Origin of the sequence: Afipia sp. Root123D2, from assembly GCF_001425835.1 — a bacterium.
Classification (GTDB): Bacteria; Pseudomonadota; Alphaproteobacteria; order Rhizobiales; family Xanthobacteraceae; genus Afipia.
The window spans coordinates 125,463-353,925 of record NZ_LMDP01000003.1 but is presented as its reverse complement, the minus strand read 5'-3'; the positions used below and the strand labels follow the sequence as shown (position 1 = coordinate 353,925).

Genomic DNA, 228,463 nt, shown 5'->3' with positions numbered 1-228,463 from the left:
GGAACGGGTTCGGCGCCAGGATCGACGGCTCGGTGACGGTGCGCTTGATGCCCTTGGGGTGCCCCGTGGTGCCCGACGAATAGAGCATGTCGTAACCGGCGGACTCGTCGACGATCGGCGTCACCGGTTGCGACGCGACGGCGTCGTCCCATGAGCGGAAACCGGGCTGCGGCTGTCCGGTCATGAAGTAGACCGGCGACGCATCGCCCTTCGCGGCAAGCGGCGCGATCACCTCGGCGCATTTCGGCGTGGTGATCATCACCTTGGCGCCGCAGTCCTTGACGATATAGGCGATCTCGTCGGCGGTCAGGTAACGGCTGATCGCGGTGTAGTAGATGCCGCTGCGCTGCGCCGCCCAGCAGATCTCCATGAACGTCAGCGAGTTTTCCATCAGCAGCGCGATGTGATCGCCGGTCTGGACACCGAGCGAGCGAAGCAGGTGTGCGGCCTGATTGGAGCGCTGGTCGAGCTTCGCATAAGTGAGCGTGTCGCCGGATTTCGCCATCCGGTAGGCGACCTTGTCGGGCGTGGTACGGGCGTGAACTGATGGATGGGTCATGACGGCTCGCGGCGAAAGGAAATCGGAAGCGGATAAGAATTCGGGCGGCCGCTGGATCAGCAGGCCGCCCGGTGTGTCGTCAGAGCCGTTCGACGATGGTGACGTTCGCCATCCCGCCGCCTTCGCACATGGTTTGAAGGCCGTAGCGTTTGTTGCGTTTCTTCAATGCGTGGACCAGCGTCGTCATCAGCTTGGTGCCGGAGCCACCGAGCGGATGGCCGAGCGCGATCGCGCCGCCGTTGACGTTCATGCGGTCCGGGTCGGCGCCGGTGTCCTTCAGCCAGGCGGTCGGCACCGAGGCGAACGCCTCATTGACTTCATACAGGTCGATATCGTCGATCGACATGCCGGCTTTCTTCAGCGCGCGGTGGGTCGCGGGCAGCGGCGCTTCGAGCATGATGACGGGATCGCCGCCGATCATGGTCATGTGATGGATGCGGGCCATCGGCGCGATGCCGAGCGATTTCAGCCCGTTCTCGTTGACCACCAGCACGCCGGAGGCGCCGTCGCAGATCTGGCTGGCGTTGGCGGCGGTGATGCAGCCGCCTTCCTGCAACAGCTTCACGCTCCTGATGCCGTCGAGCGTGGCGTCGAACCGGATGCCCTCGTCGATGGTGTGAGTATCGGTCGAGCCGTCGTCGCGGGTGATGGTGAGCGGTACGATCTCGTCCTTGAACACGCCGGATTGCGTGGCGGCAATCGCGCGCTGATGGCTTTCGAAGGCGTAGCGGTCGAGGTCGTCCTTGGTCAGCCCGTATTTCTTCGCCATCATCTCGGCGCCGGTGAACTGGCTGAACTGGATGCCGGGGTACTGCTCTTCGAGTTTGGGGCTTTTATAATGTCCGAAGCCGTTCTTCGCCGGCAGCGACGAGGCGAGGCCCATCGGCACCCGCGTCATGCCTTCGACGCCGGAGGCGATCACGATGTCCATCGTGCCCGACATCACCGCCTGCGCCGCGAAGTGCAGCGCCTGCTGCGAGGAGCCGCACTGGCGGTCGATCGACGTGCCGGGCACGCTTTCCGGCAGCTTCGACGCCATCACCGCGTTGCGCGCGACGTTGTTGGACTGCTCGCCGGTCTGCATCACGCAGCCCATGATGACATCTTCGATCTGGGCGGGGTCGACGCCGGACCGGTCGACCAGCGCATCGATCACCGACGCGGCAAGGTCCACCGGATGCCAGCCGGCCAAGCGTCCGCCCTTGCGGCCTCCGGCGGTGCGTGCTGCGGCGACGATATAGGCTTCGGCCATCTGCGCTTCTCCCTGTCGTTCTATCTGTCGGGAAGAATTAAAGTGGCGGCGCCGGATTTAGTCAATCGCTCAATTAACTCTTGAGCCGGGCGGGATCATCGGCTTAGCTGCAACCTTCCTGATCGCGGAATGTTTCATGGCCTCGAAGCCGTCGTCCAAAGTGTCGCGCCTGTCGCCGCCGCCCGAGGCGGACGCACCGATGAATCCGACGGCCGCGAAACTTCTGGTTGCAGCCGGCGACCTGATGACCGAAAAAAACTCGGTCGATGTTTCGCTCAGCGATATCGCGCAGAAGTCCGGCATCAATGCCGCGCTGGTGAAATATCACTTCGGCAACAAGGAAGGGCTGCTGCTGGCGCTGCTGGCGCGCGATGCCCGCGCCGAAATCGTCAATCTCGAATTCCTGGTCGACCAGCCGATTTCGCCGACCGAAAAGATGCGACTGCATATCGCGGGCATCGTCAATGCTTACTACCGCTTCCCCTACATGAACCGGCTGATCCATTTCCTGCTCAACGACAGCGTGCCGGAAACCAGCCGCGAGGTGGTGAACTTCTTCGTCAAGCCGCTGCTCGATCTTCAGCGCCGGATTCTCGACGAGGGCGCCGCCGCCGGTGAGTTCCGCAAAGTCGATCCGGTTCTGTTCTATACCAGCCTGGTCGGCGCCTGCGATCACCTGTTCTATCGCCGCCGTTCGATCTCGGATGCCGCGGGCATCGGTGTCGTCACCGACGATATGCGCCGCCGCTACATTGCGCATATGACCGAGATGACCCTTGGCGGCTTGATGCCGACCAGCAAGAATGAGCCCCGGAAGAAAGCCGCGATGTCGGCCGCGCGGCAGAAGGTCACGGCGATCAAGACCGCGCGGAAAGCGCCCGCGATGAAGAGGCGGCCATAAAAAAATGGCAATCGAGACACGACAATCAAAACAATCAAGAACGACGGGCGGATTCGGGAGAGGCGCATGACAGGACAAAACGAGGCGACAGGGCCGCTGCGCGGCGTGCGCGTCGTCGAATTCGCAGGCATCGGTCCGGGTCCGTTCGCCGCGATGCTGCTGTCCGACATGGGCGCGGATGTCGTCACCATCGTGCGGCCCGGCAAGGGCAAGCAGGACGTGCGCAATTTCGTCCATCGCGGGCGGCAGGTGGTCGAACTCGATCTCAAGAATCCCGATCACGTCGCGCAGGCGCTCGACCTGATCGGCGCGGCCGATATCCTGATCGAAGGGTTTCGTCCCAAGGTGATGGAACGGCTCGGTCTCGGGCCGGACGAGGCGCTGAAGCGCAATCCGCGTCTGGTCTATGGCCGGATGACCGGATGGGGGCAGGAGGGACCGCTGGCGCAGGCCGCCGGTCACGACATCAATTATATCGCGATCACCGGCGCGCTGGATTCCTTCCGCTCGCCGCACGGCGATCCGGTGTCGCCGCTCAACCTCGTCGGCGATTACGGCGGCGGCGCGATGTTTCTCGTCGTCGGCGTGCTCGCCGCGCTGACCGAGGCGCGCAGCTCCGGCAAGGGCCAGGTGGTCGATGCCGCGATGTGCGACGGCGTGTCGATCATGCTGACCATGTTCCACGCCATGAAGGCGATGGGGCGCTGGACCGACCATCCGCGCACCAACATGCTCGACGGCGGCGCGCATTTCTACCGTACCTATCGGTGCAAGGACGGCGGCTACATGGCGATCGGCGCGATCGAGCCGCAGTTCTATGCCGAGCTGCGCGAGCGCGCCGGACTCCACGATGCCGCGTTCGACAAGCATCTCGCGCGTCAGGACTGGCCGGCCTTGCAGGACAGGATGGTCGAGATCTTCGCAACGAAAACCCGCGACGAATGGGCCGCGCTGCTGGAGGGCACCGACGCCTGCGCCGCCGCCGTTGTCGGGATGTTCGACGCGCCGTCGCATCCGCATCTCGCCGCGCGCAACACATTCGTCACCCACGAAGGATACGTGCAGCCGGCGCCCGCGCCGCGCTTTTCGCGCACGCCATCCGCGATTCAGGGCTCGGCGGCGGCCGACCCGATCGACGCCGCCGAACTTCTTCGGCGGTGGTCGAAACAACCGTCCCTCAAACTCGCATAGCAAACAGGAAAAACTCAGATGCAACTCAAGGATGTTTCCGTTCTCGTCACCGGCGGCGGCTCGGGTCTCGGTGCGGCCACCGCGCGCGCCATGGCGGCCAAGGGCGCCAAGGTCGCGGTGATCGACATGAACAAGGAGGGCGCGGAAGCCGTCGCCAAGGAAATCAAGGGTCTCGCGCTGGTCGGCGACGTCTCCGAGGAAGCCCCGGTCAAGGCCGCGATCGAGAAGGCGGAAGCCGCCCACGGCATCATCCGCGTGCTGGTGAACTGCGCCGGCATCGGCAACGCCGGCAAGACCGTCGGCAAGAACGGCGCCTACCCGCTGGCGGACTACACGCGGGTGATCAAGGTCAATTTGATCGGCTCGTTCAACTGCATCCGCCTCGTCGCGGAGCGCATGCAGACCGCGCCCCCGATCGGCGAGGAACGCGGCGTGTGCATCAACACCGCGAGCGTCGCCGCTTATGACGGCCAGATCGGTCAGGCGGCTTATTCGTCGTCGAAGGGCGGCATTGTCGGCATGACGCTGCCGGTGGCGCGCGATCTTGCCTCGCTCAACATCCGCGTCATGACCATCGCGCCCGGCCTGTTCCTGACGCCGCTGCTGAAAGGTCTGCCGGAAGAGGCGCAGATCAGCCTCGGCAAGCAGGTGCCGCATCCGGCGCGCCTCGGCGACCCGAGCGAATACGCCAGCCTCGCCGTCCACATCGTCGAGAATCCGATGCTGAACGGCGAAGTCATCCGTCTCGACGGCGCGATCCGCATGGCGCCGCGCTAACGCTCGAAGCCTGGCTCCGGCAGCGACGCCACCAGAAGCGCGCGCCGGAGGTCACGGGAGGAAACGCATGGACGCTGTCGTGACACCGTCGCCGCACAAGGCGCCGCTCCGCAAGATCAACTGGCTCGAACGCGACATCGCGGTCGAACGGCGCGACGACGGCGTGATCGTTCTAAAATCGCGCATCCCGCTGATGGATTTCGAGCGGCATATTCCGGCGGCGTTGGCGAAATGGGCGCGGCAGAAGCCGGACCGTATCTGGCTCGCGCAGCGCAAGGGACCTGACCGCCAGTGGCGCAAGGTGTCCTACGGCGAGGCCAAGCAGACCGTCGATGCGCTGACGCAAGCGCTGCTCGATCTCAATCTTCCGCTCGGACGCCCGCTGGTGATCCTGAGCGGCAACTCCATCGAGCACGCGCTGATGACTCAAGCGGCGATGCAGGCGCGAACCGCGGTGGCGCCGCTGTCGCCGGCCTACTCGCTGATGAGTGAGGATCACGCCAAGCTCAAATACATCTTCGGCCTGATCAAGCCCGCGGCGGTGATGGTGCAGGATGGCGCCCAGTTCGCGAAGGCGCTGGCCGCGCTCGACCTCGACGGCATTCCCGTCATTCATGTCGATCGCGCAGCCGAAGGAATCGAAAGCCTTGCGTTTGCCGATCTCGTGGCGACGCCGGTCACATCCGAGGTTGGGGAATCGATCGCGAAAATCACGCCGGACAGCGTCGGCAAATTGCTGTTCACTTCCGGCTCGACCGGAATGCCGAAGGCGGTGGTCAACACCCAGCGGATGATGTGCGCCAACGCGGCGATGATGATGCAGGCGCGTCCGCGCGATCCGAACGGGCCGGATTCGATCTATCTCGACTGGATGCCGTGGAATCACACCATGGGCGGCAATGCGCTGTTCAATCCGGCGCTGATCGACGGCGGCACACTTTATATCGACGACGGCCGCCCGGTGCCGGGCCTGTTCGACGAGACGCTGCGCAACCTGCGCGAGATTTCCCCGACCTATTACGCCAACGTGCCGGCGGGTTATGCCGCGCTGGCGGCGGCGATGGAGAACGACGAGGCGCTGTGCCGGAATTTCTTCCGCAATCTCGGTCTGGTCGCCTATGGCGGCGCGCGATTGCCGGACGATCTTTATGACCGGATGCAGGCGCTGGCGGTGCGCACCACCGGCGAGCGCATCGTGTTCTACACCGGATGGGGCTCGACCGAGACCGGGCCGACTTCGACCGGCACCTATTGGGACACCGAGCGCGTCGGCCTGATCGGCCTGCCGTTTCCCGGCGTCGAACTGAAGCTGGTGCCGTTCGGCCCGAAATACGAACTGCGCCTGCGCGGCATCAACGTGATGCCGGGCTATCACGGCCAGCCGGAGCTAACCAAAGCCGCGTTCGACGAGGAAGGCTTCTACAAGATCGGCGACGCCGGCGTGTTCGTCGATCCCGACGATCCAAGTCAGGGCCTGATTTTCTCGGGGAGAGTCGCCGAGGACTTCAAGCTGACCACCGGCACCTTCGTGCAGGTCGGCTCGCTGCGGGTCGCCGCGATTGCGGCCGCCTCGCCGGTGATTCAGGATGCGCTGGTGGCCGGTCACGATCGCGACTGCGTCGGCCTGCTGGTCTGGCCCAATCTCGATGCCTGCCGCGCCATCACCGGCAATCCTGCGGCGACGTTCGACGATGCGGTGAAACACCCGGCCGTGATCGCGCGGCTGCGCGAGGGGTTGCGCGCGCACAATGCCGAGGCCGGAACATCGAGCAGCCTGCGGATCGCTCGGGCGATGCTGATGAGCGAGCCGCCCTCGATCGACGGCAATGAACTGACCGACAAGGGTTACATCAACCAGGGCGCCGGGCTTGAGCGGCGCAAGGCATTGGTGGAGCGGCTCTATGCGGCGTTGCCGGACAGCGACGTCATCGTTCTCGATTAGGATTCAACTCACACACGCGGGATCGCCGACATGAACTTCGATTTCTCCGACGACCAGAAACAGTTGCGCGATCAGGCGCGGCGCTTCCTCACCGAGCGATGCCCGCCGAAGGCGGTGCGCGCGGTGCTCGAGGGCCATGCGCCATACGATCGCGAATTGTGGAAAGGCCTCGCCGAGATGGGATTTCTCGGAGTGGCGATTCCGGAAGAGTTCGGCGGCTCCGGCGCCGGGCATCTCGAACTGTGCGTGATCGCCGAGGAACTGGGGCGCGTGCTGGCGCCGGTGCCGTTCTCGTCGACCGTCTATCTCGCGGCGGAAGCGATCATGATCGCAGGCAGCGATGCCCAGAAAAAGAAATGGCTGCCCGCGATTGCGTCGGGCGAAGCGATCGGCACGCTGGCGCTGTTCGAGGGCAAGGGCAATCCTTCGCCGAAGGCGATCAAGGCGGCGGTGTCGAACGGCACGCTGACCGGCGCGAAGTCTCCGGTGCCGGACGGTTCGATCGCGGATTTCGCCGTGGTCGCCGCGCGCACCGGCAACAGCGGCCGTGAAACCGACATCTCGCTGTTCATCGTCGATCTCACCGGCGACGGTGTGAAGCGTCATGCGCTGCATAATCTCGATCAATCCCACAACCAGAGCGAGGTCGTTTTCGAGGCCTGCAAGGCGGAGCCGCTCGGGCCGGCCACTGAGGGCTGGAGCATTCTCACCCGCGTGCTCGACCGCGCGGCGGTGCTGCTGGCGTTCGAGCAGGTCGGCGGCGCCGATCGCGCACTCGAAATGGGCCGCGATTACGCGCTCGACCGCATCGCGTTCGGCCGTCAGATCGGTTCGTTCCAGGCGGTGAAGCATCTGCTGGCCGACATGTACGTGTCGGCGACGCTGGCGCGTTCGAACTGCTATTACGGCGCATGGGCGCTCTCGACCAACGCGCCGGAACTGCCGGAAGCGGCGGCCACCGCGCGGATCAGCGCGACGCAGGCGTTTCAGCATTGCGCCAAGAACAACATCCAGGTTCACGGCGGCATGGGCTTCACCTGGGAGTTCGACTGCCATCTCTATTATCGCCGCGCCAATGCGCTGGCGCTCGGACTCGGAAGCCAGACCTACTGGGAAAACCAGTTGATCGACCGGATGCGCGCCCGCAACGCCGTCGCCTGACACGGAAAGGCCAACGCCATGAATTTCGACGACACCCCGCAGGAAGCCGCGTTCCGTGCCGAGGCCCGCGCCTGGATCGAAGCCAACGCGCCGAAGGAATTGCACGCCGAACTGTCGCAGCCGACGGTCGGCCGCATCAGGCTGCGTAACCACGACATTCTCGAAGTCTCCAAGGCCTGGCAGAAGAAGAAGGCCGAGGCCGGCTGGGCGTGTCTCCATTGGCCGAAGGAATTCGGTGGCCGTGGCGCGACACCGATCGAACGCGTGATCTGGCAGCAGGAAGAGGGCGTTTACGGCAAGCTCGAAGGCGCATTCCTGATCGGGCAGGGCATGTGCGGCCCGACGCTGATGGCGTTCGGCCGCGATGAGCACAAGGCGAAGTTTCTGCCGAAGCTCGCGTCTGGCGAACATGTCTGGTGTCAGTTGTTCTCCGAGCCGTCGGCTGGATCGGATGTCGCCGGCCTGCGCACCCGCGCCGAGAAGAAGGGCGACGACTGGGTCATCAACGGCCAGAAGGTGTGGACCACCGGCGCGCATTTCTCCGATTACGGCATCGTCATCACCCGCACCGATCCGTCGCAGCCCAAGCACAAGGGCCTCACCATGTTCTGGCTGGACATGAAGGCACCGGGCGTCGTGGTGAAGCCGATCAAGCAGGCCAACGGCCAGTCGGAATTCAATGAGGTTTATTTCACCGACGTGACGATTCCGGACTCCCAGCGCCTCGGCAAGGTCAACGACGGCTGGAACGTGTCGCTGACCACGCTGATGAACGAACGCATGTCGATTGGCTTCCGGCAGGCCACCGGATTTCCCGAGCTGTTCGCCTTCTGCAACAACCTGATGCTGGAAGACGGTCTCGCCATCGACGACAAGAACGTCCGCTCCAAACTCGCCCAATGGGCGGTGCGGGCGAGCGGACTGAAATACACCAGCTATCGTTCGATCTCGGCGCTGTCGCGCGGTGATCGTCCGGGGCCGGAGAATTCCATCGGCAAGCTGGTGGCCGGCACCATGCTGCAGGACATCGCGACCTACGCGATGGATCTGCAGGGCGCGGCCGGCGTGCTCACCGATGCCGACAGCGTCGCGGCGGCCGGCCAGTTCCAGGCCATCCTGCTGCGCTCGCCGTCCGACCGCATCGCCGGCGGTACCGACGAAATCCTGCGCAACATCATCGCCGAGCGCGTGCTCGGGTTGCCGGGCGACATTCGTGTCGACAAGGACGTGCCGTTCAACGAAATTCCGACGCGCGGCCGTTGAGCCGCGCGTGGATCAACGATCCGAAGAGAGGCCATGACCCATCAAGCCAGCGACGTCGCGCCGATCGACGTTCTCGAAGACCTTCTCGCCGCCCGCTATTCGTGCCGGGCGTTCAAGCCCGAGCCGGTTCCGCGCGCAACGATCGATCGCATTCTGACGGCGGCGCAGAAAACCGCGTCGTGGTGCAACAGCCAGCCCTGGCAGGTGATCATCGCCAGCGGCGCGGCGGCGCGGGATTTCGCCACCGAGATCTACAAGGCGGCGAGCGAAGGCATCCCCAACGTGTCGGACTTTCCATTTCCGCGTGAGTATCGCGGCGTTTATCTGGAGCGGCGGCGCGAGAGCGGCTTCCTGCTCTACAACACGCTCGGGATTCCGCGCGGCGACAGGGCAGGCTACGCCAAACAGATGCTGGAGAATTTCCGCTTCTTCGGCGCGCCGCACGTCGCCATTATCACGACCGACGAGGCGCTCGGTGTTTACGGCGCGATCGATTGCGGCGGCTATGTCAGCAACTTTCTGCTGGCGGCCAGGGCGCTGGGGGTGGCGACCGTGCCGCAGGCGGCGCTGGCGCATCACTCGGACGTCATCCGCGAGCACTTCAAACTGGGCGACGACCGCCGTGTGGTGTGCGGCATTTCGTTCGGCTATGCCGACCCGTCCCATCCCGCCAACAATTATCGCATCAGTCGCGCTCCCATCGCGGATGCCGCGACATTCGTTGGTGATTGATTCGCGGTCGCGCGAATCAATTGCCGGTTCCGGCGTTTCTCACCATCCCGTGAACAGCGGCAAGCTCTCTTCTGCGTGGTTAACTCTCCGTTAGGAAATTCCATCGCATCCTCCCCGAAAGGGAGTTATGCCAATGTGGTCAAGCCATTCTGCTGTCGATAGCGATGCCTGTCCGGTCGGCGAGGAAATGCTCGGAAGCCTCTATCGGGCGAGCGAGCACGGCCTTCCGGTTCTGGTGGAATCCGTCTCGGGGGACGTGCGGGCGATGCTGGCGCTGTACTGCTACCGCCGCGCCCATCTGCATTCGATGAGTCTCGCCATCGCCGCCACCTGCGCCGAACGCGATCTGGTCGAACAGGGCGGCATCGCCGGTTCGACGCTGTTCGCGATGTCGCGCGAAGCGCCGTCAGCGGCACCGGCTGCATCGGGCGGCCGCCGCTCGATCACGCTGTCGACCAAGCCGCTCAGCGCCATCGCCGCTTACGATGACGATCTCGACGATGACGAGGACAACGAAGAGCCCGCGCAATTGATGGCGTAAGCCGGGACGCTTGCTGTCAGATTTACACAGATCGTCATGGCCGGGCTCGTCCCGGCCATCCACGTTTTGGTTACGGTTGATGGTGAAGACGTGGATGGCCGGAATAAATCCGGCCATGACGCTCAAACAACATCCACGGCTTGCAACTCCGGCAGTCCGTGCCGTCGCCGCGCCATCGCGCATTCCGGATCGCCAGGCATGCAGGTCCGGCAGACGTCAGGCCTGATCGCATAAATCCCGCACGCCGTCGCCACGCCGATCTCGCCGGTGAGCGCCATGCAGCGGTCGCCGTTGCAGCGCATCCCCGACAGCCGGTCATTGACGAGCTTCGCCGGAATCAGATCCAGCGCGGCGTCGTCTTCGATGGTGAAGCGCGGCCAGTTGCTCGAATAGGCGCAACAGGCGCCGCAGGACTGGCAGGGGCTCTCGCTGTCGCTCATCGCTCTGGGGTAGCGGCAAACGCCGTGGCCTTCAACGCCAAAGCTGCGCGCGCGGGTTCCGAAAGCGGCCGGCCTAAACCGCCGTCAGATGTTTTTTCAGCTCGGCGAGTTCCGCCTCGAGTTCGGCAATGCGCTGGTCGCGCGCGTTGATCACGGCGGCGACATCGGCAACGTCGAGCTTCTGCGGAATATGCTGCGGGCAGTTCGTGTCCCAGGCGGCGACCTTGAACACGATCGCCTGCTCCGGCCGCGCCTTGTAGCCGCGCGGCATCAATGCGGCGACCAGCGCCGGATCGTCCTCGATCACCTTGGCCTCGCCCCAGATCTTGACGCGGCGTCGGTGCACGTAGTCGATCAGAAAAATATACGCCTTCGGATTCTCGCTGAGATTGCCCTGCGTGATGAACTGCCGGTTGCCGGCGAAATCCGCGAACGCCAGCGTGGTCTTGTCGAGCACCTTGAGGAAGCCCGCCGGCCCGCCGCGATGCTGGATATAAGGCTGGCCGGCCGCGCTGGCGGTGGCGAGGAAGAAACTGGTCTGCTCGCCGATGAAGGCGGCAAGATCGTCGTCGATCCCGGTGCGCCAGCCGCCCTTCTCCTCCATTCGCGCATAGGCCTCGCGCGAACCCTTGCGGGACTGAATCGCTTTCACGGTCGGCGTGAAGCCGACGTCACTGGAATAGGCGGGCGTATCAGACATGGGATGTCTCGCAATCGGCAACTCACACACCGCACGGGCGGAGGTCGAGTCGAGCCTTCTTTCGTGCCCCTGAATATGGATGTTTCCGGCGTGGAATGAATGATTACGATTGACAGTATATTATTGCAGAATATGGAATTGTGCCATGGATCGTATCGATGCCATGAACGTGTTCGTCGCGGTCGCCGATCTGCAGGGGTTCGCCCCGGCCGCCCGCAAGCTCGGCCTGTCGACCTCGGCGGTGACGCGGATGGTGGCGGCGCTCGAAGACAAGGTCGGCGCGCGGCTGCTGCAGCGGACCACGCGGTCGGTGACCCTGACCGATGTGGGTGCGCGTTATCTGGTGCGGGCGCGGCGGATTCTCGCGGATATCGAGGAAGCCGAAGCGTCGACGCAGGCCGAGCGCACCCAGCCGTCGGGACGTCTGGTGGTGTCGGCGCCGGTGGTGTTCGGCCGCCTGCATGTCGGCCCGCTGATGACCGCCTATCTCGAACGCTATCCCGATGTCAGCGGCGAACTGCGCCTGTCCGATCGCATGGTCAATCTGGTCGACGACGGCATCGACGTCGCGGTGCGCGTCGGCACGTTGGCCGATTCCACGCTGGTTGCGCGTCTGGTCGGCGACATGCGGCGGCTGGCGGTGGCCTCGCCGGACTATCTGGAGAGGCGCGGCACGCCGGTCAAACCGGCCGATCTCGCCGCGCACGAACTGATCCAGTTCACCAGCAACAGTTCGTTGTCGGACTGGCGGTTTCTCGATGGCGGCGAGGAAATCCGGATTCCGCACGAGTCGCGCTTTGCCACCAACAGCGCCGACGCCGCGATCCAGCACGCCGAGCAGGGCGGCGGCGTGGCGCTGGTGCTGGCCTATCAGGCGGCGGAGGCGATCGCGAACGGACGGTTGAAAGTGCTGCTGTCGGATTATGAACTGCCGCCGTTGCCGGTTCACCTTGTCTATCCGACCTCGCGGCTGCTGTCGGCCAAGGTGCGCGCCTTTGTCGATACCGTGGTCGAACTGGCGCGGTGGCGTTTCAGTGTGACGTGACGGGCGCGGCGGAATCGGTTTTGGGCCGCAGCACCTTGAAGGTCCCGTTGGCCCGCGCGCACGGCGTGCCGTCCGCCGTCACCAGGCATTGCGCGAAACAGATCGAGCCGCCGAGCTTGACGAAACTGGTCTCGACCGCGAGCCATTGCCCGATGTTGGCGGAGCCGAGAAAGTCGATTCCGAGATTCACCGTCACCAGCCGCTGCGGCTCGGACATCTGCGCCGCGCAACTCAGGCCCATCGCGTTGTCGGCCAGCGTCGTGATCAATCCGCCGTGGACGATGCCGCGCGAATTAGTGTGAGGCTTGGCGAGGCGCAGCCCGATGATCACCGCCTGCGGTGTTGTCTTCGAGTAGACCGGCTCCCACGGATCGGTCATCGGGCTCGTGCGGAAATGGCGCTCGAAACCCGGCGGAATGTTTTCGGCTGTCATGTCGTCCTCATCGGAAAACGAAAGCGTCGGCGATGCTATCCGTCGCGCATGACAGGTATTGTAGCGTGCGCGCGGCGGCGGTCGCGTTTGAAACGATCCGGGCGATGCAGTTTGAAACGGGGCTGCGGTGTGCTGTCAGAACGCTAGGCGAGGCGTTGTCTTATCCCTCCCCCTTGTGGGGAGGGTCGGCTGAGCGAAGCGAAGCCGGGGTGGGGGTGCTTTGTCGGGAGACGTTGTTGTTTGACCCCCACCCGACGCATTGCTCGCTTCGCTCTCAATGCGCCACCCTCCCCACAAGGGGGAGGGATGACGTGCGGCTTGCGCCGCTCAGCACCCTCTCCCACGAGGGGAAAGGGGAAGGAAAGGAAGCGCCTGCCCCTAAAAAGGCAACCCGACGTAATTCTCCGACAGCGATGTCGTCGCAGCCTGCGAGCCGACAAGGTAATCCAGCTCAGCATGTTGGATGCGGGCGCTGAAGCCATCGGTGTCGGGAAAGCGGTGCAGGATCGAGGTCATCCACCATGAGAAGCGCTCGGCCTTCCACACCCGCGCCAGCGCGCGGCGCGAATAGTCGTCGAGGCCGGCGGATGATTTTTCCGCATAGAACTCGCGCAGCGCCTGCGACAGGTAATGCACATCGCTGGTCGCGAGGTTGAGGCCCTTGGCGCCGGTCGGCGGCACGATATGCGCGGCGTCGCCGGCGAGGAACAGCCGCCCGAACCGCATCGGCTCGGCGACGAACGAGCGCAGCGGCGCGATGCTCTTCTCGATCGACGGCCCGGTGACGAGATGTGCGACCGCTTCGTCGTCGAGGCGGTGCTTGAGTTCATCCCAGAACCGGTCGTCCGGCCACTGGTCGATGTGATCGTCGAGCGAGCATTGGACGTAATAACGGCTGCGGTGCAGCGAGCGCATCGAACACAGCGCGAAGCCGCGCTCGTGGTTCGCATAGATCAGCTCGGGCGAGACCGGCGGCGTTTCCGACAGGATGCCAAGCCACCCGAAGGGGTAGACCCGCTCGAAAGTTTTCAGCGCGTCGGCAGGAATACTGGGCCGGCACACGCCGTGAAAGCCGTCGCAACCGGCGATGAAATCGCAGTCGAGGTCATGCGCGACGCCGTCCTTGGTGTAACGCACGCGCGGCCGGTCGGTGTCGAAGTCATGAATGGTGACGTCGGCGGCTTCATAGACCGTGGTTCGTCCCGCCGCGCTGCGCGCATCCATCAGGTCGTGGGTGACTTCGGTCTGGCCGTAAATGGTGACGGTCTTGCCGCCGGTGGCGGTCTTCATGTCGATGCGGTGACGCGCGCCGCCGAACGCCAGTTCGATGCCGTCATGCACCAGGCCTTCGCGGTGCAACCTTGCAGCGACGCCGACTTCCTCGAGCAGATCGACGGTACCCTGTTCCAGAACGCCGGCGCGGATGCGCCCCAGCACATACTCGCCGCTCTTGCGCTCGAGGACGACGTTGTCGATGCCGTAATGATGCAGCAACTGGCCGAGCAACAGACCGGCAGGGCCGGCGCCAATAATCGCAACCTGTGTCCGCACCCCGCGCCCCCGCCATTCGGCTGTCTGGTCCGGTGCCTGGGCGAAGCGTCGACGCCACACCGGACTTGCAAAGATGATTATACCATATAACAATACGTGGAAAGGGCGGTTGAACAGCCCGCAAAAAGTAGGACAGGGAGAGACGCCAATGAGAAAGCCATTACTGGCGCTGCTGGTCGCGGCCTGCGTGACGCCAGCTTTCGCGCAAGACAAGACGGTCAATCTGAAAGTATCGATCTGGCTGCCGCCGGCCCATCCGCTGGTGCCGTCGACGCAAGCCTGGGCCAAGGATATCGAAAAGGCCTCGAACGGCACGATCAGGATGACGATCTTCCCGTCCGAACAGCTCGGCAAGGCGTTCGATCATTACGACATGGCGCGTGACGGCATCGCCGACGTGACCTACGTCAACCCCGGCTATCAGCCCGGCCGCTTCCCGATCATCGCGGCGGGACAGCTTCCCTTCACCTTCAACGACGGCAAGAAGGGCACGCTCGCGCTCAACGAGTGGTATCACAAGTATGCCGCCAAGGAGATGAAGGACACCAAGCTGTGCTTCGCCTTCATTCACGATCCGGGCGCGCTGCACGGCAAGAAGAAGATCGTGGTGCCGAGCGACCTGCAGGGCGTGAAGGTGCGCCCGGCGCAGAGCACCATCGGCGAGATGGTCAAGCTGCTCGGCGGCACCAACGTGCAGGCCTCGGCGCCGGAAGCGCGTGACGCCATCGAGCGCGGCGTCGCCGACGAGATCACCTTCCCATGGGGCTCGGTGTTCCTGTTCGGGATCGACAAGGTGACCAAGTATCACATGGACGTTCCGCTCTACACGACCGTGTTCACCTACAACATCAATCTCAAGGCGTATAACGGAATGTCCGATGCCCAGAAGAAGGTCATCGACGATCATTGCACGCCGGAATGGGCTTCCAAGGTGGTCGATCCGTGGAACGAGTTCGAGTTCAACGGCCGCGCCAAGATGAAGGCGCTCAAGGACCACGAGGTCTATTCGCTGACGCCCGATCAGCTGGCGCAATGGAAGAAGGCGACCGAGCCGCTGAAGGCGAGCTGGGCCGACGGCGTCAAGAAAGCGGGCGGCGATCCGGTTGCGATCGAAGCCGACCTGCAGGCCGCGTTGAAAAAGTTCGACGCCGCTTATTGAGCCAAGCCTGACCGGAAATTGCGGCGATGATCGTGTCGCCGCGATTTTCTTCATCAATCCGGTGATCCATGACCGCCACTCCGCAAGCTTCGAGCGACGGCGTTCCCGGCGCTCCGCAGGAAGAGCCGTCACGCAAGCGCAACCCGATGGATCGTTTCATCGATTCGATCGAATGGGTTGCGGCGGCGTTCGTCGGCATCGTCGCGCTCAACACCTTCATCGCGGTGTTCCTGCGCAAGTTCTTCGCGATCTCGATTCCGGATTACTACGATTTCGGCCGGCTGCTGCTCGGCATCCTGATCTTCTGGGGCATCGCGGCGACCAGCTATCGCGGCACCCATATCACCGTCGACCTGGTGTGGGCCAACGCGACGCCGAAGTATCAGCGCTGGATCGACATTTTCGCGACGCTGGTGCTGCTGTTCGTGGTGACGGTGCAGACCTACACGCTGTTCGACAAGGTGGTGACCACTTACTACGACCACGTCCTGACCTACGATCTGCGGCTGCCGAACTGGCCGTTCTTCGCGGTGGCCTGGATCGGTGATGTCTCCGCGGTGCTGCTGATCGCGATCCGCACCTGGCGGCTGATCTTCAATCCCGAATTGATGGTCGAACCGAAGATCAAGACGGCGGAGTGAGGCGATGCTGAGCAATGAAGCGGTCGCCGTCATCGGCTTTGTCTCGCTGTTCGCCCTGATGCTGCTGCGCGTGCCGGTCGGCATGGCGATGGGCCTCGTCGGCATCACCGGCTTCGGTTATCTCACCGGCTACGAGCCGGCACTGAAACTGGTCGGCCAGACCGTGATGCGCACGGTGACCGACTACACCTTCGGCGTGATTCCGATGTTCCTGCTGATGGGCGCGTTCGTGTCGGTGTCTGGCATCAGCCGCGAACTGTTCCGCGCCGCCAACACCTTCGTCGGCCACTGGAAGGGCGGGCTCGGCATCGCTACCATCGCGGCCTGCGGCGGTTTCGCGGCGATCTCCGGTTCGTCGGTTGCGACCGCCGCGACGTTCTCGGCGGTGGCCTATCCCGAGATGCGGCGCTTCGGCTATCCGCAATCGTTTGCCACCGGCGTGATCGCGGTCGGCGGCACCCTCGGCGCGATGCTGCCGCCGTCCACCGTGCTCGCGGTCTACGGCATCATCACCCAGCAGGATATCGGCAAGCTGTTCATCGCCGGCGTCATTCCCGGCCTGCTGGCGATCGCGATGCACATGATCACCATCTTCATTATCGGCGTCGTCAAACCCGGCTTCCTGCCGAGCGGGCCGAAAAGCCCGTGGAAAGACCGGCTGCACGCGCTGAAGGATGTGTGGTCGCCGCTGGCGCTGTTCGTGTTCGTGATCGGCGGGTTGTACGGCGGCTTTTTCATCCCGACCGAGGCCGGCGCGGTCGGTGCGGTCGGCGCCTTCATCATCGGCGTGATGCGCGGCAAGCTGACCAAGGACGGCATCCTGCAATCGCTGCTGCAGGCGACGCGCACTGCGGCGGCGGTGTTCACGATCCTGATCGGCGCGCTGTGCTTCGGCTATTTCCTCACCATCACCCAGACGCCGCAGCACGTCACCGAATTCCTCACCGGCCTCGGCATCGGCAAATACGGCGTGCTGGCGCTGATCCTGATGATGTATCTCGTGCTCGGCTGCCTGATGGACGCGATGGCGATGGTGATCCTGACCGTGCCGATCGTGTTTCCGGTGGTCACCGCGCTCGGCTTCGATCCGATCTGGTTCGGCGTCATCATCGTGATGACGGTGGAGCTTGGCCTGATTCATCCGCCGGTCGGCATGAATGTGTTCGTGATCAAGAGCGTGATTAAGGACGTCAACATGTCGACGGTGTTTATCGGCGTGCTGCCGTTCGTGGTTACCGACCTGATCCGTCTGGTGTTGCTGATCACGTTCCCGCTGCTCGCGATCTGGCTGCCGCAACGCATGATGGGATAGCGCCATGACACCGTCTCTCGCCACCAGGTATGTGTTCAGCCTCGCGATCAAGGTCGGCCAGCCGATCTCGGCGGGCGAGATCGGCACCGGCACGCGCCGCGTCATTCCGATTCTGGGCGGCGAGGTGACGGGCGAGGGGATGCGCGGCACGATCTTTCCGTGCGGCGCGGATTTCCAGATCATCCGCCCCAACGGCTTCACCGAACTCGAAGCCAAGTATGCCTTCGAGATGGACGACGGCGCGGTGATCTACATCGAGAACATCGGCATCCGGTTCGGGCCGAAGGAGGCGCTTGATCGCATCAAGCGCGGCGAGCCGGTTGATCCCAAGCTGATTTATTTTCGCAGCGTGCCGCGGTTCGAGACCGGCAGCGACAAATATCGCTGGCTGATGGAGCATCTGTTCGTCGGCGTCGGCACGCGGCATCCCGATCGCGTCGAACTCGACGTTCATCAGGTGCTGTGATCGCGTTCACGCTTGCTCGGAACTGTCTATCCGCGCGTCTGCTTGCGCCACATGCGATGTCATCACCGGGCTTGTCCCGGTGATCCACGTCTTCATTCGGGCAGCAGGAAAGGCGTGGATGGCCGGGACATAGGCGAGCGGAAGCGACGCCGTTCTTCGAACGGCTATGCCCGGCCATGACGGAGAGAACTATCGTTGCCGCCACTTTTCTCCACCTCTCTCCCCGTCGAGGAGAGGGAGCGCATCGGGCTTGCCGCGAAGACGCAGCGCCATTGACTCTCGGTCCATTAGTTATATTGTATAACTATTCTTCTCAGCACAGAGACCGGCATGGCCCATCCTTCCTCCGCGACCAACACTGGCTCATCGCTGCTGGCGATCGAGAAGGTCGGCGCGGTGCTCACCGTGGGCCTCAACCGCCCGGCGAAACGCAACGCGCTCAACGACGGCATCATCGCCGAGATCGAACGCTGTTTCGCCGAACTGCCGGATGACATCGGCGCGGTGGTGCTGCACGGGATCGGCGATCATTTCTCGTCGGGCCTCGACCTGTCCGAATTGTCGGAGCGTGATGCCACCGCAGGGCTGATGCATTCGCGGGTGTGGCACCGCGCCTTCGACAAGATCCAGTTCTCGCGCGCGCCGGTGATCGCCGCGCTCAAGGGCGCCGTGATCGGCGGCGGGCTGGAGCTTGCCTGCGCCGCGCATATCCGCGTCGCCGAGCCGACCGCCTATTTCGCATTGCCGGAAGGGCAGCGCGGGATTTTCGTCGGCGGTGGCGGATCGGTACGGCTGCCGCGCCTGATCGGCGTCGCGCGGATGGCGGACATGATGCTGACCGGCCGCATGTACAATGCCGAGGAGGGCGTGACGCAGGGCTTCACGCAATATCTCGTCGAAGCCGGGCAGGGTTTCGCCAAGGCGATGGAGCTGGCCGAGCGCGTGTCGCAGAACGCGCCGCTGACGAATTTCGCGGTGCTGCAGGCGCTGCCGATGATCGCGGAATCCAATCCGCAGGCCGGGCTGCTGATGGAGTCGCTGATGGCGACGGTGGCGCAGAGCGACAGGGAAGCCAAATCGCGCATCCGCGCCTTCCTCGACCGCAAGGCCGCCAAGGTAAAGCCGACCTGACATGGCAGAGCGATCGACAGCAACGGATGTGAAAAGCGCGGCGCGGGCCGCCAGTCCGCATCCGTTGCGGCCGATCTCGTTCGGCGCGCCACAGGTCACCATCGAGCGCAGGCCCGACGGCACGATCTATCTGCGCCCGACAGCGCCGCTGGCCGAGTATCCGGTGCGGATCACCGACCGTCTGCATCACTGGGCGGAGGTGGCGCCGGAGCGTGTGTTCATGGCCGAGCGCAACGCGCAGGGCGGCTGGCGCACGCTGACATATAAAGGGTTGTTGGCATCGAGCCGCCGCGTCGCCTCGGCGCTGATCGGGCGCGGGCTGTCGGCGGACAAGCCGCTGCTGATCCTGTCGGGCAATTCGATCGACCATGCGCTGATGGCGTTCGGCGCGCTGTATGCCGGGGTGCCGTTCTGTCCGGTGTCGGCGGCCTATTCGCTGGTGTCGCGGGATTACGGCAAGCTCGCGCACGTCATCCGCCTGCTGACGCCGGGTCTGGTGTTCGCCGACGATGGCGACAAGTTTGCCGATGCGCTGCGCGTCAACGTGCCGGAGACGGCCGAGATCGTGGTGGCGCGGGGCGCGGTCGAGGGCCGCCGCGCGACGCTGCTCGCCGATTTGCTGGCGACGCCCGAGAGTCCGCAACTCGACGCCACGCACGACGCGATCGGTCCCGACACGGTGGCTAAATTCCTGCTGACCTCGGGTTCGACCGGGATGCCCAAGGCGGTGATCAACACCCAGCGGATGATCTGCGCCAATCAGGTGATGCTGCGCGAGACGCTGGCGTTCTTGAAGGACGCGCCGCCGGTGATCGTCGACTGGCTGCCGTGGAATCACACCTTCGGCGGCAATCACAATATCGGCCTCACGCTCTACAACGGCGGCTCGATGTATCTCGACGAGGGCAAACCGGTGCCCGGCGGCATCGAGGAAACCGTGCGCAACCTGCGCGAGATTTCGCCGACGGTCTATTTCAACGTGCCGAAGGGATATGAAACGCTGCTGTCGTATTTCCGCGACGATGCAGCGTTGCGGAGAAAGTTCTTCGCGCGGCTGGACGCGATGTTCTTCAGCGGCGCGGCGCTGGCCCCGCACATCTGGAACGAACTCGACGACATCGCGGCGCAGGAGACCGGCCACCGCGTGCCGATGCTGACCGGGCTGGGTGCCACGGAAACGTCGCCCTTCTTCATGTCGGTGACGCCGCTCACCAGCCGCTCCGGCCATGTCGGGCTGCCGGTGCCGGGCAACGACGCCAAGCTCGTGCCCAACAACGGCAAGCTGGAGGTGAGGGCCAAGGGGCCGAACGTGATGCCGGGTTACTGGCGTCAGCCGGACCTGACCGCAGCCGCTTTTGACGATGAGGGCTTTTACAAGTTCGGCGATGCGATCAAGCCGGCCAATCCGGACAATTTCGACGAGGGCTTCGATTTCGACGGCCGCATCTCCGAAGACTTCAAGCTGAGCAGCGGCACCTGGGTCAGCGTCGGGCCATTGCGCGCGCGGTTTGTCGCCGCCTGTGCGCCGCTGGTCCGCGACGTGGTGATCGCCGGCATCAATCGCGATCATCTCGCCGCGCTGGTGATCCTCGATCTCGATGGCTGCCGCAGCCTCAATCCCGCGCTGCCGGCCGGCGATATTGCCGCTGCCGCGTCGGACGCCGCGATCCGCGCGGCGTTTCGCGAGCGCCTTGCAAAATTCATGGCGGCGTCGACCGGCTCATCGACCCGCATCACGCGCGCGATCCTGCTCGATACGCCGCTGTCGATCGATCTTGGTGAAGTCACCGACAAGGGCTCGGTCAATCAGCGCGCCGTGCTCGAGCATCGCGCCGCCGTGGTGGAAGGTTTGTACGCCGCGGCGCCATCGCCGCAGGTGATCGCGCTGCAACCGTCATGACAAGGCCATGCCAGACCGGCCGCCGGACAGGGAGGGTGCGATGGGATGGGCCGACAGGGTTCGGATTCGGGCTGGCGAGCCTCGGGATACCGCCAGACGCGGTGCGGCAATCAGGCCCGACGGCGCGTTGCGGATGGCCCCGCGTTAAGAACGAAGCTAAAATCGGCACTAACTTGAACGGACGGACTTGAACTCAAAACCACGAACGGCGAAAAAGCCTGTTCAACAGGGAGGATTCCATGAAGAAGTTAATGTTGACCGCCGCGGCGCTGGCCACGTCGGCACTGCTGTCCGCGCCCGCGCTGGCGCAGAGCAACGAAGTCACCATCGGCATTTCCATCGCCACCACCGGCCCGGCTGCGGCGCTCGGCATTCCGGAGCGCAACGCGCTCGAATTCGTGCCGAAGGAAATCGGCGGCGCAAAGCTCAATATCATCGTTCTCGATGACGGCGGCGATCCGACCGCCGCGACAACGAACGCCCGCCGCTTCGTGACCGAATCCAAGGCTGACATCATCATGGGGTCGTCGACCACGCCGCCGAGCGTGGCGATCTCGACCGTCGCCAACGAGGCCGGAATTCCGCATCTCGGCCTCGCGCCGTTCCCGATCAACGAGCAGCGCGCGAAATGGTCGGTGATGCTGCCGCAGGCTGTGCCGCTGGTCGGCAAGGCGCTCTACGATCACATGAAGGCGCACAACGTCAAAACCGTCGGCTACATCGGTTACTCCGATTCCTACGGCGACCTGTGGTTCAACGATCTCAAGAACCAGGCCGTGCCGATGGGCATCAAGATCGTCACCGAAGAGCGCTTCGCCCGTCCCGATACCTCGGTGGCAGGTCAGGCGCTCAAGCTCGTCGCCGCCAATCCGGATGCTATCCTGATCGGCGCGTCGGGCACTGCCGCCGCGCTGCCGCAGCAGACGCTGCGCGATCGCGGCTACAAGGGCCTGATCTACCAGACCCACGGCGCTGCCAGCATGGACTTCATCCGCATCGCGGGGAAGTCGGCGGAAGGCGTGATCATGGTCTCCGGCCCGGTGATGTCGCCGGAAGGCCAGGCCGATAGCGCGCTGACCAAGAAGCCCGGTCTGACGCTCAATACCGAGTACGAAAAGAAGTACGGCGCCAACAGCCGCAGCCAGTTCGCCGGTCACTCCTTTGATGCGTTCGAGATTCTCAAGCGCGTCATTCCGGTGGCGCTGAAGACCGCGAAGCCCGGCACGCCGGAATTCCGCGAGGCGATCCGCAAGGCGCTGGTCACCGAAAAGGAAATCCCTGCGACGCAGGGCGTCTACAACTTTACCGAGAAGGATCGCAACGGCCTCGACGAGCGCTCGCGCATCCTGCTGACGGTGAAGGACGGCAAGTACGTTCTCGTGAAGTAAGAGCGGGACATCATTGACGGAAAGGCCCGGTCGCGAGACCGGGTCTTTCTGTTTGAGGGGACGACATCGAGTTTGGCACTGCTCCTAGATGCTTCCACAAAATCGTCATGCCCGGGCTTGACCCGGGCATCCCGCTTAGGGACGAACTGTGCGCTGTCTAATCGGGATTGCCGGGTCAAGCCCGGCAATGACAAATTTTGCTTTCACAAACGCCGCGCTAAACTCCGCCCGGCTCGCGATGCTCGAAGCCGAGATAGCTCGCGACCACGCGCTGGTCGGCGGCGATCTCACGGGCGGGGCCGCTGAGAATGAATTCGCCAAGCTCCATGACGTAGGCGCGATCGGCGATGCGCAGCGCGGCGTTGGCGTTCTGCTCGACCAGCAGGATCGAGACGCCGGCCGCGCGCAACTCGGTGACGGTGCGGAAAATATCGGCGACGATCTTGGGCGCGAGGCCCAGACTTGGCTCGTCCAGCATCAGGAGTTTCGGCTGGCTCATCAGCGCGCGGCCCATCGCCAGCATCTGCTGTTCGCCGCCGGACAGCGTTCCGGCCAGTTGCTGGCGGCGCTCCTTGAGGCGCGGAAACAGCGTGTAGACGCGCTCAAGCTCGGTGGCTGCGATCGACGAGGCGACGCGGAACGCGCCGAGCTGGAGGTTTTCCTCCACCGTCATGGTACCGAACAGTTCGCGATGCTCCGGCACCAGACACAGCCCGGCGGCGACGCGGTCCTCGATTTCAAGCCGCGCCAGTTCGGTGCCGTCGAAAGCGACGTGGCCCTTGAGTGGCAGGATGCCCATCACGGCGTTGAGCAGCGTGGTCTTGCCGGCGCCGTTGGCGCCGACGATGGTGACGATCTCGTTCGGCGCGACATCGAGCGACACCGAGCGCACTGCCTCGACCTTGCCGTAGGAAATCGAGACGTCGGAGATTTTCAGGAGGGGCGCGCTCATGCCGCGTCTCCGAGATAGGCCTGGATCACGTCCGGGTTGGTCTTGATCGCATCCGGCACGCCTTCGGCGATCTTGGTGCCGAACTCCAGCACCACCACGCGGTCGGCAAGATTCATCACGAAGCCCATATCGTGTTCGACCAGCAGCACCGACATGCCTTCGGCGCGCAACTGGCGCAGCAGGGCGGCGAGTTTCTCTTTTTCGAGATGGCGCAGGCCGGCGGCCGGCTCATCGAGCAGCAGCAGGATCGGATCGACGCACAAGGCGCGCGCGATCTCGACGATGCGTTGCTGGCCGAGCGAGAGCGAGCCCGCGAGTTGATACATCTGGTCTTCGAGGCCGACGCGCTTGATCTGGCGTGCCGCCTCCGCGAGCAGCTTGGCCTCGTCGCCGCGGTCGAGGCGCAGCATGCTGGCGATCGGCCCGGCTTCGCCGCGCAGATGCGCGCCGATGGCGACATTCTCCAGCACCGTCATGTCCGGCACCAGCTTGACGTGCTGGAAGGTGCGCGCGACGCGCAGCTTCACCACTTCCTGCGGCGGCGCATTGTCGATGGTCTTGCCGAGAAACGAGATCCTGCCGCGCGTCGACGGCAGCACGCCGGTGATCAGGTTGAAGGTCGTGCTCTTGCCGGCGCCGTTCGGGCCGATCAGGGCGACGATTTCCCTGGCCTGCACGTCGAAGGAGACATCGTTGACCGCGACCACGCCGCCGAATTCCTTGCGTGCATTTTCGATCTGCAGCAGCACGCCATTGCCGAGCGTCGGACGCGGGCGTGCGTCGAGCGCGGCCGTCGGATCGATCGGCTTCCTGTCCGGCGCGGACGGCAGCCAAGCCATCAGCCGCGGCCACATGCCGGTCGGCGCAAGCTGAAGCAGCACCACCAGCAGGATGCCGAACACAATGGTTTCAAGCTGGCCGCTGCCGGCGAAAATGTAGGGCAGGTAGCTTTGCAGGATTTCCTTCAGCACCACGACGATGCCGGCGCCGAGCACCGCGCCCCAGATGTAGCCGGCGCCGCCGACCACCGCGATGAACAGATATTCGATGCCGGCGTGGGCGCCGAACGGAGTTGGATTGGCCGCGCGCTGGAAGTGCGCATAAAGCCAGCCGGACAGGCCGGCGAGAACCGCCGCATAGACGAACACCAGCAGCTTCGCGCCCGCCGTCTGCACGCCGAACGCTTCAGCCGCGATATGTCCGCGCCGCAGCGCACGGATGGCGCGGCCGGTGCGCGAGTCGAGCAGGTTCAGCGTCAGGATGGCGCAGAGGATGACCGCCGCCCAGATCACGAAATAGATTTTGCCCGGATCGGCCATCGTCATCGAACCGATGCTGAGCGGCGGGATGCCCGAAATGCCGTCGTTGCGGCCGAGGAATTCCAGCTTGCTGAACAGGTAATAAAGGCTGATGCCCCACGCGATGGTGCCGAGCGGCAGGTAGTGGCCCGACAGCCGCACCGTCACCAGACCGAGAAACACCGCGGCGACGCCGCTGACGATCAGCGACAGCGGCAGCGTGAGCCACGGCGACACGCCATAGGCGGTGGTGAGAACGGCGGTGGTGTAGGCGCCGAAGCCGCAGAACGCGGCCTGCCCGAACGAGGTGAGGCCGCCGACGCCGGTGAGCAGCACGAGGCCCATCGCCACCAATGCGGCAAGGCCGATATTGTCGAGCAGCACGATCCAGAACGGCGGCATGTCGGGAATGAACGGAATCGCGGCCATCACCAGCGTGAAGGCGAGAACGGGCAGGCGTTGTTTCATCGCGCTCACTCCTTCTCCTCCTCGACCGCAGGCGCCTTGAGCGACTGCAGGACCAGAACGGGAAGAATCAGAGTGAAGACGATGACCTCCTTGAAGTTGCTGGCGTAGAACGACGAGAACGCCTCGACGATACCGACCACGAGTGCGGCGGCGGCCGTCACCGGATAGCTGATCAGGCCGCCGATGATCGCGGCGACGAAGCCTTTCAGGCCGATCAGGAATCCGGTGTCGTAATAGAGCGTGGTGATCGGCACGATCAGGATGCCCGAGATTGCGCCGATCAGCGACGCCAGCAGGAACGCGATCTGGCCCGACAGCGAAGTGCGGATGCCGACCAGCCGCGCGCCGAGGCGGTTGACGGCGGTGGCGCGCAGCGCGCGGCCGTAAAGCGTGTAACCGAAGAACAGCCACAGCGCGACGATCAGCGCCACGGTGATTCCGTAGACCGCGATGTTCTGGCCGGTGATGCGCAACGGTCCGGCCGCGAACGCGACGTCGGACAGCGCCGGCCCGCGCAAGCCTTCGGCGCCGAAGAACACCAGGCCGAAACCCTGCATCGCGAGATGGCAGCCGACCGAGGCGATCAGCAGCACCAACACCGAGGTGTGCGCGATCGGCTGGAATGCGATGCGATAGAGATACAGGCCGATCGGCGCGACGATCAGCAGCGACAAAGCGATATTGACCGCGACATAGCTGTGCTGGCCAGCGAGCACATGGATCAGCCCAAGCACCGCGACCGGCAGGACGATATCGACCAGCAGCGCGCGGAGCACGATCTTGCCGTGCATCGCCTTGCGCGCGCTGAACAGATCGAAGCCGAAGGCGACAATGCCCATGCCGACGGCGAGCAAGGCCGTGCCGGGCACCTTTCCCTCCGCCAGCATGGCATAGCTGAGCGCGCCATAGGTGATGAATTCGCCCTGGGGGATGAGGATGACGCGGGTGACGGCAAACACCAGGACCAGCGCGAGGCCGAGCAGCGCGTAGATCGCGCCGTTGGTGATTCCGTCCTGCAACAGAAACAGGAGAATGGTCGTGTCCAAACCCAGCGCTCCCCCTCAAGCGTCGGGCACGGCGTCCGCGCAACGGATCGCCCGACAGCAAAACAGCGGTTGAATTCCGCTCTGTCTATTTGATATGATCCATAACGATTATCAAATATAATCTCAAGGCCGCAGGCCCAGTTGACGATGTACAGGCCGCCATCTGACGGCACAACGGGATTTGAGCGATGGCTGTATCCAAGGCGCGCGCGGCCAACCCCCCGAGGAGCGCTGCCGTCCGCAAGACATCGGGCGCAGCCGTGCCGGCCGACGCCGGTCCGCTCCAGATCGGCGAATTGTCGGAGCGCCTCGGCTATCTGCTGAAGCGCGCGCAGCTCAAGATCTTCGAGGATTTCATCCGCTGCGTCGAACCGCTGCAACTGACGCCGGCGCAGTTTTCGGTTCTGCTGCTGCTCGACAAGAATCCGGGCCGCAACCAGACCGAGATCGCGACCACGCTCGGCATCCTGCGGCCGAACTTCGTGGCGATGCTCGACGGGCTGGAAAGCCGTGAGCTGTGCATCCGCATCCGCTCCACCAACGACCGCCGCTCCCATATCCTGCAATTGACCGACAAGGGCCGGGCGGTGCTGGCGCGGGCCAAGAAGCTGGTGGCGATCAAGCACGAGGCGCGGCTCAGCGAATTGCTCGGCGAGGACAACCGCGAGGCGCTGCTGGCGATGCTCGACAAGATCGCGCGCGAGTTCTGATCGCGCTCCTCGAAAGGTAAGACATCGAGTCCCGGGCGCGGCGCAGCGTTCTTCACGTTGCGACGCAGACCCGGGACCGTTCCACACTCTGCATCTGGAACGACCCCGGATCAGCGGAGCGGCATTGCATGCCGCACCGCGTCCGGGGCACGCCCCGTCAAGCCCCATGACGATTTGATTATCGCCGCGTGTTTCCAGACAGCTGAGGATTCTTTTTCCCTTCTCCCCTTGTGGGAGAGCTGAGCGGCGAAGCCGCGAAGCGGGTGAGGGGTCGCGTGGCGTCGCCTCAACCATGAGGCTGCGATGCATCATCAGGGTCTCATCCTTCGAGACGCAGGCTACGCCTGCTCCTCAGGATGAGGAGTGCCCTGAGCGTCCTACATCTACAAGATCGTCATGGCCGGGCTTGTCCCGGCCATCCCGATGAGGGACGCACAATGCCAGCCTAAGCGGGATGCCCGGGTCAAGCCCGGGCATGACATCGAGAAAAAGGCTCTCAATCTCAATCGACCAGAATGACCCGGATGTCGTTGACGTTGGTCAGCGTCGGCCCGGTCACGATCAAATCGCCGGTCGCCTCGAAGAACGTGGTGGCGTCGTTGTTGTCGAGCGCGGCTTTCGGATCGAGCTTGAGGTCGCGGATTTTCGCGAAGGTGCGCTGATCGAGCATCGCGCCCGCCGGATCGGTCGGCGACCCCGCGCCGCCGTCGGCACCGTCGGTATCGGCCGCCAGCGCGCAGATGCCGGTGGTGCCGGCCAGCAGATCGGCCAGCGCCAGCACGTATTCCTGATTGGGGCCGCCGCGGCCGTTGCCGCGCACGATTACCGTCAGTTCGCCGCCGGACATGATCGCCAGCCGCTTGCCTTGCGCCTTGGCGTCGCGCGCGAGTTTCGCATGATCGGCGGCGACCGCGCGGGCTTCGCCCTCGAGATCGGCGCCGAGATCGATCACCTCATAGCCCGCGTCCCTTGCGACGCGGATCGCGGCATCGAGCGAGTCACGCGGCTTGCCGATGATCTGGAATTGCGCATTCACGAACGCCTTGTCGCCGGGCTTCACGCTTTCGTTGGCGGGATCGTTGAGCGCGCGATGCACCGCGTCGTCCGGCGTCAGCGCGTACTTCGCAACGATGGCGCGCGCATCCGCCAGCGTCGTGGTGTCGGGCACGGTCGGGCCTGAGGCGATCACCGCGGGATCGTCATGCGGCACATCGGAGATCGCCAGCGTGACGAGTTGCGCAGGGTAGGCGGCGCGCGCCAGCCGTCCGCCCTTGATGCGCGACAGGTGCTTGCGCACGGTGTTGATTTCGCCGATCGGCGCACCGGAGCGCAGCAGCGCCTTGTTCATCTGCTGCTTCTGGGCGAACGACACGCCTTCGGCCGGGGCGATCCAGTTGGCGGAGCCGCCGCCGGAGATCAGCGCGAGGACGAGATCGTCGGCGCCGGCTTGCGCCGCGAGATCGAGACTTCGCGCCGCGCCTTTCAGCCCGGCTTCGTCGGGCACCGGATGACCGGCTTCAATGACTTCGATCCGCCGTGTCGGAACGCGGTGACCATGTCGCGTGGTGGCGACGCCGGTGATGCGCGACGGATCCAGCCCCAGCGTGTCGATGTAATGCTGCTCGACCGTGGCGGCCATCGCGGCGGCGGATTTGCCGGCGGCAAGGCAGATCACGCGGCCCTTCGGCGCCGGCGGCAAATATGAAGCGAGAATCCGGTCGGGATGGGCCGCTGCGACGGCGGAATCGAAGATCGAACGAAGGAATGCGCGCTGGTCGGTCATTGGTATGCTTCATGCCAATTGTCGTCCGTTCACAAAACAGGTCCGTGCCGCCCGCGCAAGAAAAAACCCTCCGCGGATACCCGCGGAGGGTTCTGAAGTCCGATTCCGATGGCTGAATGAACCAGTGTGGTGGTTCGGAAATTCGCCTCATTGCAACCACGCGTTCATCAAGCGAATGTCCGAATCTGAAACCACACCAGAATCATAAGATTGCTAGTGTCCCTTCGAATCCGAAGTCCGCGAGAAATGTGCCGCAACACGAGGCGAACTTCGGATTCGGGACACTAGCCGCCAACCTCGGCACTGATGATGTCGCCGAACAGCTGCCAGCGCTCCTGGGTGAACTTCATGAGCTGAAGCTGCTCCAGCGGTGCGAAGTCGGTCGCACTGGTGCTGATCTTGATGCCCGGCAGCACGCCGTCGAGCTGCAGGCCCTTGATGCTCGCAGCCTGCTTCATGACGTTGGCGCGGGTGAGGTTGTCACCGCAGGCCTTGAGAACATGAACCATGGTCTGCGCGGCGTTGAAGCCGTACATCACCGAACCGTCGAGGCGGTTGGCTTCCGGGAAGTGCTTGGCAAGGAAGTCATCGAACTTCTTCATGCCCGCATCGTCCTTCCACTGCGGATCGCTGGCGTCCTTGGCGTAGGCCGCCGAGATGATGCCTTGCGCGTTCTCGAACCCGGCGGGCTTGATCACGCTGCCGACCGAGGCCGCTACGTTGTTCAGGATGAACACCGGCTTCCAGCCAAGCTCAGCAACCTTCTTGATCGACTGCGCACCGAACTTCGGCGTCGTGAAGCTGACGAAGACATCCGCGCCCTTCGACTTGAGCGCGACGACCTGTGCGTCGATGGTCGGCACCGTCACCTCATAGGGCTCCTCGGCAATGATCATCGTCTTTGCCTTGGCGCCGAGCCCGTCCGTCAGGCCCTTGAGCATGTCCTTGCCGAAGTCGTCATTCTGATAAAGGATTCCGATCTTGGCGTTCGGCTTCTCCTTCATCAGGTACTTCGCATAGATGCGGCCTTCGCTCTGGTAGTTGGGCTGCCAGCCCATGGTCCAAGGGAAGTGCTTGGGGTCGTTCCACTTGGTTGCGCCGGTGGCGACGAACAGCTGCGGCACCTTCTTGCTGTTCATGTATTTCTGGATCGCCGAGTTGGACGGTGTGCCGAGCGAATTGAAGATGAACAGCACCTCGTCGCTCTCGACCAGCTTGCGCGCCTGTTCGACGGCTTTCGGCGGCGAGTAACCATCGTCGTAGCTGACGAAGTTGATCTTGCGGCCGTTGATGCCGCCCTGCTCGTTGATCATCTTGAAGTAGGCGGCTTCGGTCTTGCCGATCACGCCGTAGGCGGACGCCGGTCCGCTATAGGGCATGATATTGCCGATCTTGATTTCCTTGTCGGTGGCGCCGGTATCGTACTTCTTTTGCGCCATCGCAGTGCCGCTGGCCATCGCCAGGAGTCCGGCCGCCAGGAATGTCGTGGCCAACCGGGATTGCGTTATCTTCATGTTATGCTCTCCTCGTTTTTTGCGTGTCCTCTTTTTCTTTTCTTGATCGAAAGCTCTTGGTGGCTTCCTCAATTGAAGACCCAACAGGGCTTCATTTCAACAAAAAGCCCTCTGCGATAAAAATCGCAGAGGGCTTTCCGTTTATCCGGAGATCGCCGGAGCGGACATGGCGGGGGTCTTAACCACCGACTTCTCCGCTGATGATCGGGCCGAACAGTTCGTACTTCTCACCCTTGAACCGCATCATCTGAAGCTGCTCGATCGGGTAGAAGTCCTTGGCGCTGGTGTTGATCTTCACGCCGGGCAGCAGGGTGTCCGGGGCGAAGTCCTTGAGGCTCGCGGCCTGCTTCATGATGTTCTCGCGGGTCAGGGTGTCGCCTGCCTGCTTGAGCACCTGAACCAGGGTCTGGGCCTGGCCGTAGCCGTAAACCACCGAACCGTCCGCCTTGTTGGCGTCGGGCGCGTACTTGGCGAGGAAGGCGTAGAACTTCTTCATGCCCTCGTCGTTGTCCCATTGCGGATCGGCGCCGTCCTTGGCGTAGGCCGCCGACAGCAGGCCTTGGGCGTTCTCATAGCCGGCCGGCTTGAGCACGCTGCCGACCGAGGCGCCGACGTTGCTCTGGAAGTACATCGGCTTCCAGCCAAGCTCGGCAACCTTCTTGATGCTCTGGGCGGCGAACTTCGGCGTGGTGATGCTGAAATAGACGTCGGCGCCCGAGGACTTCAGCTTGACGATGTGCGAGTCGATGCTCGGCTCGGACACTTCATAGCTTTCCTCGGCGACGATCATTTTCTTGGCTGCTTCGCCAAGTCCGTCCTTCAGACCCTTGAGCAGATCCTTACCGAAGTCGTCGTTCTGGTAGAGGATCGCAACCTTGGCGTCCGGTTTGGTCGCCAGCAGGTGCTTTGCGTAGATCTTGCCTTCGCTCTGATATGGCGGCTGCCAGCCCATGGTCCAGGGGAAGCCCTTCGGATCGCCGAACTTGGTCGCGCCGGTGGCGACGAACACCTGCGGCACCTTCTTGGCGTTCAGATACTTCTGGATCGCCGAGTTCGAGGGCGTGCCGAGCGGGCCGAACACGAACAGAACCTCGTCGCTCTCGACCAGCTTGCGGGCCTGTTCGACGGCCTTCGGCGGCGAGTAGCCGTCGTCATAGGTGATGAACTTGATCTTGCGGCCGTTGATGCCGCCCTGTTCGTTGATCATCTTGAAGTAGGCGTCTTCCATTTTTCCGATAACGCCGTAAGCGGACGCCGGGCCGCTGTAGGGCATGATGTTGCCGATCTTGATTTCAGTATCGGAGGCACCGGTATCGTATTTTTTTTGTGCGAATGCGCTTCCACCGGTGACGGCCAGCGCGACGACAGCCGTCGACACCGCAGCGACATTCAGTTTCAGTCTTGCAGAAAGCATGATTTTCCTCAGTTTCTTTTTAGCTTATGGAATAGATGTTCCGCGTAATACGCGACTTGCCTTGCTCCGTGAGGAACAAGGAAGATGATGGCGATCAGGAAGACGCCGAAGATGGCTCCGGAAAGCCCCTTGGAGAATCCTTCCGCGATGTTGGGAACGAACACGATGAAGGCCGACCCGGCGAGCGAGCCCGGCAGCCAGCCGACGCCGCCGACCACCATGCCGAGGAAGATCGCGATCGCAAGCTGGATGGTGTAGCCGTCCGGCGCGACGAATTGCACCGCGATGGCGCCGAGTGCACCGGCGACGCCGGTGATGCCGGCGCTGATGCCGAACGCCAGCGTCTTGTAGAGGGAGAGGTCGACGCCCATCGCCGACGCCGCGATCTGGTTGTCGCGGATCGCCATCAGTGCGCGGCCGGAGCGCGAGTTCAGCAGGTTGACCGACGCGACATAAATCAGCAGCGAGACGATGAGGGTGAAGTAATAGAGCCACATGTCCTGCGAGATCGGCAGGCCGAACGGCGCGTCCGGCTTGGTGATGACGAGGCCCTGAACGCCGCCGGTCCAGTGCTCGAACACGCCGAGCTTCAGAAGCTGCGGCATCGCGACGGCGAGGGCGAAGGTCGCGAGAGCGAGATAGATGCCGCTCAGGCGTAACGCCGGGAAGCCGAACAGGAAGCCGAAGATGAAGCAGACGATGCCGGCCGCGGGCAGGGTCAGCACGTAGTTGACGCCCATGTGCTCGATCATGATGCCGGCGGTATAGGCGCCGACCGCATAAAACGCGCTCTGGCCGAGCGAGAACTGTCCGCTGCCGCCGGTCAGGATGTTGAGCGCCATGATCGCAAGCGCGTAGATCAGCCACATCGTCATCTGGAAGATGATGAAGTTCTTCACGAACAGGGGTACGGCGATCAGCAGGAGCAGCACGACGAGGCTGGAGACCCGGCCGAGCGTCATGTTCTTGCGGGAGACACCAGCGACGGCCGGAGCTTCGGAAACGGTTTCTGCGCTCATGATTAAACTCGCTGCACGATGGAGCGACCGAAGAGGCCGGAGGGTTTGATGACGAGCACGATGACGATCAGCGCCAGCGCAATGGGCAGCTTCAGCTCATTGCCGACGCCGGGGATGTAGGTGCCGACCAGGTTCTCGAAGATGCCGACCAGGAAGCCGCCGAGCACGGCGCCGAACGGGCTGCTCAGCCCGCCGAGCACCGCTGCCGCGAAGCCGTAAAGCAGCACGCCGCCCATCATGTTCGGTTCAAGAAACACCACCGGGGCGATCAGCATGCCGCCGATCGCGCCGATGGCGCTCGCCATGCCCCAGCCGAGCGCGATCATCCAGCTGGTGTTGATGCCGACCAGCCGCGCCGATTCCGGCAGCGACGCCGCCGCGCGCATCGCAAGTCCGATCCGGGTGTAGCGGAAGAACAGGAACAGCATGACCAGCAGAACCAGCGTAATTCCGATCATGCCCGCCTGATGGGTGCTGATGAGCTGGCTGCCGAGGAACGGCGAGGAGCCGAACGGCGACGGGAACTGCTTGATGGTGAAATCCCATGTCAGGCCGGCGACGCTGTTGAGAATCGAGAACAGCGCGATGAACCCCGCGACATGGGTGAGGACCGGAGCGTTCACCAGCGGCTTGAACAAGGCCCGTTCGATGACGATGCCGCCGACAAAGGAGATCAGCAGCGTCAGGATGAAGGCCCACCAATAGGGGATGCCCCACTGCATTAATTGCCAGGCGATGAAGGTCGAGAACATCGCCATTTCGCCCTGGGCGAAGTTCAGATGGTCGATCGCCTGATAGATCATGACGATGGCCAGCGCCATGCACGCGTAGATCGCGCCCGTGGCAATGCCGGCCAGGATTTGGTTGGTCAGAAGCTCCATGGCCGGTTCCTCAATATCCGAGATACGATTTGCGGATGTCTTCGTTGTTCGCGATTTCAGCCGCGTTCCCCGACATCACGATGCGTCCGGTTTCGATCACGAACGCCGTTTCGGCGAGTTCGAGCGCGAGTTGCGCATTCTGTTCGACCACCAGGATGGTGACCTTGTCCTCGCGGTTGATCTTGCCGAGGATCTTGAACAGGTCGCGCACGATCAGCGGCGCGAGGCCGAACGAGGGTTCGTCGAGCAGCATCAGACGCGGCCGCAGCATCAGCGCGCGGGCGACCGCGAGCATCTGTTGTTCGCCGCCGGACAGCGTGCCTGCCTGCTGGGTGTGGCGCTGCTTGAGGACCGGGAAATGCGCGTACATGCGCTCGATGTCACCGGCGATCTGCCTTGTATCCTTGCGCGAGATCGCGCCGAGTTGAAGGTTTTCCTCCACCGTCATCGTCGTGAAGGTGCCGCGGCCTTGCGGCACGTGGGCGATGCCGAGACGCACGATGTTCTCGGTGGTTTGTCCGGTGAGCGGCTTGCCGTCGAAATGGATGTCGCCGGTCGAGCGCACCATGTTGCAGATCGCCCGCAGTGTCGTGGTCTTGCCGGCGCCGTTGGCGCCGAGCAGGGTCGTCACGCTTCCCTCGTTGAGGGAGAATTCAAGACCGTGAAGGGCCTGCACCTGGCCGTAATAGGCGCGGAGATTGGCTATGCTGAGCATCGCAGTCATGAGTCCTTGCTCCCCAGATAGGCTTTGATGACGTCGGGGTCGGACTGCACGGCGGCAGGCGTACCTTCAGCGAGTTTCTTTCCGAAGTTCAGCGCGACGACATGATCGGCGATCGACATCACGAGTCCCATGTGATGCTCGACCAGAAGCACGGTCATCTTGCGCTCGTCGCGGATGCGGCGGATCAGGGTGGCCAGTTCGTGGACTTCCTCGTGGTTCAGTCCGCCGGCAGGCTCGTCGAGCAGCAGGATCTTCGGTTCGGCAGCGAGTGCGCGGCCGAGTTCGACGCGCTTCTGGGTGCCGAACGGGAGACCCGCGACATCGCGGTGCGCGACGTCATGAAGATCGAGGTAGGTGAGGATTTCATCGACGCGCCTGTTGAGCGCGGCTTCCTCGCGCCGGACCCATGACAGCTTGAGTGAATCGCTGATCACGTCGCTTTTGGTGCGGCAATGCCCGCCGATGCGGATGTTGTCGAGGACCGTCAGCCTCGGGAACAGCGCGACGTTCTGGAACGTGCGGCCGATGCCGATTTCGGCGATGCGTGACGCGTTCCGGGGCAGGATGCTCTGCCCGTCCATCAGGATATCGCCCTTGCTCGGGTGATAGAGACGGCTGAGACAGTTGAAGAGCGTCGTCTTTCCGGCGCCATTGGGGCCGATCAGACCGAGGATCTGGCCCTGCTTCATGTCGAAAGAGACGCCGTTCAGCGCAATGATGCCGCCGAACACGACGCTGACGTCGCGAACGGCGAGCAGGGGCTGCGCCCCCTGTGCGTGTTGCATCTCCATCATATTCCGAAACCCGCGACGGTGCGTTCAACGAAAGCGGATTGAACGAGGTCTGGGTGAGTTTCGGGGCTGCCGTCAAAACGGCGGCTGTTTGATCCCTTCGGCGACACGTGCAAGCTTCCCTCCTGCTGGCTTCATTTTTTTATTCTCTTTGATGTCCGGTGAGCGCGCGACGTTTCCGTTCAGCGCAAGCTCGATGCTCCGCACCATCGCCAGAAGACGTGGCCCAATATCGTTGAGCAGCAGGTCTTCGGTAAATTTGAATGCCGGTGCACCGCAGTTGAACGCATACGGGCCGGTGCCGTCGTTCAATTTGAGCGCGACGCCGGCGGCATGAATGTCGTTGTGCCATTCGCCGGCGGAGGTGGTGAAGCCGTATTTCGCCAGGGTTTCGGCCGAACGTTCAATGCCCTCACGAACTTTGGGCCAGCGGCTGTTGCCGACATGCTCCCTGATCTCGTTGAGCAGAACGGCGCGCTCGTCTTCGGGCAGCGCAAGCAGATAAGCGCGGCCCATCGCCGTCGTCGCGATCGGAACCCGCGAGCCGACATCGAGCAGCACGCCAACCGTCAAACTGCTGCGGCTCTGGCCGAAATAGATCATGTTGAGGCGATCGCGCGCGCCGATCGCCACCGCGCCGCCGGTTTCCCGCATCAATTGATCGCGATAGGGATCGGAGATGTGACGCACGCCGAGATTTGTCAGCGCGGCATAGCCCAATGCAATCGCCGCCGGTGCGAGCTGGTATTTATCGAAGCGTGGAACTGGCGTTAGATATCCCAGTTTCGTCAGCGTGTAGGTCAGCCGCGAAATCGTCGGCTTGGGCAAATTGGTGCGCGCGGCAATCTCCTGATTGCCGAGAAGGCCGTCGTTTGGACGAAATGCGCGCAGAACATCAAGCCCGCGCGAGAGTGCGACCACAAAGCTGCGATCGGTCGCTACCTTTTTGCTTGAACGCTTCATGCCCTGGATCATTCTGTTCGTTGACAAGGCACGTGCTTCAAAATAAGCCTCCGTGTCAAGATGTGGAATTGTATTTCGCAGTGCGAAATGCAAAAAGAAGCACATAAGGAGATGCGCGTGAGTGATGTGGTGAAAGTTGAGCGTCGTGATGTTGTTGCAATTATTACCGTCAACAATCCTCCGGTAAACGCGTTGAGCGCAGCAGTGCGCCGCGGCATTTCGGAAGGCATCAAGAGCGCTGGAGCTGATCCGCAAATTCAAGCCGTCGTTATCGCCTGTGCCGGCCGTACCTTCATCGCCGGCGCCGACATCACCGAATTCGGTAAACCGCCGCAGCCTCCCGGCCTCGGCGATGTGATTTCCGACATCGAGAATTGCCCGAAGCCGGTCGTCGCCGCGATTCACGGCACCGCGCTCGGCGGCGGTCTCGAAGTCGCGCTGGGCTGTCACTTCCGCGTCGCCACCAAGGACGCGAAAATGGGCCTGCCGGAAGTGAAACTCGGCCTGTTGCCGGGCGCCGGCGGAACGCAGCGCCTGCCGCGTGCGGTGGGACCGGAACTCGGCGTCACCATGGTCGTCACCGGTAATCCGATCGGCGCACAGGAAGCACTCAAGAACGGGCTGATCGAGGAAATCATCGACGGCGATCCGGCGGCCGGCGGCGAGACGTTCGCGCGCAAGGTCCTGGCGGAAAAGCGTCCGCTACGCCGTCTGCGCGATGACGATTCCAAGCTCGTGGCGGCGAAAGCCGACCGTTCGATCTTCACCAATGCCGCCGCTGCGGCCAACAAGCGCAACCGTGGCCTCGAAGCGCCGCTGGCCTGCGCCGAAGCGGTGAGCTGGACCCTCGACGTTCCGTTCGACGAAGCGCTGAAGAAGGAGCGCGAGAGCTTCCTCAAGCTCGTCGCCGGCGATCAGTCGAAGGCTCAGCGCTATGCATTCTTCTCGGAACGTGAAGCCGCCAAGGTTTCGGGCGTGCCGGAGGGCACCAAGCCGCGCAAGGTCGACAGTGTCGCGATCATCGGCGCCGGCACCATGGGTGGCGGTATCGCGATGTCGTTCGCCAGCGCAGGTATTCCGGTGACCCTGATCGAAACCGGGCAGGAGCAGCTCGATCGCGGCCTCGGCATCATCAAGAAAAATTATGAAGCGACGGCGGCCCGCGGCGGCATGTCGGCGGATGAGGTCGCCAAGCGGGTCGGCAGGATCACGCCGAAGGTCGGTCTCGAGAACGTCAAGGACGCCGACCTGATCATCGAGGCGGTGTTCGAAACCATGGCGGTGAAGAAAGAGGTCTTCACCAAGCTCGACCAGTTCGCCAAGCAAGGCGCGGTTCTGGCCAGCAACACCTCCTATCTCGACATCAACGAGATCGCGGCAACGACCAAGCGTCCGCAGGACGTGCTGGGCATGCACTTTTTCTCGCCCGCCAACGTCATGAAGCTGTGCGAGATCGTGCGCGGCGCGAAGACCGCGCCGGACGCGCTGATGACGGCGGTCTCGATCGCCAAGCGCATCGCCAAGGTGCCGGTGGTGGTCGGCGTGTGCGACGGCTTCGTCGGCAACCGCATGCTGGCGGCCCGCTCCAAGCAGTCCGAGAAATTCCTGTTCGAAGGCGCGTTGCCGCAGCAGGTCGACGCGGGGGTGACCAAGTTCGGTCTGCCGATGGGCCCGTTCGCGATGGGCGATCTCGCCGGTCTCGATATCGGCTGGCGCTCGCGCAAGGATCGCGGCATCACGTCGGAAATCGCCGACGCGCTGTGCGAGGCCGGACGCTTCGGCCAGAAGACCGGCAAGGGCTATTACAAGTACGAAGGCGGCTCGCGTGCGCCGCTGCCCGATCCGGACGTCGAGAAGCTGATCGACGAAACGCTCGCCAAGCTCGGCCTCAAGCGCCGCCAGATCAGCGACGACGAAATTCTCGAGCGCATGGTCTATCCGATGATCAACGAGGGCGCGCGTATTCTCGAGGAGAAGATCGCGTCGCGTCCGAGCGACATCGATGTGGTCTGGCTCTACGGTTACGGCTGGCCGATCTATCGCGGCGGCCCGATGTTCTACGCCGATCAGGTCGGCCTCAAGCACATCGCCGACCGTCTGTCGTTCTACGCCAAGCAGACCAACGATCCGTCCCTGGAGCCGGCGCCGCTGTTGAAGCGCCTTGCAGATGAAGGGAAGACGTTCGCTTCGCTCGCCAAAGCTGGTTGACGGCCATGGCCCACCCCGGGGAGCAGTTCTATCCCGAGGGCGTCCGCTGGGACGCCCCGATCGCGCGCGGCGCGATTCCGGATCTGCTGGCGAAATCGGCCGCGGCGTACGGCGCGCGCCCCGCGTTGGAATTCCGCGATCGGCAGATCACCTTCGCTGAACTGCAGGGCAAGGTCGATCAAGCCGCCGCCGCCTTCCTGCGGGCGGGCTTCGGCAAGGGCGCGGCGATTGCGCTGTATCTCGGCAATTCACCGGACCATCCGATCAATTTCTTCGGTGGCCTGAAGGCCGGCGCCCGTCTCGTCCATCTCAGCCCGCTCGACGGCGAGATCGCGCTGTCGCACAAGCTCAAGGACAGCGGCGCGCGGGTGCTGGTCACCAGCAACCTCGCGGCGTTGCTGCCGATGGCGCTGAAATTTCTCGACAAGGGCCTGGTCGATCGCCTGATCGTCTGCCAGGACGAAACATGGGGCGATGTCGGCAACAAGGTGATGGCGCTGCCGGACAATCCGGCCATCGTCACGTTCGCGGATTTCGCCGGGGACGCACAGCCCCCGGCGGCATGGCCTGCGATCAGCCCGGACGATGTCGCGCTGCTGCAATACACCGGCGGCACTACCGGCCTGCCTAAGGGCGCGATGCTGACCCACGGCAATCTGACCTCGGCCGTCGCGATATACGATGTGTGGAGCGAGAAGGCGCGGGCGGAAAGAAACACGGTCGAGCGCGTGATCTGCGTGCTGCCGCTGTTTCATATCTATGCGCTGACGGTGATCCTGCTTCGTTGCATCAAGCTCGGCGACCTGATCTCGCTGCACCAGCGCTTCGACGTCGAGGCGGTGATGCGCGACATCGAAGTGAAGCGCGCAACCGCCTTTCCCGGTGTGCCGACAATGTGGATCGCGATCGCGAGCCTCCCCGATCTCGACAAGCGCGATCTGTCGTCGCTGGTTGCGGCCGGATCGGGCGGCGCGCCGTTGCCGGTCGAGGTGGCGAAGGTGTTCGAACGCAAGACCGGGCTCACGCTCAAGAGCGGCTGGGGCATGACCGAAACCTGCTCGCCCGGCACCGGCCATCCGCCGGTCGGTCCCGACAAGCCGGGCTCGATCGGCCTGATGCTGCCGGGAATCGAGATGGATGTGGTTTCGCTCGACGATCCGACCAGGGTTCTGCCGGTCGGCGAGGCCGGAGAAATCCGCATCAAGGGACCGAACGTCACCCGCGGCTACTGGAATCGCGAGCAGGAAAGCGCCGGTTCGTTCGTCGGCGACCGCTTCCTCACCGGCGACATCGGCTACATGGACAGCGACGGATATTTCTATCTGGTCGACCGCAAGAAGGACATGATCATCTCCGGCGGCTTCAACGTCTATCCGCAGATGATCGAGCAGGCGATCTACACCCATCCGTCGGTGCAGGAAGTGATGGTGATCGGCATCCCCGATGACTATCGCGGCGAAGCGGCCAAGGCGTTCATCACGCTGCGCACCGGCGCCGAACCGTTCTCGATCGAGGATCTGCGCGCTTTTCTGGCCGGAAAGGTCGGCAAGCACGAACTGCCCGTCGCCGTCGAATTTCTCAAGGAACTGCCGCGCACCACCGTGGGCAAGCTTTCGCGCCACGAACTGCGTTCCCAGCAACTGAACCCATCAAAACAACAGCAACAACTCGCAACAGGAGTCCGCTCATGACCGACGCCGTCATCGTTTCCACCGCCCGCACCCCGATCGGCAAGGCCTATCGCGGCGCCCTGAACAACACCGAGGGCGCGACGCTGCTCGGCCATGCCATCGAACATGCGGTCAAGCGCGCCGGCATCGACGGCGCCGAGATCGAGGACGTGGTGATGGGCGCTGCCATGCAGCAGGGCGCGACCGGCGGCAACATCGCCCGCAAGGCCGCGCTGCGCGCCGGTCTTCCGGTCACCGTTGGCGGCACCACGATCGATCGCCAGTGCGCCTCGGGCCTTCAGGCCATCGCGGTCGCCGCGCGCTCGGTGCTGTTCGACGGCGTCGAGATCGCCGTTGCCGGCGGCGGTGAATCGATCAGCCTCGTGCAGAACGAGCATGCCAACAAGTTTCATGCCGTCGATCCGGCGCTGATGGCGATGAAGGGCGACGTCTACATGGCGATGCTCGATACCGCCGAGGTGGTGTCGAAGCGTTACGGTATTTCGCGCGAGAAGCAGGACGAGTATTCGCTCGAGAGCCAGCGCCGCACTGCCGCTGCGCAGCAGGGCGGGCGCTTCAACGACGAGATCGTGCCGATCTCGACCAAGATGGCTGTCGTCGACAAGGTAACCAAGGAAGTGTCGTTCAAGGACATCACCCTGTCCCAGGATGAAGGTCCGCGTCCCGAGACCACGGCGGAAGGCCTCGCCGGCCTCAAGCCGGTGCGCGAGAACGGCGTCATCACCGCCGGCAACGCCAGCCAGCTGTCGGACGGCGCCAGCGCCGCGGTGGTGATGAGCGACGCGATGGCCGCCAAGAAAGGCCTGAAGCCGCTCGGCATCTTCCGTGGCTTCGTCGCCGCCGGTTGCGAGCCCGACGAAATGGGCATCGGCCCGGTGTTCGCGATTCCGCGCCTTCTCAAGCGTCACGGCCTCAAGGTCGAGGACATCGACATGTGGGAATTGAACGAAGCGTTCGCGGTGCAGGTGATCTATTGCCGCGACAAGCTCGGCATCGATCCGGAAAAGCTCAACGTCAACGGCGGTTCCGTCGCGGTCGGCCATCCTTACGGCATGACCGGTTCGCGTCTTGCCGGCCATGTGCTGATCGAAGGCCGTCGCCGCAAGGCGAAGTACGGCGTCGTCACCATGTGCGTCGGCGGCGGCATGGGCGCGGCCGGCCTGTTCGAGATTTTGCAGTAACGAAAATTGTGGTCGTTCCGGCCAAGTGCGCTCTTGCGCACGCGAGCCGGGACGACGCACGCAAAGACATCACAGGAGCATCCGATGGATCTCAATTTCACCAAGGAAGAGATCGCGTTTCGCGACGAAGTGCGGACGTTCTTCAAGGAGAACGTGCCGCCCGCCATTCGCGAGAAGCTGGTTTCCGGCCGTCACACCAGCAAGGACGATCTCGTCAACTGGCAGCGAATCCTGAACAAGAAGGGCTGGGCGGTGCCGCACTGGCCGAAGGAATACGGCGGGACCGGCTGGTCGCCGGTTCAGCAGTACATCTTCCTCGAAGAATTGCAGTCGGCGCCCGCGCCGTCGCCATTGCCGTTCGGCGTCAACATGGTCGGGCCGGTGATCTACACCTTCGGCAACGAAGAGCAGAAAAAATACTATCTGCCGCGCATCGCCAATCTCGACGACTGGTGGTGCCAGGGCTTTTCCGAGCCCGGCTCCGGCTCCGATCTTGCGTCGCTGAAGACCACGGCCAAGCGCAAGGGCGACGTCTACATCATCAACGGCCAGAAGACCTGGACCACGCTGGCGCAACACGCCGACTGGATCTTCTGCCTGTGCCGCACCGATCCCGACGCGAAGAAGCAGTCGGGCATTTCGTTCATTCTGTTCGACATGAAGTCGCGCGGCGTCACCGTGCGTCCGATCCAGACCATCGATGGCGGCATCGAGGTCAACGAGGTGTTCTTCGACGATGTCGAGGTTCCGGTCGCAAACCTCGTCGGCGAAGAGAACAAGGGCTGGGACTACGCCAAGTTCCTGCTCGGCAACGAGCGCACCAATATCGCCCGCGTCGGCATGTCGAAGGAGCGCATCCGCCGCATCCGCGATCTGGCGTCCAAGGTCAAATCCGGCGGCAAGCCGCTGATTGAGGATTCCCGATTCCGCGAGAAGCTGGCGGCGACCGAGATCGAGCTCAAGGCACTCGAACTGACGCAGATGCGCGTGGTCGCCAACGAAAGCAAGAACGGCAAGGGCAAGCCGGATCCGGCGTCCTCGATCCTCAAGATCAAGGGCTCGGAAATCCAGCAGACCATCTCTGAACTGTTGCTGGAGATCACCGGACCGTTCGCGCTGCCGTTCGCGCCGGAAGACGACAAGAGCAATGAGGAAGCAAGCTGGGCGACCCACATCGCGCCCGCCTACTTCAATGTTCGCAAGGTCTCGATCTACGGTGGCTCGAACGAGATTCAGCGCAACATCATCACCAAGGCGGTGCTGGGGTTGTAAGAGCAGTCTTTTCAATCGGTCATGACCGGGCCTGTCCCGGTCATCCACGTCTCGTTATCAGCGAAAGACGTGGATGCCCGGGACGCAGGCAAGTTTACGCAGTCTGCGACTGCTTTGCCCGGGCATGACGATGACAAGAGGCTCGCGTCAGACTTTTGATCTTTTAGTCAAGGAACACAAAAATGGATTTTGATCTGTCCGAAGAGCAGCGCCTGCTGAAAGACAGCATCGAGGGCTTGCTCACCGACTCGTATGATTTCGAGCAGCGCAAGAAATACGCCCAGGAAAAGGGTGGCTGGAGCAAGGCGATCTGGGGCAAGCTCGCCGAGCAGGGCCTGCTCGGCCTGCCGTTCTCCGAGGAGGACGGGGGGTTTGGCGGCGGTCCGGTCGAGACCATGATCGTCATGGAAGCGCTCGGCCGCGCGCTGGTGCTGGAGCCTTACATCGCCACCGTCGTGCTCGGCGGCGGCTTTCTGCGCCACGGCGGCTCGGCGGCGCAGAAGGAAAAGTACATCCCCTCGATCATCGACGGCAGCAAGACGCTGGCCTTCGCGCAGCTCGAGACGGATTCGCGTTACGACCTCGCCGACGTCACGACCACGGCGAAGAAGAAGGGCGATGGTTGGGTGATCGACGGCGAGAAATTCGTCGTGCTGAACGGTGCTTCCGCCGACACGCTGATCGTCACCGCGCGCACCAAGGGCAACCGCACCGATCACACCGGCATCGGCCCGTTCCTGGTGCCGGCCGATGCCAAGGGCGTCAGCATCAAGGGTTATCCGACGCAGGACAGCCAGCAAGCCGCGGACATCACCTTCTCCGGCGTCGAGGTCGGCGCGGACGCGGCGATCGGCGATCCCGAGAACGCACTGCCGCTGATCGAGCGCGTGGTGGATGAAGCGCGGATCGCGATGTGCGCCGAAGCTGTCGGCGCGATGGATGAATCGCTCAAGACCACTGTGGAATACCTGAAGACCCGCAAGCAGTTCGGCGTCGCGATCGGCACCTTCCAGACATTGCAGCATCGCGCCGCGGACATGTTCGTGTTTCTCGAACAGGCCCGCAGCATGGCGATGCTTGCCGCAATGGCCGCCAATTTGGCGGACAGCGAGCGCTCCAAAACGGTTGCGGCCGCGAAGGTGCAAGTCGGCAAGTCGTCGAAGTTCGTCGGCCAGCAGTCGATCCAGCTTCACGGCGGCATCGGCATGACGATGGAAGCCAAGATCGGCCACTATTTCAAGCGGCTCACCATGATCGAAAACACCTTCGGCGACACGGATTATCATCTGCGCCGGGTCAGCGAGCAGGGCGGCCTGATCTGAGACTTCAATAGTTCAAGAATAGTCCAAGGAAAGACGACGAAGCGATCCGGCATAACAGCAAAAAAGCCGGATCGCTTTTTCTTTTTCGGCCGTTCGACAATCAAGAACACAACGGGAGATATGCGCTGTGAAGAACACACCCTTCGATCTGACCGGCAAGGTCGCCATCGTCACCGGATCGAGCCGCGGCATCGGCCGCGCCTCGGCCGAACTGCTTGCCAGCCTCGGCGCCAAGGTGGTGATCTCCAGCCGCAAGGCGGATGCCTGCGAAGCTGTTGCTGAAGGCATCAGGAAGGCGGGAGGCGACGCGCATGTCATCCCCTGCAACATCAGCCGCCGCGAGGAAGTCGAGGCGCTGGTCAGCGGCACGATCAAGCACTACGGCCAGCTCGATGTGCTGGTCTGCAACGCGGCGGTGAATCCCTATTACGGCCCGCTGCTCGATATCACCGATGAAGCGTTCGACAAGATCATGGGCTCGAACGTCAAGAGCAACATCTGGCTGTGCGGCCTCGCCGTGCCGAAGATGGTCGAGCGTGGCGGCGGTTCGGTCGTCATCATTTCGAGCATCGGCGGCCTGCGCGGCTCGACCGTGATCGGCGCTTACGGCATCTCCAAGGCGGCGGACTTCGCGCTGGCGCGCAGCCTCGCCGGCGAATGGGGCCCGAAGAACGTGCGGGTCAACTGCATCGCGCCGGGTCTCGTGAAAACCGATTTCGCCCGCGCGCTGTGGGAAGATGAAGACAACCTCAAGCGCCGCACCGCGACCACGCCGCTGCGCCGGATCGGCGAGCCGCACGAGATCGCCGGTGCCGTCGCCTATCTCGCCTCCGATGCCTCGACTTTCATGACCGGCCAGACCATCGTGATCGACGGCGGCGTGACCACCGCGTCAGTGTGAAGTTCTCATCACTCAGCTAGACCCTCATGCCCGGCACAAGGCCGGGCATGAGGAGAGTGTCGCAACACGGCTTCCCTTGACCTTTGCCGGAACAATCGGTTTGTTTGCGTTTAACAATCAAAACGAAAGTCATTCGGGGAATCGTCATGGCGTCTTACATTCTTGCGATCGATCAGGGCACCACGTCGTCCCGGGCTATCGTGTTTCGCGCCGATATTTCCATCGCCGCGCAGGCGCAGCAGGAATTCCAGCAGCATTTTCCGGCGTCGGGCTGGGTCGAGCATGAGCCGGAAGATATCTGGTCGTCGACGGTGGCGACCTGCCGCGAGGCGATGCGTCAGGCCAGCGTCAAGGCGTCCGATATCGCCGCCATCGGCATCACCAACCAGCGCGAGACCACCGTGGTGTGGGATCGCGCCACCGGGCAGGCGGTGGGCCGCGCGATTGTCTGGCAGGATCGCCGCACCGCCGACATCTGCGCGAAGCTCAAGGCCGCCGGTCATGAGCCGCTGATCAGTGAACGGACCGGCCTGATCATCGATCCGTATTTCTCCGGCACCAAGATCGCGTGGATTCTCGATTCGGTTCCGGGCGCGCGGGTGCGCGCCGAGCGCGGCGAATTGATGTTCGGCACGGTGGACAGCTATCTGCTGTGGCGGCTGACCGGCGGCAAGGTTCATGCGACCGACGCCACCAACGCCTCGCGCACGCTGCTGTTCAACATCCACACCGGCGAGTGGGACGACGATCTGTTGAAGCTGCTGCGGGTGCCGCGCTCGATGCTGCCGGAGGTCAAGGACTCCTCCGCTGAATTCGGTGAAAGCCTGCCCGAACTGTTCGGCGGCGTTATCGCCATTCGCGGCATCGCCGGCGACCAGCAGGCCGCGACCATCGGGCAGGCCTGCTTCACGCCCGGCATGATCAAGTCGACCTACGGCACCGGCTGCTTCGCGCTGCTCAACACCGGCACGACAGCGGTGGCCTCCAAGAACAAGCTGCTGACGACAGTCGCCTACCAACTGGGCGGCCGGCGCACCTACGCGCTCGAAGGCTCGATCTTCGTCGCGGGTTCGGCGGTGCAGTGGCTGCGCGACGGCCTCGGCGTCATCAAACATGCCAGCGAAACCGGGCCGCTGGCGGATCAATCCGATTCGATGCAGTCGGTCTATCTGGTGCCGGCGTTCGTCGGGCTCGGCGCGCCGTACTGGAATCCGCGCGTGCGCGGTGCGTTGTTCGGTCTGACGCGCAACACCGGCCCGGCGGAGCTGGCGCACGCCGCGCTGGAGAGCGTGTGTTACCAGACCTGTGATCTGTGGGCGGCGATGCGCGCCGACTGGCCCGGCGCGCAGGCGGCCAACATCGTGCTGCGGGTCGACGGCGGCATGACCGCATCGGACTGGACGATGCAGCGCCTCGCCGATCTGCTCGACGCGCCGGTCGATCGTCCGATGATTCAGGAAACCACCGCGCTCGGCGCCGCCTATCTCGCCGGTCTCGGTGCCGGCATTTATCCGGAGCCCGCGCGCTTTGCCGATAGCTGGCGGCTGGAGCGGCGCTTCAAGCCGAACATGAGCCAGGCAACACGCACGCGCAAACTTACCGGCTGGACGCAGGCGGTGAAGGGATTGCTGGCGAGCGATCCGGGCGAGGGGTAATTTCCCGGCGTCCCTGACGGGAATGTCACACGTTTGCGGTTGTCGCTTTTTTACACATTCAGTGCCAACCTGCGGCGATTGCAATTCCGCGCGGCACGGCCGTCGCATCATTGATTACCGGCAGGAGCACCGCCCATGTACAGCCGCCGCGCATTCTGCAGTTGCGCCTCGCTCGCCCTCGTCTCGTCTTTCGCGGCATCACGTGTGCACGCCGCCGACGCCGCCTGCGCGGTTCTGACCCGCGACAGCCAGCGCGCCATCACTCCGGACGCCGCGATTGCGCGCCTCAAGGCTGGCAACGATCGTTTCACCAGCGGCAAAACCATCAATTGCGATCTGACGGCGCAAGTGCGGGAAACGTCAAAATCGCAGGCGCCGTTCGCGGCCATCGTCGGCTGCATCGATTCCCGGGTGCCGCCCGAGCTGGTGTTCGACCAGCGGATCGGCGATATTTTCTGTGCGCGCGTGGCCGGGAATTTCGTCAACACCGACATCATCGGTAGTCTGGAATTCGCCGCCAAACTGTCCGGTGCGCGGGCGATCGTGGTGCTCGGTCACAACGATTGCGGCGCGATCAAGGGAGCCGTCGATGGCGCCAAGCTCGGCAATCTCACGGCGACGCTCGCCAATATCACGCCTGCCGTGACGGCAACCAAAGCGACCGGCGAACGATCGTCGAAGAATGCGAATTTTGTCCAGGCCGTCGCGGAGACCAATGTGAAGCTGACCGTCGCGGCGCTGACGTCGAGAAGCAAGGTCCTGAAAGATCTCGTCGCCGCCGGACAGCTGCGTATCGCGGGTGCGATGCACGACCTGTCCACCGGCCGCATCAGCTTCCTCGGATAGGGCGCGCGCATCTGGCGCAAAACGAGATCAGTCATTGCCGGGCTTGACCCGGCAATCCATCGGCACATTTGAAGCGGCGGCTGGACAAACCCTCCGGCCACCGCTTCTATTCTGGATGCGTGGTCTTTACGAGCCCGCCTGCGCCGCTTTCTTGCGATACTGCAGATGGAAGGCGCAGCTGCATCCCACAGGATGCGACGACACGTCCTCGTTCGCGGGCGCTGCCGCCGGGGGCGGATTCGAGTTCGCTGACGGAATGTAGTTCAGCACCGGCGCCAGCCAGCGTTCGACTTCGGCAAGCGCCACGCCCTTGCGCGCGGCGTAGTCTTCCATCTGGTCGCGCTCGACCTTGCCGACGCCGAAATATTCGCTCTGCGGATGGCTGTAATAAATGCCTGATACCGAGGAGCCCGGCCACATCGCCAGACTCTCGGTCAGCGTCACGCCGGCATTGCGCTCGGCATCGAGCAGCCGGAAGATCGTGGTCTTCTCGGTGTGGTCGGGCTGGGCCGGATAACCCGGCGCCGGGCGGATGCCTTGATATTTTTCTAGGATCAGGTCTTCGGCGCAGATGTTTTCGTCCGGCGCGTAGCCCCACAGCTCCTTGCGGACGCGCTCGTGCATCCGTTCGGCGAAGGCCTCGGCCAGCCGGTCCGCCAGCGCCTTCACGATGATCGAGGAGTAATCGTCGTTGGCATTCTTGAAGCGCATGGTGATGGCTTCTTCGCCGATCCCGGCCGTGACCACGAATGCACCGATGTAATCCGGCACGCCACTGCTCTGCGGCGCGATGAAGTCCGACAGCGCGAGGTTATGGCGGCCTTCGCGCTTCTCGAGTTGCTGGCGCAGCGTGTGCAGCGTGGCGACCGGAGTTTTGCGGGCTTCGTCGCTGTAGAGCACGACATCGTCGCCGGCCGCATTCGCCGGCCAGAAGCCGACGGTGGCGTTGGCGGTGAACCAGTTCTCGGCGATGATCCGGTCGAGCATCTTGCGGGCGTCGTCATAGAGCGACTGCGCGACATCGCCGACCTTCGGGTCTTTGAGAATCGCGGGGAAACGTCCCGACAGTTCCCACGCCTGAAAGAACGGCGTCCAGTCGATGTACTCGGCCAGTTCCGCCAGCGGATAATTGCTGAACGTCTTGACGCCGAGGAAGGACGGCTTCTTCGGCGTTGTCTTCGACCAGTCGATCTTCAGGCCGTTGGCGCGTGCTGCCGCAAGCGTCTGGCGCTTCTTGTTCTGCTGCGCCTTGAAGTGCGCATCCGAGATCTTGGTGTATTCGGTGCGCAGATCGCGGACGAAGCCGTCGCGCTTGTCGGCGGACAGCAGCGAGGAGGCGACGCCGACGGCACGGCTGGCATCGTTGACATGCACCACGGGGCCGCGCCGGTAGCGCGGATCGATCTTCACCGCCGTATGCACGCGGCTGGTGGTGGCTCCGCCGATCATCAGCGGAATGTCGAACTCCTGCCGCTCGAGTTCGGAGGCCACGAATGCCATCTCATCCAGCGACGGCGTGATCAGGCCCGACAGGCCGATGATGTCGGCGCCTTCGGCCTTCGCGGTCTCGATGATCCTGGCGGCGGGCACCATGACGCCGAGATCGATGACCTCGAAATTGTTGCACTGGAGCACGATGCCCACAATATTCTTCCCGATGTCGTGGACGTCGCCCTTCACCGTCGCCATCACGATCTTGCCGGCCGAGTTGCGGCCGTCGCCGGCGATGCCGGCGGCCTTGTTGCGGCGCTTCTCCTCTTCCATGAACGGCATCAGATAGGCGACCGCCTGCTTCATCACGCGCGCGGACTTCACCACCTGCGGCAGGAACATCTTGCCGGAGCCGAACAAGTCGCCGACCACGTTCATGCCATCCATCAGCGGGCCTTCGATCACCGACAGCGGACGGTCGAGTGCCTGACGCGCCTCCTCGGTGTCGGTTTCGATGTATTCGGTGATGCCGCTGACCAGCGCATGGCTCAGCCGCTTCTCCACCGGCCATTCGCGCCAGGCGAGATCCTGCTCCTTGGTCTGCTTTTCCTGGCCACGGAACTTTTCCGCCAGCGCCAGCAGCCGTTCCGGCGCGGCGGGGTCGCGGTTGAGGATGACGTCCTCGCAGACTTCGCGCAGCTCGGGATCGATGTCGTCATAGACGATCATCTGCCCGGCATTGACGATGCCCATATCCATGCCGGCCTTGATGGCATGATACAGGAACACTGAATGCATCGCCTCGCGCACCGGCTCGTTTCCGCGGAACGAGAACGACAGGTTAGAGACGCCGCCGGAGATGTGCGCGTGCGGAAGGTTCTGCCGGATCCAGCGGGTCGCCTCGATGAAATCGACGCCGTAGTTGTTGTGTTCTTCGAGGCCGGTGGCGATCGCGAAAATATTCGGATCGAAGATGATGTCCTGCGGCGGGAAATTGAGCCGGTTAACCAGAAGGTCGTAGGCGCGCTTGCAGATTTCGGTCTTGCGCTCGAAGGTGTCGGCCTGGCCGACTTCGTCGAACGCCATCACCACCACGGCGGCGCCATGGCGGCGCGCGATCGTGGCTTCGTGCAGAAATTTTTCTTCGCCTTCCTTCATCGAGATCGAGTTGACGATCGGCTTGCCCTGAACGCATTTCAGGCCGGCCTCGATCACGTCGAACTTCGACGAGTCGATCATGATCGGCACCTTGGCGATATCCGGCTCGGAGGCGATCAGATTCAGGAAGTCGATCATCGCCTGTTTCGAATCCAGCAGGCCTTCGTCCATGTTGACGTCGATGACCTGCGCGCCGTTCTCGACCTGGTCGCGCGCCACTTGCAGCGCGGCGGCGTAGTCCGAATTCTTGATCAGCTTGCGGAAGCGCGCCGAGCCGGTGACGTTGGTGCGCTCACCGACGTTCACGAACGGGATCGCCGGCGTCAGTTCGAACGGTTCGAGGCCCGACAGCCGCAGCCGTGGTTCGATCTCCGGCACGATGCGCGGCTTGTGCGGCGCGACGGCGGCGGCGATGGCTCCGATATGATCCGGCGTGGTGCCGCAGCAGCCGCCGACCACATTGACGAGGCCGGCTTGCGCGAACTCGCCGATCAGGCGCGCCATGTATTCCGGGCTTTCGTCGTACTGGCCGAATTCGTTCGGCAGGCCGGCGTTGGGATAGGCGCAGACCAGCGCATCGGCGACGCGGCCGATATCGGCGATATGCGCGCGCAGGTCTTCGGCGCCGAGCGCGCAGTTGAAGCCGATGGTCAACGGCGTGGCGTGCTGGACCGAATTCCAGAACGCCTCCGGCAACTGGCCGGACAACAGGCGTCCGGATTTGTCGGTGATGGTGCCGGAGATCATCACCGGCACATCGATGCCGCGCGCCTCGCCGATTTCGGCGATGGCGTAGAGCGCGGCCTTGGCGTTCAATGTGTCGAAAATGGTTTCGACCAGCAGCAGGTCAGCTCCGCCGTCGAGCAGGCCGTTGATCTGCTCGCTGTAGGCGAGGCGCAGATCGTCGAAGGTCACGGCGCGGTAGCCGGGATTGGCGACGTCCGGCGAGATCGACGCGGTGCGGTTGGTCGGGCCGAGGGCGCCTGCGACGAAACGCGGCTTGCCGTCTTCGGCCTCGGCGCGCACGGCGGCGTTGCGCGCCAGCTTCGCGCCTTCGAGATTCAGTTCATAGGCAAGGTTCGACAGGTCGTAATCGGCCTGCGCGATCGAGGTCGACGAGAAGGTGTTGGTGGCGACGATGTCGGCGCCCGCCTTCAGGTAGGCGTGATGGATGTCCTCAATCGCTTGCGGCTGGGTGAGGATCAACAGGTCATTGTTGCCGCGCAGGTCGCGATTGAAATCCTTGAAGCGTTCGCCACGGAACGCCGCCTCGTCGTATTCGAGGGCCTGGATCATGGTGCCCATCGCGCCGTCGAGCACGAGAATCTTGTCGCGTGCGAGCGCGCGGAATTTTTCGGCGATGGGATTCGCTTTGTTCGTCACAACGTCACCTAACCTCTCAACGTCATGCCCGGCCTTGTGCCGGGCATCCACGTCTTGTCTTGCATCTATCAAAGGCGTGGATGGCCGGGACGAGCCCGGCCATGAGGGCAATGAACGTCACGCGGCTTTCCGCGCACCGTTCGGGCGAAGGCCGAGCAGGTGGCTGATCGCGAATACGAGATCCGCGCGGTTCATCGTGTAGAAATGGAAATTCTCGACGCCGTGCTTGGCGAGTTTCTGGACCTGACCGGCGGCCACGGTCGCGGCAACCAGCTTGCGGGTCTCGGCGTCGTCATCGAGGCCGTCGAACTTCGCCGCCAGCCAGTCGGGCAGGCTCGCGCCCGCGCGCTGGGCGAAGCTGCGCGCCTGCTTGAAGTTCTGCACCGGCAGGATGCCCGGCACGATCGGAATGGTGATGCCCGCCGCGCGCACGCGGTCGAGGTAGCGGAAATAGAGATCGTTATCGAAGAAGAACTGGGTGATGGCGCGGGTCGCCCCGGCATCGACCTTGGCCTTCAGCCCGTCGATGTCGGCGTCGAAGTCGCGGCTTTCCGGATGTTTCTCGGGATAGGCCGACACGGTGACTTCGATGTCGGGATGACGGCGCCTGATCGCGGCAACGAGATCGGCCGAACTCTGGTAGCCCTCGGGGTGGGCGGCATAGGTGGCGCCGATCCCGCTCGACGGGTCGCCGCGCAGCGCCACGATATGGCGCACGCCGACCTCGTGATAGCGATCGACCACCTCGTCGACCGACGCACGCGTCGCATCAACGCAGGTGAGATGGGCGGCCGGGGTCAGCGACGTTTCGCCGAGGATGCGGGTGATGGTGGAGTGGGTCCGCTCGCGGGTCGAGCCGCCTGCGCCGTAGGTGACGGAGACGAAATTCGGCGACAGCGGCGCGAGGCGGTTGATCACCTCCCACAGGCTGCGCTCCATTTCTTCCGTCTTCGGCGGGAAGAACTCGAACGAGATGGCGGGGAGTCTTGACGCCCGCGATCCGGTGCGGGCCTGGGCCGAGGTCTCACTCATGACGCTTGCAAACTCCACACGGACAATCCGGAAGGGGATCGGTGCCTGACAGCCGTTCCCGATGGCGGGTCGGCGGGCGGCACCCTTGGCGACGTAAAATAGGGGAAGCGCGGCCCTTTCAACAGCCCACGATCCACGAGATTGCTATGGGAAATTGCCCACTCTCGTTATTCAGAAGCTAAAATATCCTTTTGCTTACGGCGAGTGGGCAGATGAATTTTTCGCAGAGCCGACATTAATATATTGAAATTGTTGTATTATTTAAATTCCCAGGCTGATGGGAAAAGCGCGAGTGATGGAAAGGGTGATATTTCAGCCCATTCTTCCGAAGCTGGCCCCCCCCGGTGGAGGTCATGCATGGCCGGCTTTGTATTCCGCGAATCCGCGCGCTCGGTTTTACCGTGGACGCGTTTTCTTGACGCAAACCGGTCTCCACTTTGCTCGAAAACGCTATAGCTTGGCGCCATGCTTCCTCTTTCAGTCCTCGACCTTTCGGTCGTCACCACCGGCACGCCCCCTTCGCAATCGCTGCGCAACAGCATCGATCTCGCGCGCCATGTCGATCGCCTCGGCTACACCCGCTACTGGCTTGCCGAGCATCACAGCCTGCCATCGGTGGCGAGCCCGTCGCCCGATATCATGATCGGCCAGATCGCGGCGGTCACCGAGCGCATCCATGTCGGCTCCGGCGGCGTGATGCTGCCGAACCACGCGCCGCTGATGGTGGCCGAACGCTACAAGATGCTGGAGGCGCTGTTTCCCGGCCGTATCGATCTCGGGCTCGGCCGCGCGCCGGGCACCGATCACGTCACGTCGCACGCGCTGCGTCGCCGGCTCGACGGCCGCGAGGGTGACGATTTCCTCGAGCGGCTGCACGAACTGACCTTGTGGGAGACCCGCGAGTTTCCTGACAATCATCCCTACAACAGCGTGCTGGCGATGCCGAACGACGCGCCGCTGCCGCCGATCTGGCTGCTCGGTTCGAGCGACTACAGCGCGCAGTTGTCGGCGGAGGTCGGCATGGGGTTTGCGTTCGCGCATCACTTCGCCTCGCATGACGCAGTCGAAGCGCTGACCTGGTACCGGAAGCATTTCAAGCCGTCGCGCTGGCGCGACAAGCCGCACGGCATCCTCGCGATTGCGGTTATCATGGCCGAGACGGACGAGGAGGCGGAGAGGCTGGCGTCGTCGGCCGATCTCAACCGTCTGCTGCGCGATCGCGGGCAATATTCCCCGCTGCCGAGCGTCGAGGACGCGCTGGCGTACCCTTACAGCGAGGCGGAGCGCGCGCATATCGCGCGCAACCGCTCACGGCTGTTCGTCGGCAGCCCGGCGACGGTGATGCAGAAGATATCGCCGCTGATTTCGGCGAGCGAGGCCGACGAGGTGATGGTGATCACTGCGGTCTACGATCACGATGCCCGTAAGCGGTCTTATGATTTGCTGGCGGATGCGTTCGGAGTCGCCGGCAAGAAAGCGGTTTGACAGGAAAGCGGCTTGAAAGGATGTCATGGCCGGGCTTGTCCCGGCCATCTCGCTTAGGGACGCACTATGCCCGCCTCAGCGGGATCATCGAGACAAGCCCGGTGACGACATCGAGAACAAGGAAGACACAGTGAGCAACAGAGAAAACCTCAGCGCCCGTTCTTCTCGGTGAACGCGACGCGGAAGGGATGCGCCGGATAGACGCCGACGATGCGCAGTTCTTTCGAGAAGAACTTCAGTTCCTCCAGCGCGTAAGTGAGGTTCTGGTCTTCGGGATGACCGTCGACATCGGCGAAAAACTGCGTCGCGAAGAAGTTGCCTTCAACCATGTAGCTTTCGAGCTTGGTCATGTTGACGCCGTTGGTGGCGAATCCGCCCATCGCCTTGTAAAGCGCGGCGGGCAGGTTGCGCACCCGGAAGACGAAGCTGGTCACCAGCGGGCCGGAGCCCTTGTCGGCCCATTTCGGCTCGCGGGCCAGCACCACGAAGCGCGTGGTGTTGTGGGTTTCGTCCTCGACGTCTTCGGCAAGGATATCGAGTCCGTAGATGTCGGCCGCGAGACGCGAGGCGATCGCGGCGCAGGTCTTGTCGCCACGCTCGGCCACGATACGCGCGGAGCCCGCGGTGTCGGCGGCGACGATCCCCTTGATGCCGAGCTTGCGGATGATGCGGCGGCACTGGCCGAGCGCGTGAACGTGGCTCTCGACAGTCTTGATGCCGTCGAGTGTTGCACCGCGCGGCGCCATCAATTGATGTCGGATCGGCAGAAACCATTCGCCAACAATGAACAGTCCCGATTGCGGCAATAGATGATGGATGTCGGCGACACGGCCGGCGACCGAATTCTCGATCGGGATCATGCCGAGATCGGCCTCGCCCGACGAGATCGCGGACAGCGCGTCCTCGAAGGTCGCGCAGGGCTTGGGCTCGGCGTCCGGAAAAGCTTCGACAATGGCGATGTGGGAGTTCGCGCCGGGTTCTCCCTGGAAGGCGATCTTCATTGTCTGGCTCACTCTGCTCATGGCTGTGTATGTCCCGCCAACGTCTGGCGCGCGGTTTCGAGGTCATGGGGCGTATCGACCCCGAGCGGCACCGAGTCAACAATGGCGACGTCGATCCGCATTCCCGCTTCCAGCGCGCGCAATTGTTCGAGCTTCTCGCGCTGCTCCAGCGGCGACGGCGGCAGGGCGATGAAGCGCTCAAGCGCCGCGCGGCGATAGGCGTACAGCCCGATATGATGGTAGCGCGGTCCGTCGCCGTACGGGGCGGTGGCGCGGGTGAAATAGAGGGCGCGCAACCGGGCCGGGCCGATCCCGGTGCCGACGACCTTCACCACGTTGGGATTGGCATGCTCCTCATCCTTGCGGATGACGGCGGCGAGGGTGGCGATGTCGACTGCGGAATCCTCCAGCGGCGAGAGCGCCGCCTGCAGGTCGCCCGGTTCGAGAGTGGGCAGATCGCCCTGCACGTTGATAACGGTATCGACGTGCCCTTCGGGATCGATCTGGGTCAGCGCCTCGAAAATCCGGTCCGATCCCGAGGGGTGATCGGCCCGGGTCATCACCGATTGACCGCCATGGGCGGTCACCGCGGCGGCGATTTCGGGAGCGTCGGTCGCCACCACCACCCGGCCGATTCGCGCTGCTTCCGCCCGGCGCAGGACATGGACGATCATCGGCAGGCCGGCGATGTCCAGCAAGGGCTTTCCGGGTAGCCGCGTCGCCGCCATGCGGGCGGGAATCAGGATCAATCGGGACTTCTCGGACATGGCGATCGAGGGCTCGCATAGCAAAAAGAGGGAGGAAATGCAGGGTGTTTTCCGGGGTGTTTTCAAGGAGTCGCGCGTTTATACGGGTTGCCAGAAGGCGGGCAAACCGTTATCTCCCAACCGCTGACCATGTGGCAGCGCACGCGTGATCCTTCATTGCGTTTTCGGCCTTTCCGCGGGCCTGAAATGCGACATTCCGGCCGGAGCCTGGGCGAAGAAAATGGACTCCTTCGAACTCAATAAAATCATGGGCGCCGTGCTCGGCACATGCCTGGTTCTTCTCATCACCAATTTCACCGCCAACGCGATTTTTGCACCGGCCAAGCTCGACAAGCCGGGCTTTGAGATCGCGGTCAAGGAAACCGCCACCGGCGGCGAAGCGGCCAAGGCCGCCGAGGTCGTGCCGATCGGCAAGCTGCTGCAGACCGCCTCGGTCGACAAGGGCGCTTCCGCTGCCAAGAAGTGCGCAGCCTGCCACACCTTCGAAAAGGGCGGGCCGAACAAGGTCGGTCCGAATCTCTATGATGTGGTCGGAGAGCCGCGCGGCGAAGGCCGCGGTTTCAACTTCTCGGCGGCCATGAAGGCCAAGACCGGCAAGTGGACCTACGAGGATCTCGACGCGTTCCTCAAGTCGCCGAAGGGCTTCGTCCCCGGCACCGCGATGGGCTTTGCCGGCATCAGCAAGGACAGCGAGCGCGCCGACGTGATCGCCTATCTGCGCAGCCTGTCGGAGCATCCGCAGCCGCTGCCTGCCGCTCAATAAGTGGGCGCGGCACGTTTTCCCGCTCCGGTTACTGGAATTTAATTCGAAAACGGCCAGGTTCGCCTGGCCGTTTTGCGTTGGCGGTTGTTATTGAAACAACAGGGCGTTTGGCCGCAAACGCGGCATCCGCCGGGCTGGTATCATATCCAAAAACCGACATAATCCCTCCAGACCGTGCTTCGGCGTTCCATTCTCCGGATTTTGAAACAGCAGCAGGAACTCAGGTTTGAACATTTCCCGACGGCACCTTCTTCAGAGCGGCGCGTTCGTCGCCGCATTTCCGCTTTTGAAGACAGCCGCGGACCTGCCGTTGAGCACCGCAGCCCATGCGCAGGCCGCAGCACCCGAGGCCGCATGGACCCACAGCCTGTCGCTGTTCGGCGACGTCAAGTATCCGGCGAATTTCAAGCGGTTCGATTACGTCAATCCGGATGCGCCGAAAGGCGGCGCGGTGCGCCGGATCGCGGTCGGCACCTTCGACAATTTCAATCCGGTGGTGTCCGGCGTCAAAGGTTCGCTTGGCGCGATCGGAGATATTTTCGAATCGCTGACAGTCTCCTCGCTCGACGAGGTCTCGACCCAATACGGCCTGCTGGCCGAGGCGATCAGCTATCCGGAAGACTATTCGTGGGTCACCTACCGGCTGCGCGCCGAAGCCAAATGGCACGACGGCAAACCGGTGACCGCAGACGACGTGATCTTTTCGCTCGATGCGCTCAAGACCTATCATCCGTTCTATTCGGCCTATTACCGCCATGTCGTGAAGGCGGAAAAGAACGGCGAGCGCGACATCAAGTTCACGTTCGATGCGCCGGGCAATCGCGAACTGCCGCAGATCGTCGGCCAGTTGATCGTGCTGCCGAAGCACTGGTGGCAAGGGACGGCTGCCAACGGTGAGAAACGCGATGTCAGCGCGACGACGCTGGAGCCGCCGCTCACCAGCGGTGCCTACAGGATCAAGAGCTTCGTGCCGGGCCGTTCGATCGTGCTGGAACGCGTCAAGGACTATTGGGGCCGCGACATCAACGTCAATGTCGGGCGCAACAATTTCGACGAACTGCGTTTCGAGTATTTCCGCGATTCGACGGTGGCGCTCGAAGCCTTCAAGGGCGATCAGGTCGACTGGCGCACCGAGAACAGCGCCAAGAACTGGGCGACGGCGTACGATTTCCCGGCGGTGACCGACAAGCGCGTGGTGCTGGAAGAATTTCCGAACCGCTCCTCGGGCATCATGCAGGCGTTCGCGATGAACATCCGCCGCGACAAGTTCAAGGATGCGCGCGTGCGCCACGCCCTGAACTACGCGTTCGATTTCGAGGAAATGAACAAGCAGATCTTCTTCGGCCAGTACACGCGCATTGCCAGCTATTTCGAAGGCACCGAACTTGCCTCGCGCGGACTGCCGTCCGGGCGCGAGCTTGAAATTCTCGAGACGGTGCGCGGTCAGGTGCCGGCGGAGGTGTTCACCACCGAGTACAAGAATCCTGTCGGCGGCAGCCCGGAGAACGTCCGCGGCAACCTGCGCGAGGCGATGAAGCTGCTCAAGGAGGCCGGCTACCAGGTCAAGGACCGCAAACTGGTCGGCAAGGACGGCGCGCCGTTCGAGATCGAAATGCTGACGCAGGATCCGAGCTTCGAGCGGGTGCTGCTGTTCTTCAAGCCGTCTCTGGAGCGGCTCGGCATCACGGTCGGCATCCGCACCGTCGATGCCGCGCAGTACGAGAACCGGCTGCGAAGCTGGGATTTCGATGTGGTCGTGAGTTCGTGGCCGGAGTCGCTGTCGCCGGGCAACGAGCAGCGCGAATTCTGGGGATCGCAGGCGGCCGCCAAGGCCGGCTCGCGAAACGTCGTCGGCATCGCCGATCCGGCGATCGACAAGCTGATCGAACGCGTGATTTTCACCAAGGACCGCGACGATCTCGTCGCCGCCACCAAGGCGCTCGATCGTGTGCTGCTGTGGCATCACTTCGTCGTGCCGCAGTGGACCTATGGCAAGATTCGCACGGCACGCTGGGATCGCTTCGGCCATCCCGACGAGATGCCGAAATACGGCATGTCGGCCTTTCCGGACATCTGGTGGTTCGACAAGGCGAAAGCCGACAAGATCGGAAAACGTTCTTGACCGCACTGACACGTCGCCACGTTCTGGTCATCGGAAGTGCCGCCGCAGCCGCAGGCTGGGCGCGCGCCGTTCCCGCAATTGCGGCGGGCGGCGAATCCCAAAACGAATCCCATGGCATGTCGGCGTTCGGCGACCTGAAATATTCCGCAGGTTTCCAGCGCTTTGACTATGTAAACATTGAAGCGCCCAAGGGCGGACTATTCTCGACGATTCCGTCGTCGCGCATGCTCAACCAGTCGTTCCAGACCTTCAATTCGCTGAACGCCTTCATCCTGAAGGGTGACGGTGCGGTGGGTGTGGAGCAGACCTTCACGACGCTGATGGCGCGTGCCGGCGACGAGCCGGATGCGATGTACGGCCTTGCCGCACAGGCGGTGACGATTTCTCCCGACGGTCTGACCTATCGATTCCGGATGCGGCCTGAAGCGCGTTTCCATGACGGCAGCAAGCTGACCGCGCAGGACGTCGCCTTCTCGCTGAACGTGCTCAAGGAAAAAGGTCACCCGATCGTCCGCCAGCAGATGCGCGATGTCATCAAGGCCGAGGCGCCGGATGACGCCACCGTGGTGGTGACGTTCGTCGAGAAGCGCGGCCGCGATGTGCCGCTTTACGTTGCGGGCTTGCCGGTCTTTTCCAGGGATTATTACAGCAAGCGCGCCTTCGACGAATCGACGCTCGATATTCCGCTCGGGTCGGGGCCGTACAAGGTCGGAAAGTTCGAAGCCGGCCGCTATATCGAATACGATCGCGTCAAGGACTGGTGGGGCAAGGATCTGCCGGTCAGCCGCGGCTCTTACAACTTTGATACCGTGCGCTATGAATTCTATCGCGATCGCGATGTGGCTTTCGAGGGCTTTACCGGACGCAATTATCTGTATCGCGAGGAATTCACGGCGCGGGTCTGGGCGACGCGCTACGATTTTCCGGCGGTGAAGGACGGCCGGGTCAAGCGCGAGATGCTGCCCGATGAATTGCCGTCCGGCGCGCAGGGCTGGTTCCTCAACATGCGTCGCGACCAGTTCAAGGATGTGCGCGTACGCGAAGCGTTGATCCAGGCGTTCGACTTCCAGTGGACCAACAAGACCATCATGTACGGCGCCTATGCGCGCACGGTGTCGCCGTTCCAGAACTCCGACCTGATGGCCGTCGGCAAGCCGTCGCCCGAGGAACTGAAACTGCTCGAGCCGTTCCGCGGCAAGGTGCCCGATGAAGTGTTCGGCGAGCCGTTTGTGCCGCCGGTGTCCGACGGTACCGGTCAGGATCGCAAGCTGTTGCGCAAGGCCGCTGAGCTTTTGCGCGAAGCGGGTTGCCCGATCAAGGACGGCAAGCGGTTTCTGCCGAACGGCAAGGAATTCAGGATTGAGTTCCTGAACTACGAGCCGTCGTTCCAGCCGCATCATGCGCCTTACATCAAGAATCTCGCCACGCTCGGCATCGGCGCCAATCTGCGCATCGTCGATCCGGTGCAGTATCGTGCGCGCATCGATGATTTCGATTTCGATATCGCCATCGAACGCTTCACCATGTCGTCGACGCCGGGCGACGGGCTGCGCACCTTCTTCTCTTCGCAGGCCGCCGCCATCAAGGGGTCGCAGAATCTCGCGGGCATTGCCGATCCGGTGCTCGATGCGCTGATCGAGCGGATCATCGCAGCCAATCATCGCGACGAATTGCGCATCGCCTGCCATGCCTTCGACCGGGTGTTTCGCGCCGGGCGCTATTGGGTGCCGCAGTGGTATCGCGACACTCACCCGATCGCTTACTGGGATGTTTTCAGCCATCCACCGAAGCTTCCGAAGTATTCCGGCGTCGGCGTGCCGGATCTGTGGTGGGCCGACCCGTTGAAGGCGTCGAACCCCGGACAGGCCAAGTAGATGGGCGCATATATCGCACGTCGCGTGCTGCTGATGATTCCGACGCTGCTCGGAATCCTGTTCATTTCATTTGTCGTGGTACAGTTTGCGCCGGGCGGTCCGGTCGAGCGGGTGATCGCGCAGCTTTCCGGCGCGGATACCGGCGCCAGTTCGCGGATTTCCGGTTCGTCCGGCGGCGACATGGGCGCGCAACGCCAGGTCGGGGCGTCGGCGGACGCGATGAATTCGAAATATCGTGGTGCGCAGGGTCTCGATCCGGATTTCATCAAGAGCCTTGAAAAACAGTTCGGCTTCGACAAGCCCGCGCCGGAACGCTTCGCGCTGATGGTGTGGAATTTCGCGCGGTTCGATTTCGGCAAGAGCTATTTCCGCGATGTCAGCGTGATCCAGCTCATCAAGGAAAAGTTGCCGGTGTCGATGTCGCTCGGCATCTGGATGACGCTGCTGACCTATCTGATTTCGATCCCGCTCGGCATCCGCAAGGCGATCCGCGACGGCTCGCGGTTCGATATCTGGACCTCGGGCATCATTATCATCGGCTTCGCGATTCCCGGCTTCCTGTTCGCGATCCTGCTGATCATCCTGTTCGCCGGCGGATCGTTCTACGACCTGTTCCCGTTGCGCGGGCTGACCTCGGATGGCTGGTCGCAATTCCCGTGGTACTGGAAGATCATCGATTATTTCTGGCACCTGACCTTGCCGCTGATTTCGATGGCGCTCGGCGCCTTCGCGACGATGACCTTGCTGACCAAGAATTCCTTCCTTGATGAAATTCGCAAACAGTATGTGATGACGGCGCGCGCCAAGGGCTGCACCGAGACGCAGGTGCTGTATGGCCACATTTTCCGCAACGCCATGCTGATCGTGATTGCGGGTTTCCCCAGTGCATTCATTCACGCGTTCTTCTCGGGCTCGCTCCTGATCGAAACCATTTTCTCGCTCGACGGACTCGGTCTGCTCGGCTTTGAGAGTGTGTTGAACCGCGACTACCCGGTGGTGTTCGGAACGCTGTTCATCTTCTCGCTGGTCGGTCTTGTGGTGAACCTGATATCGGATCTCGCCTATATGTGGGTCGATCCGCGTATCGATTTCGAGGCGCGCGAGGCATGACAACGACCGAGCCTCAGCCCGTTGAGACGACCGCGCTGTCGCCGCTCGGCGAAGCCGTGCCGCCGGCGCCGCATCGCTTCAGCCCGTCGCCGCTCAACCAGCGGCGCTGGCAGAATTTCAAATCGAACCGGCGCGGCTACTGGTCGTTCTGGATTTTCATGGTCCTGTTCATCGTCTCGCTATTCGCTGAACTGATCGCGAACGATCGGCCGTTCCTCATCAAGTATGACGGCAAGCTGTATTTCCCGGCGTTTGTGACCTATTCGGAGACGACGTTCGGCGGCGATTTTGAGACTGCGGCCGACTACCGCGATCCGTATCTGCAGAAGCTGATCGCGGACAAGGGCGGCACCGTGATCTGGCCGCTGATCCGCTATTCCTACGACACGCACAACCTCGACCTGCCGACGCCCGCGCCCTCGAAGCCGACATGGATGCTGACGGAAAAGGAATGTCAGTCCGTGGTTGAGAAGAAGGGGCTGAAAAGCTGCAGCGATCTCGAATACAACTGGCTCGGCACCGACGATCAGGGACGCGACGTCGTCGCGCGGCTGATCTATGGCTTCCGCATTTCCGTGCTGTTCGGTCTTGCGCTGACCATCGTCTCATCGGTGATCGGCATCGCGGCCGGCGGCATCCAGGGCTATTTCGGCGGCTGGGTCGATCTTGGTTTCCAACGCTTTATTGAAGTGTGGACAGCGATACCGTCGCTGTACCTGTTGCTGATTCTGTCTTCGGTGCTGGTGCCGGGCTTCTTTGTTCTGCTCGGCATTCTGCTGCTGTTCTCGTGGGTGTCGCTGGTCGGGCTGGTGCGCGCGGAATTCCTGCGCGGCCGCAATTTCGAATACATCACCGCCGCCCGCGCGCTCGGCGTCTCGAATCCGAAAATCATGATTCGCCATCTGCTGCCCAATGCGATGGTTGCGACCATGACCTTCCTGCCGTTCATCGTGTCGTCGTCGGTGATGACACTGACCGCGCTCGATTTTCTCGGCTTCGGTCTGCCGCCGGGCTCGCCGTCGCTCGGCGAAATGCTGTCGCAGGCCAAGGCCAACATTCAGGCGCCATGGCTCGGCCTGTCCGGATTCTTCTCGGTGGCGATCATGCTGTCGCTTCTGATTTTCATCGGCGAGGCCGTGCGCGATGCGTTCGACCCGCGCAAGACGTTCGGGTGAGGGCGATGGACGCGATCAGCCAACCTCTCCTTGACGTCCGCGATCTGTCGGTCGCGTTCCGCAGCGGCGGCAAGGTGTCCATTGCGGTGGACAAGATTTCGTTCTCGATCAATCGCGGCGAATGCGTTGCGCTGGTCGGCGAGTCCGGTTCGGGAAAATCCGTCAGCGCGCTGTCGGTGCTGAAGCTGCTGCCCTATCCGACGGCGAGCCATCCGTCCGGCAGCATCCGCTTCAAGGGGCGCGAACTGCTCGGTCTGTCCGAACGCGACATCCGCGAGGTGCGCGGCAACGACGTCTCGATCATTTTCCAGGAGCCGATGACGTCGCTCAATCCGCTGCACACCATCGAGGCGCAGATTGGCGAGGCGCTGCTGCTGCATAGCGGGATGCGCGGCAAGGCGGCGCGGGAGCGAACGCTGGAACTGCTGACGCAGGTCGGTATTCCCGAGCCTGAGACCCGGCTCGCCAGCTATCCGCATCAATTGTCCGGGGGGCAGCGCCAGCGCGTCATGATCGCGATGGCGCTCGCCAACGAGCCTGATTTGCTGATCGCCGACGAGCCGACCACGGCGCTGGACGTCACGGTGCAAGCGCAGATCCTGAAGCTGTTGTCCGATATCCGGTCGCGGCTCGGCATGAGCATGCTGTTCATCACCCACGATCTCGGCATCGTGCGGCGCATCGCCGATCGTGTCTGCGTCATGAACAACGGCAAGATCGTCGAGCACGGCCCGGTCGAGCACGTGTTTCAGGCGCCGGAGCATCCTTACACCAAGGCATTGCTGGCAGCCGAGCCGAAGCCCGATCCCGCGCCGCCCCGTCCCGATGAGCCGGTGGTGATGTCGTCGGACGATCTGAAGATCTGGTTTCCGATCAAGCGCGGATTGCTGCGCCGGACGGTGGGACACATCAAGGCGGTCGATGGCGTCAGCGTCGCCGTCCGCAGGGGCGAGACGCTGGGCGTTGTCGGCGAGTCGGGGTCGGGAAAAACCACTCTCGGTCTGGCGCTGCTGCGGCTGATTTCATCGGACGGGCCGATCGTTTTCCTCGGCAAGGATATTCAGGGCCTGCGCTTCAAGGAGATGCAGCCGTTCCGCCGCGACATGCAGATCGTGTTTCAGGATCCGTTCGGCGCGCTCTCGCCGCGCATGGCAGTGGGCGACATCATCGCCGAGGGCCTGAGCGTGCACCAGCCGCAGTTGTCGCGCAGCGAGCGCGACGCGCGTGTAGTAGCCGCGCTCAAGGATGTCGGGCTCGATCCGGAAACCCGCTTCCGCTATCCGCACGAATTTTCCGGCGGTCAGCGCCAGCGCATCAGCATCGCCCGCGCGGTGGTGCTGGAGCCGAGCTTCGTCGTGCTGGATGAGCCGACCAGCGCGCTCGACATGCTGCTGCAGGCGCAGATGGTGGATTTGCTGCGCGCCCTGCAACGCAAACGCGACCTCACTTACATGTTCATCTCGCACGATCTGCGCGTCGTCGCCTCGCTGGCGAGCCACCTGATCGTGATGCGTCACGGCAAGGTCGTCGAAAAGGGACCGGCGTCGGAATTGTTCGCCCACCCGAAGACCGATTACACCAAGGCGTTGTTCGCCGCCGCTTTCAACATCGAGGCGGCCGCGCCCTCGGTGGTGCCGGAGGGGTGAAGGCGCCAGCTCTATTTGTCTGGTCCTTCGACCGTCATGGCCGGACTTGTTCCGGCCATCCACGCCTTTCATGAGTCTCGTTCAGACGTAGATGCCCGGGACGAGCCCGGGGCATGACGATTGGCTTATGACGACACCAACCGCTTCACGCTGCTCACGGCGCTGCCTGCGGCCTTGATCCGCGCGATCGCGCCGGCGGTCGGCTCGATGGCCGTGGCCATATGGTGGGCATTGGCGTGGACGATGGTGTCGCCGTCGCGCGCGATTGCGACATGGCCTTTCCAGAAGATCAGGTCGCCGCGTTCCAGCCTGTCCCACTGCGCGGGCGGAATTGCCGTTCCCAGCGCGGCCTCCTGCATGTCGCTGTCGCGCGGCGCCGAAATGCCCGCCGCAGCCAGCGCGACCTGAACGAGACCCGAACAATCGATGCCGAGGCCGCTCTTGCCGCCCCACAGATAGGGCGTGCCGACGAAACGTTCCGCAACCGCAACGAAGTCGCTGTCGCGAACGTCGAGCGCGGCGATGTGCTGAAGCGGGAGAAAATGATTCTGGTTCGTGATCGCGAAAGTGCCGTCCTGCCTGACGATCTCGACGCGCGCGCCGAGCGGAAGGCTTTCAGCGGGCGGCAGTTTGATCGAGGGTCCGGGGAAGGCAAAGGTGCGTAACGCGACGACTTTGTGGGTGGGGTGGCTGCGCGGAGCGACCAGCGCGGAGTCCGGAAGCCAGCCGACATAGCCGTCGGATTGCAGCTGTCCCCACGCCCAGCCTTCGCCGTTGCGATCGTAGATCATGACGCGCTCGCCCTTGAGCGCTTCAGTATCGAGCGCGGCATCGTGAGACGGCGCACGCCGCACCGGCGCGATGGCGTCGATAACTTCGAACTCCGTGCCGTCGACGAAGCGTGTCGCCTCGACCTTGCCTTCAAGATGCTTCGCGGCGAGATCGGGCCGGGCCGGGGTCAGGCGCGGATCAGCCATAGCGTTCGCTCAGCAACTTGTAGATCGCGCGCGCGGCCTGACATTCGCCGCCCTCGGGGCGCGCAGGCTTGGCAGATGGGGTCCAGCCGTAAATATCGACATGCAGCCAGTTGGTGGTGGGTTCGACGAAGCGTTGCAGGAACAGCGCGCAGGTGATCGAGCCCGCGAATCCGCCGGACGGCGCGTTGTTGATGGTCGCAACCTTGGAATCGAGCCACGTGTCGTAGGGCGCCCACAGCGGCAGCCGCCACAGCGGATCGTTCTGCGCCTGCGCGTGGCGGGCGACATCGGCGGCGAGGGTGTCGTCGCGGGTGTAGAACGGCGGCAAGTCCGGGCCGAGCGCGACGCGCGCCGCGCCGGTCAGGGTGCCGAGATCGATCAGCAGATCGGGTTTGTCCTCGTCGGCGAGCGTCAGCGCGTCCGCCAGTACCAGCCGTCCTTCGGCATCGGTGTTGCCGATCTCCACGGTGATGCCCTTGCGCGACTTGAAGATGTCGAGCGGCCGGAAAGCGTTTCCGGCGACCGCATTCTCCATCGCCGGGATCAATACGCGCAACCGGACCTTCAGCTTCGCGTCCATGATCATCTGCGCCAGCGCGAGTACGTTGGCGGCGCCGCCCATGTCCTTCTTCATGATCAGCATGCCGCTCGACGGCTTGAGATCGAGACCGCCGGTATCGAAGCAGACGCCCTTGCCGACCAGCGTGATTTTCGGATGAGACGTATCGCCCCACGTGAAGTCGATCAGCCGCGGCGCGCGGGTCGAGGCCATGCCCACGGCGTGGATCAGCGGAAAGTTCTCGCGCACGAGATCGTCACCGACGATGCAGCGGTAGCTCGCGCCGAAACGGGCCGCGAGGTTCTGTGCGGCCTGCGCGAGTTCGTCCGGCCCCATGTCGTTCGACGGCGTGTTGATCAGATCGCGCGCCAGCGCCGCAGCTTCGGCCATGCGCGAGATATCGTCGATATCGACACCGTCCGGTGCCGCGAGGCGCGCTTCCGGTTTGTCGTTCTTGCGGTAGCGGTCAAAACGGTAGCTGCCGAGTGCGAAAGCCAGTGCCGCCAGCGGCGTGTCATGCGGTGCGTTGGCGAAGCGGTAGGTGCCGGGCGGCAGCAGGTTCGGCAACTGGCCGGGCCGGAACCGGTCGTGATACGCGCCGGCATCGGCTTCGAGGCCGAACAGCACATGCCCGAGGCTGCCGTCGGCCGCCGGCAGGGTCAGATACTGGCCGGGCTTGGCGGTGAACGCATTGGCCTTGGCGAATTGCCGGGCGCTGTCGGGCAGCGTCGCGCTGACGGCGTCCCATGTGGATTTGGTGGCGAAGGTGACGGGGATGGCGGTGGCGGACGAGGGCGTGAAAGCGGAATGCATGGGGTCTCGGGCAGGCTGGAGCTGTGTGGAATCGAGGCGGGTGATGGCGACTATAGCAGGTCGGCTGTCATCTGCTCGGGCCGGGGTTAACCGCTCATTAAGGTTAACACTTTACTCCTCAAATGACCCGGAGATCCCATCCACGGCCTTCGCGAGCGAACGTTCCATGCGTCATTCGTCCTGTTTTGCCCGCTGGTTCGGGTCCGCCGCCGTCGCAGCACTGCTGGCGACCGGCCTTGGCGGCTGCCAGACGGCGCGCTCGCCGGACGTTACCGGCTCGCTCGGTACGCGGGCGGCGTCCTCGCCGGGCCTCAGCGATGCCCATGGTGCCATCGAGGCGCTCGGCGAACGCTACCGCGCCAATCCACGCAATGCCGAAGCCGGTCTGCGCTATGGCCAGGCGCTGCGCGCCGATGGACGGCGTGAGCAGGCGGTTGCGGTTCTCGAACAGGCGAGCATCGCCAATCCGGGAAACAAGCAGTTGCTGGCGGCTTACGGCCGCGCACTCGCCGAGAATGGAAGTTTCAAGCAGGCGTTCGATATTCTGTCGCGCGCCCACACGCCGGCCAATCCGGACTGGCGCATCCTGTCGGTGCAGGGCACGACCCTCGATCAAATGGGCAAGCATGGCGAGGCGCGCCGCTATTATTCGAGCGCGCTCAAGATCGTTCCCGACGAACCATCGGTCCTTTCCAACCTCGGCATGTCCTACGTGCTGTCGAAGGAGCTGCGGAAGGCCGAGGCGACGCTGCGCCGGGCCTACGCACGAGGCGGCAGCGATGTTCGTGTCCGTCAGAACCTCGCTCTGGCAATCGGCCTGCAAGGCCGTATGGCCGAAGCCGAAGCACTGGTGACGGCGAATGTGTCGCCCGATGAGGCGGCGGCCAATGTCGCCTCGCTCAGGCAGATGATCGGCAACGGCCGCCAGACCGCCGGCCGGCCCTCCGAACCGCGCACCAGTGCGGTGGCGGCACCGAGCCGCACCTGATCGGGCGCGGCATCTGCTTTCGATTCTCTACAAGCTAACAAAGCCGCGTGCAGGCGTGTGCCGGGCGCTGGCGGCTGAACTGAAGCGACGCCCGCCTCAGTTCATCTGGGCCGCAACCTTGATCCCGGTCGGCCCGAGGATGACCACGAACAGCACGGGCAGGAAGAACACGATCATCGGCACCGTCAGCTTCGGCGGCAGCGCGGCGGCCTTCTTCTCGGCTTCGTTCATGCGCATATCGCGATTTTCCTGCGCCATGACGCGCAGGGTCTGACCGAGCGGCGTGCCATAGCGCTCCGATTGCTGTAGCGCGAGACAGACTGATTTCACGCCCTCGATGCCGGTGCGTTTGGCGAGGTTCTCGTAGGCCTGTTTGCGGTCCTGCAGGTAGGACAGTTCGGCCGTCGTCAGCGTCAACTCCTCGGCGAGAGCGATCGACTGGGTGCCGATCTCGTCGCTGACCCTGCGGAAGGCGGCTTCGATCGACATGCCGGATTCGATGCAGATCAGCAGCAGGTCAAGGGCATCGGGGAATGCCCGCCGGATCGACAATTGGCGTTTGGCGATAGCGTTTTTCAAAAACAACATCGGCGCCTGCATGCCGGCCCAGGCCGCGCCGAAGCACATGCCGATCTTCATCGTCGTGGTCTGCTGCATGTTCGAGAGCAGGAAGATGTAAATCGCCGCGCCGGCCAGAAAGACGATCGGCATGATGAGGCGGAAAAACAGGAACGTGATATAGGGCGCCTGGCCGCGATAACCCGCCATCACCAGCTTGTCGCGCGCTTCTTCCTGGGCGAGCCACTTGTTGAGGTTGAAATCCTCGACGACCTTCTGGACGACCTGCTTCGGCGTCTGGCGCAGCGAGACCTTCTCGGTGCGGTTCATCCGCTCGCGCTCGCGCTGCTTGATGCGTTCGCGCTCGCTGGCGACGGCTTTCATCCGCTTCGACAGATTGTCGCCCGCCAGCAGCGGGATCACCAATGCATAGACGGTGGCGCTTACGGCGATGGCCGACAGCAGCATCGTCATGAAGTGCGCGTCGTGGAACTTGGTGATCAGAAGGTCGAACATGGTGCCTCGTTAGAAGTCGAAATTGATCATCTTCTTCATCACCAGGATGCCGGCCAACATCCACAGCACGCAGCCGGCCATCATCAACTGCCCGGTCGGGTGGGTCCACAGCAGCGAGATGTAGCCGGGCGACATGATGTAGACCATGATCATCACGATCGGCGGCAGCGCGCCGATGATCGCTGCGGAGGCCTTCGCTTCCATCGACATCGCCTGGATCTTCGCCGCCATCCTCTTGCGGTCGCGCAGAACCTTGGAGAGATTGGCGAGAGCTTCGGAGAGGTTGCCGCCGGTTTTGGTCTGGATGGCAATGACGATTCCGAAGAAGTTCGCTTCCGGCAGCGGCATCCGTTCGTAGAGTTTCTGGCAGGCCTCGCCGAGCGGCATGCCGATGCTCTGAGTGTCGACGATCGCACGAAATTCGGAACGCAGCGGTTCCGGTGCGTCCGCGACGACGACCTTGATCGAATCGAACAGCGGGAGACCGGCCTTGATGCCGCGCACGATCACGTCGACGGCGTCTGGCAGTGCGTCGATGAACTTCTTCTCACGCCGCTTCTTGAGGAAATTCAGGACCCAGCGCGGCAAACCGAAGCCAGCGGCAATGCCGAAGCCGATACAGGCCAGCAGGCTCGTCCCCATGAAGAACGGGATCACAGAACAGACGAGGCCCAGAACAACGGACACGATGATGAACTGCTGATTGCTGTAGTTGAGACCGGCCTGCGTAATGCGCTGCGATAGCGTAACCTTCTGCGCCTTCTTCAGCCGGCCTTCGACTTCCTTCAGCGATTCCTCGACCTGCTCACGGCGCGAGCGTTGCGTGCGATCCGCAATACGCCGCGTCGCCGGCTCCGGCCGCGCGTAGGAGGCCCGGCGCTTCTCGGCCTTCTTCTCGCCCGACAGGATCGGATAGAGGAAAACCCAGGCGAGGCCTCCGAGCGTGACGGCGACCAGGAAGGCAAGCGCCAATGTCTGCATTTTCATGAGCCGCTCCCTATCGATCAGGGTCGGGTGCTTCGGCGGCGTCCAGCGCTGCGGCGAGCCGCTTTTCCTCGCCGTAATAGCGGGCCCTGTCCCAGAATCGCGGACGGCCGATGCCGGTGGATCGGTGACGGCCAATGATGTTGCCGTTGAGATCCTCGCCCATCATGTCGTAGAGGAAAATATCCTGGGTGACGATCGTATCGCCTTCCATGCCCATCACTTCGGTGACGTGGGTGATGCGGCGCGAGCCGTCGCGCAGGCGTGCGGCCTGAATGATGACGTCGATCGACGCGCAGATCATCTCGCGGATGGTGCGCGATGGCAGCGAGAAGCCGCCCATCGTGATCATCGATTCGGCGCGGGACAGCGCTTCGCGCGGATTGTTGGCGTGCAGCGTGCCCATCGAGCCGTCATGGCCGGTGTTCATCGCCTGCAGCAGGTCGAACGCCTCGGGTCCGCGGACTTCGCCGACGATAATCCGTTCAGGACGCATACGCAGGCAGTTGCGGACCAGTTCGCGCATCGTGACCTGGCCCTCGCCTTCGATGTTCGGCGGCCGGGTTTCGAGGCGGACCACGTGCGGCTGTTGGAGCTGAAGCTCGGCCGCGTCCTCGCAGGTGATGATGCGTTCGTCGTGATCGATATAGTTGGTCAGGCAGTTCAGCAGCGTGGTCTTGCCGGAGCCGGTACCGCCGGAGATCAGGACGTTGGCGCGGCAACGCCCGATGATCTGCAGGATCTGCGCGCCTTCCGGCGAGATCGCGCCGAACTTGACGAGCTGATCGAGGGTCAGCTTGTCCTTCTTGAATTTGCGGATCGTGAGCGCTGGCCCGTCGATCGCCAGCGGCGGCACGATGGCGTTGACGCGGGAGCCGTCAGCGAGGCGCGCGTCGCAGATCGGCGAGGATTCGTCGACGCGGCGGCCGACCTGGCTGACGATGCGCTGGCAGATATTGAGAAGCTGCTGGTTGTCACGGAAGCGGATGCCGGTTTTCTGGATCTTGCCGCCGACTTCGATGAAGACCGTGCCCGCGCCATTGACCATGATATCGGCGATGTCGTCGCGCGACAGCAGAGGTTCGAGCGGACCGTAGCCGAGAACGTCGTTGCAGATATCGTCGAGCAGTTCTTCCTGCTCGGCGATCGACATCACGATGTTCTTGATCGCGATGATCTCGTTGACGATGTCGCGGATTTCCTCGCGCGCCGATTCCGAATCGAGCTTGGCGAGCTGGGCGAGATCGATCGCCTCGATCAGTGCGCCGAAGATCGTCGCCTTGACCTGATAGTAGGAATCCGAGCGCCGTGCTTCCACGACTGGCGGCGCGACGGGGCGCGTGGGGGCGAGCGGCGGCGAACTGACCGCAGCCGCATCGGCGACCGCCGGCCGCGCCGGTGCAGCCGGCGCAATGGTCTCCGTCCTCGCACCGAAGCCCGCTGTCCGGGTATCGGCCTCTGATCCACTGCGCTTACCAAACACGACGATACTCCACGCGAAAACTTATTTGGCCCGCAGCTTCCCGAGCAGTGGCGACAGGAACGAGCCGCGCGGCTTCTTGGCTTCGGCACGCCCGGTCAGCCGTTGTGCGATGTTGAGAAACATTTCGGCCGTGCGATGATTGGCCGAAATCTCCGCGATCATCTGGCCGTTATTGGCTGCCGAGCCGAAAATCTGCGGTTCAAACGGAATCGATACGATGGGGTCGCTTTCGATAGCCTTGGCGAACTCCGAGACATTGATCTCGGGCCGCTTCGGCACACCGACCTGATTGAGGCAGTACAGCGGCGGCCGGTCGTTCGGCCGCGACGCCTTCAGCATGTCGTACAGGTTCTTGGTGTTGCGCAGGTTGGCGAGGTCCGGGGCCGCGACGATCAGGATATCGTCGGCGCCGACCAATGCCCGCTTGGTCCAGCCGGACCATTGATGCGGAACGTCCAGCACGATGCAGGGCATCGTGGTGCGCAGCGTGTCGAATATCGAGTCGAATGCTTCGGTTCCGAAGTCATAGACGCGATCGAGCGTTGCCGGCGCTGCCAGCAGGCTGAGATGGTCCGTGCACTTCGACAGCAGGCGATCGACGAAGGCGGTATCGACACGATCCGGGGAGAACACCGCGTCGGCAATCCCTTGCGGAGGATCCTGATTGTAGTCGAGGCCGGCGGTTCCGAACGCCAGATCGAGATCGGCAACGACCGAATCGAGCGCGAGATCGCGCGCGATTGCCCAGGCGACGTTGTGGGCGATGGTCGAGGCGCCGACGCCGCCCTTGGCGCCGACGATGGCGATGATCCGGCCAACGGCCTTGGCTTCCGGCACGGAAAACAGCCCGCAGATCGAGCGAACCATGTCGAGAGGAGCAACGGGGGCGATGACGTAATCGCTGACGCCGCGGCGCACCAGTTCACGGTACAGCGTGACGTCGTTGATCCGGCCGATCACGATCACCCGGGTGCCGGCGTCGCAAACGCCCGCAAGCTGATCGAGCCCGGCGAGAATGTCGCCGCGGCCTTCGGTTTCAAGCACGATGACGTTTGGGGTCGGCGCCGTGCGATAGGCTTCGACGGCTGCGGCCATGCCGCCCATCTGGATTTTCAGGTGGGCCTTGGCCAGACGGCGATCCTCACCCGCAGCCTGGACCGCGGCGGCTGTTTCAACCGTTTCGCAGAACGCCTGCACCGAAACGCGCGGCGCAGGAGCGATATGCTCGTCGGCGGTTGGCGATGAGGCCAACTCGTCTTCCTGGTTCTGGCGTGCGTAATTGATCATTTTCCGAGATCACTGAGTTTGGCTTTGTCGGATTCGCCGTAAGTCGTCGCGGTCGGCATTCCCTTGCGGTACTTGTCGAAGGCGATGTTGCGACGAGCTTGATAGGCGGGCGTTTCGGCGCGCGGTTGTACGAGATCGGCTGGGTTATCGACCATCGCCGCGAGGTTGCGCTGGGTCGCACAGCCGAAATTGTGATACGGCCGGTTCTCCAGATATCCCTTGTTCTTGATCGAAGGTCCGAGATCTTCCGGCCACAGGCCGCACGGGCCGACGTCGGCCGTGATCCGCGGATAGCTGATGCGAATGGTGGCGAGCTGCCGGGGATCGGCCGGGGTGTATTTCCGGATTTTCACGCCGCGTGCCGGGACGCCAGCGGCGGCGAAGATCGACTGGATTTCGCGCAGAGAGTCATCGGCGGCGCGGGCATTGGGCGTATGGGTCGGCGCCTCGATCAGCAGCGATCCGGTGCCCTCGCGGGTCCAGGTCCGGGCCAGCGCCATCGTGTCGGCGCGTTGCTCCGCGGTCAGGCCGCCGCGGCCGCTGCCGATGAAAATCTCGGTCGAGCGGCTGGCTTCCTGAATCACGATGGGATGCCGCGCACGATAGTCGCGCGGCAGGCTGCCGGTGTTGATTTCCGCTTCCTGGCTGGTGTGGGTGCACGCGCCGAGGGCGGCCGATGCCCCGACAAGGGCGGCCGCCAACCCTAACCGAGATCGGAGATTGGATACGCGCTTGGTCATCGATACTGTCCTTATCCAATCTCAGTCGGTGATGAAGCCATACTTGCTGCGGGAGCTGCGGGCGGCGTCAGTGCGCGCCGGTACGCCGTAAATGCGATTGATGTTGCCAAGCAGGACGGACTGCGGGTCGGACTGTTCGGCGAAGCCGTCGTCCGGCCGCGACAGATCCTTCTGCGCCACGGCGCGCACCACGTAAGGCGTCACCAGAACCATCAGTTCGCTTTGCCGGTTGACGTAGTCGCGGCTGCGGAAGAGGGCGCCGAGAACCGGCAATTGTCCGAGGCCCGGCAATCCGTTGATGGCCTGCTTGGTCTGTTCCTGGATCAGGCCGGCCATCGCCATGGAGCCGCCCGACGGAATTTCGAGGGTGGTCTCGGCGCGGCGGGTTTTGATCGACGGCACCGTCAGCGAGTTGGCCGAGCCAGCGCCCACAGCCTGGGTGATCGTGATCGAGTTATCGTTCGACAGCTCGGACACTTCCGTCATGACACGCAGGCTGATGCGGCCTTCAGTCATCACCACCGGCGTGAAGTTGAGCGAGATGCCGAACTTCTTGAAGCTGATCTGGGTCGTACAGACGTGGGTCACGGGATCGCAGGAATAACCGGCCGGAACCGGGAATTCGCCGCCCGCGACGAAGGTCGCGGATTCACCGGAGATCGCGGTCAGGTTCGGTTCGGCGAGCGTGCGAACCACGCCGGCGCTTTCCATCGCACGCAGCGTCGCCTGAACCGAGGGCACGCCGTTGGTGCTGCCGAACGCCCCGGTCAGGGCGTTGGTGCCGACCAGCGAGCGGCCGTAGGCCGTGAACGGGTTGCTGTTGTTGAAGTTCACCACGGCGGTGCCGTAGTTGAGGCTGGCGCTCAGGTCGACACCGAGCTGCTTGATGATATCGCGCTGAACTTCCGCGACCGTCACCTTGAGCATGACCTGGTCGCGGCCACGCACCGCGATGCTGTTGACGACCTTGTCGGGACCGCCGACGAGGCGGGACGCCAGATCGTTGGCCTGCTGCGCTTCGATCTGCGACGCCACCGAGCCGGTCAGGATGACGCCGTCGCCGAGACCTTCGACGCGGATATCGGCTTGCGGAATGGTCTGGCGGATCGCGGCGCGAATGCCGTTCAGGTCGCGGGTCACGGCGATGTCGTAGGCGGCGATCTGCTGGCCCGAGGAATCGAAGAACACGATGTTGGTCTGGCCGACCGCGGCGCCGATGATATAAGCGCGCTGGGCCGAACGAACGACGGCATTGGCGATCTTGGGATCGGCGACCAGCACATCCTTGATGTCGCGCGGCAGGTCGATGACGAGGGACTTGCCGATGCCGAGCGCGAGGGATCGCGCGTTCATCTGGCCGGATGATGCGACAGCCGGGGTCACCTTGTAGTCGCTGGCGATCACCGGCGTCAGGCAGGGATTAAGGGTCAGCGCGGACACTGCCGCAAAAGACAGGGCGCGGATCATGGCTGTCCGCACCGGGGTCTGATGTCCCGCTCGCTTCATTTCACGCCTCCTGCGATAGAGCGCGTGAGGGTGACCACGATCTGCTGTTTGTCGGGGTGGCGGTCCGAGAAATATGCGGTGGCACTGTCAGTGCCGATCAACCCGGCCGGGGCGCCTATCGGGGCGATATACATACGCTTCACTTTCCACATCACGCCGCGACGCACCCGTCGCTGTGATTGGATTTGACCAGTTATTCGTCAAAGCATGGTTAATGAGGCGTATCTAAATCGCGTTAATGAGACCTTTCCACGCGATCAGTGGATCGCGAAGCGTGCAAGGTCGACGGCTTTCACCCAGTCGGTCTCAGGGTAGATCATGAGCGCGCCGATGGCGAGCGCGATGCCGTAAGGAATCCCGCTCTCCTTGTCGTGGAGGCGCAGCAGCCATTTCTGCGAGACGAGCACATAGGGCAGGGGCCAGCGCCGGAACTGCAGCATCAGGAGCGTGAGCACGCCGCCGAACACCGAAGCGAACACCAGATAGCCGAGAAGATGGGAGAAGCCGAACCACAGCGCCGCCGCGGCCGCGACCTTGGCATCGCCGCCGCCGATCCAGCCGAAGGCGAAACACGCAAACGCCACCACAAGGACGGTGAGGCCCGCTGCGATGTGCCAGGCGAACTCCTGAAAGCCCATGCCGCTGAATGCTGCCAGCAGGGCGAACCCGGCGACCAGCAGGATCGAGACCCGGTTGGAGATCGTCATGGTGAAAAGATCGCTCGCCGCCGCGAAGGCCATCAGGGCCGGGAACAGGAACAGGCGGGCGATGTCGAGAAGCATGGAATGGCCAGTCGATATGTCCGAAACGGACGATGGCCGAATCTAGCGGCCAGAGGTGAACAATCGTGAAACGGCGAGGTCACCAGATGCTGGCGATGCGAATGGCAAGCATCACGCAGGCAAGGCCGAGCGCCGCGCAAACAATGCGGACGGCTTCATTGTGGATCAGCTCCCGTTGCGGCCGCGCTACGCCCGCGACCTGTGGAAGGTCACGTTTCATGGGGCGCTGTCGCGAGGTGTCGGTCATGCCGGGCCGTTCAAAGTTGGAAACAGAAGAAGGCTTCGGTTGCCCGAAGCCTTCTTATTAAGCGCACAAGCGGCGATGCTTACGGGGTCGGCTTGAGCGTGTTGTCGATCGAAGTGAACTTGCTGCTGAGAGTGGTGCCGAGGCCGTTGACGGCGGCAATGATTGCCAGCGCAATGCCGGCAGCGATCAGCGCGTATTCAATTGCGGTGGCGCCGGATTCGTCCTTGACGAAACGAGCAACGAGGTTGGTCATTGGTAACTCCTGAGTACACGTGGCTGTCGAACTGTGTTTGGCCTTGCGGCGTCGATGCACCGTGACCATGGCGGTAATCTAGGAGCGATCAATTTCAGCGCAGTTAATTCGATTGATGAAACATCGGTACATCGGCGACTTCTTGCGCACGGTAAATGTGCCGTTAAGGGCAGGCCGCCTTTTTCGGAAGCGTGACGCTCTATAACTCAAGGCTGCCAACATCCGATGTGGCGCGGCCGACGGTGCTTCAACACGCTTCGGATGCATCGGTTCATAAGTCTGCGCAGGGAGCGGTGCGCAGCCTGCCTATCGCGAAACAGGTTGCAGCAGCAGTCCTCGCTGAAGATCGGCGGCATGTTCGGGCGGACGATTCTCAAGATCGTTCCGGTTCCGATGATTGCGTTAGCGCCGTCATTCCCGGTTCTCCCTATGATGAGGAACCTGCGCTCGGGGCAAGGTGTGCCGGCGTAAGAAAAAGCCGGTTACCGGTCTCTGCTACCGGTTCCAAGGCGGCAGGCGGTGCGGGAACATCCGCACCGTTTGCAGTTCATTCATCAATTAACGTCAGATTTGCCATGTCGGAATCCTGCTGCCGCGTGTTGGGCGGCAGGTGCACCGGCGATGTGGCGTGTAGAGAGTAAAGCGTATGAACACCGCGCGTATTGTCGTTTTAGCCATTGCTGTTTGCGCCGGTGGTGTTGCCGCCTATCTGGCGAGCAGCAGCGAGCCCAAGCAGGCCGCTCTTCCGGCCGCCGCTCCGCAGATGGAAACGACCGACGTTCTGGTCGCCAAATCGGACATCGCGCTCGGGCAGATCGTGAAACCCGAGGATATGCAGTGGCAGGCATGGCCGGCCGCAACCGCGAGCTCGAGCTTCATTCGCCGCAAGGATCGCGCCGATGCCGTTACCCAGCTAACAGGCTCCATTGCCCGCTCGCCGCTGCTTGCCGGCGAACCGGTGCGCGACACCAAGCTGGTCAAGGGGAATGGTTCCGGCTTCATGGCCGCGATCCTGCCGACCGGGATGCGCGCCATTTCCACCGAAATTTCCCCTGAAACCGGAGCAGGCGGGTTCATCCTGCCCAACGACCGGGTCGATGTGCTGCTGTCGCGCCGTCAGAAGAATCCGGATTCCAATGGCGGTTCCGGCCAGGATACCGTCAGTTCCGAAACCATTCTGAGCGATATCCGCGTTCTGGCGATCGACCAGACTGTCGCGGAAAAGGACGGGCAGAAGGTGGTGGTCGGCAAAACCGCGACGCTGGAATTGAAGCCGAAGCAGGCGGAAAATCTCGCCCGTGCCCGTCAGAGCGGAACGCTGTCCCTGGCGCTGCGCAGTCTCGCCGATGCCAACGGTGCGAAGAAAACGACGGACGAGACCGACGAGAAAATCGTCACGATCTATCGCGGCGCGGACCGCGACACCTACAATTGCCAGGCCGATTGTCAGCGGCGCTCGGGCGGGGGCGGTTGATTCCGCCCGATTTGGGTTAACATCCGGTTAATTGCGGCGGGCATCTTGTCCGGACTGGCCGCAAGCTTTCAACAATCAATCTCGGTTAGCTTCAGTGGTAGCTATTTGACGCTGCTGCTTGAGGATAACACGATGCCTGCGCCCGCTCTCCCGACGATGCTCGCCTCGAAGGCAATTCGTCGATTCCGTGGAGACCGCAAAGGGTCGGCTGCCGTCCAGTTTGCGTTCATCGCGCCGCTGTTCTTCGCTTTGATGTTTGCCATCATCGAATCGTCGATGGTGTTTTTCGCCGGCCAGATTTTGGAAACCGGTACGGCTGATTCTGCGCGACTGTTCATGACGCACCAGGCGCAGGATTCGAAAATGACCCAGGCCGATTTCAAAAAGAATCTCTGCGATCGCGTGACGGTGCTCTTCAGTTGCGACAAGCTTTATGTCGACGTGAAAACTTATGCGCCGAACACGGCAGTTGACATCAAGAGTCCGATCGTCGGCGGAAAGTTCGTCAATGACTTCTCCTACGATAGTTCGAAGGGCGGCGATACCGTTGTCGTCCGCGCGTTCTATCAGTGGCCGCTGTTCGTCACCGGCCTCGGGTTCGACATTGCCGACATCGACCGCGGCATGACCAACAGCAAGAAGCTTCTGGCGGCAACCGCCGCGTTTCGGGTCGAGCCTGATTGATGAGCATGACAATGATGCGTGGCGCTTACCTGATCGATAGAATAACGCGTTTCGTTCGCGACGCGCGTGGCATGGCTGCCGTGGAATTCGCCATCATCGTCCCGATGATGCTGACGATCTTTTTCGGCACCATCGAGGTGTCGAATGGCGTGGCGGCTGACCGCAAGGTGACGCTTGCGTCGCGGACGCTGTCAGATCTCGTTTCGCAGGGCACCAAGGTGTCCAACACGGATCTCGATAATTTTTTCAAGATGAGCGTGGCGATCATGACACCCTATGGCGCGGCGCCGCTGCAACAGCGCGTCTCGGCGATCGATATCGACGATAAGGGCGTCGCCAAGGTGGCTTGGAGCCGGGCGAATGGGACTGGCATCGCGGCGTTGGACAAGGACAAGGTCGTGTCCGTGCCGGAGGGCCTGATCGCCAACAACACCCAACTGATCCTGGCCGAGGTATTCTACAAGTACACACCGGCCGTCGGATATTTCATGAAGGACGGCGTCATGCTGTCGGACGTGTGCTACACGCGCCCCCGTCAGTCGGCGAAGGTAGATCCGCCGCCGGCATAGTTTCAGAAGCTAGGTGCGGTGTGCACCCGGCTACGCACCCCCGGCATCTGCTTCGTGAATTTATTCCGGGCGAACATCAAACGAAAAAGGCCGCGCGAAACGCGCGGCCTTTCGATTCTTCAAGTGGATCGGATGTCGCGGCCCGTGCCGTGACGACCCCGATCAACCAGCGGCGCGAAGATTGTCGGCCGACGACTTGCCCGAACGGCGATCGGCCACGATTTCGTAGCTGACCTTCTGGCCTTCGCGCAGGGTTCCGAGACCGGCGCGCTCAACAGCGCTGATGTGCACGAACACATCGTTGCCGCCGTCGTCCGGCTGAATGAAACCGTAACCCTTGGTGGCGTTAAACCACTTCACTGTTCCCATGCTCACAGGGGGTAGTCCTTCTCAAGATAGATATAGTAGTAACCCGCAATCACGCGGGCTGGTGAGATCGAAATTTGGAAGAGGTCCGTCACCGTCTAAACCGGCTGTACCGGTGGCTAGCTAATGTCGTCCGGCCGAAGATCGATGTGTTCATATTATGCGAAAGTAGGGCCCGAAACAATCCTGACCTGCGGAATTTTCAGGGCTCGGCCGCGCGTCGCAAAAATGTCGAAATGTTTGGAGCTTTCCCGCCGGGGCGTGGGAGACCGCAGGGCTGACGCGATGCGGTCTTCCGGGTCTTATCGCCGGCGAAACTGACCGCGCGGCGGTGCGCCCCGCGGCGCCATTCCGCTCGGGCGTTCGTCCTTGTGGCGGAAAATCAGGCGGCCCTTTTCGAGGTCGTAGGGTGACATCTCGATCGTCACCCGGTCGCCGGCCAGCGTCTTGATGCGGTTCTTCTTCATCTTGCCCGCCGTGTACGCAACGATTTCGTGCCCGGCGTCGAGTTGCACGCGGTAGCGTGCGTCGGGAAGGATTTCAGTGACCAGTCCCTCGAACTGGATCAGCTCTTCTTTAGCCATAAAGGTCTCCGGCTCGTCTGGTATTAGCGTTGCGGACGCTGATTGCGATTGGGTTGCGATGCTGGCTGTGCAGGCCGGCTCTCGCGATGCAGGAAAGCGACGCCCTGTATACCGTCTCCTTTGCCGCCGTGCGACTGCCGAGTTGGCTCGTGACGGTGTTCCTGGCGATTATTCTCATGCCGGGCGCCCTGCTGGGACCCACCACTGCCGGGGCGCCGGCGGCGCCGCGGACCCTGCGATCCGGGAGCTGCATCGTGCGACCGATGGCCATGGCTCTGCGGCCCTGACCGCTGCTGGCGGTGTTGCGCCGGGGCAGCTGCTGCCGCCGGGCGCTGATGTCCCGGGGCGCGGCGGTCTTCCTTCGGAAGGGTCACACGGATCAGCTTTTCGATATCGCGGAGGTAGGCGTTTTCCTCTCCAGCCACCAGCGAGATCGCGGTGCCGTCGGCACCGGCGCGCGCGGTGCGGCCGATACGATGGACGTAGGTTTCGGGAATGTTTGGCAGGTCGAAATTGACGACGTGGGTGATGCCGTCGACATCGATGCCGCGGGCGGCAATGTCGGTTGCGACCAGGGTGCGGATTTCACCGGTGCGGAATGCCGCAAGCACGCGCTCGCGGTGGTTCTGCGACTTGTTGCCGTGGATTGCTTCGGCAGGAATGCCGGCTTTCGCCAGGCCTTTCACGACCTTGTCGGCGCCGTGCTTGGTGCGGGTGAAAACCAGCGCCCGGTTGACCGGCTCGGACTTCAGCAATTGCGCCAAAATGGCGGGCTTGGCGGAATGGTCGACCTGGATGATGCGCTGGGTGATGCGCTCGACCGTCGAGGCCACCGGTGTCACCGCGACGCGGGCCGGTTCGCGCAGCATATGTTCGGCGAGATCGGCGATGTCCTTCGGCATGGTGGCCGAGAAGAACAGCGTCTGCCGCTTGATCGGCAGCTTGGCGACGATTTTGCGGATGTCGTTGATGAAGCCCATGTCGAGCATGCGGTCGGCTTCATCGAGGACGAGGAATTCGACCTGGTTGAGCTTCAGCGCATTGCCCTGAACCATGTCGAGCAAGCGGCCCGGAGTGGCGACCATCACTTCGACGCCCTGCATCACCGAGCGGACCTGACGGCCCATCGGGACGCCGCCGATCGCCAGCGCCGAAGACAGGCGCAGGTGGCGGCCATAGGCATTGAAGCTCTCGAGAATCTGGCCGGAGAGTTCGCGGGTTGGGCTCAGCACCAGCACGCGGCAGGTCTTGGGCTGCAGCTTGATGCGGTTTTCCAGAAGACGGTGGAGGATCGGCAGCGCGAACGATGCGGTCTTGCCGGTGCCGGTCTGGGCGATGCCGATGACATCGCGGCCGGTGATGGCGATCGGGATGGTCTGGGCCTGAATGGGGGTGGGCGTGTGGTAATTTTCTTCCTTGAGTGCACGCGCGATGGGTTCGGCAAGGCCGAAATCCTGAAAGGAGGTCAAAGGTAATCTTTCTATGAGTCGAGGAGCGCGCCCGACATCATGTCAGGTGCGGCCGGGTGTCGGAGACACCCGCGTGTCTGGGGCGTCGGTTTCGGTTAGCTGAAGGGGCAAGCCAGAAACCGGTCAATCGGGATCAGAACACGCGGCTCGCAAGGACCTGATGATTCTCAAGGTCGTGCCGCTCATATGGAACAGGAACGCGGCGCTTTCAAGTCAATCGCGTCCCGACGGCTGCCGATGGGCCGTTTGGCTAACGGTTTCGGCTGCTGGCCTATCGTCTTTCAGCCCGGTGCCGTTAATTTAACCAGATCCGCGAACGTGGCAAAAAATTATGCAGATTGCTTCTTCGTCAGTCAGTGAAACTGCCTGCAACGCAAGCAGCCCCTGAACGAAGATTTGGCTGAAACTTGATTTTTATAAGCAATATCAAATAATTATAGGTGCCACCAGCGGTGGCATAGTTCTTGCGATTCCCTTAACGCAGCCGGCCGGTCGGCCGTCTCACAGCGTTTCACGTCTGCGTCAGGGAGATGACATCGCATGAATATCCATTTCAGCCCGTCCGTGGCCGCGCCACTGAGCCGACGCAAATGGCTTGCCGCGACTGCCGGACTTTTTTTAAGCCTCACCACACTCAGCGGCGCGAAGGCGGCCGACGACACCATCAAGGTCGGCGTCCTCCATTCGTTGTCCGGAACCATGGCCATCAGCGAAACCACGCTGAAGGACACGATCCTGTTTTTGATCGATGAGCAGAACAAGAAGGGCGGCGTTCTCGGCAAGAAGCTCGAGGCGGTCGTGGTCGATCCAGCCTCGAACTGGCCGCTGTTCGCGGAGAAGGCCCGCGAACTGATCACCAAGGACAAGGTCTCGGTGGTGTTCGGCTGCTGGACCTCGGTGTCGCGCAAGTCCGTGCTGCCGGTGTTCAAGGAACTGGATTCGATCCTGTTCTACCCGGTGCAATACGAGGGTGAAGAGAGCGAGCGCAACGTGTTCTACACCGGCGCCGCGCCGAACCAGCAGGCGATCCCTGCCGTCGATTACCTGATGAAGGAAGAGAAGGTGCAGCGCTGGGTGCTGGCCGGCACCGACTACGTCTATCCGCGCACCACCAACAAGATCCTCGAAGCCTACCTGAAGTCGAAAGGCGTCAAGCCAGAAGACATCATGATCAACTACACACCGTTCGGTCACTCCGACTGGCAGACGATCGTCGCCGACATCAAGAAGTTCGGCTCGGCCGGCAAGAAGACCGCGGTGGTCTCGACCATCAACGGCGATGCCAACGTGCCGTTCTACAAGGAGCTCGGCAACCAGGGCGTCAAGGCCACCGACATTCCGGTGGTGGCGTTCTCGGTCGGTGAAGAAGAACTCGCCGGCATCGATACCAAGCCGCTGGTCGGTCATCTCGCCGCCTGGAACTACTTCGAGTCGATCAACACTCCTGAAAACAAGGAGTTCATCAAGAAGTGGCAGGCCTACACCAAAAACCCGAAGCGCGTCACCAACGATCCGATGGAGGCGCACGTGATCGGCTTCAACATGTGGGTGAAGGCGGTCGAGAAGGCGAAGTCGGTCGATGCTGACAAGGTGATCGACGCGCTTCCCGGTATCGAAGCGGCCAACCTGACTGGCGGCGTGTCGAAGATGCTGCCGAACCACCACATCACCAAGCCGGTGTTCATCGGCGAAATCAAGAACGACGGCCAGTTCGACGTGGTGTGGAAGACCCCTGGTCTTGTCGCCGGCGACGCATGGTCGAAAGAGCTCGAGGGCTCGAAGGACCTGATCGGCGATTGGGTCGACAAGAAGTGCGGCAACTTCAACGTCAAGACCAACAAGTGCGGCGGGCAGGGATCTTGATCCGCTCCTGACCTGCATTCGAACCACGGAAGGCGGCGGCAGTCGCCGCCTTCCTCTCACCTCTGCCGGGGTTGTCCAGTGTTCGCTGATCTTTCCAGACGCTTCTGCGTCATCGTCCTTGCTGTTCTTGTGGTGGCCGGTTCGGCTTGGCCCGCGCTGGCTGGACCGTTCGAGGACGCCGTCGCGAAATTCGCCAACGGGTCCTTCGCCGACACGGGCGAGGCGATCAGTGCGCTCGTCACCAGCGACAATCCGCTCGCTTTCCCGATCGTCGATGCCTTGCAGCGCGGGCGATTGATGGCCGATCCCGCCAGCAAGCTGGTGTTCTTCACGGACGCCGGGGGCAAGGTCATCAACGCTGCGACGGGTGAAACCATCGCTGCCGTGCCCACCGGGGCCAGCGCGGTGCGCGTCAACAATCGCCTGCGCCGCGCTGTCGAGGAGGCGCTCGGCAATCTGACGCTGTCGTCTCCGGATCCCGCAAAGCGCGTGCTGGCGGCGCAGACCGTGTTCAAGACCCACGACGACGCATCGCTGCCAGCCATCGAGACGGCCCTTGCCAAGGAAATCAATCCCGCCGCGAAACGCGCGCTGACCGAGGCGCGCGCGGCGATCGTCCTGTTCAAGCCCGATACCAGCGAGGCCGCAAAAATCGATGCGGTCGCGATGATCCGCGCCCGCGGCGATCAGGAAGCGCTGGCGATGCTGTCGAACCTTCCCGCCGGCGCAACGCCGGCGGTGGCGCGCGCCGCATCGAACGCGGTCAGTGCGATCCAGAGTACGCTGGCGATCTGGGCGACGGCGCAAAACGCATGGTACGGCCTGTCGCTTGGTTCGGTGCTGTTGCTCGCCGCCATCGGCCTTGCCATCACCTTCGGCGTGATGGGTGTCATCAACATGGCGCACGGCGAAATGGTGATGATCGGCGCTTATGTGACGTTCGTGGTGCAGGAAATGATCCGCACCGCGTATCCGGTGTTGTTCGATTATTCGCTGCTGATTGCGGTGCCGCTGGCATTTCTGGTGGCGGGCGTGATCGGCGTCGTCATTGAGCGCACCATTATCCGCTTTCTCTACGGCCGCCCGCTCGAAACACTGCTGGCGACCTGGGGCCTGTCGCTGGTGCTGCAGCAGGCCGTGCGCACCATGTTCGGCCCGACCAACCGCGAGGTCGGTAATCCGTCATGGATGAGCGGCGCATTCGAAATCGGTCAATTGACGATCACTTATAACCGTCTCTGGATCGTGGTGTTCACGCTGGCGGTGTTCGCGATCCTGCTCGCGATGCTGCGCTACACCAGCCTCGGTCTTGAGATGCGCGCCGTGACGCAGAACCGGCGCATGGCAGCGTCGATGGGCATCGCCACATCCCGCGTCGATGCGGTGACTTTCGGCCTCGGCTCAGGGATCGCCGGCATCGCTGGGGTGGCGCTGTCGCAGATCGATAACGTTAGTCCGAACCTTGGCCAGAGCTACATCATCGACAGCTTCATGGTGGTGGTGTTCGGTGGGGTCGGCAATTTGTGGGGGACGCTGGTCGGCGCGCTGACGCTCGGCATGGCCAACAAGTTTCTTGAGCCGGTGGCCGGCGCGGTGCTCGGCAAGATCGCCATTCTGGTGCTGATCATCCTGTTCATCCAGAAGCGTCCGCGCGGTCTGTTCGCCCTCAAGGGCAGATCGGTGGAAGCATGATGCCGCATCTGCTGACCCGCTCGCTCGATCGCAGCGCGACGATCTTCATTCTGATTGTCGCCGCCATCGGCATCGTGCTGCCGCTCTCGAATCTGCTGCTGCCGGAATCATCGCCGCTGCAGGTGCCGACCTATCTGATCTCGCTGTTCGGCAAATATCTCTGCTACGCCATCCTCGCGCTGTCGATCGACCTGATCTGGGGCTATTGCGGGATTCTCTCGCTCGGGCACGGCGCGTTCTTCGCCCTCGGCGGTTACGCCATGGGCATGTACCTGATGCGGCAGATCGGCAGCCGCGGGGTCTACGGCAATCCGCTGTTGCCGGACTTCATGGTGTTCCTGAACTACAAGGCGTTGCCGTGGTACTGGCAGGGCTTCGACATGTTCTGGTTCGCCGCGCTGATGGTGCTGGTGGTGCCGGGACTGTTGGCGTTTGGCTTTGGCTGGCTGGCGTTCCGTTCGCGCGTCACTGGCGTCTACCTGTCGATCATCACCCAGGCGATGACCTATGCGCTGTTGCTGGCGTTCTTCCGCAACGATTTCGGCTTCGGCGGCAACAACGGACTGACCGACTTCAAGGACATTCTCGGCTTCAACGTGCAGGCGCAGGGCACGCGCGCCGCATTGTTCGCGCTGTCCTGCCTCGCGCTGGTGCTGTCGTTCCTGATCTGCCGCGCCGTGGTGACGTCGAAGCTCGGCAAGGTCCTGATCGCGGTGCGTGACGCGGAATCGCGGACGCGCTTTCTCGGCTACCGCGTCGAATCCTACAAGCTGTTCGTGTTCACGCTGTCGGCCTGCATGGCGGGCGTCGCCGGTGCGCTGTACGTGCCGCAGGTGGGCATCATCAATCCCGGCGAGTTCGCGCCGGGCAATTCGATCGAGGCGGTGATCTGGGTTGCAGTCGGCGGACGCGGCACGTTGATCGGCGCGGCGCTGGGTGCTGTCGTCGTCAACTACGCCAAGACGGTGTTCACCTCGGGCGCGCTCGCGCCGTACTGGCTTTTCATGCTCGGTGCGTTGTTCATCCTGGTGACGCTGCTGTTGCCGAAGGGCATCGTCGGCACTGTCCGCGACTGGTGGGATGCGCGGCGTCAAAAGACTCTGGCTGCGGCTGACGAAAGTGCGGCCGCCGAAGACGGCGTCGCCCAACCTCACATGGCGGAGTGATGCGATGAACGTCATGGACACCCGCGCGACCTCGGCCTTGCTCTATCTCGACGGCGTGCACGTCTCGTTCGACGGCTTCCACGCCATCAACAATCTGTCGCTGATCATTGCGCCCGGCGAGATGCGCGCCATCATCGGCCCCAACGGCGCCGGCAAGACCACGATGATGGACATCATCACCGGCAAGACGAAGCCGGACGAGGGCGATGTGCTGTTCGACGGCACGGTCGATCTGACCCGGCTCGATGAAACCGAAATCGCCGAACTGGGCATCGGCCGCAAGTTCCAGAAGCCGACCGTGTTCGAGAGCCAAACCGTCGAGGACAATCTGCAGTTGGCGCTGAAGAGCGATCATCGCGTGCGCAAGACGCTGTTCTGGCGCGAAACGCCGGGTGAGCGCGAGCGGATCGACCGCGTGCTGGAAACCATTCGCCTCACCGGCGCGCGGGATCGCCTCGCCGGCAACCTGTCGCACGGCCAGAAGCAATGGCTGGAGATCGGGATGCTGCTGGCGCAGGACCCCAAGCTGTTGCTGGTGGACGAGCCGGTGGCAGGCATGACCGATGTCGAAACTCACCAGACCGCCGAACTTCTGAATGAGATCAACCGCGACAAGACCGTCGTGGTGGTCGAGCACGACATGACCTTCGTGCGCGAACTCGGCGTGCGGGTGACGTGCCTGCACGAGGGCTCGGTGCTGGCGGAAGGCTCGATTGATCAGGTGTCGGAGAGCGAGCGGGTCATCGAAGTGTATCTGGGACGCTGAACCATGCTCAAGGTCGATAACATCAGCCTTTACTACGGCGCGGCGCAGGCGCTGCGCGGCGTGTCGCTCACGGCAGAGCCCGGCAAGGTGACCTGTGTGCTGGGGCGCAACGGCGTCGGCAAGACCAGTCTTCTTCGCGCGATGGTCGGGCAGTATCCGATCGCGGGTGGTGCGATCACCTTCGACGGGGTGGATATTTCCAGCCTCAAACCCTACGAGCGGGCGCGCCGCGGCATGTCGTTCGTGCCGCAGGGCCGGGAAATCTTCCCGCTGCTGACGGTGGAACAAAATCTCAAGACTGGTTATGCGCCGCTGAAGCGTGATCAGCGCAATATTCCCGACGATGTGTTCTCGCTGTTCCCGGTGCTGCAATCGATGCTCGGGCGGCGCGGCGGCGACCTCTCGGGCGGTCAGCAACAGCAGCTGGCGATCGGCCGGGCGCTGGTGATGCGGCCGAAGGTGCTGCTGCTCGACGAGCCGACCGAAGGCATCCAGCCGTCGATCATCAAGGACATCGGCCGCGCCATCGCCTATTTGCGCAGTCTCGGCACCATCGCCATCGTTCTGGTCGAACAATATCTCGACTTCGCCTGCGAGCTCGGCGACAATTTCGCGGTGATGGATCGCGGCGCGGTGAAGTTCACCTGCGATCGCAGCAACCTCGACCCCGGCGAAATCAGCCGGGCGATGGCTCTCTGAACGGGCCGATGCTGGCGGACGGCCGGGAAGGGCGGGGATGGATGGCGGGCGAAACTGCGGCGTCGATGTCGGGCGTGTTCGCGGCCAATCGCGCCGTGGGTGCGGTCGCGCTCGATGTTCATGTTCAGGACGGAATGACGCGACGCCGTGAATTGCACGAAGCCGGTTCGCTGCGCGTGCGGTTTCCCTCGCCGGAGCAAGGCGGTTTGTCGGCGGTGTTCGTCAACACGGCGGGCGGCGTTGCGGGCGGGGATCGTTTCGATATTGATATTGTTGCGCGTGAGCGGGCGCGGCTGACGGTGACGACGGCAGCGGCGGAGAAAATTTACCGCTCGCACGGCCCCGAGGCGCGGCTCGACATCCGGCTGCGTGCGGAGGCAGGCTCTTATCTCGCATGGCTGCCGCAGGAAACCATCCTGTTTGACCGCGCGCAGGTATCGCGCAGCTTCGAGATCGATCTGGATGCGACGGCGTCGCTACTGCTGTGCGAAATCGTCGTGTTCGGGCGCACGGCGATGAACGAAACGATGACCGAGGGCCGCTTTATCGACCGCTGGCGCGTTCGTCGCGATGGCAAGCCGATCTATGCCGAGACGGTTCGGCTCGATGGTGACATCGGCGCGAAGCTGGCACGGTCGGCCGTGGCGGGTGGCGGCGTCGCCATCGGCACCGCGTTGATCGCGCCGGGCGATGAGGCGCTGGTCGAACGCATCCGCGAGGCGGCGGATTCGTTCGGAGGGGAAGTCGGCGTCTCGGGGTGGAACGGCTTTGCCATGGCGCGGTTCTGCGCACAGGATGCCGCGCGGCTGCGCACCGATATGATCAAGGTCTTCCAGCGCGTGGACCCTGCTGCATTGCCACGCATCTGGCTCAACTGATGTTTCATTCAATCAGGCTCAACGCATGAATCTTTCTCCCCGCGAAAAGGACAAGCTTCTGATCTCGATGGCGGCCATCGTCGCGCAGCGGCGGCTGGAGCGCGGCGTCAAGCTCAACCACCCGGAAGCCATCGCGATCATCTCGGACTTCATTCTCGAAGGCGCGCGCGACGGGCGCACGGTGGCCGAGTTGATGAAGGCGGGCGCTGAAGTTCTGACCCGCTCTCAGGTCATGGATGGAATCCCGGAGATGATTCGCGACATTCAGGTCGAGGCGACGTTCCCTGACGGAACGAAGCTCGTGACCGTGCACGATCCCATTCGGTGAGGCGAAAATGATTCCCGGTGAACTCTTCATCAAGGATGGCGAGATCGAACTCAACGCCAAACGCAAGACTGTCACGCTCACCGTCGCCAATACGGGCGATCGGCCGATTCAGGTCGGCTCGCATTATCATTTCTTCGAAACCAATCCGGCGCTGAAGTTCGACCGCAAGAAAGCACGCGGGATGCGGCTCAACATCGCGGCGGGGACGGCGGTGCGATTTGAACCGGGGCAAACGCGCGAGGTCACGCTGGTGGCGTTGGCAGGAAAGCGGACAGTTTACGGATTTCGCGGCGACGTAATGGGGAAGCTGTGACCGTAACCATGAAATTCAGTGAACGAGGCGCAATATGAGGCAAACCTATTCGGGCGGATGCCAGTGCGGCAAGGTTCGTTACGAAGTCGCGGCTGACATCAACGAAGTGATTTCCTGTAACTGCTCCCGCTGCGGCCGGCTGGGGACATTGCTGACATTTGTTCCGACGCAGGATTTCAAGTTGCTCTCGGGCGACGACGCGTTGACCGACTATCTCTTCAACAAGCACCTCATTCGCCATCGCTTCTGCGCCACATGCGGTGTGGAATCCTTCGCGTCCGGAAAGTCGCCGGATGGCAAGGACATGGTCGCCGTTAATATCCGCTGTCTTGACGGCGTCGATCCGGACACGTTTTCGGTCCAAAAATTCGATGGCAAATCCTATTGAAGGCGCGGTTCATGGCCACCACAATCAAGCGTTCTGTCTATGCCGACATGTTCGGCCCGACCACAGGCGACCGCGTGCGCCTCGCCGATACCGATCTCATTATTGAAGTCGAGAAGGATTTCACGGTTTACGGCGAGGAGGTGAAGTTCGGCGGCGGCAAGGTCATCCGCGACGGCATGGGTCAGTCGCAGATCACCAACAAACAGGGCGCGGCCGATACCGTCATCACCAATGCGCTGGTGGTTGATCACTGGGGTATCGTCAAGGCCGACGTCGCCATCAAGGACGGGCATATCGCCGCCATCGGCAAGGCCGGCAACCCGGACATCCAGCCCGGCGTCACCATCGTGATCGGCCCCGGCACGGATATCATCGCCGGTGAGGGCAAGATCCTCACCGCCGGCGGTTTCGATGCCCACATCCATTTCATCTGCCCGCAGCAGATCGAGCACGCGCTGATGTCCGGCGTCACCTCGATGCTCGGCGGCGGCACCGGGCCGTCGCACGGCACCTTCGCCACCACCTGCACGCCGGGGCCGTGGCACATCGCGCGCATGATCCAGTCGTTTGATGCGTTTCCGGTCAATCTCGGCATTTCCGGCAAGGGCAACGCGTCGCGCCCGGCAGCATTGGTCGAGATGGTCAAGGCCGGCGCCTGCGCGCTCAAGCTGCACGAGGATTGGGGCACCACGCCGGCCGCGATCGATACCTGTCTCAGCGTGGCCGATGATCACGACATTCAGGTGATGATCCATACCGACACGCTGAACGAGTCGGGATTTGTGGAAGACACCATCAAGGCGTTCAAGGGGCGCACCATTCACGCTTTCCACACCGAAGGTGCGGGTGGAGGTCACGCCCCGGACATTATCAAGGTCGCGGGGCTGAAGAACGTGCTGCCGTCGTCGACCAATCCGACGCGGCCGTTCACACGCAACACCATCGACGAGCATCTCGATATGCTGATGGTGTGTCACCATCTCGATCCGTCGATTGCCGAAGATCTTGCGTTCGCCGAGAGCCGGATCCGCAAGGAGACCATCGCGGCAGAAGATATCCTTCACGATATCGGTGCGCTGTCGATGATTTCGTCGGATTCGCAGGCGATGGGTCGGCTCGGTGAGGTCATCATTCGCACCTGGCAGACCGCCGACAAGATGAAGAAGCAGCGCGGCTCGTTGCCGGAAGACAGGGGCAAGGATAACGATAATTTCCGCGTCAAACGCTACATCGCCAAGTACACCATCAATCCGGCGATCGCCCATGGCGTATCGAAGCTGATCGGCTCGATCGAAAAGGGAAAAATGGCGGATCTCGTGCTGTGGTCACCGGCGTTTTTCGGTGTGAAGCCGGATTGCATCATCAAGGGCGGGAGCATCGTGGCGGCGCCGATGGGCGATCCGAACGCCTCGATCCCGACGCCACAGCCAGTGCATTATCAGCCGATGTTTGGCGCGTTCGGCCGTGCGCTGACGGCGTCGTCGGTGGTGTTTTCCTCCAAGGCCGCGGTCGCTTCGGGACTGGCGAAAAAACTCGGTATCCAGAAGGCGCTGTATCCTGTTTCAAACACGCGCGGCCGTATTTCGAAGAAGAGCATGATCCATAATGGAGAGACGCCGAACATCGAGGTCGATGCCGAAACCTACGAAGTTCGCGCCGATGGCGAATTGCTGACCTGCGCGCCGGCGGAGGTGCTGCCCATGGCGCAGCGCTATTTCATGTACTAGGGTCCCGGCACTTCAGGGAAACCAATGCCGGAGGAATTCATGATCTATGTCGTCGCCACGCTCACCGTGAAGCCCGAAGCCCGCGCCGAACTCATCGCCGCGGCGAAGGACTGCATCGCGGCCACCCGCAAGGAAGCCGGCAACATTGCGTACGACCTGCATGAGAGCGTGACTGATCCCGCCAAGCTGGTGTTCGTCGAGCAGTGGGAAAATGCCGAGGCGCTCGAGCCGCACCGCAAGGCCGAACACATGAAGACGTTCGGGCGCGTGGCGGTGAAGTGCATGGCCGCGCCGCCGAAAATCGAAGTCATCACGCCTGAAAAGGTCAACGTCCGGTGAGGCAAACCGCATGAGCGCAAGCCAGCCGCGCGCCACGAAGGTTATTCCGGCGGGGCACTGGACCGGTGTCACTGCCGATAGCGTCGTGCTCGATTTCGACGACCGTCACCGCCGCCGTATGGTGATGACGGGTACGCGCGGTCTGGCGTTTCTGCTTGATCTTGAGGAAGCGATTGCGTTGCGGGGTGGCGATGCGCTGTCGCTCGATGATGGGCGGGTGGTCGAGGTTGTCTCGGCGCCCGAGCCGTTGATTGAAATTCGTGGTACTGATCCGTCGCATCTGGTTCGGATCGCCTGGCATCTCGGTAACCGCCATCTGCCGACCCAGATTGTCGGCAAGGGTCTGCGGATTCGTCGCGACCACGTGATCGAGGAGATGGTGCGCGGGCTCGGAGCGCGCGTCATCGAGATCGAAGCGCCATTCGATCCGGAGGGTGGCGCCTATGCGGCAGGTCACGCCGTAGCGGGGCATGCGCCGCACGGTCACGATCATCACGGTCATGACCATCACGATCACGGCGATCATGGTCACCACCACGATCACGGGCACGCCCATGCTCATGACCACAAGACCTGAGCCCGACTTGGCATCGAAACTCGTAGTGGCGGACGAAGCCGCCGCCCTCTACCGGTTGATGACCTGGCTTTCGCCGGCATTTCCCGTCGGGGCTTTCTCCTATTCGAGCGGAATCGAATGGGCTGTCGAGGCCGGCGACATCAGGGATGTGGTGACGCTACAGGACTGGCTTGCGGCGATGCTCGACGGGCCGGGATTTTGCGATGGCGTTTTTCTCGCTCACGGTTATCGCGCGGCGGCGGCAGGTGACGCGACATCGCTGAACGACATCGCGGAACTTGCCGCGGCTTTTGTGCCGTCGCGGGAACGGCAACTCGAGACGACGGCGCAGGGACGCGCCTTTCTCGATATCGCGCGGGCAGCATGGCCGTGCGAGGCGCTCGATCTGCTGGCGACATGTCAATCGCCGGTGGTCTATCCGCTGGCGGTTGGCGTACTGGCGGCTGGCCACGGTGTTCCATTGGCATCGACACTGCATGGCTTTCTTCATGCGCTGACGTCGAACTGGATTTCGGCCGGCGTGCGGCTGGTGCCGCTGGGGCAGACCGACAGCCAGCGCGCGCTGGCCGCGCTGGAACCTGTCGTGGCTGCCACTGCCACGCGGGCGCTCGCGGCGACACTCGACGATCTCGGCAGCGCCACCTTCCGCGCAGATCTGGCGAGCATGCGCCACGAAACCCAATACACACGATTGTTCCGGTCATGAGTATTCACAGCCGGCGATACTTTGATTCAAATCGAATGAAAGGCTGACATGTCGCGCTTCAATGGCCCCCTTCGTGTTGGCATCGGCGGTCCCGTCGGATCAGGCAAGACCGCTCTGATGGATCTGTTGTGCAAGGCGATGCGAGAGCGCTACGATATCGCCGCCATCACCAACGATATCTACACCAAATGGGACGCGGAATTCCTGGTGCGGTCAGGATCGCTCACGCCGGATCGCATCGCCGGAGTTGAAACCGGCGGTTGTCCGCATACGGCGATCCGCGAAGACGCGTCGATGAACCTCGCCGCAGTGGCGGACATGCGCGCGAAATTTCCCGCCCTCGATCTCATCCTGATCGAATCCGGCGGCGATAATCTTGCCGCGACGTTCTCGCCGGAACTGGCTGATCTCACGATCTATGTCATCGATGTGGCCGCCGGTGACAAGATCCCGTCAAAGGGCGGGCCGGGCATCACGCGTTCCGATCTGCTGGTGATCAACAAGATCGACCTTGCCCCCCATGTCGGCGCCTCGCTCGAGAAGATGGATACCGACGTCCGGCGGATGCGCGGAGAGCGCCCTTTCGTTATGACCAATCTCAAGAAAAGCGACGGGCTGGACCGTATCGTCGGTTTCATCGAGACCAAAGGCGGCCTGACATCGGAACGCTAGTCAGGGTGCCGTCTAAGACCTTCGTCTAGTTCTCATTCGGCATGGCTATATCTCGCCGCCAATCGGAACGACACGCGCCCGGCCGGGTTAGGTCCCGATGAAGGATATATTTTCGAAATGGTCGAAAGATCGCAGCAGTTTGTTCCTGATCGTCATCCTGGTTGCATTTGTCGTCGTGGTCATGGCGTTGATGGCGGCCACGGCCCATTCGTTCGCCGCCCGGATGCCGGTGAGCGTTAACCATTCAGCCGCGGCTCGGTCGACGCTTCATCAGCGGCCGGTGTGTCGGGTTGCCTCGCCGGAGCGAGGCCGGAATTGGCGTGCATGCGGAACCAATTCGCTAGTCCGTCATTAGCTTCCTCTGGGTCCGGAACAGAGGAGGGATGGGTGGACCGGTTTCCCATGCTTGTGCATCGATGAGCTGTCGTTCAGTATCCGCATCCGCGCCACGCGCCCCTCGCAAATCCATTGCGTGCATGGGGCGTTATTTTCATCAATGTTCGATATTCGAGTCATAGCGTGCTTCGGGTCGGTTTTTTCATCGGATTGCTCGCGCTTATCGGGATCGCGGTTTCCGGTCTCGCCGCGTTCCGTGTTTATGAGCAGGACGTGTCCATCGATCGGACCGCCTTTGCGCGTGCAGTCGATACTCATGCTAGTCTGATCCAGGAGCGCCTCAGTCAGCGCGAACTCCTCGCGCGGGTCGCCGTGGGGGTTTTCCGTCCGTCGCAGGAATCGGCCGCGAATGCGCTGCAGCCGTTGCGATCCTCGATTTATGCATTTCGGACGGATTTCGTGGTCGCAGGCTGGATCGCCCGTCTGCCGCCGTCGGCATTTCCCGCTGCCGAAGCAGGACTGAGAAGTGCCGGATTTTCCAATCCGGTGCTGCGCAACTACGACGATACCCCGCTCAAGCCGATGTCCAACAACAATCCTGTCGACGTGCTGATGGATGTCGAGCCGCAGAATGTGGATACCAAGGGATTTCCCGGCCGCATCTTCGACACGCATCCGGTGATTGGCCCGATGCTGGCCGAAGCGATGAAGGAGCGCAAGCCAGTTGCGTCCGATCCGCTCGTCCTGCTGCATCCTGGCGGCCCTCTCGGAATCGCTCTTGCCGCGCCGGTCGCGAAGGAGGATGGCGATGTCATCGGCTTCATTACCATTTCGTATCGCGTCGCATCCCTCATGCTGCCGAACGACGATCTGTCGGTGTTCTCGGTGGCTCTGCAGGACCCTCGCGTCAGCGATAGCGAGCTGAAGGTTAATGGCGACGGAGAGGTGACGTCGGTATCGGCCAAGCCGGCCAGCGAAACCCCGCCATTATCGAGAAAGCTGTCGTTTGGCGGCCGCGACTGGACCCTGAACTACTATGCCCGGAAGGATTCTGCGACGCATGCGCGCGACCTTGCGATCATTGTCGCGATTGTCGGCCTGGCGTTGACCACTATCATGTGCGGGCTGTTTGGCTACGTGTCCTACAACAATGTGCGGCTCAGCCGCGAAATCCAGACCCGGATTGGTTTCGAGCGGCGGTTGACTGCGGTCATCGACGAGCTAAATCACCGGGTGAAGAACATTCTTGCGGTGATCCAGTCGATCGTAACCCGCACGTTGCGCCATGGTGTTGACGCCGATGTCGCGCGCGATCTCCTCATCGGCCGGATTCACGCGATGTCGAACGTCGTGACGCTGTTAAGTGAAAGCCAGTGGCAGGGCGTCAAGCTGAAAGGCTTGTTCGAGTCACGGGCTATTCCCAATGCCGAGCGGATCGTCGTCGAAGGGCCGGATATCACAGTCAGTGCCCGCGCCGCGCAAAGCCTGTCACTCCTCTTTTTCGAACTGGCCTCCCATTCGGACGAGGGGCTCTCTCTGGTCGGCAAGCATCCGCATATCCTCGCCCGGTGGACGGTCGCCGGCGAAGGCAACGATGCGGTTTTCGATTTTCGCTGGGAGGAGTTCAACACCAGCGCGGCCACTCGCCGTCCCGACGGGGAATTCGGCATCGTGCTACTCGACCGCGTCGCGCCCGAAGCGCTCGGCGGCACATCGAAGCGGTATTTCACCGATGTGAGCTATGTCTACGAACTCACTGCGCCGATGATCACGGTGGTCGACGAGAACGAAAAGGGTCGAACCGAGCGTCTGGCCGCTCCTCCGCGCAAGCGTTGAGTCCGTGTCGTCGTAGTAATCCGACCGGGAACGGATGCCCGCAGTGATGATTTCCCTATGACCGAAACTTCGTTGTATCAGAGAAACTCATCATGGGACGTTATCTGTTGTTGTGGCTGCTGGGTGTGCCGATCCCGATCCTGTTGCTGATCTGGGCCTTTGGCGGCTTGAACTAGACGAATTGAAACGATGACAAGGGCGGCCATCCAGCGTGGCCGCCCTTGCCCGTTGATGTCGTGGTTCGTTGAAGGGCGGCTTAGTTGCCGCTTCCGCCGATCACGGCGCGAACTGTCGTGTCCGGCCCGAAGTCTTCCGCGCCGTCGACATAGAGGAGGGCGCTCAATTTCGAGCGGGCGCGATTGACCCGGCTCTTGATCGTCCCCACTGCGCAGCCGCAGATCGCGGCGGCGTCTTCGTATGAAAAGCCCGACGCGCCGACAAGGATGAGTGCTTCACGCTGATCCTGCGGCAGCTTCTCGAGAGCCACGCGGAATTCTTCGAATTCGAGATGCGAATTCTGCGCCGGCTGCGACTTGAGCGTTTTGGAGTAGCTGCCATCGGCATCCTCCACCTCACGCCGCCGCTTCCTGTAATCAGACCGGAACAGGTTGCGCAGGATCGTGAACAACCACGCCGGCAGATTGGATCCCGGCTGGAAGGAGTCGATGTTGGCGAGCGCCCGCACCAAGGTTTCCTGAACCAGATCGTCGGCACGGTCGCTTTTCCCGCTCAGGGAAATTGCAAACGCACGCAGACTCGGCACAGCCGCGAGGATATCGTCGCGAAGAGAATCTGTGAGAGGCATTAGTCCCTCCCGTCATTTTTCGGAATTGCCCCGGGCGCTGCGGCTTCCGGCCCATCCAGTTGACGGATGAGCTCGGCAAAACGATCAGGCACGCCCTGCCTGACAACATCGTCGTACATGGCCCGCAGCTGATGGCCGATCCGGGACTGAATTTCTGCATTCAGACCGCCTTGCTTGCCTGTTCCGGCAGGTTTGGAGGTCGGAGGCTTTGAGTCTGTCATGATCCGATCCGTGCTTTCCCCAAGAGCTAAATTACGAGAAAGATTGTGGTTTTTTGCTCTTTCAGACCTCGCTGGCCTGCTCCCGTGCTAGATGTAATCCCTGTCCGAGGCAAAGGTTCCGAACTCAGGGAACTTTTCAACGGTTCAGGAGTAATTAGTTGGAAGGAACCCGGAAGCCTGCTTCCTACCTTGATTTGGGCGTACAGGGACTTTGGGGCCGGGATCGATCCTATGTATCACATGACAATTGATTGGAGGGGGTATGTCCCGTTCTCAGCTCGTTGCTGAACATCTGCCGCTGCTGCGCCGTTACGCTCGCGCCTTGACGGGAAACCAGACGTCTGGCGATGCCTATGTGGCCGCAATGCTCGAGGCATTGTTGCAGGATCAGTCGCTGCTTGATGAGCGCCTGGGCGCACGGGCCGGTCTTTTCCGGCTTTTCACGCAGATATGGAATTCCGTCGCGCTTAATGAGGGCGGTGAGCCTGTGCCGCAGGCGGCTTCCGAGCGGCGGCTGTCGAATATCACGCCGCTCGCGCGCCAGGCTTTCCTGCTGCTGTCGCTGGAAGGTTTCTCCGAGGAGGAAGTCGCATTCATCCTTGCCTCCGACGTCGCGGAAATCCGGACCCTGACCGATACAGCGGGCCGCGAACTTGCCGCCGAGATCGCGACCGATGTTCTCATTATCGAAGATGAGACCTTCATCGCGATGGATCTGGAGAGCCTGGTCAAGAATCTCGGCCATAACGTCATCGGCGTGGCGCGGACCCATTCGGACGCCATTGCGCTGGCGAACACCAAGAAGCCGGGACTTATCCTTGCCGACATTCAGCTCGCCGATGGCAGCTCCGGACTCGATGCGGTCAATGAGTTGCTGCGGACCTTCGAGGTTCCGGTGGTGTTCATCACCGCCTACCCCGAACGCTTCCTGACCGGCGAGCGGCCGGAGCCGGCATTCCTGATCTCGAAACCGTTCCAGCCGGCGATGGTGTCGGCAGTGGCAAGTCAGGCGCTGTTCTTTCAGCGCAACTCACGCAATCGTAATCAGAGAGCTGCGGCATCCTGACGTCGGCATGTCCGCCAGTAAAAAGCCCGGGTTCGAGCCCGGGCTTTTTCGTGCCCGAAAAGGGCGAGCGATTGCCGCGCGGCTGATGCGATCAATAAAAAAATAGGGTGCAGCCGGCATCACCACGGCTGCACCCCATGTCACCGGTCGGTTAGGGGCAGGGGGATTGACCGGCTGTTGAATTGACTCCGGAGCCGCAGAAAACGTTCCCGAAATCTTGAAAATTATTCGTACCAGCGTGACTGCCTCGGGCAGGAACGAAGCTCGACACCTCACGTTGTATCGCCGGCACTGTTTTGCGGTGCAACGGGTGAGGGTGAAAAGATGTCCCGCGTCGCTTCCGGAGTACTGGTTGCCGCACTCGCGACCTTTGCCTTTGGCGCTGTCCATCTGGCAGGCGCATCAGGAAATAGTCAGCGGATATTGATAAAAGTGAGTGATGCGACTCCGTCGCCGGCGGTGCGTGTGGTCTCGATTGTCAATCGCGACACCAAGTCCGATCGTGCCGGCGTTCCGATCCAGGACCGCAGCACGACGGTGTCGTTCAAGTCGCCGTCGTTGCCGGGGACGTCATTCATCGTCCGTGTGCCGGACGGCACTGTAGCTGTCACGGCGCCGGAGAAGAATGTGGTTCGGTCGGCGCCCAAGCGCATGACGGCGTGCGAGCCTTCTGTCAGCGTGCTCACCGCCGTCGCCAAGCAGCTTCCGCCATCGCGGTGTCTGAGCTGATCGTTCTCGGGCTTGGTATCGGCAAGAGGAGGTCCGCGATCAATCGTCGGTCGCGTTCTCCTCGACGTGGCGCCGCTGCACCATCAACCCCAGCGCGATTCCGCCGATCGCCAGCAGAGGTACCAGCCGTTTGACGCCGACGGCGCGGATGACCTGAAGCGCCACCGCCATCATTATGGGGTCGCTGAGAGCGGCAGACATTGCGGATTTGGCGGTTTCCACGGGCTTGCGTGCCATCTGCTTTTTCTTGACGGCGTAGCCGATCGCCGCCAGCACCGTAGCGACGAAGAACACGGCCGCCCCGGCCAGGCACGCCTGAAGCAGCCCGTATTTCTGAAGCGTGAAAACGAAGGCTGCGGCGCACAGGAAGGCGGTGGTAATAAACAGACAGGCGGCGACGGCGATCGCCAGCGAGGTCAACCGCAGAGCCGAACCGGTGCTGTCCTTGAAATCATCGATCATTTTCTGAAACATCGATCGCCCTGCTCATCGATTGGAGATTCAAAATCATTCAAAAGCCGGTTGCCGGTCGGCGGCGCATGACACGCCGCCAGCCGCCATTTTGCTTATTCGGATTGCAACGGCACGGAGATCACCGCCGCCAGGTCACCCCGATCAGAAAGCCGAGCCCGAGGGCGAGACCGACGGCTGCGAGCGGCCGCTGCTGAACCGCATCCTCAAGCGTATCTTCAAGTGTCGCGGCGGCGTCCTGCGCGGCGTCAAAGGCAGCGCTGCCGCGCTTGCTGAGATCGGCCACCGTTGAATCCACGTTGGCGCGCGCCTGCTTGTAGCCGCGACGGGCCTGCTTCTGGGCGACGCCCGTGAACGTATTGAGAGCTTCGGTGATCTGGTCTGTGAGAGCGGAGATATCGTTTTTCACGGCGTCAACATCCTTCTGAAGGCGGTCATATGTTTCTTTATCGGCCAGATTTTTCATCGCATCTTCACCATCGCTGCTTGCCATCGAAAGCTCCTGAACGGCTTGATAACTGGATAAGCTGCTTCACAAACGTCGCGCTAACCTGAAGGTTCCGTTCGCCAAGCGGCGGGCACGACTTGATGTCGGGCGGCGAAATGCCGTTCGACGAACGAGTTGCTGATCGGGCCGTTTGGCGCGCCCTGCAAGGGTGGGTACGAAAGTCAACTTGGTCGAAGCGGGAGAAGAACGAACGACAGCACCGCGAAGGCTCGCTCGCTATCCGATGCTGCCGCCCAATGACTGAACGACTTTCTTACGGATTCCGGCGGGGCGTGCCGCAGCGCTTCCAGCGTCCGGGAAGCTAGATGCGTCCCAGCAGAAGCAGAATGACGACAATCACCAGCACCGTCCCGACGATCCCGGACGGCCCGTATCCCCACGATGTGCTGTACCCCCAACGAGGTATGACGCCGAGCAGGATCAGGATCAAAAGGATGACAAGAATGGTTCCGAGCGACATGGCAAATTCCCTCGCGAGTGTCGCCGGCGCGTGATTGCCGGCTTTTCACCGATCCAATGGTCCGTGCCCGGCAAAAGTTCCATCGCGCGGATGGGCGTCATTACAGGCGGCACCGGAACCCAGCGGTGACTCGCGTGTTTGTCCTGCGCTCCGCATCGGGGATGCGGACCAACCAACGGGCAGGGTCGCGTCATGAGTATTCGTTTGGCCGGAAGTATCCTTCGACGTCCGTTATCAGAAACAATCCGATACGGTTGGCATGACAAGGGTGGCGCACTCGCTGCCGCTGCCGCTGCCGTGATCGCAATCGCGGTCACTTCGGCTGCTCCCGCGCAGGCGCAAGGCGTGGGCTATCGAACGCTCGGATATGCGGATCAGGCACAAGACTCGTTCATCCCGAGCGACCGTTTACCGGGTGTGATCGAAGACGATCAGGGGACGACCGCTGCGGTCCCGGACCGGCTGAAGCGCACCGTTGTTGCCTTCAACAGTCATGAGGCGCCCGGCACCATCGTGATCGATACCGGAAACACCATGCTTTATTACGTACTCGGCCAGAATCGGGCCATTCGCTACGGCGTCGGTGTCGGCCGCGAGGGCTTCACCTGGGCGGGCGTGAAAACCGTCGCCCGCAAGGCAGAGTGGCCGGACTGGCATCCGCCGGCTGCGATGATCGCGCGGCAGCCTTATCTGCCGCGGTTCATGGCAGGCGGTCCAGGCAATCCGCTCGGTGCCGCGGCGATGTATCTGGGTTCGAGCGATTATCGGATTCACGGCACCAACGATCCCTCGACCATCGGCAAGTTCGTGTCCAGCGGATGCATCCGGCTGACGAACGAAGATATCCGGGATCTCTACAGCCGCGTGAGCGTCGGCGCGAAAGTCATCGTGCTGCCGAAGGGCAGTTCGCAGCAACTTGAAGCAAATGCGATACAGCCGAAACGTAATGTCGCGCTAACCACTTCGACGCGACCGTCTTCTCACAGAGTGATGATATCGGGACTCAACTGATCGTCAGTCTTATGCGAAGATGGGAACAGGCAAGCGAGGTGTTCCATGCGTGACACGTTTTCGAGGCCGATCGCATCGTCAGGTGTTCTGGCACTGGCGATCATGGGAGTTGCGGCGGCCAGTCCCTCCGCCAAGGCGCAGGATTTCTTCTCGGCACTGTTTGGTGGATTCAGTGCGCCACCGCAGAGATCAGCTCCGGTGTTTCCCGATTCCGGCGGTTCGATCGAGCGCGCGCCGCGCGCCTCATCAGGCGGCGGCGGTGTCGCTTATTGCGTTCGTACCTGTGACGGCCGCTATTTCCCATTGTCTTCACAACGGGGACAAAGCAGTACCGAGACTTGCAACAGCTTCTGCCCGGCCAGCGAAACCCAGGTGTTCTACGGCAGCAAGATCGATCATGCGACCAGCAAAAGCGGAAAATCCTATTCGCAGTTGCCCAATGCGTTTCGCTACCGCAAGGAGCTGATCGCAGGCTGCACCTGCAACGGCAAGGATCCCGGTGGTCTTGCTCACATCGGCATCGAAGATGACCCGACCCTTCGCAAAGGCGACCTTGTCGCCGAAGCGAACGGTTCTGTTATCGCCAGCCGTGCCAGCGACAATCGTGGTGCGTCTGCAAGCGAGCGTTCGGTCACGCCGTCGCGGCGTTCGTTGATCGACGACATGTCTGCAAGTTCGGAATGATCCCTGTTCCCTGGACGGAACCAACGCAGGCAAGACGCGTTGGTTAAAATACCGGCGGTTGCGCATGATGCGTTGCCGCATCGTGAAAGCATTTGTTCGGGGGTCCGACCATGTCCGTGCTTATCAGTATTCTGATTACGTTCGTCGTTGTTATTCTTGTGCTTTATCTTGTAAACCTTCTGCCGATCGAGGGGCGCGCCAAACAGATCGTGCGCGCCATTGTCGTCATCATCGGCATTATCTCGATGTTGAAATATCTCGCGGTGTTCTAGAGGTAACACGCACAAAAAAGCCCCGGCGCGACGCCGGGGCTTTTCGTTCTTCGGGGCCTGCTACTTCAAACCCTTAAACCAGTCATCGATGTCCTTGGTGGCTTGGTCCTTGGCGTAGCCGTAACGCTGTTGCAGCTTGCCTTCGAGCTGTTCGCGGCGACCTTCGATGACATCGAGATCGTCATCGGTCAGCTTGCCCCATTTCTCCTTGGCGGCACCCTTGAATTGCTTCCAGTTACCTTCAACGCGGTTCCAGTCCATGGTCATCTCCTGTTGGGAATGACCATCAACTTCAGAAAGCAACGAACGTTCCGGCGACGAGATGCGACGCTGCGTCGCCGGAACAGTCGGCGTTGCCAATTATCCTGCCGCTTTGGCTTCCTTGCGGCGGGCGTGAAGGATGAACTCGGTGTAGCCGTTCGGCTGCTCGCGGCCCTTGAAGATGAGATCGCAGGCTGCCTTGAACGCGACGCCGTCGAATTTCGGCGCCATCGGCTTGTACAGCGGATCGCCGGCGTTCTGCTTGTCGACGATCGCCGCCATGCGCTTGAGCGACTCCATCACCTGATCCTTGGTGACGACGCCCTGAAGCAGCCAGTTAGCGAGATGCTGGGCGGAAATGCGCAGCGTCGCGCGATCTTCCATCAGGCCGACATCGTGAATGTCCGGCACCTTGGAGCAGCCGACGCCCTGATCGATCCAGCGCACGACGTAGCCGAGGATGCCCTGGCAGTTGTTGTCGATTTCCTGCTTCACGTCGTCCGGCGCCCAGTTGGAGTTTGACACCGGAATGGTCAGGATGTCGGACAGCTTGGCGAACGGACGCTTCTTCAGTTCGTTCTGGCGCGCGGCGACATCAACCTGATGATAGTGCAGGGCGTGGAGCGTTGCCGCGGTCGGCGACGGCACCCACGCGGTAGAGGCGCCGGCCTGCGGATGGCCGATCTTCTGAGCCAGCATGTCGGCCATCTTGTCCGGCGCGGCCCACATGCCCTTGCCGATCTGCGCATGGCCGGGCAGGCCGTTGGCGAGGCCGTTGTCGACGTTCCAGTCCTCGTACGCCTTGATCCAGGGCTGTGCCTTCATCTCGTTCTTGCGGATCATCGGGCCCGCTTCCATGGACGTATGGATTTCGTCGCCGGTGCGGTCAAGGAAGCCGGTATTGATGAAGAAGATGCGCTGCGACGCGTTCTGGATGCAGGCCTTGAGATTCACCGTGGTGCGGCGTTCCTCATCCATGATGCCGATCTTCAGCGTATTCTGCGGCAGGTTGAGCATCTTCTCGACCTCGCCGAATATTTCTCCCGTCAGCGCAACCTCGTCGGGGCCGTGCATCTTCGGCTTGACGATATAGACCGAACCGGTGCGGCTGTTGCGCTTGCCCTTGATGTCGTGGATCGCGAGCAGGCCGGTCACCGCGGCATCGAGAATGCCTTCCGGAATTTCGTTGCCGGCGGAATCGAGCACCGCGTCGGTGAACATGTGATGGCCGACGTTGCGGATCAGCAGCAGGCTGCGGCCGTGTAGCTTGATCTCCTTGCCGTCCGGTCCCTTGTAGGTGCGGTCGGCGTTGAGCGCGCGCTTGAGTGTCTTGCCGCCTTTCTCGAAGTCGGCCGACAGCGTGCCGTTCAGCAGGCCGAGGGTGTTGCGATAGACCAGCACCTTGTCGTCGGCATCGACAGCGGCGACGCTGTCTTCCATGTCGAGGATGGTGCTGACGGCGGCCTCGAGGATGACGTCTGCGACGCCGGCCGGATCGTCCTTGCCGATCGTATTGCTGCGGTCGATCTTGATCTCGATGTGCATGCCGTTGTTGACGAGCAGCACGGTGGGTGGCGCGGCGGCGTCGCCCTGATAACCGGCGAACTGCTGCGGATTCTTCAGGCCGGTGGCGTTGCCGCTTTTCAGTTTCACCGAGAGCTTGCCGCTTTCGACGCTGTAGGCCGTGATGTCGCTATGGCTGCCGGTCGCGAGCGGCGCTGCCTGATCGAGAAAAGCCTTGGCTTTGGCAATCACCTTGTCGCCGCGCTTCTTGTCGTAACCCTTGGCTTCGCCTGCCTCGTGAGGGATGGCGTCGGTGCCGTAGAACGCATCATAGAGGCTGCCCCAGCGCGCATTGGCGGCGTTGAGGGCATAGCGCGCGTTGGTCAGTGGCACGACGAGCTGCGGACCGCAAATCCTGGTGATCTCATCATCGACATTGGCGGTCTCGACCGGCTTGGTCGCGGGTTCCGGCCGCAGGTATCCGATCTCCTTCAGGAACGCCGTATAAGCGTCCATGTTGAAGGCCTTGCCTTTATTGGCGCGGTGCCAGTCGTCGATCTTGGCCTGCAGGGTGTCGCGGGTGGCGAGAAGCGACTTGTTCTTCGGACCCAGCGAGGCGACGACGCCGGCCAGCCCGGCCCAGAATGCATCGGAAGAAATGCCGGTGCCGGGTGCCGCTTCCTTGGCGATGAAATCGAACAGGACAGGCGCAATTTTCAATCCGCTGGCATCGATACGTTTCATAGGGATATTTCTCACGGAAAAGGGGCGAGGACGCCGGTTTAGGTTTTTTGGCAGGATGGGATCGCCGCCACCACAAAAGGGGGCAGCTTTCGGGAGGGTTTTAGCGCCAAAGCGGCCCAAATGAGAAGCCCCCAGGCATGCCAGACCAGCATACCGACGCACGTGTCGCAGGCCGCGCAGGGGGCTGCGGCGGCTTTCAGGCGATCTGGACGGGATCGAGAAAAGCCGGTTGTGGCCGTGCGGGCCTCAACCGGCTGTCGTTGCGTCAGATATTGGCGGCGAGATCGGTCAATTCGTCGAACAGCACACCGCTGTTGGCGAGCATCCGCTCGATTTCGTCGGCCGCCGCGGCGACGGTGCGCGTCGAGGTGTCGATGACGAGTTCGGCGGCCGCCGGGTTCTCATAGGTGTTGGAAATGCCCGTGAAGCTCTTGAGGTTGCCGGCCCGCGCCTTGGCGTAATGCCCCTTGGGATCGCGCGCCTCGCAGACGTCGGCCGGGGTCGAAATGTGGATTTCGCGGAACGCGCTGTCTGCGATGTTGCGCGCCGCGGCCCGGTCGGCCGCCGACGGCGACACCGCGGCGACGATGGCGATGTGGCCATTGCGGGCCAGATGCGTCGCGACTTCGGCGAGACGGCGGATGTTTTCGGCGCGGTCCTGATCGGAGAAGCCGAGGTCGCCGTTGAGGCCGGCGCGCAGCGTGTCGCCGTCGAGCAGGATCGGTGAGCCGCCGCGGCTGAACAACCGACGCTCGAGCGCAAGTGCCAGGGTGGATTTTCCGGAGCCGGGCAGGCCGGTGAACCAGATCACCGCGCCGGAATGGCGATAGCGCGCCGAGCGCTCGTCCGGTCGCAAGGCCGACTCGACCGGTACGATATCGACCGGGATAGCGCGCTGTCCGGCATCGACGCTGAGCACAAGACCGCCGCCGGCGATCCGGCCATTGACCTCGATGACGAGCCGGCCGGTGCGCGGATTGTCGATATACGGATCGGCGGCGATCGGTTTCGCCAGCGAGATATCGATTTCGCCGACATGGTTGCGAGCGATCGCCGCAGTCTCGACGCTGGCAAGCTCGCCGGGATCGACGGCTTTTTCGATGGCGACGATAGTGGCGCGGGTTTCCATGGTGCCGAGACGCACCAGGACCGACGCGCCTGCTTTGAGCGATGCATCGTGCAGCCAGAAAATTCGCGCACGGAGGCGCCGGGTGTCGCGCGGCGCGGTATTGGCGTGGGCGATAATGTCGCCGCGCTCGAGAAACAGTTCGCGGTCGAGCGTGATGCCGACCGAGCGGCCGGCTGTCTGGCGTCCCGCGATCGGAGTGATCGGCCAGCTTTCGACCGACTTGATTTTCGCGATCTTGCCGGCGGGCATGATGACGATTTCGTCGCCGGTGGCGAGGTGACCGGATTCGATGCGTCCCGCAACGATGCGCCTGTCGTCGAATTTGTAGATGGCCTGCACCGGCAGGCGCAGCGGCAGCTCAGTCAGAGCGCGGGCCGGCGTGAGCGTATCGAGGGCGCCGACCACGGTCGGCCCCTTGTACCAGCCGATGCGCGGGGTGAGGTCAGCGACGCCGTCGCCGTCGCGCGCGGAAATCGGGATAATCGCAGACGGTGTCACGCCGAGGCCGGTGAGATGAGCGGAAATCTCGTCGCTGATCTCATTGAAGCGTGCTTCGCTGAACTCGACGCGGTCCATCTTGTTGACGACGACCGCAACCTGCTTCACGCCCAGCAAATGCAGCAAATAGCCGTGGCGGCGGGTCTGGTCGCGCACGCCTTCCAGTGCATCAATAATCAGCACGGCGCCGTCGGCCTGTGACGCGCCGGTGATCATGTTGCGTAAAAATTCAGCATGGCCTGGCGCGTCGATCAGCACGACGTCGCGCGACTGGGTGCGGAAACGGATCTGGGTGGTGTCGATGGTGATGCCCTGATCGCGCTCGGTCTGCAGCGCATCGAGCAGGAACGACCATTCGAACGGCATGCCGCGCCGGGTGCTGATCGCCTTCAGCATCTCGAGCTTGCCGTCGGGAAGGCTGCCGGTTTCATGCAGCAGGCGGCCGACCAATGTTGATTTGCCGTGGTCGACGTGGCCGACGATGACGATGCGAACCTGCGGCCGGGTGGTGCCGTTGGGCGTTGCGAGACTTGCCTTGGGGACGATCATGTTCATGCGCGCACTCACTGTTCGCGTCAGAGATAGCCGGCGACGCGAAGCCGCTCGAAGGCATCTTCGGTTTCGTGGTCCAGCGCCCGTCCGGCTCGTTCCGGAACCTTGGTGCTGTTCAGTTCGGCAAGAATTTCGTCGATATTCGATGCGTTCGACGCCACCGGGAAGGTGATGTCGGAATCGCCGAGCGAGCGATAGCGTTTGCCGTTGTTGGACAGATACAGCGGGATGATCGGGATGTTCTCGCGCTGGGTGTAGGCCCAGATGTCGGACTCGGTCCAATGCAGGATCGGGTGAATCCGCAAATGCGAGCCGGGTGGCGGCGACGCGTTGAACTGGTCCCAGAATTCCGGCGGTTGATCTCGTACATCCCAGCCGCCTTCGGTGCCGCGTGGCGAGAACACGCGCTCCTTGGCGCGGGTTGCTTCCTCGTCGCGGCGGATGCCGGCGATCAGGCCATCAAAGCCGTACTTCGCGAGCGCGAGCTTCAATCCCTCGGTCTTGCGCGCAGCGGATCGCGCCGCGGGCGGCAATGTCGGATCGACCGCGTCGATCGGCGGGCAAGGCTCGATGCGCAGATCGAGGTCCCATGCTTTCCCGTAGTGATCGCGGAACGCATACATCTCCGGAAACTTCTTGCCGGTGTCGACGTGCATCGCCGGAAACGGCACCTTGCCGAAGAACGCCTTGCGGGCGAGCCAGATCATCACGTTGGAATCTTTGCCAAGCGACCACAGCAACGCCAGCTTTTTGAGGCGGCCGAAAGCTTCGCGCAGAATGTAGATGCTCTGCGCCTCGAGTTCGTCGAGATGATCCATTGATGGGTGGGGCTGCATCACTTACTCCGTGCCCGGCGCGGGCGTCATGCGCAGGGCCGTCGATTTCTGAAGAGACGAGAATTTGGCAGGCGGGATGCGAAACCGGCTCGACCGGGAGGCCATCGCCTGGCCGTTCGATCGTGTCTTTGGCCGGAGGCATTCGCCGATCGGCTGAGCGGCGGACGCGGGTGTTCGACCCCTGTCGGGAGCGGTTTCCGTCATCCGCCAGTCGGCCATCCGCACCAGTCGAGCATGGCACGGTTCTTGATGATGACTCAGACGAAGATCGTTCACGAGAAGATGCATCTCTGCCGCTGGGCGTCTGGTGGCAAAAACTTCCACGGTTGCGTTGCAAAATAGAAGAAATAATTTTCTCTTTGCGGCGACTTGAAGATAGATATATAGAAAATAATTTCAGTCAACCCTGTAATTGGGGAAGCAGAGTTCCGATGCGCTTTTTGCCAGTGTTTCTTGATTTACAGGTCGGACCGGTCGTTCTGGTCGGGGCCGGCGAATTGGCCCGCGCCAAACTTCGGCTGTTGATGTCAGCCGGCGCACGGGTGCGCTGGTTCTCGACCGATGGTGACCACGAGGTTTCCGGTCTCGATGCGGAGTCGTCTGCGCGGCTGGAACGCGCCGACGGCGATCCACTGACGGCAGATCTGTCGCACGTCATCGCGATTCTATGTGCCGGGGCCGGCGCCGTTGGCGAGGCGATGTCGGCGCGGGCAAAGGCGGTCGGGTTGCCGGTCAACGTGATGGACGATCTTCAGCATTCGACCTTCATCTTTCCTGCAATCGTCGATCGCGGCGATGTGGTGGTCGCGGTCGGCACTGGCGGCACGTCGCCGGTGGTGGCGCGGCGTGTGCGCGAGCGCATCGAGGCTTTGCTGCCTGCTCGCATCGGCGATCTGGCGACCTTCATCGGGCGCTGGCGCAAAACCATTCACGGAAGAATTCCAGATACGTCGCTGCGCCGCCGGTTCTGGGAGCGCGTCGTCGATGGCCCGATCGGTGCCGCGATTCTCGCCGGGCGCGCGGGTGATGCGCAGGCGGAGCTTGAGAATATTTCCGATCCATCGGCGTTCGCCTCGGCCAACGGCGCGGGCTTCGTCACGCTGGTCGGCGCCGGTCCCGGCGATCCGGACCTTCTGACCGTCAAGGCGCTGCGCGCGCTACAGGATGCGGACGTTGTTTTTTATGATGACCTGGTCTCACCCGAAGTGCTTGACCGTGCGCGCCGCGACGCCGCGCGGGTATCGGTCGGCCGCCGTATCGGCAAGCCCGGCATCGGCCAGGACGCGACCAATCGCCTGCTGATCGAAGCGGCGAAATCCGGCAAGCGCGCGGTGCGGCTGAAAGGCGGCGATCCGTTTATTTTCGGGCGCGGCGGCGAGGAAATCGCGGCGTTGCGCGAGGCAGGCGTTCCCTACACCATCATTCCCGGCATCACCGCAGGCCTTGGCGCTGCTGCGGAATCCGAAGTGCCGCTGACCTTCCGCCAGAAGGCGCTGCGCATCACCTTCCTGACTGCGCACAAGGTGAAGGACGCCGAAGCTGTCGACTGGTCGGCACTGACGGACGTCCAGATGACGGTAGTCGTCTATATGGGCATCACCGCCGCACCGTCGATCCGTGATGGACTGCTCGCGGCTGGCCGCTCACCGAAGACGCCGGTCGGCGTGTTCGCGCGGGTCACGCGCCCGGATGCCAGGTCGGTGGTCGGTACGCTCGACGAGCTTCCCGTGCTCGCTGAGCAGGTCGAAGCCGGTCCGGCCATTCTCATCATCGGTGATGTCGTTGCGCAGTCCGCGCCATGGCAGCGCGCCGAACTTCTTCAACTCTCCAATTTGAGCGTAGCCGCGGAATGACGTCTCCTCTCGATCAGAAAATCAGGGTCACGGGTCCGTCGATGGTGACGGCGAACCGCACGCGCGATGGCGCGGTGGTTTACCGGACGGCGGCGCATGGCTGGTCAACGACGATTGCGGACGCTGCGATCGTGCGGACAGTCGAAGACGCGCGCGCGCTGCTGGCGGAATCCGTCGCCGACGGGATCGTTGCGATCGGCCCCTATATCGCTCCTGTCGAAATCAGGAAAGATGGAAAAATCGCACCCGGAAATCTGCGCGAGCACATTCGCGCCGAGGGCGTCACCTTTCGCTGCGGCTGTCTGCCTAAGGGGCATCCCGATGTATGCTTACGACGAACTCGACCGTACCATCGTCAACGAACGCGTCTCCGAGTTTCGCGATCAGGTCGCGCGCCGCCTGTCCGGCGAGCTGACCGAGGACGAATTCAAGTCGCTACGCCTGATGAACGGCGTCTATTTGCAGCTTCATGCTTACATGCTGCGGATTGCGATTCCCTACGGCACCCTGTCATCGGCGCAGTTGCGCCGGCTTGCCCATGTCGCGCGAAAATACGAACGCGGTTATGGTCATTTCACCACGCGTCAGAACATCCAGTTTCACTGGATCAAGCTGTCCGATCTGCCGGAAGCGATGGCCGACCTCGCCGAGGTCGGAATCCACGGCATCCAGACCAGCGGCAACTGCACCCGCAACGTCACCGCGGACCAATGGGGCGGTGTGGTTCCGGGCGAAGTCGAGGATCCGCGCATCTGGGCGGAAATCCTGCGGCAGCACACGACGCTGCATCCGGAGTTCTCGTTCCTGCCGCGCAAATTCAAGTTTGCCGTGACCGCGTCCGAACAGGACCGCGCGGCGATCCGAATTCACGATATCGGCCTGCGCATCTATCGCAACGCGGAAGGGGAGGCGGGCTTCGAGGTGATGGTCGGCGGCGGTCTCGGCCGCACGCCGTTTCTTGCCAAGACCATCAACGAATTCGTCAGCCGCCACGACATCCTGACCTATGTCGAGGCGATCCTGCGGGTCTACAATCAGTACGGCCGCCGCGACAACATCTACAAGGCGCGCATCAAGATTCTCGTCCACGAGCTTGGTATCGAGAGATTCAAGCAGGAGGTCGAGGAAGAGTGGCGTCGTATTCGTAACGGCGCGTTGACGCTCAACGACCCCGAGATCGAGGATATCCGCTCGCGGTTCACCTATCCGGCCTACGAGACGCTCGCTGACAATCCCGAGCAGCTACGCAAGGCGGCGCAGAATCCGAACTTCGAGGCGTGGCACAAGAACTCGGTCGCGCCGCACAAGGTGCCGGGCTATGCCATCGTCACCGTGCCATTGAAGCAGGTGGGCGGCACGCCCGGCGATGCGACAGCCAAACAGATGGACGAGATTGCCGATCTTGCCGACAAATATTCGTTCGGAGAAATCCGTGTCGGCCACGAGCAGAATCTGGCGCTGCCTCATGTCGCGCAGCGCGATCTGCCGGCGCTGTGGCGCGCGCTGGATCAGGTTGGCGTCGCGACCGCCAATGTCAATCTGGTGTCGGATATCATTTCCTGCCCGGGGCTGGATTACTGCTCGCTTGCCAATGCGCGATCGATCCCGATCGCGCAGGAGCTGACGCGCCGTTTCGCCAATCCGGATACCGCCGCGCTGATTGGGCGATTACACATCAATATTTCCGGATGCATCAACGCCTGCGGTCATCATCACGTCGGTCACATCGGAATTCTCGGCGTCGAGAAGAACGGGCAGGAATTCTATCAGGTGACAATCGGCGGCCGCGCCGACGAGGATGCCGCGCTCGGCACGCTGATCGGACCAGCCGTGCCTTACGATCAGGTGGCCGACGTCGTCGAGGATATCGTCGAGGCCTATCTCGCGCTGCGCCAGCGCCCCGATGAGCTGTTTGTCGATGCCGTCAAGCGCCTCGGCGTCACGCCATTCAAGGAGCGGGTCTATGCCACTCGTTAAGGGAAATCATGTCGTCGATGACGAGTTCGTTGCACTCGCCGATGAGGATTCCATCCCGGATCGCGGGGGAATTCTGATTTCTGCCGCGCGGTTTCTCGCCGATCCCGACGGAATTCTTGCCCGCGACGGCAAGGTCGGGGTGATCTGGCCGAACAATCGCGATCTCGACGATCTGGTGCCGTGTCTTTCGCAGCTTGCGGTGGTGGGTTTAGTGTTTCCGACCTTCAAGGATGGCCGTGCCTATTCGCAGGCGCGAATCCTGCGGGAGCGATACGCCTATCGCGGCGAACTGCGGGCGACCGGTCAGGTGCTGCGCGATCAGTTCGTGTTCATGCTGCGTGCCGGCTTCGATACCTTCAGCGTCAAGAAGGACAGCGATGCCGAGGCCTTCGCGGGCGTGGCGAAGCGTTATTCGGTGTTCTATCAGCCGACCGGCGACGGCCGTGTCCCCGCGTTCCGTCGGCGCCTCGGATTCAATATCGCCGGCGCCAACCCATGACCTCAGCAAGCCCATCATTCCTGTCCGAGTCTGGCCCGGCGTCGACCTTGACGACGGTGCTGGCTGAACGGCTTGATCGCGACCTGGAGCAGGCGGCGCCCGCTGAAGTGATTTCAGCGGCGCTTAAAGTGGTGGGGCGCAGCAGGCTCGCGGTGGTGTCGTCGTTCGGTACTGAATCCGCAGCACTCCTGAAATATGTCGCTGACGTCGACCCTGCGATTCCTGTTGTGTTTCTCGATACCGGATGGCTGTTCGAGGAAACGCTGACTTATCGCGATACCCTGACCGCGCTGCTGGGGCTGCAGGACGTTCGCACGATTCATCCGCTCGAAGCCGATCTCGATCGCGAGGACAAGGATCGCGAGCTATGGTTATCGAACCCGGATCGTTGCTGCTTCCTGCGCAAGGTTGAGCCTCTGGCGCGCGCGCTCACCCCGTTCGAAGCGTGGTTGAATGGCCGCAAGCGTTTTCAGGGCGGAGATCGCGCCGCGATTCCGGTGGTGGAGGCCGACGGCGAACGTCTGAAATTCAATCCGCTGGCGAACGTCACGCAGGATGAATTGAAGGCTCTCTATGCAACGATGAATCTCCCCGCGCATCCACTTGTCGCATCGGGTTTCGCATCGATCGGATGTATGCCTTGCACGAGCCGGACACTGCCCGGCGAGGACCCTCGCGCAGGCCGATGGCGCGGAAAGGGCAAGACGGAATGCGGCATCCACGTGACGAAGACTTCGTAGGATGTTCGCTCTGCAACCGTCGGAACTATGAAATCGCGTTTCGTTGACTTGAGCGCGGTTCTTCCCGAGTTTCGCGCGAGCCTTCGGCGGGCTGATGCTGCCGGATCAGATGGAGATCAAAATGGTTCGCCGCATTTTTCTCGTAGTAGTCAGTGTGCTGTGGGCTAGCTCCGCCTACGCTGCGAATATCTCGCTGCTCAACGTATCCTATGATCCGACGCGTGAGCTCTATGCCGATTTCAACAAGGCCTTCGTCGCGGCCTATCAAAAAGAAACCGGCAAGACCGTCGAGATCAAGCAGTCTCATGGCGGCTCCGGGTCACAGGCGCGTTCGGTGATCGACGGATTGCAGGCTGATGTTGTGACGCTTGCGCTGGCCTACGACATCGATGCGATCGCCAGCAAGGGATTCCTCGACAAGGACTGGCAGAAGCGTCTGCCGCGGAATTCGTCGCCTTACACGTCGACGATTGTGTTTCTGGTCCGCAAGGGCAATCCAAAAGGCATCAAGGATTGGGACGATCTGATCAAGCCGGGTGTCAGCGTCATCACGCCGAACCCCAAGACATCGGGTGGCGCGCGGTGGAATTACCTTGCGGCGTGGGGCTATGCGCGGAAGAAGTTCGGCTCGGAAGACAAGGCAAAGGCATTCGTCAGCAATATTTTCAAGAACGTGCCGGTGCTGGATACGGGCGCGCGCGGCTCGACCGTGACCTTCGTCGAGCGCGGCGTCGGTGACGTGCTGCTGGCCTGGGAGAACGAAGCATTCCTGGCGGTAAGAGAGTTCGGCAAGGACAAGTTCGAGATCGTCGCGCCGTCGCTGTCGATTCTCGCCGAGCCTCCTGTCGCGATCGTCGACAAGGTCGCCGACAAGAAAGGCACGCGCGCCGTGGCCGAAGCTTATCTCAAGTACTGGTATACCAAGGAAGGTCAGGAGATCGCGGGGCGCAATTACTACCGGCCGCGCGACCCGGAGGTTGCGAAGAAGTTTGCCGCCGACTTTGCAAGGGTTGATCTTTTTACGATCGACGACATGTTCGGCGGTTGGACCAAGGCCCAGAAGGAACACTTCAGCGAAGGTGGCGTTTTCGATCAGATCTACAAGAACTGATTCCGGAAAGCTGACGCAGGAGCGCACCGTGAGCGGAGGGTCAGGACGAAAGAGGACATTGCCGGGGTTTGGCCTCACCATGGGGCTGACTCTGACATGGCTTTCGATTGTCGTGCTCATTCCGCTCGCCGGCCTGTTCTTCAAGACCTACGAACTGTCCTTCGACCAGTTTGTGGCAATCCTCACCAGCCGCCGCACCCTCAACGCTTTGAGGATTTCGTTCGGGCTCGCCTTCGCCGCGTCGCTTGTGAATTTGGTGATGGGATTGATCATCGTCTGGGCGCTGGTGCGTTACCGGTTCCCGGGCCGCCGGATTTTCGACGCCATCGTCGACATTCCGTTCGCGCTGCCGACTGCGGTGGCCGGCGTCGCGCTGACCGCGCTGTTCGCGCAAAAGGGCTGGCTCGGCGCGCCGCTTGCCGAACTCGGTATCAAGGTGGCGTTCAGACCGCTCGGAATATTTGTAGCGATGATCTTCATCGGCTTTCCATTCGTCGTGCGCACCGTGCAGCCGGTGTTGCAGGATCTTGAGGCGGAAGTAGAGGAAGCGGCGGCCAGCCTTGGCGCCAATCGCTGGCATGTCATCACCAAGGTGATACTGCCGAGCCTGACCCCGGCTATTCTCACCGGCTTCGCACTCGCCTTTGCCCGTGCGGTCGGCGAGTACGGCTCGGTGATCTTCATCGCCGGCAACCTGCCGAATGTCTCGGAGATCGCTCCGCTGCTCATTGTCATCCGGCTGTCGGAATTCCGCTACGCCGATGCAACCGCGATTGCCGTCATCATGCTGGTGGTCTCGTTTCTCATTATTCTTGCGATCAACCGCGTTCAGCGCTGGGCTCAGACCCGTGCTGCCGATGCCTTCTAAACTGGTCAATCGAAGATGAGCTGGACTGAGCCAACCCGCCTCTACATGAAGGACGCGCGAACCGAGCCGGCTCTTGTGCGGCTGGTCATCATTGGCGTGGCGGTAACGTTTCTGACGATTTTTGTCGTCCTGCCTTTGCTGGTGGTCTTCAGTCAGGCGTTTTCCAAGGGCGTCGGCGACTATCTTGCCGTCTTGTCGGATCCGGAGGCCCTGTCGGCGATCCGCCTGACGTTGCTTGTCGCCGTGATATCCGTCAGCCTCAATCTTGTGTTCGGGGTCATGGCGGCGTGGGCGATCGCCAAGTTCGAGTTTCCCGGCAAGACACTTCTCATCACGCTGATCGATCTACCGTTCTCGGTCAGCCCGGTGATCGCCGGTCTGGTGTTCGTGCTGTTGTTCGGCGCGCAGGGCTATTTCGGCACCTGGCTGAACGAGCACGATATTCGCATCCTGTTCGCCGTCCCCGGCATCGTTCTGGCAACCACGTTCGTCACCTTCCCATTCGTGGCGCGGGAGCTGATACCGCTGATGCAGGAGCAGGGGACGCAGGAAGAAGAGGCCGCGATTTCTCTCGGCGCGTCTGGCCTGCGGACATTCCTGCGCGTCACCATTCCGAACATAAAATGGGGCGTGCTGTACGGCGTTCTGCTTTGCAACGCCCGCGCCATGGGCGAATTTGGCGCGGTGTCTGTGGTATCTGGTCACATCCGCGGCGAGACCAACACCATGCCGCTGCTGGTTGAAATTCTCTATAATGAGTACCAGTTCGTGACCTCGTTCGCGATCGCCTCGCTGCTGGCATTTCTGGCGCTGGTCACGCTGGTCATCAAAACCGTTCTCGAAAGCCGTCTCGAACAGGGGCAAGTGCCAAGTGACGATTGAAGTTCGCAACATCGTGAAGAAATTCGGTTCCTTCACGGCACTCGACAGCGTCGATCTCAAGGTCGGCAGCGGTGAACTCGTGGCGTTGCTGGGACCGTCCGGCTCCGGCAAGACGTCGCTGTTGCGGATTATCGCCGGGCTCGATTGGCCGGATGCCGGCACGGTGAGCTTCGACGGCGAAAATGCGTTGGCGCGCGGTGCGGGCGAGCGGCATGTCGGTTTCGTATTCCAGCATTACGCGCTGTTCCGGCATATGAACGTATTTGAAAATGTCGCGTTCGGGCTTCGCGTCCAGCCGCGCGCCGTTCGCCCCAGCGAGGAGCGCATCCGCAAGCGCGTCAAGGAACTGCTCGATCTGGTCCAGCTCGACTGGCTTGCCGAGCGTTATCCGAACCAGTTGTCCGGCGGCCAGCGTCAGCGCATCGCGCTGGCACGGGCGCTGGCGATCGAGCCGCGCATCCTGCTGCTCGACGAGCCGTTCGGCGCGCTGGACGCCAAGGTCCGCAAGGAACTGCGGCGCTGGCTGCGCCAGCTTCACGAGGAAATCCACGTCACATCGATCTTCGTCACCCACGATCAGGAAGAAGCACTTGAAGTCGCCAACCGGGTGGTGGTGATGGACAAGGGCAGGATCGAGCAGATCGGCACGCCAAGCGAGGTCTACGACAATCCGGCGACAGCGTTCGTTCACAGCTTTATTGGCGAATCGATCATCCTGCCGGTGAAGGTGTGCGATGGCCGGGTCAATCTGGGCGACAAGGTGCTCAATCTGGCGTCTCGCGAGATGGCGTCGGGGCCGTCCCGGCTGTTCATCCGTCGCCATGACGTCGCGATCCTCGCGCCCGGCAACGGCGTGATCGAGGGAGATGTCAAACGTGTCCGCGCATTCGGTCCGACCCAGCGGGCGGACGTTGCCCTGCAGGTCAATGGCGAGGAAATGCTGATCGAGATCGATGCGCCGCGCGACCGCGATCTCCAGACCGGTGAGACCGTCAGTCTGCAGCCCCGCCGTTACCGGATTTTCGCAACACCAGCCTGAAGTTTCGAACTCTGGTTGGTGAGGCAGCCCCTTCGTTCACTTTTCAGCCACTGTTCCTGTGCAACAACGATCCGTCATTGATTTGGGGATCGCGATGCTGCGTTTGGTGGGGGCTGTTGTCGGCCTGCTGTTGCTGATGAGTTGCGCGGGCAATTACGAGCCCTCGACGGAACAGCCTGCTTTCTACAAAAGTATGGCAAGCGCAGGCGCCCGTGTCGACGCGGCAATGGCCGCATCGATGATCACCGGTTATCGCCAGAACAACGGTCTGGGCGCTGTCGTCATCGACCCGGAACTGATGAAGGCCGCTGAGGCCCAATCGCAGGCGATGGCGAGTCGCAACAAGCTCGATCACAATGTTGCCGGGCCGCTGAAGAAGCGCGTGGAAGCGTCCGGGTTCGATGCCTCCAAGGCGGTCGAGAACGTGTCAGCGGGTTACCATACGCTGGCGGAAGCTTTTTCGGGTTGGCGCGATTCGCCGCCTCACCGCGCCAACATGCTGGCGGGCGGCGTCACGAAAATGGGCATCGCCACGGCCTATGCGCCGAACACCAAATACAAGGTGTTCTGGACCCTGATCCTCGCCGCACCCGACCGCCCGTAAAACGGGATTGATCGCTCGTTGCTTTCCTGACATTGACGCCACAGCGAACTGACGCCACGGTGCCCCGTGCCGCCATGACGCGACGGCAGATGTGAAATCAGGAGCGAGCGATGGTGTCTTTGACAGGCAAAACGGCGGTGGTGACGGGATCGACCAGCGGCATCGGGCTGGCGTATGCGCGGACAATGGCGAAGGCTGGCGCCAACGTTGTCATCAACGGCATGGGCGAGGCCGCCGACATCGAGAAGGAACGCTCCGCGATCGAGACCGAATTCAAGGTCAAGGCTATCTATTCTCCTGCCGACATGACCCGGCCAGCCGAAATCGCGGACATGGTCGCGCTCGGAGAGAAGACGTTCGGCTCGGTGGATATTCTCATCAACAATGCCGGCATCCAGTTCGTTTCCCCGGTCGAGGAGTTTCCGCTCGACAAATGGGACGCGATCATCGCCATCAATCTGTCATCGGCGTTTCATGGCATCCGCGCCGCGGTGCCCGGCATGAAGAAGCGCGGCTGGGGCCGGATCATCAGCACTGCTTCGGCTCATTCCATGGTCGCTTCGCCGTTCAAGTCGGCCTATATCGCCGCCAAGCACGGCATCGCCGGCCTGACCAAGACGGTCGCGCTTGAGCTAGCGACCCACAAGATCACCTGCAACTGCATCAGCCCCGGATATGTCTGGACGCCGCTGGTCGAGCGGCAGATCCCCGACACCATGAAGGCGCGCAACATGACCAAGGATCAGGTCATCAAGGACGTGATGCTGGCGGCGCAGCCGACCAAGGAGTTCGTCACCTCGGATCAGGTTGCGTCGCTCGCGCTCTATCTGTGCAGCGACGAGGCGAGCCAGATCACCGGCGCGAACCTGTCGATCGATGGCGGCTGGACGGCGGCTTAAGCCGCCGCTTTCGGCTTTTGCCCGAACGCGAACACGTGCAGCCCGAGTTTCCGCTTGGTGACCCAGAACAGCAGCACGGTTTCGAAAGCGAGCGAGACCGAGGTCGCGGCGGCGGCGCCATAGCCGCCGAATTTCGGTACCAGCGCGAGGCAGAGCACCAGGTTCATAACGAAGGCCAGAGCATAGGCCATCGCGCAACTGTTCTGGTTGCCGCTCATGTTGAGCAGCCGTTCGACCGGCCCGACCGCCGAACGGACGATCAACCCGATGGCGGCGACGAACATCATGCCGTAGCCGACGGTGAACTGCGGGCCGAACAGCCACAGCAGCGGCTTGCCCATTGCCAGCAACACCGCGGTGGCCACCACCGACGGCCAGAACGTCCATTTGATCGCGTGCGCGACGTAAGCCGAGAGTCGTTCGGTGTCGCCTGACGCGTGATATTCGGTGAAGCGGTGCGCCGTGGTGGCCGACATCGCGTAGTGGATGAACGACACCAGCGCCAGCGTCTTCACCACCGCGAAGTAGATGCCGACTTCTTCCGATGACCGGAATTGCTGCAGCACCAGCACGTCGGTGTAGGACAGCAGCAGATAGAAGCCTTCGACCATCATGATCGGCAGCGAGACTTTCAGCCAGTTCGGCATGTCGTACGCTTTGGGCCCGGGATCGACGCTGCCGCGCAGGCGGCGATTGAGAACGATCATCTGGCCGATCATCGCGATCCATACCGCTGCGGCGCTCGCGGCCATCGCCAGCGTCGCGCCGAGTTGCATCCCGAGCACGAACGCACCGGCGGTGAAGCCGATGATCAGCGACTGTCGGATGATGAATTGCGGCATCAGGCCGAGCCGCATCCAGTCGTGCGATCGGGCGAGGCCGTCCTGGGTGTTGGCGACGACGAAGGCCGGAAGAGTGAGGCAGCCGATGTAAAGCGGAACGATGTCCTGCTCGCTGATCCATGGCGATATGGCTTTGACCAGACCTGCGAGCAGCAGCGCGATGATGCTGGAGACACCGAAGGTCATCCAGCGGCTGCCGGAGAGGAAGCCGCGCAGCAGCGCCAGTTCGCCGCTGGCGCGATACTCCGGAATGATTTTCTGGGCGGACACGGCGATGCCGAAATCCATCACGCTGCCGAGGAGCAGAACCCAGGTCCAGACATAGACGTAGGTGCCGTAGTCGGAGCCGCCCATCCAGCGTGCGAGCAGAATCTGCGCGAGATAGGCAAGGGCAGCGCTGATGACGCGGATGATGAAGATGGTCCCGGCGAGACGCTTGGTCAGCGAGGCTTCGGCGGTGCCGCCCAGCAGCCCACGCAGGCGAGCGATCAAACCCGCAGGCTGCGCTCCAGAGGCGCTGTCAGCTTCCATGAATGACACGACCGTTGATCCCAGGAATCGGCAGTGAGCCGGTCGGCAGCGAGCCGCGCGACGGTTCGACGCGGAATAGCAAGGATTTGGTTGGATGGCGGCCGCCATGGCGTCGCTTCTGACGGACGTGAAACGACGCTATGGATTTTTCTCGTGACGCGTTTTCTTCACGCGACGGTATCCGCTTCGCTCGAAAATGCGTTAGCCGGAAAATCCGCCATCGGCGAGGAAAGCGGCCTCCTCGGCGGTGGTCTGGCGACCGAGCGCGATGTTGCGATGAGGAAAGCGCCCGAACTTGCGAATGATGTCGGTGTGAAGTTCGGCCCATTTCAGGCTGTCCGCATCGCCGAGCGCGAAACAGCGCGAGGCAGCGTTCCTGATCGGCCATATCCTCGGAATGTTCGAACGGCAGATACATGAACGCGCGCAGGCTGGTGTCGATGCGCTGATCGACGCCCCGTGCGATGGCGCGGTTTGCCACATCGCGCGCCAGCCTGTCAGCGGAAAAAGCGCGCGGATCGTCGCGGAACATGTTGCGCGAGAACTGGTCCAGCACAAGGATCAGCGCCAGTGCTCCTTCGTCGGTGGTTTCCCATGACGCCAGATCGCCAGCGTGCGCCTTCTCCCATACGCCCAGAAAGCGATCTCGTATGCTGTCGTCGAAGGCGGCGCTCTTGGCGTACCAACGATCCGGTCCGGCATCCCGCCAGAAGGTCAGGATGTCGTCCGGTGTCACGTTCGATGAAGTCATCAGTTCCGAAAACCTCGCGTCAGCTTGCCGCCGCGGCAGCCGCGGGCTTCTCGTCACGCAGTTCGCGGCGCAGGATCTTGCCGACGTTGGTCTTTGGCAGGTCCGTCCTGAACTCGACGTGCTTCGGCACCTTGTAATTGGTGAGCTGCGTCGCCGCAAACTTGATGACATCCTGCGCGGTCAGGTTCGGATCCTTCCTGACCACGAAAGCCTTGACGGCTTCGGTCGATTTCGGATCTGCGACGCCGATCACCGCGCATTCCAGAACGCCCGGATGGCTGGCGATCACTTCCTCGACCTCGTTGGGATAGACGTTGAAGCCGGAGACCAGAATCATGTCCTTCTTGCGGTCGACGATCTTGGTGTATCCATCCGGGCCCATGATGCCGATGTCACCGGTGCGGAAGAAGCCATCGGGCGTCATCACCTTTGCTGTTTCTTCAGGACGGTTCCAGTAACCCGCCATCACCTGCGGACCCTTGGCGCAAATCTCGCCCGGCTCACCGAGCGGGACCTCGTTGTTGTCGTCGTCGCGGATCGAGATGTAGGTCGATGACACCGGCAATCCGATCGAGCCGCTGAAGGCATCGGTGTCGGCAGGGTTGCAGGTCAGGGTCGGCGAGGTTTCCGACAGCCCGTATCCTTCCGACAGCGCGCAGCCGGTGACCTGCAGCCATTTGTCGGCGACCGGCTTCTGCACGGCCATGCCGCCGCCGAACGATGTTTTGAGTTTCGAGAAATCCACCTTGTCGAAATCCGGCGTGTGCAGCAGCCCGTTGTAGAGCGTGTTGACCGCAGGGAAGCTATTGACCTGATATTTCATCAGTTCCTTGACGAAGCCGGCCATGTCGCGCGGGTTCGGGATCAGAAGATTGACGCCGCCGGCGCGCATCGCCAGCAGGAAGCACGCGGTGAGCGCGAAGATGTGATACAGCGGCAGCGCGCAGACGATGAACAGTTCATCGACATGCGGCGGCTTGCGCAGCGCCGGCTGCAGCCAGGCGTCGTTCTGCAGCACGTTGGCGAGAATATTGCGGTGGAGCAGCGTTGCGCCCTTCGATACGCCGGTAGTGCCGCCGGTGTATTGCAGGAAGGCGACGTCGTCCTGCGTGATGGTGGGCTTGTTCAGTTTCATGCGGCGGCCGGCCGCGACCGCCTCGTTGAAGCCGATCGTGCCAGCGATCGAAAATGCCGGAACCATTTTCTTCATCCGGCGAACCACGAAGTTGACCAGCAGGCCCTTGAGGCCGAGCAGATCGCCCATCGATCCCACGATGATGTGCTTCACCGATGTATTCGCCCGCACCTTTTCCAGCGTGTGCGCGAAATTTTCCAGAATGATGATGGCTTCGGCGCCGGAATCCTTGAGCTGATGCTCCAGCTCGCGCGGCGTGTAGAGCGGATTGACGTTCACCACGGCATAGCCGGCACGCAGGATCGCCGCCGACGAAATCGGATGCTGCAGAACGTTCGGCATCATGATGGCGACGCGAGTGCCCTTCTTCAGCCCCTTGCCTTGCAGGAAGGCGCCGAGCGCGCTCGACATCTCGTCGAGCTCCCGATAGGTGATCGCCTTGTCCATGCAGATGAAAGCGCGGCGGTCGCGGAATTTCGTGAAGCTTTCCTCAAGCAGTTCGACCAGAGACGCGTACTGCGAAACATCGATATCGGCGGGCACTCCAGCCGGATACTGCTTGAGCCAGATACGTTCCATTGGCACTTCCCCTCAGCATGTTTCCTCGTGGCCCCTGTTCTTGAAGCAGGATGCCTGGTTCCCCGAAGTATTGAGCGAAGTGAAGGGCATAGCAAGCCGGTGCGCGCTAACGACGCAATCCGAATGAGGCTTGATGAAATGATGCGATGGCGCCGTTGTTCGGCGGCCATGCGCGCCTGCGCGATGATCTCAGCGGGGTGCGCCGGCGGTCTTTTGCCCAGCGGAGCCGGTGCCGTTCTTGTCGGCTTTGGGCTTGGTGGCGGCAGGCTTGGCCGCAGCAGGTTTCGCGGCAACAGGCTTGGAGGCGGCAGGTTTGGGCGCTGCGGCGGCTGTGCTGGCTGCAGGCTTGTGCGGGGCGGGTTTTGCCGCGGCCGTCTTGCTGGATTTGGAATCCGCGGTTGCGGCAGGCTTGGCGGGATGCTTCGCCGTCGGGGCCGGCTTTGCGGCAGCAGGCTTCGCGGCTGTTTTCGGGTCTGACTTGGTATCGGGTTTGTTGTCCGGCTTGGCCGCGATCTTCGGATTGTCCTGATGGGCCTTTTTACCCTTCTTGGCGCGTGCCCGCGGGGTTTGTTTCTCGGCCTCGGCGGCATCGGCCGCTGCAAGGGCGGCGCCCGTCTTGGTCGGGCCGGTATAAACAATCACCGGGGTCGCGGCGGCGGCAGGCCCCGCCAGCAGATCGGACATTTTCACGCCGGGCGCCTGCAGGCTACCGGCAGCGAACATTGCCACCGGGCTGGACATGTCCGACGCGCTGATCTCGACATCGTCGTCCTCGTTTTCGGCGGCGGGCCGCTTGCGCTTCGGGCCGCACATCTCCTCGCGCAGGTTCGGCGGCGAGGCGTCGATCGGGGCGAGAGCGTCGACAGTCCCGAGCGATGGTTTCAGCCACGCGAGCTTGTTGCCCTGGAATCCTCGCTCAAGCAGTTGCGCAGCCTTGAGCGCGCGCTGTGCCGACGACGATGCGCCGAGCACCACCGCGATCAGATGCCTGTTGTTGCGGGTGGCAGAGGCGACGAGATTGAATCCCGAGGCACAAATGAATCCGGTCTTCATGCCATCGGCGCCGGGATAGCGGCCGATCAGCTTGTTGAAGTTGCGGGTGATGCGGCGGCCGAATTTGATCGCGGGGATGTGAACGAAGTACGAGTATTCAGGCAGGTCGCGGAAGATCGCGCGCGCCAGGATTCCGATGTCGCGCGCCGAGGTGATCTGTCCGTCAGCCGGCAGGCCGTTGGGATTGACGTAGCTCGTCTGCGTCATGCCGAGGCGCTGCGCGGCCTGATTCATTTCAGCGGAGAAGCCGTCGATCGAACCGCCGACGCCTTCCGCGAGAACCACGGCCATGTCGTTCGCCGACTTGACCATCATCATCTTAAGCGCGTTATCGACGGTCACTTGCGTGCCGGGCTGGAAACCCATCTTCGAGGGCGCCTGCGCTGTCGCGTTCGGAGAAACAGTGAGCAGCGTATCGAGTGTGATGCGTCCCTGCTTCACCGCGGTCAGCGTGACGTAGGCTGTCATCAGCTTGGTGATGGACGCGGGATACCAGGGATAGGTGGCGTTCTCGGCTTGCAGAACCTTGCCGGTGTCCGCCTCGATCAGCAGCAGCGCTTCCGCACCGGCCGGGCGCGGTGCGGCGAGCAAGCCGACCGCGAGCAGCGCCATGCCAAGGATGGCAGCGCGGCGGCGGAGCGACGACAGATGAGGCAGAGCGAGAAAAGCCACTATTCGTTTCCGGTCCTATGAGGCGTGCCTGAAGGAAGCTGTGTCGTTGTATTTTTGCGATCAGGGTCTCGATGCGGACATGCCATCAGAAGCAAATGTGGCATTGCCCAAAGCCTATACCGGCTCGGGGACCCGGAACAGTGGTCACCGCTTCAATCGGCCATGAAATGGGCCAAATTTCGACGATGCCCACACCCTTCCTCACTCCGGTCTCGTGATTTCCGCGGCATCTGGCGGCAACGGACGGCCGGTATGCGTCGCCTGCTGCACCATGAATTGTGCCTTGGCGAGACCGGCGAAATAGCCGCCTTTGCGGACCAGTTCGTCAAAAGTTCCACTCTCGATCACCCGGCCGTTGTCGAAGACGAGAATTCGCGTGGCATTGCGGATCGTCGAGAGCCGATGTGCGATCACGAATGTGGTACGGCCCTTCATCACGGCATCGAGCGCCGCATTCACCTTGGCCTCCGTCACGGCGTCGAGCGCGCTGGTCGCCTCGTCGAGGATCAGGATCGGCGGATCCTTCAGCAGCGCGCGTGCGATCGACAGGCGCTGGCGTTCACCGCCCGACAACATTCGTCCGCGTTCGCCTGCATTGGTGTCGAATTTCTGTTCGGCGCGTTCGATGAAATCCAGCGCATGTGCGCCGGCGGCGGCTGCGCGCAACTCCTCGTCGGTCGCGTCAGGCTTGCCAACGCGCAGATTGTCGGCGATCGAGCGGTTGAACAGCAGCGCTTCCTGAAACACGACGCCGATGTTCCGGCGTAACCCGGCGAGGGTCAGGGCGCGGACGTCCATGCCGTCAACTTTGATGACGCCCGATTGCGGATCGAAGGCGCGATGAAGAAGCGCGATCGCGGTCGATTTTCCGGCTCCGGTGGCGCCGACCAGCGCGATGGTCTGGCCCGGCAATGCCGTGAAGGACAGGTCTTCGACGGCGGGCCGCTTGCCGTCATAGGAGAACGAAACGTCGTCGAATTCCACCAGACCCTGAAGGCGGCCGGGGTCCATCGCGTCGGGCCGGTCGCGCACCGCAGGCACCGCATCGAGCACGTCGAAGAATTCGCGCAGCCGCGGCGCTTCCATGAAGACGCTGTTGATAAAGCTGACGACCTGCTCGAGCTTCTGGATCAGCATGGTCGAGAAGCTCACGAACATCACGATTTCGCCGACGGTGGCGAGACCCTGCCTGTTGAGAGCGATCCCCACGACGAGAATCGCGAGAATGGTGATCGTGGTCGAAGCCCGCGTCATCACCGCGACCAGCGCCCACCACGACAGTACCGGCATCTGCACCGACAGCAGTTTATCCGCGACGTTGCGCAGGCCCTGCACTTCGGCATCGACGCGGACGAAGCTCTGCACAAGCGCGACATTGCCGAGCGCATCGGAGGCGCGCGCGGCGAGATCGCTGAAATGGGATTCGACGTCCTGCTGCATACCGTAGGTCTTGCGCACCACCAGTGTCGTCAGCACGGTGAAAATCACGCACAGGATGAACAGCAAAATCGAAAGCCGCCAGTTGATGTAAAGCGAAAGCGGCAGCAGCACGAACAACGACACGATCGCGGCGAAATGTTCGCGGAAGAAACTAAGCCACAAGCGCCACAGCGCGTCGGTGCCTTGCAACATCACCTTCATCAGTCGCCCGGAATGGGTGCCGGTGTGGAAGGTGAGCGGAAGCTGCATGATGTGATCGAAATAGCTCGTCAACACGGCCTGCCGCTGGCGATGGGCGAGACGGTCCGCGTTCAACGCGACGCCGGCGTTGCAGACGATGGTGAAAAGGCCGAAGCCGACCCACGCTGCCAGCAGCGGCCAAGGAGACGTTGACGGCGACGTTGACGGATTTACCGATGTCGTGCTGTTGGACAGGACGTCGACGATGCGGCCGAACAGGACCGGCTCGGCGAACTGCGCCACCGCCAGCAGCAGGTTCGCAACGGCGAGAATCCAGCCGAGCCTGGCTTCCTTGCCGAGCAGATCGAGAACGCGCAGATAGAGGCGGATCAAGGACATTCCGGTCGCGGCAGGGTGTGTGGTGCGGGCACGAACGGTGCCAGTCTAGCCGAGGATCGCAGCCGAATACAGCCGCGTTCCGCTGTGGCGTCAGTGGATCTGGCGCGCGCTTTCGGCGGGCAGGTAGCTCGCGTCGAAGATATCGGCCAGCGCGGGTAGCTTTTGAAACTTGAAATCTTCCGCGATCGCGGCGACCGAAGCGTCGAAGCGTGCCGGCGCGACCGCGCCGATGCCGTTTCGTTTGACGTCATCGGTGACGATGTTTTCGCGGATGACGGTTTGCAGCCGTTCAAGCTCGAGGTCGTGGGAGCCGCCGCCGTTCATTCCGGCGATGACGCTGTCGATCGCCCGCGACGGATGCTTGATCGACAGTTTGACGCCGGCGATGGTGGCGCGGATGAAGGCCTTGACCGCATCGGGGTTAGCGGCGGCGAATTTCGGGTTGACGACCAGCGCGTACCCATAGGCCATGCAGCCGAAGTCGGAGAAGTGCAGGATGGCGAGATCGTCCGCCGGCACGCCGCGGTCGCGGACATTGACCGCCGCCAAGAACGAGAATCCGCTGACAGCATCGACCTGTCCGGCAGAAAGCAGCGGCTCGCGAACGGCCGCGCTGATCTTCTCGGTTTTCAACTTGTCAGTCCGGACCCCGTTATGTTTTGCGACGAACGGCCAGAGTCGTGCCGCCGGGTCACCGTCGACGAGGCCGAGCGTTTTGCCTTCGATCAGCGCGATGTTTTCGATGCCGCGGCTTTTGCGCCCGATCAGGGCGTATGGCGCCGTGTCGAACAGCACGAACACCGCTTTCACTGCCGGCATCTTGTCGTTGTCGCGCAGGCGGATCAGCACGTTGAGGTCGGCGAGGGCGATGTCACTGGTCCCGGCGGCAACGCGGCCGATCGCGTCTTTCGATCCGGCGGCAACGTTCGTCGTGACGTTCAATCCCTCCTCTGCGAACAGGCCGTTGTCCGCGGCCACGATGAAAGGCGCAGCGGCGCCGTCGATCGGGCGGTCCAGTGTGAACCGGATCGCTGTCGCGGCCGACGCCGCGCCGCAGACCATGCACAGGAGCGCGGCGACGATCGTAATCAGGAGGCGGTTCGCTGGCGTTTTGAGGCTCGGGTTCATGCGACCGGACGAGGTGAACTGGAGTGAGAGAACGTTTGGTAAAACTGATATGTTTGTTTGATGACGCTGCGCTGATCTGAATAGCAGGGATTGCCCGGATTTCGCCAATAATCGTTGGGGTTGCATTCAGGATGCGGAACCTAAGATGGAATTATGGGTTTTCCTTCTGACTGGCTCGGGTGAGCCGGGGAAACCGTGAGGATATTGCAATGGGTACAGTTTCGCTTTCCAGGATCGGCAAGGGTATTGCGCTGGCAACGGCTGCCGCCCTGCTTCTGACAGCGGTCGAACCGCAACTGGCTCAGGCAAGACCGGCGTCTTCCACGGTGGCTGAAAATGGCACCGCGGCCAGCGCGGCGACCGATATCAGCGCTCGCAAGCGGCATCGTCACTACCGCCGTCACAGCGGAAATGCGGCGGGTCTGGCGTTCATGGGCCTCGCGCTCGGGACCATGGGCGCAATTGCCGCCGATCAGCGCCGTCGCGATTATTACCGCGACCAGTACTATTACGGCGGCAGTCCCTATTACGGCCGTCACTACTACGGTGGCCCGGCTTATTACGGCCGCCCCTATTACGGCTATTGATGCCGTTACCACTGATTTGACCAGGTTCGCCGGGAGCAATCCCGGCGAATTTTTGCGTTTGGGCCGTGCGACACCATATTGCCGTTAATACGATGGCGACAGCTTTCCAGTACGTTGGTGTCATGAGTGATTCGATGGAGCGGCTTTATCAGGCGGTGATCGCAGCCAGGGATCTCGATCCCGCGGCCTCGCGCACGGCTCGCTTGCTGAAACGCGGCCCGTCCAAAATGGCCAAGAAACTCGCGGAAGAGGCGATCGAGGTCGTGATCGACGCGGTCAACGGCAAGCCTGATGCGGTCATCCGCGAGAGTGCCGATCTGCTCTACAATCTGTCCGTGCTTTGGGCCGGAGCCGGGGTTCGGCCCCAGGATGTCTGGGACGAGATGGATCGTCGGGAACGGCTGCTGGGCATCGCCGAGAAACTCCCCAAAGTCTCCACGAACAAGAACTCGTCGCAATCGGCTGCTCTTGTCCCGCAAGATACCGCAGCCACGCGGGCGTCCCGGCGACCAATTGTCGCGCTGCAGGGCGGGCGCGCTGGCAAACGCCGCTAGCCTTTCCTTCAATCCACCGGGCCCCGCATGGACAAAACCGTGCAGGGATGGTTCATCGCCCCCATGTTGAGACGTATCTACGACTGGTGCATCGCCGCCGCCCATAAGCCCTATGCTCTCTGGTTGATGGGGGCGGTGTCTTTTGCCGAAAGCTCGTTTTTCCCCGTTCCGCCCGACGTCATGCTGATTCCGATGTCGCTGGCGCGACCGCAGCGGGCATGGCTCTACGCGCTGGTCTGCACGGTCACGTCGGTCGCCGGCGGTGTCGTCGGCTATGCGATCGGGGCGCTCCTCTACGATTCCGTCGGGCAGTGGCTGATCCAGCTCTACGGTTACGGCGACAAGGTCGAAGCTTTTCGCGCGTCCTATGCCGAATACGGCGCATGGATCATTTTGCTGAAAGGCCTGACGCCGATCCCCTACAAGATTGTCACAATCACGTCCGGGTTCGCCGACTACAACATCTGGCTGTTTGTACTGTTCTCGGTGATCGCGCGTGGCGGCCGCTTCTTCATCGTCGCGATCCTGCTCAATCGTTATGGCACCTGGATTCGTACGACGATCGAGAAACGTCTTGGTCTGTGGGTCGCGCTCGGGACCGGTGTTCTGGTGCTCGGTTTCATCGTGGCGTTCAGGCTGTTCTAGTGTCCCGAATCCGAAGTTCGCCTGCTTTTGTAGCGGCTTCTTTGCGAACTTCGGATTCGAAAGGACACTAGCAACTTTATAATTCTAGTGTGGTTCGGTTTGGAAATTCGCTTGGTGAGCTCGCAGCTGCAACAAAGCGAATTTCCGAACCGCCACACTAGCCGAATAGACCTTTGCCCACCCCGTCGGCTGCGCTATCTTCAACGACGTCTTGTCGCGCGGGCGTTTTGCGCATGGAGAGGCGATTTGCGCACGGTCATGTCGGGGGCACTTGTACTGTTGCTTGGATGCAGCAGCGTTGCATGGTCCCAGGCCGTCCAGCAGCAATTGGCTCCGGCGCAAGGAGCGTCTGCACCGCCGGTTGCTCCCATGCCTGCCGCGCCTCCGGTCGATCCCCCGCCGCGCAGCAATCCGGGTCTGGTCGAAGAACTCGGAAAAATGTTGCGCAATTCAGCGTCGAGCCTGTCGTCAACGCTCAAGGATTCGCGCGAGGCCATCGAGGACCTGAATTCGCGGGCGCGTGACGCCACCGAAGATCTGCCGCGCCTTGGTCCGCAGACGGTGATTCATGGCCGTGCGGTCTGCCCGCTCGCAGCCAACGGCGCTCCGGATTGCAGGACCGCATCGGATCAACTCTGCAAGGCCAAGGGCTACAAGTCAGGCAAGAGCGTCGATGTGGAATCGGCCGAAAAGTGTTCGGCAAAAGTCTATCTGTCCGGCCGCACCGGCGCGCCGGGCGAGTGCAGAACTGAAAGCTATGTGACCAGCGCGGTCTGCCAGTAGCCGATTGTCATTTCATCCCCATGCTCGAAGCATTGCCATGAGCGTGAAAGTTCTGGCATCGTCGCCGCGAGATGATGCGGATGCAGAATTCAATTCCGCAGAGTGAAAATAGCGTCGGACAACGCGTGCCATTGCTGGCGTGCGGTCCGCGCGCGTGACGAAGAGGATTTCAGAATGTCGATGCCAGCCTTGTTCAAGGGCCGTCTTTCCATTCCGGCGATCGGTGCGCCGCTGTTTATCGTGTCCGGCCCCGACCTCGTGATTGCCCAGTGCAAGGCTGGTATTGTCGGATCGTTTCCGGCACTGAACGCGCGTCCCGCAGCGATGCTCGATGAATGGCTGCACCGGATCAAGGAAGAACTCGCGGCTTATGACAAGGCGCATCCCGAGCGTCCATCGGCGCCGTTCGCGGTCAACCAGATCGTGCACAAATCGAACAACCGTCTCGAAGCCGATCTGGCGGTGTGCGAGAAGCATCGCGTGCCGATGGTCATCACCTCGCTCGGCGCCCGTGAGGAATTGAACCAGGCGGTGCACGGCTGGGGCGGCATCACCTTCCACGATGTCATCAATCAGAAGTTTGCCCATAAGGCCGTCGAGAAAGGCGCCGATGGTCTCGTGCTGGTGGCAGCCGGTGCCGGCGGACACGCGGGCTCATTGTCGCCGTTCGCCTTCGTCGCCGAAACCCGCCGCTGGTTCAATGGACCGATCGCCTTGTCGGGCGCGATGGGCAACGGCCGCGCGATCCGCGCGGCGCGTGTGCTGGGTGCCGATTTCGCCTATATCGGGTCGGCCTTCATCGCGACCAAGGAAGCCAACGCCGTCGACGGCTACAAGCAGATGATCACGGCATCGGGTGCGGAGGACATCGTCTACTCGAACCTCTTCACCGGCGTGCATGGCAACTATCTCAAGCATTCCATCGTTGCCGCCGGCATGGATCCGGACAATCTTCCGGTGTCGGATCCGTCGAAGATGAATTTCGGCACCGATGCCAGCGGTGAACGGGCCAAGCCGAAGGCGTGGAAGGAAATCTGGGGCAGCGGGCAGGGCGTCGGCAGCGTCGACAGGGTGGTGCCGGTCGCCGAACTGGCGGCGCGTCTCAGGAAAGAATACGACGAAGCCGTCGATCCCGCTGTGATCGGTGGGGACATGGATACTCTCTCTCGGGTGCCGGCCATGGATGCCGTGTTTCGTGTCGATGGAAAGACTGTGCTGGTCAGCGAACACGCCGCGGGGCCGTGGGACGCCGGGATGCAGCATGGTGGCGCGCCGTCGGCGCTGGTGGTTTGGGCGGCGGAGGCGATGCCGACGGCGCAGCCGATGCAGATTGCGCGGATCACCGTCGATCTGATGCGTCCGGTGCCGATCGCGCCTCTGACTATCGACACCGAGGTGGTCCGCGACGGCCGCAAAATTCAACTATGCACGGTTCGTCTTCTGGCCGAGGGCATCGAGGTCGTCCGGGCGTCGGTCTTGAAGGTGCGAAAACTCGCGGTCGTGATGCCGGCAGATGTCGAGGCGGAAAAGCCGATCGATGTCGCGGGTCCCGATCGCAGCCGCGAAGAGGACAGCGGCGACAGCAATAAATTTCTCGGTGGTGTGACGCTGCGCGCGGCGCAAGGCGGCTTCCTCGCGCCGGGACCGTCCGCGATCTGGTTTCGCCCCGACCGCCCGATTGTTGAGGGTGCGCCGATCTCGCAGGCGATGCGTGCGGCGCTCGCCGCCGATTGCAGCAACGGCGTGTCGTCGGTGCTCGATTTCCGGAAATGGATTTTCATCAACGCCGATCTCACAGTCACCTTCGCGCGCGAGCCGGTCGGTGACTGGATTCTCCTGAACGGCGAGATGACGCTGGGACCGGACGGCGGCGGTATCGCCGTGTCGCGCCTCGGCGACCAGCAGGGCTACTTCGGCCGCGCGGTGCAAAGTCTGGTGGTCGAGCCACGCTGACGCTGTGAATGGTCGCTGTCCGGAGGCGTGCCGGCCATCTGGCAAAGGAGCGGCCACGCGAAAGGATGATGGTGCCCCTGGCCGGCAGTCACCTATTTCCTTAACTATCCGAATTTATGGCGATTTTAGTCACGGATTGCTGCCGATACCAGCAGAAATACCAGCAAGCTGAGACGCGCGGTACTCGCTGGCAAAAAATAAGCCAGCAGGCTCCCCGGCAGCAGGCGCGCCCCATGCCGTTCTGGTCTCCACAAGCGCCACGACCGGAATCGAACCCGGCTCCGACTCGAATCCCGATAGGATCGCCCAAACTTGATATCGCGAGGTCAAGGGAGCGCCTTGTCATGCGTAGTCTTTACACTTTGCCCCACGATGCCGAGCGAGATACGTACCTCGTGTTGAACGACTTCGGGGCGAGTCGGTTGCGCCTGGCCAGACCAACACTGAAAGCGCCGGCAGCGACCACTACGCCCGCGGCTTCCGCTCGATCGCCTCGACCCTGCTTAACGATGAGGGCACGTCGGCAACCGGAAAGCAGAAAGCCGCCGTGCGCCTCCGTTTGGCGTTTGCGTGATAGTGGTAATGAAATCATGACCGCAGGATCATGCCATGGCTGATGTGCCGAAGCTCGTCGAGGAATTGTGGAGCTTAACGCTGCTCGAAGCTATAGAACTCGCCGAGATTCTGAAGAAGAAGTGGCGACCGCCGGAGGTATCTCTAGCCGATATAAAGCGCTATCTTCCGCATTGGCCCGATGCAGTCATTGAACTGTGGCTGTTCTACCTCGCAAACCGCAGCGCTGGCGATACGGGTTGGCCGCCGCCGGAGCCGCTCGGCAATCACGCATGGGCAGCCATCCTTGGATACAGGCCCCTTTCATGGTGGCGAGAGGTTAGCTGGAAGCGCGAAACGACTGACTGTGGCTTTGCAAATCTCTGCCAGGGTACGAAGGTCATTGTGGCGCAGATATTGATGGAGAAAGCAAGCGGCACCATTGATGAGGAGACCGGGAGGCGATTCAAGAGGGGGGCCGATTACCTGATGAAGAATGGCGTCTTCGAAAAGCCGCTAGTTGCGATAAGGCTTCCCGATGGCTTGAGCATCCTCGACGGTAATCACCGGATAAGCGCATTCTGTGGCCTGCAAGAAACCCCCGCCGAATTACTGGAGCCGCGCGGTTTAAAGAAGCCGGCGCCCGAACAAGACCTATAGATTGGGACGCACAGCGGCGGCGAAGTGCCGCTGGATTATCTGCCTAGCCTTTAGGCCGCGCCGTCTACCGCTTTGATGCCGAGCTTGCCGAGTTCATCGCGGAGGAAATCGAGGTCGCAGCCGGGGCCGGGAAAAACCTCCGTGATCGTGCCATCTGTCATGGCCTTTCGATAATCAAAGCCGAGTTCGAGTCCGGGGGCAAATTCCATTTTCGTGCCATCGGCCAAGACAAAATGTCCCATGCCAATCGCCGAAAGCGAAATACGCAACTCGCGCTCATCAGCATAGCTCTTGTCCTTGACGTAGGTGTAGCGGATCGGATTGGGCATCCGATCGATATTTTCCCGCACCTCTTCCCACGACAAATAATCGACGATTCCGTAGTTTACGGAGAATATCTGCTTGCAGGCGTTTCCCCGGTACAGCAGTCCATTCCTGACGCTCATGATCTCATTGATGACGGCACGCAGCTTCGCGAAATCGAAAGCGATGCCGACTTTACCATGTGCGCTGCCGTTCCCGTACTCGTGCCAGATGTAGTCGGAGTTCTCCAGCGAGAAGCAGCACGCATAGGTCCGGTTTCGGCAGCGGTCATAATAGTCCGCCCCAGAGAAATCGGGTGCCCTTTCGAACTTGGCGGCCTCATTGGCGGCGCGATCTTGTTGCAACTGCTCACCGTCATGCCCGTCGGCATTCCGGAAGTCCTTGTAGCTATCGACCCGGTTGAAATAGAGGTATCCGCCGCTCACCGACCGGAGCAGGTTCTCAATCGTCATGATTTTGTAAAGCTGTTGCCCGTCCGGCGGTGCGGTCAGCGTTCCGGCGTGCGGTTCGATGGCCCCCAGCGCGGGGTCGAACGGAGCATTATCGGTGTTTTCGGTCATGGCAGCAGTGTGAGGACTTAGCGGCTGCGCAGATCGGCGGCCTAGCTTGCTCTCGTTTCGACCCTCGGCAGCGAAGCATGATATTCATCTATGCTGTTGAGATCAATCATGGTCTTGCCCCCCATCTTGTAGGCCCTGATCCTCTCGTGGGCGATCAGCTCATAAGCTTTAGTTCTTCCAAATTTGCCATAGCGGCAACCATCCTTGAACTCGACGAGCCGGCGCCGCTTGTTGTTATCACTCTCAACCATGAGTCCCTGCAAGCGCTTCGATGATCCCCCGATAAGATCAAAACCGCGCTGAGTGAGATGCGCATATCCATGGCGCGACGCTGTCGGTGCGGGCTCGCCAGAAGACCTACCGTTGTGGTGGCTGACGAGATTCCTGCTGACCCGTTTCGGCGCCATCTACGCGTAACCCAATTGCCATGCATCGATCTAAATTGTCTACGATGCCAAACAAAGGGTCCCCTGATGCCGCCCCCAAGTCCAGAGTGCTGTAGCGTGCAAATCGGATGGACGAGGAAGCGCGGCTCGCGGACGCTTGTATTGTCACCTAGTGCTTTTGACGTGAGAGGTTGCGCTGCATGCTGTGGAACAGGCCTGTGCTGCCAACTGCTCGAAGTTTGATATCGGGGACCTGCTCGCCGGAAATGGAAGGCTACAAGCGGTTGCGATCGAGACGCTTGCCTAACTCTCTCAAACTGGCATCGCGGTGAACTACGCGGAACCAGCCATCGGCTGTGTTTCCAAGAGGCTCCACCATGGCAGCGCCCAAGGTGCGCATGGGGCGTCCATCGACGTAGAGTTCGACACGGAGCATGCCCTGATCCGATGCCATTTGGGCTAACAATGTGATCTGGCCGGTCCGAGCGGTGATCCCTTCTCCGGAAGGATCGATTTCCTCGATTGTGAGGATCCCGTGATCGGCAGGACCGCGTACTACGAGGTGTATTCCCGATTGCATCTCTGAATGTCGTTTAGACGGCCGTCCCATTTCGCCGAACGTAAGGTGTGTCGTGACGGACCGAAGGTGAGGTTGCTGTTCCAACGCTTCACGCGCGCGATCGAATGTGTCGGTGGCCGCGTAGAGGTACCGCGCACTATGAACCGTTTGCTGATGATTGAGGAACAGGACCGCATCTTCATCAATATCGATCGGATTGCCGGACCTGAGGCCGTCTCTGTATCGGAACACTCGCTCCTTTTGATCTGCCTCGAGACTCGCTTGTTCAGCGAACTCATAGCGCTTCACAATTGTCGGGCAGTGCAAGGCAATCATAATCTCTGGTGAGATCGGCAGGACGACTAGTATGCCGTGCGAAGTAAGTCCGAGTTCCCCATAGGGAAAAGCATTCATCACTGCGGTGGGATGATCAGAGATTATGAACCGATGGTCCCCGTTTGCTCGGTATAAGGCGGGATACAGGCGCAGAAGCGCGACGACCTGCTCGCTGCGATCAAGGAATGTCCGTACTGCGCCGAGGCGCAGTGCTGCATCGGGGGGCGTCGCCATGGTCGGATTCTGATCCGGATCGTAGCCGAGCTGCCGTGTGATCTCCCGAAGACGATCAGCGAGGTGCGCCCGCGTGGTTCGACTGAAATGCGTGCGAAGCATCTGGGTGGCGAACAAGTCGGCCAAAGCAAGCCGATCATCCTCGGATAGCCAGGCTAGCGATTTGCGCGAGAGGATCTCCGCAATAAGCAAAGCCGACCGGGTGTCGACTTCCTGGAACAGATCTTCGAAGTTCCACTTGCTGGCGCCGAGACTGATGGTGTTGAAGTCGTTCTCTGAGCCAGCGTTGAGGATCGAAGTTCGGAATGATCGATCCGTTTGTTTGTCGAGCACATAGAGAAAACGGCGCTCCGCGTCCGCAGAGAAATTTCGAAGCTGCGCCTGTGGTACGAAGTGGTGCTTTTTAGAAGGCCGGTTCATTGTCTCTATGCGGTGTATTGACACAGAACATCCGAGTTCCTATCGACGCGAACGTTTCGTAGGTAGCAGCTCACTACACCGCTGCCGGGTAGCATCATCAACCGTGAACTCCTCCGGCGATTTACCACCTAATTCCCGCCTCCTGCCTCGCATCCATAAATTAGCTCGCTCGTCGTCGTAATACCGGGATTGGGCGAGCGCGGCGAGCTCCGCCACGGCTTTTGCCTTCCGCTCGCTTGCTCGATGCTGAACCTCAATCTCTCTTGCTCGGTAATGGAGCGCGCGGACCGCATCCTCGTGACCAGCTTCGCTATCCAAAGCGACCTCGATGGGAGGGCGTCCCCCAGTGTTAGAGTTTGTCGTCACGAGCCAGAGTTCCGCTTCTCTCCCGATCTGTCGAAGCGCGCGATGCTGCAGATCGGCGACGCGGGCAGCTTTATCTGCCTCGATTTTCGCTTGATTGGCGCGTTGACGTTCGGCTTCTTCTGCATGCTTGCGCTCAAGTGCGCGCGCCAGGGCGCCGTGGTAGGGAAGCCCAAAAAGGTCTAAGCGTTCTCGCGGCGAGAACCGGATTTGCGTCGCGATATTATCCAGGTCGTTCGTGAGCGATCGCCACTTCGTTTCATCGAAGTCGATCGCATCACGAGGTGAATGGCCGCGTTCCGGGAGCATTGAACTCCACCATTGTTCAAATACGAAAGCAGCGGTCTCATCCGCTGGAAGAGTGGCAATCAGCTCCTCAACTAATTGACGGAGCTCGCGCGTACGCTTGACCGGTCGCGCGCGGAGCTCGCGCGCCTTATCGATCCGTGCCTGTAGCGTATGTGAGGGCCGCCAAATCTCAGTCGGATCCGAATGAACGAAGCCAAGGCGCTCGAGTTGCGTTAGATATGCTTCGACGGCCTGGAAGGGGGAGTTGAACGGAATCCCGGCCGCTCGCACCCCACATACGATTTCGTCCGAAATGTCAGCAAACGATGAGTCGAGCCATCGTCTGCTTCGGAGTGCCGCGAGCCCATTTCGAGTTCGGAAAGGCGTTTTCGTTGGAGCGAGCAATGCTTCCAGAATAGCCGCTTGCCATTCCGCAACGGCCACTGTGAAGCAACCAGCCCCATATACCGGCAGATTGATGAGGTCGGCGAGGCCGTTTTTCCGGGCCGAAGATTCGCATGCCCCGCTTCCCGGGGATTCTGACGGTGAACGATGGCGATAGGAGCCGCGGTAATTTTCGATTTGCGTCCGCCTCTCCTCTGCTCGCTGTAGCGCTCTCACTTCGAGGCGTGCGCGCGCTTCACGTTCCCGCGGATTGTGCAGCCATGTTCGCGGCGCGTCGTAAAGTATCCGGTCTCCGATCTCGCTGAGCTTGTGGTCGCGGTACTGGGAGAGGTCGATCTCGATTGCGCCGACATCCATCGCTTGGATCCGGGCGATTTTTATTGAGTCGCACGGATGAGTGACCTTGAATTCTACGATGAGCCTGCGATCGCGTAAGAGCAGCACGACGTCGGGAACGATCTGCCCATCTTTGGTTTCTAGGATCGCTCGATCGAAAGTACGCTTCGCCGCCCGGACAACAACTTCGCGATCCTTCTGCTCCTCCACGACCTGCGCTGGCAAAGTAATTTCCAGGCGCTCATCCAAAATGAGTTTCGCAAACTTATGCAGGGCCGTCTCGCCGGCGGACGCGCATGACCGGCCATCTTGCTGAGCATTGTGCGCAAAATGGTGGGCCTGCACATCTCCCTTTTTCGCAACCATCCGCCTTCCGCAGCCGGGACAGACGCAGTTGCAGGCGAGCCCGGAGGGCACCTCGCCAATATGCAGGAGTCGACCATCGGCAGATTCGGCGACGAAAGCGCCGCCTTGCTCCGTACAGGCAAACAGTTCTCTCAGGCGTATAGACATCGTCCGGCTGCTCCCTGGCCGGTATCGCCAGGTGGAGTGTCAGCGCCACTCCATCCATCGTGCTACCCGTGATAGGTTTTCCAAGAATAGATCGAGGTATGCTTCACTGCCCAATGCGAACCCTGCTTTAAGCAGTTGTTGCCTGGTAGGAGTTGATTTCAGCTCGTGTTCTATTGAGCGTCGCCCCTCGCTTCGCCAGCCGATGCGACCGACAGACATCCTAGCCTTCCTGTCGCCGTTCTCCAGTTGATCCTTCAGTGCCCTTTCACTGTTCTCTTCAAGGTGGACCAACGCCCCCAGCGCCTCAAAACGATCGAACAGCAGAGCATTGTCTGTGGGGACGCCCAAAAACGCCGTGCCCCACTCGAAGGATACGTCGAATAGATGGTCGCTGAGTGGTGTTTTTCGGCGGTTGTTGCCTGTCGTGAAACCTTCAACGTTATTCCAGAGATTGTCGTCTGACCCCCTCCAGTCCCACAGGAAGAGCGAATTCACGAGACGTTTTGGGTCCCGCTCGTCCCTAGGCATCGAGAGAGAAAACAGGTCATGCAAGGTCTTCCAACGCTCTGCTCTCGCAAGTCCGAGCCCATATGCAGTCATGAGCAGAACGGCCGGATACGTCCTTAGATCAAGCCATATATTCAGGCCGCTGCCCACCTTGTTCGCCCTGGCAACGACGCCGCGGATCGTATCGGCAATGAGTGCAAGCTCGGCGTCATCCCCCCATCGTCCGAGAACACCAAAGGCTTTCGCGAGCGGCTCGGTAGTGGCCTCATAGAGTTTAAGGCGTCGGCGGAATTCCTCAACGGACCACACACCCTGCGGAGAGAGCTCCTTCGCGTCGAGGCGGTCGAAAAGCTTGTTAACTTCCTGTGTGATGACTTCATCGAGTCGAATGCGAAATTCCGGCCTCGCAACGTACCGCTTGATAGAGCCGACGAGGATATCAATCGTCAGCGGACTCTGCTTCCGAGTCTCGGCGAGTGTTTTCACCAGCTCGGCCAACTTCAGAAAAAAGCTATCGGCGTCGGCAACCGGAATGGTCACAGCCTTACGCTGACTGATGATGGGCTCTGCGCCGCTCCCAACTTTCCCCCGTATGCTCCAGAAAGTAGGGTAACGCCTGTTAGGAGCGCGCAACAATGCTGCCCGTAGCGCGTCATCCCACTCGCCTGACCAACCGCAAACTATAAGACCGTGCTCATCCAAAATGCGGTCGAGCAGCGCATCGTATTGCGGCGGATACACGCCTAACTCTTCGTCGGTATTCAGGATGCGTGCATCCTTGTAGTCACCATGAAGCTTCAGCACGTAGCACGGGCTATGTGTGAGCGGCTCGGCTCCTGACAAGCTGTCGACGGAGGTGACGACAGTTGGCTCAACGCCAACTTCTCGCAGTGCATTTTCTAATAGCCGATCGAAATTGGTCGTTAGTATCACTCGGACATACCCGTCGCGAACCAGGCCCGCGATTGCATGGTGCGCGGCTGTCGGAAGTTTCTTACCCTCTGCACGATCGTCTTCGTCAGGCTCGATGTACGAATGTAAGATGGATCGCCGTTCGGCAGGCGAGGCCGCCAGTCCTGCTAGAATCGCTGAATAATCGGGTTCCGCACCATACGTTTTGCGATACCACGTCGCCCAATCGGACTGATTCTTGACGCCTTGCGCGAGCGCGACTCGTCGAACTAGGTCCAAAGTGATTTCCCATCCAGTTGGAATCCCGGCTGCACGAGAGAGACCAGAGCCGAGAAGCAAAGCATAGACACCCTTGCTCTCGAACATCGAGAATGCGAGCTGAGTAATCGGATCGCTTGATAAAATGCTCATGGCAGGCGCGAATCACTAGGAGGGAAGGGTCCGAGCATAGCAAGATTGCGCAGCAATCAATCGCCGCTCGCGCCTGCTCGGGCGCGCCGCTTCTCGTCGTCGGGTACGAATCGGTCGGCGTACACGACGGACGTGCCGCGCTCGCCGTTGCGGACATTGCCGCCGAGCGCGAGCGCCTGGCGGAAGGTGGGCCCGCTCTGGCCCGAAAAGCCGTGCCGCGGCGCTCCAAAGGATCAGCACGTTGATCCCGGAATAATTCCGCCCGGTCGCGGCGTTTGGCAAGTGGCGCCTTCGCAGCCGCCGTCCTCCAAGGTTGGACCCAGGCACGCGCCCGGCCTCAAGTTCTGCGATGATATTGTCGGTAAGTTCATCGTATAGCTCGCCCGGTCCTGGCCAGCCCGAGCTTGTCAGGTCTTTCTGGACATCACCGATCTCCGCGACCGGCGCCGGGGCCCCTCTTTCAGCCCTCAACCCGTCACGGCGAAGCCGGTCCGCACTCTCACTCTGAAGGGGGCGTTGCGGGGGCTCCCCGCAAAAGGGGGCGGCTGAGACGAAGGCCGGCCGCAGGGGATGGCGTTCCCCTCAGAAGCGCAAAGCCGGGTTTCAGCTTCTCAGGATTGGCATCTTTCCGCCTTTCAGGACATCACTCGTCCGGCGGATACTCACGCGGATCGAGCTCGGAAAAGTCGGTCAGCGTGTCGCATCGGATGCAATAGTACATCTGCGAGGCTTCCTGAAAATGCATGCCGCATAGACATCCGCAGAACGGGCAGCATTCGTCGATTTCCAGATCGGCCCATTCCCACACGCCGAGGTATTCGGGAATGGCGTCGCGATCATAACCGACGATCTGGAAAGCATCGGCGTTCTTGGCGACAAATCCAGCGCGGCCGGCGCGCTTGAGAATGGCCAGGATGTCACCCGGCTCGATGTCGAACCATTCTCCACGCACATGGGTCGATCCAAAATGCTTGTGCAGCTCTCGTTCAAGCTGGAAGGCGTCGGTCGCTTCGATCCACCCGAGCAGTCGCAGCTCCAAAGGATTCCCCGTGTGGAGGTTGCGCTGGCGCGCCTCGATGTTCTTCGCCACGCCGATCTTGATCGGGGAGCATCCGTTTTCATCTTCGCCAATGAAATAGACCGGCACGTCGCGCTCCCCGCAGCGTCAACGGAGCCGGTCGAGCAGGGCCTCGACCATTTCCTGATTTGAGTACGCGATGATGTCGAGCGGCCGGCCCTCCTGCCTCATCAGCGTGATCAAAAGGCAGGCCGTGAAGGGCCAGAAGGACGAGCCGGGCGGCAGATTGTAGCCTCCGATCATCGCCGTCAGCCGCTCGGCGATCGGTGGATACTGCCGATTGCCCCAATGCGCGTGGGTCGGCGTCATCGCATGGATGATCACGGCGGCGAGCGCTATTCCCATCGCGCGCTTCTGCTGGACTTGAGCGTAGTTGTCCTATGCTCCTTCGCATAGGCGGCGAGGCCGCTGGTCATGAACTCGCGGGCCCAGTTATCGCAGCCGATTTCCTCCTCGGGCAGTGTCGACGGTGCGCTCTTGTCGGCGCAATACATGACGTGCCGGAATTCGTGCAGCAGCGCGAAGGCCAGGGCAAACGCGACGAGGTCGAACATCGTCTTGTGCTGGACATCTCCCAAGCTGTCGCGGTCAGCGGTCGGCTCGGGGATGTCCGCAGGCCAGGAAATCTGTGCGGTCTGTTCGGCCGCGATGAGCGATTGAGCGGTGCTGACGCGCTGCTTGTAATCGAATTCGTATTGCCCCCGTTCGGCATCGATCTTGAGGGCCTGATCAAGCGGCATTCCGGTCCATGTCGCCACCAGCAGGGCCGGCGAATACACCTCGATGGCACGCCATGCGCTGAAGCCGAGCAGCCAGAAAAAGTCGATCGTCTTGGTGTCGAACTGGATGCGCTTGTCATCGGCCTTCATCGTCACGCCCTTGGTGCTCGGCGCGACTTCCACACCATGACCATACTGGCTCCATAGGCCGCTGATCTCGTCGGCGCGCTCGGGTACAGCCCCGCGCAGGAGATGGAGGACGATGGTCCGGTCGGATGGTTCCGTTTCCATGTTCAACGATGCTCCTTTGATGGGCGAGGACGGCGACGCATGCATGGCGGGCAGATCATGGCCGCTCGCTTTCGCCTTGCGCGCCGGCCATGCGCAGATGAGTGATCGATGAAATGACCGAGTTCGCCCACATGGTGTTGCACTCGACGTCGCCGCCGCGCTCGAACCAATGGGTCGCGCCGGGTATGAGATCGAAGGGAATGGGGTGCGTCGCCTGTGGGTTGTGAAAGACCTCCAGTTCCTGACACCAGGCTTCGCCCCAAGGCCAGAGCGCTTGGTATTCGGCGCTGTCGACCGACAGATCGAAATCAATGGGCTCCAGCGCGCCCGGCGTTCGGTCGAAGAGAATGCCGCGGCGGGTCATCGTGAGGCCCGGCGGCCGCCATCCAGCGAGAAAGCCCATGCGGTTGAATTTGGCGAGCGTCGCCGCGTTGCTGAAGATGACGGCAGAGAGGTGAGCGAAGTCGGGATCGCGGAATAGCCCGGCCGGAATGCCGTGCCTGCCCGTAAGATTGTTGATCGGCGTGCCGATCGCACGTCGCCCGGCGCCTTCGCCTTCGACATCTGCCCGCAGGCCGTAGAGATAGGTCGGCAAAGCCTCGCGGCTCCAAACCATCGAGCCGGATTCATAGAAGTCAGCGATCGCCAGAGCGAAGGGTATCCCCTTTACATGATCCAGCTCATGATAGTTGCGCTGAAGCTTGCCGCGCAGCGTCTTGGCGAAGCGCTCAGCTGGCGCGCCGGTTAAGCGTTCATTTCGATCGACCGGAGCATGCACCCAGTCCCCGATCCCGCCGGAGCGGGGCGTCTCGGAATTCGCGGTCACGGCTTCGATCCAGCAGGCGGCGCCATCGTTCTCGATCAGGAAGTCCGGTGAGACATGCTTCTGCCGGACGATCAGGCCTTGCTCGCGGAAGCAGGCAAGAAGATAGAGTTCGAAGAGGCGGGACGCGAAATTGCTGGTCTGCAGATCGGGGACGAAATTGGCATCCGGATTGGGAAGCGCGAGGTAGCATTCGCCGACCGCCATCAGCGCCGGGAAATGGCTGATCGTGCTCGTCAGCAGGTCGAACTCCGGCGATGTGCCTCGCGATCCGGTCTTCAGCAGAAGCGGCCGTCGCCGTGCGCCCGGCGGCAATGGCTCGGGCGGCTCGCCAGCGCGCATGCTGATGGTGAGCTGATCCAGCGCGGCTTCGGGAGTGGGATAGGGGCCGCCTTCATCGACGCGGACCCAGCGATGATCGACACGCCTGCGCAAGGCCAGGGCGGTGAAGGTCCCGCGCTCCGGATCGAGGAGGATGCAGCCGCTCGCGCTGCCGTGTCCGGCTTGATAGCTCCCGAAGATCTGCGCGGGATCAAAATTGGGCCCACGTTCGAGCGACAGCGCATAGAGCTCAAACTGCCGCTGGCTGATCGGCGTGATCAGTCGCTGCTCATCGCCGACGGCCATGATCAACCTCACGGAACGGAAGGCGCCAGACGCGGGCACTCGGGCGCATCGTCATGATGCCTCCGCTGCGGCTTGCGCCAGAATGTCGTTGGCCTCCCACTCGTCGCCGCGCGGCGTGATGACGAACTCGCGATCCCAGACGCCCCAGCTTGTCGCCAGCGGAACCTGCGCCAAGGGGTTGTGGACATAGGTCAGCGGGCGGCTTCGACGCGAGAGGTTGCCGAGGCCAACGCGCGACCAGATCACACCTGAGATGTCAGCGAAACGCTCGTCGAGAAACGCCGTGCGCGGGATCGGATTGCGTTCGCGGTCGATGAAGGGGGCCGGGTGAAATCCTTCGTCAACGACGTTGCCGGTCTCGCGATCGATGGTGATGTAGGCATCTCCGATCGGAAATAACGTGGTCATGATCAGCGGCAACGGCTGGTCGGCGACATAGACGCCGAAGCGGCTCGCACTGATCGCGATGATCCTCGTGTCTTCCGGGCCGATCACACCCTGTTCGAGATAGCGCGCGATCCTCTGCGCCTTGGTCCAGAACGCCCCGGACGTGCGCAACTGCGCCTGACGGATCGGTGCGGCGAAGAGGCCGCCGCCCTCGTTGAGGGGGACCGGACGCACGATCTGGTCAGGACCCGGTGCGCCTTCATCTGGGGTAATGGCCTCGATCCAGATTCGGCGGCCATCTTCCAGGACGCAGAGGTCCGGCTGACCGCCTTCGCGCTGGCGCTCGACGACGGGAAGCAGGGTGCGGCCCGCCTCGAGCAGCGTGCAGCCCAGATACATCTCCCAAAATCGGCCATCGACATCGCGTGCGAAACCCTGCCGAAAGTCGGGGTCGGCATAAGGCTCGTAACGCCCCCACATCTCTTGCAGCATGGCGTGAAGCTGCTGCTCGATCGGAAGCTCGGCGGCTTTCAGGTTTTCAAACCCGCGATCGAGATTGGCGCCGTCGACATCGAATAGATCAGTCATCATCTGCTCGTCTCATGCCCGGCGCAGCATCCGCTCGATGCGAACACGGTGGAAGCCGTGCGAATGGACCTGCTGACGAAGCTGCTTGATGTCGTTGACGCCGAACGCCACCGCCGCTTTTAGCGGGCTGGCGAAGGTAGCGTAGAAGGTCCAGCGCGCGCCGTTCGGCAGCGTCGGATTTTGCCGGCGATCGGTGATAACGACGTCGCGCGGATCACTGCTGTTGCGGAAGGCGTGAAAGGTGAACCAGTCAGGCCGGCGATAGCGTGCCGCCTTGCTGAAGGGCACCGACTGAACTTTCACATCGGTCTGGTCGAGCACCCAATCTCGCTGCTCCAGGATCTGCCGCACCATATGGCCGACCATCTGCTTCACGCGGTCGGCCAAGACCTCCTCGCGGAATTCCGCCAGGAGCTGCTCCTCGATGCCTTCGACCGCGGGCTTGCCGAGTTCGGACGCGGTCTCCAGGCGGGCGACGTTTTCGGGCCGCGTGAGAAAGGCCCAGATGCGCTGGCCAAGTTCGGAGGCGTAGAGCGACGCAAATTTTTCGGGGCTATAGGTAAACATGACAGGCCTTCCTTTACCGGGCAAATATGGCCGGTTATAAGCTCCTGTCAATGGTGCGCGCTGCGCGTCCGCAGATATCGCGGGGAGGCTGGATTGGATTTCGAGGATCTCGTGACGGCGCTCGAGCCGCCGCCGAACCGCGCCGGAAAATCGGACGGCGCCCACGAACATCATCTGTATGAGGGCGCGGTGATGGTCGCCTACGCGATGCACTTGCTCCGCACGCAGGGCGCACGGGACGTCCGTGTCCATCCCGACGGCGAGCACGGAAAGCAGTTCGATTTCGCGGGCTGGCTGGGGCGGCGAGCGTTCACCAAGGTCTCCGGCGTCGGTAGCACCGCCTATGGCGGAGTCTATCGAAATCCGGCGGGCCAGACGATCACCGTCAACCCGAAGTCCGGGCTCGGTGATGTCGTCGCGAATATCGGCGACCACGTCATCTCGGCCGAATGCAAGGGCGGCATTATCAACGCGCGGCATCCAGGCCAGTTGTCGCGGCTCTACCGGGGTCTTTGCGAGACCGTAGGCCTGCTGATGGCCACGCCATCGCAGGGGCGTCAGGTGGCCGTGGTTCCGCTGACGGACGGCACCTTGCGCCTGGCCGAGCGGCTCGCGCCGCGGTGCGCCTTGGCCGGCATCGAGATCGCGCTCGTCGGCAGCCGCGGCGAGGTTTTGGAAGTGAAAGCTAGAGAGGCGGCCAAGCAGGCGGCGGAAAGGAACGACACGTGAAACGGGTGCTGACTGTCGGGCTGACTTACACCGGCGACAAGATCGATGGCGTGGAGATCGAAAATCTCGGGCTCTGCCAGCCCGATGTCGATCGAGAGCGGGCGGCCTATCCGCTCTACGAATACGACACGATCATCATCAATCCGGAGAGCTACACGCATTTTCTGTTCGGTAAGGCCGGAGAGTTTTCGAACGAACTTTACGAGCTGGGCAAGCTGAAGGGGCAGAATGACCGCTACGACCTCGACTCCGCCTTCGATGGCGAGGACCGACGCAAGGAGATGGAGGCCGCGATTGCGGGTGGCGCGACGGTCGTTTGGTGCCTGTCCGAGCCGAAGCGGGTGAACTTCTTCGGCTATCGCGAAACCCATCTTGGATATGTGGCGCCGAAAGTGGCGAGTTTCGTAAAGCGTTCGGAGCTTCTCATTAAGAAGGGGCGCAGGATGGGGCCGGTCGATCTCGACAGCCCCTTCGCGCGCTATTTCGAGGTTCTGTCGCGGACCGGCGGCTGGACGCTGTGCCTATCCGATCCCGGCGAAGGCTATGGGTCGATCGCCGCGACGCCGGAGGGCTACAGCCTCGGCGGTCAGCTGATGCTCGGCACCCCGACGGGCTGGCTGCTGACGCCGCCGACGTCGCAGGAAGCCCAGAACCAGCTCGTTCGCGACAGCCTCGCGTTGGAGAAGGCCGATCCGGCGCATGAGAAGTATCACGGCATCTTCCTGAGCCATACTGGCGTCGACAAACCCTTCGTGCGCCAGCTTCGCAAGGATCTGCTCGCTCATGGCGTAGAGCATGTGTGGCTGGACGAGGCCGAAATCGACATCGGGGACTCGCTGATCGCCAAGATCGAAGAGGGGATGAAGCTCAGCCGCTACATCGCCGTCGTCCTGTCGAAAAAGTCGATCGGCGCTCCTTGGGTGAAGAAGGAGCTCGACGTGGCGATGAACCGCGAGATCGCGAGCGGCGAGGTGGTCGTGCTGCCGCTGCTCTACGAGGAATGTGAGCTGCCAGAGTTCTTGAAAGGCAAGCTCTACGCCGATTTCTCCAAGCCCGAGGAGTACGAGGCGGTCCTCGGCAAGCTTTTGCGGCGGCTCCGGATCTCCTGATGAGCGAGACGGGTCCGAGAATGGCGATGCTGATGGCGATGACGGACCTGTGGCGCATACGACCGCCCGGGCCCGACAATATTCTTGCGCACCCGGCCTTCATGCGGCTGCGTGAGATCTGCCGCGACGACTACCCAAACGCCGGCAAGAAGGGGCCGAACTTCGCGCTCTCGACGGCATTGCGGGCGTTGGGCCTTCCATGTCACCTGCAGAAGGACACGGCCCATCTTGCCATGCCTGTGGAGGAAGCGGCGAAGGGATTGGACGCGGCGCTGCGCGCTACCCGGGCCAGGCGCATTCACCTTGCGCCGCTCGATCTTGCCGCCGACCTGCCGCCGCACGCATTCGGTCCGGCCAGGGTGTGCCGGTTGAGCGCCGACGAGCTGCGCGGCGTGATCGATGCGCGCCGGCTGAGGCGGCTTTATCCGCGTCAGGACTTCGATGCCGAGCGCTTCGCCGAATTCCACTGGCTGATCGTTGAGGAGGTCGTGGTGCTCGAGCAGGAGCCGGAGGAACGCGCGGTCCCGGTCCTGTTCATGGACCTGAGCCTAGATCTGGGGCGGGTCGAACCGCATCAAGGGCGGTTCCCGACTGCCTTGGAAGAAGCGCTGTTCTTCCTCCTGCTGGCCCCCTGGGAGAGCTGGTCGACCATGCAGGAAGTCGATTGGCGGGGCTTCCGTGTGCCATGGGTCTACACGATCGACAGCGACATCTTCGTTCGTCCCAGTTCGCCGCCGTCCCCCGACACGTTGAGCTGGGAGGACCGGGTCTACGACGATGGCTATGGCGGGACATACGAGGAAGAGCGCCCGGTCGAGCTGCACCTAGAAGAGGATGCAAAGACCGAGCTGACGGTGTGGGACCAGAGCCGATGGACGACCGTCGAGCAGGCGAAGCAATCGGTTTTGTTTGAGACGCCGATCCCTCACTTCCTCGTCCGCGCGTTCCTGGCCGAGGGCGTGGATGAATTCCTTGCGCACATCACGACGATCGAGGCGGCGCTCGGCTTGCGCGCGGACTATCAGAAGAATTTTCGCATCGCGCCTGACCGCCACAAAGGGATGCGCGCCACGAATAGAATTCGGGGACGGGTGGCCGGCCTGCTGGGCGATCGACGCTTCGCCGATCAGTATGAGCAGCTCTTCAACGTGCGAAGCGCATTCCTGCACGGCCGAGCCATGACCGCCATCTCGACGAAAGAGCGGGTGATGGCGCGGTCGTTGGCCCGCCAGATCGTCGAGGCGTTGATCCTTGCGACGCTCGCGGGGCCGATCAGCTCGCGGGAGGATTTCCTGGATGGTCTACTCGACAGGGGTTCGCCCTTGATCTAGCCGAAATAGACGGCTCCCCAGCAAGTCCGCTGGCTTGAAAACTGTCAGAAAACCGCGTATATTTCTGACAGGAGAACGGCCATGCAACGGTTAACCGAACAGATTCTCGCGCATGCCGAAGGGTTGCCGGAAGGTACGCCCGTGGCGGCTAAGAGCTTGCTTCACCTCGGTAATCGCGCCGCGGTGGATCAGGCTTTGTCGCGTCTGACTGAGCGGGGCCAACTGATCCGGGCCGGTCGCGGCGTCTATCTCCGTCCCATCACGAGCCGGTTCGGAACGAGGGCCCCCTCCGTCCAGCAAGCGGTCGAGGCGCTCGCCAACCAGCGCGGCGAAGTCATCGTCCCGAGCGGGGCGGCGGCGGCCAACACTCTCGGCCTGACGACCCAGGTGCCGGTTCGGTCGGTCTATCTAACCTCCGGCCGCAGCCGAACGATGAATCTCGGCAAACAGGTTGTCGAACTTCGTCATGCTCCGCGCTGGCAACTCGCCCTGGCTCATAAGCCGGCTGGCGAGGCGGTGCGGGCGTTGGCCTGGCTTGGGCCGGAGAAAGCGGAAGCCGCCTTGAAAACGTTGAAGCGGAAGCTCTCGCCGTCCACTTTCAGCGAACTGGTCGCGGCAGCGCCGCAGCTTCCGACCTGGCTCGCGCGCAGCGTAGGAAAGGCGGCGCATGGCTGACGCCTTTCTCCACCTTCCGGTCGCTGACCGCCGCGAGGCGCTAAGCGTCGCGGCCGATCAGTCGGGACGACCGGCGCACCTTCTCGAGAAGGATGTGTGGGTGGTTTGGGCGCTCGCCACGCTCTACGGGTCGGCGCTCGGCGAGCATCTGGTGTTCAAGGGCGGCACGTCACTGTCGAAGGCCTATGGGGTCATCCGGCGGTTTTCCGAGGACGTCGACCTGACCTACGACATCCGGGCGATCGCGCCCGACCTGGTGGACGGCAACGGCGAGGCGTTGCCGAAAACACGTAGCGAGGAGAAGCGCTGGTCGAGCGAGGTGCGCAAGCGCTTGCCGGATTGGGTGGCGGGCACCGCGCAGCCGGTCGTCGCGGACGCGTTGGCTGCCGCGACGTTGGCGGCTGCCGTCCGCGTGGAAGGCGAGAAGCTGTTTGTCGACTACGAGGCGACCACCGCTGGCTCGGGCTACGTCGCACCGAGTGTGATGCTGGAGTTCGGGGCGCGATCAACGGGCGAGCCGGCGAGCCTCCGCGACATCAAATGCGATGCATCCGGCCTGGTTGAAGGCGTAACGTTCCCAACAGCGCGGCCGCGCGTGATGCACGCCGAGCGGACCTTCTGGGAGAAGGCGACGGCTGTCCACGTCTTCTGCCTCCAGCAGCGGCTGCGCGGTGATCGCTTCGCACGCCACTGGCATGACATAGCGCGTCTGGATGACGCCGGCCTGGCGGATGCGGCTTTCGCCGATAGGGAGCTGGCGAACGCGGTCGCGCGCCACAAGGGCATGTTCTTCGTTGAGAGGGCGGCCGATCGAAGTCCGATCGATTATGCGGCTGCCGTGAATGGCGGTTTGCAGCTCGTGCCTGGCGGTGATGCCGCGAAGGCGCTGGAAGAAGATTATGGTCGCATGGTCGAGGACGGTCTGCTGTTGGAAGATGCTGAAACCTTCGAGGTCCTCATGGCGCGGAGTGCAGATGTCGCGCGCCGGGCAAACGAGGCGGCGAAATAGAGATTTGGGGGGAATGCGGTGGCGGATGCAGACAAGACGGAGCCATCGAAGCTCACATTCAAGTTTATTCGCGGCGTCGAGGGTGAGAAGGCTGATTATGATTGGCCTGATGGGGCGGATATTGTCAGAAAGGCGTTGGCTGAGTCACTGAATGCCAAAAATGTGGCGTTCCTCCTGGGAGCTGGCTGTTCTTCGTCGTGGGCTAATGACAAGGAGGTCGGCATCCCAACGATGGCGCCCCTCGCGAAGGAATTCACGGCGGCACCGAAGGAAGGGGATCAATCGTTCCCGACAGCCGACGAACGTGATGCTCTGTTGAAGCAGTTTGGAATCGACCTCGGTGCCGCGGAGTATGCGCGCAACCTAGAGCGGCTGATGGAGCTTCTTTTCAGCCTGCGCTTCGTCTTAGTGCGCAGTTCGCTGAGTGATGCCGCCACAAGACTCAAGACTGTCGAATCGATCATCAAGAAGGTTCAAACATTTCTTTGGGCCAAATGCACGAACGGCGCCTTCGCGAATGGCGACCATACCGTCGTTGGCCTTTATGAATCCTTCTATCGCAAGCTTGTGCTGCGCGACCGATCTCTTCCGCGTCCTTGGGTGTTCACCACGAACTACGATCTCTTCAACGAGACCGCAATGGATAGGCTCGGCCTGCCATACACGAACGGCTTCTCCGGCGTTGTCGAACGGCGGTTCAATCCAGCGACGTTTCGGTACGCCCTCGCTGAACAGCTCGATGTCACCAGCCGCAAGTGGTCTGCGGTCGATGGCTTTGTCTATCTGTGTAAGATTCATGGGTCCATTAGTTGGACAGAGGACGATCACGGACTTTTCCCGATCCGAGAAACGGCCGTCTCCAAAGAACCGGGCAAGGTGATGATCTATCCGACGCCTGCCAAGCAGAATTCGAGCCTTGGGTCTCCCTATGCCGATCTGTTTCGGGAATTCCAGTCACGCATTGTTCGCGAACAGAGCGTGCTATTTACGATGGGGTATGCCTTCGGCGACGAGCACATCAACAATATCATCTATCAGGCCCTGACGATTCCCACGTTCCGGCTCGTGATCTTTGTAGATCCAGATTTGGACGGGGAGATTGCGAAGCTTCGCGCGCTAAATGATCCACGAATTTGGATCATTGGGGGTGCCGGACGCAGCGCCGGACGCAAAGCCCATTACTTCGACACCATTATCGAAGAGTTCATGCCGCAACGCCCGAGCGAGCGCATTGATGACGCCGTTCGGAAGGTGATCGAGGCGATGGCCCCGAAGAAGGAGGCCGCGGCTCCCCAGAAGGGGGAGGATGACGATGAGTCGTGACGATCGGAAGCGCGCAATCGGCAAGGTGGTCTCGGTCGCGGCCGACCGTTTCGTGATCGAGATGCATGCGGGCACCGACAACTTCACCGTCGTCGGATTCGACGACGTTCACTATGTCGCCAGGCTCGGATCGTTCCTGATGGTCGCGGTGCAAACCGAGTACGTGGTTGTCGAGGTCGTCGGCCTGCGTGAGCGCGACGTTGGTCATGTTAGTCGCAGTGAAGGGGAGCTGGATAAGGCTTCTTCGGCGAAGTACCTCGATGTCGTTCCCGTCGGGATGCTGCCTCAAGATCGGCGCGAAAGGTTTCGCTTCGGCGTCTCCGTGTTCCCGTCACTCTACGGCGACGCACTGTATGCGCTGGACGCTGAACTGGATCGAGTCTTCGAAACCGATCATCCTTCGGAGCCTACACCCCCGATCGACAATGTTCCACCCACGCCACCTGATGCCACCCGCTATCGCGCATTGACGATCGGCCGGTCCGTCATATTCGAGGGTTACGACGTTAAGGTCAGGATCGATGATTTCTTCGGCGGACACACTGCCGTCCTGGGAAACACAGGGAGCGGGAAGTCCTGCACGGTCGCATCGGTCCTCCAATCCTTGTTCGAAAAGGCGGAAGAACACCATGCTCGCGGTGCCACGTTCGTCGTATTCGACGTCAATGGAGAATATGCGAAGGCGCTGTCGCCGCTCGCAAAGCGCAAGCAGATCGGCGTGGACCATGTCATTCTGGACGGCACCGCACGCACGGAGCGTTTTCGTCTGCCCCATTGGTTTCTGGAGCAGTCAGAGTGGGAGCTGCTTCTGCAGGCCAGCGAGCGCACCCAACTACCGATACTGCGCATGGCGCTCGGGCTGGCAACATTGTTCTCAGCGGGCAGCGCGGCGGAGCTGAAGGGGATCAAGAACCACATTCTGGCAACCTGCCTGAGCCAAATTCTTCGTGACGACACAGGCAGTCCGTCAAAACACGATCGCATGGTCGGTCTGCTGCAAAGATTCAACACGCCGGAGATCAACAATCAAAAGATCGCGCCATTCATCAAAATCGGCTTCGGCCAGATGGCCAACCCTGCCGGTTTAACAACCTATTTGTTGGGAAACGCCAATGGCGGCGGATTTATCATCGAAGGTTTGAAATTCCCGGCATATGCCAACCTTCCCTTTGAGTTTTCCGCGTTGGGAGAGGCGCTCGATCTGGCGATCCTATACGAGGAGGCTCACGGTAACCGTCAGATCCGAGATTACTGCTCGCAGATGCTGACGCGTTTTAAGTCGCTCGAGGAGCGACCTGAATATGCGTTCCTGCGCTACGACCTTCAAGGAAGCCAAGCTGGGCCGTCGCTCGAAAACTTCCTTGAGCAGCTCCTCGGTTTGGCACGCGACGGAGCGGGTTGGGTCAAACGCAACCAGATCGTCATCATCGACATGAATGCGGTGGAGGATGAGGTTGTCGAGCTCGTAGCGTCAGTGCTCGCTAGAATGGCCTTTCGGCTGCTCCGACAAGCAGATCCACGCAATCGGTTTCCGATCCATCTGCTTCTTGAGGAAGCGCATCGATACATCGCGGAGAAGCCATCCCGCTATGCCATAGACGCCAGCAGAGTTTACGAGCGGATTGCCAAGGAAGGGCGAAAGTACGGGCTGTTCATTCTCGCCGCTTCGCAGAGGCCCAGTGAACTCTCGAAGACCATTCTTTCGCAGTGCTCGAATTTCGTCATCCATCGAATCCAGAATCCCGACGACCTTGCTCATATACGGCAGATGACCCCGTTCATCTCCGAGGCGGTCCTGAAGCGGCTCCCGTCGCTTCCGAAGCAGCATGCGCTGGTCTTCGGCACCTCCGTGAACCTTCCCACGACCTTTCGCGTGCGCGACGCAAATCCTTTGCCTGCAAGCGATGACGCGAGAATTAGAGATTTGTGGTTCCATGAGGAGGGGCGAGCGGCTCAGGTTCGCATTACGCCGGCAACTTTCGAACATGGCGATGATAGCGTCGCGGCTGAGGGGAAATGAGTCGACGATCGATAGTTGTCGAAGGGCCGCTTGCATTCCGTACAGCGCGGATCGCTGCCGCACAGCGAGCGGATTCTGGGCTGCAGATTTTCACACTTCCACTGCTTGCTGCACGTCTCGCCGGAGGCTTTAACCGACCGGCGCGATCCCAGGACCTCGACCCAGCCATTCGCGCTGCACTCGCCGCCGGCGGCTTGACGGAGCTCGAAGGTATCCGTCAGCTTCCGGGCACGACACGGTCAATCGCCCGCACGCTCGCAAAGGTTTGGCAAGCCGACCTCGATCTTGAGGGGCTCGCTAGCCACAATGCTCGGCTTGCCGAGCTTGCGGAGGTCGAGCGCCGCGTTCGCGCCAACCTCCCAGCAGGGGTTCTGACACCGCGCGACTTGCGCGATGCCGCAATTGCGCACGCGGCCCATGCGGCTGCAGCGCTCGGGTCAATCGATATCGATCAGCTCAGTGAGATTGCATCGGTCTGGCGTCCGCTTCTTGCGACGCTCGCGAAGACGGTCCCACTCGCTTGGCGCAATCCTGGAACCTCCGATGCGAACTGGTTTCCGGGCCAGTTAATTACCAGCGACCGCGAGATGGCTGCGGACATATCCTTAGTTTCCTGCGCGAACCCGCGCGCCGAAGCAGTCGAAGCGCTACGTTGGATGCGTGAACTCATTGCCTCTGGCCGCGCGCGACCCGATGAGATCGCGATCTGTGCCACGGCCACCGAGGACTGGGACGAGCACTTCCTGGTTCTCGTCGCGGACGCGGATCTCCCACTCCATTTCTCGCACGGCGTGCCGGTCCTCGCATCGCGCGAGGGACAAGCGTGCGCCGCACTTGCCGACGTCCTGCTCAACGGGCTTGGCCAGGATCGCCTCCGGCGACTGTTCGGCCATGCCGCGGGTCGAAGCCGTGCCTTGGCCGACTTGCCTGCGGACTGGTCGCTCGGCCTCCAGCCTGGTGCGGCGCTGTTCGAGATTGATCAGTGGCAGCGCGCGCTTGACGAGGCGACCGGCCGCCGCGCCGACGCAGGCGATCCAAGACCGGTCGTGATGCCCATTCTGCGGCTGCTTGCGAGTGGCCCCGAGGCGGCTGCGCAGGCCGGCGCGATGCTATTGGGCACAGCGGCCCGTGCGCTCTGGACCGAGGCGCTTCGACGCGCGCCGGCCGAAGGGCTCGAATTCTCACTAGAGGACTTGCGGCTGCCCGATGGACGCGATCCAGGCGCGAGCGCTGTCTGGTGCCCGGCGAGCCACCTTGCAGGTGCGCCGCGTCCCTGGGTGCGCCTGCTCGGCATGACATCGCGCTCTTGGCCGCGCCGCACGGCCGAGGACCCACTGATACCGGCCCACATCCTGCCGCGCTCTGTGCTTGACCCTGATCCCGTCGCCGAGCAAGATCGACGCGCCTTTGCCGTCATCACCAGTCAGGCGGCGCGCGGCTGCGTTCTCTCGCGAAGCCGGCGTAACGCTCAAGGTGGGCAGTTGTCCGCCAGCCCGCTGATCCCGCAGAGCGCATCTTTGCAGATCCTGAAGCGGGCGCGCATTCCGCAGCATGCATTCAGCGAGGCCGATCGTCTTCTTGCACGGCCGGACGAAGCGGCGACATCGCCGGCGCTCACCGCAGCCAATCTCTGCTGGCGCAACTGGCGGCGCCCGATCGTCACCGCCCACGATGGCCAGGTTCGCGCAGACCATCCCCAAATCGTCCGCGCAATCGGTGATGTCCAGTCCGCCACCTCCTTGCGGCTGATGTTGCGCGATCCGCTCGCCTTCGTCTGGCGCTACGCGCTGGGCTGGCGCGCGGTCCCAGAAGACGATCAGCCCCTCACGCTGGACGCACGCTCTTATGGTGAGCTGGTCCATGAGTTGCTGAAGCGCACGGTTGATGCGCTCGAACCTGTGCCGGGCTATGCGCGTGCGTCCCGGGAGGAAATCGAAGCTGCGCTCGCGACCTCGACGGAGACGGTCCGCACGCATTGGCCACTCAAGCGATCGGCGCCGCCCGCGTTGCTCTGGAAACACACGCTCGCTGCCGCAGCTCAGCTCGCCCTCAAGGCACTGACGCTTGACGAGACGTTCCAACCCGGTACGCGAAGCTGGACGGAGCTTGCTTTCAGTCAAGCTGGCGATGGTGCGATGGCACACGATCTACCCTGGCGCCCCGATTCCCTTGTTACGATTCCCGGTACCCAGGTGCGCATCCGAGGCAATATCGATCGGCTCGATCTCACCGGCGACCGTCGCGGCGTGCGCGTGTCGGACTATAAGACCGGCGTAGAACCGCGCCGAGCGGAGGAGATCGTGCTTGGCCGCGGTGCGGAGCTTCAGCGCGTCATCTATTCGGTCGCGGCCAGTCAGTTGCTCCCCGACAATCCGCGCGTGATCGCGCGCCTCGTCTTTCTCGGCAACAAAGAGCCGAGGCCCTATCGCCTACCGGACGTCGACCAGGCGATCGCCGAACTCGGCGGGCATGTCACGGCGGCCATCACCCTCCTGCGCGGTGGCCATGCCCTGCCTGGCCCCGACGCTCAGGAAGAGCACAATGACTTCCGCATAGCCCTGCCGTCGTCGCCAGCAGCCTATCTTCAGCTCAAGAACGGCGCGTTCATGCGCGCTTTCGGAGGGTTTGCACGAGTGTGGGGCTGCCGATGACACTCGCCGACGATCCCGCACGGCTTCGCATCCTGACTGATCTCGACGCCACGTTGCTCGTCGAGGCCGCCGCCGGCACCGGCAAAACGGCGCTAATGGCCGGACGCCTGACCATGCTGCTCGCGCGTGGCACCGAGCCCGGCGCGATCGCCGCGATCACTTTCACAGAGCTTGCCGCGAGCGGGCTGGCGACGCGCGTGCAACGCTATGTCGAGGAGCTGCTTGCGGGACGTGTGCCTCAACCTTTGCGGCTTGCTCTGCCCAACGGACTAAACGTGGACCAACGACGCGCACTTTCCGGTGCAGCGGCGAAGCTCGACGAACTGACAACCGCCACCATTCACGCATTTTGCCAGACGATCATCTCCAGCTATGCGGTTGAGGCCGACATTGATCCGGGCGCGCGCATTCTTGACGCCGTTCAGGCGGCGGCGGCCTTCGATTCCGTCTTCGAGCAGTGGCTGAAACGGCGATTGAATGCGCCCGAGCGGCCAGGCGATGCCATCGCGACACTCTCGCGCGATGATCCGCGTCGCATCGTCGATACTCTTCAGGAACTCGCACGCTTCCGTCTCAGATATCGCGGCGCACGCGCTCTGCCCGCCGAGCTCGGCGGTCGGCCCGACATCGACCTGGTCGACGCCGTCGCGGACTTCCGACGCTGGATTTCGTCGCAGCCGGTCGAGCCCAAGACCCTAGAATTGGTCGGAGAGCTTGAGACGCTCGCCAACTTCTACGCCGGTAGTTTCGACCCTCCACCGGATTTTGCCACGCTCTGGCGTCTCGCCCATCCGCCACAGCTCGCGTGCATGCGCCGACACAGTTTCGATCTTCTCACGCCGAGACGGAAATCAGCTTGGGAGCGTGTCGCGGGCAAAGAGCGAGGCGCGCTCCTCAATGAAGAGGCGACCGCATGCTTTGAGCGGGTCAATCGCTGCTACCGGACCGTTCTTGGTCGGTTCGCGACCGCGCTTGTCGCCCAGCTTGCGGCCGAGCTCGACGAAGTACTCGATGACTACGCCGCCTTCAAACGGGCCGCTGCAGTCTTGGACTTCGACGACTTGCTCGAGAAGGCGCGTGCGCTGGTGCGCCAGCATGACGACGTGCGCCGCGCGCTTGGAGAACGCTATCGCCACATCTTCGTCGACGAATTTCAGGACACCGACCCTGTTCAGACAGAGATCCTCTTCGGGATCGCGGGGAAGGATCGCGCCGGACGCTGGCAGGACAGCGTGCTGCGTGCCGGGGCTTTATTCATGGTCGGTGACCCGAAGCAGGCAATCTATCGCTTCCGAGGCGCCGATATCGGCTCATACTCGCAGGCGCGCGCCGCTGTTGAGCGGCAATTGCCGGAAAATATCGTTCAGGTCACCGCCAATTTTCGTTCGCGTCCCGACATCCTTAGGCACATCAACCGCTGCTTCGCGCGCCCGTTGTCGGGAGAAGGCCAGCCCGGTTACGTGCCGCTCACGTCGACGCTCGGCGACCCCGATCATGATCTGCCCTGCGCGGCGCGAATCACAGTGGATGTGCCGCCTGATTCTCGGCCCGCTCAAATCCGCGACGCGGAGGCCGAAGCCGTTGCCGATCTCTGCACCCGCCTTATCGGCAATCTCCCTATCCGCGACGAGGACGGCGCAATCGTACCGCTCACTGCCGGCGGCATCGCCCTGCTTGCGCCAACTGGCGCCGAGCTTTGGCGTTATGAGCGCGCGCTCGAGCAGCGCGGGCTGCCGATCGCCTCGCAGGCCGGCAAGAGTTTGTTCCGCCGGCAAGAAGTGCAGGACCTGCTCGCGCTAGCTCGCGTACTCGCCGACGCTGGCGACACATTGGCCTTCGGCGCGCTGCTGCGTGGCCCACTGGTCGGGCTTACTGAGGAGGAGCTACTCGACATCACCGTGGGTCTTCCGCCGCATCTCGATCGCGCCGAAGCGCCCCAGCGCTTCTCGGTGCTGACCGATGTCGATCATGTCGCCCATCCTCTGGCACGTCGCACGCTCGCGATCCTACAAGACCTCAGAAAACGCGTGCGGGCGACCACGCCTGCGCTGCTCTTGGCCGAAGCGATCGAACGCCTCGCGGTCCGTGCAACCCTCGCCGCGCGCGAGGGTGATCGTAGTGCGCGCGCGGCCGCCAATCTCGAAGCGTTCCTGGAACGTGCGCGGCCTTACGGTGTGCGAGGCCTCAGGAAGTTCGTTCGGGATCTCGCCCGGGAATGGCGCGACGGCGTGCCCCACAATGAGGGACGAGTTGATGCGGAAGGCGATGCGATCGAAATCATCACGATCCACAGCGCTAAGGGTCTCGAATGGCCGGTGGTAATTCCGATCAACACCGGCACCTTGCTGCGCTCGCGCGAGGCATTCGTCTACCGCGCCGACGACGAAACACTGCATTGGCTGATTGGCGACGTGGTTCCGCCGGAACTGCTTCGCGCACTCGAGTCTGAAGACGATAGCTTGGCCCGCGAGCGGGAGCGCCTCTGGTATGTCGCCTGCACGCGCGCCCGCGAACTTCTGATCGTTCCGGAATTGCCTCAGGCTGAGCAGCGGTCCTGGGCACGGATCGTTGATCTTGCGCATCGGGACTTGCCGCAGCTTGTCCTGTCGCACTTGACGCCGGTCGCCCGCGTGACCGACGTCGCGCCTCCGAATACGCAGACGCCGGAGCTGTTCGGGGCAGAGCGTGCCGCGATCGCCGCCGCGGCGATGCCGCTCCAGTGGCTGCGGCCAAGCGATCACGATCCTGATCGAGCGCCAAGAGGTGAGGCGATCGCGATGGAGCCTGGCGAAGCCCCAGAAACCGAATTGCCGGTCGGCGCCGGCCGCGTGCGGGGCCTTATTCTCCACAAGCTGATGGAGGAGATGCTTACCGGCGAACTGGCCGAGGAGATGCCGGTCGTCGCTGCACGTGCGCGAGTGCTGATGACGCAGCTTATAATTGATGCTGACAACGGAGCGAAGCTTCCGGACCCAGAGGAAATAGCGGTGACCGTCGCGCGCACCCTTGCACTGCCCGAAATCGCCGCACTCAGGCCAAGCCTCGCTCCGGAGTGGCCAATTTATGCGATGCTCTCGGCTTCACCCGCGGCGACTGCGCTGGCTGGGCGGATAGATGCCATCGCTGTTCAAGATGGTCAGCCTGCCGTTGTCCTGGATTGGAAGAGCGATGTCGCGCCCAGCGAGCAGGATAGGCGCGATCATGCCGCTCAGCTGAGCGACTATCTTCGTGCCACAGGAGCACCTCGGGGCGCCGTGGTTTACATGACGGATGGCGTCATTCGGTGGGTCACGACTAGAACGCCACGGTAAAATTCGTGAGGCGGTCTTTTGGACGCTCCCGATCGGGGCTGCCCACCCGGCTAAGCACTGCAAACGGGTTGCGTTATGACGGCGTGGCTTTCACGACGGCAGATTTTTGGGGGTCATACCGATCTTCGTCGTAGTCTGTAGGAAAATCGGCGAGCTCGGTCTGCTTTGTATTTATCAGGCGTTTTGGCTGCGCCTGATGATAGATGGCGAAAGGTTCTCTTTCCACCTTGAACAAAGAACTCAGCAATTTCAGCGCAATTGGCGCGCAGCGCGTTGACAATTTGGACGCAGCCCAAAATACGTGTCAGATACTAATCGTCGAGTTGACTCTCGAACTTCATTAGGAGGAACTCGGCTATGCCAGGCCCTTCCAAATGGAGGCCGATCTCGTCGAGAGGATTATCCGGTGAACCCGACTGAGAGCCCCAATTCATCGTGCTCACCACGACGTGATCTCTGTCCCACAAAAGAAACTTTGCATGGACTTGCGGATCCTCCACGGCGATCAGATCGACTACACCATGTAGCCGTTCGCGGTGGGCCTTGACGTGCCGCCGTTTGATCGGCCCGGTCTGGCGCGAGTAGTAAACACGGACGTCGTCGAGTCGGCGTCCTGCGATTTCGGCGGGGTTAAAGATCGCCGGCACCATGGGAGCTCCGACCTTGTTGGTACAGCAGACAAATCGCTCTTCGGCTTCGTGAGCAACCCTCCGAATCAATCGCTCATGATCGTCAGCCTGGAGAATGCTCATCCGAACTGGAATACTCCCTCCAGCATCGGCGCTAGATGTTAAGGCGCTCCGCGAGCGCCTTAAATCCGATGCTATGAATTGGAGCGTCTCAATCGAACGGCTGGCGCTTGAAAGAGGTGACACGATAGAACGCAAAAGATCCAGGCCCGCCGCGGCCGCGCGGTTCTCTGTCAGCTCGACAGACACCTCCAAGGCAGAAAAGGGCGACGACAGCCAATTGGAGGAGCCGAGCACGACGACAGCGCCGCCGTGGCCGTCATCCGCGGCAAGGCATTTCACATGGCTTCGAACAGAATCGCGCTGCGTGAACACAAAGCCACGCGCGCGACGGACCGACGAGAGCCGCATATTGAGCTCCTGCATCGCGATCGCGTTCTTTCTGTCGGTGTCTAGCGCAGTACCGTAGAACAAGTGGCAGCGCACGCCACGCTGCGCAGCCTGTTCAAGAGCTTTTCGAATGCGTTCATGTTGCTCCGTGTATTTTTCGCCGTGAGGCGTCACAAAAGTCGAAAGTACGAAAACGTCTTCCTCGGCCTGACCCACGATGCGTTCGAAGCATTCGAGATGCTGTTCGCCGCCGACGATCAATTGATCGGTGCCAATCATCGTATCGACGGTCACTGACCGGCTTGGCTGCGGATCGCTAGCTTCCGGCAGAATACCAGTCCTGATTGTTGCTTGAAGAGCGCCGATCAAGTCCTGGCTGGCCCCCTCAGGGAGCAATCCGTTCTTGACGTCGTTCAGTTCGATCGCGAGATATTTTCTTTCGAGAACGGAGTTGATCGTTTGAACGCCGCGCAGCCATTCGCCGGGACGGAGCATGCCGGCGACGAGCTGCGTTACGCGGACCGCCATTGTGTCATCGGTCTCATCTGGGCCCGGAGGAAAGTTGACCTTGTGATCTGTATGGGTCATCCGATAGAGTGGAGCGGTCTCGACGTCGCGGTTGCGAAAGACCGAGTGTCCGACCTTCTCCAGCACTAGACTGATGTGAATCTCCCGATCTTCAGTTCGCTCCGGCAAGGCGCCACCCAACCGGATGAAGTCTTGACCGACGCCGCTTGTCGCCAATTGAGGGACAGGAGCCAGGCGAAGCTCGACCAGGCCGAACTGCATCAACCGCGCGATGGTCGAGCCCGCGACCTGGCTTGGAATCCCGAGCGACGTTGCCACCTCTTCGATCGTTTCTGGGGTGCGATCGAGCGCGAGCAGGATCATTTCTTCGATTGGACTCCATCCCCATGTGCGTTGAACGATGGCGCGCGCGCGATAGTGCCAAGCGGGAAGGTAGATTTTCACGCCGGAAGCCTCCCGTTCTCGTCGATCGCGACGATGGATGCGCCTTTCACCTTAATGCTAGGAGCATCCTTCCTGACGAGCTCGTAATCGGTCCCGGCGAGGGTCGCGAGCTCCTTCAGCATCTTTCGTAGGAATTCAAGATCGTCCTTTTTTGCATCCGGATCGATTCCTTCGACCACTTCGCGAATGAAGCGCTGGCTTGTGGCAAGAATCAGCTTTTGCTTGGCGCGGCTGAGCAGCACATTCATGCGCTGTGGGCTTTTGACGAATCCGAGCGCGCGCGATCCCACCATGACATTGTTGCGCGTAAGGCTGGCGGCCACGACATCGGCTTCGCCACCTTGGAAGCTATCGCTGGTAAAGACGAACTCACCATTACTGCGCGGGCTCGCGAAGCCGAACAAGGTCTTGTCTTTCCTGACTTGGCCGCGCAGTAAGCGCTTGAACCATCTCACCTGCGCCGCGTAGGGCGAGATGATCACGAGGGTCGGTCGGCGGCCGTCCGCGCCAACTATCGGCCGCAACCCTTTCAAGGCCGCTATCAAGGCCTGCGCCTCAAGCTCGTTGCGGAATGATCGCTCCACTTTGTGTTCGAAATGTCGCCGTTTTGACATGCTGAGGGGCGGAAAATCGAGAAGAACGATTGGAGAGGTGAGGTACGCGACCGTGGACGTGACCGTTAGCGTGCGACGCTTGACGCGGTCGGAGGGAGCGAGCTTTCTGTCATAAAAAGTATTCGAGACGAGATCGCCGATGGCGGGGTGCATGCGGCTCTGTTCCAGCAGCGTGTTGACGATCGTGCTCGGACGCCCCGTGTCCTTTTCGCGCTCAATTTCGCGCTCAGCTATTGATCGAAACGGTTCTTCAAGACGCGCCGCTGTTGCGAGAGCCTCCCTCATCAGATGTTCGCTCGACTTAACTGTATCAAGCGCCTCAGTAACTTCCGGCGGTAGATCGGAGATGGTTTCAAGCCGCTCCTTCGCGTCCCGCAGCAGATCAACTGCGCGCTCGGGATCGTAGAATTGTTGCCGCTGGGCGGCATCGAATGGAGAGAGTTGGTTGTGATCGCCAACCATGATTCTTCTGTTGCCCAGCAATAGCGCGCCGATCAGTTCCGCACCGTTGGCGCGGGCCGCTTCTTCGACGATGACCCAGTCGAATTGATCGCCATCGGCAATCATCTCCTCGATGATGTGCGACGATGTCGTGGCAAGCGTGACATCGGAAGAGCGCAGCAGCAGATTGTCGGTATCGCGAAATACGCGTTCCGCAACCGTCGCTTCCGACGCATCAACGGGCCGGAGCGCCTGCTTGATTTGATAGCGTTGGTTGACCATCATGCTTTCAGCGGCGTGGTCGACCGTCGAAACGGACCTAAGAAGATCAACGGAGCTCGCACGCAAGGAGCTGACTTCATCGGTCGATCGTGTCCGCTCGACACGAACGACGATCTTCGTGCCGCTCGCCAGTGTCGCCTTGAGTTCGTCCTCCATTTGAATCAAGGTCTCGTGGTTTTGCGCCGACACTAGAAGCCTTGCGTCCGGTGTTTTGTCCAGAATGCTTTTGACAAGATTCGAAATTAGGAACGTCTTGCCGACGCCAGGAGGGCCAACAACGACATTGATGGACTTGCCTGATACGATTGCGTCCCATGCCACCTTTTTCGAACCGTCCATCTCGTCCGGCGGCACCGCATTCGGGGTCGCAATATCACGTAATACTTCGTCCAGCGCGACCTGCGCCGGATCGTCAATCGCTCTCAAGAGTTCAATATTCGTCCGGGCCGCCACAATATTTTGAAGGCGGCGGCGAATTGCGCGTTCAAATCCACCATCTCTTCGAGGACGAAGAAAAAGAAGCTGCCCCGGTACAACAGCTTCGCTTGTCGCGAACGTGAACGGTAGGCGGCCGTCGACGACACCGCCCGTTCCCTCATAACTGAGTTCCGGAAATCGCTCCCGATCGCCGGCGAGCGCGTCGCTGCGTGAAAGAGTCCAATTTGGTTTGCCGTCGTCGTACTTCAATTCGCGCGCCAAGGCGTCGTATGCCGGGCGCAGTCCCATCAGCTTGCGTCGCATGTCCCGGTCGGGATCTTCGCGGGAGGCGATCCAGGCCAAATCTGAATCCCCGCCGGACGGCGGGTGAAGCACTTCGACGGGATAGATTCGGAATTGCTCCCGCAGCCAAGTAAAGGCTTCGAGAAGAATGAGGGCGTACCAAGTGGGAATCTCTTCGACTGATCGGCTCACTCCTGTTGTGACACTCGCGTCAATCCACGGTTTGGCGCCAGGGCCAAGCCTGCGTACTCGCTCTTCGGCGCTTCTCCGAGTTCGCGCAAGATGAATCCGGTGGCGAACCTCGACGGCATCATAGATGTAGTCGTCAGGCCGCCTCTTGTTGGCGTTCTCGATCATGCCGACATAGTCATCGATGACTTTCACGCCATACGCGGCAAGGTCGGTGACGATACGCACGAAGGCCTCATCTACGACAACAGTGCGTACCGTTGGTCCGCTGAGATCCTCTTCGACAAAACGGAGGACCGCATCCCTATCGTCAGCCGGGATGGTGCCCGATGTAAGCGATGCAAGGTCGCTTTGGGTAACCTGGGTGGAAGGGTAGAGAATTAGCTCGCCTTCGCCGCTTGACCCCGACCGGTCAAGATCGGCCACGACCTCGGCGATCTCGTTTAGCACGATACTTCCGTCGAAAAGCTGGTAGCGTGGCGGATCGGCAAGACGATTAAGCATGCGTCGCTCGATCGACAGCAGGGAAGGACCGCCGCCGTCCTCGGTCAGGCCGAGGATCCGCGACGCTGCCTGCCCAAGATCACTCCAGTCCCGGCGAAACGAGACGGTGCCGGAGGGCCGCAGCAGATGTCCCGCGCCGCCCACATCGCCGTCGGCAATGTGTACGCACGCTTCGTAGCCGCCGAGTCGGAAATCCTCTTTTTCATCGCTATGCGAAAAGATCGTATGTTCGCTGACAGCGCCGTGCACGATGCCCGCATCATGACAAAGTGCAAGTCCTTCAGCTACGCGCAAGATATTGCGCCAAAACATCTTGCGGCCGGTCGTCGTAAGCAGCCGGCCTTCTCGCGCTCGAACCCTGTGCAATGACCCGCAGATCGGACTGCCAGGATCAACCATTAAGATACCGATCTCTTCCTGGTCCTCGACGATCTCAAGAACCTCGACCAATAACTGGCGCGCACGGCGTGACGACAGAACACGCCGGACACGCCTGAGGCCGTGCGTGATGAGCCGCTTCAGGTCCTCGTCCAGCGGGGTTCCGGTCTTCTTGAACAGACGAAGAAGATAGTCCTCGCCGTCGGCGATGCCGGTGGCAAAACGAAGTTGAGAATTCCAACCTTCGGTGCCGCTCGAAAACGCGGTATCAGCAAACTTGAATCGTGCGTCGAGCGTCGCTTTGCCTTGCATGGTAGCTCGCGCCATAGCGCCGTAATCCATCCTTGAAACAGTACAAATGCGGTGATTCGTATATGATAGCGCAGTATATGCTTTGGGTCAGAGTTATCGACTGCAAAGCGATATTTTGCGCGTTTTCCCAAGCATGCTCTGTGTAAATTGGGGGAGTGGATGGCACCTATTGCAAGCAGCAACGAGATGCGGTTGGACCCGCCAAATCAAGCCAGCATGAGTGGCAATTGATCATCATCGAGCCCTGACCCAACAAACCCCCGAAACAGAGATACCGATTAACCGGATCGGCCTCTTTGGCGGCATAAGTTGCGCTAATAGTTCAAGAGCCAGGCTAGAGAGATCGTCCGCGGTGTCGTTCATGCGTACGGACGTGCTGCGAGTGATCAGCTCGAAATCTGAAAAGGATCGCCGTTTGGCCTCGCGCGCCCGTCGCCTCGCAGTGTTGCCGGACCTTGTCGACCAGTGGGCGCAGTTCGATGGTCAGCGCTTCGTGGTCTGCCAAGTCCCGCGAAACGTGCTTTCGGCGCCGACGGACCTTCGGATTCGGTTGGCACGGACAGGACGCTCGTCAATCCCCCGCGAGATCCAGTAATAATACGCCCCAGCTTTCCCAAAATTGGCGTTCATGAACTCGAGCGACTGATTGCGCATATTCATGCCGGTGAAGATGCCAAGGCCATGCATCTTCGCACTGGTCGCCGGTCCGATTCAATGGAATTTGCCGACTGGGAGATCCTGAACGAAGCTCGGCCTCATCTTTGGCGTGATCACGAACTGTCCGTTGGGCTTCCGTTGGTCGGACGCAAGTTTTGCCAGGAACTTATTGTAAGAGATGCCGGCAGACGCGGTCAGGCCTGTCTCGCTCAGGATCTTGACTCTAATCAAGGTCGCGATCTCTGTCGCGATTGGGAGGCCTTGGATGTTCTCGGTGACATCTAGGTAGGCCTCATCTAACGACAGGGGCTCAATGACGTCAGAATGCTCCGCGAAGATTGTCCGGACGTGTCGAGAGACCTCCTTGTAGACTTCGAAGCGCGGCGGCTTTACGAAAATTAGCTCTTTGCATTGCCGTTTGGCTGTCACTGACGGCAATGCCGACCTAACTCCAAACTTTCGCGCCTCATAGCTCGCTGCAGCTACGACACCGCGCTCTTTCGATCCCGCCCACAGCGACTGGCTTGCCACGCAAGTCCGGATTGTCCCGCTGCTCCACTGATGCGTAGAAGATGTCTATATCGACAGAATGATCTTGCGCTGATGCGGTGCTGGCCCCGTTTGGTAGTCGGTCTCGTCCGTCACGTCGTCGGCCCTATTGGGTCTTCCTTGACGCCGCGAGCGACGACCCGGAGGCTTCCGTCCGGAAGCGGCCTTTGCAATTTCAGTACTTCGTCCGCAGGGGCCGTCATCCAGGTCTCGACTTCATCTGGCGTTGTCAGGATCACCGGCATCGCCTTGGGGTGGATGGCGCCGACCTCGGCGTTGGGCTCCGTCGTGAGGAACGCGTAGAGGTCGTTGGTCGTCTCGCCTTCCTTGACCTTCCGGACGGACGTCCAGTTGGTCCAGATACCGGCGAAGCAGGCGAGGGGACGTGTCTCATCGAGCGCGAACCAGATATCACCGCCCTCGGCCTTGTTGAACTCGCTGAACGAGTTGAACGGCACCACGCAGCGATTTTCAGTCCCCAGCCATCGCGTCCAGTGCTTGCTCTTCACATTGCGGATGTTGGTCGTGCCGCCGTCCGGCTCCATTCGCAGCAATTCCTTGAAATCCACTGCCTTGCCCTTGGCCTGCAGCTTCTCGGCTCGCTTCTTCGTGGCGTCCATCAGCGCCTTTGATGACGACGGCATTCCCCATCGCGCCGTAGCGAGCTCGCGGCCCTCCACTCCGTTGCGCACGATCGGTGCCTTGTAGTCGGGAAAATCCCCCGGCATCGGCGCCAGATTTCCAACGTATCGGTTGACAACGCGGAACAGCGCGTTGATCGCGGCTTGATTGGTCGTGATCGAATAAAGATTGCACATCGGTCAGGATTCGGCTCGAGGGTGGCGCGGCTGCCAGGTCAACTGTAGCAGAGTCGCGGATGGACGCCGGCCGGCCTTGGCACATTTGCGACAGCGCAGCCGGCTGGCGAGATCGTGCACGAAGGTGGTCGGCGGGTGCTTCATCGCGGCCAGGTCGACATCGCTCGGCGTCTTGCAGCGCGCGCACCTGATCTCCAGCCAGGGGAAGCCTCCATTTACGGCCTGATCGATGGTCGGCGACGGATCGATCGGTTCGCCGTCACTCCACATCCGCTCGTTCCAGCTTTCGCAAAGCAGCCTGTCGGCTTGCTGGATCATCGCCCCGCCTTTGGCCCGCATCTCCGCCGATTGGGTCGCCAGCATGCTGGCCATCGCGCGTGCCTTGCCGAGCTCTTTCGCCAGAGCCTTGCGATCGCCGCCCGACAAGGGCGTAGGGTGATACTTCGGGGCCATCCAGACATCCAGGCGCAAAGAGATCGGATCGGCAAATCCAGAGCGGCTACGGCGTCTCGAACGCTGGCCAGCACCCGTCTTCTTCATGCCTGCCGGTGCGCTGCCGGCAGGTATTGTCGAGCAGCCGCTGCGCGACGTCCTTCCAGAGCGCGTTGGCGCCATACAGTCGAACGGCATCAGCGGTCTGGATTTCCACGGTCCGCTCGCAGCGGCGGCAGGAGACGCGCAGCACGTGACGCTGAATCTCGGAAAGACGTCGCTGCCGCATCTGAGCCCCGGTCGTGCCGGCGCGTGCGTCTTTCAGGACCGATTCCCAATATTCGGCCGGGAGGGGGGCATCTGGACCCGCAGCGGGCGGCGCTCGTCTGCGGTCGGCTTCAGCGGCCAATTTTTCCATCTGTTTCGGGGTCGGCATGCGCCAGCTCGCGGGTCGGTCGGTCATGCCCGAATTAGAACATAACAAGAACAAATGTCGAGTCCGGCCAGGCAGGCCGATGAGAAAAATCCCGCTGTGGGGCGGGTCGCGATGTCGGAACCAAGCCCGGTCGTTCGTCTTTAATCCGGCATCAGTAATGGAGTTCCCCGCGATGGCCCCCCGCGCCAACTGGAAAGGCTTCCTGCGTCTTTCCCTCGTCACCTGTCCGGTTGCGCTCTATCCGGCCACGTCGGAATCCGAAAAGGTCTCGTTCAACCAGCTGAATCGAAAGACCGGCCATCGGATCAAGTACGCTAAGGTGGATGCCGATACCGGCGAGGAGGTCGACAACGAGGACATCGTCAAAGGCTACAAGGTCGACACGGACACCTTCATCGAGGTGACGAAGGAGGAGCTAGAGAACGTCGCACTGGAATCAACGCGAACGATCGAAATCGACGAGTTCGTCGACCGCAGCGAGATCGATCCGCGATATCTCATTCGCCCCTACTATCTGCGTCCCGACGGTAAAGTCGGGCACGATGCTTTCGCCGTTATTCGGGAAACCATCCGCGAGATGAACAAGGTCGCGATCGGCCGTGTGGTGCTGACCAATCGCGAGCACATCATCGCGCTGGAGCCGTTGGACAAGGGCCTGATGGGAACGCTACTGCGCTATCCTTACGAAGTCCGTTCAGCTGATGAGTATTTCGACGACATTCAGGATGTCAAAGTCACCAAGGACATGCTTGATCTCGCCAAGCACATCGTCAATCAGAAGGCGGGCCATTTCGAGCCGGACAAGTTCGAAGACCAATACGAAACCGCCCTCATCGAACTGATCAATCAGAAGCGCGCCGGCAAACCCATCACCGCGAAAGCGCGTCCCCGCGGCGAGAACGTGGTGGACCTGATCGACGCGCTGCGAAAGAGCATCGGAAGAGAGGGCGCCTCAGCGACAGAGGCACCCAAGAAATCAGGAAAAAAGCCGCGCAAGGCGGCGGCCGGGCAGAAGGAAATGCTGATGCCGATCGCAGGCAAGAAGCCGGCGAAGGAGGCCGCGGCGAAAAAGCCGGCGGCCAAGCCGCAGCGGAAGTCGGCTTAGGTGTCGTGAAGCATCCGGTGACGCCGGACGGCACTCCTTCGTCGTCCGTGGCAGGCTCTGGCGAATGGCAAATCCGTCTCAACGAGGTCACGCGAGATCATCTCGTCGCCGTCTAATGGCGACCCGGCGGGTAGGTGCGTGCGCCAGGAAGGCGGCCGAGCGCGAGGCCGAAGTAACGGTGCATAGGACCGCGGACGAAGCTAAGCAGGCGCTTGGCGAACGCGGTCCCGTATGGCGGGACGACGGCTCGCCGGCTCTCGATTGCTCTGCAAAGTAGGAGCCATATGGCTGCGGTGAAAAAGACTTCCAGGAGATCGACCTTGAGCGCGGGCATTCTCGCATACCGCAAGGGAGGAGCTCGGGGGCTCGAGGTTCTGCTCGTTCATCCCGGCGGTCCGTTCTGGCGTGAGAAGGATGATGGCGCCTGGTCCATTCCAAAGGGCGAAATCGATGCCAATGATGTTCCGGAGAACGTTGCTCAACGAGAATTTGCCGAAGAACTCGGCCCGAGCGCTTCGATTGGTCCACTCCAGGCGCTGGGGGAGGTCCGACAGCGAGGAGGCAAGCGCGTCATCGCATTCGGCGGCGAGGGACACTTTGATCCGGCAGCACTGACCAGCAATACCTTCGATGTCGAATGGCCGCCTCGAAGCGGTCGACGGCAGAGCTTTCCCGAAGTCGACCGCGCGGAATGGTTTGATATCGAGTTAGCGCGGACCAAGATGCTGTCCGCTCAGGTAGAGTTTCTCGATCGTCTTTTGGCGATCTCGGCTGAGAGCGTCGGGAAATGATGTTCAGGATTGGAGTCATTTCGGACACGCACGGCCTGTTGAGGTCCGAGGCGGAGCGAGGCCTGACGGGCGTCGATCACATCATTCATGCCGGCGACATGGGACGCCCCGAGATCGTCGACGCGCTTCGCCGGATCGCACCCGTCACGGCCGTTCGTGGAAACGTGGACAGTGGCAAGTGGGCTCGCGACTACCCCGACACGAAACTCGTCCGTCTGGCAGGTAAGTCGATCTACGTTCTGCACGACCTGAAGACGCTGAAGACCGATCTCGGCGCCGGCTTCGACGTCATCGTCTCCGGGCATTCCCACGTACCGAAGATCGACACGGTCGGTGGCATTCTCTACCTGAATCCCGGCAGCGCGGGACCTCGGCGTTTCAAGCTGCCGATCACGTTTGCGACGCTCGAACTCACGCCTGACGGCATGCGACCGGAAATCCACGACCTTGGAGGCGAGTGAGTGTCGGCGGAGAGTGCATCAATCCTTTTTGCCGGCTTTCGCCGAAGGGAAGCTACTTGCGCGGACGTTCTCGCTCACGCACGACATCCTTCGCCCGCTTGTCGGACCTGAGCCCGAGGTAGACGGGCTGGCGCAGTTCGCCCTTGCTCGTCCACTGCGCAAATTTGACCTCGGCGACCAACGAGGGCTTGACCCAGGTCGTGGCGGCCTCGTCCTTCACTTTGGCAGGGAAGGGTGATTTCGGGATCGTCAGCTTCACGAGCTTGGCGTGGAGGTCTTCCAGGACCTTGTGGCTGAAGCCAGTGCCAACATGTCCGATATAGCGCCATGTGTCGTCTTCCCGCACGGCGAGGACCAGGGCGCCGAAGTATGGTCTTGTACGCCTCGGCGCCGTGAAGCCCGCGATCACCACTTCCTGCCGCTTTGCTGTCTTGATCTTCAGCCAATCCGCCGTCCGGCTTCCGGACGCATACGCGCTGTCGGCGCGCTTCGCCATGACGCCTTCCAGACCCTTCCGCTCGGCCTCGGCGAAGAATTTCATGCCGTTCGCTTTGCGGTGATGGCTGAAGGCGATCAACTTGTCGCGCGGCAGTATTGCCTTCAACCGCTTCTTCCGCTCGAGGAGGGGGTGGTTGCGCAAGTCCGCTGCGTTCTCAAACATGAGATCGAAGGCGCAGTACAGCAGCTTCGCCTCATGGCGCAGCGCGTTTTGAAGCAACTGGAAATGTGAGACGCCATCCTTACCGATCGCGACAAGCTCACCATCGATCACGGCGTCGCCCTTCACGCCCTCCAGCGCTTTGGCGACCTCAATATAGCTGCGGCTGATTATCTTGCCGTTGCGGCTGTAGAGCGCAACTTTGCCCCGCCGGATTTCCGCGATCATCCGGAAGCCGTCGTACTTGTCCTCGAAAACCCAGCTGGGGTCGTCGAACGGCGCCTCGGTAAGCGTAGCAAGCATCGGCTGCAGGCGCTTGGGCAGGGTCGACATCCGGCTCATTCAAGGCCAATCCTTAAGAGCGCGTTGCGAAATGCATGGACGTCCTTCAAGGATTGGGGAACGCTTCGGGGCCGCGTCGTGTTCCGCAGGCATGGTGGCGTGCGAGACGTTGACGATCGACGAGGGCGGATCAGACCGATGGCCAGAAAACTGAAGACCTATCAGACCTCGCTGGGCTTCTTCGATCTGGCGATCGCCGCTCCCTCCATGAAAGCGGCCCTCGAAGCCTGGGGCGCTGACAGCAATCTCTTCCACCAGGGCGCGGCGAAGGAAAGCGACGATCCGGACGTCATCGAGGCGACTATGGCTGCGCCGGGCATCGTTCTGAAGAGACCCGTCGGCTCCAACGGGCCATTCAGGGAGCATGCCGAGCTACCTACCGACCTTGCCAGCGGCAGCTCAAAGAAGACAGGCCGCCGTCAACCGCGGAAGCCTTCTAAGCGGGCCCACGACGATGCGGCCGACCGGAAGGCTGCACTTGCTTTAGAGAAGGAGCAGATGCAACGGGAGCGCGAACGTGCCAAGGAGGAGGCCGTCCGGCAGAAGGAGCGTGAGCGACGGCAGCACGCCGTCGACAAGGCGCAAAGTGCCTTGGACGCGGCCCGTCGCAAGCACGAAGAAAAGGCCGCTGACATTCAACAACAGCTCGAAGTTCTTGAGGAAAGCGCGCGGGACGAGGAAGCGCGTTGGGAAAAGGAGAAGGCCCGGTTGGAAGTCGCGTTACGACGCGCGCGAGGCTAGGTCTCAAAGTGCGACCATCTCGTGTCTTAGCGTTGACGCCTGATTTGCCGCCGAGACCGGAAATTGCCAGACTCTAAACTGCCAAGTCGCGAGCCTTAGCAGTTGCGCTCTTCCCGCAAGATGCGCTCCAGATCATCCTCGAAGATATTTTGCGTTGCTTCAAAGAGAGCCAGGAGCTTCAGAGCTTCTGCGATGTTTGCGCCACCCTTGCGGACCATCCGTTGCTGCCTTTCGACGATCTGACGTCCTTTGGCAACATGGTGACGGGCAAGGATGACACGTTCGGAATAATGAGACATTGGTGGCTCCTGCTGCAGGCGGGAGCGCGATTGGTCTCTCAGTCACCGGTGCCCGCGGGCAGAGTGCCTTTGCCGGTGATGACCAGATCATACTCCGTTTCGCGAATTCGGACACTGTCCAATTCAAGCAGGTCAATCTTGAATGGTGGGTCTCGAGCGGGCGCGCTCAGACTGGGCGCTCGCTGGTAACTATCGGTCGGAAACCGCCCGCCCTGCGGCCTCATTGACCTTTGCGCGGTCCCGCCTGTCCTCCGGAGACAGCTCCATAACCGCTCGATGGAGCTCCGCAGGGATCGTCAGCGGACTATCGAGCGGCTTTTCCGCCCACTCCCAGAAGCGGTCAAAGGCATCCATTACAGATCCTCCCGAAGCCCCCTGAAGAAGGGATGACGGACTTTTCCCTCCGCTGATTTTGCACGGTACTCTATCTCGGCCAGCAGCTTGGGCTCGACCCAGATTCCTTTGTGCGCAATCCGCTTTGCATAAGGCTGCGTCTTGCGGATCAGCGGCTTCAGACGCTTCTGAAGGTCGGCGGCTGATGCCTTGTCGAATCCATGGTCCACCTTCCCGGCGTATATTAGATCGTCGCCCTTACGCCGGCCGACGTAGATGCCGTCCCACTTCGTTCCATCGAGCGCGAAACCCGCAATAGTCAGGGTCTCACGCTGCACGCAGGTCTTCTTGACCCAGTCATTCGTGCGTCCGGCCGGATAGGCGCCGTCCCGGACCTTCGAGACGACACCTTCGAGGCCAAGCTTGCAGGCGTGCGCAAACATCTCGCGGCCGTCTATCGCGAAGCTTTCGCTGAACTGGATGTCGGTGCCGGTCAGGATCTTCTTGAGTTCGGCCTTGCGCTGAAAAAGCGGTAGCTTCCGGATATCTCGGCCGTTCAGATAGAGCAGATCGAACGCCACGAGCACGATGCTCCTCGACTTACCCTTGAGCTCGTTCTGCAGGACCGAGAAGTCGGTCGTGCCATCGGCAGCTGGCACCACGATCTCGCCGTCCACCACCGCAGAGTTCGCCTTGATCCGCCAGGCGTCATGAGCGACCTTCTTGAAGCGGTGCGTCCAATCGTGGCCGCGCCGGGTGGAGATCTTCGCCGTCTCGTTGGCCAGATGGACCTGAACACGGTAGCCGTCGAACTTGATTTCGTGGATCCAGCGCTCTCCCGACGGCACTTTCTCTGTCGAGGATGCCAGGGCCGGTTCGATGAAGGCGGGGAAAGGCGCCTTGACGCCGATAGCCGCCGGCTTGTTACGCTGAAACGCCACTGAAGAACTCCACGCTACAGCCGATTCAAATTGGCACAGTTCGAATCGTTCCGGAACCTGCGAATCCCTGTCGCGTTGCTTCGATGTCCCAACAGGAGGCACCGATGGCGGCAGCGAAGAAGAGCAAAACGGCGCGCGGACGAAAGCAGGACCGGGCGCGGGTGGCAGGCGGGCAGGACTACGAAGTGCAGTACGAGGCGAAGAAGACCGGAAAGTCGGCGCCGGCGGTGAAAAAGGCCGTCAAAAAGGTCGGCAACGCGCGCAAGCGGGTGGAGAAACGGCTAGGCCGCTGAGTAGCAGACGGGTCGGCGTCGGTGCTTAGCGCGGGTCCTCCTCGTCAGGGGGGCATTCTGGGCAGGTATCGCCAATCGAGTCGAGCACGTCGTGAAGCGCGGCCTCCGCGGCTTGACGGGAGACGTCTGCTGGCGGGTCTCGACGGGCAATATCGAAGGCTCGCTCTCGTGCATGCGGATCGGCGCGGTCCTGCATCCAACCATGCTCTTCGCATTCGCGGATGGCGCCCGCTTCCTGGAGCACGTGGATCGCCCAACCCTGCAGTGTCCGTATCGCCGGCCTTCGCTCACTGGTCATCAGCATTGAATAACTCCGAATACACGAATCTAGTGGTCCGCCGTTTGTTCCGGCTGCTAACACAAGGCTGGGATTCTCAGTCAGCAGAGGACAAGGTTTTCGCCCGTTCTGAGACCACTGTGAAATTGCCAGGCTGTTCTCGCAGGATTGCCAGCATCACTTTCGCTCAAGTCTTTTAGTGGTTGTGCGCGTGCGGCCAGGGCCGCACCGGGCTCTCGTGAACCGAGCCGCGCCGCGTCTCGGCCTGCGGCTTCGATCCCTCGCGCCAGAGCTTTGGTGCTCCTCGCCGGGGGCACTCGGAAAAGGGGCTCGCCTGCGGCGATCGTTATCACTGCCCCGTTCCCGGGTGCCCTTTTAACCGGTCTCGTCGCTGCACTCGGTCCCGCGTGCCGCCTTCGGCGTCGCTATGCTCACGCTCCTGCGGGTGCCATTTCTCTTGGGGCGATGCGCCCCTGGCGCACGCCGGATCAGGCCTGCGGCCTAAGGCAAGAAGCTGAGAGTAAGAGTGCAGGCTGGTTTTCCGTGACGGGTTACAATCTGCGAGAGAGGCTCGCGGTGCCCGTCGCGGAGACCCGCGATGTCAAACCCTAATGCTTGCGCGCGCGCCGGCCAGGACCGGGCGAACCTCTACAACGAAATCACCGACAAGATCATCGCCGAGCTTGAGGCCGGACGCGTCCCCTGGGTTCAGCCCTGGGGTACTGCCGCGGCGAAAGCGCCGCTGGCCATGCCGAAAAATGCGTCGACCAACCGGCAATACAGTGGTGTGAACATCCTCATCCTCTGGGGAGTCGTGATCGAACGCGGATTTACCGGTCAAAGTTGGCTCACTTTCCGCCAGGCACTCTCTCTTGGCGGCCACGTTCGCAAGGGAGAGCGCGGGACTACCGTCGTCTACGCGGATCGTTTCGTGCCGAATGATGAAAAGCGCCGCGCCGCCGAGACCGGCGAAGACGCGCAGGCGATCCCGTTCCTCAAGCGATTTACCGTTTTCAACACCGATCAGTGCGAGCAACTGCCCGACGACATTGCCACCGCTGCGCCGCCGCCGCCGGCCGGCCTCATCGAACCGACGGTCGATGCCCTGATCACGGCCAGCGGAATTCCATTTCGGATCGGTGGAGATCGCGCATTCTATGCAACAGCCGAAGACTATGTTCAGGTCCCGCCGCCGCAGGCCTATTTCGAACCCATCAACTGGCACCGTACGGCCTTGCATGAACTCGGTCATGCGACTGGGCACCCGTCGCGTCTCAATCGCGACCAGAGCGGATCCTACGGTACCAAGAAATATGCCTTCGAAGAGCTGGTCGCCGAATTGAGTTCCGCGTTCAGCTGCGCGTCGCTAGGGATCGTCCCCACCGTGCGCCATGCCGACTATATCGGCTCCTGGCTCGAAGTCCTGCGTGAAGACAATCGCGCCATCGTGCGGGCCGCCTCGCAGGCGAGCAAGGCCGCGGACTATTTGCTCGGTTTCGTTCCCGGGTCCATTGAGCCCGCATCGCTGGATTCGGCTGTCGCCGATCACGAGACGGCGTGATGCCTGGCCTCGCGCGAGAGTGAGAGGAGGGGAGGCTGTTCGCGACGGGTTGGAAGCCGAGAGAGAGTCTCACGGCCACCCGTCGTGGAGAGCCAAAATGACGAAAGCCGTACAAAAGATCACGCTGTCCCCTTCTCGGGACATTCCCTTCAACAAGCTCGTGCTCGGCCAGTCGAACGTTCGCCGCGTCAAGGCCGGTGTCTCGATCGAGCAGCTAGCCGAGAGCATCGCGCAGCGTACGCTTCTGCAAGGTCTGAGTGTCCGGGCCGTCGTCGATGCAGATGGCAACGAGACCGGCATGTTCGAGGTGCCAGCGGGCGGCAGGCGCTATCGCGCTCTCGAGCTCCTGGTAAAACAGAAGCGGATGTCAAAGACGCAGGCGGTGCCGTGCGTTGTGCGTGAAGGGGGCATCGCCGAGGACGATTCGGTGGCGGAGAACGATGAGCGGGTCGGCCTGCATCCGCTTGATCAGTTTAGGGCCTTCCAGACACTCCGCGATCTCGGCATGAGCGAGGAAGACATTGCCGCGCGTCATTTCGTGAACCCTGCAATCGTCAAGCAGCGCCTGCGCCTGGCGTCGGTCTCGCCAAAGCTGCATGAGGTCTATGCCGAAGACGGCATGACCCTCGAGCAGCTCATGGCGTTCTCGGTCACGGCCGATCACGCCCGCCAGGAGCAAGTCTGGGAGAATGTCAGCCGCTCCGGTTATGACGAGCCATACCAGATCCGCCGGCTGCTCACGGAGAACACCGTGCGCGGTTCCGATCCCCGGGCCCAATTTGTGGGCCTCGATGCCTATCAGAGCGCGGGTGGCGGCGTTCTGCGGGATCTGTTCGAGCACGACGACGGCGGCTGGCTTCAGGACGTCGTCTTGCTCGACCGCCTCGTAACCGAGAAGCTCAAGGCCGAAGCTGAGACGATTGCTGCCGAAGGCTGGAAGTGGATCTCGGTCGCCGTAGATTTCCCCTACGGTCACACTCAAGGCCTACGACAAATCGAAGGCAAGCCCGTCGATCTCTCGCCTGAGGAGCAGGCCACCATCGATGCGCTGAACGCCGAGCAAGCCAAGCTGGAAGTCGACTACCGGGATGCCGACGAGTTGCCCGACGAGGTCGATCAGCGTCTCGGCGAAATCGAGTCGGCCCTGGCTGCATTCGAAGACCGGCCGATGCTTTACGAACCGGCGGAGATCGCCCGAGCTGGTGTCTTCATCAGCATCGACTCCGAAGGACGCCTCGCCGTGGACCGGGGTTACGTCCGGCCGGAGGACGAGGTGCCGGCAACTGATCCTGATGTCGGGCAGGGCGCCGATGCGTCGTCGACCGAAGGTCTTGAAGTGGGCCCTTCCGTCCAGCGCACGGTCATCGCGGTCGCAGGCGGCGCTGCTGATGCCGAGGAGGATGATGAGGACGCGACCAAACCTTTGCCGGATCGTCTCATCATCGAGTTGACGGCGCATCGTACACTGACATTGCGTGATGCGTTGGCGGGAAATCCAGCGGTCGCGTTCCAGGCAGTTCTGCATAACTTCGTGCTGACGGCCTTTTACCGGTTCGCATCGTCCGGGAGCTGTCTTGAGATCAGCCTTCGCACGCCGAACTTTCCCGCCCAAGCTCCGGGGCTGAGGGAAAGCGTCTCGGCCAAAGCAGTCGAGGCGCGACATGAGGTCTGGAAGGCACGGTTGCCAAAGAGCGAGAACGATCTCTGGGATGCGCTGACGGCTCTCGATGGTGGTGCACAGGCGTCGCTGTTCGCCCACTGTGCGTCGTTTGCGGTCAACGCCGTCCATGAGCCAGCCAATCGCTACAATCAGGGTCGCGTCTCCGCCCATGGCGTTCGCACGCGTCTCGACCAGGCCGATGTGCTGGCGCGCGCGGTCGGGCTCGACATGGTGCAGGCCGGCTGGCGACCGACCGTCGACAACTATCTCGGCCGGGTTACCAAGCCGCGTATTCTGGATGCCGTGCGGCAGGCCAAGGGCGAGTCGTCGGCGCAACTGATCGACCATCTGAAGAAGGCCGACATGGCCAAGGAGGCTGAACGACTTCTGGATGGCTCGGGTTGGTTGCCGGAGCCGTTGCGTCTCCTCGATCCCGATGCGGCGTCAGAGCAGGAGAGCGAGGCGGGCCGGCTGCCCGAATTCCTCGCCGACGAGGAGGATCAGGAGACCGCCGCCGACGAAGATCCGCAACATCTCGACGCGGCTGAGTGATCATCACAGAGCGGGGCGGCTTTGGCCGTCCCGCGGTTGCTTGGGGACCGGTGTGTAGCGCTGGTCCCCATTCTTATTGGGAACGGCGGAGAGTGAGAGTCGGGCCGGGAAGGGTTTGAGCCGTCGGGGGCAAAGGAGAGCGCCTGATGGTTCGACCCATTCCTGCTCTCCGAAAGAATTCCTGCCATGACCGAATCTCTTGCCGGCGGCATCGCCACGCCGCTCTCCATGCGTGCCGCTGCAAATCTCACCTCTGCCGCTGTCAGGGCCGCGCGACAGGTCCTGACCGAGCTCGAACGCGGCCGTCGCATCGATGCCGCTGTTCTGCGTAGCGCCATGGAGTCTGCCTTTGGCGCCTCGGACACGGCCGGCGTTTGGAATTGGAAGACCGCCTATGACGTCTGCGAGGCGGCAGCCGTTCTGTTCCTTCGCAAGTTCGGCCCCGCGATGCGTGCCAAGGCTGGGTCGACGGCAGCAATGCTGCCGATGCTCACGAAGATCGCTAGCTGTCTGCCGACCCACACGCGGCGTTCCGAGGACAGCCAGGCGCTTCAGCAATTCTCGACGCCGATCCCGCTTGGGCTGGCCGCATGCGCCGCGGCTGGCATTACGCCGGCCGATCGCGTTCTTGAGCCTTCTGCTGGGACCGGTTTGCTCGCCGTCTTTGCCGAGCTCGCCGGCGGCGTTCTGGTCTTGAACGAGTTGGCCGAGGCCCGCGCGGCGCTGCTCGATCATCTCTTCGCAGGCGTTAAGGTCTCGCGGTTCGATGCTGCACAGATCGACGACCACCTCGACGCGAGTGTCGTGCCGAGCGTCGTTCTGATGAACCCGCCGTTCTCGGCATTGACGAACGTAGACCGACGGATGACGGATGCGGCTCTCCGTCACATCGCTTCAGCGCTCGCGCGTCTTGGCGACGGTGGACGCCTTGTCGCCATCACTGGCGCCAGCTTCGCACCGGATAACCCGGCATGGCGAGAAGCCTTTGTGCGGCTCCAGGAACGCGGGCAGGTAGCGTTTTCTGCGGCGATCGACGGCGCCATCTACGCGAAGCACGGAACACAAATCGACACACGGCTGCTTGTGATCGACAAGCTGCCCGCTGCCGATCCGACGGCTTTTCCGGCTTCGCCAGGCATGGCGGCCGACGTCGCTACCTTGCTCGACTGGGTGAACCAGCATGTGCCTCCAAGGCTGCCCGTCGCCATATCACCGGAGATCGTCGCTATCGAGCGGCCGGCTATGTCGCGATCGCTGGGCGCCGTTGCACCACGCTCATCGTCTTCTTCGAGAGACGCCGCGCCAGAAGGCGTCGAACTTACATACGAAACGGTCGAATGGTCGCCGCCGGAAGGCACCCGGCTCACCGATGCCCTTTACGAGGAATACGGATTGCAATCGATCCGTATTCCCGGATCGTGCGCACACCCGACCAAGCTCGTGCAGTCCGCGGCGATGGCGTCCGTTGCGTCACCGAAACCATCCTATCGTCCGCACCTGCCTTCGAGTCTGGTGGCAGATGGAGTTCTGTCGGACGCCCAACTTGAGAGCGTCATCTATGCCGGCGAGGCGCATTCTGAGTTTCTCGTGGGCTCCTGGACGGTCGATGCGACCTTTGATGTTATCGCCGCCGCGCGCGATGACGCAGAGAATGCCGTCCGCTTTCGCCGCGGCTGGTTCTTGGGCGATGGCACCGGCGCGGGCAAGGGCCGGCAGGTCGCCGGGATTCTGCTCGACAACTGGCTCAAGGGCCGCCGACGTGCCGTCTGGGTCAGCAAATCCGACAAGCTGATCGAGGACGCGCAGCGCGATTGGTCCGCGCTCGGGATGGAGCGCCTGCTCGTTACGCCCTTGTCCCGGTTTCGCCAGGGCACCCGGATCCGGCTTGCGGAAGGCGTCCTATTTACCACCTACGCCACGCTACGGACCGACGAGCGTGGCGAGAAGCTTTCGCGCGTCAGGCAGATCGTCGAATGGTTGGGCTCGGACTTCGACGGAGTGATCGTCTTCGACGAGAGCCACGCCATGCAGAATGCGATCGGGGGCAAGGGCGAGCGTGGTGACCAAGCGGCCTCTCAGCAGGGGCGCGCGGGCTTGAGGCTCCAGCACGCGCTGCCGAATGCCCGCGTGGTCTATGTGTCGGCGACGGGCGCAACCACGGTCCACAATCTCGCTTATGCCCAACGCCTCGGCCTTTGGGGCGGCGCCGACTTTCCGTTCGCCACCCGTGCCGAGTTCGTCGAAGCGATCGAGGAGGGTGGGGTCGCGGCCATGGAGGTGCTGGCGCGCGACCTCAAGGCGCTCGGCCTCTACGCAGCCCGCTCGCTCTCTTACGAGGGCGTCGAGTACGAGCTTGTTGAGCACCAACTGACGCCGGAGCAGGTCCGCATTTACGACGCCTATGCCGGTGCGTTCAGCGTCATCCATAATAACCTGGACGCGGCGATGCGGGCCGCCAACATCACCGGCGCAACGGGAACGCTGAACGGGCAGGCCAAATCTGCGGCACGCTCCGCCTTCGAAAGCGCGAAGCAGCGCTTCTTCGGTCACCTCCTGACCTCGATGAAGACCCCGTCACTGATCCGTGCGATCGAGAACGATCTTGAGGCTGGGCACGCCGCGGTCATCCAGATCGTGTCGACGGGCGAAGCGCTGATGGAGCGCCGGCTCGCGGAGATTCCAACTGAAGAATGGGGCGACGTCCAGGTCGACATCACCCCGCGCGAGTATGTCCTCGACTACCTCGCCCACTCCTTCCCGGTCCAGCTCTACGAACCCTTCACCGACTCGGAAGGTAACCTCTGCTCCCGGCCTGTCTATCGCGACGGCCAGCCGGTCGAGAGCCGGGAAGCCGTCGCACGCCGTGACCGCCTCATCGAGAAGCTTGCCTCGCTGCCGCCGGTACCTGGGGCACTGGATCAGGTCATCCAGCGCTTCGGCACCGAACTGGTCGCCGAGGTGACGGGCCGCTCGCGCCGCGTCATCCGCAAGGGCGACCGGCTGGTGGTCGAAAACCGCGCAGGCTCGGCCAATCTCGCCGAGACCTCGGCCTTCATGGATGACGTCAAGCGCATCCTCGTGTTCTCCGACGCCGGCGGCACGGGGCGGAGTTACCATGCCGAACTGTCGGCGCGGAATCGCCGGTTGCGCGTCCATTACCTGCTCGAGCCCGGCTGGAAGGCCGACGCCGCGATCCAAGGCCTTGGCCGCACCAACCGGACCAACCAGGCGCAGCCGCCGCTGTTTCGTCCGATTGCGACAGACGTGAAGGCCGAGAAGCGCTTTCTCAGCACCATTGCCCGCCGGCTCGATACGTTGGGAGCCATTACGCGCGGCCAACGTCAGACCGGAGGACAGGGCCTGTTCCGGCCCGAGGACAATCTCGAAAGCCAGTATGGACGTGATGCGTTGCGTCAGCTCTACACGCTGCTCGCGCGAGGCAAGGTCGACGGTTGCTCGCTTGGGAGGTTCGAGGATGCAACCGGTCTGAAGCTCATGGATGCCAATGGGCTCAGGAATGACCTGCCGCCGATCACGACCTTTCTGAACAGGTTATTGGCGCTCACCATCGACCTCCAGAATGTGCTGTTCACCGCCTTCGAGCAGCTCTTGACCGCTCGGATCGAAGGCGCGGTTGCATCCGGCACCTACGACGTCGGGTTGGAAACACTCCGTGCCGAGAGCCTTGTCGTCACCGACCGGCGGACGATCTATGACCAGCGGGGGACCGGCGCCGAGACCCGGCTGCTCACTGTCACACAGCGCCAGCGCAATCATCCGGTGAGTCTGGATGACGCTCTTGCTCGTCTTTCCGATCGTCAGGCCGTCCTGCTGGTCAATGAGCGCTCGGGACGAGCCGCCGTGCAGGTCCCCGCGGCGAGCGTCATGCTCGATGACGGCGAGATCGAGCGGCGCGTCCGTCTGATCCGGCCGATGGATCAGCACACGGTCCCCTTGAGCATGATGGCGGAGAGCCACTGGATCGAAGCGGACCGTGGGCGCTTCGCTGCGGCCTGGGTGGCGGAGCTTGCCGAGGTGCCCCAGTTCACGGAAAGCACGATCCACGTTGTGGCGGGCTTGCTGCTCCCTATCTGGAAGCGGCTGCCGAACGAATCAACCCGCGTCTATCGGCTCCAGACCGATGCGGGCGAACGCATCATCGGACGCAAGTTTTCGGCCACATGGGTCGCAAACGTCCTTTCGAGGGACGCGCCCGCGCTGACGCCGGACGCTGCCTTTGCCGCGCTGATGGAGGGACGCACCGTCCTCGACCTCGCGGAGGAACTCCAACTTCGCCGCGTCCGGGTGATGGGCGCCTATCGCATCGAGCTGTCCGGATTCAACGACACGATACGCGATCGCCTCCGTGCTTACGGCCTCTTTGGGGAGATCATCTCCTGGAAGCTGCGCATGTTCGTACCCACGGACGCGAGCGGCATCGAGGTCCTGTCCAGGGTGCTCGACACCTATCCGGTTACGGGCGTCAGTGAGCGGGAGGCCGCGTGATGGCCGGCGATGCTTCCGAACTGGCACGCCGCCTCTCGTGCGAGGCTGAGGCGGTGTGCCGACACTATCTCTCTAATGGCAGGCGGGCGGGGCGGTACTGGCTGGTCGGCGACGTCTACAATACGCCGGGCCGCTCGTTGTTCGTGCGGCTGCACGAATCACCGAAGGGACCCGCTGGGAAATGGACCGACGCCGCGACCGGAGAACATGGTGATCTCCTCGACATCATCCGCGAAAGTCTGGCCTTGCGAGACTTTCGCGAGGTCGCCGAGGAGGCGAGGCGCTTTCTGAAGCTGCCTCGTTCCGAGGAGCAATCACTCCCGAGGCCCGTTCGTCCAGTCGCGCCGGCCGGATCGCAGGAAGCCGCTCGTCGGCTCTTTGCGATATCCAACCCGATTGAAGGGACATTAGCCGAGGCGTACTTGCAGCGTCGCGGAATTAGTTGCATCAACCATGGTGGCAGCTTGCGCTTCCATCCTCGTTGCTACTATCGACCGGATGAGCATTCGTCGACCGAAACCTGGCCGGCGATGATAGCCTGTGTCACCGACCTCGATGGACGGATCACCGGCGTGCACCGCACCTGGCTAGATCCACACGGTTTTGATCGCGTGCGGCTCGGCAAGGCTCCGATCGACACACCACGACGCGCCATGGGTGACCTGCTCGGCAACGCCGTTCGCTTCGGCGTGGTCGATGATGTGCTCGCTGCCGGCGAGGGAATCGAGACCATGCTGTCACTGCGTTACGCACTGCCGGCCCTGCCCATGGCGGCCGCGCTTTCGGCTAATCATCTCGCAGCGATGATGCTGCCATCTGGCCTGCGTCGGCTCTATATCGCCCGCGATGACGATGCTGCCGGAGATACCGTACAGGCGATTCTCACGCAGCGCGCGGTAGAGGCCGGCGTTGAAGCGATTCCGCTGTCGCCTCGGGTGGGCGATTTCAACGAAGATCTGCACATCTTTGGCCTCGAAGCCCTCCGCGCATCGTTGCGGCTTCAGCTCGTACCAGAGGACGTCGTCCGTTTGCTGCATTCGTCGTTGGCAACCGCGGAATAGCCCCGGCAATTCGATGGGCATCGACAGGTCGGTCGCGGTGCGGCCACTGCCGGGAGAGCACGCGACCACGGCCTTCTAGAGGGCGATCGGACGGCAAGCGGCTCGGACCGGCAATGGCTGCGTCCGGCTATTTTCCGCCGCGCGCCGGCGACGAGAAGACACATTAGCCATCTGGCGAGCGCGCTTTGCATCGCGAAGCAAAATAGCCCGGCCTCCGCCATCCTCCGCTGCGCTTCGGCCCTCCGCTCTGCTCCGGGTTCTGGCCCGTTCCGCCTGCCGTCTGAGTGATCGCCACGAAGGCCGCGATGGTCGCGGCCGATCCGGCAAAGGATCGCCTCCATGACCGACCACGATGACATCGAACCACCGCACGACGCATCTCCGACCGAACACGTTCTTGCCGAATTGCAGCTCTTCGGTTACCGCCCCTTCGACGACCAGCCCGATCCACGGCCGCTTCCCGACGGCAGGATCATTACCGGTGCCGTCGTCGATATCTTCGATGCCCTGGTCGCGACGTTGAGCGACACGCGGCTCGAGCCGGACCTCGACGATCTGCTCTGGTCGACCGTCAACCTGTTCCACCGAGCCGTCGACCGCATCGGTCGCCAACTCGACGACAACGAACAGGCGCAACGGAAGAGTCAGCGCGAGCAGGACGGTTCCGAAGTTCGATCCGTCGAACTCGAACGCATCACGGCGGAAGGCACCACGTTGATCGAGCGACGCAACTGCCTGGAGCTCTTCCGTGACCAAGCCATCGAACGCTTCGAGACTCACACCGGCACATTATGGCGCCCCCGATCGGGATCGCTGGTGAACCACCGCACCCTGACCGCGGCGATGATCGACTCCCGCGACTTCATCGCAGCCAAGCGCCGCGCCGAGACCGAGATCCTGCTGCCCTCAGGGCCAAAGATCGCGCTCACCGGAGGGCTCGACTTCAACGACCACCACCTCATCTGGGATCGTCTCGACAAGGTTCATGCCAAGCATCCCGACATGGTCCTGCTGCATGGCGGCTCCCCGAGGGGGGCCGAACTGATCGCCTCGAAATGGGCGAGCAACCGCAAAGTGGCCCAGATCGCCTTCAAGCCCGACTGGACGAGGCACGCCAAGGCAGCACCGTTCAAGCGCAACGATGCCATGCTCGAACTCCTGCCGATCGGCGTCATGCACTTCCCGGGCACGGGCATCCAGGACAACCTCGCCGACAAGGCGAAACGGCTCGGCATCCCGGTCTGGATGTTCGGCGGCGCATGAGCGCCGTCTGCTCAACTGAAGTCTTTGAGGCGAAATTGCTCCCGCCGCAACTCCGCCTCGTTTCAGTCTCATATCCAGAGTTGCGCCGTGGTGGTGGTGGAAGGCGCGACTGGTAGATCTATGCACATGGAGCCACCACCATGCTCGCTATTGGGCTTGTTCTCAACACACTCGGCATCGGTCTGTTCTGCTGGGCGATCATTGCGCTTGCCGTGTATGCCCTGCCGTTTTTTGTCGCACTCATTATCGGGATGATGACGTTTCACAGCGACGCCGGCCTCATTGGCGCCATGCTTATCGCGACGGCCGGCGGTGCGCTGACGCTGGTCCTCGGCCAGGTCGCCTTTGCTGTTACTCGGTCCTCGGCCTTGCGCATCGCGATCGCAACAGCATTCGCTGTTCCCGCCGCCGTCGCCGGCTATCATGTGGTGTTCGCCGTGTCCAATATCGGGGTGCCCTCGCTGGCTTGGCGTGAAGTCTTCGCTTCCTTGGGCGCGGTTTGCGTTGGCGGCACGGCGATGACGCGCTTGGTGGTTTTGGCGAAGACCCGCCCGTTCGAGCCCGATGTGGTGGTGGAGAAACCGTCCTAGCCAATTCTTACGGCCGCATGGCCCCAGGGGCGATCGCTTACCGCTGCCATGTCGAATAGCTTCGTTTCGCGTAGATCGGCGCGGTGAACGGGATGATCGAACTTGAGCGCGGAGATCTCGTCCTGCTCGGAATTCATCGATCAAGCTGCCGACATTCGGTCTGGCCCACGCAGCCGCGGCAGAACGATCTTATCTCGATCCGTTCTTGGGAGACGATACCGCCTTTTGCAGGAGATTGTTTCTCTTTCCCCGCTGAATCGTTCACGCCTCTTGTTCATCAAAACCGAGATAGCCACGCTTCTCCAGATATCGTGGTTCAGCACGCGGACGCACGTGGCCTCGTTGATGGCTTGATCTGGCCGAAGACCGGCTTCGCCTCGATCGTCTGAGCCGCAACGCCGTTGATGCGACTTTCTTCCCCTGGGCTTCGCCCATTCCTCGCGAGGCAAGAAAGTCGCCACAACGACGTCCTCCGCTGCGCTCCGGCCCGAGCGGGTGCGTCGCCGATCGTCCTCGGCCCTAGATCGCCATCGAGGCCGCGGTGGTCGCGGGCTCGAAACACAACAGGAGAAGTGACATGGCTAACATCGGTTCTTTCAAGAAGGTCGGTAACGAATTCCAGGGCGAGATCGTCACCCTGAGCCTGAAGGCCAAGGGCGTCCGCATCGTCGCCGAGACCAACCGCTCCAATGACAACGCCCCCAGCCACCGCATCTATGTGGGCCGGGCGGAGATCGGCGCAGCCTGGTCGAAGCGTTCCGAGGAAGGCCGCGACTACCTCTCGCTCAAGCTCGACGATCCTTCCTTCAACGCGCCGATCTACGCGAACCTGTTCGACGACGAAGGCGGTGAAGGCTACACCCTGCTCTGGTCGCGGCCGCGCAAGACCGGCGAGTAGGCCACTTCATCAAGCCCCGTCCGGTCTGCCGGGCGGGGCTTCCCATCCTTCCAGGCGTCAGTGAGCGCGAACCGGCCGCCGGATCGAGCGGGTCGGCTCAATCACTCGGCCTGCCCCCGAGTCCTTTTCTTGGTGCTTGTGGGCGGGCGAGTGAGCAGGTCGGCGGCCTCGACACCCAGGCTGCGAGCGAGCCGATCGACAACGTCGATACCCGCCGCATAAACGCTTCGCTCGAGTGCGCTGATATAAGTGCGGTCAATTTCAGCACGATGAGCCAATTCCTCCTGTGACAAACCACGGGCCTGCCGGAGCTTCCGCAAATTGATTGCAAGTATCTCGCGTATATCCATACGCGAGAGGGCATGTCCTTGAAGAGTATTTCACCACGGAGTATTTTCGACAAAACGCGATCCGGACGGCTTCCGCGACAATTTTGGCGCTTCTGCTCCTTCCTGCCCGCGTGTTAGAAATTGTCTAAACTAAGGCGTGGAGTCTTATGAGGAAGCCGCCGCTCGACCCAGGCGTCGCCGACGCTGCGCCTGCAGATCAAATTCTCACTGCCTACGATGAGCAGCATGTCGTGACCTACATGCGCCTTCTGCAGGCCGAAAGCCAAGGGGCTGACTGGATGGAAGTCGCTCGAGTGGTGCTGCATATCGATCCGGTGCGGGAGCCGGACCGTGCGCGAAGCGCATATCAGAGTCATCTCGCGCGCGCCAAATGGGTGACCGAGCAGGGACGCCTCTTGCGCGGCACCGGCTCAAAATAGAAGAAAACCGCCGGCCGGCGACTTGCAGGCAGAACTATTTTCTTTTGCTGATCGGTGGTCATTCCGGTGCACCACGTGGTGCCAAACTAGGGGCTTCCTACAACCGCCTCGTTCATACCTATTGCGGCGCAATCGTTGTTAGCAGCGTGCAATGGGGCGGAAGCAATGCCTGAATTCGACTGGCGGTCGCCGGAATCCTACAAGAGCCTACAAGACGCCGAAATCACCGACATCGCCTGGGAATGTCTCCGCCGCAACGCCGGTTACCGGCGTGAGTACGAGGTGATGATTGCCAACAGCCCGAACGGCGAAGTGACTGACGAATTCAGGAGGAGGTGGGGCCTCTGCTTTCGCCCATGACCCGCGGCGGTCGTTCGATGAGCAGACGATCTTTTGGGCGCCTGAGGTTCTAGCGGCGGTCGTTCCGGTCAAGGTTGCCTCGGCCGCCGATCGCAGTTCAGCGCCTCAACCGCTGCTTGACCTTGCAGCAGGCCAGATGCGCCGCGCCGCCGACGGCTGGCACGCCGTGCTGCGCATCGGTGCAGTGGATCACCGTGTCTGGTCCAAGGATCCACCGGTGCTTGGCGCGTCATATGCAGCCGAACTGCCATTTGACGGCGATTTCGGCGCGCGTGCGTATGCAGCCCGCCGGCTGTGGCGCGCGATGAATGGACGCGCACCAGGTCCTGCCTTTCACCAACTATCTAAACAGCGGCGCGAACGCTTGAGCGCCGCGATCCGTGCGCTTGATGCTCGCAGCGCCGGCGGAAGCTATCGCGTTATCGCCGAAGCGCTCTTCGGCAAAAAGCGAATCCCCGACCGTGCCTGGAAGACCCATGATCTGCGCAATCGAACAATCCGCTTGGTGCAAGGCGGCCTTGCGTTGATGCGCGGTGGTTACCGCAAACTTCTGCGGTCCGGGCGCAGGGACGAATAGCCCTTCCGGTTGGGGGGTATCGAAAGCGGCCCCCTCCATATTCGGCATCCCCCTCCGAGATCTTGCTTCTCCATGATGACCGCACACACGCCGGCCTAGCCAGGCGTAGTGCGATGTCCTCCTGGAGTCCTCAAATGCCCGATCCGATGGCCGGTCTACCACCGCGATTCCTGCGTACACCTGAGGCCGCGCGCTATCTTGGCCTGTCCGGTCGCACGCTCGAGAAGCACCGCACGTACGGTACTGGACCGACGTATCGGAAGATCGGCGGACGTGTTGTCTACGCCGTCGATGACCTGAAAGCGTGGGCTGACCGCGGCGCCAAGACGTCGACGTCCGATCCCGGGAAGGGGACGGTACTGCCGGCCAAGAAGCAGCCCGCGCTGCGCCCGTATGCGGGCCAGGAACGTCGCTGATTGCCGCGTGAGAGTAGTGACCATGCGGCGCAAACACCATTCGGAGCGCGACCAGCTTGAGCTCTTTCGGGCGTTGCCCGGCGATCTTGCGCCGCGCGACGCGCAGGATCTGATGGCGTATCCGTTCTTCTCCCTCGCAAAGACTAAGCGGATCGTGCCGATCGACTTCCGTGCCGGTGCGATCGCAATTCGTGTCGAAGCCGTGCCGGAACACGGCATGGCGACGATCTGGGATGCAGACGTTCTGATCTGGGCCGCGTCCCAGATTGTCGAAGCCCGTGATGCCGGCCTGAAGACGTCGCGCCTGATGGCTGCAACGCCGTATGAAATTCTGACGTTCGTCGGCCGCGGCACCGGCGCACGCGACTATGATCGGCTGAAGGCGGGTCTCGACAGACTTCAGTCAACGACCGTGCTGACGTCGATCCGTCAGCCGGCAGAGCGGCGACGGCATCGCTTCTCCTGGATCAACGAGTGGAAAGAGACGGCCGATGCAAATGGCCGCCCATTTGGGATCGAGCTGATCCTGCCGGATTGGTTCTACGCTGGCGTCATCGATGACGCGCTCGTGCTGACGATTGATCGCGCCTATTTCGAGCTGACGGGCGGACTTGAGAGGTGGCTTTATCGTCTTGTGCGCAAGCACGGCGGACGCCAGGACGGCGGCTGGAGTTTTGATCTGGTGCACCTCCATGCCAAGTCCGGCATCCTCTCGCCCCTCAAGCACTTTGCTTACGACGTGCGCCAGATCGTCCAGCGCCAGACATTGCCCGGTTATCAGCTCGTGCTCACGCGCGACCCTGATGGCACCGAGCGACTGAACTTTGCACCCACGCCTGTTGATCCCTTAACGGCCCGCTTGCGCCGGCGCGGTCTCATTCCAAATTCGGAGGACAACCTGTGAATCAGCTCGTGCTATCGGGGACCGCAACCCTCGTGCTATCGGGGACCCGATCCTCGTGCTATCGGGGACCGGAATCGAGCTTAAGAGCTTGTTTCTCCGCGCTTTCCAGCCGCTCTAACTTTACTAACCGGAAATCCTTCGGATTTCTTCTAACGGAGCAGGCCGAAAGCGGCGTCGATGGCGCTCGGCAACGGCAGTCCGACAGGCCAGCCTGCCTTTGCAGGCGATACACACTCTCGACCGAGCCCCAAGCTCACGGCTGCCAGCCCCAGCGTCCGGGAGCCGCCGCATGAGCGATCTCACGGAAGTGGAAGTGTTGTGGCTCGAGAAGCGCATCGAAAACCGCATTCGGTTCGGTCGCATTGTCGGGGAACGGAAGCTTGATCGCCATCGGCGTGTCCTGTCATTCGCGCCAGGCAGCATCTTTGCCTTCGTCCGGTGGACCTCCAACGACTTTGGCACGATCATTTCGCGCATCGACATCTTGCGCGCGGTCGCACTGGGACAGCGCTGCTCGACCGTTCCTTATGTGACGCCCGGCGGTGAGATTCTGCTGCGCCTGTCCGGCTGGCCGAAGGTCGAGCGCGTGCTGCAGATGATCGATGCCGTTGAGGCGCTCGGCGTCGATCCGGCTGATGTCGCTCCCGACCATTGGCATCACGTTCACAACCGTCTGTCCGTTAATGAAAACCCGCGCCCGTATACGAAAGCGCGCCATCAGGCCTGGCTCCATCGCCAAAGGGTGATGCGATGACGGGCCGCCTACCGATGCTGGCCGTGACGATTGGGGTCGCTGCTGCGCTCATCGCGACGATCGTCCTGGAGCCGATTCCGCTATACATCTGGAACGCATCCGCGAGCGTGCCGATCGGTCTCTACCGCCTCCGACCGGCGGACCAATTCCAAGTTACTGAATTGGTCGCCGTGCAGCCGCCGGAGCCGCTCGCGACCTTCCTCGATTTGAACGGCTATTTGCCCATTGGCGTGCCCATGCTGAAGCGCGTGCTCGCCCTTCCGGGGCAGAGTGTTTGCAGAACCGGCCTCACGATTTCGGTCGACGAGGTCGCGGTGGGCGAGGCGAAGGACCGCGACGGACGCGGCCGGCCGCTGCCGAAATGGCAGGGCTGCCGCGTCGTCGGCGACGGCGATCTGTTTCTGATGAACTGGCAGTCGGACGACTCTCTTGATGGCCGGTATTTTGGATTTCTTCCGGCATCCAGCGTGATCGGCCGTGCGATGCCGGTGTGGACGTGGGAGGGGTGATCGTGCGTATTCGACGTGTTCTCCTCGCCATGCCCTTGTTCGATCGATTGCGGGATCATTCCTCCGTCTCGATCGATGTCTGCAAGGCTGGCGCGAGCCCGACCGCGTGCTTGGGTCGGTTGGGCACGCGCGTTTGTGCAGTCGTGCCCGTGATGCTTCTTCTGACCGCGTTCGACGGTGCTGCTTTGGCCCAGAGCGGATCAACCGCCCAGCCGGCGATCAGTCAGACCGCTCACTCATTTGCCGGCTTCATCAATGAAGCCGCACAACGCTTTGCGATTGCGCCGAACTGGATCCGATCAGTCCAACGCATCGAGAGTGCTGGTGACGTGCACGCCAGATCGCCAAAAGGCGCAATGGGCCTGATGCAAATCATGCCAGCGACTTGGGCGGAACTTCGTGTGCGCTACAATCTCGGGAACGACCCCTACGACCCGCACGACAACATTCTGGCCGGTACGGCGTACTTGCGCGAACTGCTCGATCGGTATGGCTCGCCTGGCGTGTTTGCGGCGTACAATGCGGGACCATCTCGCTATGAAGAGCATCTTGCGGGCGGCTCTCTGCCAGACGAGACGCGAGCATACGTCGCAAAGCTTGCAAATCTGCTTGCCGTCGAACTGCCGCCGAGGTGGACGTCCGGCGGACAGTCATCAGCAGCTGCGACGCTATTCGTCACGCGATCCGATCTCATGAAGACGCGTGATCGGTTGTTGGCGCTCATGCCGTCTAGCGGTGTCACGACCGCGTTCTCGGCGCCCGATGTTTCGCCCATGGTCCCCCGGCCAATTGGCATGTTCGTCCCTCGATCGGATTCGGGAGTATCGCGATGACCAGGTGTGCGGGTTCGCAAGCTGATGGTGTATGGGCGATGCCTTCGGCCCGCGCTCTACTCGTCGCTTCGCTCCTCACCGAGCCACCCTTCGGGTGTCTCGGCCCTTCGGGTAACGATCGCTATCGCAAGCGCTCGGAAGCAGTGGGGGCTTCGCGAGTTGGCGGCCAGGTCGCGGTGGCTCTTTCGGGAACCGGCGACCCGGAGACCACGACGGCAGGACGGCAAGATAAAAAGCCGCACATCGCGGCTTGGACGGTCGGTTGTTTTGCTTCTGCTTTTTCCGATTTTTTGCACATCGTGGATCGTCGTCACGATGTGCGCGTCTTTATTTTCGCGAATGATTTCAGTGAATATCGCACATCGCGAGTTCAGCTATGACACGCGATGACGATTTCCATGTTCGCCCAGGGCGCATCCGCTCATCGCGAGCGCAGCGCGCCTTGCCTTTTGTCGCTCAGGCGCTCGCCGCCGCGCAGAGGGCCGGCGGCCGCATCTCGCGCTCCGGCAAGATCACCGCGGGCCGCGGCCCGCATTTCGCGCGCGGCCGCGTCGCAAGCATCCGCGCCAATCGCTTCATCACCAGCCGCACGCGATTCTGCACCGTCAAGGCGCTCGTGGTCCGCAACAAGAGTCCGCGCGGTCCGCTCGCCCGTCATCTCAACTATCTCCGCCGTGATGGCGTCACCCGTGACGGCGAGCGCGCGAAGATGTTCGGCCCGGAGACCGACGACGCCAACGTCAAGGAGTTCACCGAGCGCTGCAAGGACGACCGGCACCACTTCCGCTTCATCGTCTCGCCCGAAGACGCGAGCGATATGGAGGATCTGAAGCGGTTCACCCGCGAACTGATGGCGCAGGCCGAAAAGGATCTCGGCACGAAACTCGAATGGGTTGCGGTCGATCACTGGAACACCGACAACCCCCACGTCCATGTCATCGTGCGCGGCCGCGCCGATGATGGTCGCGACCTCGTGATCGACCGCGACTACATCAAGAGCGGGATGCGCGATCGTGCGCAGGATCTCATCACCCAGGAACTTGGACCGCGCACCGATCTCGACATCAGCCGCGCGCTGAGCCGTCAGGTCGAGGCCGAGCGCTGGACCCAGCTTGACCGCCAGCTTGTCCGCGACGCCAACGAGCAGGGCGTCATCGACGTGGCGCCGTCACCGGACCGGCAGCCCGACGCATACCTGACGCAAAAGGTCGGACGCCTGCGCCACCTCGAACACCTCGGCCTTGCCGAGACCATCGGCTCCGGTCAGTGGATCATCGCCAAGGAGGCGGAATCGACGTTGCGCGACCTCGGCCAGCGCAACGACATCATCAAGCGGATGCACCGCGCCCTCGACGAGCAGGGCATCGCACGTGGCGCGGCCGACTATGTCCTGGCCGGCGAGGCGCATGGCGCCCCGATCATCGGCCGGCTGGTCGAACGCGGCCTCGACAACGAATTGGTTGGGACGGCCTATGCCGTGGTGGACGGCGTCGACGGCCGCACCCACCACATCAAGCTCCAGGACATCGAGTCGGCCGGCGACAGCGCGCCGGGCTCGATCGTGGAATTGCGATCCTTCGAGGACGCGAAAGGCGAGCGCCGTGTCGCACTGGCGGTCCGATCCGACCTCTCCATCGAGGCGCAGGCGACGGCGAACGGCGCGACCTGGCTCGACCGCCAGCTAGTCGCTCGCGACCCCGTTGATCTTGGCGGCGGCTTCGGTCTGGAGGTGAAGCAGACGATGGAGGCCCGCGCCGCACATCTGATTCAGGATGGCATGGCGCGGCGCGATGGCGAGCGCATCCTATTCAACCGGAACCTGATCGGTACGCTCCGGCAACGCGAGCTGGACGCGCTCGGCGACACGCTCGCGGCCGAGACCGGTATGCCATTCCAGAAATCTGCTGAAGGTGAATTTGTCGCCGGCACGTACAGCCGGCGCTTTGCACTCGCGTCTGGCCGCTTCGCCATGATCGACGACGGCCTCGGCTTCAAGCTGGTGCCATGGACCCCGTCGATCGAGAAACATATCGGGCGGCATATTTCCGGGGTGGCCCGCGCCGATGGCGGCGTCGATTGGTCGTTTGGTCGCAAACGGGGGCTCGGGCTGTGAAGGCTAGGGTGCGCGGACCCGTGGCGGATGGGCATGGTCGCTGCCCAGCGGTTTGATCTTGAAATCCAGACTGGCCTGGCCTATGTAGGTACTTGCCTACATGGAGGTGCGTCGTGACCATCACCACTCTTTCCAGCCGCGAGCTGAATCATGACGTCAGCAGCGCCAAGAAGGCCGCACAAGACGGCCCGGTCGTCATCACCGACCGGGGCAAGCCCTCCCATGTGCTGATGACTTATGACGAGTTCTGCCGCCTCAGCGGCAAGCGCTGCCGTTTGACCCAAGCCCTCGCCATGCCGGGCCTGTCGGACATCGACTTTGATCCGCCGCGTGTCGAGATCGCGCCGCGCGGGGTCGATCTGTCTTGAATTATCTGCTCGACACCAACGTGGTTTCTGAACTGCGCAAGATCGGCGACGGAAAGGCCGATGCCAGGGTCGCAGCATGGGTCGATACCGAGGACGCCGAGAGCTTCTTCATCTCGGCAATCACCATCCTTGAGTTGGAACGCGGCGTGCTCGGCATCCAGCGTCGCGACGCCGCGCAGGGCGCGCGCCTGCGCGCCTGGCTGGACAATCATGTCCGGCCGGAGTTCGCCGGACGCATCCTGCCCATTGATGACCAGATTGCGATGCGCTGCGCGCATCTGCATATTCCCGACCGGCGCAACGAGGTCGACGCGCTGATCGCCGCGACGGCGCTTGTCCACGGCTTGACCGTGGCGACGCGCAACGTCCGGGATTTCGAGGGCACGGGCGTTGTCGTAGTCAACCCTTGGCAGGATTGATCCGGTCTCACATGTCGATGATCCGGCCGGCATGTTAGCGGCCGCTGCTCAAGGGCTTCCTGCGAAAGTGAGAGTTGAGCGATGGACGTCTTCGACCGGCTGAAAGCAGCCACAGCAGACGACTGGCAGAGCTACGTCGACCACGACTTCGTCCGCCAGATGGGCGCTGGCACGCTGCCGCAGGCGGCGTTCCGAACCTATCTCGTGCAGGACTATCTGTTCCTGATCCAGTTCGCCCGCGCTTATGCGCTCGCGACCTACAAGAGCCGCACGCTGGCGGACATGAAAGCGGCGCAGGCGGGGGTGGCGGCCATCCTCGACGAAATGGATCTTCATGTACGGCTGTGCGGCCGCTGGGGGCTGTCACCGCAGGACATCGAAGCCGCGCCCGAGCATCAGGCGACGATCGCCTATACCCGTTTCGTGCTGGATTGCGGCGCGGCCGGCGACCTGCTCGACTTGCATGTCGCGCTCGCCCCGTGCGTCATTGGTTATGCGGAGATCGGCCGCCACCTGGTGCCAGAGGGAGTCGACGCGCTCGGCGACCATCCCTATCGCGAATGGATCGCCGAATATGCAGGCGATGCCTATCAGGCTGTTGCGGCCAAGGCGCGACGCCATCTCGATGACCTGGCCGCGCGGGCGATGACCGAACGGCGCTTCAATGAACTCGCAGCGCTGTTCGGCAAGGCGTCGCGACTCGAAGCCGACTTCTGGCAGATGGGATTTGATGGGGGTCGCTGATCGCTATGTCCAATGTTGACGATTTTCCGCACGCCGCAAGTCTTTTTTCGATCACCTACGCTGTTCTACGATAACTGACACAGGCGCAGTTGAAATCTCCGCACTCCTTGCTCTTCTACGGAATATTGCAACGTGCAGGGAGATTTGCTCGCTGTGTCAGCCAGTCGAGTCGTGTGGGGCCAGATCTGCGTCGTGTTCGCGATCGTGCTGCTCGCGGTCTGGGCCGCGACGCAGTGGGTTGCGTGGCGGCTCGGCTTTCAGCCACAGCTCGGCTCACCCTGGTTCGCGCTGGTCGGCTTGCCGATCTATCCGGCGCCGGCTTTCTTCTGGTGGTGGTTCTTTTTCGATGCTTACGCGCCACACGTCTTTCTGGAGGGCGCCGGTATTGCGGCTTCGGGTGGACTCGTCGCGATCGCTGTCGCCATCCTCATGTCGATTTACCGGGCGCGCGAAGCCAAGGACGTGCGTACCTTCGGCTCGGCTCGCTGGGCCGAGCCGGATGAGGTCCAGTCCGCGGGTCTTCTCGGCGACGATGGTGTCGTTCTCGGCCGGCTTGACCGAGCCTATCTGCGACACGACGGCGCCGAGCATGTCCTGTGCTTTGCGCCGACACGATCCGGCAAAGGCGTCGGTCTTGTCGTGCCGACGTTGCTGACCTGGCCGGGCTCGTCGATCGTGCATGACATCAAGGGAGAGAACTGGGAATTGACGGCGGGCCTGCGCGCCCGCTTCGGTCGTGTGTTGTTGTTCGATCCCACCAACGCCGACTCGGCCGCCTACAATCCGCTGCTCGAGGTGCGGAAAGGCGAGTGGGAGGTGCGGGACGTTCAGAACGTCGCCGATGTACTGGTCGATCCGGAAGGTTCGTTGGAGAAGCGCAATCATTGGGAGAAGACATCCCATTCGCTCCTGGTCGGCGCGATCCTCCATGTGCTCTACGCCGAGAATGACAAGACACTCGCCGGTGTCGCGGCCTTCCTGTCCGATCCGCGCCGGCCGATCGAGGCGACATTGTCCGCCATGATGACGACGCCGCATCTCGGCGAGAAGGGGCCGCATCCCGTCATCGCCAGCGCGGCGCGCGAGTTGCTCAACAAGTCCGATAACGAAAGGTCGGGCGTGCTCTCAACTGCCATGTCATTCCTCGGCCTGTATCGCGATCCCGTCGTCGCGGCCGTCACTGCCCGCTGCGATTGGCGGATCGCGGATCTCGTGTCTGGTGAGAAACCCACGACGCTCTATCTCGTGGTGCCACCTTCCGACATCAGCAGGACGAAGCCGCTTGTGCGTCTCGTGCTCAATCAGATCGGTCGCCGGCTGACCGAGGACTTGCACGCGAAGGGCCGGAGACATCGGCTGTTGCTGATGCTCGACGAGTTTCCGGCGCTCGGCCGACTCGACTTCTTCGAGAGCGCGCTTGCTTTCATGGCCGGCTATCAGATCAAGGCATTTCTCATTGCTCAGTCCTTGAACCAGATCGAGAAAGCCTACGGCCAGAACAATTCCATCCTGGACAATTGCCACGTCAGGGTCAGCTTTGCGACCAATGACGAGAGGACGGCGAAAAGAGTCAGCGATGCGCTCGGCACCGCGACCGAGATGCGCGCCATGCAGAACTATGCCGGCCACCGTCTCGCGCCCTGGCTTGGCCATCTGATGATCTCCCGCTCCGAGACGGCGCGGCCGCTGCTCACGGCCGGGGAAGTGATGCAACTTCCGCCCGACGACGAGATCGTCATGGTCGCGGGCGTTCCGCCGGTCCGCGCCAAGAAGGCACGGTATTATGATGATCGGAGGTTCAAGGATCGGCTGCTGCCTGTTCCAAAAGACCCAAAAGCGGGCTTCGCCCCGAAACGCAACGACTGGTCTGCGTTGAAGCCCGTCGCCGTGCCAACGAGCAAGAGCATCGTCACACCGGAAGCTGCGACCGTACCAAATGGCGCGGCCAAGCCGGACGACGATCCTGCAAATGCCGGTCTCCGCCGCGAACCTGGGCTCGAGCGGCATAAGGATATCGCACCGGAACCGATGGCGACCGCCACCAACGAGTTCGATCCCGATGCCGACGAGTCGGAGCGCGAGGTTGTCGCCAATCGTGCGCTGGCACGCGACATGCGGTTGATAGCGCGGCGGATTGCTCTGGACCCCGGCGACGGCATGGAGTTGTAAGTCATGACGCAGCAGTCCGACATCGCGCCACCGTCCGGGAGGAAGAAGCGGCTATCGATCTATCTCGATCCGAACCTCTCGCATCGCTTGGCCGACCACGCGGGTCGCCGCGAGCAGTCGCGCTCGATGATCGCCGAAGCTGCCATCGCCTCATTCCTGTCACCCGACGCTGATGAGCGCCGGGAGGCCGCCTTGGCCAAGCGTCTCGATCGGATTGATCGCAACATTCAGCGTCTGGAGCGCGACATTGGCATCGCCAACGAAGCCTTCGCCATTTTCATTCGCGCCTGGCTGACATCGACCGCGTCTTTGCCGGAAGTCGCGCAGGCGTCGGCGCGTGCCAAGGGCGGCGAGCGTTATGATAGATTCCTAGAGGCACTCGGCCGGCGGCTCGCAAACGGGCCACGGCTCAGGCAAGAAGTGCCAGAAGACTGCCGGTGAGTAACTTGTTTCTATGCCAACTGCGTAGGTTAGCCAGCGCATATGCGGTTAATGTGAGCTTCCTTCCTAACGCCGTGCTTTTCGAACGTGCGGTAGAAACTCGTCTGAACTAAGGGACGTGCTCCCCTGTGCGCCAGGAATGCAGTAAAGCATCTATGGCATGTTCCGCTATGACGAGCGTATCAATCCAATCCATCGTGCGCGTATGCTTTGGAAAGGTGACGATGCCGTGAATTGCAGCAATGATAGTGCCGACCGCTTGTTTCGCAGATACGCGCGGGTTATCGCGGGTCTCAAGCAGTTCGCGGACAATTCTGTTGTAAAGCGAATAAGAACGATAGGCGAGCGGCCGAAAGGCACGCCGTCGTCGCCTTGGGCGTCAACTCTGACAGCTTTCGTGGATCGCCTGAGCATCACGAGAACTTCGCGCTTGCAGCCATCGATCCAGGAGTTATAGCACTTTAGCTTTTCGATGAAGAGAGACGCTTATCGAGGAAGGCATCAATGCCTTCCCCTGCATCTTCCTCCATCATGTTCTGCGCCATGACCTCGCTCGCCAACGCATAGGCTGCGGCGCGAGTGCGCTCGTGCTGAGCATAGAACATCGCTTTTCCGTGACGAATCGCAGCGGGGCTTTTGGCGATGATCACCTTCGCCAGATCCTCTATCGCGGTGTCAAGTTCGGCAGCGGGAACCGCGCGATTGATCAAGCCCCATTCCTCGGCGGTCGCCGGATCAATGAATCGTGCAGTCACAAGCATCTCGAATGCCCGCTTGGTTGGCACGTTGCGCGAAAGGGCTACCGCCGGTGTGGAACAGAACAACCCGACATTGATTCCAGAGACAGCGAAGCGCGCCTCATCCGAGCTACGGCCAAATCGCAACTAGCTACAAGTTGGCAGCCGGCAGCGGTGGCTAAGCCATGGACACGGGCAATGACCGGAATTGGCAGTGCGATAATCGTCTGCATTGCGTCGGTGCAGCGCGCAAAAAGCTGCCTGTAGTAATCAAGACGCGGGTTGGCTCGCATTTGTCGCAGATCGTGCCCGGCGCAGAACGCCTTGCCGGCGGCTGACAGAACCACGCAGCGGACCGACGGATCGGCTGCGATCAGCGCAAGCTCCTCCTTCAGAGTAGCCAGCAATTCCTCCGATAAACCGTTGAACTGAGCGGGACGATTGAGGCAGAGATTTACTAGGCTTAGGTGGCGTCCGCACCTGATCTCCGGCACGGCTGTCCCAGTTAGACCTTCCTTATCAAACAATCAGAGCAGCACGGACGTCGTTGACAATTGCGGCTGACGTCCAAAAGGGTAATCAAATCCATAAAAGGAGCCCGGGACCCGTCATCGGACCTCGGGCAGTCTAGGGAGGGCGCACTTCGGCGCTTGCTGCCATTTACTGACGCCTTCGCGTCAGACCGCCGACGACGAGCGGGATCACGGGAAATCAAGTGATAGCCTGTGTGATGAAAGGCAAGGTTTCAGACTGTTCCTGCCATTGAGGAGAGAACATTGGGTCACTTCCCCGCAATCAACTCTGCAGCTTTCTCCGCCATAGCCATAATCGGCAGATTGGTGTTTCCGCTAATCACGGTCGGCATAAGTGAGCCATCGATAACGCGTAGATTGTCGACGCCTCGAACCCGCAGCTTGCCATCGACGACGGCGTCGCGATCTTCGCCCATACGGCAGGTTCCGACGGGGTGGTAGATCGTTTCTGCGCGTGCTCGTATCCACTTCTTGCGCGACTCCGGGCTCTTAAAGGCATCGGGATCGAGCTTCCGCTTAATGAGCTTTTGGAGCGCAGGCTGATCGATAATATCGCACATCTGTCTAACGCCCTCTTGCATGCTGACGAAATCGCTCTCGTCCGACAGAAAGCGTGGATCGATAGCGGGCATGTCCAACGGATTTGCCGAACGCAGTCGCAATGTTCCGCGGCTTTTCGGACGAAGCTGGCAAACGCGAATGCCAAAGCCGTGCGGTACACGCTCGCCCGGCGGCGGATTTCGAAGCGCGACGATGAGATGAGCCTGCCACTCGGGCCACTGCGAATGTTTATCGGGACCCCAGAACGCTCCAGCTTCAACGCCTTGGGAGGTGGCGGGACCCGTGCCGCGGAACATATATCGCGCGCCCGCTAAGCCACCTCGGATTAATCCGAGATACGGAGTCAGTGTGATGGGTTGGGATGCCTCCAGCCGGATTGCGCAATCGAGGTGATCCTGCAAGTTGCTGCCGACGCCTGCGGAATCGATCACGGGCTTGATGCCGAGCGATCGCAGATGTTCGGCGGGTCCAATTCCCGACAGCATCAACAATTGTGGTGAGCAGATCGCGCCGGACGTCAGCAATACCTCGCGCTCCGCGGGGATGATTACCTCACGTCCGCCTTTCTCAATCACGACGCCCCGAACGCGCGTACCCTCCAACGCCAGCCTCCGAACCTGGCAGTTGGCCATGATGGTCAGATTGCTCCGCCCCTTTCCTTGATCGAGAAACTTGAATGCTCCGGAGCGTTTGCCATCCGCGATGGTGAGTTCGTAGAAGCCCGCGCCGATCTGAGATGGGCCATTGAATCCGTTGTTCTCGGGCAGGCCGGCTGACTTGGCGCTTTCAATGAAGGCTTTCGAGATTGGATGTTGCAAGGTGCCGTAAGACAAGCGGATAGGACCAGAATAGCCTCTGTCTTGATTGTGCTGGGACGTAACTCCGCTGGCGTCCTCGATCTTCCTCAAATAGGGGCGAAGGCTTTCGTATCCCCATTCCGGCAGGCCCTGCGCCGCCCACGCATCGTAATCTGCGGGGTTTCCCCGGATCGCTATCATAGAGTTGATGGCAGATGATCCTCCCACAACCTTGCCGCGGGGAATGTAGATTTTGCGGTTATTTAGTCCGGATTGAGGTTCAGTCCAAAACTGCCAGTTGTGTTTTGGACTCGTATAGAGCACGCGAATGCCTGCGGGCATATGAACAAAGATTGAAGAAGCAGGAGATCCAGCCTCAAGCAGCAACACCTTCACGTTGGGATCTTCGCTCAATCGTGCGGCAAGCACGCACCCTGCCGATCCTGCGCCGACGATGACATAATCATATCCCGAGAGCTTCATTTCCATCCCCTATTTTTGTCAAAGCCGGCGAACGGCTTGTTCGTGCAACGACCAAAACCGCCAAGTCCAGATTGCGGTTTGAGACTTGCAAAAGGCACTTCCGAACCCTAGTCTATCCTACCAATCTGGTAGGACCATTTATAGTGACCAGAGATTGGCCGTCAATGGAGAGGTCATCTCATGTTTCCATCCTGGAGAATTGCAATCCTGCTTTTCAGCGCAGGATGCCTCGTTCTGCTGCTAGCTCCCGAATCCGCTGTCCAGCCAGAAAAGGCGATGGTCCAACGCGCGATATGGGCTCTGGGCCCCTAACCGCGCTCAGGAGGTTCCAATATCGATAATCTGCCGCTCATTTAGATTTTGAATTGCTGCCGAGTCGTACTTCAGTACGGATTTGAGAATGTACGCCGTATCTTCGCCTCGTCGTGGCGGGCTTTTTGTATATTCTATCTTCGTCCCGGAAAACTTGATCGGGTTTGCAACGAGAGGGGCTGTTGTGCCGGCAGAGTGGGGAAGCTTGATCTGCATCTCCCGATGGATCACTTGTGGGTGAGCAAACACCTCATCCAGTCGATTGATAGGCGCACAAGGGACCCCCACGGGCTCCAGAATAGAAATCCAATACTGGGTCGTCTCCCGTACCAGATGGTCATCCAGTAGGGGTATAAGTTGGTCACGATTTTTGAGCCGATCCGTGTTCGTGACGAAGCGACCATCGGTCGCCAATTCTGCCAGACCAGCAGCAGCACAGAATTTCCGGAACTGCTGGTCGTTGCCGACAGCGAGCACGAACGAGCCATCCCTTGTCTTGAAGACTTGATAGGGGACGATATTTGGATGCGCGTTGCCGTATCGCTTGGGAGGCACGCCGGTTGTGAGGAAGTTCAAGTTCTGGTTGGCAAGAACGGCGACCTGGACATCCAGCAGTGCCATGTCGATGTGCTGTCCTTCCCCGGTACGCTCGCGATGCAGTAACGCGGAGATGACACCCGTCGCGCTATACATACCTGTGAGAATATCGACGATCGGAACTCCGACCTTCTGAGGGCCTCCGCCGGGTCTGTCGTCACTCTCTCCGGTAATACTCATCAGGCCGCCTATAGCCTGAATAGCCATATCGTATCCTGCTACATCTTTCATCGGGCCGGTCTGGCCGTAGCCGGTGATCGAGCAGTAGATAATGTCAGGCTTCAGTTTTTTGAGTGACTCGTAGTCAAGGCCGTAACGCGCCATGTCGCCAACCTTGTAGTTCTCGATCACGAGATCAGCCTGCTGGGCAAGCGCGCGAACAATGGCGCTCCCCTCCTCAGTCGATATATCGACGCATATCGAATGCTTGCCGCGATTAGCACTCAGGAAATACGCGCTTTCGGTCGTGTCGACTCCGCCGTCTTTCCGCAGAAAGGGTGGGCCCCATTGCCGCGTATCGTCGCCCGTTCCTGGACGTTCGATCTTCCAGACCTCAGCTCCGAGATCGGACAGCAACTGTCCCAGCCAGGGCCCAGCGAGAATTCTTGAAAGATCGAGCACTCGGTAACCCACCAACGGTCCAGCCATCACACTTCCCTGACATTTGCGCGTCGAATAGCCACACGACCCGCGCGGCTTGCGTCAGTGTAATTGGACACACCAAAATGGTCAAACCACACTGGGACGATGAATGATGGAGGTGGTCGGTGCTTTGTCGCGCTGGAGACGCGGCGCTAGGAACGTTGTCTCAATGTGGCGAAGCTTGACATCTCACCATGAACAACTTACGGTCATACCAAATTGGTTTATCCAATTAAAAAATGAAACCGGGAAGAACGTGAAGCGGGGTCCTGCCGAATGGCTCGAGTAACTCTCCAGAATGTCGCGAAATCCTTTGGTGGAGATCGAGGGCCGTGGGCGGTCCAGGACTTTTCTCTGGACATCGCCGATGGCGAGTTGGTCGTTTTCGTCGGACCGTCAGGTTGCGGCAAGTCCACGACGCTGCGCATGCTGGCGGGGCTCGATGACGTTACCTCGGGCAAGATTCTGATCGGCGGAAAGGACGTCACCGCGCTTCCACCAAAAGATCGCAACATTGCGATGGTGTTTCAGAACTACGCTCTCTATCCGCAGAAGTCGGTTTTCGAAAACATGGCCTTCGGCCTTCGGGTGCGAGGAACGCCAAAAGAGGAAATCGACCGTCGCGTGTTCGCTGCGGCGTCAAATCTTGGCCTGGAGGCGTTACTTGAACGTAAGCCGCGTCAATTGTCGGGCGGTCATGGCCTGACCCCATAGGGTGGTCCGGTTTCAATCTTAGTTCATGATCGGCCTTGGGGCTATTGCCTGGGCAGATGACGGTGCTGCTCCGCTTGCTGGCGCAGGCCAGATGATGGCCTCGGGTGCCGGTGGCTTGTATCCAAGCGACGAGTGTGGCCTCTCGGTGTTGTAGTACCGCCGCCAGGCTTCGATGATGATCTTGGCCTCGGCGAGGCTGTAGAAGATCTCACCGTCGAGCAGTTCGTCGCGGAGCTTCGAGTTGAAGCTCTCGCAGTAGCCGTTCTCCCAAGGGCTTCCAGGTTCGATGAACGCTGTCTTTGCGCCGACGGCTACGATCCACTCCCGTACAGCCTTGGCGATGAACTCCGGGCCGTTGTCGGAACGGACATGGCCGGGCACACCACGCAGGATGAACAGGTCCGACAGGGCGTCGATGACGTCGGTCGAGTTGAGCTTGCGATCGATGCGGATTGCAAGGCATTCCCTGGTGAACTCGTCGATGATGTTGAGCATGCGGAATCTCCTGCCATCGTGGGTCCGACCCTCGACGAAGTCATAGGACCAGACATGGTTTGGATGCTCGGGTCGAAGCCGGATGCACGATCCGTCATTCAACCAGAGCCGCCCCTTCTTCGGTTGCTTCTGGGGAACCTTCAGCCCCTCCCGCCGCCAGATCCGTTCGACACGCTTGGCGTTCACCGTCCAGCCTTCAGACCGCAGCATCGCCGTGATCCTGCGATAGCCATAACGGCCATAGCGGGAAGCGAGCCGGATGATGTCGGAGGTCAACGCCTCTTCATCGGGCCGGCCTTGCGGCTTTTTGCGCTGGGTCGAACGATGCTGGCCGAGAACCTTGCAGGCAAACCGCTCCGAGACAGAGAACTTCGCCATGACACGATCGACGCAACGGCGACGGCGAGCGGGGCTCAGAAGTTTCCCGAAGCAGCCTCTTTCAGGATCAGCTTCTCGAGTGTCAGGTCCGAGACCGCCTTGCGCAGCCGGTCATTCTCTTTCTCGAGCTCCTTCAGCCGCTTCACCTGGTCACCCTTCAGGCCACCGAACTCCTTGCGCCACCGGTAATACGTAAACTGCGTCACGCCGATCAAACGGACCGCTTCTCCGACAGAACGACCTTGCGACAACAGAACATCGACTTGGCGCAGCTTCGCCACGATCTCTTCGGGTTTGTGCTTCTTCTGGGGCATTCCAACGTCCTCCTACGGCTCAATAGCCTACTTCAGGGAGGACCACTTTTCAGGGGGCAAACCAACTTTTCCTCAACAGACGTTGCACCTCTTCTCGCGCAAGAGCGGCAAAACATTGAAGCAGACGTCAGCAACCACCGAAAATGGCAATGGGAGAGAACTTCATGGACAGGCTCAGCTTAAGCGTGTCGGGCTCCGAGGGTAATGGGAGCGGTATTGACCGACGGCGCTTTCTCAAAACGACGGCCGGCGCAGCGGCCGGTATCGCTGGCTCACTTTCCGCGCCCTATGTCAATGCACAGTCCGGCATAACGCTTCGCTTTCTAAACGCTGAAACGACCGCTGCGAGCCAAACGGTTCTGCGCAATGCGTGCAATGAATACCAGAGCAAGTTCGGCGTAAAAATCGTCGTCGACTCTACGCCGATTAGTAGCGGTTTTGCAAAGTCGATGGCGGCCATCAATGCTGGCACTCCGTACGATATTGCGACGGCCGGATATATTGCTCACATTTTGCAATACGCGATGGCCGACCAAATTGTGCCGTTGACGGATCTCGTCAAAAAATACTCGTGGGGCAAGCAGGGGACTTGGTCATACAAGGGAGAGAACTGGTTCTATCCCTATGACTACAATTTGGTGACGGTTTTCTACCGAAAGGATCTGTATCAGGAAAAAGGCTTGAAGGTTCCCAAGACATGGGCCGAGTTCCTTGAGAATTGCCGAGCGCTGACTGTCACGAAAGATGGCAACATCGAGCGGGGCGGCTGCGTCATTCCACTGGCGAGCGACAGTGCCACCAATTGGGCGAGCTTTGGCAACCTGTTTGCAGAAGCGCCGAAATTCTATGACGACAAGTGGAACGTGGTTCTCGATGCACCGGAGAATGCCGGTCCGACCGGCCGCTTTCTCGATCTATATGCCGACCTTTATAAAACGATGCCGGCTGGCATGAATACGGTCAGTTATGCTGAGCTGATGAGCCTTTTTGCGACGGGGAAGGTTGCACATACCGTTTATTCGGGCCGGGTGGTCGAGGCGCTCGAAGCTCGCAATCCAGACCTTGCGAACAAATATGGTATCTTCGCTTCCCCGGACAGCACAGGTAAGCAGGATGCACTGTCCTTCGCCTTCGATGGCTTCATTCTTTACAAGACTAAGCAAACCGAGGCGGCCTATAAGTTTCTAAAATGGTTTATTGACGAGCACTATATCGATTGGCTGCACTCCGCCTGGATGAACTTCCAACCGGCGCGGTTGGACATTTACGACGATCCTCGGTGGAAAAATCATCCGATGATTCAAAAGCATTGGGCGACGATGGAGCAGATGAAGTCATTCATTGATGAAGGCAGCAAAACGGTTCTTAACTCAGTGGATATGACGGGTCCGTCGATCGATCTGCGGCCGTGCAAGCTTTTCGATGCGAACATTATGCCGGAGATGCTGCAAAATCGGGTTCTCAGGAATATGTCGTCGAGTGATTGCGTAAAGGCCGCTGCCGATCGAATCCGAAAAATCAGCTGAGCATCGGAACTGGCGACAGGAGAGGCCACGTCATGCGACAGGACTGGCGAATTATCGGTTTGTTCATAGGAAGTGTATTGGTGCTCGGTGCTATTGTTGGCGGGCCTCTCCTCTATTCGATTAAGCTCTCGTTCTACACGGCGTCATCATTCATCGACCAGCCGCGATGGGTAGGACTCGGCAACTATCTGAAAGTGCTTAGCGAGCCGCTGTTCTGGGGCTCTCTGTTGAACGGGATCACGATCGCCATTTCGGCGATCGTGCTACAAGTCGTCCTCGGTATAAGCATTGCGCTTGTTCTCAACAGGCAGTTCGTGGGGCAGACTGTTGTGCGAGCATTGTCGATCGTACCGTACTTCCTTCCGACGGTCGTCGCCTGCCTCATCACGCAATGGATTCTCGACCCAAACTACGGCCTTCTCAAAAGCATCTTTGCGTCGTTTGGATATGGAATGTTCGACTGGGGAGGTGATGCAACAAATGCGAAGGCGACTATTGTCCTGGTCAGCGTGTGGATCTGGACGCCGTTCGTTGTGACCTGTGTTCTTGCCGGCCTTCAATCGATTCCGTCCCAGCTATACGAAGCAGCTCGCGTTGATGGTGCCGGCGTTTTGAAACAGTTCTGGCATATCACGCTGCCGGGATTGAGGTCCGTGTTGATCGTTGTCATCCTCCTGAGAGGGATCTGGATGTTTAACAAATTCGACGTGATCTGGCTGCTGACGAAGGGTGGACCGTTGAATGAAACCGAGACGCTTCCGACGTTGGCTTACCGGAAAGCATTTCTCGAGTTCGACTTGGGAGGTGGGGCCGCCGTCGCTACCGTCTCGTTCTTGATGTTGGCGTGCATTATCCTGATTTATCTCCGATTCTTTCCGATTGACGAAGCGAAACAGGGGCGATGACGATGCCGGTTCAAAATCAAAGCCGCGCTGCTGCTGCTGTCGTCGTTGGTTCACCGGCGGAGCGGACGTCACGTGGCGTAAGTGGCGCAGGGAAAGCTATTCCAAGTGTCTCGTCGTTGGCCTCAAGCAATCAGAGAAAGAAGGATCAAGGTAAGTCAATGAAGGAAATCGCCGCGCGCGTGGGCTTGTATGTCGCGGTTATCCTGATCTGCATCTATTCGTTCTTCCCGATCTATTGGATGATCCTCTCTAGTCTGCGGCCGCCCGAGAAACTGTTCCTTGACACGTCACTGGTGTTTTGGCCGCCGGACCTGAGTTCATACAAATCGCTCTTGCAGCTTACGAACTATCCGGCGAATTTTCTCAACAGTGTCCTGATGGCTATGGCCACGATCGTCGTGGCGACGACGCTGTCGTCATTTATTGCCTATGGCGCGACGAGGCTGCGTTTTCGCGGAAAGACGACGCTGGTTGCGTCGATGCTATTCGCTTACATGTTTCCGCCGTTGATGCTGGTCATTCCGATGTCAGCCCTATTCCGTATAGCTGGTTTAGCCGACAGCTTGTGGGGCCTGCTAATCGCTCACCTGGCGATTTCGCTGCCGCTGGCGGTGTGGCTGCTATGGGGCTTTTTCAAATCGATGCCGTTCGACCTGGAGGAGGCAGCAATGGTGGACGGCTGTTCCCAGTTCGGCGCCTTCATCAAGGTGGTCCTTCCGCTTTCAGCCCCCGGCTTGATTACGGTCGGCATCTTCTCGTTTCTGCTGTCCTGGGCAGACTACGTATTCGCGCTCATCCTCATCATGAGTGATGATCGCAAGACATTGCCCGTGGGGTTGGCATCAATGCTTGGCGCGCAAGATCTGCGTTGGGGTGAGATACTCGCCGGCGCAACCCTTATTGCTCTGCCGTTGTTCGTCATCTTTATGTTCTGCTATCGATATTTCGTCGCAGGGCTGACGGCGGGTGCGCTAAAAGGTTAGGCTCTGTTCGAGCGAAGCACGGGCTCGTGCTTCGCGCTACACTGGGGTATTTCGCGTAGAGATGGCGGACGGGATGGCCGGGAAGACTAACGTTTTGTGACTTTGGTTTCTCCTAAAAGCGCTTGCCACGCCTCCCCTGTTCGCGAGAGGTGAGCGTTCATCTGTTGTTCGGCTTGGCCTACCCGCCGCTCTTCAATCGCTTCCAAGATGGCGCAATGGTCCTCGTAAGATTGTCGACCTCGATTATGGTCGGCAAAGTAGACCTTCCGTCGATGCCTGGACAGTTCGTAGAACGATCTCGCCACGCGCAGCAAAATGTCATTCTTGGTGGCGGAAAAGATCGCAAGATGGAACGCCTCGTCCTCGCGCTCTATGCTTTGCTTCTTGGATAGGCGCTTGTTGGTCTCTTCAAGTATGGCATTGATCTCGCGGATGTTGTCCGCAGTCCTGCGTGTGCAGGCCAACCTGACCGCCTGCCCCTCGAGCATACGGCGGACCTCCATGACGTCGGCGATTTCCTTGGCCTCGAATGGAACTCCGGATTCGGCATACAGCACGAGAGCATCGATGCTGCTCTCTTCAATCTTTCGCAGATAGATTCCAGAATTTGGGCGCCGTTCTATCACTCGCATGGTTTCAAGTGCGGCCAGAGCCTCTCGAACCGCGCCGCGACTGGTGTCGAACTTTTCCGCAAAGTCGCGTTCTGATGGCAACCGTTCGGAGGGCTGATAGCGGCGCTCACGGATGAAGGAAAGGATTTTTCCGATGGCGTTCGAAGGAGCCTCAAGCTTGTCGGTTCGATTTCGCTCAGTCATCTAAAATATCCTGCCTGGTCCTGCCGACCACTTGATTTCGATTTCCTCGGTAGCTAATCATGGCCGGCCAAATTGGTCGACCAGTACTTTGGAGGAATCTTGAGGATCTCGGTCGAATCCGCCCTGCTTCAGTAGATATCAGGTTGAGGAAATTGAAGCATCTGAAACCCGCCAAATCCACCTAAAGAATTGATTTCCTAGCATGGACAGCTTTGAGACGGATCTGTTTGTCATAGGTGGCGGCTCGGGCGGCGTGCGCGCCGCGCGGATCGCCGCTGGCCATGGCGCCCGCGTCATGATCGCCGAGGAATATCGGATGGGCGGCACTTGCGTCATTCGCGGGTGCGTACCTAAGAAACTATTCGCCTACGCCTCGCATTTCAGCCACGACATCGCGGATGCCGCGGGCTTCGGCTGGACCGTTCCGTCGGCGACGTTCGACTGGGCCACCCTGATCGCCAACAAAGACAAGGAGATCGCCCGGCTGGAAGCGGCCTACACCGCCAACGTGGAGAAATCTGGCGTGCAGGTGATCAAGTCGCGCGCCGTGTTCGAGGACACGCATACGCTGGTGCTCGACGGCGGCAGGAAGGTGCGCTCGAAGTATATCCTGATCGCCACCGGCGGCGCACCGAACAACGGCAAGACCATTCCCGGCATCGAGCATGTCATCTCATCGAACGAAGCATTTCATCTACCCGAATTGCCGAAGCGGATCCTGATCCAGGGCGGTGGCTATATCGCGCTGGAGTTTGCGTGCATCTTCTCGGGCCTGGGTTCCCTCGTGACTGTGGTCTATCGCGGCGACAACATCCTGCGCGGGTTCGACGACGACGTGCGCGCCCATGTCCGCGCCGAGATGGAGAAGGATGGCATCACCGTTCTCACCGGCTGCACCGTGGACAAGGTCGAGAAGCACGGCGACGAGTTCACCTCGCATCTGTCGAACGGCTCCAGCGTCGCCTCCGACAAGGTGATGTTCGCCATCGGACGTCATCCCAACGTCGCCAATCTCGGGCTCGAGAAGGCGGGCGTCGCCATCAACCCGAAGAATGGCGGCATTGCCGTCAACGAATTTTCGCAGACCTCGGTGCCGCACATCTATGCGGTCGGCGACGTCACCCATCGCTTCAACCTGACGCCGGTGGCGATCCGCGAGGGCCATGCCTTCGCCGACACCGTATTCGGCAAGCGCGAGGTGAAGGTCGATCATGCCGATATTCCAACCGCCGTGTTCACGCAGCCCCAGGTTGGCACCGTGGGCCTCACCGAGGCGCAGGCACGGGCGCAGTTCGCTATCGTTGATGTCTACAAGGCCGCGTTCCGCCCGTTGAAGGCGACACTGTCCGGCAGCGAGTCGCGGGTGTTGATGAAACTGGTGGTTGACGCGGGGAGCGACCGCGTCGTGGGTTGCCATATCGTTGGATCGGACGCGGCCGAATTGGTTCAGGTCATCGCCATTGCCGTAAAGATGAAGGCTACCAAGGCGGACTTCGACGCCACTATGGCGCTGCACCCGACCTCCGCCGAGGAACTGGTGACTATGCGTACCCGCACTGCACGTTACGTGCGCGACGCGGCGGCTTAGAAAGCTCAATTTCGATCGATTGTACGAGTTCAGGCCGTTGGCGCGCGCCGTTATGCGGCGGCGCTCAAAACGCACTTGACAACACGAGTGTGATCATACCAAACTGGTCGGACCAATATCGGTGACAATCCAACAACAGACTAACCTCGTCATCCGCGGCCGCTTGTAGTCGAGGAGCTGGATGCGGAAGTTCTGGCGAAGAAGATCGGGCCCGCCATGGAAGTGGATTATTTGACTAGCCTGCCGCGACGCATCCACCTCATTGTGGATGAGGGGGCCAAAGCAGGAGCATCCCGGCCGGCTCTTACTGACGAGCGGGGCATCGTTTGGTCCTATCGGAGACTGATTGATACGATCGAGGCCGTTGCAGGTGACTTGGCGCGTCTAGGGATCCGTCCCGGTGATCGGGTCATGGTGGTGGGCGAGAACTCAATCGGCGCCATCGTCCTTATGTATGCGGCGAGCCGGCTTGATGCATGGGCAGTGATGACGAGCGCACGGCTCGGCCCGCACGAACTGGGCGCTATTGAGAGTGACTGCAAGCCCAGACGCGTATTCTATACGCATGGAATATCAGTGGAAGCAGATGCTGCGGCGTGCCGGCGCGGCGCGGAAGCCGAATCGTTCACGGGGATTGGAGCGATCAAGGTCGGGAAGTTAGAGGCGAGCGCCGTTCCCGAGGAGGTCTATGAGGATCCCGCCCGTCAGGTTGCAGTTCTCATCTACACGACGGGGACTACCGGTCGCCCGAAGGGAGTGATGCTCAGTCATCGCAACCTCGCTTACGTGGCGGGCCGGGGCAAAAGAACCAACACGCTCTTTCCCGAGGACGTCACACTTTGCGTTATGCCGATCTCTCATTCGTACGGATTGACGTTGCTGCAAAGTATGTTGTTTGTCGGCGCGCACCTGCGGATCATGCCGAGGTTCTCTCTCACGCAAGCAATCGACGCCGTCGTGAATGGTTCGTTGACCACCTTCAATGCCGTTCCTGCGATGTTGTCGCGGATCATCGCTTACGTCGATCAGAACAATATCAAGCTCACGCCCAATAACCTTCGTTATGTCTATACTGGAACGGCACCGCTCGATCTCTCTCTGCGACAGAGCGTCGAGCGAGTGTTCGGCGTGGTGCTTCATAATGGTTACGGGCTGACCGAGACGTCTCCAACCATCAGTCGGACGCTGTATGCCATGGGAAGCAACGAAATCAACATCGGACCCCCAATCCCGGGAATCGAAACCAAGATCGTCGGACCTGATGGGCGGGAAGTACCCGATGGCGAAGCGGGCGAACTGCTCGTTCGCGGGCCCAATGTGATGTTGGGGTACTATGGTCAGCCGGACAAGACCGCCGAGGCGATCGATCGCGAAGGATATTTGAAAACCGGAGATATCGTCAGCCGGTCGCCCGGCGGCGAACTGGTGGTCCAAGGACGGTCCAAGGAGCTAATTATCAGGTCCGGCTTCAACGTCTATCCGCCCGAAATCGAGGCTGTCCTCAATTCTCATCCGGCGGTTCTCAATTCCGCGGTAGTCGGGCGATCAATCGAGGGTAACGAGGAGATCATCGCTTTCGTTGAGCCGACCCCTGGAAGCACCATCGAAGTGGCCGAACTGCTCGCGCTCGTGGAGCGGCAGCTTGCACCATACAAGAAGCCGCAGCAGATCATTGTCTTGCCGCAACTTCCGGTAGCCCCGAACGGGAAGATTAGAAAGCACGACTTGAAAAAGCGTGCCGAGGAGTTGCTGTCAGCGGCTACCTCAGTTTAACGAATTATAGACCGGACGGATGGAAATGGTGACAAGTCGCGAGCAGATGTACCCCGATACAAAGTTGTTCATCGATGGATCCTGGCGCGATGGAACGAGCGGAAAGGTCGAGCCCATCCTGAATCCGGCGACGGGAAAATTGATCGGAACGGTTGCGCACGCGTCTATCCCCGATCTCGACGACGCACTTGAATCGGCCGTGCGCGGGTTCGAATTGTGGCGGAGGACGTCTTCCTTCGAGCGATACAAATTGATGCGTGGGGCTGCCGAAAAGCTCCGCGAGCGAGCCGCCTCAATCGCGCGTATCATGACGCTCGAGCAAGGCAAGCCGCTGGGCGAGGCGAAGATGGAGGTGTTGCTCGGCGCAGACATCATCGACTGGTTCGCGGAGGAGGCGCGTCGATCCTACGGTCGGACCATTCCGTCTCGTTCCGGCGCCGTACAGCAGGTCGTGATCCGCGAGCCAGTTGGGCCTGTCGCCGCCTTCACGCCGTGGAATTTTCCGATCAACCAAGCCGTCAGAAAGATATCAGCTGCGATGGCGGCCGGGTGCTCCGTGATTCTGAAGGGACCCGAAGAAACGCCGGCAAGTTGTGCAGCTCTGGTCAATGCTTATGTCGATGCCGGCTTGCCCTCCGGTGTCCTCAATCTCGTTTTCGGTGTGCCGTCCGACATATCGGAATACTTGATTGCCCACCCTGTCATTCGCAAGATTTCGTTCACGGGTTCGACGCCAGTCGGGAAGCGGCTTGCGGCTCTCGCTGGAAGTCACATGAAGCGCGTTACGATGGAGCTAGGTGGACATGCGCCTGCGCTAGTCTTCGAGGACGCAGATGTCAAACAAGCGGCAAAATTGCTGTCCGCGGCAAAGTTCAGGAATGCCGGCCAGGTTTGTGTTTCTCCGACCCGGTTCATGGTCCATGAACGGGTCTACGACGACTTCGTTGAACAATTCACCGCTGCTGCCAAAGCTCTCGTCGTCGGCGACGGCCTCGACGAAGCGACCCAAATGGGACCACTAGCTAATCTCCGTCGAGCCGAGGCGATGGACGCGCTGGTCTCGGACGCCGTTCAGCGCGGCGCGCGCATCCGGACAGGTGGGAGGCGCCTGCGCAACGATGGCTTCTTCTTTCAACCGACGGTTCTGACGGACGTGCCTCTCGACTCGCGCATTATGAACGAGGAGCCATTCGGCCCTGTTGTGCCAATCGCGTCGTTCTCGACATTCGAGGATGCCATGGTCGAAGCGAATCGGCTCCCTTATGGCCTTGCTGCATATGCGTATACGAAGTCAGCGGCGACGATCGGCGCGCTCGGCTCGATCGTGGAGAGTGGAATGGTGTCGATCAACCACCAAGGCCTTGCCTTACCGGAGACTCCCTTCGGAGGAATCAAGGACTCCGGATACGGTTCGGAAGGTGGTACAGAAGCGATGGGCGCTTATCTCAACACTAAGTTCCTGACCCAGATGCACGGTTAGCATGCGCGATCGGCAATGCTGATACGCCGTCGCGGAGCATGCGTCGCGCAGGTCAAACCTCGCGACGGTCCTTCGCCGCGCCAGACTCTAGGGCCCAAAGATCCAACGCCTAAAGCGAGTTAGCGAAGTGTTGTTGACCATCGACCGCGTTCAGATCGCGACGCCGGATGCCAAAAGTGCCGCGGAGATGTGGCGTCGCCGATTGGGGGCGGAACAAGTCTCTGCGGATCGGGTCCGGGGATTGGGCGCCAAACGAGTGACATTGCGTGCCGGGACCGGCGAGATTGAGTTGTTGGAGCCGGAAGGCAACGGCGTTGTCGCGGACGAACTGGCAAGACGCGGGCGATCTCATCTATTCGGCGCCGGCGCGACCTCACTCGACCCGCGTGCACTGGTGCATCATGCCACGTCGGTCGGAGTTGAGCATCAGCACGAAAATGGCCAGGATTTTCTCCGGTTCAAAATCGAGGGGAAGCCGGTCCATTTCGTAATCTCTCCCCCGCGTACGGTGGAGCCGGTCGGCGGGATTGATTTCCTTTATGAGGTGACTTTGCTCGCGGCCGACCAGGCAGCCGCGGTAACGCGCTTCGCCGAAGTCTTTCGTCTTGATACACGGAATTTCGTGACGATTACCTCGGAGCTCTTTGGCTATACGGGCGTCCTCACTCTCTTCGCGCCTGATCGCCTCGACCGATTTGAAGTCATCACGCCGACGGACTTCACCAAGACGCTCGGCAGGTATCACGCCCGCCAAGGCTCGTCTTTCTATATGGCGTATGCCGAAAGCCGAGAGATCGGTCGCATCGAAAGATCGGCGAAGGCGGACGACGTGGGACACACGCTGGATCCGCGCGAGGAGAAGCGGAGCGGTCGAGATCCGGAGCAACTCTGGCTTCATCCTCCGGCCCTTGGCGGAATGATGCTAGGGCTATCGCGGCCGACGCTTGGTTGGCGCTGGTCGGGCCACCCTGAGAGGGTCGTGGCGTTAGTGCAATAGAAGCTCGATGGTGGATGCGTCGGGCTTATGTCGATTGCATCAGGCCGCGAATGACCCATCGGAAAATTATCCGATGACGAGGATACGATGAGCAAAATTAGGCTCACCGAACCAAATCGAGAAATCCTCGCGCGCCGAGATTCAATCATAAACGATCTAACCCGCCTTGTTGACCCCGCTGGGCTAATAACGTCGGCGGACGAGTGTCGGGCTTATGAGACAGATGCGTTGACGGCCTATCGCAAGATGCCGCTCGCCGTCGTCCTACCGAAGACGACCGAAGAGGTGAGTGCCGTTCTGAAATACTGTCACGACACCGGCGTCAAGGTCGTGCCGCGCGGCGCAGGTACGTCTCTCGCCGGCGGGGCAATTCCGAGTGAAGACGCCGTCGTTCTCGGACTTTCAAAGATGAATCGGGTGCTCGCAGTCAACTACGATGACCGCTTCATCCGCGTCGAAGCGGGAGTCACAAATTTGAGCGTAACGGCGGTGGTGGCGGAGAACGGCTTCTTCTATGGGCCAGACCCCTCCTCTCAACTTGCCTGCACGATCGGAGGCAACATTGCCAACAACTCCGGAGGCGCGCATTGCCTGAAGTATGGAGTCACGACCAATAACCTCCTCGGCGTAAGGATGGTACTGATCGATGGATCGATCATCGATCTCGGCGGTGACTATCTCGATAGCGCTGGCCTCGATCTGCTGGGCCTGGTCGTCGGCTCCGAGGGGCAGCTCGGGATAGTGACCGAAGCGACCCTCCGAATTCTGAAATCGGCCGAGGGAGCGCGCCCGGTTCTGTTCGGTTTCCCGTCTTGCGAGGGAGCGGGCAAGGCGGTTGCGGACGTCATTGCCGCCGGTATCATTCCCGTAGCCATCGAATACATGGACAAGGCCGCCATCGAGATCTGTGAGGCCTTCGCCAAGGCCGGCTATCCGCTCGATGTCGAGGCCCTTCTGATTGTAGAGGTCGAAGGGTCCGACGCCGAGATGGACGCGACGCTGGCGGACATCACCGCCATCGCTCGTGCGAATGGTGCGACGACAGTGCGCGAGAGCAGGTCGGCAATTGAGACGGCGGCAATCTGGAAGGGGCGGAAGTCGGCTTTCGGTGCGACCGGGCGAGTCGCTGACTATTTGTGCATGGACGGCACGGTGCCGACCGGCAAGCTGTCGTACGTTTTGGCGGAGATCTCCAAGATCGTACAGCGACACGGATTGCGTGTCGCGAATGTTTTCCATGCCGGTGACGGCAACATACATCCGCTCATCCTCTACAACGCGAACGATCCGTCGCAGCAGTCGAAGGCGGAAGCAGCGGGAGATGACATTCTCAGGCTCTGCGTTGAAGTTGGTGGGTGCCTGACGGGCGAGCACGGTGTCGGTATCGAGAAGCGTGATCTAATGGGCTGCCAGTTTGACGATGCCGATCTGGCTCAACAGATTCGGGTGCGCGCCGCGTTCGATCCGCGATGGCTGCTCAATACGGATAAGGTGTTTCCCCTCGATTTTCGATGTCAAGGTTAGGGTGACGGGAGTGTGATGACCGATTGCTATAAGCCGCGCGACGAGTGCGGACTGTCGTCTGCCATCAAGGATGCGGCCACAGCAAAGATGCCTCTCGTCGTGCGCGGCGCCGGCTCCAAGTCGGCGATGGGCCGACCGCTGGGTGGATACGCCATGTCTCTAACGACCGAGCGCATGCGGGGAGTCTCGCTTTACGAGCCGACAGAGCTCGTGATCGGTGCTTTGCCTGGGACGCCGGTTTCCGAAATCGATCGGATGCTCGCCAAGCACAACCAGATGCTTCCGTTCGAGCCGATGGATCATCGTGTGCTGTTCGGGACGAGCGCGGAGCCGACAATCGGAGGTATTGTCGCCGGGAATGTTTCGGGTCCGCGTCGTATCGCGGTCGGAGCTTGTCGCGACAGCCTGATCGGCGTTCGCTTGGTCACGGGCCGCGGAGACGTCGTCAAATCCGGCGGGCGCGTAATGAAAAACGTCACCGGACTCGATTTAGTCAAGCTGAACTGCGGTGCGTGGGGTACGCTCGGCGTTTTGAGCGAGGTCATCTTCAAAGTGTTGCCGAAGCCGGCGCGTTCCCTATCGGTGGGATTGGGCGGCATGAACGACACGACAGCGATTGCAGCGCTCACCGCAGCGCTCGGGTCGTCTTTCGCGGTGTCGGCGGCAGCGCATATTCCGGCGAGTATTGGGTCGGACTCGACTACGATCGTTCGACTCGAGGGTTCTGACGGCTCGGTAGCATATGGTGCCCGTGAGCTTGCCAAGCTGTGGCGCTCCTTTGGTAGGGCCGAGCTGATCGAAGGTGATGAAAGCGCGAACCTGTGGTTGCGCGTGCGCGACGCGCACTGGCTGGCTCAGCCAATGGATCGTTCCATTTGGCGGTTGTCCTTGGCCCCCTCCAAAGCGCCGCATGTTCTTGCCGACATCCGGCAAAAACTCGGCGTGCGCTATTTCTTCGACTGGGGCGGCGGTCTCGTGTGGCTCGCGGTCGTGGACGCTGACGATGCGGGAGCGTCGGTTGTCCGGGAAGCTATGGCGAATACCGGTGGGCACGCCACACTCGTACGGGCTTCATCGGAGATGCGCCACAGGATCGATGTGTTCGAACCGCTTCCTCCTGCGGTGCTCAAGTTGACGCAGGAAATCAAGAAATGTTTCGATCCTGACCGCGTTCTAAATTTCGGCAGGATGTACGCCGGTATCTGAGGCGAGGGCGGACTGGTATGCAAACAAACTTCTCGCTGACGGCCCTGGCCGATGCACATGTAAGCGAGTCAGAAAAAATCCTCCGTGCCTGTGTGCATTGTGGCTTTTGTACTGCGACATGCCCGACATACCTGCTTCTTGGTGACGAAGCGGACAGTCCGCGCGGGCGCATCTATCTGATCAAGGACATGTTGGAGGAGGAAAAGCCGGCGACCCCTCAGGTCGTCGAGCATATCGATCGATGTCTGACGTGTCTTTCCTGCATGACGACCTGTCCGTCCGGCGTGCACTACATGCACCTGGTCGATCACGCGCGAGCCCATATCGCCCGAACCTACACGCGTCCTCTGCCTGATAGGTTGCTTCGAGGCATGTTGGCGAAGGTGCTGCCGTTTCCGGGCCGACTTAGGTTGGCTTTACGCGTGGCTACCGTGAGCAGGCCGATCAGAAAGTGGTTCGCCAATCTTCCCGGCGGCACGCAACTCGCTGCGATGATTGAACTTTCGTCGTCATTCAAGCGAAGAAGGCCGACCCGAAGGTTACCGGGCGCGACCGTCGACAGGCCGCGCGGTCGGGTTGCGCTTCTGAGCGGATGTGCCCAGCAGGTCCTCGGCCAGAACATCAACGAGGCAGCAATCCGGTTGTTGACGCGTCACGGTATCGAAGTAGTTCAACCGATCGACGAGGGGTGCTGCGGAGCTCTCGTGCAGCACTTGGGATACGAAAGTCGGGCGCTGGATGCGGCTCGACACAACGTGGATGTATGGACGCGTGAAATCGAGAACGGCGGCCTCGATGCCATCGTGGTTACGACGTCCGGTTGCGGAACGGTCATTAAAGATTATGGCTTCCTACTTCGCAACGATAACGCCTACGCTCAGAAAGCCGCACGGATCTCGGTTCTAGCGCGGGACATCACAGAATTCTTGCATGAATTACCGCTTCAAGACGGTGTTCGGACTACCGGCCAGGTCGTGGCTTACCATTCGGCATGCTCGATGCAGCATGGACAGCAGGTTAGAGATCAGCCGAAGTCACTTTTGAGGCGAATGGGGTTTGTAGTGAGAGAAGTACCGGAAGGCCACATATGTTGCGGCTCCGCCGGAACATACAACGTACTGCAGCCTGAGATCGCCAATCGACTGCGCGCGCGAAAGGTCACCAACATTGAGAAGGTCAAACCGCAAATCATTGCGAGTGGAAATCTCGGCTGCATAACGCAGATTGGTGCTGGAACAGGCATTCCAGTCGTTCACACGGTGGAGTTGGTCGATTGGGCGATGGGCGGCCCGTTGCCTGACGTCCTAGGGAGGCGCTTGGGCTAGGTTCGGACAAGCGACCGCTCTGACATCCTAGTTTGGATTGCCATTTCCGTCCATCGCGGCTTCGATTGTCTTGTTGGCTGCTGCCTCATCATACAAATGGCAGGCGATCTGCCGATTGCCGTGCAACCGCAGCGGCGGAATTTCGCGGCTGCAGACCGGCATGGCGGACGGACAGCGAGGGTGAAATGGACAGCCGGGCGGGGGGGTGGCGACGCTCGGCACCTCGCCCTGAAGGAGCACGTGATCGCGGGCGCGCTCAATTTGCGGGTCCGGCACCGCTACCGCATCGAGAAGAATGCGCGTGTAGGGATGGAGCGGTTCGCCGTAGAGGTCGTCGCGCGTCGCGATCTCGACGATGCGTCCGAGATACATCACTGCGACCCGATCGCTCATGTGTCGGACGACGCCGAGGTCGTGCGAGATGAACAGATAGGACAAGCCGAACTGCTCCTTGAGGTCGGAAAACAAGTTCAGAACCTGGGCCTGCACTGAGACGTCGAGAGCTGAGACCGGCTCATCACAGATGAGCAGTTTCGGACGCAGTGACAGGGCGCGCGCGATGGCGACCCTCTGACGCTGGCCACCGCTGAGTTGGTGCGGATAGCGGTCGAGGAAGCGAGTACCCATTCCGACCGTATCTAGGAGTTCGGCAGCCTTCGCGCGGCGCTCGTTGCCCGATCTGCCGACGCCCTGAATCGCCATCGGTTCGGCGATCAGGTCGGCGATTGTCATGCGGGGATTTAGCGACCCAAACGGATCCTGGTAGATGATCTGCATCTCACGCCTCAGCGGTCGCATCTGGCGATGACTGAAGCCCGTGATATCGCGTCCGTCGAACACGACCCGGCCGCCGCTCGGCGGCGTCAGTTGTAGTATGGCCATGGCCGTGGTGGATTTGCCGCAACCGCTTTCGCCGACGAGCGAGAGAGTTTCGCCGCGCTGGAGTGTGAGGGATATGCCCTTGACAGCTCGAACGGTGGGGGCGCCCGTTACGCCGAAAGAGGTGGTGCTTGCATAGTCGACGCACAGGTCCGAGACATCGAGAATATTCGTTGCTACGTCGTTCATAGCGGATTCCAGCACGCGAACAGATGGCCGTTCCGCGTGCGGTCGTCGCCGCCAAGCGGAGGGCGTTCGTCGCACCGTTCGGTCCGACGTGAGCAGCGCGGTGCGAAGGCGCAGCCCCCGGTTCCGTCGGAGGGAGCGGGTGGCTGCCCAGCGATTGACTCGAGCCGATGAGCGATCGGACCGACGATCTTGGGCACGGAGGCGAGGAGGGCGTGCGTATAAGGATGACGCCCATCGCGATAGAGGTTCTTGGCCGCCGCTGTCTCGACGATGCGGCCGGCATACATCACGTTTACCCAGTCGGCGTAGCGCGCCACGACGCCGAGATCGTGCGTGATGAGAAGCAGCGCCCCGCCCAACCCGCGGGTAAGGTCAGTGAGAAGCGCCAAAATCTGCGCCTGTACGGTGACGTCGAGTGCTGTCGTCGGCTCGTCCGCGATGATGAGTCTTGGCTCGCAGGAGATCGCGATAGCCACCATGACGCGCTGGCGCATACCCCCACTGAGCTGGTGAGGATAGGCCTCGGCCTTGGTCTCTGCATCAGGGATGCGGACCTTCTTGAGCAGGTTGATCGCCTGCGCTTTGGCAGCGCTCCAGGACAGCCGGCGATGACGCACCAGCGGCTCGGCGATCTGGCGCCAGATGCGCAGGCTTGGGTTCAGCGCTGTCATCGGCTCCTGGAAAACGATGCCGACCTCGTTGCCTCGGATGTCCCTGATCTGTTTCGGTGACTGCGTCTGCATATCACGGCCGGAGAGGCGTATTTCGCCGGCCGTGATCTTGATCGGTGGCATTGGCAGTAGATGGGTGAGCGACATCGCCGTGATGCTCTTGCCCGCGCCGCTTTCGCCTACGAGCGCCACGACCTGGCCGGAATAGGCTCGGAACGAAACGTCTGCAACAGCGACCAACTCCGTCTTGCCTGACCAGATGCCCATGCAGAGCCCGCGCACATCCAGTATCGGGGGCCCCGACTTTTCCAAACTTCCGGGCATCGATCAGAAGCCCATCGACTTCTTTAGATCCTGATCGATCCAAGCGCGCGCCCAGATCGGCGCATCACGCCGAGCGGAGACCGAAATCTCGCCATAATAGTTTTTGACCCACGGCCACCATACCGCGAACGAGCGCGGCCTGGGCAGAAACAGGAATGGCGCTCGCGCGGTCATCTCATTGGTGAGCGCGGCGACGGCCTTCTTGACCTTGTCCGGGTCCCTCTCCTGCTGTATGGCGTCGAGCGCCGCATCGACCTTCGGGTCGTTGACGCGGGCAGTATTCCAGACGGACGAGGAGCGGAACAGTTTCTCGACTGAAGCGGTCGGATTGCTCATACCTACGAAATGCCAATAGCCGGGGCCGTGCTTGCCGGATGTCATCAGACTGAGGAACGCCCCATACTCCTTTGGCTCGATGATCATCTTTACACCGATTGCCGACAGATATCCGGCTACAATCTGTGCCTTCTTCAATTGGTCAGCGAAGGTCGGAACTTGAGCCTTGAACTCGAAACCATTCGCAAGACCCGCTTCGGCTAGGAGTTTCTTGGCCTTGGCCGGATTGTATTGGAGAACCTCCCGTGCCTCCTCCGACATCTTTTCGGCCGGCGTGAAATAGCCTTCCCAAGTTTCATCCAATGGCAGGTGTGGGAAATCAGCGTGGCCGCCATAGATCTGCTTCGCGATGGCGGCCCGGTCGACCGCGAGATTCAAGGCGAGACGTACCTTCGGGTTGTCGAAGGGTGGTGCATCGACCCGCATTGCCAGCGCCTCACCCGCATAGTCGGGGTGTTCGACGACTTTGATTTTATCTCGGATCGGTGCCAGCGATTTGAGCTCGTCCCAGCTAATATTCGTCATGACATCGATCTTGCCAGTGCGGAAGGCGGCTAGGCGTGTCTGTGAATCCGCGATCGTCCGCATCACAAGCTTATCGACGAAGGGAATCTTGTACGGTTTGCCGTCGATTTTCTCGCGGTCCCAGTACTCCTTGTTAGCCTGATAATCCCCGAAGGCCCCGGCCTCATACCGCGTCAGCCGGAAGGGACCTGTGCCGCAGGCATTCTGCCAGTTGCCAGCGCCGCCGTTGGGAGCCTCCGTAATCTCTTTGGGATAGATGCCGGCGTAGTAGCCGTAGCCGAGACGGTATTTCCACTCCGAGTTGTACTCCTTTAGGAAGAAGGTCACTTGGTGCGGTCCCGTCTCCTCGGCCCTGTCGATGAAGGAGAAATAGACTTTGTTCGCCTTCGGACTAGCGATGAGACGGTTATACGCGAACACGACATCCTTGGCGGTAAAGTCGCGCGCTTCCATGATGCCTTTGCAGGCCTGCCATTTCACGTTCTTGCGCAGGTTGACAACGATTGAGAGCGGTTTGTCGACGACCTCCCAGCTCTCTGCGAGTTCGCCGCGCAGCACGTCGTCGGAGAGCCAGACCTCGCTGAAAAAGTTGTTCTTTCCGCCGCCACGTACGCCCTTGCTTAGGTCGCCCACCATCAGCTGCTCCATATAGGGCCCCGCATCAATCGACACCTTCCAGTTCCAGTCGGCGGGATCCCACGACAACGCCGAAATCCCGGGGGAGTAAGGAGAGATGGTCAGCGTGCCACCGTATTTCGGCTCCTGTGCGCTCACGGCTTGGGTCGCAATTATAGCCCCGAGCGCGGCTGCCGCCATTGTTCCGAGATGTCCGCGTGCCATTCCTTGTTCCTCCCTAATGTTATTGTTGTTCGCTCAATTGCGGACTATTCCGCGCGGATCGAGAAGATCGCGGAGAGAGTCTCCGAAGATGTTCACGCAAAAAACGATCAGAGTTATCGCGAGGCCTGGGGCGGCGACCATCCAGACGTTCTCGAACATGTAGGGGCGGGCATCGCTCAGCATACGGCCCCACGCGGGTGCCGGCGGCGGCACGCCAAGACCAAGGAAGCTGAGACTCGATTCGACCAGGATCACGCCGCCGAGCCGCGTGGTGTAGAGCACGATGAGGGGCGCGGCGATCGTTGGCAGGATGTGCCGGAGAATGATGTGCCCGTTACCGGCGCCGAAGGAATGGCCCGCCTGCACGTAGAGCTGCTCGCGCGCCGACAGTACCGCGCCCCGTACGATGCGCGAACCGGCGACGCCGTAGAGGATGCCGAGGAGGGCGATGATTTGCACGATGCCGGGGCCGAGAACCGCGACGCCCGCGATCAGCACGATCAGGTCGGGAAAGCTCTGCCAAGTATCGACGAACCGCTGAACCAGGGCGTCGAGACGTCCGCCGAAATACCCGGACAGAACTCCGAGCGTGACCGATATGGCGAGCGATAGCAGCGCGGCGGTGATACAGACGATAACGGAAGTACGGGCTCCGTAGATGACCCGACTGAGGATGTCGCGACCGAGTTCGTCTGTCCCTAGTGGGTGGGACCAGGACGGCCCCTGCATCAGCGATGTAAGGTCGATCGCGTCGAAGTCGTACGGTGCGAGCCAGGGTGCCAGGAGTGCGCAGAGCACGATCGCGGCGAGAAGGCCGGCGCAAACCGTTCCGAGAATGTCCTGTTTAAAAAGGCGACTGAAGAAAGTCCGTACGGGCGCTGCCCAGGCGCCTCGGTCGGGACCTGCGTCGGTCTTCAGGGTCGAATTGATAGCCATGCGTCAGCCCTGACGAATCTTGGGATCTAGGAGGGCGTAGCTGATGTCGACGAGCAGGTTGATCGTCATTACGCCGACGCCCACGAGGAGAAAGATGCCGGTAATGACCGGATAGTCCCGCTGCGACACCGCCATCAGGAGTAGTTGGCCCATACCGGAGATCACGAAGATCTGCTCAATTACGACCGCGCCACCGATCAGCAGGGGCAACTGCAAGCCGACGATGGTTATGACCGGCAGAAGCGCGTTTTTGAGGACATGGCGCAAAACGACCGTCCGCTCGTCGAGACCCTTGCTCCAGGCCGTGCGGACATAATCCTGGCGCATGACTTCGAGGACCATCGTACGGGTCATCCTCATCGTCACTCCGGATAAGGCGATGCCGAGGACGATCGCGGGCGGCACCATCTGGCGGAGGCTAAGGAGGGGATCGTCGGTCAGCCCAACATATTGCGTGGTCGGCGCGATCCCCCAGAGAATCGCTGGCACGACCACCACTAATGTCCCGAGCCAAAAAGGCGGGACGGACAGGGCCGTGATGGCAAAGACACGGCCGAGATAATCGACCGGCTTGTTTTGCCGGATCGCCGAGATGATCCCGACGGGCAGCGCGATCAAGAGCGCGAATATCATGGCCAGCACGCCTAGATACAGAGTAATCGGCATGCGCTCGGCGACGAGGCGGGTGACGCTATCTCCCGTCCAAAGCGAGCGACCGAAATCTCCGTGGAACACAATCGAGCTGATCCAGTGCCAATATTGTACAAGGACCGGCTGATCGAGCCCGAGTGCCTTGATAAGATCTTCGCGGGTCTGGACGCTGGCCGAGATGTCGTTCTGCGACATCATCATGTCGATCGTGTTTCCCGGTATCAGGCGAATGGCCGAGAACACAATAACGCTCGCTAACAGGAACGTCGGCACAAGGGCGACAAGGCGACGAATTAGATATCTCAGCATGACGCGGTCCATTGGAGGGCGCGCTCACCATGCAGATTGGCTTGGTCCGACAGCACCACGCTCTTGTCCCTCTCTATGTGAAAAAGGCCGCTGAACGCCCGCTCATCAAAAAATGAGGTGAGTTCTCTATTTGCAGATCAGTTGCAATCTGGCACATCCAATCTGGTCATACCATTCAAGCGTGCTCTTGGCGGCGGTGTCAAGGCGAATGTTGTCGCGGTGGCGTAGCTCCGGGGTGCTTATCTACTCCGAGAACCATTGACCGACCGAATTGGATATGCCAATTTGGTCGAACCAGATCGCGATGTCTACCAAAACGCATGCGCACCTGGATGGTTGATTTACGTCGAAAATCTCGAAGGAGAAGCGCTGTGGCGAAGGAAAAGAGTGGCTACTACGGCCAGCGAAGGAAGTTCTGGTCGTGGGGATATGAAGGTGAAGCTAATTCCAAGGACGAAATCCGAACCATGCGAGACCGCGTGGAGCAGCGGCTTGGAATTAAAGACATCGAAATTCTGTCAGACCCGACTCTGGACGAGATTGAACTTTATGCGTCGCGCATAAAGATCCCGCGAACGCTGGAGGATTTCTGTACCTCGGAAAAATGGGACAGAATTGTTCATACGTACGGTAAGGGTTTCAAGGACATGACCCTTATCTACCGGCGCGATTTCAAGAAGGCTCCGGACGTCGTGGCCTATCCGCGCGACGAAGAAGACATCGCTGCCATCTTCGACTGGTGCGGGGAAAATAGTTATGCATGCATCCCGTATGGCGGCGGATCGAGCGTCACCGGCGGCTTCTGGGGTCCCGAGCGCGACGCCTTTCCCGGGGTCGTCGTAATCGACTTGGGCAACCTCAACAAGATTCTCGAAGTCGACCCCGTGTCGCGCTGCGCGCGGATCCAGGCGGGCATTCTCGGTCCGGCTCTGGAAGAACAACTGAAGCCGCATGGCCTCACCTTGCGCCATATTCCGCAATCGTGGGAATTCTCATCGCTGGGCGGTTGGATCGCAACCCGCTCGTCCGGTCACTATGCGACCCATCTCACGCATATTGACGACATGGTGGAAAGCCTGCGCGTGGTCACCCCGGCGGGAACGATCCAGAACCGCCGCCTGCCAGGCTCGGGTGCGGGACCCAATCCGGATCGGCTGTTCATCGGGTCTGAGGGCTCGCTGGGCATCATCACCGATGCATGGATGCGTCTACAGGGGCGTGTGAAATTCCGTGCGAATGCGTCGATCTCCTTCAAGACGTTCTATCAGGGTGCCAAGGCCGTCCGTCAGATCACCCAAGCAGGACTGTTCCCGGCGAACTGTCGCTATCTGGACGAGCAGGACGCCAAATTCTACGGCGCTGGAGACGGCACCGATTCGGTCCTGTTGCTGGGCTTCGAATCCGCCGACCATCCGGTGGACGCGTGGCTGGAGCGTAGTCTCGAAATCTGCAAGGACTTCGGTGGCGTCGTGAAGCAACAGGCGGGAACTGCGGACAACGCGCTGGAGACCAGCCGTAGCGGGCCGCAGGGTAACTGGCGGCACCAGTTCAGATATCTGCCCCGGTTGATGCATACGCGCGCAGCGATGGGAATCGTCAGCTTCACGTTCGAAACTGCCTACACTTGGGATCGGTTCGAAGAAGTCGATACCGAGATCATGCGTCGCATCCGGAAGGCCCAGAAGGAAAATCTTGGCGGCGGCATCGTCTGCCGCAGGTTCTCCTTCCTGTATCCGGACGGCCCGGCTCCTTACTATTCGATCATGGCTCCTTCGACGCACGCCAACAGCCTTGAAGCCTATAAGATGCTCCACGACGTTGCGTCGGACGCGCTAATCGAACTCGGCGCAACCATCACGCACCACCATGCTGTCGGAAAATCGTTCCGTCCTTGGTACGACAAGGAAGTCGATCCGTTGTTCCGCCGTGTGCTGGCAGCCGCCAAGACCGAACTGGACCCGAAGTGGATGTTGAACCCTGGGCTGATCGTTGACAAGCCAGCAGGGCTCAAGATCGTCGGATAGGAGTCCTCTGCGATGATTGATCTATACTTCTGGCCAACCCCGAACGGGTATAAAGCAGCCATAATGCTGGCAGAGTTGGACTTGGAGTATCGTGTAGTTCCGGTTGATATAACGGCAGGTGAGCAGTTTCATCCGGAATTTCTGAAGATCAATCCAAATAACAAAGTGCCGGCCATCGTGGATCACGATGGCCCGCACAACAAGCCATATGCAGTTTTTGAATCCGCGGTCGTTCTGATCTATCTCGCGGAAAAGTCCGGTAGATTTCTCTCTCAGGATCCTGAAAAGCGCTACGATACGCTAAAGTGGCTTGTATTTCAGAATACGACGATGGGTCCAATGCTGGGCCAAGCGCACCACTTCATGGTGTATGCGACTGAGAAGATCGATTACGCGATCGAACGTTATGATCGGGAAGTTGGTCGAATATACAACATTCTCGAGAAGCGCCTTGGCGAATTTGAATATCTCGCCGGCGAGTATTCCATCGCTGACATCAGCACATTCCCTTGGGTTCGCACGCGAAAGCTGCATCGACGTGACTTGTCGGAGTACCCGAACATTGATCGATGGTACCAGGCGATCAAAGACCGTCCGGGGGTTAGGGCGGGCATAAATACGTTGTCCGACAGCAAACAATGGGAAGCGAAGCCGGGCACCGAGGCCTGGAAGAATATGTTCGGAAAGAACTGAAGTTCGCAACAATCCAAAAGCGAGCGTCGACTCGAATGACTAACTGGGTAAAAGCCGCTCTTACGAAAGATGTGTCGGATGACAGCATTCAGCAGCTCAATATCAACGGATGCAAAGTTGCGCTCTACCGCTGCGGCGAAGAGTATTTTGCCACGTCTGACGTTTGTACTCATGCCTATGCACTTCTGTCCGACGGTTGGCTCGATGGTTACGAGATCGAGTGCCCGCTTCATGGCGCCCGCTTCGATGTTCGAACGGGCGCGGCGTTGACCTCACCAGCAGAAACGGCCCTGGCAACCTATCCTGTTCGTGTCGCCGGTGATGCTGTGGAAATCGATGTCACCTCGGCACCGTCTAATCCCGACGCGTCAACCTAACTTAACGGCAAGGGGGGCGACGATGTCGCCATTTTGTGTGACGCCCCCATCTCGTCCGAAATAGCCGCTCCGCTTTGCTACAAGAAAAATAGAGGAGGTCGAATTGACCAGCTTCAGGTCGGAAGTACCCAGCCCTGTGAGGCCGAGCGACGGTGGTGTCAGAGGTGGGCCAATCACACCCGAAATGGTTTCGAAGCTGCTGGACGATCGACCCGATGACGGAATATTTCGGGTAGATCGGACGGTGTTCACCGACCAGGATATTTTTGAGCGCGAACTTACTCACGTTTTCGAGGGGACTTGGGTTTTCGTCGGGCTGGAAAGTCAGTTACGCAAGCCGAATGACTTCGTGACGACGTACATCGGGCGCCACCCCGTCCTGATTACAAAGGACGGGACTGGAGAAATTCGATGCTTCTTTAACACCTGTCGCCACCGCGGGGCGATCGTTTGCCCCTTTAAGAAGGGCAATCAGAAATTCCATGTTTGTCGCTATCATGGGTGGTCGTACGATAGTGCCGGCAAGAATGTTTCGATGACCGATGAGAAGGATGGCCAGTATCCGCCGTCCTTTCTTGCGGATGATCATGGCCTCAAGCCTGTTCCCAAGATTGCAAGCTATCGAGGGCTTCTGTTTGCAAGCGTGTCGCCCGACGTGCCGACGCTAGAGGAGCATCTTGGTGACGCGCGCGCGTTTATCGATCTCGTTGTCGATCAGGGCATCGAAGGGCTGGAGTTCGTTGACGGAAACGTAAGCTACACGTTCGACGCCAATTGGAAGCTTCAGTTCGAGAACGGGCTTGATTATTACCACTTCGCTTCAACGCACAGTTCGTATATCGACGTTCTCAAGAAGCGTGAAGTGCGGAGAGGACCGCTAGAAGTAAAGCCGTGGAATCCGACAGAGACCGACCCCGACGCGCAAGGAAGCTTCAGCCTGGCGAGGGGGCACGCGATGATGTGGTCCATTCATGCGTCAAGGGTTTATAAGCTCCGCCCTCTCAATCAGGATGGCAAACTTCTGTCGACGGTTCAGGGGCAGACTCGGGAAGACAAGCTCAAGTGGATGTTTCGTCAGCGCAATCTCACGATTTATCCTAACCTGCAGATCGTTGATATCGGCACGCTGCAGTTGCGGACGTGGCGGCCATTGGCTCCGGACAAGACGGAGATTACGTCTCACTGTCTTGCCCCAGTTGGTGAAAGTGACGAGGCGCGCCGCGTTCGCATCCGTCTGTATGAGGATTTCTTCAATCCGAGCGGTCTTGCGACGTCCGACGACAACGTCATGTACGAGCTTTGCCAGACCGGCTACGGAGCTCGTTTCGCTGGTCCTACGCAGGGGTATGCGCGAGGCTTGAGGCCGAAGTCCGGCGAGGCACTCAACTACTCTTCCGAATTGCAGGTTTCACCTGATCGGTGGACCTATGGAGCGCCCCTGTTCGGCGATGAGACATGCTTTCATTCCGGTTACCGGGAATGGCTGCGCCTTATGACTCGTGATCCCTCGGAAGGCTAGGTTAGCGACATGTCAGAGGATGATTACCTGAAGATTGCTACTCGCGTTCTCTTCACGGAGGCAAGACTTCTGGATCAGAAGAAATTCCGCGATTGGGTCAAGCTCTACGCTGACGATGCGATTTTCTGGGTGCCGGCCTGGAAGGACGAGTACGAGACGACGTCCAATCCGAACCGCGAGCTTTCAATGATATATCATGAGAACTCATATGGGCTGAGTGACCGAATTGACAGGATACAGTCGCGAAAGTCCATCACGGCGATGCCGCTTCCGCGCACGGTTCATTCCTATACGAACATCATGGTCGATGCGGCCTCGACGGATTCGATCGAGGGAAATGCCTGCTTCACGGTTCATACGTACGATCCGCGCGCTTGTAAAAGCCATACCAACTTCGGACGCCTTGAATTTCGGCTGCGCCGTCTTGGAGAGGCTTGGCTGATCGGATTCAAAAAGATTTCCCTTACGAACGATCAAATGGCCACTGCGCTCGATTTCTACAGCGTCTAGCAAGTGCGTCGCAGATGAATATCAGCAGAATCTGCCAACTAGCCTTCGGCTGAAGGTATTGAATGTGAGAGTGCTCGGCGCCTGTCAACGGCGGATAAGGAGGACGGGCGCGCCGAATGTGCCCTTCCCCTACAGGGAGCGCTAAAATGCGTTTTGTGATTGTCGGAGCAGGCCTCGCGGGGCACACAGCCGCCGTGCATCTTCGCGAGTTGGCGCCACAAGCCAAGATCGATATTCTCGGAGACGAACTCGGCCTGCCGTATGATCGCCCGCCGCTGTCCAAAGAAGTCCTTGGCGAGGGCGCACCGCGCTATCTGGCAAACGCGGAGACCTATCATGAGAACGGTATTTCGTATCATCCCGGACAAACCGCGACGCAGATCGATCGAAACCGCTCCGAAATTCTAACCGCTTGCGGAAATGCTTATGCTTACGATCGGCTACTCCTCGCGACCGGATCGCGGGCGAGAAAATTGCCGGATAGCGTCGGGCAAAGCTCGAAAATTCTCTATCTGCGAACGCTTGAAGACGCGGTTCGCTTGAAATCCGTGCTTCGGGAATCGCGTCGAATTGCTGTGATCGGCGGCGGGTTCATTGGGTTAGAGGTTGCTGCCGCCGCTCGAGCGATGGCCTGCGAGGTTTTTCTGTTTGAGATGACGGATCGGATACTATCTCGCGGCATGCCTGCTATCCTGAGCCGTTGGGCTGAGAAATTGCATCGCCTGAACGGAGTCCAGTTCGAATTTGGCTCAAAGATCGATTCAATTCATCATCAGGATGATGGTTCGTTGCGATTGCGCTGGAATGCATTCGCAGATGTCGACGCAGTCGTTGTCGGGATCGGGGTTCAACCCAACACCCAACTTGCATCGGACGCGGGGCTGGACGTCGATGATGGTATTGTCGTGGATGATCGCTGCCAGACATCTGATCCGGCGATCTTCGCTGCGGGAGAGGTGACGTCACACCCCGTCTTAGGCGGCGCGTTTCGTCAGCGACTTGAGTCCTGGAAGGTGGCCTCGGGCCAATCGCTGGTCGCGGCGAAATCCATGGCAGGGATTGACTCGCATTATGCGGAGCCGCCGTGGCTATGGTCGGACCAGTTTGGACACAACATTCAGTCGTTAGGAGTGCTGCAAAATGCTGACCGCAGTGTCGTGCTGGACGATCCTGAAACGAACAATTGGACGGCAATCTTCCTCGATAGTCACGATAAAATTGCCGGCGCAATCGCGGTGAACAACGGCCGT

At 61.6% G+C, this 228,463-nt stretch carries 205 protein-coding genes and 6 pseudogenes (2 of these 211 only partly in view); 128 read left to right on the top strand and 83 right to left on the bottom strand.

Annotation, left to right across the window (positions count from 1 at the left end):
• Both ASC80_RS16865 and ASC80_RS16860 read right to left on the bottom strand, forming a co-directional pair.
• Positions 1-559, bottom strand: partial view of an acyl-CoA synthetase gene (locus tag ASC80_RS16865; RefSeq protein WP_056299612.1) — the start only. The gene continues 977 nt to the left of window position 1, outside the view; only the first 559 of its 1,536 coding nucleotides appear in the window; it begins with the start codon at positions 557-559; its stop codon lies beyond the left edge, outside the window.
• A 79-nt stretch (positions 560-638) separates the two neighbouring features.
• Positions 639-1,811 (bottom strand): acetyl-CoA C-acetyltransferase, encoded by a 1,173-nt coding sequence (locus tag ASC80_RS16860; protein WP_056299610.1) that lies wholly within the window; start codon positions 1,809-1,811, stop codon positions 639-641.
• 136 nt (positions 1,812-1,947) lie between these two features.
• On the opposite strand from ASC80_RS16860, the gene ASC80_RS16855 reads away from it, so the two are divergent.
• The 8 genes from ASC80_RS16855 (at position 1,948) to ASC80_RS16820 (ending at position 10,319) form a co-directional block, all read left to right on the top strand.
• Complete coding sequence (locus tag ASC80_RS16855; RefSeq protein ID WP_056299607.1) at positions 1,948-2,712, top strand: TetR family transcriptional regulator; 765 nt, start codon at positions 1,948-1,950, stop codon at positions 2,710-2,712.
• Between the two features lie 66 nt (positions 2,713-2,778).
• A complete protein-coding gene (locus ASC80_RS16850; protein WP_056299603.1) occupies positions 2,779-3,903 on the top strand; it encodes a CaiB/BaiF CoA transferase family protein in 1,125 nt (374 codons plus the stop codon).
• A gap of 18 nt (positions 3,904-3,921) precedes the next feature.
• Entirely contained in the window at positions 3,922-4,680 is a 759-nt protein-coding gene (locus ASC80_RS16845; protein ID WP_056299600.1) for an SDR family NAD(P)-dependent oxidoreductase, read from the top strand.
• Between the two features lie 67 nt (positions 4,681-4,747).
• Positions 4,748-6,622 (top strand): AMP-binding protein, encoded by a 1,875-nt coding sequence (locus ASC80_RS16840; RefSeq protein WP_056299598.1) that lies wholly within the window; start codon positions 4,748-4,750, stop codon positions 6,620-6,622.
• 30 nt (positions 6,623-6,652) lie between these two features.
• On the top strand, positions 6,653-7,783 hold the full coding sequence (locus ASC80_RS16835) for an acyl-CoA dehydrogenase family protein (protein WP_056299595.1): 1,131 nt from the start codon (positions 6,653-6,655) through the stop codon (positions 7,781-7,783).
• Positions 7,784-7,801: 18 nt separating this feature from the next.
• The gene (locus ASC80_RS16830; RefSeq protein WP_056299592.1) at positions 7,802-9,046 is read left to right on the top strand and encodes an acyl-CoA dehydrogenase; all 1,245 of its coding nucleotides are present in this window, start codon (positions 7,802-7,804) and stop codon (positions 9,044-9,046) included.
• A gap of 33 nt (positions 9,047-9,079) precedes the next feature.
• Complete coding sequence (locus ASC80_RS16825) at positions 9,080-9,778, top strand: nitroreductase (protein WP_056299589.1); 699 nt, start codon at positions 9,080-9,082, stop codon at positions 9,776-9,778.
• A gap of 133 nt (positions 9,779-9,911) precedes the next feature.
• Positions 9,912-10,319: a hypothetical protein gene (locus ASC80_RS16820; protein WP_056299586.1), complete on the top strand. Its 408-nt coding sequence runs from the start codon at positions 9,912-9,914 to the stop codon at positions 10,317-10,319.
• A gap of 122 nt (positions 10,320-10,441) precedes the next feature.
• On the opposite strand, the gene ASC80_RS16815 is transcribed toward ASC80_RS16820, so the two are convergent.
• The gene (locus ASC80_RS16815) at positions 10,442-10,759 is read right to left on the bottom strand and encodes a YkgJ family cysteine cluster protein (RefSeq protein ID WP_056299583.1); all 318 of its coding nucleotides are present in this window, start codon (positions 10,757-10,759) and stop codon (positions 10,442-10,444) included.
• A gap of 73 nt (positions 10,760-10,832) precedes the next feature.
• Positions 10,833-11,459: a pyridoxamine 5'-phosphate oxidase family protein gene (locus tag ASC80_RS16810; RefSeq protein ID WP_056299580.1), complete on the bottom strand. Its 627-nt coding sequence runs from the start codon at positions 11,457-11,459 to the stop codon at positions 10,833-10,835.
• A 145-nt stretch (positions 11,460-11,604) separates the two neighbouring features.
• Here ASC80_RS16810 and ASC80_RS16805 point away from each other — a divergent pair, with 145 nt between their 5' ends.
• The gene (locus tag ASC80_RS16805) at positions 11,605-12,504 is read left to right on the top strand and encodes a LysR family transcriptional regulator (RefSeq protein WP_056299577.1); all 900 of its coding nucleotides are present in this window, start codon (positions 11,605-11,607) and stop codon (positions 12,502-12,504) included.
• On the opposite strand, the gene ASC80_RS16800 is transcribed toward ASC80_RS16805, so the two are convergent.
• Together ASC80_RS16800 and pobA are read right to left on the bottom strand one after the other, a co-directional pair.
• Positions 12,491-12,937 (bottom strand): PaaI family thioesterase, encoded by a 447-nt coding sequence (locus ASC80_RS16800; RefSeq protein ID WP_056299575.1) that lies wholly within the window; start codon positions 12,935-12,937, stop codon positions 12,491-12,493. The two genes, ASC80_RS16805 and ASC80_RS16800, sit on opposite strands and share 14 nt — an antisense overlap.
• A gap of 378 nt (positions 12,938-13,315) precedes the next feature.
• Positions 13,316-14,488, bottom strand: a complete 1,173-nt coding sequence (pobA, locus tag ASC80_RS16795) for a 4-hydroxybenzoate 3-monooxygenase (RefSeq protein WP_056300883.1) — start codon at positions 14,486-14,488, stop codon at positions 13,316-13,318.
• A 148-nt stretch (positions 14,489-14,636) separates the two neighbouring features.
• Here pobA and ASC80_RS16790 point away from each other — a divergent pair, with 148 nt between their 5' ends.
• The 7 genes from ASC80_RS16790 to ASC80_RS16760 all read left to right on the top strand — a co-directional run bounded on the left by ASC80_RS16790 (position 14,637) and on the right by ASC80_RS16760 (position 22,485).
• Positions 14,637-15,647 carry a TRAP transporter substrate-binding protein gene (locus ASC80_RS16790; protein WP_056299572.1) on the top strand — a complete coding sequence of 337 codons (1,011 nt, stop codon included), beginning with the start codon at positions 14,637-14,639 and terminating at the stop codon, positions 15,645-15,647.
• A 146-nt stretch (positions 15,648-15,793) separates the two neighbouring features.
• Complete coding sequence (locus tag ASC80_RS16785) at positions 15,794-16,288, top strand: TRAP transporter small permease (RefSeq protein WP_056300881.1); 495 nt, start codon at positions 15,794-15,796, stop codon at positions 16,286-16,288.
• Between the two features lie 7 nt (positions 16,289-16,295).
• Positions 16,296-17,600 carry a TRAP transporter large permease gene (locus ASC80_RS16780; protein ID WP_056300879.1) on the top strand — a complete coding sequence of 435 codons (1,305 nt, stop codon included), beginning with the start codon at positions 16,296-16,298 and terminating at the stop codon, positions 17,598-17,600.
• A gap of 4 nt (positions 17,601-17,604) precedes the next feature.
• On the top strand, positions 17,605-18,066 hold the full coding sequence (locus ASC80_RS16775; RefSeq protein ID WP_056299570.1) for a DUF3237 domain-containing protein: 462 nt from the start codon (positions 17,605-17,607) through the stop codon (positions 18,064-18,066).
• A gap of 330 nt (positions 18,067-18,396) precedes the next feature.
• Complete coding sequence (locus ASC80_RS16770; RefSeq protein ID WP_056299568.1) at positions 18,397-19,197, top strand: crotonase/enoyl-CoA hydratase family protein; 801 nt, start codon at positions 18,397-18,399, stop codon at positions 19,195-19,197.
• A gap of 1 nt (position 19,198) precedes the next feature.
• Positions 19,199-21,097: a feruloyl-CoA synthase gene (locus tag ASC80_RS16765; RefSeq protein WP_056299565.1), complete on the top strand. Its 1,899-nt coding sequence runs from the start codon at positions 19,199-19,201 to the stop codon at positions 21,095-21,097.
• Between the two features lie 239 nt (positions 21,098-21,336).
• Positions 21,337-22,485: an ABC transporter substrate-binding protein gene (locus tag ASC80_RS16760; RefSeq protein WP_056299563.1), complete on the top strand. Its 1,149-nt coding sequence runs from the start codon at positions 21,337-21,339 to the stop codon at positions 22,483-22,485.
• A 217-nt stretch (positions 22,486-22,702) separates the two neighbouring features.
• Here ASC80_RS16760 and ASC80_RS16755 read toward each other — a convergent pair whose 3' ends face one another.
• The 3 genes from ASC80_RS16755 to ASC80_RS16745 are packed head-to-tail and all read right to left on the bottom strand — an operon-like array spanning position 22,703 to position 26,249.
• Positions 22,703-23,437, bottom strand: a complete 735-nt coding sequence (locus tag ASC80_RS16755; protein ID WP_056299561.1) for an ABC transporter ATP-binding protein — start codon at positions 23,435-23,437, stop codon at positions 22,703-22,705.
• Positions 23,434-25,203, bottom strand: coding sequence for a branched-chain amino acid ABC transporter ATP-binding protein/permease (locus ASC80_RS16750; protein ID WP_056299556.1), 1,770 nt, complete (start codon positions 25,201-25,203; stop codon positions 23,434-23,436). The genes ASC80_RS16755 and ASC80_RS16750 overlap by 4 nt, the downstream gene beginning before the upstream one ends.
• A gap of 5 nt (positions 25,204-25,208) precedes the next feature.
• A complete protein-coding gene (locus tag ASC80_RS16745; protein ID WP_056299554.1) occupies positions 25,209-26,249 on the bottom strand; it encodes a branched-chain amino acid ABC transporter permease in 1,041 nt (346 codons plus the stop codon).
• 188 nt (positions 26,250-26,437) lie between these two features.
• Between ASC80_RS16745 and ASC80_RS16740 the strand changes: the two genes are divergently transcribed.
• Positions 26,438-26,959: a MarR family winged helix-turn-helix transcriptional regulator gene (locus ASC80_RS16740; RefSeq protein ID WP_056299552.1), complete on the top strand. Its 522-nt coding sequence runs from the start codon at positions 26,438-26,440 to the stop codon at positions 26,957-26,959.
• Between the two features lie 502 nt (positions 26,960-27,461).
• On the opposite strand, the gene ASC80_RS16735 is transcribed toward ASC80_RS16740, so the two are convergent.
• The 8 genes from ASC80_RS16735 to ASC80_RS16700 form a co-directional block, all read right to left on the bottom strand.
• Positions 27,462-28,742: a glycerate kinase type-2 family protein gene (locus tag ASC80_RS16735; protein ID WP_056299551.1), complete on the bottom strand. Its 1,281-nt coding sequence runs from the start codon at positions 28,740-28,742 to the stop codon at positions 27,462-27,464.
• 284 nt (positions 28,743-29,026) lie between these two features.
• On the bottom strand, positions 29,027-30,256 hold the full coding sequence (locus tag ASC80_RS16730; RefSeq protein WP_056299548.1) for an ABC transporter substrate-binding protein: 1,230 nt from the start codon (positions 30,254-30,256) through the stop codon (positions 29,027-29,029).
• A 178-nt stretch (positions 30,257-30,434) separates the two neighbouring features.
• Positions 30,435-31,670 carry an ABC transporter substrate-binding protein gene (locus tag ASC80_RS16725; protein WP_056299545.1) on the bottom strand — a complete coding sequence of 412 codons (1,236 nt, stop codon included), beginning with the start codon at positions 31,668-31,670 and terminating at the stop codon, positions 30,435-30,437.
• An 8-nt stretch (positions 31,671-31,678) separates the two neighbouring features.
• The gene (locus tag ASC80_RS16720; RefSeq protein ID WP_056299542.1) at positions 31,679-32,689 is read right to left on the bottom strand and encodes a branched-chain amino acid ABC transporter permease; all 1,011 of its coding nucleotides are present in this window, start codon (positions 32,687-32,689) and stop codon (positions 31,679-31,681) included.
• Positions 32,690-32,691: 2 nt separating this feature from the next.
• Entirely contained in the window at positions 32,692-33,570 is an 879-nt protein-coding gene (locus tag ASC80_RS16715; protein WP_056299538.1) for a branched-chain amino acid ABC transporter permease, read from the bottom strand.
• A gap of 10 nt (positions 33,571-33,580) precedes the next feature.
• Positions 33,581-34,294 carry an ABC transporter ATP-binding protein gene (locus tag ASC80_RS16710; protein WP_056299536.1) on the bottom strand — a complete coding sequence of 238 codons (714 nt, stop codon included), beginning with the start codon at positions 34,292-34,294 and terminating at the stop codon, positions 33,581-33,583.
• Positions 34,291-35,088 carry an ABC transporter ATP-binding protein gene (locus ASC80_RS16705; RefSeq protein ID WP_056299533.1) on the bottom strand — a complete coding sequence of 266 codons (798 nt, stop codon included), beginning with the start codon at positions 35,086-35,088 and terminating at the stop codon, positions 34,291-34,293. Before ASC80_RS16705 ends, ASC80_RS16710 begins: the two co-directional genes overlap by 4 nt.
• Before the next feature lie 72 nt (positions 35,089-35,160).
• Positions 35,161-36,048: an IclR family transcriptional regulator gene (locus ASC80_RS16700; RefSeq protein ID WP_056299531.1), complete on the bottom strand. Its 888-nt coding sequence runs from the start codon at positions 36,046-36,048 to the stop codon at positions 35,161-35,163.
• A gap of 117 nt (positions 36,049-36,165) precedes the next feature.
• Between ASC80_RS16700 and ASC80_RS16695 the strand changes: the two genes are divergently transcribed.
• The 8 genes from ASC80_RS16695 to ASC80_RS16660 all read left to right on the top strand — a co-directional run bounded on the left by ASC80_RS16695 (position 36,166) and on the right by ASC80_RS16660 (position 47,124).
• Positions 36,166-38,256 carry a 3-hydroxyacyl-CoA dehydrogenase NAD-binding domain-containing protein gene (locus ASC80_RS16695; RefSeq protein ID WP_056300876.1) on the top strand — a complete coding sequence of 697 codons (2,091 nt, stop codon included), beginning with the start codon at positions 36,166-36,168 and terminating at the stop codon, positions 38,254-38,256.
• Positions 38,257-38,261: 5 nt separating this feature from the next.
• Positions 38,262-39,947, top strand: a complete 1,686-nt coding sequence (pimA, locus tag ASC80_RS16690; RefSeq protein WP_056299527.1) for a dicarboxylate--CoA ligase PimA — start codon at positions 38,262-38,264, stop codon at positions 39,945-39,947.
• Complete coding sequence (locus tag ASC80_RS16685) at positions 39,944-41,128, top strand: acetyl-CoA C-acyltransferase (protein ID WP_056299524.1); 1,185 nt, start codon at positions 39,944-39,946, stop codon at positions 41,126-41,128. Before pimA ends, ASC80_RS16685 begins: the two co-directional genes overlap by 4 nt.
• Positions 41,129-41,212: 84 nt before the next feature.
• Positions 41,213-42,400 carry a pimeloyl-CoA dehydrogenase large subunit gene (gene pimC / locus ASC80_RS16680; protein ID WP_056299523.1) on the top strand — a complete coding sequence of 396 codons (1,188 nt, stop codon included), beginning with the start codon at positions 41,213-41,215 and terminating at the stop codon, positions 42,398-42,400.
• A gap of 182 nt (positions 42,401-42,582) precedes the next feature.
• Positions 42,583-43,722 carry a pimeloyl-CoA dehydrogenase small subunit gene (gene pimD / locus ASC80_RS16675; RefSeq protein WP_056299520.1) on the top strand — a complete coding sequence of 380 codons (1,140 nt, stop codon included), beginning with the start codon at positions 42,583-42,585 and terminating at the stop codon, positions 43,720-43,722.
• A 127-nt stretch (positions 43,723-43,849) separates the two neighbouring features.
• Positions 43,850-44,623: an SDR family NAD(P)-dependent oxidoreductase gene (locus ASC80_RS16670; protein ID WP_056299517.1), complete on the top strand. Its 774-nt coding sequence runs from the start codon at positions 43,850-43,852 to the stop codon at positions 44,621-44,623.
• 146 nt (positions 44,624-44,769) lie between these two features.
• The gene (gene glpK / locus ASC80_RS16665) at positions 44,770-46,278 is read left to right on the top strand and encodes a glycerol kinase GlpK (protein ID WP_056299515.1); all 1,509 of its coding nucleotides are present in this window, start codon (positions 44,770-44,772) and stop codon (positions 46,276-46,278) included.
• A 135-nt stretch (positions 46,279-46,413) separates the two neighbouring features.
• The gene (locus ASC80_RS16660; protein ID WP_082512642.1) at positions 46,414-47,124 is read left to right on the top strand and encodes a carbonic anhydrase family protein; all 711 of its coding nucleotides are present in this window, start codon (positions 46,414-46,416) and stop codon (positions 47,122-47,124) included.
• Positions 47,125-47,250: 126 nt separating this feature from the next.
• On the opposite strand, the gene metH is transcribed toward ASC80_RS16660, so the two are convergent.
• Together metH and metF are read right to left on the bottom strand one after the other, a co-directional pair.
• Positions 47,251-51,096, bottom strand: a complete 3,846-nt coding sequence (gene metH / locus ASC80_RS16655; protein ID WP_056299513.1) for a methionine synthase — start codon at positions 51,094-51,096, stop codon at positions 47,251-47,253.
• Between the two features lie 117 nt (positions 51,097-51,213).
• Positions 51,214-52,128, bottom strand: a complete 915-nt coding sequence (metF, locus tag ASC80_RS16650; RefSeq protein WP_056299511.1) for a methylenetetrahydrofolate reductase [NAD(P)H] — start codon at positions 52,126-52,128, stop codon at positions 51,214-51,216.
• Positions 52,129-52,593: 465 nt separating this feature from the next.
• On the opposite strand from metF, the gene ASC80_RS16645 reads away from it, so the two are divergent.
• Positions 52,594-53,613: an LLM class flavin-dependent oxidoreductase gene (locus tag ASC80_RS16645; RefSeq protein ID WP_056299510.1), complete on the top strand. Its 1,020-nt coding sequence runs from the start codon at positions 52,594-52,596 to the stop codon at positions 53,611-53,613.
• 149 nt (positions 53,614-53,762) lie between these two features.
• Here the strand turns inward: ASC80_RS16645 and ASC80_RS16640 are convergent, their stop codons facing one another.
• Together ASC80_RS16640 and ASC80_RS16635 are read right to left on the bottom strand one after the other, a co-directional pair.
• Positions 53,763-54,626 carry a prephenate dehydratase gene (locus ASC80_RS16640; protein ID WP_056300872.1) on the bottom strand — a complete coding sequence of 288 codons (864 nt, stop codon included), beginning with the start codon at positions 54,624-54,626 and terminating at the stop codon, positions 53,763-53,765.
• A 5-nt stretch (positions 54,627-54,631) separates the two neighbouring features.
• The gene (locus tag ASC80_RS16635; RefSeq protein ID WP_056299508.1) at positions 54,632-55,381 is read right to left on the bottom strand and encodes a 3-deoxy-manno-octulosonate cytidylyltransferase; all 750 of its coding nucleotides are present in this window, start codon (positions 55,379-55,381) and stop codon (positions 54,632-54,634) included.
• A gap of 220 nt (positions 55,382-55,601) precedes the next feature.
• Between ASC80_RS16635 and ASC80_RS16630 the strand changes: the two genes are divergently transcribed.
• The 6 genes from ASC80_RS16630 (at position 55,602) to ASC80_RS16605 (ending at position 64,071) form a co-directional block, all read left to right on the top strand.
• The gene (locus ASC80_RS16630; protein ID WP_056300869.1) at positions 55,602-56,144 is read left to right on the top strand and encodes a c-type cytochrome; all 543 of its coding nucleotides are present in this window, start codon (positions 55,602-55,604) and stop codon (positions 56,142-56,144) included.
• Positions 56,145-56,370: 226 nt separating this feature from the next.
• Positions 56,371-58,266 carry an extracellular solute-binding protein gene (locus ASC80_RS16625; protein ID WP_056299505.1) on the top strand — a complete coding sequence of 632 codons (1,896 nt, stop codon included), beginning with the start codon at positions 56,371-56,373 and terminating at the stop codon, positions 58,264-58,266.
• Positions 58,263-60,140: an extracellular solute-binding protein gene (locus tag ASC80_RS16620; RefSeq protein WP_056299503.1), complete on the top strand. Its 1,878-nt coding sequence runs from the start codon at positions 58,263-58,265 to the stop codon at positions 60,138-60,140. Before ASC80_RS16625 ends, ASC80_RS16620 begins: the two co-directional genes overlap by 4 nt.
• Positions 60,141-61,250 carry a microcin C ABC transporter permease YejB gene (locus ASC80_RS16615; RefSeq protein WP_056299500.1) on the top strand — a complete coding sequence of 370 codons (1,110 nt, stop codon included), beginning with the start codon at positions 60,141-60,143 and terminating at the stop codon, positions 61,248-61,250.
• Positions 61,247-62,425 carry an ABC transporter permease gene (locus ASC80_RS16610; protein ID WP_056299498.1) on the top strand — a complete coding sequence of 393 codons (1,179 nt, stop codon included), beginning with the start codon at positions 61,247-61,249 and terminating at the stop codon, positions 62,423-62,425. Before ASC80_RS16615 ends, ASC80_RS16610 begins: the two co-directional genes overlap by 4 nt.
• Before the next feature lie 5 nt (positions 62,426-62,430).
• On the top strand, positions 62,431-64,071 hold the full coding sequence (locus tag ASC80_RS16605; RefSeq protein WP_056299495.1) for an ABC transporter ATP-binding protein: 1,641 nt from the start codon (positions 62,431-62,433) through the stop codon (positions 64,069-64,071).
• A 125-nt stretch (positions 64,072-64,196) separates the two neighbouring features.
• Here ASC80_RS16605 and ASC80_RS16600 read toward each other — a convergent pair whose 3' ends face one another.
• Together ASC80_RS16600 and ASC80_RS16595 are read right to left on the bottom strand one after the other, a co-directional pair.
• The gene (locus tag ASC80_RS16600) at positions 64,197-65,048 is read right to left on the bottom strand and encodes a C40 family peptidase (protein WP_056299493.1); all 852 of its coding nucleotides are present in this window, start codon (positions 65,046-65,048) and stop codon (positions 64,197-64,199) included.
• Positions 65,041-66,420 carry a leucyl aminopeptidase family protein gene (locus ASC80_RS16595; protein WP_056299489.1) on the bottom strand — a complete coding sequence of 460 codons (1,380 nt, stop codon included), beginning with the start codon at positions 66,418-66,420 and terminating at the stop codon, positions 65,041-65,043. Before ASC80_RS16595 ends, ASC80_RS16600 begins: the two co-directional genes overlap by 8 nt.
• A 166-nt stretch (positions 66,421-66,586) precedes the next feature.
• On the opposite strand from ASC80_RS16595, the gene ASC80_RS16590 reads away from it, so the two are divergent.
• Complete coding sequence (locus ASC80_RS16590; RefSeq protein ID WP_056299487.1) at positions 66,587-67,408, top strand: tetratricopeptide repeat protein; 822 nt, start codon at positions 66,587-66,589, stop codon at positions 67,406-67,408.
• Between the two features lie 96 nt (positions 67,409-67,504).
• Here the strand turns inward: ASC80_RS16590 and ASC80_RS16585 are convergent, their stop codons facing one another.
• From ASC80_RS16585 to ASC80_RS23235, 9 genes are all read right to left on the bottom strand, one after another.
• Positions 67,505-68,482, bottom strand: coding sequence for a type II secretion system F family protein (locus tag ASC80_RS16585; RefSeq protein ID WP_056299484.1), 978 nt, complete (start codon positions 68,480-68,482; stop codon positions 67,505-67,507).
• Positions 68,483-68,491: 9 nt separating this feature from the next.
• On the bottom strand, positions 68,492-69,469 hold the full coding sequence (locus tag ASC80_RS16580; RefSeq protein WP_056299481.1) for a type II secretion system F family protein: 978 nt from the start codon (positions 69,467-69,469) through the stop codon (positions 68,492-68,494).
• Positions 69,470-69,479: 10 nt separating this feature from the next.
• Positions 69,480-70,949 carry a TadA family conjugal transfer-associated ATPase gene (locus ASC80_RS16575; protein ID WP_056299477.1) on the bottom strand — a complete coding sequence of 490 codons (1,470 nt, stop codon included), beginning with the start codon at positions 70,947-70,949 and terminating at the stop codon, positions 69,480-69,482.
• Positions 70,950-70,970: 21 nt separating this feature from the next.
• Positions 70,971-72,236 (bottom strand): CpaE/TadZ family protein, encoded by a 1,266-nt coding sequence (locus ASC80_RS16570; RefSeq protein ID WP_056299474.1) that lies wholly within the window; start codon positions 72,234-72,236, stop codon positions 70,971-70,973.
• Entirely contained in the window at positions 72,233-72,976 is a 744-nt protein-coding gene (locus ASC80_RS16565; protein WP_056299471.1) for a CpaD family pilus assembly protein, read from the bottom strand. Before ASC80_RS16565 ends, ASC80_RS16570 begins: the two co-directional genes overlap by 4 nt.
• A 21-nt stretch (positions 72,977-72,997) precedes the next feature.
• A complete protein-coding gene (locus ASC80_RS16560; protein ID WP_082512641.1) occupies positions 72,998-74,482 on the bottom strand; it encodes a type II and III secretion system protein family protein in 1,485 nt (494 codons plus the stop codon).
• A 257-nt stretch (positions 74,483-74,739) separates the two neighbouring features.
• Positions 74,740-75,264 carry an A24 family peptidase gene (locus ASC80_RS16555; protein WP_056299467.1) on the bottom strand — a complete coding sequence of 175 codons (525 nt, stop codon included), beginning with the start codon at positions 75,262-75,264 and terminating at the stop codon, positions 74,740-74,742.
• 79 nt (positions 75,265-75,343) lie between these two features.
• Positions 75,344-75,511 (bottom strand): hypothetical protein, encoded by a 168-nt coding sequence (locus tag ASC80_RS23845; protein WP_156464437.1) that lies wholly within the window; start codon positions 75,509-75,511, stop codon positions 75,344-75,346.
• 79 nt (positions 75,512-75,590) lie between these two features.
• Positions 75,591-75,764, bottom strand: coding sequence for a Flp family type IVb pilin (locus ASC80_RS23235; RefSeq protein ID WP_082512640.1), 174 nt, complete (start codon positions 75,762-75,764; stop codon positions 75,591-75,593).
• 646 nt (positions 75,765-76,410) lie between these two features.
• On the opposite strand from ASC80_RS23235, the gene cpaB reads away from it, so the two are divergent.
• From cpaB to ASC80_RS16540, 3 genes are all read left to right on the top strand, one after another.
• The gene (cpaB, locus tag ASC80_RS16550; RefSeq protein ID WP_056299464.1) at positions 76,411-77,238 is read left to right on the top strand and encodes a Flp pilus assembly protein CpaB; all 828 of its coding nucleotides are present in this window, start codon (positions 76,411-76,413) and stop codon (positions 77,236-77,238) included.
• 132 nt (positions 77,239-77,370) lie between these two features.
• Positions 77,371-77,922, top strand: a complete 552-nt coding sequence (locus ASC80_RS16545) for a TadE/TadG family type IV pilus assembly protein (RefSeq protein ID WP_056300866.1) — start codon at positions 77,371-77,373, stop codon at positions 77,920-77,922.
• On the top strand, positions 77,922-78,491 hold the full coding sequence (locus ASC80_RS16540; protein ID WP_349509667.1) for a TadE/TadG family type IV pilus assembly protein: 570 nt from the start codon (positions 77,922-77,924) through the stop codon (positions 78,489-78,491). The genes ASC80_RS16545 and ASC80_RS16540 overlap by 1 nt, the downstream gene beginning before the upstream one ends.
• A 162-nt stretch (positions 78,492-78,653) precedes the next feature.
• On the opposite strand, the gene ASC80_RS16535 is transcribed toward ASC80_RS16540, so the two are convergent.
• From ASC80_RS16535 to ASC80_RS16525, 3 genes are all read right to left on the bottom strand, one after another.
• Entirely contained in the window at positions 78,654-78,866 is a 213-nt protein-coding gene (locus tag ASC80_RS16535; protein ID WP_056299463.1) for a cold-shock protein, read from the bottom strand.
• Positions 78,867-79,159: 293 nt separating this feature from the next.
• A complete protein-coding gene (infA, locus tag ASC80_RS16530; protein ID WP_056299461.1) occupies positions 79,160-79,441 on the bottom strand; it encodes a translation initiation factor IF-1 in 282 nt (93 codons plus the stop codon).
• Between the two features lie 23 nt (positions 79,442-79,464).
• On the bottom strand, positions 79,465-80,910 hold the full coding sequence (locus tag ASC80_RS16525; RefSeq protein WP_056299458.1) for a DEAD/DEAH box helicase: 1,446 nt from the start codon (positions 80,908-80,910) through the stop codon (positions 79,465-79,467).
• Between the two features lie 540 nt (positions 80,911-81,450).
• Here ASC80_RS16525 and urtA point away from each other — a divergent pair.
• The 15 genes from urtA to ASC80_RS16445 all read left to right on the top strand — a co-directional run bounded on the left by urtA (position 81,451) and on the right by ASC80_RS16445 (position 95,196).
• A complete protein-coding gene (gene urtA / locus ASC80_RS16520) occupies positions 81,451-82,773 on the top strand; it encodes an urea ABC transporter substrate-binding protein (RefSeq protein WP_056299455.1) in 1,323 nt (440 codons plus the stop codon).
• Positions 82,774-82,851: 78 nt separating this feature from the next.
• Positions 82,852-84,465 carry an urea ABC transporter permease subunit UrtB gene (gene urtB / locus ASC80_RS16515; RefSeq protein ID WP_056299452.1) on the top strand — a complete coding sequence of 538 codons (1,614 nt, stop codon included), beginning with the start codon at positions 82,852-82,854 and terminating at the stop codon, positions 84,463-84,465.
• Entirely contained in the window at positions 84,462-85,631 is a 1,170-nt protein-coding gene (gene urtC / locus ASC80_RS16510; protein ID WP_056299449.1) for an urea ABC transporter permease subunit UrtC, read from the top strand. Before urtB ends, urtC begins: the two co-directional genes overlap by 4 nt.
• A gap of 4 nt (positions 85,632-85,635) precedes the next feature.
• Positions 85,636-86,397 (top strand): urea ABC transporter ATP-binding protein UrtD, encoded by a 762-nt coding sequence (gene urtD, locus ASC80_RS16505; protein WP_056299446.1) that lies wholly within the window; start codon positions 85,636-85,638, stop codon positions 86,395-86,397.
• A 3-nt stretch (positions 86,398-86,400) separates the two neighbouring features.
• Positions 86,401-87,096, top strand: a complete 696-nt coding sequence (gene urtE, locus ASC80_RS16500) for an urea ABC transporter ATP-binding subunit UrtE (protein ID WP_056299443.1) — start codon at positions 86,401-86,403, stop codon at positions 87,094-87,096.
• 41 nt (positions 87,097-87,137) lie between these two features.
• Complete coding sequence (locus tag ASC80_RS16495) at positions 87,138-87,974, top strand: urease accessory protein UreD (protein WP_056300860.1); 837 nt, start codon at positions 87,138-87,140, stop codon at positions 87,972-87,974.
• Positions 87,975-87,999: 25 nt separating this feature from the next.
• Complete coding sequence (locus ASC80_RS16490) at positions 88,000-88,302, top strand: urease subunit gamma (RefSeq protein ID WP_056299441.1); 303 nt, start codon at positions 88,000-88,002, stop codon at positions 88,300-88,302.
• 7 nt (positions 88,303-88,309) lie between these two features.
• Entirely contained in the window at positions 88,310-88,615 is a 306-nt protein-coding gene (locus ASC80_RS16485) for an urease subunit beta (protein ID WP_056299438.1), read from the top strand.
• Between the two features lie 34 nt (positions 88,616-88,649).
• Positions 88,650-89,003, top strand: coding sequence for a GFA family protein (locus ASC80_RS16480; protein ID WP_056299436.1), 354 nt, complete (start codon positions 88,650-88,652; stop codon positions 89,001-89,003).
• An 11-nt stretch (positions 89,004-89,014) separates the two neighbouring features.
• Positions 89,015-90,730: an urease subunit alpha gene (ureC, locus tag ASC80_RS16475; protein ID WP_056300857.1), complete on the top strand. Its 1,716-nt coding sequence runs from the start codon at positions 89,015-89,017 to the stop codon at positions 90,728-90,730.
• Between the two features lie 39 nt (positions 90,731-90,769).
• The gene (locus ASC80_RS16470) at positions 90,770-91,069 is read left to right on the top strand and encodes a putative quinol monooxygenase (RefSeq protein WP_056300856.1); all 300 of its coding nucleotides are present in this window, start codon (positions 90,770-90,772) and stop codon (positions 91,067-91,069) included.
• A gap of 10 nt (positions 91,070-91,079) precedes the next feature.
• Positions 91,080-91,646, top strand: a complete 567-nt coding sequence (locus tag ASC80_RS23230) for an urease accessory protein UreE (RefSeq protein WP_082512639.1) — start codon at positions 91,080-91,082, stop codon at positions 91,644-91,646.
• Positions 91,624-92,352 (top strand): urease accessory protein UreF, encoded by a 729-nt coding sequence (locus ASC80_RS16460; RefSeq protein WP_056300853.1) that lies wholly within the window; start codon positions 91,624-91,626, stop codon positions 92,350-92,352. The genes ASC80_RS23230 and ASC80_RS16460 overlap by 23 nt, the downstream gene beginning before the upstream one ends.
• A 48-nt stretch (positions 92,353-92,400) precedes the next feature.
• A complete protein-coding gene (ureG, locus tag ASC80_RS16455) occupies positions 92,401-93,024 on the top strand; it encodes an urease accessory protein UreG (RefSeq protein WP_056299430.1) in 624 nt (207 codons plus the stop codon).
• A 519-nt stretch (positions 93,025-93,543) separates the two neighbouring features.
• A complete protein-coding gene (locus ASC80_RS16445; protein ID WP_056299425.1) occupies positions 93,544-95,196 on the top strand; it encodes a CHASE domain-containing protein in 1,653 nt (550 codons plus the stop codon).
• A 256-nt stretch (positions 95,197-95,452) separates the two neighbouring features.
• Here ASC80_RS16445 and ASC80_RS16440 read toward each other — a convergent pair whose 3' ends face one another.
• Both ASC80_RS16440 and ASC80_RS16435 read right to left on the bottom strand, forming a co-directional pair.
• A complete protein-coding gene (locus ASC80_RS16440) occupies positions 95,453-96,001 on the bottom strand; it encodes a sigma-70 family RNA polymerase sigma factor (protein WP_056299421.1) in 549 nt (182 codons plus the stop codon).
• Positions 96,001-96,222, bottom strand: coding sequence for a NepR family anti-sigma factor (locus ASC80_RS16435; RefSeq protein WP_056299418.1), 222 nt, complete (start codon positions 96,220-96,222; stop codon positions 96,001-96,003). Before ASC80_RS16435 ends, ASC80_RS16440 begins: the two co-directional genes overlap by 1 nt.
• Positions 96,223-96,484: 262 nt before the next feature.
• Between ASC80_RS16435 and ASC80_RS16430 the strand changes: the two genes are divergently transcribed.
• Both ASC80_RS16430 and ASC80_RS16425 read left to right on the top strand, forming a co-directional pair.
• A complete protein-coding gene (locus ASC80_RS16430; protein ID WP_056299414.1) occupies positions 96,485-97,288 on the top strand; it encodes a response regulator in 804 nt (267 codons plus the stop codon).
• Positions 97,289-97,720: 432 nt separating this feature from the next.
• Complete coding sequence (locus tag ASC80_RS16425; protein WP_056299411.1) at positions 97,721-98,017, top strand: hypothetical protein; 297 nt, start codon at positions 97,721-97,723, stop codon at positions 98,015-98,017.
• A 39-nt stretch (positions 98,018-98,056) separates the two neighbouring features.
• Here ASC80_RS16425 and ASC80_RS16420 read toward each other — a convergent pair whose 3' ends face one another.
• From ASC80_RS16420 to ASC80_RS23225, 3 genes are all read right to left on the bottom strand, one after another.
• Positions 98,057-98,491: a hypothetical protein gene (locus ASC80_RS16420; RefSeq protein ID WP_056299410.1), complete on the bottom strand. Its 435-nt coding sequence runs from the start codon at positions 98,489-98,491 to the stop codon at positions 98,057-98,059.
• 118 nt (positions 98,492-98,609) lie between these two features.
• Entirely contained in the window at positions 98,610-98,981 is a 372-nt protein-coding gene (locus tag ASC80_RS16415) for an ElaB/YgaM/YqjD family protein (protein WP_056299407.1), read from the bottom strand.
• A 316-nt stretch (positions 98,982-99,297) separates the two neighbouring features.
• Positions 99,298-99,456, bottom strand: a complete 159-nt coding sequence (locus ASC80_RS23225; protein ID WP_082512638.1) for a DUF3309 family protein — start codon at positions 99,454-99,456, stop codon at positions 99,298-99,300.
• A 192-nt stretch (positions 99,457-99,648) separates the two neighbouring features.
• Between ASC80_RS23225 and ASC80_RS16410 the strand changes: the two genes are divergently transcribed.
• From ASC80_RS16410 to ASC80_RS24195, 3 genes are all read left to right on the top strand, one after another.
• Positions 99,649-100,467, top strand: coding sequence for a L,D-transpeptidase (locus tag ASC80_RS16410; protein WP_082512637.1), 819 nt, complete (start codon positions 99,649-99,651; stop codon positions 100,465-100,467).
• Between the two features lie 45 nt (positions 100,468-100,512).
• Positions 100,513-101,151: a DUF2865 domain-containing protein gene (locus ASC80_RS16405; RefSeq protein ID WP_056299404.1), complete on the top strand. Its 639-nt coding sequence runs from the start codon at positions 100,513-100,515 to the stop codon at positions 101,149-101,151.
• 110 nt (positions 101,152-101,261) lie between these two features.
• Complete coding sequence (locus ASC80_RS24195) at positions 101,262-101,423, top strand: Thivi_2564 family membrane protein (RefSeq protein ID WP_156464436.1); 162 nt, start codon at positions 101,262-101,264, stop codon at positions 101,421-101,423.
• A gap of 60 nt (positions 101,424-101,483) precedes the next feature.
• Here the strand turns inward: ASC80_RS24195 and ASC80_RS16400 are convergent, their stop codons facing one another.
• The 4 genes from ASC80_RS16400 to cysD form a co-directional block, all read right to left on the bottom strand.
• Entirely contained in the window at positions 101,484-101,684 is a 201-nt protein-coding gene (locus ASC80_RS16400; protein ID WP_056300848.1) for a CsbD family protein, read from the bottom strand.
• A 99-nt stretch (positions 101,685-101,783) separates the two neighbouring features.
• Positions 101,784-103,931: a malate synthase G gene (locus tag ASC80_RS16395; RefSeq protein WP_056299400.1), complete on the bottom strand. Its 2,148-nt coding sequence runs from the start codon at positions 103,929-103,931 to the stop codon at positions 101,784-101,786.
• 265 nt (positions 103,932-104,196) lie between these two features.
• Positions 104,197-106,113, bottom strand: a complete 1,917-nt coding sequence (gene cysC, locus ASC80_RS16390) for an adenylyl-sulfate kinase (protein WP_056299398.1) — start codon at positions 106,111-106,113, stop codon at positions 104,197-104,199.
• Positions 106,114-106,133: 20 nt separating this feature from the next.
• Entirely contained in the window at positions 106,134-106,946 is an 813-nt protein-coding gene (cysD, locus tag ASC80_RS16385) for a sulfate adenylyltransferase subunit CysD (RefSeq protein ID WP_056299395.1), read from the bottom strand.
• A 431-nt stretch (positions 106,947-107,377) separates the two neighbouring features.
• On the opposite strand from cysD, the gene cysG reads away from it, so the two are divergent.
• The 11 genes and pseudogenes from cysG to ASC80_RS16325 all read left to right on the top strand — a co-directional run bounded on the left by cysG (position 107,378) and on the right by ASC80_RS16325 (position 117,418).
• Positions 107,378-108,799: a siroheme synthase CysG gene (gene cysG, locus ASC80_RS16375; protein WP_056299391.1), complete on the top strand. Its 1,422-nt coding sequence runs from the start codon at positions 107,378-107,380 to the stop codon at positions 108,797-108,799.
• Positions 108,796-109,086 (top strand): annotated as a pseudogene (locus tag ASC80_RS23220) (DUF2849 domain-containing protein); the annotation flags it as partial. The gene cysG and the pseudogene ASC80_RS23220, both read left to right, overlap by 4 nt.
• Before the next feature lie 34 nt (positions 109,087-109,120).
• Entirely contained in the window at positions 109,121-110,776 is a 1,656-nt protein-coding gene (locus tag ASC80_RS16365) for a nitrite/sulfite reductase (protein WP_056299387.1), read from the top strand.
• A complete protein-coding gene (locus ASC80_RS16360; RefSeq protein WP_056299384.1) occupies positions 110,763-111,275 on the top strand; it encodes a DUF934 domain-containing protein in 513 nt (170 codons plus the stop codon). The genes ASC80_RS16365 and ASC80_RS16360 overlap by 14 nt, the downstream gene beginning before the upstream one ends.
• Positions 111,272-112,015 (top strand): phosphoadenylyl-sulfate reductase, encoded by a 744-nt coding sequence (locus ASC80_RS16355; RefSeq protein WP_056299381.1) that lies wholly within the window; start codon positions 111,272-111,274, stop codon positions 112,013-112,015. The genes ASC80_RS16360 and ASC80_RS16355 overlap by 4 nt, the downstream gene beginning before the upstream one ends.
• A gap of 121 nt (positions 112,016-112,136) precedes the next feature.
• Entirely contained in the window at positions 112,137-113,126 is a 990-nt protein-coding gene (locus tag ASC80_RS16350; protein WP_056300846.1) for a sulfate ABC transporter substrate-binding protein, read from the top strand.
• 58 nt (positions 113,127-113,184) lie between these two features.
• A complete protein-coding gene (cysT, locus tag ASC80_RS16345; protein WP_502690986.1) occupies positions 113,185-113,994 on the top strand; it encodes a sulfate ABC transporter permease subunit CysT in 810 nt (269 codons plus the stop codon).
• Between the two features lie 15 nt (positions 113,995-114,009).
• Positions 114,010-114,876 (top strand): sulfate ABC transporter permease subunit CysW, encoded by an 867-nt coding sequence (gene cysW / locus ASC80_RS16340; RefSeq protein WP_056299373.1) that lies wholly within the window; start codon positions 114,010-114,012, stop codon positions 114,874-114,876.
• Positions 114,866-115,915, top strand: coding sequence for a sulfate/molybdate ABC transporter ATP-binding protein (locus tag ASC80_RS16335; RefSeq protein WP_056299371.1), 1,050 nt, complete (start codon positions 114,866-114,868; stop codon positions 115,913-115,915). The genes cysW and ASC80_RS16335 overlap by 11 nt, the downstream gene beginning before the upstream one ends.
• A gap of 94 nt (positions 115,916-116,009) precedes the next feature.
• On the top strand, positions 116,010-116,519 hold the full coding sequence (locus ASC80_RS16330) for a CAP domain-containing protein (RefSeq protein ID WP_056299369.1): 510 nt from the start codon (positions 116,010-116,012) through the stop codon (positions 116,517-116,519).
• A gap of 110 nt (positions 116,520-116,629) precedes the next feature.
• Positions 116,630-117,418, top strand: coding sequence for a 3-hydroxybutyrate dehydrogenase (locus ASC80_RS16325; protein WP_056299366.1), 789 nt, complete (start codon positions 116,630-116,632; stop codon positions 117,416-117,418).
• Here ASC80_RS16325 and ASC80_RS16320 read toward each other — a convergent pair.
• From ASC80_RS16320 to ASC80_RS16295, 6 genes are all read right to left on the bottom strand, one after another.
• A complete protein-coding gene (locus ASC80_RS16320) occupies positions 117,415-118,791 on the bottom strand; it encodes a lipopolysaccharide biosynthesis protein (RefSeq protein WP_156464456.1) in 1,377 nt (458 codons plus the stop codon). The genes ASC80_RS16325 and ASC80_RS16320 overlap by 4 nt on opposite strands.
• Positions 118,781-119,542, bottom strand: coding sequence for a DUF924 family protein (locus ASC80_RS16315; RefSeq protein ID WP_502690977.1), 762 nt, complete (start codon positions 119,540-119,542; stop codon positions 118,781-118,783). Before ASC80_RS16315 ends, ASC80_RS16320 begins: the two co-directional genes overlap by 11 nt.
• Before the next feature lie 19 nt (positions 119,543-119,561).
• Complete coding sequence (locus ASC80_RS16310) at positions 119,562-121,256, bottom strand: long-chain fatty acid--CoA ligase (protein ID WP_056299361.1); 1,695 nt, start codon at positions 121,254-121,256, stop codon at positions 119,562-119,564.
• A 189-nt stretch (positions 121,257-121,445) separates the two neighbouring features.
• Positions 121,446-122,921 carry a D-alanyl-D-alanine carboxypeptidase family protein gene (locus tag ASC80_RS16305; RefSeq protein WP_056300844.1) on the bottom strand — a complete coding sequence of 492 codons (1,476 nt, stop codon included), beginning with the start codon at positions 122,919-122,921 and terminating at the stop codon, positions 121,446-121,448.
• Positions 122,922-123,182: 261 nt separating this feature from the next.
• Positions 123,183-125,000 carry a glucan ABC transporter ATP-binding protein/ permease gene (locus ASC80_RS16300; RefSeq protein WP_056299358.1) on the bottom strand — a complete coding sequence of 606 codons (1,818 nt, stop codon included), beginning with the start codon at positions 124,998-125,000 and terminating at the stop codon, positions 123,183-123,185.
• A gap of 90 nt (positions 125,001-125,090) precedes the next feature.
• Complete coding sequence (locus tag ASC80_RS16295; protein WP_056299355.1) at positions 125,091-126,128, bottom strand: ABC transporter substrate-binding protein; 1,038 nt, start codon at positions 126,126-126,128, stop codon at positions 125,091-125,093.
• Between the two features lie 209 nt (positions 126,129-126,337).
• On the opposite strand from ASC80_RS16295, the gene ASC80_RS16290 reads away from it, so the two are divergent.
• From ASC80_RS16290 to ASC80_RS16265, 7 genes and pseudogenes are all read left to right on the top strand, one after another.
• Positions 126,338-126,715 (top strand): hypothetical protein, encoded by a 378-nt coding sequence (locus ASC80_RS16290; RefSeq protein ID WP_056299353.1) that lies wholly within the window; start codon positions 126,338-126,340, stop codon positions 126,713-126,715.
• Positions 126,716-126,837: 122 nt separating this feature from the next.
• On the top strand, positions 126,838-127,269 hold the full coding sequence (gene hisE / locus ASC80_RS16285) for a phosphoribosyl-ATP diphosphatase (RefSeq protein WP_056300841.1): 432 nt from the start codon (positions 126,838-126,840) through the stop codon (positions 127,267-127,269).
• Between the two features lie 63 nt (positions 127,270-127,332).
• Positions 127,333-127,914, top strand: coding sequence for a YqaA family protein (locus tag ASC80_RS16280; RefSeq protein WP_056300838.1), 582 nt, complete (start codon positions 127,333-127,335; stop codon positions 127,912-127,914).
• A gap of 369 nt (positions 127,915-128,283) precedes the next feature.
• On the top strand, positions 128,284-128,697 hold the full coding sequence (locus ASC80_RS16275; protein ID WP_056299349.1) for a hypothetical protein: 414 nt from the start codon (positions 128,284-128,286) through the stop codon (positions 128,695-128,697).
• A 174-nt stretch (positions 128,698-128,871) separates the two neighbouring features.
• Positions 128,872-129,831, top strand: a pseudogene (locus tag ASC80_RS24455) (NAD(P)H-dependent flavin oxidoreductase); the annotation flags it as partial.
• Positions 129,832-129,849: 18 nt separating this feature from the next.
• Complete coding sequence (locus tag ASC80_RS24450; RefSeq protein ID WP_349509674.1) at positions 129,850-130,650, top strand: thioesterase family protein; 801 nt, start codon at positions 129,850-129,852, stop codon at positions 130,648-130,650.
• Positions 130,651-131,259: 609 nt separating this feature from the next.
• Positions 131,260-131,862, top strand: a complete 603-nt coding sequence (locus tag ASC80_RS16265; RefSeq protein ID WP_006022661.1) for a hypothetical protein — start codon at positions 131,260-131,262, stop codon at positions 131,860-131,862.
• A 50-nt stretch (positions 131,863-131,912) separates the two neighbouring features.
• Here ASC80_RS16265 and ASC80_RS24190 read toward each other — a convergent pair whose 3' ends face one another.
• The 12 genes and pseudogenes from ASC80_RS24190 to ASC80_RS16205 form a co-directional block, all read right to left on the bottom strand.
• Positions 131,913-132,746: a DUF2971 domain-containing protein gene (locus tag ASC80_RS24190; RefSeq protein WP_006022660.1), complete on the bottom strand. Its 834-nt coding sequence runs from the start codon at positions 132,744-132,746 to the stop codon at positions 131,913-131,915.
• Positions 132,747-132,787: 41 nt separating this feature from the next.
• Positions 132,788-133,153, bottom strand: coding sequence for a hypothetical protein (locus tag ASC80_RS24445; RefSeq protein ID WP_237863170.1), 366 nt, complete (start codon positions 133,151-133,153; stop codon positions 132,788-132,790).
• Positions 133,154-133,406: 253 nt separating this feature from the next.
• Positions 133,407-134,681, bottom strand: coding sequence for a DUF4238 domain-containing protein (locus tag ASC80_RS16250; protein WP_006022658.1), 1,275 nt, complete (start codon positions 134,679-134,681; stop codon positions 133,407-133,409).
• Between the two features lie 39 nt (positions 134,682-134,720).
• A complete protein-coding gene (locus tag ASC80_RS16245) occupies positions 134,721-136,586 on the bottom strand; it encodes a competence protein CoiA family protein (RefSeq protein ID WP_006022657.1) in 1,866 nt (621 codons plus the stop codon).
• Positions 136,587-136,625: 39 nt separating this feature from the next.
• Positions 136,626-138,416, bottom strand: coding sequence for an SIR2 family protein (locus ASC80_RS16240; protein WP_006022656.1), 1,791 nt, complete (start codon positions 138,414-138,416; stop codon positions 136,626-136,628).
• Between the two features lie 56 nt (positions 138,417-138,472).
• Positions 138,473-138,743, bottom strand: a pseudogene (locus tag ASC80_RS23210) (ArdC-like ssDNA-binding domain-containing protein).
• A gap of 316 nt (positions 138,744-139,059) precedes the next feature.
• Complete coding sequence (locus tag ASC80_RS16230; RefSeq protein ID WP_006022655.1) at positions 139,060-139,563, bottom strand: GIY-YIG nuclease family protein; 504 nt, start codon at positions 139,561-139,563, stop codon at positions 139,060-139,062.
• An 18-nt stretch (positions 139,564-139,581) separates the two neighbouring features.
• Positions 139,582-139,839, bottom strand: a complete 258-nt coding sequence (locus ASC80_RS16225; protein ID WP_006022654.1) for a phage exclusion protein Lit family protein — start codon at positions 139,837-139,839, stop codon at positions 139,582-139,584.
• Positions 139,830-140,504 (bottom strand): phage exclusion protein Lit family protein, encoded by a 675-nt coding sequence (locus ASC80_RS16220; RefSeq protein ID WP_006022653.1) that lies wholly within the window; start codon positions 140,502-140,504, stop codon positions 139,830-139,832. The genes ASC80_RS16225 and ASC80_RS16220 overlap by 10 nt, the downstream gene beginning before the upstream one ends.
• A 55-nt stretch (positions 140,505-140,559) precedes the next feature.
• Positions 140,560-141,954: a hypothetical protein gene (locus ASC80_RS16215; protein ID WP_006022652.1), complete on the bottom strand. Its 1,395-nt coding sequence runs from the start codon at positions 141,952-141,954 to the stop codon at positions 140,560-140,562.
• 51 nt (positions 141,955-142,005) lie between these two features.
• On the bottom strand, positions 142,006-142,929 hold the full coding sequence (locus ASC80_RS16210; RefSeq protein ID WP_024337236.1) for a hypothetical protein: 924 nt from the start codon (positions 142,927-142,929) through the stop codon (positions 142,006-142,008).
• Between the two features lie 12 nt (positions 142,930-142,941).
• A complete protein-coding gene (locus ASC80_RS16205) occupies positions 142,942-143,496 on the bottom strand; it encodes a hypothetical protein (protein ID WP_006022650.1) in 555 nt (184 codons plus the stop codon).
• A gap of 93 nt (positions 143,497-143,589) precedes the next feature.
• Here ASC80_RS16205 and ASC80_RS16200 point away from each other — a divergent pair, with 93 nt between their 5' ends.
• From ASC80_RS16200 to ASC80_RS16160, 9 genes are all read left to right on the top strand, one after another.
• A complete protein-coding gene (locus ASC80_RS16200; protein ID WP_006022649.1) occupies positions 143,590-144,225 on the top strand; it encodes a hypothetical protein in 636 nt (211 codons plus the stop codon).
• Positions 144,222-145,334, top strand: coding sequence for a toll/interleukin-1 receptor domain-containing protein (locus tag ASC80_RS16195; RefSeq protein ID WP_006022648.1), 1,113 nt, complete (start codon positions 144,222-144,224; stop codon positions 145,332-145,334). Before ASC80_RS16200 ends, ASC80_RS16195 begins: the two co-directional genes overlap by 4 nt.
• Positions 145,334-146,665 (top strand): hypothetical protein, encoded by a 1,332-nt coding sequence (locus ASC80_RS16190; protein ID WP_006022647.1) that lies wholly within the window; start codon positions 145,334-145,336, stop codon positions 146,663-146,665. Before ASC80_RS16195 ends, ASC80_RS16190 begins: the two co-directional genes overlap by 1 nt.
• Before the next feature lie 81 nt (positions 146,666-146,746).
• Positions 146,747-147,340 carry a DUF6088 family protein gene (locus ASC80_RS16185; protein WP_006022646.1) on the top strand — a complete coding sequence of 198 codons (594 nt, stop codon included), beginning with the start codon at positions 146,747-146,749 and terminating at the stop codon, positions 147,338-147,340.
• Complete coding sequence (locus tag ASC80_RS16180; RefSeq protein ID WP_006022645.1) at positions 147,333-148,349, top strand: nucleotidyl transferase AbiEii/AbiGii toxin family protein; 1,017 nt, start codon at positions 147,333-147,335, stop codon at positions 148,347-148,349. Before ASC80_RS16185 ends, ASC80_RS16180 begins: the two co-directional genes overlap by 8 nt.
• An 18-nt stretch (positions 148,350-148,367) precedes the next feature.
• On the top strand, positions 148,368-149,672 hold the full coding sequence (locus ASC80_RS16175; protein ID WP_006022644.1) for an SIR2 family protein: 1,305 nt from the start codon (positions 148,368-148,370) through the stop codon (positions 149,670-149,672).
• On the top strand, positions 149,662-151,692 hold the full coding sequence (locus ASC80_RS16170) for an ATP-binding protein (RefSeq protein WP_006022643.1): 2,031 nt from the start codon (positions 149,662-149,664) through the stop codon (positions 151,690-151,692). The genes ASC80_RS16175 and ASC80_RS16170 overlap by 11 nt, the downstream gene beginning before the upstream one ends.
• Positions 151,689-154,343: a PD-(D/E)XK nuclease family protein gene (locus tag ASC80_RS16165; RefSeq protein ID WP_006022642.1), complete on the top strand. Its 2,655-nt coding sequence runs from the start codon at positions 151,689-151,691 to the stop codon at positions 154,341-154,343. The genes ASC80_RS16170 and ASC80_RS16165 overlap by 4 nt, the downstream gene beginning before the upstream one ends.
• Positions 154,340-157,654, top strand: a complete 3,315-nt coding sequence (locus ASC80_RS16160; protein WP_006022641.1) for a UvrD-helicase domain-containing protein — start codon at positions 154,340-154,342, stop codon at positions 157,652-157,654. Before ASC80_RS16165 ends, ASC80_RS16160 begins: the two co-directional genes overlap by 4 nt.
• 311 nt (positions 157,655-157,965) lie before the next feature.
• Here the strand turns inward: ASC80_RS16160 and ASC80_RS16155 are convergent, their stop codons facing one another.
• The 6 genes and pseudogenes from ASC80_RS16155 to ASC80_RS16130 form a co-directional block, all read right to left on the bottom strand.
• Positions 157,966-159,705 (bottom strand): phospholipase D-like domain-containing protein, encoded by a 1,740-nt coding sequence (locus ASC80_RS16155; protein WP_006022640.1) that lies wholly within the window; start codon positions 159,703-159,705, stop codon positions 157,966-157,968.
• A complete protein-coding gene (locus ASC80_RS16150; protein ID WP_006022639.1) occupies positions 159,702-163,145 on the bottom strand; it encodes a DEAD/DEAH box helicase in 3,444 nt (1,147 codons plus the stop codon). Before ASC80_RS16150 ends, ASC80_RS16155 begins: the two co-directional genes overlap by 4 nt.
• Positions 163,146-163,379: 234 nt before the next feature.
• Positions 163,380-164,447 (bottom strand): annotated as a pseudogene (gene dinB, locus ASC80_RS16145) (DNA polymerase IV).
• Complete coding sequence (locus tag ASC80_RS16140; protein WP_006022636.1) at positions 164,444-165,169, bottom strand: SOS response-associated peptidase; 726 nt, start codon at positions 165,167-165,169, stop codon at positions 164,444-164,446. Before ASC80_RS16140 ends, dinB begins: the two are co-directional and overlap by 4 nt.
• A 3-nt stretch (positions 165,170-165,172) precedes the next feature.
• Entirely contained in the window at positions 165,173-165,622 is a 450-nt protein-coding gene (locus tag ASC80_RS16135) for a hypothetical protein (RefSeq protein ID WP_006022635.1), read from the bottom strand.
• Positions 165,623-165,668: 46 nt separating this feature from the next.
• Entirely contained in the window at positions 165,669-166,064 is a 396-nt protein-coding gene (locus tag ASC80_RS16130) for a hypothetical protein (RefSeq protein ID WP_024337238.1), read from the bottom strand.
• A 145-nt stretch (positions 166,065-166,209) separates the two neighbouring features.
• Here ASC80_RS16130 and ku point away from each other — a divergent pair, with 145 nt between their 5' ends.
• From ku to ASC80_RS16110, 3 genes are all read left to right on the top strand, one after another.
• Positions 166,210-167,142: a non-homologous end joining protein Ku gene (gene ku, locus ASC80_RS16125; RefSeq protein WP_006022633.1), complete on the top strand. Its 933-nt coding sequence runs from the start codon at positions 166,210-166,212 to the stop codon at positions 167,140-167,142.
• 284 nt (positions 167,143-167,426) lie between these two features.
• Complete coding sequence (locus ASC80_RS16115) at positions 167,427-167,933, top strand: NUDIX hydrolase (RefSeq protein ID WP_028145790.1); 507 nt, start codon at positions 167,427-167,429, stop codon at positions 167,931-167,933.
• Positions 167,930-168,394, top strand: a complete 465-nt coding sequence (locus tag ASC80_RS16110; RefSeq protein WP_006022631.1) for a metallophosphoesterase family protein — start codon at positions 167,930-167,932, stop codon at positions 168,392-168,394. The genes ASC80_RS16115 and ASC80_RS16110 overlap by 4 nt, the downstream gene beginning before the upstream one ends.
• A gap of 52 nt (positions 168,395-168,446) precedes the next feature.
• Here the strand turns inward: ASC80_RS16110 and ligD (ASC80_RS16105) are convergent, their stop codons facing one another.
• Positions 168,447-169,394 carry a non-homologous end-joining DNA ligase gene (ligD, locus tag ASC80_RS16105; RefSeq protein WP_006022630.1) on the bottom strand — a complete coding sequence of 316 codons (948 nt, stop codon included), beginning with the start codon at positions 169,392-169,394 and terminating at the stop codon, positions 168,447-168,449.
• 138 nt (positions 169,395-169,532) lie between these two features.
• Between ligD (ASC80_RS16105) and ASC80_RS16100 the strand changes: the two genes are divergently transcribed.
• On the top strand, positions 169,533-170,135 hold the full coding sequence (locus ASC80_RS16100) for a hypothetical protein (protein ID WP_006022629.1): 603 nt from the start codon (positions 169,533-169,535) through the stop codon (positions 170,133-170,135).
• Positions 170,136-170,230: 95 nt separating this feature from the next.
• On the opposite strand, the gene ASC80_RS16095 is transcribed toward ASC80_RS16100, so the two are convergent.
• On the bottom strand, positions 170,231-170,434 hold the full coding sequence (locus tag ASC80_RS16095; RefSeq protein WP_006022628.1) for a hypothetical protein: 204 nt from the start codon (positions 170,432-170,434) through the stop codon (positions 170,231-170,233).
• A 353-nt stretch (positions 170,435-170,787) separates the two neighbouring features.
• Positions 170,788-171,708 carry a non-homologous end-joining DNA ligase gene (ligD, locus tag ASC80_RS16090; protein WP_006022626.1) on the bottom strand — a complete coding sequence of 307 codons (921 nt, stop codon included), beginning with the start codon at positions 171,706-171,708 and terminating at the stop codon, positions 170,788-170,790.
• Between the two features lie 104 nt (positions 171,709-171,812).
• Here ligD (ASC80_RS16090) and ASC80_RS16085 point away from each other — a divergent pair, with 104 nt between their 5' ends.
• A complete protein-coding gene (locus tag ASC80_RS16085; RefSeq protein WP_006022625.1) occupies positions 171,813-172,001 on the top strand; it encodes a DUF3606 domain-containing protein in 189 nt (62 codons plus the stop codon).
• Between the two features lie 25 nt (positions 172,002-172,026).
• Here ASC80_RS16085 and ASC80_RS16080 read toward each other — a convergent pair whose 3' ends face one another.
• Positions 172,027-172,305, bottom strand: coding sequence for a hypothetical protein (locus ASC80_RS16080; protein ID WP_006022624.1), 279 nt, complete (start codon positions 172,303-172,305; stop codon positions 172,027-172,029).
• A gap of 571 nt (positions 172,306-172,876) precedes the next feature.
• Between ASC80_RS16080 and ASC80_RS16075 the strand changes: the two genes are divergently transcribed.
• From ASC80_RS16075 to ASC80_RS16045, 8 genes are all read left to right on the top strand, one after another.
• On the top strand, positions 172,877-173,839 hold the full coding sequence (locus tag ASC80_RS16075; RefSeq protein WP_024337240.1) for an ArdC family protein: 963 nt from the start codon (positions 172,877-172,879) through the stop codon (positions 173,837-173,839).
• Between the two features lie 97 nt (positions 173,840-173,936).
• A complete protein-coding gene (locus tag ASC80_RS24040) occupies positions 173,937-176,051 on the top strand; it encodes a ParB/RepB/Spo0J family partition protein (RefSeq protein ID WP_006018709.1) in 2,115 nt (704 codons plus the stop codon).
• A 186-nt stretch (positions 176,052-176,237) separates the two neighbouring features.
• Entirely contained in the window at positions 176,238-180,557 is a 4,320-nt protein-coding gene (locus ASC80_RS16065) for a bifunctional class I SAM-dependent methyltransferase/DEAD/DEAH box helicase (protein ID WP_006018710.1), read from the top strand.
• Entirely contained in the window at positions 180,557-181,618 is a 1,062-nt protein-coding gene (locus ASC80_RS16060; RefSeq protein WP_006018711.1) for a DUF7146 domain-containing protein, read from the top strand. The genes ASC80_RS16065 and ASC80_RS16060 overlap by 1 nt, the downstream gene beginning before the upstream one ends.
• A gap of 339 nt (positions 181,619-181,957) precedes the next feature.
• Entirely contained in the window at positions 181,958-182,881 is a 924-nt protein-coding gene (locus tag ASC80_RS16055; protein ID WP_006018712.1) for a DUF2493 domain-containing protein, read from the top strand.
• Between the two features lie 140 nt (positions 182,882-183,021).
• A complete protein-coding gene (locus ASC80_RS16050) occupies positions 183,022-183,471 on the top strand; it encodes a hypothetical protein (RefSeq protein ID WP_006018713.1) in 450 nt (149 codons plus the stop codon).
• A gap of 92 nt (positions 183,472-183,563) precedes the next feature.
• Complete coding sequence (locus ASC80_RS23205; RefSeq protein WP_080654815.1) at positions 183,564-183,860, top strand: hypothetical protein; 297 nt, start codon at positions 183,564-183,566, stop codon at positions 183,858-183,860.
• Between the two features lie 188 nt (positions 183,861-184,048).
• Positions 184,049-184,369 (top strand): DUF736 domain-containing protein, encoded by a 321-nt coding sequence (locus ASC80_RS16045; RefSeq protein ID WP_006018714.1) that lies wholly within the window; start codon positions 184,049-184,051, stop codon positions 184,367-184,369.
• 101 nt (positions 184,370-184,470) lie between these two features.
• Here the strand turns inward: ASC80_RS16045 and ASC80_RS16040 are convergent, their stop codons facing one another.
• The gene (locus ASC80_RS16040) at positions 184,471-184,719 is read right to left on the bottom strand and encodes a helix-turn-helix domain-containing protein (RefSeq protein WP_024337241.1); all 249 of its coding nucleotides are present in this window, start codon (positions 184,717-184,719) and stop codon (positions 184,471-184,473) included.
• Between the two features lie 146 nt (positions 184,720-184,865).
• Between ASC80_RS16040 and ASC80_RS16035 the strand changes: the two genes are divergently transcribed.
• From ASC80_RS16035 to ASC80_RS15970, 15 genes are all read left to right on the top strand, one after another.
• Positions 184,866-185,138, top strand: a complete 273-nt coding sequence (locus ASC80_RS16035; RefSeq protein WP_006018715.1) for a hypothetical protein — start codon at positions 184,866-184,868, stop codon at positions 185,136-185,138.
• A 165-nt stretch (positions 185,139-185,303) separates the two neighbouring features.
• Positions 185,304-185,498, top strand: coding sequence for a transcriptional regulator domain-containing protein (locus ASC80_RS16030; RefSeq protein WP_006018716.1), 195 nt, complete (start codon positions 185,304-185,306; stop codon positions 185,496-185,498).
• A 136-nt stretch (positions 185,499-185,634) separates the two neighbouring features.
• Entirely contained in the window at positions 185,635-186,075 is a 441-nt protein-coding gene (locus ASC80_RS16025; RefSeq protein WP_024337242.1) for a DUF2285 domain-containing protein, read from the top strand.
• Positions 186,076-186,209: 134 nt separating this feature from the next.
• Positions 186,210-186,491 carry a helix-turn-helix transcriptional regulator gene (locus ASC80_RS16020; protein ID WP_006018718.1) on the top strand — a complete coding sequence of 94 codons (282 nt, stop codon included), beginning with the start codon at positions 186,210-186,212 and terminating at the stop codon, positions 186,489-186,491.
• Between the two features lie 22 nt (positions 186,492-186,513).
• The gene (locus tag ASC80_RS16015) at positions 186,514-187,395 is read left to right on the top strand and encodes a replication initiator protein A (RefSeq protein WP_006018719.1); all 882 of its coding nucleotides are present in this window, start codon (positions 186,514-186,516) and stop codon (positions 187,393-187,395) included.
• 289 nt (positions 187,396-187,684) lie between these two features.
• Positions 187,685-188,149: a DUF2840 domain-containing protein gene (locus tag ASC80_RS16010; protein ID WP_006018720.1), complete on the top strand. Its 465-nt coding sequence runs from the start codon at positions 187,685-187,687 to the stop codon at positions 188,147-188,149.
• Positions 188,146-188,658, top strand: a complete 513-nt coding sequence (locus ASC80_RS16005; protein WP_006018721.1) for a S26 family signal peptidase — start codon at positions 188,146-188,148, stop codon at positions 188,656-188,658. The genes ASC80_RS16010 and ASC80_RS16005 overlap by 4 nt, the downstream gene beginning before the upstream one ends.
• A 2-nt stretch (positions 188,659-188,660) precedes the next feature.
• Complete coding sequence (locus tag ASC80_RS16000) at positions 188,661-189,491, top strand: lytic transglycosylase domain-containing protein (protein WP_006018722.1); 831 nt, start codon at positions 188,661-188,663, stop codon at positions 189,489-189,491.
• Positions 189,488-189,871 (top strand): hypothetical protein, encoded by a 384-nt coding sequence (locus ASC80_RS23820; protein ID WP_156464435.1) that lies wholly within the window; start codon positions 189,488-189,490, stop codon positions 189,869-189,871. Before ASC80_RS16000 ends, ASC80_RS23820 begins: the two co-directional genes overlap by 4 nt.
• Positions 189,868-191,604, top strand: coding sequence for a relaxase/mobilization nuclease domain-containing protein (locus tag ASC80_RS15995; protein WP_056299346.1), 1,737 nt, complete (start codon positions 189,868-189,870; stop codon positions 191,602-191,604). The genes ASC80_RS23820 and ASC80_RS15995 overlap by 4 nt, the downstream gene beginning before the upstream one ends.
• A 113-nt stretch (positions 191,605-191,717) precedes the next feature.
• The gene (locus ASC80_RS15990; protein ID WP_056299343.1) at positions 191,718-191,972 is read left to right on the top strand and encodes a type II toxin-antitoxin system Phd/YefM family antitoxin; all 255 of its coding nucleotides are present in this window, start codon (positions 191,718-191,720) and stop codon (positions 191,970-191,972) included.
• Positions 191,969-192,391, top strand: coding sequence for a type II toxin-antitoxin system VapC family toxin (locus ASC80_RS15985; protein ID WP_056299340.1), 423 nt, complete (start codon positions 191,969-191,971; stop codon positions 192,389-192,391). The genes ASC80_RS15990 and ASC80_RS15985 overlap by 4 nt, the downstream gene beginning before the upstream one ends.
• An 81-nt stretch (positions 192,392-192,472) precedes the next feature.
• Positions 192,473-193,135 (top strand): TenA family protein, encoded by a 663-nt coding sequence (locus ASC80_RS15980; RefSeq protein WP_056299336.1) that lies wholly within the window; start codon positions 192,473-192,475, stop codon positions 193,133-193,135.
• Between the two features lie 153 nt (positions 193,136-193,288).
• Entirely contained in the window at positions 193,289-195,304 is a 2,016-nt protein-coding gene (locus ASC80_RS15975; RefSeq protein ID WP_056300836.1) for a conjugal transfer protein TraG, read from the top strand.
• A 3-nt stretch (positions 195,305-195,307) separates the two neighbouring features.
• Positions 195,308-195,745 carry a ribbon-helix-helix protein, CopG family gene (locus ASC80_RS15970; protein ID WP_056299332.1) on the top strand — a complete coding sequence of 146 codons (438 nt, stop codon included), beginning with the start codon at positions 195,308-195,310 and terminating at the stop codon, positions 195,743-195,745.
• Positions 195,746-196,206: 461 nt separating this feature from the next.
• Here the strand turns inward: ASC80_RS15970 and ASC80_RS15965 are convergent.
• The 3 genes and pseudogenes from ASC80_RS15965 to ASC80_RS15955 form a co-directional block, all read right to left on the bottom strand.
• Positions 196,207-196,976, bottom strand: a pseudogene (locus ASC80_RS15965) (enoyl-CoA hydratase).
• A gap of 287 nt (positions 196,977-197,263) precedes the next feature.
• Positions 197,264-198,856, bottom strand: a complete 1,593-nt coding sequence (locus tag ASC80_RS15960; RefSeq protein WP_056300832.1) for a GMC family oxidoreductase — start codon at positions 198,854-198,856, stop codon at positions 197,264-197,266.
• 318 nt (positions 198,857-199,174) lie between these two features.
• Positions 199,175-200,413 (bottom strand): CaiB/BaiF CoA transferase family protein, encoded by a 1,239-nt coding sequence (locus tag ASC80_RS15955; protein ID WP_056299331.1) that lies wholly within the window; start codon positions 200,411-200,413, stop codon positions 199,175-199,177.
• 270 nt (positions 200,414-200,683) lie between these two features.
• Between ASC80_RS15955 and ASC80_RS15950 the strand changes: the two are divergent.
• A pseudogene (locus ASC80_RS15950) lies at positions 200,684-201,103 on the top strand (ABC transporter ATP-binding protein); the annotation flags it as partial.
• Between the two features lie 36 nt (positions 201,104-201,139).
• On the opposite strand, the gene ASC80_RS15945 reads toward ASC80_RS15950, so the two are convergent.
• A protein-coding gene (locus tag ASC80_RS15945; RefSeq protein WP_102770881.1) for an IS3 family transposase occupies positions 201,140-202,308 on the bottom strand; the annotation gives its coding sequence in 2 pieces (ribosomal slippage) (positions 201,140-202,044 and positions 202,044-202,308; 1,170 coding nt in all).
• Positions 202,309-202,472: 164 nt separating this feature from the next.
• On the opposite strand from ASC80_RS15945, the gene ASC80_RS15935 reads away from it, so the two are divergent.
• The 3 genes from ASC80_RS15935 (at position 202,473) to ASC80_RS15925 (ending at position 205,722) form a co-directional block, all read left to right on the top strand.
• The gene (locus ASC80_RS15935) at positions 202,473-203,834 is read left to right on the top strand and encodes an ABC transporter substrate-binding protein (RefSeq protein WP_056300829.1); all 1,362 of its coding nucleotides are present in this window, start codon (positions 202,473-202,475) and stop codon (positions 203,832-203,834) included.
• Between the two features lie 32 nt (positions 203,835-203,866).
• The gene (locus ASC80_RS15930; protein ID WP_056299328.1) at positions 203,867-204,739 is read left to right on the top strand and encodes a carbohydrate ABC transporter permease; all 873 of its coding nucleotides are present in this window, start codon (positions 203,867-203,869) and stop codon (positions 204,737-204,739) included.
• Positions 204,740-204,897: 158 nt separating this feature from the next.
• A complete protein-coding gene (locus ASC80_RS15925) occupies positions 204,898-205,722 on the top strand; it encodes a carbohydrate ABC transporter permease (protein ID WP_056299325.1) in 825 nt (274 codons plus the stop codon).
• Positions 205,723-205,808: 86 nt separating this feature from the next.
• Here ASC80_RS15925 and ASC80_RS15920 read toward each other — a convergent pair whose 3' ends face one another.
• Positions 205,809-206,537: a FadR/GntR family transcriptional regulator gene (locus ASC80_RS15920; RefSeq protein WP_056299323.1), complete on the bottom strand. Its 729-nt coding sequence runs from the start codon at positions 206,535-206,537 to the stop codon at positions 205,809-205,811.
• A gap of 202 nt (positions 206,538-206,739) precedes the next feature.
• Between ASC80_RS15920 and gor the strand changes: the two genes are divergently transcribed.
• The 7 genes from gor (at position 206,740) to glcF (ending at position 216,430) form a co-directional block, all read left to right on the top strand.
• On the top strand, positions 206,740-208,125 hold the full coding sequence (gor, locus tag ASC80_RS15915; RefSeq protein WP_056299321.1) for a glutathione-disulfide reductase: 1,386 nt from the start codon (positions 206,740-206,742) through the stop codon (positions 208,123-208,125).
• A 216-nt stretch (positions 208,126-208,341) separates the two neighbouring features.
• Positions 208,342-209,898 carry a class I adenylate-forming enzyme family protein gene (locus ASC80_RS15910; RefSeq protein ID WP_056299318.1) on the top strand — a complete coding sequence of 519 codons (1,557 nt, stop codon included), beginning with the start codon at positions 208,342-208,344 and terminating at the stop codon, positions 209,896-209,898.
• 25 nt (positions 209,899-209,923) lie between these two features.
• Complete coding sequence (locus ASC80_RS15905) at positions 209,924-211,378, top strand: NAD-dependent succinate-semialdehyde dehydrogenase (protein WP_056300824.1); 1,455 nt, start codon at positions 209,924-209,926, stop codon at positions 211,376-211,378.
• Positions 211,379-211,505: 127 nt separating this feature from the next.
• Positions 211,506-212,375: a VOC family protein gene (locus ASC80_RS15900; protein WP_056299315.1), complete on the top strand. Its 870-nt coding sequence runs from the start codon at positions 211,506-211,508 to the stop codon at positions 212,373-212,375.
• Between the two features lie 87 nt (positions 212,376-212,462).
• Positions 212,463-213,899: an FAD-linked oxidase C-terminal domain-containing protein gene (locus ASC80_RS15895; RefSeq protein ID WP_056299312.1), complete on the top strand. Its 1,437-nt coding sequence runs from the start codon at positions 212,463-212,465 to the stop codon at positions 213,897-213,899.
• A gap of 15 nt (positions 213,900-213,914) precedes the next feature.
• Positions 213,915-215,105, top strand: coding sequence for a glycolate oxidase subunit GlcE (gene glcE, locus ASC80_RS15890; protein ID WP_056299309.1), 1,191 nt, complete (start codon positions 213,915-213,917; stop codon positions 215,103-215,105).
• Positions 215,106-215,122: 17 nt separating this feature from the next.
• On the top strand, positions 215,123-216,430 hold the full coding sequence (glcF, locus tag ASC80_RS15885; protein ID WP_056299308.1) for a glycolate oxidase subunit GlcF: 1,308 nt from the start codon (positions 215,123-215,125) through the stop codon (positions 216,428-216,430).
• A gap of 27 nt (positions 216,431-216,457) precedes the next feature.
• Here the strand turns inward: glcF and ASC80_RS15880 are convergent, their stop codons facing one another.
• Genes ASC80_RS15880 through ASC80_RS15860 form a run of 5 tightly spaced genes read right to left on the bottom strand, consistent with a single transcriptional unit; the run spans position 216,458 to position 222,090 of the window.
• Positions 216,458-217,498 (bottom strand): ABC transporter ATP-binding protein, encoded by a 1,041-nt coding sequence (locus tag ASC80_RS15880; RefSeq protein ID WP_056299305.1) that lies wholly within the window; start codon positions 217,496-217,498, stop codon positions 216,458-216,460.
• On the bottom strand, positions 217,495-218,436 hold the full coding sequence (locus ASC80_RS15875) for an ABC transporter ATP-binding protein (protein WP_244487300.1): 942 nt from the start codon (positions 218,434-218,436) through the stop codon (positions 217,495-217,497). Before ASC80_RS15875 ends, ASC80_RS15880 begins: the two co-directional genes overlap by 4 nt.
• 60 nt (positions 218,437-218,496) lie before the next feature.
• Positions 218,497-220,194: an ABC transporter substrate-binding protein gene (locus ASC80_RS15870; protein WP_056299300.1), complete on the bottom strand. Its 1,698-nt coding sequence runs from the start codon at positions 220,192-220,194 to the stop codon at positions 218,497-218,499.
• 33 nt (positions 220,195-220,227) lie between these two features.
• Complete coding sequence (locus ASC80_RS15865) at positions 220,228-221,130, bottom strand: ABC transporter permease (protein ID WP_013500412.1); 903 nt, start codon at positions 221,128-221,130, stop codon at positions 220,228-220,230.
• Positions 221,131-221,133: 3 nt separating this feature from the next.
• Entirely contained in the window at positions 221,134-222,090 is a 957-nt protein-coding gene (locus tag ASC80_RS15860; protein ID WP_056300823.1) for an ABC transporter permease, read from the bottom strand.
• A 371-nt stretch (positions 222,091-222,461) separates the two neighbouring features.
• On the opposite strand from ASC80_RS15860, the gene ASC80_RS15855 reads away from it, so the two are divergent.
• The 6 genes from ASC80_RS15855 to ASC80_RS15830 all read left to right on the top strand — a co-directional run.
• A complete protein-coding gene (locus ASC80_RS15855; RefSeq protein WP_006018762.1) occupies positions 222,462-224,114 on the top strand; it encodes an FAD-binding oxidoreductase in 1,653 nt (550 codons plus the stop codon).
• 12 nt (positions 224,115-224,126) lie between these two features.
• Positions 224,127-224,807, top strand: a complete 681-nt coding sequence (locus ASC80_RS15850; protein ID WP_006018763.1) for a glutathione S-transferase N-terminal domain-containing protein — start codon at positions 224,127-224,129, stop codon at positions 224,805-224,807.
• Positions 224,808-224,842: 35 nt separating this feature from the next.
• Complete coding sequence (locus ASC80_RS15845; protein WP_006018764.1) at positions 224,843-225,184, top strand: non-heme iron oxygenase ferredoxin subunit; 342 nt, start codon at positions 224,843-224,845, stop codon at positions 225,182-225,184.
• A gap of 184 nt (positions 225,185-225,368) precedes the next feature.
• Positions 225,369-226,703 (top strand): aromatic ring-hydroxylating oxygenase subunit alpha, encoded by a 1,335-nt coding sequence (locus ASC80_RS15840; protein ID WP_237863165.1) that lies wholly within the window; start codon positions 225,369-225,371, stop codon positions 226,701-226,703.
• A 9-nt stretch (positions 226,704-226,712) separates the two neighbouring features.
• Entirely contained in the window at positions 226,713-227,213 is a 501-nt protein-coding gene (locus tag ASC80_RS15835; protein WP_006018766.1) for an aromatic-ring-hydroxylating dioxygenase subunit beta, read from the top strand.
• Between the two features lie 146 nt (positions 227,214-227,359).
• Positions 227,360-228,463: the 5' portion of an NAD(P)/FAD-dependent oxidoreductase gene (locus ASC80_RS15830; protein ID WP_006018767.1), read on the top strand. 78 nt of this gene lie beyond the right edge of the window; 1,104 of the gene's 1,182 nt are visible here — the first part of the coding sequence; its start codon is at positions 227,360-227,362; its stop codon lies off the right edge, out of view.

What these genes read in the sequence shown, in the direction of transcription:
- ASC80_RS16860 (WP_056299610.1), bottom strand. Translation starts at nt 1,811, where the DNA reads ATGGCCGAAGCCTATATCGTCGCCGCAGCACGCACCGCCGGAGGCCGC.
- ASC80_RS16855 (WP_056299607.1), top strand. Translation starts at nt 1,948, where the DNA reads ATGGCCTCGAAGCCGTCGTCCAAAGTGTCGCGCCTGTCGCCGCCGCCC.
- ASC80_RS16850 (WP_056299603.1), top strand. Translation starts at nt 2,779, where the DNA reads ATGACAGGACAAAACGAGGCGACAGGGCCGCTGCGCGGCGTGCGCGTC.
- ASC80_RS16845 (WP_056299600.1), top strand. Translation starts at nt 3,922, where the DNA reads ATGCAACTCAAGGATGTTTCCGTTCTCGTCACCGGCGGCGGCTCGGGT.
- ASC80_RS16840 (WP_056299598.1), top strand. Translation starts at nt 4,748, where the DNA reads ATGGACGCTGTCGTGACACCGTCGCCGCACAAGGCGCCGCTCCGCAAG.
- ASC80_RS16835 (WP_056299595.1), top strand. Translation starts at nt 6,653, where the DNA reads ATGAACTTCGATTTCTCCGACGACCAGAAACAGTTGCGCGATCAGGCG.
- ASC80_RS16830 (WP_056299592.1), top strand. Translation starts at nt 7,802, where the DNA reads ATGAATTTCGACGACACCCCGCAGGAAGCCGCGTTCCGTGCCGAGGCC.
- ASC80_RS16825 (WP_056299589.1), top strand. Translation starts at nt 9,080, where the DNA reads ATGACCCATCAAGCCAGCGACGTCGCGCCGATCGACGTTCTCGAAGAC.
- ASC80_RS16820 (WP_056299586.1), top strand. Translation starts at nt 9,912, where the DNA reads ATGTGGTCAAGCCATTCTGCTGTCGATAGCGATGCCTGTCCGGTCGGC.
- ASC80_RS16815 (WP_056299583.1), bottom strand. Translation starts at nt 10,759, where the DNA reads ATGAGCGACAGCGAGAGCCCCTGCCAGTCCTGCGGCGCCTGTTGCGCC.
- ASC80_RS16810 (WP_056299580.1), bottom strand. Translation starts at nt 11,459, where the DNA reads ATGTCTGATACGCCCGCCTATTCCAGTGACGTCGGCTTCACGCCGACC.
- ASC80_RS16805 (WP_056299577.1), top strand. Translation starts at nt 11,605, where the DNA reads ATGGATCGTATCGATGCCATGAACGTGTTCGTCGCGGTCGCCGATCTG.
- ASC80_RS16800 (WP_056299575.1), bottom strand. Translation starts at nt 12,937, where the DNA reads ATGACAGCCGAAAACATTCCGCCGGGTTTCGAGCGCCATTTCCGCACG.
- ASC80_RS16790 (WP_056299572.1), top strand. Translation starts at nt 14,637, where the DNA reads ATGAGAAAGCCATTACTGGCGCTGCTGGTCGCGGCCTGCGTGACGCCA.
- ASC80_RS16785 (WP_056300881.1), top strand. Translation starts at nt 15,794, where the DNA reads ATGGATCGTTTCATCGATTCGATCGAATGGGTTGCGGCGGCGTTCGTC.
- ASC80_RS16775 (WP_056299570.1), top strand. Translation starts at nt 17,605, where the DNA reads ATGACACCGTCTCTCGCCACCAGGTATGTGTTCAGCCTCGCGATCAAG.
- ASC80_RS16770 (WP_056299568.1), top strand. Translation starts at nt 18,397, where the DNA reads ATGGCCCATCCTTCCTCCGCGACCAACACTGGCTCATCGCTGCTGGCG.
- ASC80_RS16765 (WP_056299565.1), top strand. Translation starts at nt 19,199, where the DNA reads ATGGCAGAGCGATCGACAGCAACGGATGTGAAAAGCGCGGCGCGGGCC.
- ASC80_RS16760 (WP_056299563.1), top strand. Translation starts at nt 21,337, where the DNA reads ATGAAGAAGTTAATGTTGACCGCCGCGGCGCTGGCCACGTCGGCACTG.
- ASC80_RS16755 (WP_056299561.1), bottom strand. Translation starts at nt 23,437, where the DNA reads ATGAGCGCGCCCCTCCTGAAAATCTCCGACGTCTCGATTTCCTACGGC.
- ASC80_RS16750 (WP_056299556.1), bottom strand. Translation starts at nt 25,203, where the DNA reads ATGAAACAACGCCTGCCCGTTCTCGCCTTCACGCTGGTGATGGCCGCG.
- ASC80_RS16740 (WP_056299552.1), top strand. Translation starts at nt 26,438, where the DNA reads ATGGCTGTATCCAAGGCGCGCGCGGCCAACCCCCCGAGGAGCGCTGCC.
- ASC80_RS16735 (WP_056299551.1), bottom strand. Translation starts at nt 28,742, where the DNA reads ATGACCGACCAGCGCGCATTCCTTCGTTCGATCTTCGATTCCGCCGTC.
- ASC80_RS16730 (WP_056299548.1), bottom strand. Translation starts at nt 30,256, where the DNA reads ATGAAGATAACGCAATCCCGGTTGGCCACGACATTCCTGGCGGCCGGA.
- ASC80_RS16725 (WP_056299545.1), bottom strand. Translation starts at nt 31,670, where the DNA reads ATGCTTTCTGCAAGACTGAAACTGAATGTCGCTGCGGTGTCGACGGCT.
- ASC80_RS16720 (WP_056299542.1), bottom strand. Translation starts at nt 32,689, where the DNA reads ATGAGCGCAGAAACCGTTTCCGAAGCTCCGGCCGTCGCTGGTGTCTCC.
- ASC80_RS16715 (WP_056299538.1), bottom strand. Translation starts at nt 33,570, where the DNA reads ATGGAGCTTCTGACCAACCAAATCCTGGCCGGCATTGCCACGGGCGCG.
- ASC80_RS16710 (WP_056299536.1), bottom strand. Translation starts at nt 34,294, where the DNA reads ATGACTGCGATGCTCAGCATAGCCAATCTCCGCGCCTATTACGGCCAG.
- ASC80_RS16705 (WP_056299533.1), bottom strand. Translation starts at nt 35,088, where the DNA reads ATGATGGAGATGCAACACGCACAGGGGGCGCAGCCCCTGCTCGCCGTT.
- ASC80_RS16700 (WP_056299531.1), bottom strand. Translation starts at nt 36,048, where the DNA reads ATGAAGCGTTCAAGCAAAAAGGTAGCGACCGATCGCAGCTTTGTGGTC.
- pimA (WP_056299527.1), top strand. Translation starts at nt 38,262, where the DNA reads ATGGCCCACCCCGGGGAGCAGTTCTATCCCGAGGGCGTCCGCTGGGAC.
- ASC80_RS16685 (WP_056299524.1), top strand. Translation starts at nt 39,944, where the DNA reads ATGACCGACGCCGTCATCGTTTCCACCGCCCGCACCCCGATCGGCAAG.
- pimC (WP_056299523.1), top strand. Translation starts at nt 41,213, where the DNA reads ATGGATCTCAATTTCACCAAGGAAGAGATCGCGTTTCGCGACGAAGTG.
- pimD (WP_056299520.1), top strand. Translation starts at nt 42,583, where the DNA reads ATGGATTTTGATCTGTCCGAAGAGCAGCGCCTGCTGAAAGACAGCATC.
- glpK (WP_056299515.1), top strand. Translation starts at nt 44,770, where the DNA reads ATGGCGTCTTACATTCTTGCGATCGATCAGGGCACCACGTCGTCCCGG.
- ASC80_RS16660 (WP_082512642.1), top strand. Translation starts at nt 46,414, where the DNA reads ATGTACAGCCGCCGCGCATTCTGCAGTTGCGCCTCGCTCGCCCTCGTC.
- metF (WP_056299511.1), bottom strand. Translation starts at nt 52,128, where the DNA reads ATGAGTGAGACCTCGGCCCAGGCCCGCACCGGATCGCGGGCGTCAAGA.
- ASC80_RS16645 (WP_056299510.1), top strand. Translation starts at nt 52,594, where the DNA reads ATGCTTCCTCTTTCAGTCCTCGACCTTTCGGTCGTCACCACCGGCACG.
- ASC80_RS16635 (WP_056299508.1), bottom strand. Translation starts at nt 55,381, where the DNA reads ATGTCCGAGAAGTCCCGATTGATCCTGATTCCCGCCCGCATGGCGGCG.
- ASC80_RS16630 (WP_056300869.1), top strand. Translation starts at nt 55,602, where the DNA reads ATGGACTCCTTCGAACTCAATAAAATCATGGGCGCCGTGCTCGGCACA.
- ASC80_RS16615 (WP_056299500.1), top strand. Translation starts at nt 60,141, where the DNA reads ATGGGCGCATATATCGCACGTCGCGTGCTGCTGATGATTCCGACGCTG.
- ASC80_RS16610 (WP_056299498.1), top strand. Translation starts at nt 61,247, where the DNA reads ATGACAACGACCGAGCCTCAGCCCGTTGAGACGACCGCGCTGTCGCCG.
- ASC80_RS16605 (WP_056299495.1), top strand. Translation starts at nt 62,431, where the DNA reads ATGGACGCGATCAGCCAACCTCTCCTTGACGTCCGCGATCTGTCGGTC.
- ASC80_RS16600 (WP_056299493.1), bottom strand. Translation starts at nt 65,048, where the DNA reads ATGGCTGATCCGCGCCTGACCCCGGCCCGGCCCGATCTCGCCGCGAAG.
- ASC80_RS16595 (WP_056299489.1), bottom strand. Translation starts at nt 66,420, where the DNA reads ATGCATTCCGCTTTCACGCCCTCGTCCGCCACCGCCATCCCCGTCACC.
- ASC80_RS16590 (WP_056299487.1), top strand. Translation starts at nt 66,587, where the DNA reads ATGCGTCATTCGTCCTGTTTTGCCCGCTGGTTCGGGTCCGCCGCCGTC.
- ASC80_RS16585 (WP_056299484.1), bottom strand. Translation starts at nt 68,482, where the DNA reads ATGTTCGACCTTCTGATCACCAAGTTCCACGACGCGCACTTCATGACG.
- ASC80_RS16580 (WP_056299481.1), bottom strand. Translation starts at nt 69,469, where the DNA reads ATGAAAATGCAGACATTGGCGCTTGCCTTCCTGGTCGCCGTCACGCTC.
- ASC80_RS16570 (WP_056299474.1), bottom strand. Translation starts at nt 72,236, where the DNA reads ATGATCAATTACGCACGCCAGAACCAGGAAGACGAGTTGGCCTCATCG.
- ASC80_RS16565 (WP_056299471.1), bottom strand. Translation starts at nt 72,976, where the DNA reads ATGACCAAGCGCGTATCCAATCTCCGATCTCGGTTAGGGTTGGCGGCC.
- ASC80_RS16560 (WP_082512641.1), bottom strand. Translation starts at nt 74,482, where the DNA reads ATGAAGCGAGCGGGACATCAGACCCCGGTGCGGACAGCCATGATCCGC.
- ASC80_RS16555 (WP_056299467.1), bottom strand. Translation starts at nt 75,264, where the DNA reads ATGCTTCTCGACATCGCCCGCCTGTTCCTGTTCCCGGCCCTGATGGCC.
- ASC80_RS23845 (WP_156464437.1), bottom strand. Translation starts at nt 75,511, where the DNA reads ATGACCGACACCTCGCGACAGCGCCCCATGAAACGTGACCTTCCACAG.
- ASC80_RS23235 (WP_082512640.1), bottom strand. Translation starts at nt 75,764, where the DNA reads ATGACCAACCTCGTTGCTCGTTTCGTCAAGGACGAATCCGGCGCCACC.
- cpaB (WP_056299464.1), top strand. Translation starts at nt 76,411, where the DNA reads ATGAACACCGCGCGTATTGTCGTTTTAGCCATTGCTGTTTGCGCCGGT.
- ASC80_RS16545 (WP_056300866.1), top strand. Translation starts at nt 77,371, where the DNA reads ATGCCTGCGCCCGCTCTCCCGACGATGCTCGCCTCGAAGGCAATTCGT.
- ASC80_RS16540 (WP_349509667.1), top strand. Translation starts at nt 77,922, where the DNA reads ATGAGCATGACAATGATGCGTGGCGCTTACCTGATCGATAGAATAACG.
- infA (WP_056299461.1), bottom strand. Translation starts at nt 79,441, where the DNA reads ATGGCTAAAGAAGAGCTGATCCAGTTCGAGGGACTGGTCACTGAAATC.
- urtA (WP_056299455.1), top strand. Translation starts at nt 81,451, where the DNA reads ATGAATATCCATTTCAGCCCGTCCGTGGCCGCGCCACTGAGCCGACGC.
- urtC (WP_056299449.1), top strand. Translation starts at nt 84,462, where the DNA reads ATGATGCCGCATCTGCTGACCCGCTCGCTCGATCGCAGCGCGACGATC.
- urtD (WP_056299446.1), top strand. Translation starts at nt 85,636, where the DNA reads ATGAACGTCATGGACACCCGCGCGACCTCGGCCTTGCTCTATCTCGAC.
- urtE (WP_056299443.1), top strand. Translation starts at nt 86,401, where the DNA reads ATGCTCAAGGTCGATAACATCAGCCTTTACTACGGCGCGGCGCAGGCG.
- ASC80_RS16495 (WP_056300860.1), top strand. Translation starts at nt 87,138, where the DNA reads ATGGCGGGCGAAACTGCGGCGTCGATGTCGGGCGTGTTCGCGGCCAAT.
- ASC80_RS16490 (WP_056299441.1), top strand. Translation starts at nt 88,000, where the DNA reads ATGAATCTTTCTCCCCGCGAAAAGGACAAGCTTCTGATCTCGATGGCG.
- ASC80_RS16485 (WP_056299438.1), top strand. Translation starts at nt 88,310, where the DNA reads ATGATTCCCGGTGAACTCTTCATCAAGGATGGCGAGATCGAACTCAAC.
- ASC80_RS16480 (WP_056299436.1), top strand. Translation starts at nt 88,650, where the DNA reads ATGAGGCAAACCTATTCGGGCGGATGCCAGTGCGGCAAGGTTCGTTAC.
- ureC (WP_056300857.1), top strand. Translation starts at nt 89,015, where the DNA reads ATGGCCACCACAATCAAGCGTTCTGTCTATGCCGACATGTTCGGCCCG.
- ASC80_RS16470 (WP_056300856.1), top strand. Translation starts at nt 90,770, where the DNA reads ATGATCTATGTCGTCGCCACGCTCACCGTGAAGCCCGAAGCCCGCGCC.
- ASC80_RS23230 (WP_082512639.1), top strand. Translation starts at nt 91,080, where the DNA reads ATGAGCGCAAGCCAGCCGCGCGCCACGAAGGTTATTCCGGCGGGGCAC.
- ASC80_RS16460 (WP_056300853.1), top strand. Translation starts at nt 91,624, where the DNA reads ATGCTCATGACCACAAGACCTGAGCCCGACTTGGCATCGAAACTCGTA.
- ureG (WP_056299430.1), top strand. Translation starts at nt 92,401, where the DNA reads ATGTCGCGCTTCAATGGCCCCCTTCGTGTTGGCATCGGCGGTCCCGTC.
- ASC80_RS16440 (WP_056299421.1), bottom strand. Translation starts at nt 96,001, where the DNA reads ATGCCTCTCACAGATTCTCTTCGCGACGATATCCTCGCGGCTGTGCCG.
- ASC80_RS16435 (WP_056299418.1), bottom strand. Translation starts at nt 96,222, where the DNA reads ATGACAGACTCAAAGCCTCCGACCTCCAAACCTGCCGGAACAGGCAAG.
- ASC80_RS16430 (WP_056299414.1), top strand. Translation starts at nt 96,485, where the DNA reads ATGTCCCGTTCTCAGCTCGTTGCTGAACATCTGCCGCTGCTGCGCCGT.
- ASC80_RS16420 (WP_056299410.1), bottom strand. Translation starts at nt 98,491, where the DNA reads ATGTTTCAGAAAATGATCGATGATTTCAAGGACAGCACCGGTTCGGCT.
- ASC80_RS16415 (WP_056299407.1), bottom strand. Translation starts at nt 98,981, where the DNA reads ATGGCAAGCAGCGATGGTGAAGATGCGATGAAAAATCTGGCCGATAAA.
- ASC80_RS23225 (WP_082512638.1), bottom strand. Translation starts at nt 99,456, where the DNA reads ATGTCGCTCGGAACCATTCTTGTCATCCTTTTGATCCTGATCCTGCTC.
- ASC80_RS16410 (WP_082512637.1), top strand. Translation starts at nt 99,649, where the DNA reads ATGAGTATTCGTTTGGCCGGAAGTATCCTTCGACGTCCGTTATCAGAA.
- ASC80_RS16405 (WP_056299404.1), top strand. Translation starts at nt 100,513, where the DNA reads ATGCGTGACACGTTTTCGAGGCCGATCGCATCGTCAGGTGTTCTGGCA.
- ASC80_RS24195 (WP_156464436.1), top strand. Translation starts at nt 101,262, where the DNA reads ATGTCCGTGCTTATCAGTATTCTGATTACGTTCGTCGTTGTTATTCTT.
- ASC80_RS16400 (WP_056300848.1), bottom strand. Translation starts at nt 101,684, where the DNA reads ATGGACTGGAACCGCGTTGAAGGTAACTGGAAGCAATTCAAGGGTGCC.
- ASC80_RS16395 (WP_056299400.1), bottom strand. Translation starts at nt 103,931, where the DNA reads ATGAAACGTATCGATGCCAGCGGATTGAAAATTGCGCCTGTCCTGTTC.
- cysC (WP_056299398.1), bottom strand. Translation starts at nt 106,113, where the DNA reads ATGAACATGATCGTCCCCAAGGCAAGTCTCGCAACGCCCAACGGCACC.
- cysD (WP_056299395.1), bottom strand. Translation starts at nt 106,946, where the DNA reads ATGCAGCCCCACCCATCAATGGATCATCTCGACGAACTCGAGGCGCAG.
- cysG (WP_056299391.1), top strand. Translation starts at nt 107,378, where the DNA reads ATGCGCTTTTTGCCAGTGTTTCTTGATTTACAGGTCGGACCGGTCGTT.
- ASC80_RS16365 (WP_056299387.1), top strand. Translation starts at nt 109,121, where the DNA reads ATGTATGCTTACGACGAACTCGACCGTACCATCGTCAACGAACGCGTC.
- ASC80_RS16360 (WP_056299384.1), top strand. Translation starts at nt 110,763, where the DNA reads ATGCCACTCGTTAAGGGAAATCATGTCGTCGATGACGAGTTCGTTGCA.
- ASC80_RS16355 (WP_056299381.1), top strand. Translation starts at nt 111,272, where the DNA reads ATGACCTCAGCAAGCCCATCATTCCTGTCCGAGTCTGGCCCGGCGTCG.
- ASC80_RS16350 (WP_056300846.1), top strand. Translation starts at nt 112,137, where the DNA reads ATGGTTCGCCGCATTTTTCTCGTAGTAGTCAGTGTGCTGTGGGCTAGC.
- cysW (WP_056299373.1), top strand. Translation starts at nt 114,010, where the DNA reads ATGAGCTGGACTGAGCCAACCCGCCTCTACATGAAGGACGCGCGAACC.
- ASC80_RS16330 (WP_056299369.1), top strand. Translation starts at nt 116,010, where the DNA reads ATGCTGCGTTTGGTGGGGGCTGTTGTCGGCCTGCTGTTGCTGATGAGT.
- ASC80_RS16325 (WP_056299366.1), top strand. Translation starts at nt 116,630, where the DNA reads ATGGTGTCTTTGACAGGCAAAACGGCGGTGGTGACGGGATCGACCAGC.
- ASC80_RS16320 (WP_156464456.1), bottom strand. Translation starts at nt 118,791, where the DNA reads ATGGAAGCTGACAGCGCCTCTGGAGCGCAGCCTGCGGGTTTGATCGCT.
- ASC80_RS16315 (WP_502690977.1), bottom strand. Translation starts at nt 119,542, where the DNA reads ATGACTTCATCGAACGTGACACCGGACGACATCCTGACCTTCTGGCGG.
- ASC80_RS16310 (WP_056299361.1), bottom strand. Translation starts at nt 121,256, where the DNA reads ATGGAACGTATCTGGCTCAAGCAGTATCCGGCTGGAGTGCCCGCCGAT.
- ASC80_RS16305 (WP_056300844.1), bottom strand. Translation starts at nt 122,921, where the DNA reads ATGGCGCTGCTCGCGGTCGGCTTGCTCGCCGCACCGCGCCCGGCCGGT.
- ASC80_RS16300 (WP_056299358.1), bottom strand. Translation starts at nt 125,000, where the DNA reads ATGTCCTTGATCCGCCTCTATCTGCGCGTTCTCGATCTGCTCGGCAAG.
- ASC80_RS16295 (WP_056299355.1), bottom strand. Translation starts at nt 126,128, where the DNA reads ATGAACCCGAGCCTCAAAACGCCAGCGAACCGCCTCCTGATTACGATC.
- ASC80_RS16290 (WP_056299353.1), top strand. Translation starts at nt 126,338, where the DNA reads ATGGGTACAGTTTCGCTTTCCAGGATCGGCAAGGGTATTGCGCTGGCA.
- hisE (WP_056300841.1), top strand. Translation starts at nt 126,838, where the DNA reads ATGAGTGATTCGATGGAGCGGCTTTATCAGGCGGTGATCGCAGCCAGG.
- ASC80_RS16280 (WP_056300838.1), top strand. Translation starts at nt 127,333, where the DNA reads ATGTTGAGACGTATCTACGACTGGTGCATCGCCGCCGCCCATAAGCCC.
- ASC80_RS16275 (WP_056299349.1), top strand. Translation starts at nt 128,284, where the DNA reads ATGCCTGCCGCGCCTCCGGTCGATCCCCCGCCGCGCAGCAATCCGGGT.
- ASC80_RS24450 (WP_349509674.1), top strand. Translation starts at nt 129,850, where the DNA reads ATGGATACTCTCTCTCGGGTGCCGGCCATGGATGCCGTGTTTCGTGTC.
- ASC80_RS16265 (WP_006022661.1), top strand. Translation starts at nt 131,260, where the DNA reads ATGGCTGATGTGCCGAAGCTCGTCGAGGAATTGTGGAGCTTAACGCTG.
- ASC80_RS24190 (WP_006022660.1), bottom strand. Translation starts at nt 132,746, where the DNA reads ATGACCGAAAACACCGATAATGCTCCGTTCGACCCCGCGCTGGGGGCC.
- ASC80_RS24445 (WP_237863170.1), bottom strand. Translation starts at nt 133,153, where the DNA reads ATGGCGCCGAAACGGGTCAGCAGGAATCTCGTCAGCCACCACAACGGT.
- ASC80_RS16250 (WP_006022658.1), bottom strand. Translation starts at nt 134,681, where the DNA reads ATGAACCGGCCTTCTAAAAAGCACCACTTCGTACCACAGGCGCAGCTT.
- ASC80_RS16245 (WP_006022657.1), bottom strand. Translation starts at nt 136,586, where the DNA reads ATGTCTATACGCCTGAGAGAACTGTTTGCCTGTACGGAGCAAGGCGGC.
- ASC80_RS16240 (WP_006022656.1), bottom strand. Translation starts at nt 138,416, where the DNA reads ATGAGCATTTTATCAAGCGATCCGATTACTCAGCTCGCATTCTCGATG.
- ASC80_RS16225 (WP_006022654.1), bottom strand. Translation starts at nt 139,839, where the DNA reads ATGGGAATAGCGCTCGCCGCCGTGATCATCCATGCGATGACGCCGACC.
- ASC80_RS16220 (WP_006022653.1), bottom strand. Translation starts at nt 140,504, where the DNA reads ATGGAAACGGAACCATCCGACCGGACCATCGTCCTCCATCTCCTGCGC.
- ASC80_RS16215 (WP_006022652.1), bottom strand. Translation starts at nt 141,954, where the DNA reads ATGGCCGTCGGCGATGAGCAGCGACTGATCACGCCGATCAGCCAGCGG.
- ASC80_RS16210 (WP_024337236.1), bottom strand. Translation starts at nt 142,929, where the DNA reads ATGACTGATCTATTCGATGTCGACGGCGCCAATCTCGATCGCGGGTTT.
- ASC80_RS16205 (WP_006022650.1), bottom strand. Translation starts at nt 143,496, where the DNA reads ATGTTTACCTATAGCCCCGAAAAATTTGCGTCGCTCTACGCCTCCGAA.
- ASC80_RS16190 (WP_006022647.1), top strand. Translation starts at nt 145,334, where the DNA reads ATGAGCGAGACGGGTCCGAGAATGGCGATGCTGATGGCGATGACGGAC.
- ASC80_RS16185 (WP_006022646.1), top strand. Translation starts at nt 146,747, where the DNA reads ATGCAACGGTTAACCGAACAGATTCTCGCGCATGCCGAAGGGTTGCCG.
- ASC80_RS16180 (WP_006022645.1), top strand. Translation starts at nt 147,333, where the DNA reads ATGGCTGACGCCTTTCTCCACCTTCCGGTCGCTGACCGCCGCGAGGCG.
- ASC80_RS16170 (WP_006022643.1), top strand. Translation starts at nt 149,662, where the DNA reads ATGAGTCGTGACGATCGGAAGCGCGCAATCGGCAAGGTGGTCTCGGTC.
- ASC80_RS16165 (WP_006022642.1), top strand. Translation starts at nt 151,689, where the DNA reads ATGAGTCGACGATCGATAGTTGTCGAAGGGCCGCTTGCATTCCGTACA.
- ASC80_RS16160 (WP_006022641.1), top strand. Translation starts at nt 154,340, where the DNA reads ATGACACTCGCCGACGATCCCGCACGGCTTCGCATCCTGACTGATCTC.
- ASC80_RS16150 (WP_006022639.1), bottom strand. Translation starts at nt 163,145, where the DNA reads ATGCAAGGCAAAGCGACGCTCGACGCACGATTCAAGTTTGCTGATACC.
- ASC80_RS16140 (WP_006022636.1), bottom strand. Translation starts at nt 165,169, where the DNA reads ATGTGCAATCTTTATTCGATCACGACCAATCAAGCCGCGATCAACGCG.
- ASC80_RS16135 (WP_006022635.1), bottom strand. Translation starts at nt 165,622, where the DNA reads ATGGCCCCGAAGTATCACCCTACGCCCTTGTCGGGCGGCGATCGCAAG.
- ASC80_RS16130 (WP_024337238.1), bottom strand. Translation starts at nt 166,064, where the DNA reads ATGACCGACCGACCCGCGAGCTGGCGCATGCCGACCCCGAAACAGATG.
- ku (WP_006022633.1), top strand. Translation starts at nt 166,210, where the DNA reads ATGGCCCCCCGCGCCAACTGGAAAGGCTTCCTGCGTCTTTCCCTCGTC.
- ASC80_RS16115 (WP_028145790.1), top strand. Translation starts at nt 167,427, where the DNA reads ATGGCTGCGGTGAAAAAGACTTCCAGGAGATCGACCTTGAGCGCGGGC.
- ASC80_RS16110 (WP_006022631.1), top strand. Translation starts at nt 167,930, where the DNA reads ATGATGTTCAGGATTGGAGTCATTTCGGACACGCACGGCCTGTTGAGG.
- ligD (WP_006022630.1), bottom strand. Translation starts at nt 169,394, where the DNA reads ATGAGCCGGATGTCGACCCTGCCCAAGCGCCTGCAGCCGATGCTTGCT.
- ASC80_RS16100 (WP_006022629.1), top strand. Translation starts at nt 169,533, where the DNA reads ATGGCCAGAAAACTGAAGACCTATCAGACCTCGCTGGGCTTCTTCGAT.
- ASC80_RS16095 (WP_006022628.1), bottom strand. Translation starts at nt 170,434, where the DNA reads ATGTCTCATTATTCCGAACGTGTCATCCTTGCCCGTCACCATGTTGCC.
- ASC80_RS16085 (WP_006022625.1), top strand. Translation starts at nt 171,813, where the DNA reads ATGGCGGCAGCGAAGAAGAGCAAAACGGCGCGCGGACGAAAGCAGGAC.
- ASC80_RS16080 (WP_006022624.1), bottom strand. Translation starts at nt 172,305, where the DNA reads ATGCTGATGACCAGTGAGCGAAGGCCGGCGATACGGACACTGCAGGGT.
- ASC80_RS16075 (WP_024337240.1), top strand. Translation starts at nt 172,877, where the DNA reads ATGTCAAACCCTAATGCTTGCGCGCGCGCCGGCCAGGACCGGGCGAAC.
- ASC80_RS24040 (WP_006018709.1), top strand. Translation starts at nt 173,937, where the DNA reads ATGACGAAAGCCGTACAAAAGATCACGCTGTCCCCTTCTCGGGACATT.
- ASC80_RS16065 (WP_006018710.1), top strand. Translation starts at nt 176,238, where the DNA reads ATGACCGAATCTCTTGCCGGCGGCATCGCCACGCCGCTCTCCATGCGT.
- ASC80_RS16060 (WP_006018711.1), top strand. Translation starts at nt 180,557, where the DNA reads ATGGCCGGCGATGCTTCCGAACTGGCACGCCGCCTCTCGTGCGAGGCT.
- ASC80_RS16055 (WP_006018712.1), top strand. Translation starts at nt 181,958, where the DNA reads ATGACCGACCACGATGACATCGAACCACCGCACGACGCATCTCCGACC.
- ASC80_RS16050 (WP_006018713.1), top strand. Translation starts at nt 183,022, where the DNA reads ATGCTCGCTATTGGGCTTGTTCTCAACACACTCGGCATCGGTCTGTTC.
- ASC80_RS23205 (WP_080654815.1), top strand. Translation starts at nt 183,564, where the DNA reads ATGATCGAACTTGAGCGCGGAGATCTCGTCCTGCTCGGAATTCATCGA.
- ASC80_RS16045 (WP_006018714.1), top strand. Translation starts at nt 184,049, where the DNA reads ATGGCTAACATCGGTTCTTTCAAGAAGGTCGGTAACGAATTCCAGGGC.
- ASC80_RS16040 (WP_024337241.1), bottom strand. Translation starts at nt 184,719, where the DNA reads ATGGATATACGCGAGATACTTGCAATCAATTTGCGGAAGCTCCGGCAG.
- ASC80_RS16035 (WP_006018715.1), top strand. Translation starts at nt 184,866, where the DNA reads ATGAGGAAGCCGCCGCTCGACCCAGGCGTCGCCGACGCTGCGCCTGCA.
- ASC80_RS16030 (WP_006018716.1), top strand. Translation starts at nt 185,304, where the DNA reads ATGCCTGAATTCGACTGGCGGTCGCCGGAATCCTACAAGAGCCTACAA.
- ASC80_RS16025 (WP_024337242.1), top strand. Translation starts at nt 185,635, where the DNA reads ATGCGCCGCGCCGCCGACGGCTGGCACGCCGTGCTGCGCATCGGTGCA.
- ASC80_RS16020 (WP_006018718.1), top strand. Translation starts at nt 186,210, where the DNA reads ATGCCCGATCCGATGGCCGGTCTACCACCGCGATTCCTGCGTACACCT.
- ASC80_RS16015 (WP_006018719.1), top strand. Translation starts at nt 186,514, where the DNA reads ATGCGGCGCAAACACCATTCGGAGCGCGACCAGCTTGAGCTCTTTCGG.
- ASC80_RS16010 (WP_006018720.1), top strand. Translation starts at nt 187,685, where the DNA reads ATGAGCGATCTCACGGAAGTGGAAGTGTTGTGGCTCGAGAAGCGCATC.
- ASC80_RS16005 (WP_006018721.1), top strand. Translation starts at nt 188,146, where the DNA reads ATGACGGGCCGCCTACCGATGCTGGCCGTGACGATTGGGGTCGCTGCT.
- ASC80_RS23820 (WP_156464435.1), top strand. Translation starts at nt 189,488, where the DNA reads ATGACCAGGTGTGCGGGTTCGCAAGCTGATGGTGTATGGGCGATGCCT.
- ASC80_RS15995 (WP_056299346.1), top strand. Translation starts at nt 189,868, where the DNA reads ATGACACGCGATGACGATTTCCATGTTCGCCCAGGGCGCATCCGCTCA.
- ASC80_RS15980 (WP_056299336.1), top strand. Translation starts at nt 192,473, where the DNA reads ATGGACGTCTTCGACCGGCTGAAAGCAGCCACAGCAGACGACTGGCAG.
- ASC80_RS15970 (WP_056299332.1), top strand. Translation starts at nt 195,308, where the DNA reads ATGACGCAGCAGTCCGACATCGCGCCACCGTCCGGGAGGAAGAAGCGG.
- ASC80_RS15960 (WP_056300832.1), bottom strand. Translation starts at nt 198,856, where the DNA reads ATGAAGCTCTCGGGATATGATTATGTCATCGTCGGCGCAGGATCGGCA.
- ASC80_RS15955 (WP_056299331.1), bottom strand. Translation starts at nt 200,413, where the DNA reads ATGGCTGGACCGTTGGTGGGTTACCGAGTGCTCGATCTTTCAAGAATT.
- ASC80_RS15935 (WP_056300829.1), top strand. Translation starts at nt 202,473, where the DNA reads ATGGACAGGCTCAGCTTAAGCGTGTCGGGCTCCGAGGGTAATGGGAGC.
- ASC80_RS15930 (WP_056299328.1), top strand. Translation starts at nt 203,867, where the DNA reads ATGCGACAGGACTGGCGAATTATCGGTTTGTTCATAGGAAGTGTATTG.
- ASC80_RS15925 (WP_056299325.1), top strand. Translation starts at nt 204,898, where the DNA reads ATGAAGGAAATCGCCGCGCGCGTGGGCTTGTATGTCGCGGTTATCCTG.
- ASC80_RS15920 (WP_056299323.1), bottom strand. Translation starts at nt 206,537, where the DNA reads ATGACTGAGCGAAATCGAACCGACAAGCTTGAGGCTCCTTCGAACGCC.
- gor (WP_056299321.1), top strand. Translation starts at nt 206,740, where the DNA reads ATGGACAGCTTTGAGACGGATCTGTTTGTCATAGGTGGCGGCTCGGGC.
- ASC80_RS15910 (WP_056299318.1), top strand. Translation starts at nt 208,342, where the DNA reads ATGGAAGTGGATTATTTGACTAGCCTGCCGCGACGCATCCACCTCATT.
- ASC80_RS15905 (WP_056300824.1), top strand. Translation starts at nt 209,924, where the DNA reads ATGGTGACAAGTCGCGAGCAGATGTACCCCGATACAAAGTTGTTCATC.
- ASC80_RS15895 (WP_056299312.1), top strand. Translation starts at nt 212,463, where the DNA reads ATGAGCAAAATTAGGCTCACCGAACCAAATCGAGAAATCCTCGCGCGC.
- glcE (WP_056299309.1), top strand. Translation starts at nt 213,915, where the DNA reads ATGACCGATTGCTATAAGCCGCGCGACGAGTGCGGACTGTCGTCTGCC.
- glcF (WP_056299308.1), top strand. Translation starts at nt 215,123, where the DNA reads ATGCAAACAAACTTCTCGCTGACGGCCCTGGCCGATGCACATGTAAGC.
- ASC80_RS15880 (WP_056299305.1), bottom strand. Translation starts at nt 217,498, where the DNA reads ATGAACGACGTAGCAACGAATATTCTCGATGTCTCGGACCTGTGCGTC.
- ASC80_RS15875 (WP_244487300.1), bottom strand. Translation starts at nt 218,436, where the DNA reads ATGGGCATCTGGTCAGGCAAGACGGAGTTGGTCGCTGTTGCAGACGTT.
- ASC80_RS15870 (WP_056299300.1), bottom strand. Translation starts at nt 220,194, where the DNA reads ATGGCACGCGGACATCTCGGAACAATGGCGGCAGCCGCGCTCGGGGCT.
- ASC80_RS15865 (WP_013500412.1), bottom strand. Translation starts at nt 221,130, where the DNA reads ATGGCTATCAATTCGACCCTGAAGACCGACGCAGGTCCCGACCGAGGC.
- ASC80_RS15860 (WP_056300823.1), bottom strand. Translation starts at nt 222,090, where the DNA reads ATGCTGAGATATCTAATTCGTCGCCTTGTCGCCCTTGTGCCGACGTTC.
- ASC80_RS15850 (WP_006018763.1), top strand. Translation starts at nt 224,127, where the DNA reads ATGATTGATCTATACTTCTGGCCAACCCCGAACGGGTATAAAGCAGCC.
- ASC80_RS15845 (WP_006018764.1), top strand. Translation starts at nt 224,843, where the DNA reads ATGACTAACTGGGTAAAAGCCGCTCTTACGAAAGATGTGTCGGATGAC.
- ASC80_RS15840 (WP_237863165.1), top strand. Translation starts at nt 225,369, where the DNA reads ATGGTTTCGAAGCTGCTGGACGATCGACCCGATGACGGAATATTTCGG.
- ASC80_RS15835 (WP_006018766.1), top strand. Translation starts at nt 226,713, where the DNA reads ATGTCAGAGGATGATTACCTGAAGATTGCTACTCGCGTTCTCTTCACG.